136 protein-coding genes and 1 tRNA gene (1 of these 137 only partly in view) are annotated in these 168,738 nt (G+C 39.1%); 61 read left to right on the top strand and 76 right to left on the bottom strand.

What is annotated here, in order from left to right; genetic code table 11:
- Positions 1-97 precede the first annotated feature (97 nt).
- The 3 genes from OOZ15_RS08765 to OOZ15_RS08755 all read left to right on the top strand — a co-directional run bounded on the left by OOZ15_RS08765 (position 98) and on the right by OOZ15_RS08755 (position 2,458).
- Entirely contained in the window at positions 98-613 is a 516-nt protein-coding gene (locus OOZ15_RS08765; protein ID WP_265955892.1) for a helix-turn-helix domain-containing protein, read from the top strand.
- A 79-nt stretch (positions 614-692) separates the two neighbouring features.
- Positions 693-1,082, top strand: a complete 390-nt coding sequence (locus OOZ15_RS08760; protein WP_265955889.1) for a DUF1398 domain-containing protein — start codon at positions 693-695, stop codon at positions 1,080-1,082.
- A 425-nt stretch (positions 1,083-1,507) separates the two neighbouring features.
- Positions 1,508-2,458 carry a helix-turn-helix domain-containing protein gene (locus OOZ15_RS08755; protein ID WP_265955888.1) on the top strand — a complete coding sequence of 317 codons (951 nt, stop codon included), beginning with the start codon at positions 1,508-1,510 and terminating at the stop codon, positions 2,456-2,458.
- A 226-nt stretch (positions 2,459-2,684) separates the two neighbouring features.
- Here the strand turns inward: OOZ15_RS08755 and OOZ15_RS20280 are convergent, their stop codons facing one another.
- Entirely contained in the window at positions 2,685-2,819 is a 135-nt protein-coding gene (locus tag OOZ15_RS20280) for a transposase (RefSeq protein ID WP_416337316.1), read from the bottom strand.
- 415 nt (positions 2,820-3,234) lie between these two features.
- Between OOZ15_RS20280 and OOZ15_RS08750 the strand changes: the two genes are divergently transcribed.
- Together OOZ15_RS08750 and OOZ15_RS08745 are read left to right on the top strand one after the other, a co-directional pair.
- Positions 3,235-3,699 carry an RNA methyltransferase gene (locus OOZ15_RS08750; protein ID WP_265955887.1) on the top strand — a complete coding sequence of 155 codons (465 nt, stop codon included), beginning with the start codon at positions 3,235-3,237 and terminating at the stop codon, positions 3,697-3,699.
- Between the two features lie 132 nt (positions 3,700-3,831).
- Complete coding sequence (locus OOZ15_RS08745; protein WP_265955886.1) at positions 3,832-4,944, top strand: Sb-PDE family phosphodiesterase; 1,113 nt, start codon at positions 3,832-3,834, stop codon at positions 4,942-4,944.
- Positions 4,945-5,169: 225 nt separating this feature from the next.
- Here the strand turns inward: OOZ15_RS08745 and OOZ15_RS08740 are convergent, their stop codons facing one another.
- The 12 genes from OOZ15_RS08740 to OOZ15_RS08685 form a co-directional block, all read right to left on the bottom strand.
- Positions 5,170-5,601, bottom strand: coding sequence for an EthD family reductase (locus OOZ15_RS08740; RefSeq protein ID WP_265955885.1), 432 nt, complete (start codon positions 5,599-5,601; stop codon positions 5,170-5,172).
- 41 nt (positions 5,602-5,642) lie between these two features.
- Positions 5,643-6,044 carry an ester cyclase gene (locus tag OOZ15_RS08735; protein ID WP_265955884.1) on the bottom strand — a complete coding sequence of 134 codons (402 nt, stop codon included), beginning with the start codon at positions 6,042-6,044 and terminating at the stop codon, positions 5,643-5,645.
- 5 nt (positions 6,045-6,049) lie between these two features.
- Positions 6,050-6,769 (bottom strand): hypothetical protein, encoded by a 720-nt coding sequence (locus OOZ15_RS08730; protein WP_265955883.1) that lies wholly within the window; start codon positions 6,767-6,769, stop codon positions 6,050-6,052.
- Between the two features lie 15 nt (positions 6,770-6,784).
- The gene (locus tag OOZ15_RS08725; protein ID WP_265955881.1) at positions 6,785-7,051 is read right to left on the bottom strand and encodes a hypothetical protein; all 267 of its coding nucleotides are present in this window, start codon (positions 7,049-7,051) and stop codon (positions 6,785-6,787) included.
- 127 nt (positions 7,052-7,178) lie between these two features.
- Entirely contained in the window at positions 7,179-7,577 is a 399-nt protein-coding gene (gene tsaA, locus OOZ15_RS08720; RefSeq protein ID WP_265955880.1) for a tRNA (N6-threonylcarbamoyladenosine(37)-N6)-methyltransferase TrmO, read from the bottom strand.
- 7 nt (positions 7,578-7,584) lie between these two features.
- A complete protein-coding gene (locus tag OOZ15_RS08715; protein WP_265955879.1) occupies positions 7,585-7,968 on the bottom strand; it encodes a DoxX family protein in 384 nt (127 codons plus the stop codon).
- A gap of 6 nt (positions 7,969-7,974) precedes the next feature.
- The gene (locus OOZ15_RS08710; protein ID WP_265955877.1) at positions 7,975-8,439 is read right to left on the bottom strand and encodes an SRPBCC domain-containing protein; all 465 of its coding nucleotides are present in this window, start codon (positions 8,437-8,439) and stop codon (positions 7,975-7,977) included.
- 4 nt (positions 8,440-8,443) lie between these two features.
- Positions 8,444-8,767: an ArsR/SmtB family transcription factor gene (locus OOZ15_RS08705; protein ID WP_265955875.1), complete on the bottom strand. Its 324-nt coding sequence runs from the start codon at positions 8,765-8,767 to the stop codon at positions 8,444-8,446.
- 311 nt (positions 8,768-9,078) lie between these two features.
- Complete coding sequence (locus tag OOZ15_RS08700) at positions 9,079-9,540, bottom strand: carboxymuconolactone decarboxylase family protein (RefSeq protein WP_265955874.1); 462 nt, start codon at positions 9,538-9,540, stop codon at positions 9,079-9,081.
- 73 nt (positions 9,541-9,613) lie between these two features.
- On the bottom strand, positions 9,614-10,453 hold the full coding sequence (locus tag OOZ15_RS08695; protein WP_265955872.1) for a sigma-70 family RNA polymerase sigma factor: 840 nt from the start codon (positions 10,451-10,453) through the stop codon (positions 9,614-9,616).
- A gap of 34 nt (positions 10,454-10,487) precedes the next feature.
- Entirely contained in the window at positions 10,488-11,546 is a 1,059-nt protein-coding gene (locus tag OOZ15_RS08690; RefSeq protein WP_265955870.1) for a bifunctional transcriptional activator/DNA repair enzyme AdaA, read from the bottom strand.
- Positions 11,547-11,669: 123 nt separating this feature from the next.
- Positions 11,670-12,068, bottom strand: a complete 399-nt coding sequence (locus OOZ15_RS08685) for a hypothetical protein (RefSeq protein ID WP_265955868.1) — start codon at positions 12,066-12,068, stop codon at positions 11,670-11,672.
- Positions 12,069-12,665: 597 nt separating this feature from the next.
- Here OOZ15_RS08685 and OOZ15_RS08680 point away from each other — a divergent pair.
- Positions 12,666-13,649, top strand: a complete 984-nt coding sequence (locus tag OOZ15_RS08680) for a GlxA family transcriptional regulator (protein WP_265955866.1) — start codon at positions 12,666-12,668, stop codon at positions 13,647-13,649.
- Between the two features lie 2 nt (positions 13,650-13,651).
- On the opposite strand, the gene OOZ15_RS08675 is transcribed toward OOZ15_RS08680, so the two are convergent.
- From OOZ15_RS08675 to OOZ15_RS08625, 11 genes are all read right to left on the bottom strand, one after another.
- A complete protein-coding gene (locus tag OOZ15_RS08675; protein ID WP_265955864.1) occupies positions 13,652-14,605 on the bottom strand; it encodes an alpha/beta hydrolase in 954 nt (317 codons plus the stop codon).
- Between the two features lie 30 nt (positions 14,606-14,635).
- Positions 14,636-15,466, bottom strand: coding sequence for a rhamnogalacturonan acetylesterase (locus tag OOZ15_RS08670; RefSeq protein ID WP_265955862.1), 831 nt, complete (start codon positions 15,464-15,466; stop codon positions 14,636-14,638).
- Positions 15,467-15,702: 236 nt separating this feature from the next.
- Entirely contained in the window at positions 15,703-17,376 is a 1,674-nt protein-coding gene (locus OOZ15_RS08665) for a glycoside hydrolase family 28 protein (RefSeq protein ID WP_265955860.1), read from the bottom strand.
- Between the two features lie 95 nt (positions 17,377-17,471).
- The gene (locus tag OOZ15_RS08660; protein WP_265955859.1) at positions 17,472-19,940 is read right to left on the bottom strand and encodes a glycoside hydrolase family 95 protein; all 2,469 of its coding nucleotides are present in this window, start codon (positions 19,938-19,940) and stop codon (positions 17,472-17,474) included.
- A gap of 19 nt (positions 19,941-19,959) precedes the next feature.
- Positions 19,960-21,591, bottom strand: coding sequence for a glycoside hydrolase family 43 protein (locus OOZ15_RS08655; RefSeq protein ID WP_265955858.1), 1,632 nt, complete (start codon positions 21,589-21,591; stop codon positions 19,960-19,962).
- A gap of 23 nt (positions 21,592-21,614) precedes the next feature.
- Positions 21,615-23,825 (bottom strand): pectinesterase family protein, encoded by a 2,211-nt coding sequence (locus OOZ15_RS08650; protein WP_265955856.1) that lies wholly within the window; start codon positions 23,823-23,825, stop codon positions 21,615-21,617.
- Positions 23,826-23,849: 24 nt separating this feature from the next.
- Complete coding sequence (locus OOZ15_RS08645; RefSeq protein WP_265955854.1) at positions 23,850-24,929, bottom strand: pectinesterase family protein; 1,080 nt, start codon at positions 24,927-24,929, stop codon at positions 23,850-23,852.
- Between the two features lie 22 nt (positions 24,930-24,951).
- On the bottom strand, positions 24,952-26,454 hold the full coding sequence (locus OOZ15_RS08640; RefSeq protein WP_265955851.1) for a pectate lyase family protein: 1,503 nt from the start codon (positions 26,452-26,454) through the stop codon (positions 24,952-24,954).
- 286 nt (positions 26,455-26,740) lie between these two features.
- On the bottom strand, positions 26,741-28,396 hold the full coding sequence (locus OOZ15_RS08635; protein ID WP_265955844.1) for a DUF5123 domain-containing protein: 1,656 nt from the start codon (positions 28,394-28,396) through the stop codon (positions 26,741-26,743).
- Between the two features lie 24 nt (positions 28,397-28,420).
- The gene (locus OOZ15_RS08630) at positions 28,421-30,229 is read right to left on the bottom strand and encodes a RagB/SusD family nutrient uptake outer membrane protein (protein WP_265955839.1); all 1,809 of its coding nucleotides are present in this window, start codon (positions 30,227-30,229) and stop codon (positions 28,421-28,423) included.
- Positions 30,230-30,257: 28 nt separating this feature from the next.
- Entirely contained in the window at positions 30,258-33,587 is a 3,330-nt protein-coding gene (locus tag OOZ15_RS08625; RefSeq protein WP_265955837.1) for a SusC/RagA family TonB-linked outer membrane protein, read from the bottom strand.
- Between the two features lie 438 nt (positions 33,588-34,025).
- On the opposite strand from OOZ15_RS08625, the gene OOZ15_RS08620 reads away from it, so the two are divergent.
- On the top strand, positions 34,026-35,378 hold the full coding sequence (locus OOZ15_RS08620) for a Gfo/Idh/MocA family protein (RefSeq protein ID WP_265955836.1): 1,353 nt from the start codon (positions 34,026-34,028) through the stop codon (positions 35,376-35,378).
- 3 nt (positions 35,379-35,381) lie between these two features.
- Here the strand turns inward: OOZ15_RS08620 and OOZ15_RS08615 are convergent, their stop codons facing one another.
- Entirely contained in the window at positions 35,382-36,086 is a 705-nt protein-coding gene (locus tag OOZ15_RS08615) for a TIGR03915 family putative DNA repair protein (RefSeq protein WP_265955835.1), read from the bottom strand.
- A 196-nt stretch (positions 36,087-36,282) separates the two neighbouring features.
- On the opposite strand from OOZ15_RS08615, the gene OOZ15_RS08610 reads away from it, so the two are divergent.
- Entirely contained in the window at positions 36,283-37,047 is a 765-nt protein-coding gene (locus OOZ15_RS08610; protein WP_265955833.1) for a LexA family transcriptional regulator, read from the top strand.
- A 143-nt stretch (positions 37,048-37,190) separates the two neighbouring features.
- Here the strand turns inward: OOZ15_RS08610 and OOZ15_RS08605 are convergent, their stop codons facing one another.
- The 4 genes from OOZ15_RS08605 to abc-f all read right to left on the bottom strand — a co-directional run bounded on the left by OOZ15_RS08605 (position 37,191) and on the right by abc-f (position 45,102).
- Positions 37,191-38,513, bottom strand: coding sequence for a TolC family protein (locus OOZ15_RS08605; RefSeq protein WP_265955831.1), 1,323 nt, complete (start codon positions 38,511-38,513; stop codon positions 37,191-37,193).
- On the bottom strand, positions 38,503-41,700 hold the full coding sequence (locus OOZ15_RS08600; protein ID WP_265955829.1) for an efflux RND transporter permease subunit: 3,198 nt from the start codon (positions 41,698-41,700) through the stop codon (positions 38,503-38,505). The genes OOZ15_RS08605 and OOZ15_RS08600 overlap by 11 nt, the downstream gene beginning before the upstream one ends.
- Positions 41,697-42,848 (bottom strand): efflux RND transporter periplasmic adaptor subunit, encoded by a 1,152-nt coding sequence (locus OOZ15_RS08595; protein WP_265955828.1) that lies wholly within the window; start codon positions 42,846-42,848, stop codon positions 41,697-41,699. Before OOZ15_RS08595 ends, OOZ15_RS08600 begins: the two co-directional genes overlap by 4 nt.
- Before the next feature lie 334 nt (positions 42,849-43,182).
- Positions 43,183-45,102: a ribosomal protection-like ABC-F family protein gene (gene abc-f, locus OOZ15_RS08590; protein WP_265955826.1), complete on the bottom strand. Its 1,920-nt coding sequence runs from the start codon at positions 45,100-45,102 to the stop codon at positions 43,183-43,185.
- A gap of 169 nt (positions 45,103-45,271) precedes the next feature.
- On the opposite strand from abc-f, the gene OOZ15_RS08585 reads away from it, so the two are divergent.
- Positions 45,272-45,667, top strand: coding sequence for a DUF983 domain-containing protein (locus tag OOZ15_RS08585; RefSeq protein ID WP_265955825.1), 396 nt, complete (start codon positions 45,272-45,274; stop codon positions 45,665-45,667).
- Here OOZ15_RS08585 and OOZ15_RS08580 read toward each other — a convergent pair.
- The 9 genes from OOZ15_RS08580 to OOZ15_RS08540 all read right to left on the bottom strand — a co-directional run bounded on the left by OOZ15_RS08580 (position 45,664) and on the right by OOZ15_RS08540 (position 57,928).
- On the bottom strand, positions 45,664-46,710 hold the full coding sequence (locus tag OOZ15_RS08580) for an NAD(P)/FAD-dependent oxidoreductase (protein WP_265955824.1): 1,047 nt from the start codon (positions 46,708-46,710) through the stop codon (positions 45,664-45,666). The genes OOZ15_RS08585 and OOZ15_RS08580 overlap by 4 nt on opposite strands.
- Before the next feature lie 438 nt (positions 46,711-47,148).
- Entirely contained in the window at positions 47,149-48,039 is an 891-nt protein-coding gene (gene porN, locus OOZ15_RS08575) for a type IX secretion system ring subunit PorN/GldN (protein WP_265955823.1), read from the bottom strand.
- Between the two features lie 15 nt (positions 48,040-48,054).
- On the bottom strand, positions 48,055-49,653 hold the full coding sequence (gene porM / locus OOZ15_RS08570) for a type IX secretion system motor protein PorM/GldM (protein ID WP_265955822.1): 1,599 nt from the start codon (positions 49,651-49,653) through the stop codon (positions 48,055-48,057).
- Between the two features lie 47 nt (positions 49,654-49,700).
- Positions 49,701-50,354 carry a type IX secretion system motor protein PorL/GldL gene (porL, locus tag OOZ15_RS08565; RefSeq protein ID WP_265955821.1) on the bottom strand — a complete coding sequence of 218 codons (654 nt, stop codon included), beginning with the start codon at positions 50,352-50,354 and terminating at the stop codon, positions 49,701-49,703.
- 70 nt (positions 50,355-50,424) lie between these two features.
- Positions 50,425-51,777, bottom strand: a complete 1,353-nt coding sequence (gene porK / locus OOZ15_RS08560) for a T9SS ring complex lipoprotein PorK/GldK (RefSeq protein ID WP_265955820.1) — start codon at positions 51,775-51,777, stop codon at positions 50,425-50,427.
- A gap of 147 nt (positions 51,778-51,924) precedes the next feature.
- On the bottom strand, positions 51,925-53,082 hold the full coding sequence (locus OOZ15_RS08555; RefSeq protein WP_265955819.1) for a formimidoylglutamase: 1,158 nt from the start codon (positions 53,080-53,082) through the stop codon (positions 51,925-51,927).
- A 3-nt stretch (positions 53,083-53,085) separates the two neighbouring features.
- Entirely contained in the window at positions 53,086-55,578 is a 2,493-nt protein-coding gene (topA, locus tag OOZ15_RS08550; protein ID WP_265955817.1) for a type I DNA topoisomerase, read from the bottom strand.
- 114 nt (positions 55,579-55,692) lie between these two features.
- Positions 55,693-56,448 (bottom strand): hypothetical protein, encoded by a 756-nt coding sequence (locus tag OOZ15_RS08545; RefSeq protein WP_265955815.1) that lies wholly within the window; start codon positions 56,446-56,448, stop codon positions 55,693-55,695.
- 226 nt (positions 56,449-56,674) lie between these two features.
- Positions 56,675-57,928, bottom strand: a complete 1,254-nt coding sequence (locus tag OOZ15_RS08540; RefSeq protein ID WP_265955813.1) for an LVIVD repeat-containing protein — start codon at positions 57,926-57,928, stop codon at positions 56,675-56,677.
- Positions 57,929-58,062: 134 nt separating this feature from the next.
- Here OOZ15_RS08540 and miaB point away from each other — a divergent pair, with 134 nt between their 5' ends.
- The 15 genes from miaB (at position 58,063) to rodA (ending at position 73,894) form a co-directional block, all read left to right on the top strand.
- Positions 58,063-59,508, top strand: a complete 1,446-nt coding sequence (gene miaB, locus OOZ15_RS08535) for a tRNA (N6-isopentenyl adenosine(37)-C2)-methylthiotransferase MiaB (RefSeq protein ID WP_265955811.1) — start codon at positions 58,063-58,065, stop codon at positions 59,506-59,508.
- Positions 59,509-59,594: 86 nt separating this feature from the next.
- Positions 59,595-60,866 (top strand): sigma-54 interaction domain-containing protein, encoded by a 1,272-nt coding sequence (locus OOZ15_RS08530; protein WP_265955899.1) that lies wholly within the window; start codon positions 59,595-59,597, stop codon positions 60,864-60,866.
- 164 nt (positions 60,867-61,030) lie between these two features.
- Positions 61,031-61,522, top strand: a complete 492-nt coding sequence (locus OOZ15_RS08525; RefSeq protein WP_265955809.1) for an LptE family protein — start codon at positions 61,031-61,033, stop codon at positions 61,520-61,522.
- 3 nt (positions 61,523-61,525) lie between these two features.
- Positions 61,526-62,401 (top strand): DUF8458 domain-containing protein, encoded by an 876-nt coding sequence (locus OOZ15_RS08520; protein ID WP_265955807.1) that lies wholly within the window; start codon positions 61,526-61,528, stop codon positions 62,399-62,401.
- 7 nt (positions 62,402-62,408) lie between these two features.
- Entirely contained in the window at positions 62,409-62,768 is a 360-nt protein-coding gene (gene secG, locus OOZ15_RS08515; RefSeq protein WP_265955805.1) for a preprotein translocase subunit SecG, read from the top strand.
- Positions 62,769-62,914: 146 nt separating this feature from the next.
- Complete coding sequence (locus tag OOZ15_RS08510) at positions 62,915-63,199, top strand: co-chaperone GroES (protein ID WP_265955803.1); 285 nt, start codon at positions 62,915-62,917, stop codon at positions 63,197-63,199.
- A gap of 73 nt (positions 63,200-63,272) precedes the next feature.
- Positions 63,273-64,907, top strand: a complete 1,635-nt coding sequence (gene groL / locus OOZ15_RS08505; RefSeq protein WP_265955802.1) for a chaperonin GroEL — start codon at positions 63,273-63,275, stop codon at positions 64,905-64,907.
- A 132-nt stretch (positions 64,908-65,039) separates the two neighbouring features.
- Positions 65,040-65,915 (top strand): pirin family protein, encoded by an 876-nt coding sequence (locus OOZ15_RS08500; protein ID WP_265955801.1) that lies wholly within the window; start codon positions 65,040-65,042, stop codon positions 65,913-65,915.
- Positions 65,916-65,994: 79 nt separating this feature from the next.
- The gene (locus OOZ15_RS08495) at positions 65,995-66,453 is read left to right on the top strand and encodes a GAF domain-containing protein (RefSeq protein ID WP_265955799.1); all 459 of its coding nucleotides are present in this window, start codon (positions 65,995-65,997) and stop codon (positions 66,451-66,453) included.
- A gap of 136 nt (positions 66,454-66,589) precedes the next feature.
- Positions 66,590-68,122, top strand: coding sequence for a bifunctional phosphoribosylaminoimidazolecarboxamide formyltransferase/IMP cyclohydrolase (gene purH / locus OOZ15_RS08490; RefSeq protein WP_265955797.1), 1,533 nt, complete (start codon positions 66,590-66,592; stop codon positions 68,120-68,122).
- Positions 68,123-68,179: 57 nt separating this feature from the next.
- Positions 68,180-69,208, top strand: a complete 1,029-nt coding sequence (locus tag OOZ15_RS08485) for a rod shape-determining protein (RefSeq protein ID WP_265955795.1) — start codon at positions 68,180-68,182, stop codon at positions 69,206-69,208.
- 10 nt (positions 69,209-69,218) lie between these two features.
- A complete protein-coding gene (gene mreC, locus OOZ15_RS08480; RefSeq protein WP_265955793.1) occupies positions 69,219-70,037 on the top strand; it encodes a rod shape-determining protein MreC in 819 nt (272 codons plus the stop codon).
- Positions 70,030-70,539: a rod shape-determining protein MreD gene (locus OOZ15_RS08475; protein WP_265955791.1), complete on the top strand. Its 510-nt coding sequence runs from the start codon at positions 70,030-70,032 to the stop codon at positions 70,537-70,539. The genes mreC and OOZ15_RS08475 overlap by 8 nt, the downstream gene beginning before the upstream one ends.
- Complete coding sequence (gene mrdA / locus OOZ15_RS08470; RefSeq protein WP_265955789.1) at positions 70,536-72,482, top strand: penicillin-binding protein 2; 1,947 nt, start codon at positions 70,536-70,538, stop codon at positions 72,480-72,482. The genes OOZ15_RS08475 and mrdA overlap by 4 nt, the downstream gene beginning before the upstream one ends.
- Before the next feature lie 137 nt (positions 72,483-72,619).
- The gene (gene rodA / locus OOZ15_RS08465) at positions 72,620-73,894 is read left to right on the top strand and encodes a rod shape-determining protein RodA (RefSeq protein ID WP_265955787.1); all 1,275 of its coding nucleotides are present in this window, start codon (positions 72,620-72,622) and stop codon (positions 73,892-73,894) included.
- A 240-nt stretch (positions 73,895-74,134) separates the two neighbouring features.
- Here rodA and OOZ15_RS08460 read toward each other — a convergent pair whose 3' ends face one another.
- Positions 74,135-76,330, bottom strand: coding sequence for a carboxy terminal-processing peptidase (locus OOZ15_RS08460; protein ID WP_265955785.1), 2,196 nt, complete (start codon positions 76,328-76,330; stop codon positions 74,135-74,137).
- 297 nt (positions 76,331-76,627) lie between these two features.
- Here OOZ15_RS08460 and surE point away from each other — a divergent pair, with 297 nt between their 5' ends.
- The 5 genes from surE (at position 76,628) to OOZ15_RS08435 (ending at position 81,489) form a co-directional block, all read left to right on the top strand.
- Positions 76,628-77,407, top strand: a complete 780-nt coding sequence (gene surE / locus OOZ15_RS08455) for a 5'/3'-nucleotidase SurE (RefSeq protein WP_265955783.1) — start codon at positions 76,628-76,630, stop codon at positions 77,405-77,407.
- On the top strand, positions 77,400-77,684 hold the full coding sequence (locus OOZ15_RS08450) for a hypothetical protein (RefSeq protein ID WP_265955781.1): 285 nt from the start codon (positions 77,400-77,402) through the stop codon (positions 77,682-77,684). Before surE ends, OOZ15_RS08450 begins: the two co-directional genes overlap by 8 nt.
- Before the next feature lie 63 nt (positions 77,685-77,747).
- Entirely contained in the window at positions 77,748-78,860 is a 1,113-nt protein-coding gene (gene lpxB / locus OOZ15_RS08445; RefSeq protein ID WP_265955780.1) for a lipid-A-disaccharide synthase, read from the top strand.
- Between the two features lie 25 nt (positions 78,861-78,885).
- Positions 78,886-79,440: a C40 family peptidase gene (locus tag OOZ15_RS08440; RefSeq protein ID WP_265955778.1), complete on the top strand. Its 555-nt coding sequence runs from the start codon at positions 78,886-78,888 to the stop codon at positions 79,438-79,440.
- A 33-nt stretch (positions 79,441-79,473) separates the two neighbouring features.
- Complete coding sequence (locus OOZ15_RS08435; RefSeq protein ID WP_265955776.1) at positions 79,474-81,489, top strand: ComEC/Rec2 family competence protein; 2,016 nt, start codon at positions 79,474-79,476, stop codon at positions 81,487-81,489.
- Positions 81,490-81,510: 21 nt separating this feature from the next.
- Here the strand turns inward: OOZ15_RS08435 and OOZ15_RS08430 are convergent, their stop codons facing one another.
- Together OOZ15_RS08430 and OOZ15_RS08425 are read right to left on the bottom strand one after the other, a co-directional pair.
- A complete protein-coding gene (locus OOZ15_RS08430) occupies positions 81,511-82,872 on the bottom strand; it encodes a peptide MFS transporter (protein ID WP_265955774.1) in 1,362 nt (453 codons plus the stop codon).
- 55 nt (positions 82,873-82,927) lie between these two features.
- Positions 82,928-85,102 (bottom strand): S9 family peptidase, encoded by a 2,175-nt coding sequence (locus tag OOZ15_RS08425; RefSeq protein WP_265955772.1) that lies wholly within the window; start codon positions 85,100-85,102, stop codon positions 82,928-82,930.
- Positions 85,103-85,479: 377 nt separating this feature from the next.
- Here OOZ15_RS08425 and OOZ15_RS08420 point away from each other — a divergent pair, with 377 nt between their 5' ends.
- From OOZ15_RS08420 to OOZ15_RS08390, 7 genes are all read left to right on the top strand, one after another.
- A complete protein-coding gene (locus OOZ15_RS08420) occupies positions 85,480-86,853 on the top strand; it encodes a hypothetical protein (protein ID WP_265955771.1) in 1,374 nt (457 codons plus the stop codon).
- Positions 86,854-87,032: 179 nt separating this feature from the next.
- Positions 87,033-87,725, top strand: a complete 693-nt coding sequence (locus OOZ15_RS08415) for a DUF4304 domain-containing protein (RefSeq protein ID WP_265955770.1) — start codon at positions 87,033-87,035, stop codon at positions 87,723-87,725.
- A 44-nt stretch (positions 87,726-87,769) separates the two neighbouring features.
- The gene (locus OOZ15_RS08410) at positions 87,770-87,955 is read left to right on the top strand and encodes a hypothetical protein (protein WP_265955768.1); all 186 of its coding nucleotides are present in this window, start codon (positions 87,770-87,772) and stop codon (positions 87,953-87,955) included.
- 182 nt (positions 87,956-88,137) lie between these two features.
- A complete protein-coding gene (locus tag OOZ15_RS08405) occupies positions 88,138-88,605 on the top strand; it encodes a nuclear transport factor 2 family protein (protein ID WP_265955766.1) in 468 nt (155 codons plus the stop codon).
- A gap of 218 nt (positions 88,606-88,823) precedes the next feature.
- Complete coding sequence (locus OOZ15_RS08400; protein WP_265955765.1) at positions 88,824-89,261, top strand: GNAT family N-acetyltransferase; 438 nt, start codon at positions 88,824-88,826, stop codon at positions 89,259-89,261.
- 410 nt (positions 89,262-89,671) lie between these two features.
- Positions 89,672-90,994 (top strand): hydroxymethylglutaryl-CoA reductase, degradative, encoded by a 1,323-nt coding sequence (locus OOZ15_RS08395; protein WP_265955764.1) that lies wholly within the window; start codon positions 89,672-89,674, stop codon positions 90,992-90,994.
- A complete protein-coding gene (locus OOZ15_RS08390) occupies positions 90,991-91,908 on the top strand; it encodes a GYDIA family GHMP kinase (protein ID WP_265955763.1) in 918 nt (305 codons plus the stop codon). Before OOZ15_RS08395 ends, OOZ15_RS08390 begins: the two co-directional genes overlap by 4 nt.
- 477 nt (positions 91,909-92,385) lie before the next feature.
- On the opposite strand, the gene OOZ15_RS08385 is transcribed toward OOZ15_RS08390, so the two are convergent.
- The 7 genes from OOZ15_RS08385 to OOZ15_RS08355 form a co-directional block, all read right to left on the bottom strand.
- Complete coding sequence (locus OOZ15_RS08385; protein WP_265955762.1) at positions 92,386-94,491, bottom strand: peptidylprolyl isomerase; 2,106 nt, start codon at positions 94,489-94,491, stop codon at positions 92,386-92,388.
- Positions 94,492-94,752: 261 nt separating this feature from the next.
- A complete protein-coding gene (locus tag OOZ15_RS08380) occupies positions 94,753-96,027 on the bottom strand; it encodes a hemolysin family protein (protein WP_265955761.1) in 1,275 nt (424 codons plus the stop codon).
- Positions 96,028-96,222: a DUF6526 family protein gene (locus tag OOZ15_RS08375; RefSeq protein WP_265955760.1), complete on the bottom strand. Its 195-nt coding sequence runs from the start codon at positions 96,220-96,222 to the stop codon at positions 96,028-96,030.
- Between the two features lie 100 nt (positions 96,223-96,322).
- The gene (gene lptC, locus OOZ15_RS08370) at positions 96,323-96,883 is read right to left on the bottom strand and encodes an LPS export ABC transporter periplasmic protein LptC (protein WP_265955759.1); all 561 of its coding nucleotides are present in this window, start codon (positions 96,881-96,883) and stop codon (positions 96,323-96,325) included.
- A 1-nt stretch (position 96,884) separates the two neighbouring features.
- The gene (locus OOZ15_RS08365) at positions 96,885-98,252 is read right to left on the bottom strand and encodes a tetratricopeptide repeat protein (RefSeq protein WP_265955758.1); all 1,368 of its coding nucleotides are present in this window, start codon (positions 98,250-98,252) and stop codon (positions 96,885-96,887) included.
- A gap of 33 nt (positions 98,253-98,285) precedes the next feature.
- On the bottom strand, positions 98,286-99,554 hold the full coding sequence (gene bamG / locus OOZ15_RS08360; RefSeq protein ID WP_265955757.1) for a BamG family beta-barrel-assembly machinery protein: 1,269 nt from the start codon (positions 99,552-99,554) through the stop codon (positions 98,286-98,288).
- On the bottom strand, positions 99,554-100,282 hold the full coding sequence (locus tag OOZ15_RS08355; protein WP_265955756.1) for a type III pantothenate kinase: 729 nt from the start codon (positions 100,280-100,282) through the stop codon (positions 99,554-99,556). The genes bamG and OOZ15_RS08355 overlap by 1 nt, the downstream gene beginning before the upstream one ends.
- Positions 100,283-100,429: 147 nt before the next feature.
- Here OOZ15_RS08355 and OOZ15_RS08350 point away from each other — a divergent pair.
- A tRNA-Phe gene (locus tag OOZ15_RS08350) sits at positions 100,430-100,505 on the top strand.
- Positions 100,506-100,555: 50 nt separating this feature from the next.
- Here the strand turns inward: OOZ15_RS08350 and OOZ15_RS08345 are convergent.
- The 10 genes from OOZ15_RS08345 to OOZ15_RS08300 all read right to left on the bottom strand — a co-directional run bounded on the left by OOZ15_RS08345 (position 100,556) and on the right by OOZ15_RS08300 (position 109,375).
- Complete coding sequence (locus OOZ15_RS08345; protein ID WP_265955755.1) at positions 100,556-101,143, bottom strand: nucleotidyltransferase family protein; 588 nt, start codon at positions 101,141-101,143, stop codon at positions 100,556-100,558.
- Positions 101,144-101,197: 54 nt separating this feature from the next.
- Positions 101,198-102,232 carry an XdhC family protein gene (locus tag OOZ15_RS08340; protein WP_265955754.1) on the bottom strand — a complete coding sequence of 345 codons (1,035 nt, stop codon included), beginning with the start codon at positions 102,230-102,232 and terminating at the stop codon, positions 101,198-101,200.
- Between the two features lie 3 nt (positions 102,233-102,235).
- Positions 102,236-103,432 carry a molybdopterin molybdotransferase MoeA gene (locus OOZ15_RS08335; RefSeq protein ID WP_265955753.1) on the bottom strand — a complete coding sequence of 399 codons (1,197 nt, stop codon included), beginning with the start codon at positions 103,430-103,432 and terminating at the stop codon, positions 102,236-102,238.
- Between the two features lie 12 nt (positions 103,433-103,444).
- On the bottom strand, positions 103,445-104,233 hold the full coding sequence (locus OOZ15_RS08330) for a sulfite exporter TauE/SafE family protein (RefSeq protein ID WP_265955752.1): 789 nt from the start codon (positions 104,231-104,233) through the stop codon (positions 103,445-103,447).
- Positions 104,217-105,290, bottom strand: a complete 1,074-nt coding sequence (moeB, locus tag OOZ15_RS08325) for a HesA/MoeB/ThiF family protein (protein ID WP_265955751.1) — start codon at positions 105,288-105,290, stop codon at positions 104,217-104,219. Before moeB ends, OOZ15_RS08330 begins: the two co-directional genes overlap by 17 nt.
- Positions 105,277-105,882 carry an NTP transferase domain-containing protein gene (locus OOZ15_RS08320; protein ID WP_265955750.1) on the bottom strand — a complete coding sequence of 202 codons (606 nt, stop codon included), beginning with the start codon at positions 105,880-105,882 and terminating at the stop codon, positions 105,277-105,279. Before OOZ15_RS08320 ends, moeB begins: the two co-directional genes overlap by 14 nt.
- The gene (gene moaC, locus OOZ15_RS08315) at positions 105,866-106,339 is read right to left on the bottom strand and encodes a cyclic pyranopterin monophosphate synthase MoaC (protein WP_265955749.1); all 474 of its coding nucleotides are present in this window, start codon (positions 106,337-106,339) and stop codon (positions 105,866-105,868) included. Before moaC ends, OOZ15_RS08320 begins: the two co-directional genes overlap by 17 nt.
- 193 nt (positions 106,340-106,532) lie before the next feature.
- Positions 106,533-107,516, bottom strand: coding sequence for a GTP 3',8-cyclase MoaA (moaA, locus tag OOZ15_RS08310; RefSeq protein WP_265955748.1), 984 nt, complete (start codon positions 107,514-107,516; stop codon positions 106,533-106,535).
- 93 nt (positions 107,517-107,609) lie between these two features.
- Positions 107,610-107,849 (bottom strand): molybdopterin converting factor subunit 1, encoded by a 240-nt coding sequence (gene moaD / locus OOZ15_RS08305; RefSeq protein ID WP_265955747.1) that lies wholly within the window; start codon positions 107,847-107,849, stop codon positions 107,610-107,612.
- 194 nt (positions 107,850-108,043) lie between these two features.
- Positions 108,044-109,375, bottom strand: coding sequence for a sugar porter family MFS transporter (locus OOZ15_RS08300; RefSeq protein ID WP_265955746.1), 1,332 nt, complete (start codon positions 109,373-109,375; stop codon positions 108,044-108,046).
- Positions 109,376-109,728: 353 nt separating this feature from the next.
- Between OOZ15_RS08300 and OOZ15_RS08295 the strand changes: the two genes are divergently transcribed.
- The 12 genes from OOZ15_RS08295 to OOZ15_RS08240 all read left to right on the top strand — a co-directional run bounded on the left by OOZ15_RS08295 (position 109,729) and on the right by OOZ15_RS08240 (position 122,201).
- Positions 109,729-110,064 carry an arsenosugar biosynthesis-associated peroxidase-like protein gene (locus tag OOZ15_RS08295; protein ID WP_265955745.1) on the top strand — a complete coding sequence of 112 codons (336 nt, stop codon included), beginning with the start codon at positions 109,729-109,731 and terminating at the stop codon, positions 110,062-110,064.
- Between the two features lie 116 nt (positions 110,065-110,180).
- Positions 110,181-111,236 (top strand): arsenosugar biosynthesis radical SAM (seleno)protein ArsS, encoded by a 1,056-nt coding sequence (arsS, locus tag OOZ15_RS08290; protein WP_265955897.1) that lies wholly within the window; start codon positions 110,181-110,183, stop codon positions 111,234-111,236.
- A 14-nt stretch (positions 111,237-111,250) separates the two neighbouring features.
- On the top strand, positions 111,251-111,865 hold the full coding sequence (locus OOZ15_RS08285; protein WP_265955744.1) for a TIGR04282 family arsenosugar biosynthesis glycosyltransferase: 615 nt from the start codon (positions 111,251-111,253) through the stop codon (positions 111,863-111,865).
- Positions 111,862-112,677, top strand: a complete 816-nt coding sequence (locus tag OOZ15_RS08280) for a purine-nucleoside phosphorylase (protein ID WP_265955743.1) — start codon at positions 111,862-111,864, stop codon at positions 112,675-112,677. Before OOZ15_RS08285 ends, OOZ15_RS08280 begins: the two co-directional genes overlap by 4 nt.
- Positions 112,674-113,642, top strand: coding sequence for an arsenosugar biosynthesis arsenite methyltransferase ArsM (gene arsM / locus OOZ15_RS08275; RefSeq protein WP_265955742.1), 969 nt, complete (start codon positions 112,674-112,676; stop codon positions 113,640-113,642). Before OOZ15_RS08280 ends, arsM begins: the two co-directional genes overlap by 4 nt.
- Before the next feature lie 190 nt (positions 113,643-113,832).
- A complete protein-coding gene (locus OOZ15_RS08270; RefSeq protein ID WP_265955741.1) occupies positions 113,833-114,726 on the top strand; it encodes a sterol desaturase family protein in 894 nt (297 codons plus the stop codon).
- Between the two features lie 232 nt (positions 114,727-114,958).
- Positions 114,959-115,501 (top strand): ClpP family protease, encoded by a 543-nt coding sequence (locus OOZ15_RS08265; protein ID WP_265955740.1) that lies wholly within the window; start codon positions 114,959-114,961, stop codon positions 115,499-115,501.
- 245 nt (positions 115,502-115,746) lie between these two features.
- Positions 115,747-117,042 (top strand): NAD(P)/FAD-dependent oxidoreductase, encoded by a 1,296-nt coding sequence (locus OOZ15_RS08260; protein WP_265955739.1) that lies wholly within the window; start codon positions 115,747-115,749, stop codon positions 117,040-117,042.
- Positions 117,043-117,048: 6 nt separating this feature from the next.
- Positions 117,049-118,650, top strand: coding sequence for a 4Fe-4S binding protein (locus OOZ15_RS08255; RefSeq protein ID WP_265955737.1), 1,602 nt, complete (start codon positions 117,049-117,051; stop codon positions 118,648-118,650).
- Entirely contained in the window at positions 118,647-119,336 is a 690-nt protein-coding gene (locus OOZ15_RS08250; RefSeq protein ID WP_265955735.1) for a glycosyltransferase family 2 protein, read from the top strand. The genes OOZ15_RS08255 and OOZ15_RS08250 overlap by 4 nt, the downstream gene beginning before the upstream one ends.
- Positions 119,333-120,826 (top strand): cellulose synthase family protein, encoded by a 1,494-nt coding sequence (locus OOZ15_RS08245; protein ID WP_265955733.1) that lies wholly within the window; start codon positions 119,333-119,335, stop codon positions 120,824-120,826. The genes OOZ15_RS08250 and OOZ15_RS08245 overlap by 4 nt, the downstream gene beginning before the upstream one ends.
- A gap of 151 nt (positions 120,827-120,977) precedes the next feature.
- A complete protein-coding gene (locus tag OOZ15_RS08240) occupies positions 120,978-122,201 on the top strand; it encodes an MptA/MptB family glycosyltransferase (RefSeq protein WP_323053833.1) in 1,224 nt (407 codons plus the stop codon).
- A gap of 42 nt (positions 122,202-122,243) precedes the next feature.
- Here OOZ15_RS08240 and OOZ15_RS08235 read toward each other — a convergent pair whose 3' ends face one another.
- The 8 genes from OOZ15_RS08235 to OOZ15_RS08200 all read right to left on the bottom strand — a co-directional run bounded on the left by OOZ15_RS08235 (position 122,244) and on the right by OOZ15_RS08200 (position 128,841).
- Complete coding sequence (locus OOZ15_RS08235; protein ID WP_265955730.1) at positions 122,244-123,116, bottom strand: pseudouridine synthase; 873 nt, start codon at positions 123,114-123,116, stop codon at positions 122,244-122,246.
- Between the two features lie 268 nt (positions 123,117-123,384).
- Positions 123,385-124,290 (bottom strand): geranylgeranylglycerol-phosphate geranylgeranyltransferase, encoded by a 906-nt coding sequence (locus OOZ15_RS08230; RefSeq protein ID WP_265955729.1) that lies wholly within the window; start codon positions 124,288-124,290, stop codon positions 123,385-123,387.
- Positions 124,291-124,310: 20 nt separating this feature from the next.
- Entirely contained in the window at positions 124,311-125,249 is a 939-nt protein-coding gene (locus tag OOZ15_RS08225; RefSeq protein WP_265955728.1) for a mevalonate kinase family protein, read from the bottom strand.
- Positions 125,250-125,361: 112 nt separating this feature from the next.
- Positions 125,362-125,862 carry a hypothetical protein gene (locus OOZ15_RS08220; RefSeq protein WP_265955726.1) on the bottom strand — a complete coding sequence of 167 codons (501 nt, stop codon included), beginning with the start codon at positions 125,860-125,862 and terminating at the stop codon, positions 125,362-125,364.
- Positions 125,852-126,982 carry a diphosphomevalonate decarboxylase gene (locus OOZ15_RS08215; protein WP_265955725.1) on the bottom strand — a complete coding sequence of 377 codons (1,131 nt, stop codon included), beginning with the start codon at positions 126,980-126,982 and terminating at the stop codon, positions 125,852-125,854. Before OOZ15_RS08215 ends, OOZ15_RS08220 begins: the two co-directional genes overlap by 11 nt.
- 70 nt (positions 126,983-127,052) lie before the next feature.
- A complete protein-coding gene (locus tag OOZ15_RS08210) occupies positions 127,053-127,322 on the bottom strand; it encodes a hypothetical protein (RefSeq protein WP_265955723.1) in 270 nt (89 codons plus the stop codon).
- Positions 127,312-127,557, bottom strand: a complete 246-nt coding sequence (locus OOZ15_RS08205) for a hypothetical protein (protein WP_265955721.1) — start codon at positions 127,555-127,557, stop codon at positions 127,312-127,314. The genes OOZ15_RS08210 and OOZ15_RS08205 overlap by 11 nt, the downstream gene beginning before the upstream one ends.
- 39 nt (positions 127,558-127,596) lie before the next feature.
- Positions 127,597-128,841: a BaiN/RdsA family NAD(P)/FAD-dependent oxidoreductase gene (locus tag OOZ15_RS08200; RefSeq protein ID WP_265955719.1), complete on the bottom strand. Its 1,245-nt coding sequence runs from the start codon at positions 128,839-128,841 to the stop codon at positions 127,597-127,599.
- 95 nt (positions 128,842-128,936) lie between these two features.
- On the opposite strand from OOZ15_RS08200, the gene OOZ15_RS08195 reads away from it, so the two are divergent.
- Positions 128,937-129,740: a PhzF family phenazine biosynthesis protein gene (locus tag OOZ15_RS08195; protein ID WP_265955717.1), complete on the top strand. Its 804-nt coding sequence runs from the start codon at positions 128,937-128,939 to the stop codon at positions 129,738-129,740.
- 12 nt (positions 129,741-129,752) lie between these two features.
- On the opposite strand, the gene OOZ15_RS08190 is transcribed toward OOZ15_RS08195, so the two are convergent.
- The 7 genes from OOZ15_RS08190 to OOZ15_RS08160 all read right to left on the bottom strand — a co-directional run bounded on the left by OOZ15_RS08190 (position 129,753) and on the right by OOZ15_RS08160 (position 139,979).
- Complete coding sequence (locus OOZ15_RS08190) at positions 129,753-130,502, bottom strand: glycerophosphodiester phosphodiesterase (RefSeq protein WP_265955716.1); 750 nt, start codon at positions 130,500-130,502, stop codon at positions 129,753-129,755.
- 18 nt (positions 130,503-130,520) lie between these two features.
- The gene (locus OOZ15_RS08185) at positions 130,521-132,389 is read right to left on the bottom strand and encodes an alpha-amylase family protein (RefSeq protein WP_265955714.1); all 1,869 of its coding nucleotides are present in this window, start codon (positions 132,387-132,389) and stop codon (positions 130,521-130,523) included.
- A gap of 70 nt (positions 132,390-132,459) precedes the next feature.
- Positions 132,460-134,340, bottom strand: coding sequence for a glycoside hydrolase family 13 protein (locus OOZ15_RS08180; RefSeq protein ID WP_265955713.1), 1,881 nt, complete (start codon positions 134,338-134,340; stop codon positions 132,460-132,462).
- A 66-nt stretch (positions 134,341-134,406) separates the two neighbouring features.
- Positions 134,407-136,713 (bottom strand): glycoside hydrolase family 65 protein, encoded by a 2,307-nt coding sequence (locus OOZ15_RS08175; protein WP_265955712.1) that lies wholly within the window; start codon positions 136,711-136,713, stop codon positions 134,407-134,409.
- A gap of 70 nt (positions 136,714-136,783) precedes the next feature.
- Positions 136,784-137,440, bottom strand: coding sequence for a beta-phosphoglucomutase (pgmB, locus tag OOZ15_RS08170; RefSeq protein WP_265955711.1), 657 nt, complete (start codon positions 137,438-137,440; stop codon positions 136,784-136,786).
- 4 nt (positions 137,441-137,444) lie between these two features.
- The gene (locus tag OOZ15_RS08165; RefSeq protein WP_265955709.1) at positions 137,445-138,818 is read right to left on the bottom strand and encodes an MFS transporter; all 1,374 of its coding nucleotides are present in this window, start codon (positions 138,816-138,818) and stop codon (positions 137,445-137,447) included.
- 138 nt (positions 138,819-138,956) lie between these two features.
- Positions 138,957-139,979: a LacI family DNA-binding transcriptional regulator gene (locus OOZ15_RS08160; protein WP_265955707.1), complete on the bottom strand. Its 1,023-nt coding sequence runs from the start codon at positions 139,977-139,979 to the stop codon at positions 138,957-138,959.
- Positions 139,980-140,488: 509 nt separating this feature from the next.
- Between OOZ15_RS08160 and OOZ15_RS08155 the strand changes: the two genes are divergently transcribed.
- The 6 genes from OOZ15_RS08155 to OOZ15_RS08130 all read left to right on the top strand — a co-directional run bounded on the left by OOZ15_RS08155 (position 140,489) and on the right by OOZ15_RS08130 (position 153,045).
- Positions 140,489-143,392 (top strand): SusC/RagA family TonB-linked outer membrane protein, encoded by a 2,904-nt coding sequence (locus tag OOZ15_RS08155; protein WP_265955705.1) that lies wholly within the window; start codon positions 140,489-140,491, stop codon positions 143,390-143,392.
- Between the two features lie 19 nt (positions 143,393-143,411).
- On the top strand, positions 143,412-144,971 hold the full coding sequence (locus OOZ15_RS08150; RefSeq protein WP_265955703.1) for a RagB/SusD family nutrient uptake outer membrane protein: 1,560 nt from the start codon (positions 143,412-143,414) through the stop codon (positions 144,969-144,971).
- A gap of 11 nt (positions 144,972-144,982) precedes the next feature.
- Complete coding sequence (locus OOZ15_RS08145; protein ID WP_265955701.1) at positions 144,983-146,284, top strand: SusE domain-containing protein; 1,302 nt, start codon at positions 144,983-144,985, stop codon at positions 146,282-146,284.
- Positions 146,285-146,483: 199 nt separating this feature from the next.
- Entirely contained in the window at positions 146,484-147,920 is a 1,437-nt protein-coding gene (locus tag OOZ15_RS08140) for an alpha-amylase (RefSeq protein WP_265955700.1), read from the top strand.
- A 402-nt stretch (positions 147,921-148,322) separates the two neighbouring features.
- On the top strand, positions 148,323-151,409 hold the full coding sequence (locus OOZ15_RS08135) for a SusC/RagA family TonB-linked outer membrane protein (protein ID WP_265955699.1): 3,087 nt from the start codon (positions 148,323-148,325) through the stop codon (positions 151,407-151,409).
- Positions 151,410-151,428: 19 nt separating this feature from the next.
- Complete coding sequence (locus tag OOZ15_RS08130) at positions 151,429-153,045, top strand: RagB/SusD family nutrient uptake outer membrane protein (protein WP_265955697.1); 1,617 nt, start codon at positions 151,429-151,431, stop codon at positions 153,043-153,045.
- 57 nt (positions 153,046-153,102) lie between these two features.
- Here the strand turns inward: OOZ15_RS08130 and OOZ15_RS08125 are convergent, their stop codons facing one another.
- Positions 153,103-153,795 (bottom strand): response regulator transcription factor, encoded by a 693-nt coding sequence (locus OOZ15_RS08125; protein WP_265955695.1) that lies wholly within the window; start codon positions 153,793-153,795, stop codon positions 153,103-153,105.
- Complete coding sequence (locus OOZ15_RS08120) at positions 153,782-155,062, bottom strand: sensor histidine kinase (protein WP_265955693.1); 1,281 nt, start codon at positions 155,060-155,062, stop codon at positions 153,782-153,784. Before OOZ15_RS08120 ends, OOZ15_RS08125 begins: the two co-directional genes overlap by 14 nt.
- Positions 155,063-155,373: 311 nt before the next feature.
- Here OOZ15_RS08120 and OOZ15_RS08115 point away from each other — a divergent pair, with 311 nt between their 5' ends.
- The 5 genes from OOZ15_RS08115 (at position 155,374) to OOZ15_RS08095 (ending at position 167,875) form a co-directional block, all read left to right on the top strand.
- Positions 155,374-158,685: a VCBS repeat-containing protein gene (locus OOZ15_RS08115; RefSeq protein WP_265955691.1), complete on the top strand. Its 3,312-nt coding sequence runs from the start codon at positions 155,374-155,376 to the stop codon at positions 158,683-158,685.
- Positions 158,682-162,065, top strand: coding sequence for a VCBS repeat-containing protein (locus OOZ15_RS08110; protein ID WP_265955689.1), 3,384 nt, complete (start codon positions 158,682-158,684; stop codon positions 162,063-162,065). Before OOZ15_RS08115 ends, OOZ15_RS08110 begins: the two co-directional genes overlap by 4 nt.
- Before the next feature lie 246 nt (positions 162,066-162,311).
- A complete protein-coding gene (locus OOZ15_RS08105; RefSeq protein ID WP_265955687.1) occupies positions 162,312-165,596 on the top strand; it encodes a VCBS repeat-containing protein in 3,285 nt (1,094 codons plus the stop codon).
- Between the two features lie 7 nt (positions 165,597-165,603).
- The gene (locus OOZ15_RS08100) at positions 165,604-166,959 is read left to right on the top strand and encodes a vanadium-dependent haloperoxidase (RefSeq protein WP_265955686.1); all 1,356 of its coding nucleotides are present in this window, start codon (positions 165,604-165,606) and stop codon (positions 166,957-166,959) included.
- Between the two features lie 19 nt (positions 166,960-166,978).
- Positions 166,979-167,875 (top strand): hypothetical protein, encoded by an 897-nt coding sequence (locus OOZ15_RS08095; RefSeq protein WP_265955684.1) that lies wholly within the window; start codon positions 166,979-166,981, stop codon positions 167,873-167,875.
- 146 nt (positions 167,876-168,021) lie between these two features.
- Here the strand turns inward: OOZ15_RS08095 and OOZ15_RS08090 are convergent, their stop codons facing one another.
- Positions 168,022-168,738, bottom strand: the 3' portion of a protein-coding gene (locus tag OOZ15_RS08090; RefSeq protein ID WP_265955682.1) for a LacI family DNA-binding transcriptional regulator. It continues 309 nt past the right edge of the window; 717 of the gene's 1,026 nt are visible here — the last part of the coding sequence; its start codon lies off the right edge, out of view; the stop codon is at positions 168,022-168,024.

The raw sequence follows: 168,738 nt of genomic DNA, 5'->3' as shown, positions 1-168,738 counted from the left end.
GCGATCGGAGAACTCCAGAAGGTTTTGCCCTTTAAATATGTCCATTTTTTAATATATTTACTATGATTGAAGATACGTATTTAAATACTGACCTCTATTGGTTTATTTTACCGAAATCGGTTTTACGCATTTTACTTCTCATCCTGCATACGAATTATTCAATTTAAGCCTTTCATTAGAAGATATATTTGATAAAGAAAGCGTCAACGAAGTGGAAGAAAAATTACACTTCGCCACATCAGACAAACAGAGAATTAAAATTGTTGAACAGTTTTTAATCTCTCAACTCAAAGACCTGAAAACCGATAAACTGATTGTAGACGCTGTGAAACTCATTTACGAAGCCAAAGGAACAATCCGAATAAAAGAACTCAACGAAAAACTATCTATCAGTCAAAGTCCGTTTGAAAAACGCTTTAGAAAAGTTGTCGGGACAACACCCAAGAAATTTGCTTCTATTGTTCGCTTTAACACAGTTCTTGATAATCTGAATAAGACCAAATCGCTTACAGAAATCTGCTACGAAAATAATTTCTTCGACCAAGCCCATTTCATTAAAAACTTCAAACAGTATACAGGAACCACACCTGAAAATTTCAAACGCTTCTTGTAGAAAAACGATTTTTTACAATTACAGAGATTTTAGCCATTGCATCTTTGCATTGTAACCAAAATGAAAAAATAAAAAGACAATGTTTACAGTAGAACAAATCAAAGAGGCTCACAGCAAAGTGAAATCAGGTGCGGACTTCCCTGCATACATTCAAGACCTGAAAAAGTTAGGAGTAACGTATTACGAAACTTTTGTAGCAGACGGGCATACCGACTATTATGGAGCGAATGACTATAAGACGAAATCTCCTGCGAAATACGAAATTCTGACAGTAGCGGAAACGTCTAACGAAAAACAGTTTAAAACTGACTTAAAAGCCCATCAGGATGGCAAGACAGATTATCCAACTTTTTGCAATGACGCAGCCAAATCGGGCATTGAAAAATGGGCTGTTTGTATGGACGAAATGACCTGTATTTACTTCGACAAAGCAGGAAATAAAATTCTGGTTGAAGAAATACCGCGATAAAAAACTGCCTACAACAACTAAGCGTTCATGTGGCTCGTACGGTCAAACATGAACGCCGTGTTGGCTAAGCTGGGCATGTTGTTTTCATATAGGAAACTGTTAAGTGTTTTGGTTGCAAACGATTTTTTTGAGAATTGGGGAAAATTCCTTCTGGAAGATTGGGGAGATTTTGTTTTATATTTATGTCCATTTTGGATTTATAAAGAAAACCAAAAAGTACTGTTATCCGGAAAATAACCCCGTTAAGTTATTATATTTGGAATGCTATAACGAGTTAGCAGCAATGTTGGACAACCAAGACAATTAATGACAAAATCGAAACAGAAATTACCCAAAGACATCAAAAACAATGAATAGTTGTCGGAATACAACTAAAAGTAGCGTAAAAGCAACTAATGGTAGCGGACTTTATTTGAATGACGACAATGGTGCAAAATAACTTTGTAGCATCAAAAAAACATAATAATATGATGCTAAATTCAAAATCAATTGGCAATAAAATTGCCGTAGCAAGAAAGAAAATTAATCTTTCACAATCGGAACTTGCAAAACATGTCTCGATCAGTCCACAAGCAGTGGGTAAATGGGAACGTGGCGAATCTATGCCAGACATCACGACCTTAAACAGACTTGCAGAAATTTTAGGAGTTGACCTTAACTACTTCTCTGATGGCTTTCAGACCGTTGACGTTGAAACGACCAAATATGAGACGTATAACACGCAAACAGTAGAAAACCCTATATCCAAACCTAATAAAAATTTTGACTGGAATTGGAATATGTCTCAAGGAAACTGGGTTGACGCTGACTTTTCAGGTTTAAAGAATTTGACGGAAAAATTCAGTTCTTCAAATATGAAAAACTGCAAGTTTATGAACGCCGACTTGTCGGGACTTATTCTTGGAAAAAATAATATTGAATTGTGTGATTTTTCATCTTCGAATATAAGAAACAGTAAAATTCAGTCCTCAAACCTACTCAATAATCAATTTAATAATTGCTCCTTTATAGATGCCGTATTTTTGAAAAACAATATTGGAAAATGTAATTTTTCTGAGGCAGACTTTTCGGGTGCAGAGATTATTGAAGGCTATTTCGAGAGCAATATTGTTAAAAATGTAGTGTGGAAACTTACTTCATTTAAAAATACAGGTATAAGTGATGTCGTTTTTGAAGGCAATTTTGAGGACTGCCAATTTGAAAACTGTGCGTTTTATAATGTTAAATTTCAAAACGCAACTATTTTAAACACCTTTTTTAAGTATAACAGAAAGTTTAAAAAAGTACAATTTATCAACTGTAGGGTGGACAAAATAACCTATGCGTTTTTAAAAAACAACCAAGCAAATTTGACAGGTATTACAGTGTTAGAATAAAAAGGACAAAAACACTGTTGGTAACATTGGTAACCATTCCGCGAGCCTATAATTCATAAAATATTGACCCCCATAGCCGTCTTTTTAAGGCGGTTTTGTTTTTTAATAACACAGAATTCTAGAATGAACTACTTCAAGACAGAGCCGTCAAGATATCAAAACAACCACAGTTGACTTGAATGTATCTTTTCGTAATCCGAAATACCTTGATTATGAAGGTGTTTCTTTATGACTTCCTCATTGGCATATTGCCATTGACATAATATCTGCTCATCCATAATTTTCCACCCCAAAGAAGCTGTTTCACTTCTGGATGAGGCCTGAAAATTTCTTTCGCTGTTATACTTTTCACTGCACTGATTGTTTCTTCGGAGAATCATTCGGAACAAGCTCCGGGATACCCCCATCTATAGTCATTGCCTCAACAGCTATACCGGTATAATTAACCGTTTTTTATTAATGATTAAATGATACTTGTGTATGGGTAGATTGTTAATATTGCCTTCGTTTATGCTTTGGTAAACTGTAGCAAAAGCACACCAATTATCAACAATATATAATGTGCAGATTTCATTTTTAAATGTATTTATAATTAAGTATTAATAAAATTGACTCAAATGAGATTTGAGTGCAATAAATAATATATCTCATCAGAACATTCACATTACAGAAAAGAATTTCATAAAACTTTGGAAAATAATAAAAGTACTTTTTTGAGTATGATACCGGAAACATCTAATTTTACACCCAAACAGAAAAGCGGTCAATAAATTTTTATGGTTGTAGACAACTTAGAACAAGGATATTTTGGTATCGGGATTCAAAACGGGAAGACACCTGAAAATCTAGGGGTGTTATGGCGGTCTGCACAAAATATGGGAGCAAGCTTTATTTTCACTATTGGTAATCGATATCATAAACAAGCAAGCGATACTCATAAAGCGGTTGGTGCCATGCCCTATTTCCATTATGATACTTTTGATGATTTTTACCAACACCTGCCAAAAAGTGCATTGTTGATTGGTGTCGAGCTAAATGAAAATGCCGAGCCGCTAGAAACTTTTCAACATCCGAGAAGAGCTGTTTACCTATTAGGTGCTGAAGATCACGGCTTGAGTAATGAAGCCATTAAAAAATCCCATAAGCTAGTACAATTTAAATCTACCTTCAGTTTGAATGTTGCTGTAGCTGGTAGTATTGTCATGTATGATCGATCCCTAAAAGGAGCCGTTATTTATTAACTTTTCTTTGTTTTTAAGGTGTAATTCAGCATCAATAGTGGCTCTGCATCTAATTTGAAAGTTAATTTACATCTTGTTAATCCTGAATTAATCTTACTTTCTGTAACTTTATGAGAAATAAAAACGGTTCTCATGAAAAAAATCCTACCTCTCCTAGTAAGCTTTTATTGCACAATGCTATGTGCACAATCTGAACACGATCATCGATTAGGGCGCGCCTTGGAATTTCCGGACATCCCCGCTTATAAAACACTAAAATGTGATTTTCATCAACATACTGTTTTTTCTGACGGACAAGTATGGCCCAATATCCGGGTGATGGAAGCTTTGATGGACGGTTTGGATGCCATATCACTGACAGAACATCTGGAATATCAACCCCATAAAGCTGACATCCCTCATCCTGATCGTAATCGAAGTCATGAAATAGCCCTTCAAGAGGCCAAGGATCACGACCTTATCATCGTTCGTGGTTCCGAAATAACCCGAAGCATGCCGCCGGGCCACAACAATGCTATTTTTCTGGAGGATAACAATAAATTATTGATTGATGACTCAGTCGCTGTTTTTAAAGAAGCCAAAAAACAAGGAGCTTTCGTTTTCTGGAATCACCCTGCGTGGGTCAGCCAACGCCCGGATGGTGTCGCTAAACTTACGGATATGCACAAAATGTTAATAAAGGAAGAGCTCCTGAACGGAATCGAAGTAGTTAATATGTATACCTATTCTGATGAAGCCTTACAAATAGCCTTAGACAACAATATGACCATCATGGGTACAAGTGATATTCACGGATTGATCGATTGGGACTACGAGGTAAACAAAGGTGGTCACCGACCTGTAACCCTGGTGTTTGCAAAAGAACGTAATGCGGATGCTATTAAAGAAGGTTTGGAAAATAGACGAACCGTTGTTTCTTTTAACGATTTACTGATCGGGAGAGATGAGTTTTTAATTCCATTAATTGAATCTTCATTAAAAATTAAAAATGCTTCTTATTCAGGTAAATCAAACGTATTAACAGTCACGATAGAAAACTTAAGTAGCACAACTTTTAGCCTAAAAAATAAGTCTGATTACACCTTTCATGATCATGCAGATTTATTAACTATAAAACCCGGCGAAAACACCTTTGAAGTTAAAACCATTGACCGACTGTCAAATATCAGCTTGTCTTTTGAAGTATTGAATGCTGTCAATGTTCCTAAAAATCATCCGCTGGTTGTTTTAAAGGGCTCTTTCTAGTTATTATCCTTAATCTTTATAATTTTGTTTTCTTTAAAGAAAAATTCTGATTGCCCATTTAGTTGTAGAATATCTCCCGATTTCATTCCGTTGGGCAATTGAATTTCATCTGCTGTTTCAAGAAAAAAGGAGGCTCATCCATCTTTTTCTATGTTCTTCAGTCAAATGTTTTTTATCTTGATTTTCCTTCAGTACTCTATCGAGACAATACCTTGTCCCTACTCCTTATTTTGTGTCATTGTACTCTACCTGTTTGATTTCACTTATCTGTATAACGGGCTTAATATTGGTATAATTTTTAAAGTCATTTCTAATTGTATCTATATTTTGTCCTATTGCTTCATTATATTCAGCAACATCATTAATATAAAAATAGCCTATAGCTACAAAAGGGACCTTATCATTAGGTATTCTGCCGGCTACGCCTTTATCGATCTCATAGAACTTTAAATTTTCGCCTAAAAAATCGGCTACCATGGGCATATGCTTCTTTTCATAATAGTCCATATCAAAGGTTTTGCCTTCCCCGCTCGGGTAAAGTATTGCCACTTTGAATATCCCATTTGAGATATATGGGTTTTCAAGTTGGCTATTTTTGCAACTTATCAAGCCCATAAAGGCGAAGACTCTCAATAAAAATTTGATTTTGGTTGTCATAATAAATTGATTTTAGTTGTTTTACGAGTTAATTTTTTTCGCTATAGTGACTGTATCACTTGTATGATGTCATTTTCAGCCCAATGATCAATGTATTTTCCGTTTTTCAACCGAACCATATCTGTTACGGTCATTTTTACTTTCTTTCCGGTTGGTGGGTGTCCCATAATTTCTCCGAGATGGGTTCCTTGAATGGTTTTATGTGTACAAACCATGTCACTTCCGGCTGTCTGTTGGTGAACGAATACTTTTAAATCGGGGAACTCCTTACGAAGTATTTCAGCAAATTGAATGAGCCCATTTACGTCGCTTGGATAACCGGAAGGCACGGTGTGGTTGGTAAATTTTTCTGATACAACCTCATTGAGTACATCTACATTTCCCTGCTCGATAAACTCTTTATTGAAACGAAGGACTACCTCTTTATTTTCTTCGATATCCATATTATTTATTGAATTTTATCATACACACTAAGCTTCGGTACATGTTTCCATAATTCTGATATATTTTTATTGACTGCTTTACCGTAAAGCTGTGACAATGTTTTTTGCTCGTTTGAAAACAGGAATAGTTTTTCGCACTTTTTGAGATCTTTTAGTCCATCAACAGAGACAAGAAACCAATGTTCATTTATATTACCGCCAGATATATTTTGCATCCATAGAAAAGTAAGCCCTTGAAGTCGTTGCTCCATAAGAGGTTTTACTTTTTGTAAAAAATGCTTAAAAGTTTCTTCCTCCCCTTGCTCTATTTCCAGTTTATAGACCTGAAGGTATTTTGATGTGAACCAGTTTTCTTTATAATTACTATGTTTCAATAGCGTGGCTTGGTAACTGCCTGAAGGATTTTGCACATAAGGAATCCAATGAATGTTGTTATGTCTTGAATTTTCTGCGCCATTTATTATCCAATTATCAAAATCATCCCAATTGTGATTGGGAGTAACATCTATAAACCGGCCTCTGCGCTCTCCATTTAAAACAAACCAAGCTCCCCACAACCAATCGTCACCTTGCGAGAGTTGCCATGCCACGTCTTTTTCGTAACCATTGATGAACTTTTCTTTCATGCCATCTTTAATGTCATATTCAAAAAAGGCATTTATATTGTTCTGAGAAAATGCTTGAGCAGAAACCAAAAGGGCAACAGTTAAAATATACAATCTCATAATTACCTGATTTTATCACACTAGCTCTTTACATGCAAAGCCCAATTTTGATACTTTTTCTTTAATGATTTCTGAAAGTCTTTCCGATTCACATTCTACACGAAGGATATTCTCCCAATCTTCTAGGTCCACATTCACACTATAAACCCCTTCGATTTTAAGTAGTTCACAAGATATCCTATCTACTTTGTCTTCTTGGTTAATCGTGGACGCAAACACCAATACATGTAGTCTAGCTCTGTCATCTTTACTTGATTTAAAGCTGCTTGTCTTTGTTTGCATAAGCGTCTTTTTTTGATTTTATCCTGACATTTATCGTCAGGATGATGATGATTCTTACAAAAATATATGGTATAGAGTTAGATTAAAACGGGCAAAAACGACAAATTAACCTTTTGATATTGCCACATCAAACTGGTTTAATGTCAATTACAGGTGTTCCATCGAGTGCTTCCATGGGGAATATTTTAATCTTTTGTTTATTCAATTTTTCTATGATAGTCACCGTGTGCAAGCCAATGGGATTAGGCCTATCAGGAGAACGCGTAGAGAACACACCAAATTCTTCTGAACCAATCATGTAACGCTTAGGACACTTTAATGTTTCTCGATCAGCCAAATGAAACCAGGTCAGTATGATTATTTTGTCCCCAACCTTAATGTTTTTAATCCCTTCTGTATATTGCGGCTGCAATTCTAAATATGCTTCCGGGGCATTTTCGGATTCCTGTAAAGGACAATCCTTAAGATCGGTCAATTGTGAAATAATATAACCTATTGGCTTTACATCAACGCTTTTTAGTTTCATTTTATGACTATTGTTTTACAGAACGAATATTTCTATCGGTTGGTCTAAAATACCAGGATACTACAATCATAATTAAAAGTGTTAACGAAGGAACAACGTCTTGAAACGATTGCCCCATCGCTATATGTGAGGCTGCTGCTCCGGACATAGCAAAGAAAAACCCGGCGTAAGCCCATTCTTTGAGTAAAGGGACTTTTGGAATAAGCACGATTACCACCCCTAGTATTTTCCAGAACCCCAAAATGGACAATAAATAGATTGGATAACCCAATTGACTGACAATATCTACATAGCCGCCTATTTGTAACAATTGTTGTATACCACCTGCTAACATTCCAAATGCAAGAAAAATGGTGGACACCCAATAAATGATTTTGTTTCTTTTTGTCATGATATGTTATTTTAGATTATTTAAAATTTCTTGTAGTCGATTATGCGCCCAGTTAATGCCTTGTTTAAACGGTAATTTTAAATTTTCGTCTCTATATGCAACCGACTGATAGATGACTTGTTGTTTTAATATACTGGTGTTTTCGGTCAATCTTTCAAATTCATACACTTCAAGCTGAACACCAAAAGGACGATTTTCCATTTCAAAAGTCCGTATGATTTTCCGATTAGGTAAGAACTCGTGAATCACACCATTGAAGCCGTGTTTATTCCCTTTAGGATCTGTGGTTTCAAACTGGTAACAGCCGTGTTTTTTACTTTCAAGTTTTAACACTTTTGTCCCCATCCATTGCTCTACTATTTCCGGTTCTGCATAAGCGGTAAAAAGGAGCTCTACCGGTAAGTCAAATTCTCTAGTTATTAAAATTTCTTGTTTGCCTTCCTCAGCATTGACCTTTGTTTTTTGTTCCATTATTCTATTTTTTTAGTTGGCGTTTTTTCATTACGGATTCCAAGGTGTTAAATCGGGCATCCCACATTTTTCTGAAAGGTTCAATAAAGTCAGCTATTTCTTTCATTCCGTTTGGGTCAAGCTGATAGTAAATTTCCCTTCCTTTTTGCTTTTGCTTGAGTATTTCGCATTCGGTAAGAATTTGAATGTGTTTTGAAATGGTCTGCCTTGACGAATCGAAATTTTCGGCAATCGCTGTTGGGGTCATTGCATTAACAGCCACCAATGTGATAATCGCTCTGCGTGTTGGGTCGGCTATGGCCTGAAATACGTCTCTTCTTAATTTCATTTATGCAGTTATTTGACTGCAAATATATACGCAACTATTTAACTGCGCAAGTTTTTTTTGAACTTTTATGGTTTTGAGATTCTAAAAACCACATTAAACAGCGCCCTAATTATCAGAGCGCTGTCCTATACCTAATTAAATTTCACTGTTTGTCTTTTGATTGATGATGATAAAATTATGTTGTTTAGAATCAAGTTAAAACAGGCAAAAATGACAAATTAACCTTTTAATATTGCCAATCAGAAAAAATAAAAGTGCCCTTATCTATGAATAAGACCACTTTTATCATATTATGCTAAGCTTTTTCTGTATCAACTAAACTGACCCACTTCATAGGTGCCTGCCGGAGTTCCAAAAGCGATGTTGAAACGGTTATAGGTGTTTATGGCAGTAACCGCTAAGGTCAAATCGATCAGTTCGGCTTCTGTAAAATGTTTAGATACTTCTTCATAGGTATCGTCAGGGACATGACCATTATCTAATTTAGTCACGGCTTCTGCCCAGCTTAACGCCGCACATTCCTTCTCAGAAAAAAACGGTGCCTCTCGCCACGCATCCAATACAAACAATCGCTGTGCAGATTCCCCTTTGGCTAGCAGGTCTTTGGAATGCATGTCCAAACAAAAAGCACAGCCGTTTATCTGGGACACCCTGAAGTAAAGGAGTTCAAAAAGTTGCTTGTCGATAGTGGAATTGTACAAATGCTTTGAAATACCATACAAGGATTTCAAAGCATTACTTCCTTTTTCATTTAAATTTAATCGCTGTTTCATGTTTTCTTGTTTTTAAAGGTTTCTGCTCATAAGGCAAACAAGAATGACGAAACGTGACAAAAAAGCTGTTTTTTTATATTCTTTTTAGTTTATTGGGATCAACAACGGAGTATATATTGCTGATTTTACCGGTATTTATATCTATATCGAGTATTTCGCAAGATCTCAATCTATCTCCTTTGTAAAATAACAGAGCGGGAGAATGGTTAAGCTGTTTGAATTCAATCCTACATTTCTTCAGGTACAGATCATATACCTTAACAGCAAAAAGGGCAACAGCTTTGATGCCAGAAGTAAATTCACTTAGTACCTTAATCTTGCCGCCACCATCAGTCTGGGCAGTAATGTGTTCAGATAGCATTTCTTCCAGCATTTTCACTTCTCCTTTTCTGATGGTGTCTACAAATTCCGACAGGAAATCGTTAGAGGGTGCGCCTCTCAATTTAAAATCGGAATCTTGCTTTTTTAAGGTGTTTTTTGCTCGGCTCAATAGTTTCCTTGAATTTTCAATAGAAATAGAAAACAGCTCAGCAATCTCTTGATGGGAATAGTCAAAGACTTGTTTTAAGATAAAAACCCCTCTTTCCTTTGGATTCAGATATTCCAACAAAACCAACATCGAGTATGATATGATTTCCTGACTATTGATTTTTGTATCTGCATTTTCGGTAGCAACGGGTTCCGGCAACCATGTGGTTTGACCAACCATCTTTTTACTCCTTTTTTTTAGGTTGATGGATTTGTTGATGACACTTTTGATCAAATAAGCCGATTCATTTTTAATAGCATCCCTATTGCTTTCAATATAGTTTACAACTACATCCTGTATAACATCGTTCGCATCATCTATACTGCCAAGGATATTATAGGCATAAGGAAATAGTTTTGATTGATAATCTTGTAAAATATCCATTAAAATTATTTTTCTTAATTATTAGCAACGAGCATTATACATCAATATTTTTTCGTTCATGCCCAATCAGCCAATGTTTTCGCTCTATTCCACCGCCATATCCGGTCATTTTCCCATCTTTTCCTATCACTCTGTGACAAGGTATAATAATGGCAACCCTATTAAATCCATTTGCTCTTGCAACCGCTCTTACTGCTTTAGGTTTATTTGTTTTTTCTGCTTGTTGTTGATATGTCACGGTATTGCCGTATTCCGTTTCCCGTAAACTATTCCAAATTAAATTTTGAAAATCTGTTCCTGGTGTTTCAAGTTTTACATCAAACCTTTTTCTCTTACCTTCAAAATATTCTGTAATTTCTTTTTTCGCTTGCTTTATGTGTTCATTTTCACCAGCAATTATGTTGGCATTTAGTAATTTTTGCAAATCTTTAAATTCTGTTTCCAACATTCGCCTGTCTACAAACTCTAATAAGCAAATTCCGTTATCTGTTGCACATACAAACATTGGTCCTAACGGAGTAGTATGTCGACTGATTAAAATTACATTTTTATCCGTACTTTTTTGTGGTGATTCACCTATGATTTTCTTAAAAGTATAACCAAATCCGCTTAGGGATTCATAGCCATTATCAAAAGCTGTATGGGTTGTGTTCTTTCCATTCTTTAATTCCTGGAAAGCATTGTTTATGCGATACATTCTTTGAAATGCATGAAAAGTCATACCATAATTTTTTTTGAACCACCTACGTACTACCTCCGGGCTTATGCTTTTCTTACGGAGTTGGTAATCTGTTATTTTCCCTTTAAGGTTTTCTTTGACCATTTTTATCGCTGTTTCAACCTGTTCAGGTGCTTGATTTGCGTTTTCGGTGGGTTTGCATATTTTGCACGGTCTGTATCCATTGTCTAATGCTTCTTTGAATGAAGAAAAGAACTCTACGTTTTCTTTTTTTGGTTTCCTTGCTCTGCATGTAGCAATACAAAAAACGGAGGTGGTTTTTACACCCACGAAAAAAACACCAACAAAGCTCTGTTTCCTTTCTAGTAAAGCTTTATAATAGGTTTCGATTTTATTGTTTTCTATTATTGACATTTAGAAAATGGGTTTAAATGATTTTTGATCTAGTAGCTTTTTAACCGTTCTTGCACTTGGTACATTCCATACCTCATCAATAAACAAAGGCTTGTTTTTATTGCGTAAGTTCTTAAATTCCATCTAATTAAGATTCAGTGATATGTTAAATATTGTCCTTGTATTCAAACTGATCGTTTTTTGATTATAAGCAACTCCTACACATAAGGGAAGTCCGATTGAGCCCCAATCGAAACTATAGCTTAGAAAAAAACAGAGTCCTGTAGTGTAGGTAAATGAATCTGACATCAACGACTGATTAGGTACATAAATTACTTCTCCAAACCAGTTTGTGTTAAAATTCCAATTCCCCTCTAATTCTTTTGTTTTCAGCGTTGTTCCAAAAAAGGTGTAAAATCCATAAATATCATCATCACTGATATAAATTGCGAGTTCGATGAATTTAGACTTATGGGAAAACCCTGTTCCAATTGATACAATAGGACTATAGCTAACTTCATTCTGATCGAAGTTGTAATTCACAATTTGAGGAGTTCTCAAAAATAAATTAGACTTTAGTTCTTGTCCGATTAGGCTAATCGGTAACAAACTGAATAAAATTATAATTCGTGTTTTCTGTTGTAATTTCATAAAGCAAAAAAACACCTATGAAATTCGTTCAGCAACCGAAAACTTGACGAGTATTTTTTTGTTTAAAACCAATTCTGTCCTAAATAAATTTTTATCTGTTCATTTTTTCCATTGATGAAAAAACGAACCAAAAAAATCTAGGCTGACGATAAAAACATAAGAAAATACTACGGAATCCCCAGCCACAGATAAAAATAACTCATTCCGCCTTGGGGCGGAACTCAAACAGATTTTTATCTTTAACCCACCGCTGCTTCCTTGATTTTCAATATTTTTATCGTAGGCCGGAATCAAACCACAAACGTTGAAATTTCATCAAAACCTCAGCAGATTCAGTATGTTTAAAAAATTCAATAAAACGTTTTGGACGCTATTAGTTTAAAACCTAACTGATAAAATTATCTAGCATACCATTAGCTTAAAACAGGCAAAAATGACAAATTAGCCTATTGATATTGCCAATTTATGCTTTTTTAATAGCTTTGAAATATGAAACATATATCCATACTTGTCACTAACAACTCACTGATCGCTGCCATTGGAAACACAAAATATATGTTCAGTCAGGTTAATGACTTTCTGGAAGAGAGCGGGACGCCTCAAATGTTTAATGTGCAGCTCGTCGGGCTCACCAATGAGGTAAAACTTAATGATGGGGTCTATACAATTCAATCGGATATAACCATTGATGAGTTAGAAACAACCGACCTTATTATTATCCCTCCGGTAAGTGGTGATATGCGGGAGGGAATTGATATCAATAGGAATTTCATTCCCTGGATCAAACACCAATATCAACTAGGGGCACAAGTAGCCAGCCTATGTGTAGGTGCATTTTTATTGGCCGAAACCGGTTTATTGGATAACCGAAGGTGTTCTACCCACTGGAAAACGATTAATGAATTTAGATTGTATTACCCCAAAGTACAGCTTGTTGATAAAGTCGTTACTGATGACAAAGGACTCTACACCAGTGGTGGGGCTAATTCATACTGGAATCTGTTAATTTATCTGGTGGGCAAGTTTTCCAATCATGAAATTGCCGTACAGACGGGTAAATATTTTGAAGTGGATATCGATAGAGAGGATCAAGGTTCGTACACTACTTTTGAAGGGAGCCGGTTTCACAATGAGGATGCCATCCATAAGGTTCAGGAGTATATTGAGCGTCATTATCAAGACAAATTGAGCCTTGAAAAGTTGGCAGATGTGGCTCAATTGGGGCAACGAACCTTTCAGCGGAGGTTTAAAAAAGCAACTAATCATACTGTGATTACCTATATTCAAAAAATGAGGGCAGAAGCTGCCAAGAAATTACTCGAACAGAACACTTTGACCATCAGTGAAATTACAGCTGAAGTGGGGTATTATGACCCTGAAGCTTTTCGGAAAATTTTTAAACGGGAAACCGGATTATCGCCCATGCAATACCGGGCTAAATATCAGGAAAGACACTCTAGTCATGTCCAATAAGTTTACCGTTCTCCCAAAGTTTTATCCAAAAAATCGAGGGTGAAATTCAATGTAACCTCAAACCACGGATGCATCAACCAAAAAGAATGTGGTGATTCCGGAATGGTGTGTACTTCACTGTAAATATTGTTGGCATCGAGTATCGCTATCATATCATCCCTTCCTGCGTGGAATCTCGGCTGGGCACTATTAATAAATAGGGTTGGTGGGGTGTTTTCATCTACATATTCCAATGGTGAAGCGACTTTCCATGTTATAAAGTTCGTTTCTTTACCTCCTCCCAACCAATACGCAGCATATTTTCCTTCTTCAGCTTCAGGATGAATAAACGATACGATCCCATCAACATTAACAATAGCTTGAACCTCATCTGAATATTTTGTTCCTCCTTCTGAAAACATAGGATCGTTAGACGTTACCCCTATCAAAGTTGCCAATTGTGCTCCGGCTGAAGCACCTAAAATGGCAATTCTATCGGCATCGATATTATATTTCCGGGCATTTTTCCGCAACCAGCGTATCGAAGCTTTTATGTCCTGTACCGCGGCAGGGTATTTTGCGACTTCACTCAAACGATAGGCCACACTTACACCCACATAGCCGTTTTGGGCAAGGTGTTGTGCCATCACCCTTTCATTTTCTTTACTTCCTGATGCCCAGCCGCCACCATGAACCAATATCACCGCAGGGTATCCTCCTCTTCTCTTTTTCGACGGACGATATACATCGGCTTTTAGGGTAACACTATTTACTTTTCTATAGGTAACATCTTCTTTGGCTTTAATTTCTTCTGAAACAAGCTCCTGTACGGGTTTTATAAAAGGATGATCCTTCTTAAGCTTTTGATAAGTAGTCTCTATGGTATATGGACTCGGATTAAGCTTTTCTTGAGCAAACAACACATGGTTTACACTCAGCAAAATCAAAAACAGGCTTATGTATTTATAGCTATTCATTGATTTCTTTTAAAATAATCATCTTAATTATTATTCTCCTCCTACACTTAACTCCTGCATTCCCTCAAACACCAAGCGTGCCACCTCTGTAGCTCCTTTTGGTTGAAAATGCGTATTATCATTTTGTCCGTCAAGATAGGCTTCGTATTTGCCTTCAGGCAGATTCATAAAATAGTTTTTTGTAACGTACTCTTTTCCCTTTTTGGTGAAAAAATCCCTTGACTTTTTATTCAGGTCGATCAACATGACATTCATTTCCGCGGCCACATCTTTAGGCGCCTGATCGTATTCTCCGTGAACGTCTTCGAGCTTTCCATCTTTCCACGGGTAGTTTCGCGCAACAGGCGTTAAGATAATCAGATACGCTCCTTTTTGACGTGTTTGGGTTACAAACAAACGCAAAAACTCTTTATAGCCTTCAATATTTACATAACGTTCGGGTTTGTTTTCTGCTGCATCATTATGCCCAAATTGCATGATGACAATGTCGTTTTTCTCTAAACTATCGTACACCGAACGCCATCTACCCTCCTGAAAAAAGGTCCGTGTACTTCGTCCGCCACGCGCCCTGTCGTCTACAATAACACTATCAGCATTTATTAAACTTTCCACTTTGTACAAGTTATCCGAACTCATAAACGGTTGAAACACCTGACCCCAACCTGTTACCGGATAACGGGTTTTCATATAATCTTTTCCGGGATCGTAATTGTCAGCATAATTTGCCATGGTTGAATCACCGATAAGGTAAACGGTTGTTACTTTATTTCCTTCCTTTTTAGGTTTGTCTTCTTCCTGTACTTTATCATTACACGAAAGTACGGTAAATGCGAATATGGCATAGAGGAATATCTTGTTCATTTGTTTATTATTATTATTTTGTTTTTCTCTCGTAAACCTACCTATTGATAGGTAGGGACGCTAAGGGATTAAGGTTCGAACTAATATTTTAGACGAGGCTGTCTAAAAAGCCCTGAGTGAACTTGATTTATCAGTCTGAGCTTGTCGAAGACATGTTGATTTTCAGTAAATTATGCTTCGACAGGCTCAGCATGACATCTGAATTTGCAGCTTTTTAGACAGTCTCGTCTTGCTCCTTAATGTTTTATTTTCACAGCCCCTTTTTTAACTCCGTTCCCTTGTTGAATTTGGTTATCAGCATCAGAAAAGTCTTTTTTGGAGAACACAACTCCACTGGTTTTTGCTCCTAAAACTTTTACCGGGTTTTGATTTTCTCCGTATGAAAAACCACTCACATCAATATTTTTACTGTTGTATATGGTCAATGCTTCATCTTCTGAAAGGACTTTTACATTGGTAAGTTTAAGTCCGTCGGCATCAATGGCAGTTATTCCCTCTTTGGCATGGAGAACTGCATTTTCAAGTTGTACATTCTTCAAATTCATTTCGGGAAGCCCCATAAAAAATGCCGCTTTTTTGGATCCAGTTGCCCTGATATTCTTCATAAAAATGTTTCTGAATGAAGGCGTTTCTTCAGTAACGGGTTCTAATTTTTCATCCCTGGATTCGTCTTCAGCATCCTGATCTTCCTCCAAAACGGGGGAATTTCCGCTGTAAAACATATTAAAGCGAATGCTTTCCGTAGGAATATTGATCATATCGATATTTGAGATAAAGATATTTTCCACAACACCTCCTCTACCACGTGTACTTTTGAAACGAAGACCTACATCAGTTCCGATAAATGTACAATTGGAAACGTGTACATTTTTCACTCCGCCCGACATCTCACTTCCGATGACGAAACCTCCATGACCGTGATAAACCGTGTTGTTTTTTACAATCACATTTTCAGTAGGCATCCCCCGGTCGCGACCATCTTTGTTTTTACCGGATTTAAAACAGATCGCGTCATCACCCACATCAAAAGTATTGTTGTAGATAACTACATTTTTGCAAGATTCCAGATCCAAGCCATCACCGTTTTGTGAATACCAAGGGTTTCTAACGTTCAGGTTTCTGATTGTAATATGTTTACTCATCAGTGGGTGGATATTCCATGCCGGGGAATTCTGAAAGGTAGGTCCATCGAGCAAAATTCTTTTACTCTTCATAATGCTCACCATCACCGGACGTAAAAAATCTTTTACTGATTCCAGTTCCTCGTCACCTATCAAATCCGGAACATTGAAATTTGTGCTACTATCATGCCCCTTTTTGGAACCTTCGGAAGGAAACCAGATCTTTCCATCTTCTGAAAGTACGCCTCCGGAATTCACCAGTTTTTTCCATTGTCCGGGAGTCATTTTTCCTTTTTTCACCGGTCGCCATGCATCACCATTACCATCGATCACTCCTTTTCCGGTGATGGCGATGTTCTCTACCTCATGAGCAGTAATGGGAGAAATACAACGCACAGTGTTCAAGCCTTCAAAACTGGTTTTGATCAAAGGATAGTCGTCAAAATCCCGGCTAAAAACAATCAAAGCACCTTCTTCTAAATGTAAATTGATATTGCTTTTAAAAATTATCGGTCCGGTGAGCCATATTCCGCGGGGAACAATTACTTTTCCACCACCTTTGGCGGCTACATCGTCTATGGCATCTGCAAAAGCCTTGGTGCTTTTTTGGAGTCCGTCGCCAACAGCCCCAAAATCCACTATCGACACTGAATAATCAGCAAAAACAGGTTCTTGTACTTTGGGCATATCAAATTCTATCCCTTCATATATGGCAGAATCAGACTGTGCAAAAACTCCGAACGGAACTATGCAAAGCGTTAAAAAAATTGGAATTATATATTTTTTCATATGTTTAATTTTGTTGTTTTTCAATAGTCACATAGCCTCCCTACGGAAAGCAAGTTTGATGATTTTTTATCCTATCAGTTTCATTTTTGGTAATTCTATTTCTTCAATTGTACTTTAAAAACATATTCTTTCGCTGCTTCAGTTTCCACATCATATAGCTTATATTCTGGTAATTTTAATGTGTTTTTCTTTGCCTTAGATGATACTATAGGTGATTTTATCGTTGGTACATTATAATATTGGTTCGGGTTTTCTCCTTTGGCCATAATCAATTCTTTCCCTTTTGAATCAACAAGGGTTTCGGTAGTTCTCAATCTAAGATTCCCTCCTAAATTTGATTTTACTTGAATTGATAACAGATGATTATCCCCCCAATCCAATGCTACTTCAAAACCTCCACGAGCTTTTAATCCTTTTACACTACCATTACTCCATCCATCTGGTAAAGCAGGTAAAAGATGTAGTGCATCGTCGTGCGATTGTATCAACATTTCTGCAATACCCGCAGTACAACCAAAGTTACCGTCAATCTGAAACGGTGGATGTGCATCTAACAAGTTTGGATAGGTTCCTCCGGATTTTGAATCGTTATCAACGAGTGTTAACTGAGATTTAATAAGTTTATATGCCCTGTTTCCATTTAGCAAGCGAGCCCAAAGATTTACCTTCCAACCCATGGACCACCCTGTAGAAATATCTCCCCGATACTCCAATGATTGCTCGGCAGCTTTAAACAATTCAGGGTTTTTAAATGGTGAAATCTGAGCCGATGGACATAATCCGTACAAATGTGAAACATGCCGATGTTTATCCCCCGGATCGTCCCAATCTTTAATCCATTCCTGTAACTGATTATGTTTCCCTATTTGCATTGGTGGCAGTTTCTCTTTTAATATCTGCAAAGTATCGGTAAATTCATTATCTATTTCTAAAATTTTAGCAGCTGAAACAGCATTACTAAAGACATCAAAAACCAGTTGATTATCCATAGTAGTGCCATAGGTAATTCCCACTCCGTTTTGATATTTATTTTCTGGAGACATTGATGGTGCAACTACCAACCAACTATGCTCCGGTTCTTCTATTAAAACATCTTTATAAAATTCAGCACAAGATTTTAACACCGGATAATATTCTTTCAAGAAATCTTTATCTCCGGTAAACAAATAGTGTTGCCACAAGTGTTGTGTTAGCCATGCTCCTCCCATGGGCCACATTCCGTAAAAACCTCCATCTATAATCCCTGTTACCCGCCATATATCAGTATTATGGTGCATATTCCATCCATTAGCTTTATACATTTTTTGGGCACTCTCCTTACCGGTTACGGAAAGCTCTTTGAGCATCTGGAATAAGGGTTCCCCCAATTCGGAAAGATTTGTTGCTTCGGAAGGCCAATAATTCATTTCCGTATTGATATTGACCGTATACTTACTATCCCAAGGTGGATTTAACTGGTAATTCCATATACCTTGAAGATTGGCAGGCTGACCTCCTGGTCGGGAGCTACTTATCAGCAAGTAACGTCCGTATTGAAAATATGTTGAAACCAAGCCCAGGTCATTGTTCTTTGAGAAATTTTCCAATCTTTTATCCGTTGGTAAATCGGAAAATTTATCCTCAACCAATTGAAGTGAAACTCTATTGTACAATCGCTGATAATCTTTAAGATGAGATGCCTTTATTGTCTGATATTTAGACTTCTTGCCAACATTAACAAACCTCTTGGCTATAGTATCAGCTGAATTTGTTAAATCATTATAGCTTTTAAAATTGGTGCCGATACTTAAATAAAGTACCACCTCATCAGCTTTTACAACCGAGAGTTGATCTTCTTTTTCTATTAACTTCCCTGCTTTCAGTTCTGGATAAAGAATTGTAGTAAATTCTACACTTCCTTTTTTATTGTCCATATTGCCCGACACGCCTTTTAGTTGTAGTGTATTGTTTTCAACTGATACCTCTTGCTTTTTTTGTGGTGTATCAAAAGAAATATCAACACTAATGCTTTTGGGTTTATCGGCAGTAAGGCGAATAACCATCAATTGGTCTGGATATGACACAAAATATTCTCTTTGATATTTTACACCACCACTCTCATATTCAACAGTAGCAATGGCCTTATTCAAATCGAGCGTCCTTTTATAAGAAGAAATTGAATTATGGTTTTCAAAAATTAAATTTAGATTCCCAACTGTTTGGTAGGGCATACCATAGTTAAGATTTGTAGGAGTATCTTTTGGAAACACTTTTTTGGCCAGTTCTTGCGCCTTTTCGTTTTTTCCTTCAAACAAGAGGGTTCTTAACTTTTCAATTGTTGGGTATGCGTTTTCAGGAATATTATTACCAGGCTCACCCGCCCAAACCGTTTCTTCATTTAGCTGAATTTTTTCATGAGCTACTCTTCCAAAGACCATTCCTCCTATCCTACCATTTCCAATCGGCAGTGCCTCATTCCAGTTTTTAGCTTCGGTGTTATACCATAAAATATTTGTATGCTCTTGAGCATTTAGGTAAACTCCTGAACAAAATAGCACTATAACCAATACACGTAATCGAATCATTTACTCTACTTTATCCGGTTTATTTACTAATTCTAAACCATTCCACATCGGCATAACCGCCTCTTTTGGCCCCTTTTCCGCTAATACTGAACAAACCAACTTTAGCACCAATCCATTTACCGGGGGATGCTTTAAACGGTTTTCCTATTTTCTTAAAGCGTTTGCCGTTTTCACTATAACTAAATTGACACATCGCGTCAGGAGCAGTGACTTCTACCTTAAAATACGCATTGTTGTTCTTTAACTTTATTTCATCAATGATCTTTTCTTCACCTCCGTGTTCTGCATCGATGCCTTCGGTTTGCTGTAGATAGAAATTGCCATTTTTTTCTGTAATGGTCAATGTGGCATAATCCATTCCCATAACTATGAGTCCGGCCTTACGCTGTTTCTTTCCATCCTCGGGCACCAATTCAATTTTTGTAGTGGCAGTGAATCTCGGTGCGGAGAATTTCTGCAGCAACAAATGAGGTACCATCCAAAGATTTTTAGCTTCATCCGGGGTTTTAATGCTGAACAACCTCAGGTAATCGTTTCCGGGGAGTTTGGCATACCACAAAATATTGTCATTGGCGCTCCATTGCCATTGCAGTCCGATATCCTCACCATCAAATTCATCGGTTTCTACCGGAGTTACTATGGGGTAATTTTTATCTACCGATGGTTTTTTATGTGATAAGACCGGTTCTCCAATACCGTTTCCATCACGATCCTCACCCATGACCGGCCAATCGTTTTTCCAACTCATGGGTTGCAGGTGAACAATACGTCCGTAGGCATCTACATCCTGAAAATGATAAAACCAATCTTCACCCTGAGGTGTCTCTACCCACGCCCCTTGGTGCGGACCGTTGATTTCAGTTTCCCCTTGTTCCAACACCACTTTTTCCTCATAAGGTCCGTAGATATTTTTTGAACGGAGGATTAATTGCCAGCCTGTAGCAACCCCTCCTGCGGGAGCGAAAATGTAGTAATAACCGTTTCGCTTGTAGAATTTAGAACCTTCAACTGTCGGTTGATCTTCATGTCCGTCAAAAACATGTTTTCCGCGACCGATAACTTTGGTACCTTCAGGATTCATTTTTTGCACGGTAAGTAAGCTTTTTACTCCCGCACGGCTTCCTGCCCAGGCATGCACCAAATACACATTGCCGTCATCGTCCCAAAGCGGAGAAGGATCTATGGCACCTTTGCCTTCCATCACCAAAACCGGTTTCTCCCACTCTCCAAACGGATCGTCAGTTTTTACCATATAGATTCCGAAATCAGGGTCGCCCCAATAGATATACAACTCGTCATTATGATATCTGATACTCGGTGCCCAAACTCCATTTCCGTGTTGTGGAACATCAAAATGACCTTTTGGCACCTGTACCGGCAAAGCGTGGTTAATAAGCTTCCAGTTCACCATATCTTTTGAATGAAGAATCGGTAAACCCGGAGCCACATTAAAGCTCGAAGCTGTCATATAATAATCATCGTCCACCCTAACTACATCCGGATCGGAGTAATCGGCATGAATAATCGGATTTTGATATGTTCCATCCCCTTGATCGGCCACCCATACTTGTGATTTGTATGTTGAAGGATCTTGAGCCGACAAAAAAAATGTGTTAATAAGAAAAAGAAGGCTTAACGTTCGTATTATCATGTTTTTAAATTTATATTTTTATGTCACAATTTTAATATCCAATCATCATCTCCTTGGAGTACTTTATCCCTGGTAAATTCCTGAGCTTGTTCAGCTGTTAATTGTTTCGCCCATTTTACCCTTTTTCGGGAGGTTCCCGGTCCGCTTGAATTGTATTCAGCATAAAAAGCCGTTTTTTCGGCCTTCGGTTTGTTCCAGTTATGCCAACCTTCAGCTTTTATATGATCTTCAAAATAGCAATCTATCCAGACCGTTTTCGCATAATCGCGCCAAGGCCTTCCGAGGTAAAAAGTGTCTTTACCTTCCCCTGTTATTTTACAGTTTTTAAACACCATACCGTATTCGGTTTCTTTTGTGGTCGATGCTGCTGTGATATAACCTTTGTTCTTACAATGTATCACGCAATTCTCAAAAAAGCCTGTTGACCATCCGAAGATGAAATCGACCGTACCTTCAATATAGCAATCCTTGTAATATTGACGGCTTTGCTTTCCGTGAAGGTAAAGCGTGTCTTGATTCCCCAAAAAACGGCAATTTTCGAACACTACCTTATCGCCATCTATACGAACAGCTACTGCTTGACCTACCGGACCTGCACTATTCTCGAAAGTGATATTTTTTGCTGTAAACCCATCACCAAAAATGAAAAAGGAGCTCGAACCGCTTGTGCCTATATTTTCTCCGAAAACATTTTTTTTCTGTGCATAATCATTGTAAGTAAGCACCGTTTCATTTTTATCTTCACCTATAAAAGCAACATTGGTTTTAGAGGCCGGAAGAATTAATTTCTCTTTATAAATCCCTTTTTTTATGAAAATAGTAGTTCTGTTTTTTCTTAGATCGGGCACCCTGTTTATGGCTTCCTGAACGGTTGAAAAATCTCCCGTTCCGTCTTTTGCTACAACAATATCGTACTGTTGTTCTACCAACGAATTGGCATACACCTCTATATTGGCATAAATTTCACTTAATTTATGCTGATTGGAATCGTTTCTATTCGGGTCTAGTCCATGTTCCTTTTCCCATTCATCCGGAATTCCATCTTCGTCGGTGTCTTTTATTTCAACTGATTTTAATTCAGGCCAGCCGCCAACTTCTTCCTGAGAATCGATAATACCGTTTCCAAAGGTTGTTTTTCCGGTTCTTATTTCATTTACAATCCTTAGGTCCACCCCATCTCTTTTATGGCTTGCCCCTGCATAGTTTAACACTTGGTTGTAAGCAATAACTGGTGATTGTGTTTTGATATTTTTGACCAAAATTTCCTCATCCAAACGGGTTGCTTCAGGGTTTTCACACTGAACACCTCTGTCCCAATTATTTTTGGTGACAGATTCAGAGCCTTCCATATAATTTCCATCCACATAAAACTTTCCATAAGGTTTAGATGGATTTACAATTCGTTCCTTTTTTGAGTCCTCTGTGGCGGGTCCGGGTTTAAAATAGTTGTTCACTACATTATAGTTTCCTTTTTCCCCTCCATAGATATTGTTGAACCCCCAGTTGAAGATCACATTATTGCGAAAATCTACAAATTCATTTTCAGAATTCTTAGTGCTACTTGAACCACTAAATCTAGGATTTCGACTATTATTGCTTGCAATTAAATTATGATGGAATGAAGCTTTTACACCACCCCAAATACCACCATAACCATGAGCTCCTTTATGATGCACAGACAAATTTAAAGCTTCTGAGATTATAGACCACTGAAGTGTGAAATTGGTGTTTCTGTAAAATGAAGCATTTTCATCGGTAGACCAACTAATGGAGCAATGGTCTATGATTACATTTTCAGTATCTCTGCCTCCAAAGGCATCATCTTCTATCTTATTGACATCACCCATTCGAAAACGCAAATACCTAATGATTACATTATCGGCTTTAACGCTTACAGGATAACCTTTAATGGTAATTCCGTCTCCGGGAGTTGTCTGACCAAGGATCGTCAAATTCCCTCTGTTAATATCCAAATCCGACTTTAATTCGATAGTGCCGGAAACTGCAAAAACTATGGTTCGGGGACCTCTTTTTATAATTCCTTTTCGCAAGCTTCCTTCGCCACTATCGTTTAAATTGGTAACTACATATACAAATCCTCCACGGCCTCCTGTTGCATTTTCACCAAAACCTTCGGCTCCTGGAAATGCCGGTTGCTGGGCGTAAACCCCCAGCCAGCCTGCCAGCATAACACAAAACAAAAAAATGTTCTTTATAGACTCAGTATATATCATATTTGCTAAGTTCTAAAATTAGTTTTAATGATCATATAGCTCGATGGTCTCCAATGGATTCCAATTATCAACTACCGGAGACTCAGAATAAGTAGTCTTTAAGACATTGGTTAAGGTATATGATTCAACCTCCTCATCGATCAGGAATTTCATCCAATCTACACGCTGGTCAGGATAAGCTCCAGCTCCGGTAGAGATATACTCACTATAACGTGCTGTCGTTTCATTTTCTTCATCTCCCCAATTATCCCAACCTGCAGGTTTAATGGATGCCGACATTTCTGTATTTATAAAAGCTACCGTGGCATAAGGTCTCCATGGTCTTCCTAAAGTAGTAATATCGTTTCCTGTTCCTGAAATTTGACAGCTGTTGAAAACATACCCATAATCTACATATTCCTCAGTTGAAGCTGCCGTGATAGCACTTCCTCCTTTTGTATAAAGATCGCAATTGTCAAAAAATGCAGTAGAGCTGCCAAAAATAAAGTCGGTAGTTCCTTCTATGTAGCAGTTTACAAAATACTGTCTGCCTTCAGACCCGAACAAAGTATCCTGATTGCCTAAAAACCTACAATTGTTGAACACAGCCTTATCGCCACCATAATCTCCCCTAATAGAGATTGCCAGAGCCTGCCCTACCGTGCCTGCCGAGTTTTCGAAGGTGATATTATATGCATAGAAATTTTCGCCATAGATAAAAAAACTGGCCGAATTGGTTGTTCCGTAAGTTTCACCTGTTTTGGGATTATCCTTCCCGTTATAATTATCATAAGTAAGGAGAACTCCTTCGGCACTTTCGCCAATAAGAGATACATTATTTTTATTCTGATCTAGCGTAATCACTTCTTTATATGTGCCATTTTTTACGTAAACATCTATTCTTTCAGTTGAATTATACTGAATAGCATCAAATGCATCCTGGACTGTGGTAAAATCACCGCTTCCATCCTCTGCTACTATATAATCGTAGGTAGGTTCTTCTTCAGTGTCTTCTTCCTGAGGCGTCTCTTCAGCTAAAGAATCCTCTTCCCCTATTCCCGTATCCGAGGTATCACAGGATACTAATGAAAATATGGTTAAAAGCGATATGATGTATAACTTCATAATAGTTAAGGTTTTAGTTGGTTTAATTTTGGTTTTCCATAATATCTTTTACCAAGCTATTTATATACACCTCTATATTATCGTAAGCAGTACTTAATTCGTTACCATTCGGATTGCTCGCATCCGGATCCATTTTCATTTCGGTTTTCCAATCATCCGGCATTCCGTCACTTGATGTATCCGTTGGTGGATCTAAACTTTCCAGTGTTGTCCAACCACCAACATCGGTTTGGGTATCTATTATTCCATTGTTACTTCCGTTTGATCCTTCATAGGTATAAGATCCGTTATGTACCTCATCAACTATCCGAGCATCTATGGCATCTCTTTTTAGTGAAGCTCCACCATAAGTCAATACTTTTTCATAAGCATCTTGCGCAGTATGGGTTGTTACATTGTTTTTTATGTCAAGCGGCTCTGATAGACGCATTGCAGCTTTGTCTTCTTCTGAGACTGTTCCATATTTGCTGTGAAACTGGTTGTACACTCCATACTCCCAATTATCGTTAGTGGCACGTGTACTTCCTTCTACATAATTACCGTCTATGTAAAACTTCCCCCAAATATCATATACCGGTGAGGTTTCATCAAGAGATTTATCTATGGCAATAATACGCTCGCTTTTGGTGGTTGCAGGACCTGGTTTATAATAACAGTTTACAATGTTTATATTCATAGCCTCACCTCCGTAGGCACTATTACCCTGCCAATTGTATATTACATTATTCCTAAGGTCTACCAGGTCGGTAAGGGCAAAATCTTCTTGTGCCCTTTCGCCAAGTCGAGGGTTCCTGCTATCGTGATGCGCTAACAAATTATGGTGAAAAGATGCTCTTCTACCACCCCAAATACCTCCATAGCCATGAGCTCCTTTATCATGAACAGAATTTATTAAACTTTCAGTAATGAAGCACCATTGAAGAGTAGTGTCTTCATTAGAATAGAACGTTGCTGTTTCGTCAGTACTCCAGCTTAACGAACAATGGTCTATAATGATGTTATTATGGAACCGGCCTTCCAAGGCATCAGCTTCCTGAGCAGTTTCATCTCCCATCCTAAACCTGAGAAAACGCATAATTACATTATCGGCATCTATAACAACCGGATAATCTTTAATGCATATTCCATCACCGGGAGCTGTTTGTCCGGCAATGGTAACATCTCCGTTGGCAACAACCAACCTTGATTTTAGTTCAATATTTCCTGATACTTTAAATATAATGTAACGCGGACCAGCTTGATTAATAGCAGCTCTAAAGCTTCCTTCACCACTATCATTCAAATTGGTTACAAATAATACTTTTCCTCCTCTACCTCCGGTAGCATTTCTTCCAAAACCTTCGGCTCCTGGAAAGGCAAAAGCATCTTCCTCAATTTGAACAGGTTCTTCACTTTGTTCATTCTCTTCGGAAGGATTCTCTTCCGGATTGTTATTTATTCCTGTACCATCGTCAACATTACAACCAATCGTCATGATCGATATAAAAAAGTACGAAAGCAACAACAAGATCTGGTTTGATTTCATGTATATATTTTATTTTCTTTTAATAAGCCACACCTGCCTATGTCGGCAGACAAGTTTGTGCTAAAGAAAGTTTTAGCATAGATGCCTCATTTGTTTAAAATTTAAAAGCTTGAAAAGGCTTGTACATACTAGTTCTTAAAAAAAGTAACTAAAAAGTCAATACATTACCTTATTTTGAATAAGTTAAGGGGGTTATCAGAAATGGTCATAACGACTACCGTTTGTAAAGACTTTTTAGTTACAATAATCAATAAAAGCTAACTAAACTGATTATATGAAGAACTAACTATAATTCATTTCTCCAACGAGGATCACCTGCATTTGTGCTTCCGGAAAAACTATTATCCTCGAAATTAAAATCGTTGTTATCCGGGTCTACCCATAAATCTCCTGAAGCACCATCATATGTAAAATTCGGTATTCCTGGAATTTCATTAGAATAAATATCCAAATCGCCCGTACCCCAATTATTCTCTAAAATGAATACTGTATTATCTAGGCGGTTAACTCCCTTAATACCATAATCGTCTTCACCAGCCGTATTCCAACCACGTCCAAATATATTATTGCGTAACTCAATTCCATTAGTCACTTCAACTCCATCTTGACCCCAGTCAAAAATATATCGTCCACTATGTGTTACTTCATAAAAAGTTGAAGACTCAATAATTATAGAACGCGTATTATTGACATTGTTACTTCTAATAAAGCTACTTCCTATATTGGAAAAAGTTGAATTTGAAAGATGGATATCTCCTATTGTCCAGTCCGATCCTTGCATATAAACCAAGTTATAGCTCTCCAAACTATCTACCGCAACATTGTTCATTGTAATTTTATCAACGGTTCCTGTTCCACTATTAATACGTAAACCTCCCCTAAGCGGGCCTATTTTACAATTCTCATAACGTACTTCCCCTAATGTGCCATCACCATTAAGATAGAAAAGGAAAGAACCATTAAAAGGACCTTTGATGGCAACTTCATTAAATACTACCGAATTTACATTGTTATTTTCAATATTAAAACCTTTATGTAATCCCATTTCAATAGTTGCCAAGTCTGCAGTAAAGCCATATGCCCCACGAATCTCTACCGAGCTTTGCAGCGTTGGTGGCTGGGACATATCATAAACCATTCCTTTTTTAAGCATGATTATACTCCCCTCTGGTGGTACTCCCTGCAAGGTTTGTGCAAGAATTGTAGGGTCATCGCTTTCCCTTAAGTCAATTACATTTCCTCCCGATGGCAGAGCCTCTCTTGTGGTATAATTGACCCATCCCCTAAGTTCTTCATCGCTATAGATAGCTATTTGATATTCGGTTTCGGGATCTAGACCTTCTACAAAGCCTTCTCCATTCAGCTGTCCATCTTCAGAAACCGGAGCCTCTTCAAACAAAGGGTCCTCTAAATAAAGATCATCTGGTGCAAACACTTTTATCCCGGTTACCGTAGCACCTGCTACAGTCCAACTTACCCTAGCTGCAACATCAGTTACATCGTATGCTTGTGGTATATTGAGTATGGTTGGGAATCGTTGTGTTCTTACATTACCAAAATCTGAAACCTTACTATCGTACTCCGAATCTGCTGCATGCGCAGTAGCCCTCACCTGATAAAGTGTACTCCAGAACAATTCTTGTCCTATCAAGTCTTCGTTGATTTCCACATAATTGGTATCGGTCATAATGGTATATTCTACAGTTGAAAAAGTATCCCTACTTACTTCAAGAGTATAGCTTTCTGCTTGCTTCAGTTTTCCCATATTTACAATTATGGTATTTCCTTCAGCCAACATCGGTTCGTTAAGTACCGGGCGAAATAACCTGGTCTGTTCTTCTGCAACCCCGTCATCATCATTATCACATGCATTGAAAAGCAATATGCACATGCCTAAGAAGAACAAGGACTTTATATTAAAAATACTATTATTGGTTTTCATTTCTTTTAGTTTAATTAAAGTTGATTAAAATCCATATCCACTATTATCCAGTGTTCCCTGACTAGCTTCAATTGCTACATTAGGTATTGGGAATACATATCGGACTACCCCTGCTGAAGGGCCGTTGATATAATTTTCCCAGTCTCTCGTAATCCATTCATCATATGTTGTAACATCGTCGTGGAGGTCCAACAAAAATGACGTTCGGTTCCATGTATCATCCGGCGGAGCTACTACCTTAAAATCAGGATTCAACACCTGAAATTCACCGCTTTCATCTAATTTCCAGTACATATAATCCGGGTATTCTGTAGTACCGTTAAAAGCTTCATCAGCAAGTTGCTTAAGCCCCTCTACGGTTTCCTGTACTTTTTCTGAATAAATTCCCCAACGGATCAATTCGTATTTCCTGATCATCTCTCCACCAAACTCCCATGCTCTTTCATCTACTATTGCATCGAAGAATGCTTCTTTTGAAGTTGAAACCTGAGCCACATAACCATCTACACCTTCTGCCCAATCAGCAGGGTCAAAAGCCCTTTGCCTTACCCTTTTTAATGCCTCTTGTGCCTGTGCGGTAGGGCCATTCAACTCGTTTTCAGCTTCTGCGAACATCAACAGGATATCAGGGTAACGCATCATCGGCCAGTTGATACCGGTGCCTTTTGCTGAAGACTTTCCCGGAGCCGGATCGAGAAAATGACGACTCCATTTTCCTTGTGAAATGTTCATAGGACCATTAACGAATTCTGTTTCAAATTCTTCGGTTATCTTATACAGTCCACAAGTAACTTCCCGTCTTTTATCGTTAGAATCGAAAGACAAGTAATAAGTTACAGGCATTGCCATATAGTTACCACCCGAACCATAATCGTGGCTAGCTTGTGCACTACCTTCTACCCTAATACCAATATTCCATCCTACATCTCCGCCACCAATCGGGAACGGCACTTCAAAAAGGACATCTTCATTCACAGGGGAAATAAACTTACACTGGTTAAGAAAAACCTGCCTGAAATCTGCTGGTAAAATCCGGTCTTTAAGTGTTATCAATTTTTGGGTATAGTCCCGCGCTATCTGATAATAGTTTAAGTAGTCACTATTCCTGGCCATAGTCAGGTCCGGTTTTAAATAATACCCTCCTCTTTGTAAAGCCAAACGGGCAATCATACCAAGGGTATATTCCCTGTTTACCTGCTCAATACCATGTGAGGTTTCATCGGCCCACTTCATCTTTTCTTCAATATCGATAAGTGCCTGTATTTCACCGGATAGAATTTCATTCCTGTCTGTTTTGGGAAGATTGAAATCTGCTCCAGCCACCGGTGCCTCTGTTACATAAGGCACATCGCCAAAGTGATAAGCCAACATACTGTACCAATAGGCCCTAAGCGTATATGCTTCTCCTAAAAGCTGGTTCATTGTATTTATTTCAGCTTCAGAACCGTTATTTAACACTTCGCTATTCTCAATTCCTTTAATAGCTATGTTTGCATCTCTAATCGAACGATATGCATATGTCCATACAATATTCAGGTCACGGTTACTATCGAGTGCATTCAAATCCCATATTTGATAACGGTCGCCATTACTTGCCCACCCTGATTGGTGTTCTATATCGGTATTTCCTGTCATATTGTTGGATAATCTCGACCTGAACGCATCTTGATTAAAGTAGGAGTATATTGCGTTTACACCGCTTCTCGCATCGTCTACATTAGAATAGATATAATCAAGATCGAAGTTAGAAAGCGAATCAGGCTCTAAGAAATCCTTCTCACAGGAGGTCGTTAATGCTATTACAATTAGCGTTAAAAGATATTTTATTTTCATCTCTTTAAATTTTGTGTCCATTTGGTTGTTAAAAAGTTATATTAAGCCCCAAAGTGTAAGAGCGGCTTCTAGGGTATGAAGAATAATCTACCCCTGGTGTTAAACCACTATTTCTTCTCGAATCTACTTCAGGATCATAACCTGAATAATTGGTCCATACGTGAAGGTTCCTTCCTGTTGCGTACAATCTAAGTTTAGTCATTCCTATTTTAGAAATCAAATCAACAGGGAAGCTATATCCTAAGGTTAAGTTATTTAACCTAATGAACGATCCGTCTTCTATAGCCCACGAATGAACAACAGCTCCTGCTATACCATGACTGGCATGTGACCATATGTTTTTACCCTCGTTCAATTCGGCTAGTTGATCAAGATCGGTAACAACCTCTCCGGGAGTTCCGGTATATTGTCCGTCTACATCAATATATGTAAATCTGTTGTCTGAGTTCATTCTATCCAACAAATTACCGTAGGTTACCCTTCTGAATTGGTTATACTGAATCTTCCCGGTATTGTACACATCATTACCATACTGATAGTTGAAAAATGCTGAAAAGTCAAATCCTTTATATCGTGCATTTATTCCGATACCACCCTGAAAATCTGGCAAGGCATTTCCGATGACCTGTCTATCATCGGCATTTATTTCTCCATCGCCGTTTAGGTCTTTTAGTTTTAAAAACCCCGGGCGGATATTGGTGTTTCCAACAACTGAACCCGAGTTTGGCACATCTTCATTCAAAATATAATCGCCTGAGGTTTCGTCGTAGCTTGCAAAATCATCTGTTGAATACATGCCATCGGTTACATATCCATAAATATTTCCTACTTTACCTCCTTCTTCCAAATGATAGTCACTAATATTATTCAAATCGGTACTAGCCCAATTCGACCGCTCAAACCTTTCGGTTGTACCATCCAACTCCTCTATTTTAAAGGTATTCGCCCCAATGTTGAAGTTTGTTGAAAGCGAAAAGTCCGATTTCTCAATAAGATAAGCATTTAACCCTAATTCTACCCCTGTATTGGATGTAGAACCTATATTGTTCCATTGGGTTTCAAAACCAGAATTGGGAGAAACAGCGGATTGCAACAGCAGATCCCTTGTTTCATTTTTATACAAATCAAAACTACCGCTAAGCCTTCTGTTAAACAGTCCAAAATCCAGACCAACGTTATTGGTTACTGTAGTTTCCCATTTAAGTTCAGGGTTATATAGTGAGCTACTGCTTGGCGTGTAATATACTTGCTCCTCATTGCCAAAACCCGGACCACGATTGGTTTCAGGACTAAATGAAAACTGGGAAGCATCGGCATCTATCCTATCGTTACCGGTTTCACCATAAGTGATCCTCAATTTTAGCTCATCTATCCAATCGGCACTTTTCAGGAAGTCTTCTTCGTCTGCTTTCCAGGCAAAAGCCAAGGCAGGAAACACTCCAAGGTTGTATTTTTCAGAAAACTTACTCGATCTATCAGCTCTTAAAGTAGCTGTCCATATATACTTGTTCTGCAATTGAAAATCTGCACGCCCAAATATAGATCTTCTATTCACATCTGTTTCTTCTCGAGTAAATGTCCTGTCTATACGCCCTATTTGCATATTGGCAAACAGTTCTTCCGGGGTGATTGACAACCTGTAGTCTTCTCCCCTTATAAAAGCCCTATCAGACCCGTTTGAAGATACTTCGTACCCAACAAGCACATCCAACTTATGATCTTCTCCCCATTGTTTTTTATAGTTTAAGGTAGTTAACCATCTATATGATAAGTATTCACGATTATCTTTTTCCCCAAGCGGCATACTACCACCATTGTTAAACGACTCGCCCGTTAATGGCCCATAGAAACGTAAGTTTTCCCAGAATCGTCTTTGATTGGTGAACGTGGTTTTCAAATTAAGTCCATCAATAATAGACCATGTTAAGCCGGCATTTAAAACATATCTTTTATCTGTTCTTTTACGCCAGTCTTGCTTCACCAATTCTGTAGGCGATATTAGACTTAAAAGAAAAGACTCATAATCATTATCTGATGATGATCCTAACTGAGTAAGATCAATATCCAATTCATCTGCTATCCCATTCACCGGTCTTGCCTGCACTACATCTTTTATACTTAATTGTGCACGTGAAGTACCAGCTCCATCTCTAATTGAATTAGAAATTCTGGCAGAAGCATCAAAAGTAAGCCCGTCTACTATTTTTTGGTTCAACTTAAAATTGATCGTCGTTCTTTCATATCCAGACCCTATCATAACACCTTCATCATTGTTATGGGAAAAACTCAATCTCATTTTAGTCATGTCTGTACCACCACTAACCGTTAAGTTATGGTATTGAGAAAGTCTTTTTCCCCCAAACAACTCTTCTTGCCAGTCTGTACCTTTTTTCGATCTGTACAAATCCATATCGTCATATACACCAAAAAACCGCTCAAAATTTTCGGTAGCTGCTGTCCCCTGTAATTTTGCATATTCATAATTGGCAAACACATACTCGTGTGGAGATAAAACCTCATATTTCCTATTTGATGGAAATGTATTGTACTGAAAGTAGTTGTTGTAATCGACACTAACTTTCCCTGCAATAGGGCTTTTAGTTGTAATAACGATCACCCCGTTAGCAGCTTGTGAACCATATATAGCAGTAGCTGCTGCATCTTTCAACACATCTATACTTGCAATATCGTTTGGCGCAATGTCGTTTATACTCCCGACAATAAAACCATCCACAACATATAGGGGAGAATTATCCTGGGTAATAGAGCCCCCACCACGAACGCGAATGTTTATATCTGCTCCCGGTTCGCCATCAGTAGTAGAGACATTAACACCGGGTAATCTCCCCGAAAGTGCTTCAGCCGTACTTGATACCGGGATTTTTGCTAGTTCGTTTGATGACATGGAAGCAACCGAACCGGTCATATCTTGTCTACTGACTTTCCCATAACCATAATCTATCAGAACGACCTCTTCCAGTTGATTCACATCACCTTCCATGGTAACGTTGATAGCTGTTCTACCGTTCACACTCACTTCTTGAGCTACATAACCGATAAATGAAAAGACCAGTACTGCATCAGGTCCAGAAACACTAATGGTATAGTTCCCGTCAAAATCTGAAGCCACCCCGTTCTGGGTTCCCTTTTCTATAATAGAAACACCAGGTAGTGGCCCTCCAACATCTCCGGCTAGCACTTGTCCGCTAACCGTTATGTCTTGCGCATTAACCGAATAAGTGCCGACAAGAAAAAATCCCATCAACACCAAAACGCCAGCAACTTTTTTCAACGGCAGCAACTTTTGCCATATCAAAACTGCAAAGCGTTGGTACAATGTAAAATAAAGATTTGTCATAAATACATGCTTTGTTTGATTGTATAATTATTAATTAGCTATAGTTATTCTCATTTCCTGTGTCTAGCTACTCTAGATCATTTTTGCCATTTGGATATTGACAATTTATTCTGAATATAATTCCTCTTTCATCAATCGCGGTCCTCATTTATTCATCGATCATCAAATATTGGTTAGTAATTTTATCAATTTTTAATGTAATCGATTGCCCAAATATATTTAAAAATTCAGTTTTTCCAAATTTTATGTTAATAAAAATACGTTTTTAACATATTTAAATACATTATTTTATCAAAAAACAGGTGTTAAAGGGGAAATATAACGTTTGAGAAGCAAAAGATTTTAACATTATGTAATCGATAACATGAAGATTTGACACACAAACATCACTTTTATTTTTATACATTTATGAAAACATTAATTAATCTTACCTAAAACATGAAACACCTTAAGAAATCGAGAAGAAAGTTCATTCAAAATACGGCACTCGCAACAGCCGGATTGGGCTTTTCAAATTATCTACATGCCGAAACCCTAGTAAATTCCATAAGAAAAGTAAAGCCAAGTGACCAAATAAATTTTGGGGTCATAGGTTGTAAAGGCATGGGATGGGCCGATATGTCAGCTCACCTTAAAATGCCGGAAGTAAATTGTATAGCCTTGGCCGATGTTGATGAAAATGTCTTGAACAAAAGAGCAGCCGATGTTAAAGAACTTCGGAACACAACACCAAAACTGTACTCCGACTACCGAAAACTTCTAGAAAACAAAGATATTGATGCTATTATTATCGGCACCCCCGATCACTGGCACTGCCTGAATTTAGTAGACGCTTGTCAAGCTGGGAAGCATGTTTATGTAGAAAAACCCCTTGCCAACAGCATTGAAGAGTGCAATGTCATGGTAGATGCTGCAAAAAGATACCATAGGGTTGTTCAGGTAGGACAGTGGCAGCGAAGCGGTTCACAATACGATGAAGCCATTCAATATGTAAGATCAGGAAAACTAGGGAAGATCCGTCTTGTAAAATGTTGGGCTTACCAGGGATGGATGAAACCTGTACCCGTCAAGCCCAATTCTAAACCACCAAAAGGTGTCGACTACAAAATGTGGCTGGGACCAGCCCCTTCAAGGCCTTTTAATGAAAATCGTTTTCATTTTAATTTCCGATGGTTTTGGGATTATGCCGGTGGTTTGATGACCGATTGGGGTGTTCACGAAATTGATATCGCCCTCTATGCCATGAATGCAAAAGCTCCTAAATCCGTTATCGCTTCAGGAGGGAAATTTGCTTATCCTGATGATGCTTCTGAAACCCCGGACACCTTGCAAACTGTTTATGAGTACGACGATTTTAACTTGTTATGGGAACACGCCACCGGTATAGATGGCGGAAATTATGGCAAAACGGAAGGTATCGCCTTTATCGGCAACAAAGGTACATTAGTTGTTAACAGACAAGGTTGGGAAGTAATACCGGAATCTGACAATATAGAAGACAAGCAAGTACCAAGAGTAGAAAAAGTTGCATTCCAAAAAGGAAAAAATAACGCTTTGGAAGATCATGCGGCAAATTTTGTAAACGCCATAAAAGGGAATACAACAAAGCTGAATTGCGGAATAGAAACCGGAAGTATAGCCGCCATCAATGCCCACATGGGAAACATCGCATACAAAACCGGCGAAAAGATATATTGGGACAAGGAAAAAGAAATGTTCCAAAACAACGACAAAGCCAACGCATTACTGAAAGCCAATTACCACAACGGATGGGAGCTCCCGAAAATATAGGCCTTAGTAGTTCATTTCCGGTTTGTCTATTTTTTTGTGTTTGGTTGCATATGACGAATTAAACAAGCCAACGGACAAGGTTTTATTACCAAAAGTAAGTTGAAGCACCTCTGATTCTTCGGAGGTGTTTAAATGTATTTTTTTGACTCCCAGCAGATCAAAATACAACCCGTATGATCTTTTTTGGTCGTAGATCAACCATTTTTGATCGGGATATTTCCTTCTGAAATAGTTCCCTACCAAGGGCAATATGTCAAAACCAGACTGTATCGCTGCAACCCACACCCCTTCATCAGTAGCTTTAAATTCCAGATAGTCCTGAATATGATGCATTTCCCGAGTTACCATTTTTGCAACCTGGGAAACACGCAACACATTGACATTGGAAAAATCCGTATGGATAAAAGATTCGCTTGCATACGCATACACAATATATTTAAGCAATACATCTTCCGTTCCCTTTATTTCGCTCAAAAATGCCTTGTACAACTCCTTGGCACCATGTTTGGTCACCTTCAATTGCAACGAATGCCATACCCGTTTTGCATACTTTTCAGACGATTCAACATAAATGGGTTCAACAAACATATCCGGAACATAATGTTTGGGTTTTACAATGGAAACTTCCTTTAAATTTTCATCAAAAACCTTGTACACGGCCGATAAAAACCCTGCAAAACTACCGTCGTAAATCAGTATTGCTTTCATCTTTTTATCCTTTTTACTTTTGGTGAACATATCACGAAACACCTTCTTTAACATTGTTGGAAATATTCCAAAATTTAATGTCCGACGTTCCATAACTTTGCTTACCTTAGTGTTATTATATGAATTGTTCGATTCAAATATATGGAATTTTTCCAATAAAAAGGAAATAATCCAAAATATTTTTTATTTTTACCATATGAAATCTGATTTGTCTATTGAAGTAATCCGTTTTAAAGAGCTAAGGGAAACCCTGAACCATACCCAGCAAAGCTTTGCCGAAGCCTTGGGGGTTAAGAATTCCACTGCTGATATTGAACGGGGAAAATCCAAGATCTCGGGGAGTGTTGTAGCCGCTTTGATGGATCAATTCAAAGTGAATCCGCTATGGCTTTACGGAAAAAGCAATCAGAAACGTATAGACACTTCAGTAAACACCGCTCCAAAAGTTTTGACGGTAGACCCCGATAACAACGATGCGATTGTATTGGTGAACGTTAAAGCAGCAGCCGGTTATCCGCATAATGTTCAGGATTTGGATTGGTATGAGGAATTGCCTGCTTTCAATCTCCCACTTCCCGAATACAGAAACGCTACTTATCGCGGTTTTCAGGTTGAAGGCGATAGTATGCTGCCAAGTCTGCACCCCAAAGAATGGGTTTTGGGCAAGGCGGTAGAGAGCATCGACATGCTCGACAACCATTCTATTTGTGTAGTTGTGATGCACGACAGTGTCTTGGTGAAAAAAGTGCAAAAACACGATCATGAAGAAAAACTTTCCCTCATTTCCCTTAATCCGGAATACCCTCCTATCACGATCGATACATTTCAAATTCAAGAACTTTGGCAGGTAAGCAGTAAATTGAGTTTTGAGATCGACAAGAATCCAGGAGACGCCACATTGGTTCAGATACAAAATTCCATTTCAGAATTGAAAAATGAAATTAATAGGTTGAAGCAATAAAATCTCCCATTTTGTCAAAAGTCCTCCCCCAACCAAGGGAGGGGAGCAGCTTGTTCTCCCCTTTCGGGGAATCCCGGACTCTCTTTTAATACGGAGTTTAGATATCAAAGAAAAACTCATTTGACAGTTTTAGTGAAATGAAGCTAAAAATCAACATTCAGTAGTTGCCCACTTACTTGTAGAGCTTGTAATTCGGCTAGTTTTGCTGTGTATTTTGCTCGATTCCGTTCTAAGACAGCGTTCAACAAATTGATTTGCGCCTGTCTGAACTCTAAGGAAGTGGCCGTACCAAATTTATATCGCTCCTCTGTCCTATTGAAGTTGTTTTTCCCGGTAACCACATTCTTTTCCTGTGCTTCCAAAATAAACAAAGCATTTTCATAGGTTTCCCAAGCATTTCGTATATCACGCTCTACAGATAAGGCTACCTGTTTTTTTTGCAGCTCTTGATTTTTGTAGCGTATTTTAGCATTTTTCACCTGTGTAATGTTGGTTCCCCCGTCAAAAAGGTTCCACGAGAGATTAAGTCCGGCAGAAAGCCCCGTTGTGGTACTCTCAGTAGTAAAGGCCAGCGGATTTCCATTCTCCGATTTGTTCCAGCCATAAGACCCTGTCAGACCAATCGTAGGTAAAAAGCCACCTTTGGCTGCCTTATATGAATAATCGTTGATCAACAAGCCTTTTTCAGCCTGCAACAAGACCACATTATTTTCTTTGGCGCGTCTCAGTACATCTTCCATTAGCAAATTCGGAACAAAATTCACGGTGGTATCCACTTCAAAATCCACAGACAAATCCCTGTTCATTATCAGGTTAAGGTCGCGTTTTGTGTTTCTCAGGGTTTGTTGTGCTTGTAATAAATTGATGCTGTCTGTATTGACATCCACTTCGGCATTCAAAACATCCAAACCTGTGTTTTGCCCATATTCAAATTGATATTGAGCACGTTGTAACCTATCTTTAGAAATCTCCAAAGCTTGTTTCAAATTGGCTGTGTTTTCGGTGAGCCTTGCCACTTCATAATACACGCTGAACAATTGAAGAATCGTATTTTCTATGGTTTCCCTGACTTGCAATTCACTTAAATTGGATTGCTCTTTCAGGGCTTTGTAATTGTAGTGCCTTCCTAAACCATCAAACAAGGTGTAGTTCAGATCCAGGGAAGCATTATATCGTTTGGTTTCCACTCCTTCAGCCGATCGCACATCGCCATTGGCTTGTGTTCCTTCGGTATTTTCTCTATTGAAATTGGCACCTGCATTTCCCGTAAGCCTCGGTAAATAACCGGAATTTAAAACCCCGGCATTGTTTTCAGCGATTTCAGCTTCATTATTGGCGATTTTTACTCCCAAATTGTTATCCAGCGTAAATGAAACGGCCCCATCTTTGGTAAGTAATTCCTGTGAAAACACACAGGCATGCACCATTAAAAATATCAATAAAAACCCTAATCTACTATAGTTCATGCTTTTCAGCCTTTAGTTCTTTAACTGCTCTTTCTACTTCTCTTGGTTTTACCATTTGCCCGGTTTTTAACCATTTTACCGTTACTTTTATCCTATTGCTCATCGAGAGTAAAGTTGGTAGCATCAACAGGGTCAAAAAGGTGGCAATCCCAATACCGAATGATATAGAGATGGCCATTGGTTTTAAGAATTGTGCTTGTCTGCTCTTTTCCAATAAAAGTGGTGCCAATCCGGCTATGGTGGTCAATGAAGTCAGGAAAATAGCCCTAAACCTTGATTTTCCAGCTAAAAGGATGGATTCTGCATAGCTCTTTCCTTCGGTTAAATATCCGTTGAATTTACCAATGAGTACCAATCCATCGTTTACCATAATACCGATCAGAGCGATAATTCCCAGCATGGAAAGTACGTTGATAGGGAATCCAAGTAGGTAATGTCCCCAGGCCACCCCAATCAAACTGAATGGGATCATGAGGAGCAACAAGAACGGTTGACCATAACTTCGGAATGTAAATGCAATTACGGCATAGATCAGGAAAATAATGATCGGGAACACCTTTGTGGCGGAATCCGACAGTCTTTGGGCTTCCCTGTTTTGTCCTTCATAAGAAGCGGTCACCGTTGAATAATGCGATTGCAGCTCCGGCATAATATTATTTTGAATATCCAATAATATATCTGTCGCACTCGCTTGGGGATCACTCAAGTCGGCTTCTACGCGAATTTCCCGTACACCTTCCAAATGGGCAATTGATTCATCCCCTCTTTCAATTCTATAGGTGGCAATTTCACTAAGTGGCACCCGATCTCCCGTGGGGGTCACGATACGCATTTCGTCAAGGTCATTTATAGATCCCCGGTCGGATCTGTCATAACGTACCCAAACACGTATTTCATCCTGTCCACGCTGAAAGCGCTGTGCTTGACGCCCAAAAAACCCGCTTCGCACCTGATCCATCACCGTTCTAAGGTCCAAACCAAGCGAATAGGCACTCTCTTTCAATTCGATCAAAATCTCTTTTATTCCCTGCGGATCAGAATCGATGACATCTTTCAACAAAGGGTTTGCTTTGAGGCGTTCTTTTAAGAATTCTTTGGCTTGTTTCAGTTCTTCACGGTTATTCCCCAAAAGGGATACGGAAACCGGTTTTCCACCAAAATTTCCTCCCGAACCAAAGGTGAGTCGTTCTACACCATAAACTTCGCCTACAGTGTCCCGCAGGTTATTGGTAATCAAACTCGATGCAAAATCCCGTTCTTCCCCCGGCAGCATATTGATGTTTAACGAAGCTTTATTTGTTCCGGGGCCAACCCGCTTTATTATATTCTGGATTACAGGTTTATTCCCTGTTTGTTTTGCAGTATATTTTTCATTGACTTTCCAAGCGTTTTCTTCTACCATGGTAATGATAGAGTCTGTCACCTTCGGATTTGTTCCTTCCGGCATTAACAACTCTACCGAAACACGATCACTGGCAACATTCGGAAAAAGTGTTGTCCGGATAATACCTCCTCCAATGGCTCCAATCGTAATAATGAAAAGCATGGCCGCTATCCCAAAAGACAACAATTGATAACGCAAACAGAATTTGAGCGCCGGACTGTATACCTTATCCCTCAAATAGTCCATCACTATATCCCCATACTTATTTACTTCCCGCATTTTGGCAAAGAAACGTTGCATGGTCGATCGGTTTGCTTTTTCTTCTTTGGTTTCCTTTACCAAAGCTTTGGAATGTGCAATATGTGCCGGGAGGATAATTAAAGCCTCTACAAGTGAAACTGAAAGCGTTATAATCACTACAGTGGCCACTTCACTAAAAAATTCACCGATCCTACTATCCAAAAACAAGAAGGTTGAAAATGCCAATATGGTTGTTATAATTGCCGAAACAATAGGCGGGATTACCTCCAAAGTACCATTTATGGCTGCTTTAATTGGAGTAGCTCCTCTTTCGTAATGTTGATAGATATTCTCGGCAATTACAATTCCGTCATCTACCAAAATACCGATTACGATAATCATTCCGAACAAGGACAATACGTTGATGGTCACACCAAACATACCGCCAAAAATAAAAAGTCCGAGGAAGGAAATAGGCAAGCCAAAGGCCACCCAAAATGCCAATCGCGAATTGAGGAACAACGACAAAAAGATAAGTACCAACAAAATTCCCTGCCATGCGTTCTTTGCCAGTAGATTGGTTCGCTGTTTTAACCGAATGGACGAATCGTTTACCACATCCAGTTTTACATTGTTATATTTACTGTTGAATTCATCGATGTAGTCGTTCACGACCTCTGCTGTAGAGATCAAATCTTCACTATTTGTATTGCTGATGGTAATGTTTACGCCCAAATTCCCATTGAAATAGGAAGCGTTTGGGTTTTCTTCAAAACGATCGCGTATTTCGGCCACATCGCGTAATCGAACCGAAGTTCCGTTTGGTAATGCCTTCACCACGATATTGTTCAGTTCGTCTCCATAATACGAACGGTTGTTTGCCCTGATCAGGTAGTCTTCACTGTCCGTTTTAATATTTCCTCCGGTGACCAACAGATTGGATTGGGAAACCGCCGAAGCCACTTCAGCAAAAGTCAAATTATACGCCAGTAAATCCAATTCCCTGACTGCTATTTCTATTTCTTCTGCCGGATATCCGGTTATTTCTATTTGTGATATCCCATCAAAACGTCGCATATCGTTCTCAACATCCCTGGCGATCTTTTTCAGGGTGGCCAAGGCTACACCTTTGCCATTTACCGAAAAACTGATGGTTTCCCTGATGGCTTCTTGTTTTCCCACGACAAGAGGTTCCATTCCCGAAGGAAAAGTGGGCACCCTGTCCACAGCATTCTTTACTTCAAGCAACATGAAGTCGATGTCATAACCCATTAAGATCTCTACGGTGATAGAACCCCCATTCTCCCTTGAAGTTGAAGTTACCCTATCGATCCCTTCAATGCCTTTCAGGTTGTCCTCAATCTTTATGATAATCCCTTCTTCAATCTCTTGCGGAGCCGCACCGGGATAGGCAACATTGATGTTGATTGTTCTCGATTCTACCAGCGGGAAGAAAGAAGATTTCAGGTTAAGTGCTCCAAAAATACCAAAGATGGCAAAGGCGATAATGATAACATTGACCGCAACATCATATTTTATAAAATAGGACAGTATCTTTCTCATTCTACTGCCTGTTTTGTATTACTGATCACACTTTTAGTGTCTGTTTCAGCTACCTTGACCACCATCCCCGGAAAAGCACCCGGCACCGGCTTGGTGATGATTTTTGTACCGTTTTCAATCCCTTTTAGCACCACTTCCTTATCAGAATAAAAAACCGGTGTTGCTTCCACCAATTGAAGCACTGTGTCTTTTACGGCATAAACATGTGTTCCGTCGACCATTAGCGAGCGGTCTATTTTTATAGCGTCTGCTTCATCTTTTGCTATCAAGCTTGCTTCCAAATACATTCCTTCTTTCATTCCTTCACCTTGGGCTTCAATAAAAATCTTAACGGTTTGTGTCGCTTGATCCACTTTTCCATTGATTCGGCTCACTTTCCCTTTCCATTGTTGAGTGTGTTCCAAATTGGAAAGTGTCACCGCTTTGCCTACACTTAAAAAACGGCTGTATGATTTATTGATAGCCACTTCCATTTCATAAACACTCGGATCGATAAATTCTCCCATTTTTTGGCCGTTTCTCACCAAGGTCCCTTCGTTTACCAAAGCCTCAGTGAGCACTCCATTAAAAGGAGCCACAATGGTATATTTCCGAAGACGCTCTTCCAAGTTCTTTACATTGTAATAAGCCGTGTTGATGCCCCTGCCGATAATAAAATTATTTACCTGAGCCGAAGTTGATTCCGGTAGAGGAGGCGTAGCTTTTTTCATATCAAAATTATTCAAGTATGCTTGCCATTTTGGGTAGGCCTCCGGATAGTCCAACCGAAGATCGGGCATTATAGAAGTAATTAAATTAACCAGATTACTTTTTTGTGACTGTACTGAAGCACCAAATTCTGCACCATCCATTCTAAGAAGCACACTTCCCTTTGAATATTTTTGTCCTTCTTTAAAAAGCTTACTGCTCCTCAGGAAAACTCCCTGAACTTCAGAATAAAGTTCTATTCGGTGTTTGGCCATTAAATTCCCATTGTTTTTGATAACAATAGGAACATCCTTATTTTCCACGGTATCTACAAAAACAGTCTTTACAACCTTTTGCACATTCCCCGTTGGTTTGTCTTTGTTTTCAATAAGATATTTAGCGAAGAATATCGCAAAAACAATTAACAATAATCCTAAAACGCCAAGCAGAATTTTTCTCATGTATGTATATCAGTCAGTAAACCGCAAAACTATCTATATCACGAGTGTTAAAAGGTTAAATATTTCTTAAATATACTGATATCTCCTACAATTTTGACGAATTCTAAATTCAGAATATCCAAAAGAAGTAACATCTGAAGGATCCTCAATAAAAAAAGAGTGTTAGCAAAATTTTGCTAACACTCTGTAAATTAATCAAACAAACTAACTAAATATGGAACAATTTTAAGTGGAACATAAAACATTCTCTAAATGATTTAGCTTTACCACTAAATTACTTCTAAGGTAATGAAAAAATCCACGAAATACATTTTTTTTCGACGAAATGCATGGTTTATTCAAAGTTTTGAAGCTGTTCTGTTAGTCCATACCACTCTTCAGTTTGTTTTTCCAGTAGTTCTTTTTTCTTATTGTAGTTATCAAAAAAATCAGGCTGAGCACTTAATTCATCATAGTTTACAGCCAATTTGGCATCGATATCTGTTATTTCTTTTTCAAGGTCGGAAACTGCTGTTTCGAGTTTACTGATCCTGTTCTTTAATGATTTCAGTTCTTTTTGTTCTTCAAAAGATAATTTTACTGCATTCTTTTTCTTTTCGACCGGAGTCGCTGTTTTTTCAGTTTGTTTTTCTACCTCCCTGAAGCTCTCTACTTCCCGTTCTTCAAGATATGAATTGATATCCCCGAGATATTCCTTTATCTTCTTATCTCGGAACTCAAAAACCCTATCCGTTAGGTCTTGTAGAAAATCACGGTCGTGAGAAACCAGAATCATCGTCCCTTCAAAGTTCTTTAGTGCTTCCTTCAATACGTTTTTAGATTTGATATCAAGGTGGTTGGTAGGCTCATCCATCACGAGCACATTAAACGGGTGCAACAACATCTTGCAAAGTGCCAATCGGTTTCTTTCTCCTCCGGAAAGCACTTTTACTTTCTTTTCCACATCGTCTCCCCTAAACAAAAATGACCCCAGCATATCCCTTACTTTCGGGCGATTGCCATCCATAGCTTCATCCAACATAGTGTCGAGAATGGTTTTTTCACCATCTAAGTATTCCGCCTGGTTTTGGGCAAAATACCCCAATTGTACGTTGTGCCCCAGTTTTAGTTTCCCTGTATGGGAAAGTTCCCCTACGATAATCTTTGCCAAAGTCGTTTTTCCTTGTCCGTTTTGTCCTACGAAAGCAGTTTTGCTATTTCGCTCGATCAGGAGGTTCACATCCTTCAATACCTCTTTATCGTCATAACTTTTTCCTACATCCTCAGCTTCGATTACCACTTTTCCGGGTTGAACCGACAGCGGGAAGCGAACATTCATCACGGCATTGTCCTCTTCGTCTACTTCAATACGATCTACCTTGTCCAATTTCTTGATAAGTGATTGTGCCATCGAGGCTTTTGAGGCTTTTGCCCTAAACTTTTCTATCAGTTTTTCGGTCTGTTGTATTTGTTTATCCTGATTTTTTCGAGCGTTCATTTGCAACTCCCGCATTTCAGCTCTCAATTCAAGGTAAGCAGAATAGGGTTTGTTGTAGTCGTAAGCCTTTCCTAAGGAAATCTCAATGGTCCTGTTGGTTACATTGTCCAAAAACATTTTATCGTGGGAAACGATCACCACTACCCCGCTATAGGCCTTCAGAAATTGCTCCAACCAAATAATGGATTCGATATCTAAGTGGTTGGTAGGCTCATCGAGCAATAAAACATCGTTGTCCTGAAGTAAAAGTTTGGCCAACTCTATACGCATACGCCAACCTCCGGAGAAGGTATCGGTAAGTTTATCAAAATCCTCTCTTTTGAATCCGAGCCCCAAAAGCACCCGCTCAGTTTTTCCCTGGTAATTATAACCCCCGATAATTTCGTAGCGATGGGTGAGGTCACTCAAATCGATCATCAATTGATTGTAACTCTCACTTTCATAATCGGTTCGCTCTGCCAGTTGTTGGTTCACTTCATCTAGCTGTAACTCCATGGCTTTGATCTCTTCAAAGGCCTGATAGGCTTCATCGAGCACTGTTCTTCCTGGAATAAAATCAATATCCTGTTTCAAGAAACCGATCTGCACTTCCTTATCTGTTGCTATCACTCCGGAATCGGGTTCCATTTCTTTGGAAAGCAACTTCAACATGGTTGATTTTCCCGCACCATTTTTACCGATAAGACCTACGCGATCACCTGCATTCAGCCTAAAGGCAATTTCTTCAAATAAATATTCTCCTCCAAAGGATATGGAAAGATTGTGGACGTTGAGCATCTTTTGTAATTATTGTTACCTATACCTATTGAACTCAATCAAAATATAGTATTTTTGTTTAAATCCCACTAAGTGGGTCTTATTACCCGATGCTTTTACATCGCAAAGGATAAGGTTTATTTGTTTGAATACCTCGTGGGCCAGCCCTGAGATAATTGATTTTTTGCAAATGTTAAAAAAAGGAAGCAAACTATACAGCATTTTAACAGGAAGTTGTCCCAAATGTCATGAGGAAAGCATGTATGTAAGTAAAAACATGTATGATCCTTCCGAGACCATCCATATGCATGAGCATTGTTCACATTGTCATACGAAGTACAAGATCGAGCCGTCGTTTTTTTATGGCGCCATGTATGTAAGTTATGCAGTTGGGACTGCTTTTGCCATTGCTGCCTTTATTATTTCCTATTTGATCATAGGCTCTACACTTAGTACAGCTTTCATTACCATTATTGGTGCATTGGTGGTTTTTATGCCTGTGATTATGCGTTTATCAAGAAATATTTGGATCAATTTTTTTTTCAAATACGATTCCAATGCTGTTCAGCGAAAGCCTGAGGTTTAAAACTGTTTTTTATAACGATCAATATCAATTTCCTTTTCCAAAGGGGTTTTATTTTCAATATTTTTGAAGAGTTGCTTGGCTACATAAGGAGCTATCATCACCCCACGACTTCCAAGTCCGTTTAAAACATACATAGATTTATGTTTTGGATGCTGTCCGACCAAAGGTCTACGGTCCGCAACTGTTGGACGTATTCCGGCAAGGTGCCCCACCACTTCATAATCACATTTCAGGAAGGTTTCGAGTTTCTCCAGCAATTCTTGTTTTGAAGCTTCAGTGGGCGTATTGGTTTTATCTTTCCATTTGTAGGTAGCCCCAACTTTATACAGATGGTCTCCCAGCGGAATAATAAACACTGAAGATTTAACCACTACATCGAGTTGAAGCTTTGGCGCTTTGATCAATAAAAGTTCTCCTTTGGTTCCGTTAAGGGGTAAGTAATCGAAAAACGGGTTCTTTTTCAATCCAAAACCTTCACAAAAAACAATGTTCCGAGCAGTTATGCCTTGATATGTTATTGAACTTTCTGCAACCTCCAAGGATTCATAATCGAAGCGTTCTTGCTGAAGTTTGCCTTTAACTATCAAATGTTTTTTATAGGAACGCTGCAACAGATCAGTATCCATTCGTCCGGTATGCAATACTTCCCCATAGCCCAATGGAGCATCAATGTGTTTGTTTGTATTTCTGACCATATTCGTAGAAAGGTAGGGTTTTAATCGTGGTTTATCTGATGCTTCAAACCACATATTTTGTTCTTCAACAGAAACAAACCTGCGCAACACCGGCAATTTATAATTGAATTTTTGAGAAAGTTTATCTTCCAATGCACTGTAGAAAGGTATTAAGACCTCCAATTGTTCTGTGGCTCTCCACACAGGCGTAAATCGCTTTAAAATAACCGGATTGTACATTCCTCCAGCAACATTAGAAGATTGCTGAGAATCGTCGTCAAACACCAAATAAGACTTTCCATGTTGCTCCAATTGCTCACAAAAAGCAATACCACCCAGGCCTACGCCAACCACAATATAATCTATCATAGCACAAAAATAGTGTTTTGTGACCAACAACAGTAATAAGAAGTAATCCCGACTTCTAAATAAAAAAGCGCCTTTTCACAAGAATATTTGAGTCTATGGCTCACAACCTATTCAATCCTAAATAAATTTTATCTGTTCATTTTTTTATCCACCTCTTTTTATTGTTTTGTAGGTGTTCATGATTGCTGTGCAATTCATTGATGAAAAAAACCCTTCGGCTACGCTCAGGATAAACCAAGCCAAAAAATCTAGGCTGACGATAAAAACATAAGAAAATACTACGGAATCCCTAGCCACACCTGCCTGCCGGCAGGCAGGGATAAAAATAACTCAAAATAGCTCCAATTTAAAAGCAGATTGCCAAAAAACAAAAAGACCGCCTAATATTTTTAGACGGCCTCTTAATCTTATGTTATGTCTGAATTGGAATGTCTCGTTTTAATAAGCCCACATATCCTGCTCTTTGCTCCTTATTTGCTCTTTTAGCTTTTCTCCTTCTAAAAGTTGGAACAAAGCATTATCAGGAATGTAATCCTTAATGGATCTATCACCTTGTACATTCTCCTCCTTATAAACAATAGCGTTAAAGCGCCTCGCATTCAACAATTGGTCGAACGATATAGGACTTGATGAATTTCTGTCATTAAAAGCTTTGGCTTTGTGAAGTATATCTCTTGCACTTGGGAACCAAACCCAAAAAAGCGGAACAAGGTCTGAATGCTCAGTATCGATAAAGTTAACATCCGGAGCTACCGGTGCCAATCCAAGCAAACGGTATTTTAATTCCCCTTGACGTTTGTCGAAATACCATACTCCTTTAATACGCCACTCTTCAATATCAGCAGCTGTAATTTCCCTTCTGTTAATATACTCTAAGGAAACCTGCTCTCCGGCATTGACCTGCTCATAACCCAAATCGGTGGTATCCACCTTGGCTAAAGTAGCTTTCAAATCGCTAAACTTACGTTTTTCGGTAAAATAGGAATCCACATAAACATCTTCCAGGGTTCCGTTCTTGATATGCTTCACAAGCACATCGTACAACGACCTTCTGTCTTTTCCTATATCGATCGTATCGATAGGATAATAGAGTGGAAAATTGATACGCTCATCAAGGTCTATTCTTTCCCAAACGGTTTTAGACCATAAGATATCCCTATCGTCCACATATCCGTATGGTAGTGGCTCGTCGTTGTCCGATTCAATATGTTCGTCGGTTTTCACTCCAATTTCTTCAGGTTTCTTCGCATTGAGTATATTTGCCTGAGCGAAGGTCGATCCTGACATGAGAACCACTGTAATTGTTAATAAAATGCCTTTCCAATTCATAACATTAATAATTTATTAATTCGTTAGCTCAACAACAACAGGCGATACTTTTTTAAGTTTATATGTTCTGTTGTTGGTTATGTAAGCTTGAATATCAAAAATTTGTGCTGCTTCGCCTCTTCCGGCTCTTTTAAGAGCCGATTTGGCACGAGCATCCAATCTGTTTCCTCTCACCTGAACCGTAGGTTGACCCGGAACTTTAAATTTAAAGCCGCTCACCGCAAGGTTCAAATCGAAGTCAAAATCTTCCAACATCGCTCCAACAGTTGAAATTTCAAGGTTGTTTCTCGGCATTTTGATTTCGCCATATTCACCTCTAACCGTTCCTGAAGGGCGTGGGATATCTTTAATCCTAAATTCTGATGATGATGAAACACCTTGTCCGTCTGGTAAAGTTCCGCTGGCTCTAATCACCACCGTTCTCCCTGTACCGGGCATCATTGCATATCTACTTCCCGATACTCTTTTAAGTCCAGAAGCAGATGCACTTACTTTATTGTCTGGAATTCCAGGAATGGAAATCGTCATTGGGTTGGAAACTCCACGATATACCACATTCATCTTGTCTGCTGAAATTACCGCTGCATTTGGTTTGGTAATGGTAGCAAACTCTTGTGACACAGGCACCTCGATATCTTCTCCATCTTGTTTGAAGATCAGATTACCTTCCAACTTATGATCTCCGGCTCTACCGGCACTAACGGTCAATTTAACACGACCGTCTTCGATCACATAGTCTTCATCTTCTTCCAACTCTCTTCCGTCCAAAGTAAGATTAACTTCATTGGGTCTTGTTGTGTTATCCTTTCTCCCCAATACAATGGCACCGTCGAATTCCTCTCCTTGGTAGTAAGCCGATTTTGGCTGTTCCAACAAGGTGGTGTAATTGGTCATAGAAAGATCTGATGACATTTGCCCTTGAAGCATCGATTTTAAAATTTCATCTTCTGTAGATTTGATATCCGACTGTAACAAAGTAATTTTTGTCAACGACGCCACCAAAGGGAATCCTTCGTAATGGTACTTCAACCAATCTATGGGTCTTCCATCTCTGTTTTCTACTTTTCCGTTGTCGTCTCCGGTATCAAAACGTGTTTCGATAGCAGACATCAAACTGCTTTTTTGCTCCGGCTTCATCAATGAGTCCGGAATCTTGTTGATGATCTCTATCGTGCTTGCTCTGTAGCTTTCAATGTTATCCACAAACTTTTGTCCTTCTGCAGAATACACCTCGCCTTGAAAAAAAGCTTGGTCCAAAAAGTCTGCTTTGTCCATCACTTCATAATCCTGAAGGTCTTCTTTAGGGATTTCGGCTACCATTTCAGACTTCAGACTGTCTAAGTAGCTATAAAATCCTGAAGAAGCTCCTTTAATGATTCCTACTTCTTTATACAAAGCTTCATATTTCTCCGGCTGTTCCGTAGCTTTTAATTCCAGGTTTGCTAATGCAGCCTGATTACGCTCGGTTGCCTTTTTGTTGAAAGTGGTCAACTTTTCGTTCAATAATCCGAAAGCCGACAATACTTCCTTGCTCATATTCATCGCCAGCATTGCAATGAAAACCAGGTACATTAGGTTTATCATTCTCTGACGTGGTGACAATTTCCCTGCCATATCTAATTAGTTTAAGAGTTAATTATTGGTTCAATAAAACGTACTAATTACGCAGGTCTATTCATTGCAGTAAGCATTCCACCATACACACCGTTCAATGAAGAAAGATTTGAAGTCAACGACTGCATTTGATCTTTCAACCTTCCGGCATTTGCGGCTACTTCTTCTTGGATCATCGCTTGTTTGTTGGCGCTTTCCAACTGTACTTTGTACAAGCTGTTCAACGATTCCATCTGAGCGGCGGCCAAAGAAAGTTCTTCACTATATCTTTTAGTAGAAGTCAAAGCTTCGGCAGTTGGAGAAATATTTTTGGCAGCGCCTTCAAAATTCCTGATACTGTCGCCAAGACTAGACATCAATGCTGAATCTATTTTTGCTTCTTTCAACATATCGTCCAACTTTTTAGAAAGTTGTCCTTCAGCTTCTTTTGCTTCCAATGCTTCGTTCTTTCTATTGGCAGTCATACCTCCTGCCAATTCAGGATATACCAATGTCCAGTCGAGATCGGCGTCAACCGGTTCAAATGCGGAAATCGCAAAAATAAGTGCTTCAGTAATCAAACCGATAGCTAACAGCATTCCACCATTAATCGGTCCTAATTCCCAGTGTAGTATTTTAAACAATGCACCAATGATTACCACCGATGCTCCAAGCCCGTAGGCCATGTTAAAAAGTCTCTTTGTTGATTTTGACTGTGCCATAGTAATAAAAATTTTTTAGTTAAGTTAAGTTAATAATTCAATTAATTGTAGTATTCGGATTCAAGTTTGGTTATTGAGTAGCTTCTGTACCCATATAATCTTGTACTGTCCTAAAGCCAATATAGCTTCGCGCTGAGTCCTGATACTCATAATCTCTTGTGCTCACTTGCAAGAAGTAAGCAACATCTTTCCACGAACCACCCCTAATCACTTTACGCTTGTTCTCGTCGTTGTATGTGTTCGGATTCATTGTGGAAACATATTCATACGAATTGGGGTCGAATGATGAATTTGTCCATTCAGAAACATTTCCTGCCATGTTATACAAATTATAATCGTTGGGGTCATATGAATCGGCTTCGACAGTATATAATGACAGGTCGGCTGCATAATCACCTCTCATAGGCTTAAAGTTCGCCATAAAACAACCCCTGTTGTTCAATATATACGGCCCTCCCCACGGATATGTTCCGGATTCTATACCTCCTCTGGCCGCATATTCCCACTCGGCCTCGGTTGGCAATCTGAATTGGTTTACAAATTGTTTTCCTTTTTCCTTTTGATAATCGTTCTTATATTTTGATCTCCATGCACAAAAAGCCTTTGCTTGCTTCCAAGTAACTCCAACCACAGGATAGTCGCTGTAGGCTTCACTCCAGAAATAGTCATTGTGCATGGGCTCATTGTATGAGTAGCTAAAATCTTTGATCCATACCGTAGTATCCGGATACACCAAGACTTCCTCGTGTTTGATAAAGTCTCTACGCTGACCACCGCCTTTGGCTTTAGCAGCTGCCTGAATATCCATCCAGTCGTATTGGAATTTCAGTTTATTGACATCGATCGTTCTTCGACCGTTATAGGCTTCTTCCATTGGGATATACATGGAATCCATAACCTCTGTATAATATTCATCGGGATATTTGGAAACGTCCCAAACAAGGTCTACATCCTTATTCAGTTGTCTTCCTTCATAACCAGTCTCTCCCATACCTGAATAATTAAAAAGCATATACTTTTGATATTCAGAAAGGTTGGCGGTATCTGCATCCTTAAACGCATATTCACCTATTCCTCCGTTACCAGGGACTTCTCCTAATTCATCAGCAAGGACAGCCAGTCTTGTACGAACGGTGGAATCTTTCACCCACTCGACAAATTGGCGGTATTCACTGTTTGTGATCTCAGTCTCGTCCATATAAAATGAACGTACTGTAACTGTTTTTGTTGGAGCATTGAGAACATTGGCCATGTCTTCTTCAGACCTACCCATAATGAAGGCGCCTCCAGGAACAAGCGACATACCGTAGGGCTTTTCGGGATGCCATTTTTTTCCGCTAACACCAACTAATTCTCCTCTGTCATTAGAACCACAGCTGGTCAAAAATAATGTAACAGATGCTAATAGAAATAGCTTTTTCATATACATAATTGAGGTTAAATTACATTCTTAGATTCAAGATGGTAAACCTATCCAATAAATTTTAAAAAAACAATAAACTCTTAATTTTTGTTGTAAAACCACCGTAAAACACAGTAAACTAAGTGAATAGTGTTATTTTCTTGGCGATTATACCAACATTTTCTTGTACGCTTTCCACCATCTTTCGGGCACTACACCCTCACTGGCTTCTTTATATTCTTTATGCGTGCAAGGTAATAACGTATGTCTTTTGAATTTATTATTTAAATTTTCAATTTGGGGCACTTCTATCCACCAACGGTCTGAAATATTGCTCTTATAGAAACAAATATCTATGTCGTCCAATGGTACAATATATTTATTATAATTGGCTGAGGATATAAACGGATAGTCTTTTTTCCTGTAATTATATCCTTCCAAAAAATACCATATTATTTGTGCTGTTAATTGCGCACTCTGTTTTGTATCCTTACAATCAAAAAGACCAAATCCAGTCACTTTATCACTGATTCCGGCATAACGGGCTATGGCACATATTTCCCTTCCGTCAAAACCATTAGGGTATGTATTTGATGCATAGCCCAACTCTGAAGCTTTGACCGAGCTCATATCCACACTCACCAGATCGGCATCACGAAAAACAGGTTCTACGATCGTAATATCATTTGTCACCTCTCCCAATCTATACGCATCAAAAAAAAGTTTTTCCATCAGGTCGATCTCTTCCTGTGCATTAAAATAGGTTTGATAGCCCACAACAGTATAATTGAACAAATTGTTGGGCTGCTCCATAATGATCTTACTCATATACACACCCGAAGATATCAATTCGTCTGAGGCACTAAAATCAAATTTGCTGTCAACAGAAGCCAAATTCACCATTTGTTCCATCTTGTCGTATGCCCGATACATGGCATAGGTAAGGTCATGACTTCCGCCAATGACTATCGGGATAATATTCTCCCGCAAAAGTTGTGCTGTTATGGAAGTTAACACAAAATAGGTGTCTTCAAGGGTTTCACCGGAGTTGATATCGCCCAAATCAGCAATGTCGGCATGCCAATTTCCTAAAAAAAGCTTGTACATCTCTATTCTTATGGAAGTAAGATCAAGCTCTCCTTTGGTCTCAACACTGTCGCTTCGCGTTTCGTTCACACCTATGATAGCCAATTGTACTCCTTCAAGATCCGGAATCCCATTCTTTTCTGAATGTACTCGCATGATTCTTCCCAAAGCTTGTTTTGGCAATAACTCATTGTGTGCCAAAACCACGCTTTTTACAGGTGTCAAGAATTCGAGCTCCATCAACTATTTCTTTGATTTGGTTTTTCTTTTGGCCCTGGTTTTTTTCTTCGGTGCTTTTTTCTCTATCAGTTCTTTCACCTCATCCAAACTCAAAGCAGCGGCGTCCACATCTTTTGAAAGTTCGATTTTCGTTTTTCCTTTGATAATATTGGAACGTCCCCAACGTGCTTTTTCTACCCGGATGCCTTCATCCTCCCAGTTATGAATCACTTTTTCACGCTCTTTCTTCAGTTTATCTTCGATCAAAGTTTCGATATCGTCTTGAGAGAGATTATCAAAATCGTATTTTTTGTTGACGTTGATGAACATACCGTCCCACTTGATAAACGGACCAAATCTGCCTTTTCCTTTGGTTACATCCTTTCCTTTATAGGATGCTATTGGCGCGTCGGCTTTTTTCTTTTCTTCAATCAGTTCTTTCGCCCGTTCCATATCCACTTCAAACACATCTTCGCCTTTAGCTAAAGAAACAAAGCTCTTGCCAAAGCGCACATAAGGACCAAAACGTCCTACGTTCACCTCAACTTCTTGCCCGTCATATACACCGAGCTTTCTCGGTAAATTGAACAAGCCTAAAGCTTCTTCAAAAGTAATGGTATCTATAGATTGGTCGGGCAACAAACTTGCAAACTGCGGTTTTTCCTCTTCATCTACCGTTCCTATCTGCGCCATAGGACCAAAACGTCCCAAACGCACACTCAGTTGCCTTCCCGTTTTCGGATCTTTTCCTAAAACACGTTCGCCGCTTTCCCTTTCCGCATTCTCCTCTACATCTATTACATTCGGATGGAAATCTTTGTAGAAATCCTCTATCATCTGTGTCCAGTCTTCCCCTCCGGAAGCAATGTCGTCAAAACTCTGTTCTACTTTAGCCGTAAAGTTGTAATCAAGAATTCCAGAAAAATGGTTAACAAGGAAATCGTTCACAATCATACCGATATCTGTAGGCACCAATTTTCCTTTATCGGAACCTATCATTTCGGTAAGCGAACTTTCCTTTACCTCACTACTTTGTAATATTAATTGTGTGTATTTGCGTTCTACGCCCTCTACGGTTCCCCTTTCTACATATCCTCTATTTTGGATGGTTGAAATTGTAGGCGCATAGGTAGACGGACGCCCGATTCCCAATTCTTCCAATTTTTTAACAAGGGAAGCTTCGGTATATCTGTACGGTGGTCTTGTAAAACGTTCGGTTGCAGTGATATAGTTTTTATAAACTGATTCCCCGGTTTTAAGCGTCGGTAACATTCCTGCTTGTTCTTCTTCCTCTTCATCGGTTCCTTCGAGATATACTTTCAAGAAACCTTCAAATTTCAATACCTCTCCGTTGGCTGTAAATAATTCTGAATGCTGATCAACTTCGATCTTTACATTGGTGCGTTCCAATTTTGCATCGCTCATTTGTGAGGCCAGAGTTCTTTTCCAGATCAATTCATACAATCGTGCCTGATCTCTTTCAACATTATTCACACGGCTACGCGCCATATCGGTAGGGCGGATCGCTTCGTGAGCTTCTTGTGCCCCTTTTGATTTGCTGGCGTAATTTCTGGGTTTGCTGAATTGTTCTCCGTAGGATTTCAGGATTTCAGCTTTGGCCGCTTCTATGGCTTCACCGGACAAATTCACACTATCGGTTCTCATGTAAGTGATCAAACCGGCTTCATACAAGCGCTGCGCCATATTCATGGTCTTGGCTACCGAAAAAAACAATTTTCGGGAAGCCTCCTGTTGCAAAGTTGATGTGGTAAAAGGTGCTGCAGGCGATTTTTTTGCAGGCTTGGTATCAAGCGATGCAATTTTAAAGTTAGCCCCTATATTTTTATCCAAAAAGGCTTTGGCCTCCTCTTTGGTTTTAAAGGTTTTATTCAGTTTGGCCTTAAAGGCTTTTCCCCTTTCATTTTTAAATTCAGCTACAATCCTGAACGAAGCCTGAGGTATAAACGCTTTTATTTCGCGTTCCCTTTCTACGATAAGTCGGACAGAAACCGATTGCACCCTTCCTGCGGAAAGTCCGGTTTTGATCTTTTTCCAAAGTACCGGCGACAATTCATATCCCACCAGCCTGTCCAACACCCTTCTCGCTTGCTGAGCATTGACAAGGTTATAATCTATGCTACGCGGATTCTCGATGGCATTTTGGATAGCCTTTTTGGTAATGGAATTGAAGACAATCCTTTTGGTTTTGTCCCTATCCAATTTAAGTGTTTCAGCCAAGTGCCATGCAATAGCTTCCCCTTCCCGGTCTTCATCACTCGCCAGCCATACCATTTCTGCTTTTTTTGCGAGCTCTTTCAGCTTTTTAACCACCGCTTTCTTATCCGAGGAAACAATATATTTAGGTTTAAAATCCTTTTCGACATCAACTCCCAACTCTTTTGCAGGGAGATCCGATATATGTCCGAAACTGGATTCAACCTTATAATCTTTCCCGAGAAACTTCTCGATGGTCTTTGCTTTTGCAGGTGACTCAACAATTACCAAATTCTTTGCCATAAACCATTTTTTTAGGGTACAAAAGTATGTAGAATTTTTAATTTGCAATACTTCACACCCTTTAAAGGGAATAAAACATCTGCTAAGACCAATAAATATCGAACTGTTTTTATCTTAAATTTCCTCTTCGCCTATTTGTCCGATTTCGTCTTCATCTTCAAAACCAACGGTCTCTTTATAAATCAAATACACCGGTAAATAACTGAATGATGCCGTAAATAAAATCCCGATTCCACATAAAAGCAAACCAACTATTTCAGCCAACAGCCCTGAAATTATGATCAATCCGAATGTGATCAACCACTTTTTGTTTCCGAGTTTAAAACAGGCTTTTATAATTTCTTTTGGTTGAAGTTCAGGATTAAATGCAAAGATTACCGAAACAAAAGATAAAGGCACCATCACGTAAAACACAGGAAGGTAGCACGCCAATGTAGCCAATATTGCTATACCCAAAACTATTAGGGCCAACACAAAGAGCTTCCCAAAATATTCTTTTTTCAGATAAAAAAGTAAATCGGAGACTTTGGCTTCTTCATCCTTATCTCTTTTTCGCACCATTTTATAAAATCCGGCCATCAATCCCAAACCGATCGTTTGTATAATAATAATGATGGGGATTAACAATAGCATGATCCCAATAGGGAATTCAGGAGGAACTTCTGCTCCTTGAGAATTGGCAGCTGCAGCACCGATCAACGGCACATAAATAATCAAAAATACAGGTAACACCAATATCATACTCGCTATGAGAAGAAGCAATCCCTGCACCCACACTTTTTTAAAAAGGTCGATGGCTTTGCTGAAGATATCTCCGAAATCAAGAGGATTGTTACGTTCAATTTTACTCAATAAAGTAGTAAGGTTCATTTTGTATAGATTTTTGGTTAATTATTATAACCGTCAAAAATAGTTTTTTTGAATTAAAAAAATAAAAAGAGGGTGTCTAAAAAGACTGTTTTTACACAAATTGTCAGTCTGAGCCTGTCGAAGACGATTTTATTTTCATTACATTACTCTTCGACAAGTTCAGTGTGACAAAGGTTTTCAAGCCTTTTTAGACACCCTCTTATAAACCAGATGGAAACCTCTGAGTTTAATTCAACGAAAACTCACTGATCAGTGAAAGTCCGTTTTCTTCATAATTATATTGATAGAATTTGTTTTCCCCTATCATCAACAAATGACTTTCCATCGGAATTACGTCATAAGTCTTTGCTGTTTCATATTTGTTGAGCATCTGGATGTCCATGACATCGGTCTTATCAAAAACCTTCAAGCCCTCACTTCCGTCACAAACATATAATCGATCGCCCATTACCCCGAGTCCGTATGGCTCTTTCAACGAATATGAAGCTTTTTCCACTGGATTCACAATATCAGAAATATCTACTACAAACAAGCCGCTTTCCGTAGCGCCACACTGGTTTCCTCCTCGCAAAGTGATATAGGCATAATCCCCATCGACTACCACAGGATCACAAGCCGTACCGTGCATAAACTCTGAAACATAGGTTGGAGCAGCAGGATTTTCAATATCGTAGATGTACATTCCGGACATACTTCCTAAAAATAAATGATTCCCTCTATTGAATATTGTTTCAATATCGAAGCCTGCATATACCTTTTCTTTTTCCTGAGGAGCTTCAAGATTGGAAATATCAAAAACATTAATATTGTGTGAATCGACTGCATAGAGGTAATCGCTCACAATCTTAAACCTCGCCAACGAACCTCCCTGTCCGGTTGACGGAGCAACATTGGCAACCTCCATAGCATCAGCCAACGAGTAGTACATCGAACCATCTTCAACAACCTCCCTGAGTTCCGTCTTTATATCCCAGCCAACGACAATTCCTCCACTATGAGCAGGATAGGTGCTGTAGTCTATCAAAACATCTTCTTCGGGCAAAGAAGGAAAAGTGGGATAATACGGAAATACATTTTCAAGTCGCTCTACTTCTTTTACATTTGAAAAGTCAGTAACATCAAAAACCACCAAATCGATATAGCTATCGGCATACAAATAATTACCTTTCAACTCCATATCATTATTTCCCGGAATTTTTATAAATGCTATTTTTTGCGGATTTGCAGGGTTTGAATTATCGATCACATGGATGCCTTCAGCTTTATCATTGATCAAGACAATATTTTCACGCACATAAATCTTCCCTGATTCTTCTATAGGTTGTGGCGGTAATATCGCTACAGAAGTTCTCAAAGCCTCAAAACTCATAATTTCGGCTGAGGCTACTTTTACTTTTTCGTAATCTGTTCCGCTGTCGTTGTTGCAAGAAGTAAAAGCAACAAACAACAGCATTAAAAATGGTAGTGCCTTGGTTTTCATTAGTTTCAGTTTTTACGGTTATCACTTATAGGATGTATTTTCCTTGAAAAAGTTGCGTTAAAATTACGCTGACAATTTGTCACTACTCCAATTTTAATATTATCTTTGCACCCTAACTGATTTTTTAGGATACGATGGAGAAGATTATTGACGAAAAACAACAGGGGAACAGCTTGGTTCTGGAACAAAACGAAAGCAATAGCCGTAAACTTTATATTGAAAGTTACGGATGTCAGATGAATTTTTCTGATAGTGAGATCGTAGCTTCCATTTTGGCAAAAGAAGGTTTTAATACCACCCAACAGATGGAAGAAGCCGATCTCGTATTGGTGAATACCTGTTCCATAAGGGATAAAGCTGAACAGACCGTAAGAAAACGTCTTGAAAAATTCAATGCTGTAAAACGCATCAACCCGAAAATGAAAGTCGGCGTTTTGGGCTGTATGGCCGAGCGCTTGAAAGACAAATTCCTCGAAGAAGAAAAAATCGTGGATATGGTTGTTGGCCCCGATGCCTACAAAGACCTTCCAAACCTCGTTCAGGAAATAGATGAAGGCCGTAATGCAGTGAATGTCATCCTTTCCAAGGAAGAAACCTATGGAGACATTGCCCCGGTTCGGCTTAATACCAATGGGGTAAGTGCTTTTGTTTCCATTACCCGTGGTTGCGACAATATGTGTACGTTTTGTGTAGTGCCTTTTACCCGTGGAAGGGAGCGTAGCCGCGACCCGCAATCCATTATAAAAGAAGTAAACGACCTGTGGAACAAAGGCTTTAAGGAGATTACACTACTCGGACAAAATGTAGACAGCTATTTGTGGTATGGCGGCGGATTGAAAAAAGATTTTGACAAAGCCACCGATATGCAAAAAGCAACAGCAGTGAATTTTGCCGGACTCTTGGCAATGGTTGCAGAAGCCCAACCAAAAATGCGTATTCGCTTCTCTACCTCCAATCCGCAAGACATGACCCTTGACGTTATCGAGACCATGGCAAAATATCAAAATATCTGTAAATATATCCATTTACCTGTGCAAAGTGGAAGCAACCGCATTTTGAAAGCCATGAACCGCTTGCACACAAGGGAAGAGTATTTCGAATTGATCGATAACATCCGTAGGATCATTCCTGAATGTGCTATTTCACAAGACATGATTGCCGGTTTCCCAACAGAGACCGAAGAAGATCATCAGGATACGCTATCGCTTATGGAGTATGTGAAATACGACTTCGGTTTTATGTTTGCCTATTCAGAACGCCCAGGAACCCTGGCAGAAAGAAAAATGGAAGACGATATTCCCGAAGATGTAAAAAAACGAAGATTGACCGAGATCATCAACCTCCAACAAAAACATGCGCTCTATCGCACACAACAACATCTGGGCAAAACCCAAGAAGTGCTTATTGAAGGTACATCCAAAAAATCGGATGAACATTGGATGGGACGAAACACACAAAATACCGTAGTTGTTTTTCCGAAGGAGAATTATCAAGTAGGAGAATTTGTAAACGTCAAGATAAACGATTGTACAGCTGCCACTTTGATTGGAGAAGCTGTTGGTTATTCAGACAACAACTAAACCTTATACAGCCCCGGCACATATCTAAATAGAAAAAATAATATCCCCGCATGATTATGATTGTGGGAAATAATATAAAAACACATATGGAAAGTGTTCAAGCCATAAAACAACGTTTTGGCATCATAGGTAATGATGTAAAGCTGAACCGTGCCATAGAAAAGGCCATTCAGGTTGCCCCTACAGACATTTCGGTTTTAATTACCGGGGAAAGCGGTGTGGGGAAAGAAGCCTTGCCAAAAATAATCCACTCCCTCTCCCACAGAAAGCACGGTAAATTTATCGCCGTAAACTGTGGTGCTATTCCTGAAGGAACCATTGATTCTGAACTGTTCGGACACGAAAAAGGGGCCTTTACCGGTGCCACACAAACCCGAAGCGGTTATTTTGAAGAAGCCGATGGCGGTACTGTATTTTTGGATGAGGTAGGTGAATTGCCACTCACCACACAAGTACGCCTTTTACGTGTATTGGAAAACGGAGAATTCTTAAAGGTAGGATCGTCCAAGACTCAAAAAACGGATGTTCGCATTGTAGCGGCCACCAACATCAACATGTTTGAGGCTATTAAAAAGGAAAAATTCAGAGAAGATCTGTACTACCGATTGAGCACAGTAGAGATTTACCTACCACCACTACGCGAACGAAAAGACGATATCCATTTGTTATTCCGGAAATTTGCTTCCGATTTTGCCCAGAAATACAAAATGCCCACTATCCGTTTGGAGGAAGCTGCTATTCAGTTACTTTTAAAATACCGATGGGCCGGGAATGTTCGTCAGCTGAGAAATATTGCCGAACAAGTCTCTGTTTTGGAGCAGAATAGAACCATTTCATACGACACTCTAAAAAGTTATCTGCCCGATGCCGGAAGTAATCTTCCTGCTGTGATAAAACACACCAAATCCGATAGCGATTTCAGCAGTGAAAGGGAAATTCTCTACAAGATCCTTTTCGATATGAAGAGCGACCTCAACGACCTGAAAAAGTTGACCATGGAGTTGATGAAGGACGATAGCAACGGCGAGAAGGTTCAAAAGGAAAACAAAACCCTTATCAACAAGATTTACGGCGAAGAAAGTGAGATTGACTATGCAAATACAGAGGACGAAGATGTTATGGAAATCCTTCAGGTAGAACACCAAAAAAGCTTGCCGGAACCACCTCAAGAGAAAGAAGACAAATATCATTTTGCAGAGGAAATTCAAGAGGAAGAAACCCTATCCCTGCAAGACAAAGAACTGGAATTGATCAAAAAAGCATTAGAACGAAACAAAGGAAAGAGAAAAGCAGCTGCCAGCGAATTGGGAATTTCTGAGCGCACACTGTATAGAAAGATCAAACAATACGATTTGTAATATTTTTTTCGTTCTTTTCTTCTGTAAAAAACTAAAATTTGTTACAACCAAAATACAAATTTCAGTTTCACATCAGGAAAGCACATAATTTTTTTGGTATTGAAGTTTATGTCCAATTTTCAATCAAAAAAATTCATGTACTTTTGAAGCACACATTTTGTATCATGAAGAAATTTTTTATTTTAAGCATAACAGCCTTGATGCTGTCAGCTTGCGGTCCCTATTCTTTTACCGGAGTGAATACGACTGCGGAAAGTTTTCAGGTAAATTTTTTCCAGAACAACGCTCCGATTGTAGAGCCTGGATTGGATTATGATTTCACCAACGCCTTACAAGATCTGATTCAAAACCAGACCAATTTACAACTGGTGAACAGAAATGCCGATTTAATCTATGAGGGGGAAATAGTGAATTATGCTGTATCACCTATGTCGGCTACAGCAGATCAAAGAGCAGCACAGAACCGGTTGACCATCGGTGTTAATGTCCGGTTTTTCAATGCGGATAAGCCCGAAGAAGATTTTGAAAAGCGTTTCACTTTCTTTTACGATTATCCAGCGGGGTCACAATTGTTAACAGTAAAGCAAGCTGCGCATGATGAAATTTTTGAACGTATAACACAAGATATTTTTAATGAAACTTTGGCAAACTGGTAATATATGAATGTCCCTGATTTTTCATATCTGTTACAAAAACCTGAAAGCATTGGTCAGGATCACGTCGAATCCCTAAAAAAGATTATCGACGAGTATCCTTTTTTCCAAGCCGCCAGAGCCGTTTATTTAAAAGCCTTAAGGGACCGCGAAAGTTTTAAATACAATTCAGAATTAAAAGTTGCTGCCGCCTACACCACAGACCGATCGATCTTGTTTGAATATATCACCTCCCCGGAATTCAAGCAACACGCCATTGCCAAGAAAATAGCGATCCAATCGGCCAATGAAGAACTATTTGCCCTTCCCGTGGAAGCTGAAGAGATCATTATCCGCGACAACAAGACTTCATTCGATTTCAACGAAGTGAACTCCAATGCCGTGATGGATCCGGAGCTTTTTCAGCCTAAAGAAGAAAAAGAAGAACAAAAGGAAGTGCCCGAAAAAGAAGGAAAAGGGCTACAATTAGGTAAACCACTTGAGTTCAGTAAAAAAGAAACACATTCTTTTATGGAGTGGATGCAGCTCTCGTCTACAGCCAAACCCATCGACCGAAAAGATGATAGAGAAAGTACTTCGGAAGAGAAAAAAGAAAAGCAATCGGCTATCGAGCATAAATTAAAGCTGATCGACAAGTTTATAGAAAACAACCCAAAAATTCCACCGGTTGGTGAACATGTTAAAAAAACCGATCTGACCAAAGAACAAAAAGTGGAAAAAAGCGAATTGATGACCGAAACGCTGGCAAGGGTTTATCTGGAACAAAAAAAGTTTAAAAAGGCAATAAAAGCATATAAAATTTTAAGTTTGAAATATCCGGAAAAAAGTGGTTTCTTTGCAGACCAAATTAATGCGATAAAGAAAGTAAAAGAAAGTAATTGATATAGAAATGAGTACGTTTTCAATTTTTTTAGTGCTAATTATCATAGTAGCATTTTTATTAGTTTTAGTGATCATGGTGCAAAATCCTAAAGGAGGCGGATTGTCTTCTTCTTTTGGAGGTGGAGCGAGCCAAGTTGTAGGTGGAGTGAAAAAGACAGGGGATTTTCTTGACAAAAGTACCTGGACACTGGCCACTATCCTTGTAGCACTGATATTATTGTCTAACATTACCTTGATGTCAAACAACAATCCTTCAGATTCAAAATTGTTGGAGGACAGTAATATTGAAAACACCACCCCAAATACGGTACCGGCAGAAAATGACATTCCTGCCAATACTACATCCGATTCTACGGATGCACAATAAAATCAACAATATTACCCTATTAAAAATGCCAGCTTGTCACTAAGTTGGCATTTATTTTTTAAAATTGTCAGTTTCTCTCCAATGGCATAATTTCTGCCTGAATATTGGAAGTGAATTTTAAATTAATTAATCAAATATTAAAAAATATGTCGAAGTTAAACATCAAGCCGCTTGCAGATAGGGTTCTTATTGAGCCTTTGGAAGCTGAAACCAAAACAGCTTCAGGTATCATCATTCCAGACAACGCAAAAGAAAAACCTCAAAAAGGTACAGTTGTAGCAGTTGGTCCAGGTACAAAGGACGAAAAGGTGACTGTAAAAATAGGTGATACTGTTTTATACGGAAAGTTCCCAAGGACACTGACAGAAATAAAATTAGAAGGCACCGATTACCTTATGATGCGTGAAAGCGATATACTTGCTATCGTTTAAGCAGTGCTTTTAAATCAATAAGTGAAATTAAATTCTAACCAACAAGTTGTACTTGTTCTAAAAAATAACAACAATGGCAAAAGATATAAAATTTGACATTCAAGCTCGTGACGGTCTTAAGCGTGGAGTTGACGCATTGGCAAATGCTGTAAAAGTAACTTTAGGACCTAAAGGACGTAACGTTATCATTAACAAATCATTTGGAGCTCCACAAGTAACAAAAGATGGGGTTACCGTAGCAAAAGAAATCGAACTCGAAGACGCCTTGGAAAACATGGGCGCACAAATGGTAAAAGAAGTTGCTTCTAAAACCAACGACCTGGCAGGAGACGGTACCACTACCGCAACTGTTTTGGCACAAGCCATCGTAAAAGAAGGTCTTAAAAACGTGACCGCCGGTGCTAACCCAATGGACCTGAAAAGAGGTATCGACAAAGCAGTTCAAGCTTTGGTTGCCGACCTTAAAGGTCAAGCTACAGAAGTAGGGGATTCTTCAGAAAAAATAAAACAAGTAGCCGCTATCTCAGCAAATAACGATAACACTATCGGAGAGTTGATCTCCCAGGCTTTTGAAAAAGTTGGAAAAGAAGGAGTGATCACTGTTGAAGAAGCAAAAGGAACAGACACCTATGTTGATGTAGTAGAAGGAATGCAGTTTGACAGAGGATATTTGTCACCTTACTTCGTTACAGATACCGATAAAATGATTGCCGAACTTGAGAACCCATACATCCTATTGTTCGACAAAAAAATATCAAACCTTCAGGAAATCCTCCCAATCCTTGAGCCGGTAGCACAATCAGGAAGACCACTATTGATCATTGCTGAAGATGTTGACGGACAAGCCTTGGCTACTTTGGTAGTGAACAAATTAAGAGGTGGATTGAAAATTGCCGCTGTAAAAGCTCCCGGATTTGGAGACAGACGTAAAGCCATGTTGGAAGACATCGCTATCCTAACCGGCGGTACTGTAATTTCTGAAGAAAGAGGTTTTTCTTTGGAAAACGCTTCTTTGGATATGCTTGGTTCTGCTGAAACCGTAACCATAGACAAAGACAATACAACTGTAGTAAACGGAGCAGGAGATGCTGAAAACATCAAAGCACGTGTGAATCAGATCAAATCCCAGATCGAATCTACAACTTCAGATTATGACAGGGAAAAACTTCAAGAGCGCCTTGCTAAACTGGCAGGTGGAGTTGCCGTGCTATACATCGGTGCTGCTTCTGAAGTAGAAATGAAAGAAAAGAAAGATCGTGTAGATGATGCATTACACGCTACAAGAGCTGCCGTTGAAGAAGGTATCGTTGCCGGTGGTGGTGTTGCTTTACTTAGGGCAAAAGCCTCACTTAACAAGATCAAACCTGAAAACGACGATGAAGAAACAGGTATTCAAATCGTAACCCGTGCATTAGAATCTCCTTTGAGAACTATCGTTGAAAACTCCGGAAAAGAAGGCTCTGTGGTAGTCGCTAAAGTATATGATGGAAAAGACGACTTCGGATACAATGCCAAGACAGATGAGTATGTAAACATGCTTAAAGCCGGAATCATCGATCCTACCAAAGTAACAAGGATTGCATTGGAAAATGCAGCTTCAGTTGCCGGTATGATTCTGACTACCGAGTGCTCTTTAACAGATATTAAAGAAGACGCTCCTGCCATGCCTCCAATGGGCGGCGGTGGCGGAATGCCGGGAATGATGTAAATCCTCCCCTAACCCCTCCAAAGGAGGGGAATAAAAATCTTTAAAAACCGCATTGTTGATTCAATGCGGTTTTTTTATGGGTATTTTTTACCTTTACGAGAGTAAGCATTGAACTCGTTTAAACAAAAACACATGTCCAACAAAGGATTGATCATAGAAGAACGTGCACGCGATATTGGGGATTTTCTCGTGGGAAGGCTGCTTCCTTTCAGAAAGAAAAGAATGGTAGGGCCATTTATCTTTATCGACCACATGGGGCCTTCAACCGTCAAAAAAGGAAGCTATATGGATGTTGGTCAGCATCCGCATATTGGTCTTTCTACGCTTACCTATTTATTTGAAGGAGAAGTTAGGCATTGCGACAGTATCGGTAGTGACCTAGTCATTAAACCCGGGGCCGTCAACTGGATGACAGCCGGAAAAGGGGTAACACATACCGAACGAACGCCCGACTATTTGAGAAAAGACGGACTCGAATCCAGCGTACATGGATTTCAAATTTGGGTAGCATTACCCAAGGAATTGGAATTTATGGAGCCTGAGTTTCATCATTTTGAAAAGGAACAACTCCCAACTTGGGAAAACAACGATACTTCCTATACCTTGATCGCCGGAGAAGGCTACGGCAGGAAATCCCCTGTTCCTGTCCACACCGATCTTTTTATGATCGAAGTAAAAACCAAAAAAGAAACCGCCCTAAACATTCAGGGAGAAGTAAAAGGTGAAATTGGTATTTGTGTGGTAAAAGGTCATATCATAGCATGCGACCAAAAAATAGATGCCGGGAACATGATCGTTTCCAAAACGGAAGATGCCTGCAAAGTCATCCTTCCGGCCGACACTCACTTGTTGCTATTTGGAGGTGAAACCATGCTCGAAGACCGGCATATCTTTTGGAATTTTGTGGCTACGGAACAGGAAACCATAGAAGCTGCCAAAAAACGATGGAAAGACAAAGAATTTCCAAAAGTGGAAGGCGATACTTCTTATGTTCCGCTTCCTGAGTAAAATTAAATCTTACTTAGTGAGAAAAAGCTATTTCCCACTCTCAAACTTTCCCCTATTTTTGCAAAAAAAATGAAACGCTATGACATTTGATTCGTTAAAACCCGAAATCACAAGCATTGCCACAAACAATGAACTTTCGGTGAACGACAGACTCACCAAAATCTGTGAAGTCCTGAGAAACAATATATCCTATTATGATTGGGTAGGATTTTATTTTAAGAACGGCGACAAGGATGAATTAAAACTCCACGCTTTTGCCGGTGAACCTACCGACCATACCATCATCCCGTTTGGGAAAGGGATTTGCGGACAGGTAGCCGTCTCCAATCAAAATTTTGTGGTTCCCGACGTAAAAGCACAAGACAATTATATCGCCTGTAGTATTTTTGTAAAGGCGGAGATCGTCATTCCACTTTTTATCAACGGAGAAAATATCGGTCAGATCGATATTGATTCGCATACTGCCAATCCGTTTACCGAAGAAGATGAAACCTTTTTAGAGTTTGTCAACCAACAGGTAGCTCAAATTATAGAATAATCTTTTAATTATTTCGATGCAAAGTATCGGGAAATCAAACCCACTTAGTGGGATAAAATTTTTACATTGAAGCTTTTATACTGTTTCCAATGTGAAAATTTAATGTATTTTTGCACACCAAAACAACGCAATAACAATGACTAATTTAAAACAAGCCCAATCGGCTTTAATTTCTGTATTCAGTAAAGAGGGATTAGAACCTATCGTTCAAAAACTAGACGAACTCGGCATCACCATTTATTCTACCGGAGGAACCGAAAAATTTATCAAAGACCTCGGCATTGATGTCGTTCCTGTAGAAGATGTAACCAGCTATCCTTCCATCCTTGGTGGTCGTGTAAAAACACTACACCCAAAGGTTTTTGGCGGTATTTTGAACAGACAGGAAAATGAAGGTGATGTTGCTGAATTGAAAGAATATGAAATTCCGCAATTGGATATTGTTATTGTAGACTTGTATCCGTTTGAAAAAACGGTTGCCAGCGGAGCTGACGAACAGGATATCATTGAAAAAATTGATATCGGAGGAATTTCCCTCATCCGTGCCGCTGCTAAAAATTTTAAAGACGTGATGTGTGTTTCTTCTATGGAAGATTATGCAGAGTTCCTGGAGATTATTACAGAACAGAACGGACAGACTGGCATAGAAAACAGAAAGCGATTTGCCGCAAAAGCATTTAATGTTTCTTCTCATTACGACAGTGCTATCTTCAATTACTTCAACCAAACCGAAGCTATTGAAGGTTTCAAAATCAGTGAATCCAAAGGGCAGACATTGCGTTATGGTGAAAATCCGCATCAAAAAGGGATGTTCTACGGAAAGCTGGAAGACATTTTCGACAAACTTCACGGAAAAGAATTGTCATACAACAACCTTCTGGACGTTGATGCTGCCGTGAATTTGATGAACGAATTCAAGAACGACGATCCGACATTCGCAATCTTAAAACACAACAACGCCTGTGGTGTGGCCACTAGAAAAACCATCAAAGAGGCTTATGTTGATGCTTTGGCAGGCGATCCTGTTTCAGCTTTTGGAGGCATTTTGATCGCCAACACCGAAATTGACAAAGCCACTGCCAACGAAATTCACAGCTTGTTCTGTGAGGTTGTTATTGCTCCTTCATATTCAGAAAAAGCCTTAGAGATTTTAAAAGGAAAGAAAAACCGAATCATCTTAATTCAAAAAGAAATAGAACTTCCTGAAACTACCGTGCGGTCATGTCTAAACGGGGTTTTAGTTCAGGATAAAGACACAAAAACAGACGTTTTGGACGATCTTTCATACGTGACAGACAATAAACCGTCGCAAACGGAGTTAGATGATTTATTGTTTGCCTCTAAAATATGCAAGCATACTAAATCCAATACCATTGTATTGGCTAAGAACCGACAACTATGTGCCAGCGGAACCGGACAAACCAGTAGAGTGGATGCACTAAAACAAGCTATTGAAAAAGCGCATTCGTTTAAGTTTGACCTCAACAATGCCGTAATGGCCAGCGATGCTTTCTTCCCGTTTCCTGACTGTGTTGAGATTGCACATAAAGTAGGAATTAACTCAGTAATTCAACCCGGGGGGTCTATAAAAGACCAATTAAGTATCGATTATTGTAATGAAAACAATGTTTCGATGGCATTTACAGGAACACGTCATTTTAAACATTAATTTTTATTACATTTGAAAGATTTATATATAACCAGAGTATAATACCAAAGTAAATTCATGGGATTTTTTGATTTCTTGACCGAAGAGATTGCTATAGACTTAGGGACAGCGAACACGCTGATAATCCACAACGACAAAGTTGTTGTAGACAGCCCTTCTATTGTAGCTAGGGACCGAATGAGCGGCAAAATTATAGCCGTTGGCAAAGAGGCCAGTATGATGCAGGGGAAAACTCATGAAAACATCAAAACCGTCAGACCTTTGAAAGATGGCGTGATTGCTGATTTTGATGCGTCTGAAAAGATGATCAATATGTTCATCAAAGGAATCCCGGCCTTGAAAAAGCGTTTTTTTCAGCCTACCCTGAAAATGGTGATTTGTATTCCATCCGGTATTACTGAAGTGGAAATGCGCGCCGTAAAAGAATCGGCAGAGCGTGTGAACGGAAAAGAAGTTTACCTCATCCACGAACCCATGGCTGCGGCCATTGGTATTGGTCTTGATATCATGCAGCCCAAAGGGAACATGATTGTTGACATAGGTGGAGGAACTACCGAAATAGCTGTCATTGCCCTCGGAGGTATTGTTTGTGATAAATCGGTTAAAATTGCCGGCGACGTGTTTACCAACGACATCATTTATTACATGCGAACACAGCACAATTTATACGTAGGTGAAACCACTGCCGAGAATATTAAAATTGCCAATGGAGCCGCCACTGAAGATTTAGAGCTTCCTCCGGAAGAAATGAGTGTTCAAGGACGTGACTTGTTAACAGGGAAACCAAAACAGGTTCAGATTTCGTATCGCGAAATCGCCAAGGCTTTGGATAAATCCATCTTGCGAATTGAAGATGCCGTAATGGAAACCCTATCGCAAACACCGCCGGAATTGGCAGCAGACATCTACAATACCGGAATCTACTTGGCCGGTGGAGGTTCGATGCTACGCGGATTGGACAAACGTATCTCACAAAAAACCGATCTCCCTGTTTACATAGCGGAAGATCCGTTGAGAGCCGTGGTGAGGGGTACAGGTATAGCCTTGAAAAACCTGGAAAAATACAAACCTATCGTGATAAAATAAGATTCAGTGAATGCAACAAATAGTCAATTTTTTAATAAGGAATAAAACCTTTATTACCTTTTTGTTGCTTTTTTGCATCTCACTACTGCTTACCATAAAGTCACATTCTTATCAGCAAACTAAGTTTCTCAACTCTGCTAATTGGGTTTCCGGGGGTATCTACAGTACTTCAAATAGCATTTCAGATTATTTCCACCTGAAAAAATACAATAAACAATTGGTTGATGAGAACCTTCGCCTACGCAAAATACTGATGAACCGGGAAATTGAAGTTTCTGATTCTATTCTGGAACTCGATTCGCTCGCTCATTATAAACTTTACGGTACATCAGTAATCAAAAACAGCTACAACAAGCCAAGAAATTATATTCTTATAAACAAAGGCTCTAATGACAGCATCAAAGAGGATATGGGAGTGATTACTTCTAAAGGAATTGTCGGGATTGTTGAAAACACTTCATCAAATTACGCCAATGTACAATCAGTTTTAAATTCTTTATCCGGAATTAACGCCTCTATAAAAAACAGCAACAATTTTGGTTCACTCAAATGGGACGGAAAGGATTTCAGGACTGTCCAACTGATGGATATTTTACGTGCTGCCCCCATAAAAAAAGGAGACACTATCATCACCGGCGGCATGTCTAGTATTTTTCCGAAGGGCATCCTTATCGGAACTATTGAAGATTTTTCGCTTGATATTTCAGAAAATTACTACCTCATTGATGTGAAGCTCTTCAACGACATGACTACTTTAGATCATGTTTATGTCATAAAAAACCTGAACAAGGAAGAAATTTTAACCTTAGAAAACGGGACCAATGAATAAAACGGCTTTTGAAAATACCATGCGTTTTATTGTGCTTGTACTTTCTCAGGTAGTTGTTTTCAACAATATCAACTTTTTGGAATATATAAATCCTTATATCTATTTGCTGTTCCTTGTTTATTTCCCGTATAACAAAGACACTCGCATTCCTTTTATCTTTTTCTCATTCCTTTTAGGATTATCCATCGATATTTTTAGTGATAGCGGTGGTGTGCATGCAGCCGCTACGGTCTTTGCAGCCTATTTCAGACCTTTGATGATGCGCTCGGCTTTTGGCTTAAGTTATGACTATCACAATATAAAAATTGAAAACACACACTTGGGGCAACGAATTAATTACCTCATTATCTTAATTTTAACACATCACCTTATACTTTTCGGTTTAGAGATATTTAGTTTTACACATATATTGCTAATTCTAAAAAAAGCCTTATTTTCTGCAATATTTACATTGATTTTGTGTTTAATTTTTATCTCTTTATTCAGTAGAAGAAATACATGAGGAAATTACTCTTATCATCCATAATCGTTATTGTTGCCATTGTCTATATAGGGCGCCTCTCCTACTTGCAATTGATGGACAGCTCCAACAAAAATCCGTTGGACGATACCGCCATAAAAGCTGTGTATGACTATCCGGAGCGCGGGCATATCTATGACAGGAATGGAGAGCTATTGGTCGCCAATCAACCCTCATATGACGTCATGCTTATTCCGAGGGAAGTAAAACCATTGGATACTCTGGAATTCTGCAATCTATTGAACATCACCAAAGAAGATTTTATAAAAAAATATAACAAGGCCTATCGGTATTCTCCGAGGTTGCCCTCTGTTTTTGTACCTCAACTTTCCAAACGAGAGTATGCCATGTTGCAAGAGAAAATGCGGAAATATGAAGGTTTTTACATTCAAAAACGCTCACTCCGACATTATATGACCGATGTAGGGGCTAATTTTTTGGGTTATATCAGTGAAGTAAACGAACGTGACCTTCAAAACAACACCTATTATCAATCGGGGGAACTCATAGGACGCCAAGGGGTAGAAAAATACTATGAAGAGGTTTTAAGAGGACAAAAAGGAGTTAAATTCATTCAAAAGGACCGTTTCAACAGAGTTATTGGCTCATATAAGGATGGAATTTTTGATACCCTTCCCGTTCCGGGGAAAGACATAGCCCTCACCATCGACCATAAACTTCAACAATACGGTGAACAATTGATGGTTAACAAACGAGGCGGCATTGTAGCTTTAAATCCAAAATCCGGGGAAATCTTGACCTTGGTTTCTGCTCCTGGCTACGACCCCCAACTTCTGGTTGGAAGAAAACGCTCTGAAAACTACACCAGACTCTATTACGATTCCATTGCAAAACCATTATATGACAGAGGATTAAACGCCATGTATCCTCCCGGATCGCCTTTTAAAGTAGTAAATGCGCTGGTAGCCCTTCAGGAAGGTGTTATAAACGAGCGTACTACGTTTACTTGCTACCATGGCTACAGGTATGGCCGCAGAGCGTTTATGGGATGTCACTGCGGAGGAGGCCCCAGAAATATGGATTCAGGTATATATAAATCTTGTAATACCTATTTTGCAAATACCTACAGACAGATCATAGAAAAATACCCTACTTCTGCTGAAGGGATGTCAGCTTGGGAAAAACACGTAGAAAGTTTTGGCTTGGGAAACTATTTGGGATACGACCTGCCATCAGGAAAGAAAGGAAGCATTCCCGGTGCCGAACTTTATAACAAAATATACGGAGAAAAAAGGTGGTTTGCCACCAATACCCTTTCCAATGCCATTGGTCAAGGGGAAGTACTTACTACTCCTATTCAATTGGCCAACTTAACGGCCACTATTGCTAATAGGGGTTATTATTACACACCACATATCATCAAAAAAATTGAAAACGACACCATCGACAATAAATTTACCACTAAACACCGAACAACCATAGCCCCGGAACATTTTGACCCTGTTATTCAAGGAATGCACGATGTATATAACAAAGGTACTGCACAATGGGTAAGGATCCCGGAAATCGAAATCGCCGGAAAAACAGGAACTGCTGAAAATTTTGCAAAAATAAATGGAGAAAGAGTACAGCTTACAGACCATTCTATTTTTGTTGCCTTTGCTCCTGTGGATGACCCTAAAATAGCTGTCGCTGTTTTTGTCGAAAACGGATATTGGGGTAGCCGATGGGCAGGTAGGATTGCAGGCCTTATGATTGAAAAATATGTCAAAGGTGAAGTAACGAGAAAAGACATGGAAGATTATGTCCTTAACGGAAGTCTTGAAGAAGAATATGCAAAACCCTTAAGCGGCGAATCTTTTTTCATCAACGATAAGAGAGATTTTATTGAATGGCCAACAAAAAAAGACACTTTGGATAATCAACTACCTCGGGACAAGCCCACGAGGTACCCGCCTGAATGACATAGTCGGGCAGGTTCAAACAAATAAACCTTAACCCCAATGTAGAGCATCAGGAAAACTTGCCTAACGGCAATCAGGTAAAACCCACTTAGTGGGATTCAATAACCTAACCGAGACAAGAAAACCCAAAATCATAAATGAACAATTTCATAAAAAAAATAGATTGGCTTTCCATATTGCTATATTTTCTATTGGTCTTTATCGGATGGCTCAATATATATTCAACTACTTATACAGGAGTTGAAACTATTTTTGACCTCAGTACTTTCCACGGTAAGCAAATGCTTTTTATAATCGTAAGTCTGGTTCTTATCATTCTAATACTGTCTATAGAAGCTAAGTTTTATGAGCGATTCTCCGGGGTTATCTATCTTATATCATTTTTGTCGCTTGTCGGGTTATTTATTTTTGGAAAAGAAGTAAATGGCGCCAGAGCATGGTACAGTTTTGGTAGTTTCGGGCTGCAACCGGCCGAATTTGCCAAAGCAGCAACGGCTTTAGCTCTTGCTAAGTACTTAAGCGATATTCAAACCAATATTCACAATTTTAAAGACCTGTTCAAGGCTTTTCTCATTATATGCGTCCCGGCATTGATCATACTTCCACAACCCGATCCCGGGAGTACTTTAGTATACACCGCTTTCTTTTTTGTGCTTTACCGTGAAGGACTGCCTGTTATATATCTTATGATCGGTTTTTTTACAATAATGGTTTTTATCGCAACCTTAATGTATGGAACTATTTGGGTCTTTATTGGCAGTATAACCCTGTTGATGCTGATATATTATTTTTCAAAAAAGAAGAGAAAAAAAATTTCCATCTTTCAATCAATTCTTATTTTGATAGCTACAACCGCGTTTTCTTATTCGGTTGACTTTATATACAACAATGTTTTTCAACAGCACCACAGAAACCGTTTTAGTCTTTGGTTACGTTTGGAAGATGACCCTGCAAAATTGGAACAAATAAGAAAGACCATTGGTTACAACACCTATCAATCTGAATCTGCCATAGGATCGGGTGGATTTATTGGAAAAGGATTTTTGGAAGGTACAAGAACCAAAGGGAATTTCGTGCCCGAACAACATTCTGATTACATTTTCAGTACCATAGGAGAAGAATGGGGGTTTGTGGGAAGTTCGCTTGTCGTAATACTGTTTGCTTTGCTTATCCTAAGGTTGATTGTTGTTGCTGAAAGACAAAAATCTGCTTTTAGTAGGATTTATGGTTACTCAGTAGCTTCGATTATCTTTTTTCACTTTTTCATCAATATCGGGATGGTTATTGGTTTGCTCCCCACTATTGGTATCCCACTCCCTTTTATCAGTTACGGAGGTTCAGGGTTGTTAGGGTTTACTACCCTTCTCTTTATTTTCCTGAAACTTGATGCCAACAGAATCAACGTGTGGTAATCGGAAGTTAGAAATTAGAGGTTAGAGGTTAGAGGTTAGAAAAATAAATACCCTCCCAGCCTTCCGCCTTAGGCGGAGAGGAGTTTATTTAGGTACTTAAAAACATAAGACCTAGTGAAAAGAAAAACGACTGCCACGTTTCGCCCTCCCCTTCGGGGGAGATGGAGGGGGATATCAAAAGACCCGTGTACTTATGAAAAGCTCACGGATCTTTTTTGATGTTCTTTTATCTTTTTTAAACTACTTTCTAATATCGGCTAATTTGCCATTTTCAATATTGTTCTCCAAATCTTCTAAAACATTCACAGCTTCTTCTATATAAACATCCTTAGAAAGATTGGAGTGCCAACGCTCTCTTTTCTGCTTCAACACACTGTCTTTTGACATCATTTCAATTTCATAGGGCAATGACTCAAAAGAGAGGTTTGTTTGATAATCGGATATTTCCCTAAATCGCTTTAAGGTTTCTTCATCCTTTTCAATTTGCGCTTGGTATTCTTCAATACTCAATGGATATTCCTTATCTTCCTGCTGCTTTTTAACCCACTTTGCATTTTCGTCTATCAACTTCAACTGGCTATTGTTTGCCATTCGAGCTTTACTTCTCTCAATGGTCGCTTCATAATCTATATAGCCTGACCAACTCTTATACTGTACGGACTCAATTTTATCCCACGGTAATGGATTTTCTTGGTCTTTTTCACCTATATCCCTATAACTGTATTTATCAGGTACCACAACATCGCTTTTTACACCTTCCAATTGAGTAGAACCTCCATTGATCCTGTAAAACTTCTGTGTAGTCACTTTCAATGCACCAACATCACCATATTCATTATCCCCTCTTAAAAATTGATTGAGGTCAATTACATTCTGAACAGTACCTTTTCCATAAGTTTGCTTGCTTCCCAACACAATGGCTCTTTTGTAGTCTTGCATTGCGGCCGCTAATATTTCTGAAGCCGAAGCCGACAATTCGTTTACCAAGATCACCAACGGACCATCCCACTGTACTCTCTCATCTGTATCAGAAAGGACTTCTTTTCCTTTCCCGGTTGATTTTACCTGAACAATCGGACCTTCTTCAATAAACAAACCTGCCATATCGACAACGGTTTTAAGTGATCCTCCTCCATTGTCCCTAAGATCAAGTACAAGACCTTCTACTCCTACTTTTTTCATTGCCTCAATCTCTTTAGCAACATCAGAAGCGGCATTTCTGTTCTTATAGTTATCAAAATCAATATAGAATTTCGGTAAATTGATCACTCCAAAGGCCTTATCCCCTTTTTTTACCACAGAAGACTTGGCGTAGGACTCTTCTAATTCTACAACATCGCGCACTATGGAAACCTCGTCTATGGTTCCATCAACGCGTTTGATCGTAAGTTTCACCTCAGTACCTTTAGGTCCCTTTATCAGTTTAACAGCGTCTTCTAAACGCATTCCTACAATACTAACCGGCGTTTCATCACCCTGACCAACTTTCATGATCTCATCACCGACTTCTACTTCATCTCCTCTCCATGCAGGGCCTCCGGAAATAATCTCGACAATTTTGATATTGTCATTGCGTTTTTGAAGTCTCGCTCCTATCCCTTCAAATTTCCCTGACATACTCATATCGAAGCGGTCTTTTTCTTCCGGAGCAAAATAAAACGTGTGCGGATCAAACTCCTCTACGATAGAGTTGACATACATCACGAACCAGTCTTTACGTTCAAGATCGTCCATGAAATCGAAATATTCAGTGATCGTTTCCTGGGTCGCTTTACGTGTCTCCTCTTCCAAAGCTACCGGATCTTTTGGAAGTTTTTCTGAAGTTTCATTTTCTGTTGACACCTCTCCAGGCACTTCCTCTACACCACTCGGAGTCATTTCTTTTTCACTTTCCTCCATAGGGGTCTCAGCTATTGACATACCATTGGCATAACGTTCCATGGTTGAGAATTTCAGCTGTTTTCTCCAACGCTCCCACAACTCATCCTTACTCTTCGCATAAGACAAGTTCTCGTAATCCACATCGATGGTTTCATCTTTGCTATAATCAAACGGTTTTTTCAACACATCTTTATATATTGCTGTTGCCTCATCCATACGCTGCATTAGCCTATCATAAGTCAGGTTGAAAAATGTAAGGTCGGATGTTTTTATTTGATCATCAATCGCCAACCTATACGCTTTAAATTCGTCGATGTCACTTTGTAAAAAGTAACGCTTCAACGGATCCAAGGCTTTGATATAATTATCGAATACATGTTTAGAAAAATTATCATCCACATCCTTAGGTTCAAAATGACCATTTTCCAGCACATACGATATCAGATCGAGTAATAATTTATCCTTATCCGGATTATCAAATGACTTATTGGTGAAACTACATGAGGCGGCAGATATCAATAGTGCCGCAAGCAAATACACAAAATTCCTTTTCATTTACATCTTTTTTTAATAGAGACCTGTATCCCCACATTATTTTTCCTTTTTGATCTAAAAAGCTTTTCAGCTACAATACGTTCTCTTTTAAGTTTTCCAAAATACGCAAAAAATTTACTTACTGAAAGAAATAATGATTTAACAACGCATTTTACCCTTCGGTATTTCATTTAGGATCAACTAAATTAAGGAAAAAATCGTGCCATAGTACAAGATTTGAGCTAAAATTTTTGTTAAACAAATCCCTAAAGTGTGTTACAATTTAAATGATTAATTTAGCATTCGAATATCAGTAATATGAAAAAGAAACCCTTGATACTTGTTACCAACGATGATGGTATTACCGCTCCGGGAATCCGGGCATTGATAAGCGTGATGAATGAGATCGGAGATGTGATTGTCGTTGCTCCGGACAGTCCTCAAAGCGGTATGGGACATGCCATTACGGTAAACTCTACCCTTTATTGCAGTCCGATCACCATTAACGACAATGACGAACAATTGGAATACAGTTGTAGTGGCACTCCGGCTGATTGTGTCAAATTGGCTGTCAACGAAATACTAAACAAACGTCCGGATATCTGTGTAAGTGGTATTAACCACGGATCGAACTCTTCCATCAACGTCATTTATTCAGGAACCATGAGTGCAGCTGTTGAAGCTGGAGTAGAAGGAATCCCGGCCATCGGGTTTTCACTTTGTGACTACTCCTGGGAAGCCGACTTTGAAGCTGTGAAAAAACACGTAAAAATTATCACGAAAAGTGCTTTAAAAAACGGACTACCCAAAGGCGTTGTCCTCAATGTGAATTTCCCAAAACTTAAAGCTGAAGAGATTAAAGGCATCAAGGTATGCCGCCAAGCGAAAGCAAATTGGGTGGAGGAATTTGACAAACGTACCAACCCCATGGGAAGGGAATACTACTGGCTTACCGGAAAATTTGTAAATCATGACAAAGGCGAAGACACCGATGAATGGGCCTTAGCCAATGGTTATGCCTCTGTAGTTCCCGTTCAGTTTGACCTTACAGCACACCACAGTATTCAAGATCTTAATACCTGGAATTTAAATGATTAATAAAAAGGATATCGCCATAGGCTTTGCAGTAGGGGTTATTGCCAATATATTAGGCACATTGCTCTATATTCTGATATTTTCTGATCTCAGCATTATCGAAAGCCTCAAAGTAGCTAAAGAACATGGTCATTTAGGAAGTATTATCGCCTTAGGAGCGCTGTTAAATTTGGGTGCTTTCTTCGGATTTTTAAAAATAAGAAGGGACGAACGGGCAAAAGGCGTACTCATAGCCACGCTATTAACCGCTTTAGTTATCTTGTTTATAAAATTATTTTAGATCTTTAGAATCGTGATTGAGATTTTGTGTTGATCACAAAACAAACCGAAAAAATTATAACGTGTGAAGTATTACATCATTGCAGGAGAAGCTTCGGGAGACCTACATGCATCCAACCTTATAAAAGAATTGAGCAAAATAGACAAAGATGCTGCTTTTAGAGGTTGGGGTGGTGATTTGATGCAAGAAGTTGGCCTTCAGTTGGTAAAACACTACAAAGAGCAATCCTTTATGGGTTTTTTTGAAGTGCTTGCAAACCTGCCAAAGATCTATTCAAACATAAAACGCTGCAAGGAGGACATCCAGAGCTTTCAACCTGATGTTGTCATTTTTATTGACTATTCCGGTTTCAATTTAAGGATTGCCAAATGGGCAAAAGCAAATAAATTTCGCACTTTTTATTATGTTTCTCCCCAAATATGGGCTTCCCGCGAAGGCCGTATTGAAGCCATCAAAAGGGATATCGACGAAATGTTTGTCATTCTTCCTTTTGAAAAAGAGTTTTATGAGAAAAAACACGGATATCCGGTTCATTTTGTAGGCCATCCTCTTGTGGATGCCATCGGTAGTAGAAAGCAGGTGCTGCCCGAAGATTTCAGAAAAGAGAATGGGTTAGACGAACGGGAAATTATTGCACTGCTCCCCGGAAGCCGAAAACAAGAGATCACCAATATGCTGTCTGTCATGCTAAGTGTGGTTGATGATTTTCCCGACTATCAGTTTGTGATTGCCGGAGCCCCGAGTCAGGATTACAATTTTTACGAGCAGTTTATCGGCAACAATAGCGTTCATTTTGTCACAGGTAAAACATACGACCTCCTCAGCGTTTCCAAAGCCGCTTTGGTCACCAGTGGTACAGCTACCCTGGAAACAGCACTATTTAAAGTACCCGAAGTCGTGTGTTACAAAGGAAATTGGATCAGTTATCAAATCGCAAAGCGGATCATCACCCTCAAATATATTTCTTTGGTCAATTTGATTATGGACAAAGAAGTGGTAAAAGAACTTATTCAAAGTGAATTGACTACCAAAAACCTAAAGGAAGAACTGCATAAAATATTAACCAAGGAAACAAGAAAACAGATTTTTTTAGACTACTTTAAATTGGAAAAAAAATTGGGTGGAAGAGGTGCCAGCAAGAAAACCGCTCAGCTTATTTTCGAGAAAATTTCTTAATTTGCCCTAAACCCAAAACAAACAAATGTTAAAAAATCTTTTCTTACTTACCACTATCTGTATTGCTGTTGCCTCCTGCAAATCGTCTAAAAAAGCAGCGGCAGCGGCCGACAAACCTATTCACGTTGAGGTAAAATCCGATGCCTATCCGGAGAAAACTTCAGAAAAAACCAACCGAAAAGCTAAAAAAGGCTCAAAAAAAACCAACAATATCATCAATACCGCCTTGTCATACCACGGCACCCCATACCGATACGGAGGTACTACCAAAAAGGGCATGGACTGTTCCGGACTTGTTTACACCTCTTTTAAACAAAATAACCTCTCCTTGCAGCGGAGTTCCAGATTAATGGCCTCCCAAGGGAGAAAAATCAAACTTAAGAATGTGGAAAAAGGAGATTTGTTGTTTTTTACCACCAGTAAAAACCGGCGTAGGATCAATCATGTTGGTTTGGTCGTGGAAGTCAAAGGCAGGGATATAAAATTCATTCATTCCACCACCTCAAGGGGTGTGTTGGTTTCTTCATTGGGTGAAGGCTATTGGAACCACGCTTTTAATCACGCCAGAAGAATCTTATAGAATAATTTACTATAAATTCAGTATATTTCATTCATGAAAATACTGAATTATCCCATTCTTAAACTACTCCTCTTCCTCGTTTTGGGGATTGGCATAGGGTATTTGTTCCATTTTGAATGGTTGCATATCCTTTTTGGTATCGGTTTGATCAGCATTCTGCTGCTTATAACCAACCGCAATCTAAAATTTGCCAAAAAACCTGTTTTCGGATTTCTGATCTGTCTTGTATTTTTACTGATCGGGATTTTTTCTGTTGAAATTCGTTCCTACGACAATCGGCCGCATTATTACAAACATCATTATCAAACCGGACAACATATTACCTTCCGAATCAGTAAGCGGCTTAAACCCAATGATTACAACTACCGCTATGAAGCTGATATCATCGCCATCGGTCAAAAGAAAAGCATTGGAAAGCTATTGGTTGTCATCGCAAAGGACTCTACTGAAGGGTTTACCACCCCTGAAATAGACTACACCTACACAACAACGGCTTTACTGCAAGAAATTTCACCCCCATTAAACCCTCACCAATTTGATTATAAACTGTATTTGGAACGGAGACAAATCACACACCAACTCTATCTAAAACCGAGTGAGCTTGAATTGATTTCAACCGAAATCAAAACCGTGAACGGTTACGCAAACACTTTCAGACAAAGCATCAATAAAAAACTCAAAAAATATCAAGCCGGAAAGGAAGAAATGGGGGTATTGAATGCCTTGCTTTTGGGACAACGACAAGACATTCCCGATGAGACCTACGACAATTATGCCGCTGCCGGGGCCATTCACTTACTCGCTATTTCAGGCTTACATATCGGGATTATTTTGATGTTCCTTTCTTTTCTTTTGAAGCCTTTGGAACGGATAAAACACGGAAAAACCATTAAAACCATACTCATCCTGCTCATTTTATGGCTTTTTGCCGTGGTTGCCGGACTTAGCGCATCTGTGGTAAGGGCTGTGACCATGTTTTCTTTTATCGCTTATGCCATGAACTTAAAAAGGGAAGTGAACACCTATCACGCCTTGATCGCTTCCATGTTTGTTTTATTGCTTTTCAAACCTGCTTTTATTTTTGATGTCGGGTTTCAATTGAGTTACACCGCTGTCTTCGGTATTGTGTGGATGCAACCGGTTTTGGAAGGTTTCTGGAATCCGAAGCACAAACCCATTACCTATTTTTGGAAATTACTGACCGTAACCACAGCTGCTCAACTCAGTGTTTTGCCTTTATCGCTTTATTATTTTCATCAATTTCCGGGGCTTTTCTTTGTTTCCAATTTGGTTTTGGTTCCGACCATAGGTTTGTTATTAGGTTTTGGTTTTGTCGTCATTATTTTGGCTTTGTTCAACTTTCTACCCGAGTTTCTGGCAAATTCCTTCTTCATTTCCATCAAACTGATGAATACTTTTATCGATTGGATTGCCCTCAAGGAAGATTTTATCTTTAGGAATATCCATTTTGATTTTCCTCAATTGATTGTTTCTTATACTCTTATCATCAGTTTTTTTCTGCTTTTGAAAAAGCGTTCTTTAAAGAGTATTGGGAGTTTTTCCACAGGTTTGCTTGCTTTTTTAGCCATTTTAGCCTTCAACAATTATCAGCAGAAACATCAATTTATTGTTTTTCACAAGAGTAGGAGTTCGCTACTGGCGCATCAAAAAGCAGGTATTTTGCATACCAATCAGTCGAAAGACCTTACGAACAGCTACATTTTAAACAATTATTTGACCGGAGAGAATCTGGAACTGCAAAGTGATCTTATAATCGATTCGATTATCAACTTGAATCATGAAAAGCTGCTTATTGTGGACAGTTTGGGAAACTATAACACACAAAAGAAGATTGATTATGTGCTGCTATCCTATTCACCAAAAATCAATCTCAACCGACTTATAAGCCAACTGCAACCCAAAAAAGTCATCGCCGATGGAAGCAATTACACTTCATTTGTAAAACGGTGGAAAAAGACTTGCCGGGAACAAAAAATCCCTTTCCACTATACCGGTGAAAAGGGAGCTTTTGTTATTTTGATGGAATGATATTAATTCATTCGCATGTTTTTATGCTTCTTCAGTTACCTCACCTTCTCCTTCTTCTGCTCCGTGGGTAAGTCTTTTCAGTGGTTTAAGTAAAAGAATTACAATAACCCCTATTAAACTCCATATCACAGCAATTCCGGTAAATATTTCAAACTCTCCCATAGTTTGCGCACTTTCTCCAATGAGACCAGCAGCTTTATTTCCCAAACCTACAGCTGCCCAGTAACCCCCCATAATAATAGAAGCGTATTTTAGCGGAGCTAATTTGGTGATGAAAGACAAGGATACCGGGGATGAGCATAATTCTCCAATGGAGTGGAACAAATATGCTAATATAAGCCAATACATGGCCGAAGATCCTGTGCTGTCTGCTTCTGCAGCCGCAGCACTCATAAACCCAAAACCAAGGGCCATGATAATAATACCGACAGCGATTTTAAACAATGAGGAAGCTTCTTTTCCTTTTTTTCTCCATCTTAACCAAAAAGCCCCTACAGCTGTAGCCAGTGTTATAATAAAAAATGAATTAGCGGATTGAAAAACAGAGGCAGGGATAACCCAACCCAACAAATGACGATCGGTTTTTTGTTCGGCATATAAATTCATTAATCCTCCTGCTTGCTCAAATGCCGCCCAAAAAAGAATAATCAATAAAAAGGAAAGTAATAACACAATCACCCTGTCTTTCTCCACTTTGGTCAGTGGTCTATCCAGTATTGCCCTGTCAGTTTCATTCTTCCTTGAAATTAAATTTCCGACATTCTTCAGGTATTTCTGTCCCCAAATGTAAACAAGCTGTCCGAAAAACATTCCGATGGCGGCTAGACCAAATCCGTAATGCCAATTTATTTGCTCTCCTACATAACCACAAATAATAGGTGCGGTAAAACCACCTATGTTTATCCCCATATAAAAGATGTAAAACCCGAGGTCCCTTCTTTGATCTTTTTGTTTGTACAATCCGCCAACCATAGAAGAAATATTAGGTTTCAAGCAACCAACACCCAGGATTACAAAAAGACACCCCACATAGAATGAAGTAACGGAGTTCAATGCCAGGACACTGTGTCCAATACAAAGTAATACTCCTCCCAACATCACCGTTTTTTTCTGCCCCAACAATCTATCAGCTATCCATCCTCCGGGTATGGAAGACACATAAACCAACATCGTGTACCAACCATACAAAGCAAGTGCTTCATTGTTCGTCCATCCAAAACCCGGATTATTTTCAGTGGTTTCGGCTACCAAAAATAGCACGAACAACGCTCGCATTCCGTAGTATGAAAAACGTTCCCATAATTCGGTAAAGAATAGAATATACAATCCTTTAGGATGACCGAATAACTCTTGTTCTGAGGGGTCTTTTGTTATAGTTGACATGTAAATAGATTTTAGTTAATTTCTTTTTTGTTGGTGCATTCGGTTGGCTTTGACCTTATTTCTTATCCCCTAAATGACGCTCGATAAAATTGGTCATCTTGGTGTACAACTGCAAACGGGTGCTCCCGCCATAGATTCCGTGGTTTTTATCGGGATAAATAGCCCAGTCGAACTGTTTGTTCTCCTGAATAAGCGCTTCCACCATTCTCATGGTGTTTTGCACATGCACATTATCATCCCCCGAACCATGAACCAATAAATAGTCACCTTTTAAAAGTTCTGGGTAGCTCAAAGGCGAGTTTTCGTCATATCCACTCGCATTTTCCTGAGGGGTCTGCATATATCTTTCCGTATAGATGGTGTCATAAAATCGCCAGCTGGTTACCGGAGCCACCGCAATCGCCATACTAAACACATCATTCCCTTTCAGGATACAATTGGTACTCATAAAACCTCCGTAACTCCATCCCCAAATTCCGATACGGGATGCGTCAATATAAGGGCGATCCCCTAATTTTTTAGCTGCAGCGATCTGGTCTTCCACTTCATATTTTCCGAGCTCTTTATAGGTCATTTTTTTGAATTCAGCACCTTTAAGTCCGGTTCCCCTTCCATCAACACAAGCGATGATATATCCTTTTTGCGCCAGCATTTGATACCAATAATCGTTGGCCCCCATCCATCTGTTGCCCACTTGCTGCGATCCCGGTCCTGAATATTGGAACATAAACAAGGGATATTTCTTATTCGGGTCGAAATCCGACGGTTTTATCATCCACATGTTCAACTCGTTCCCGTTGATATTGATGGTAGAAAATTCCTTTGAAGACAGTTCATACTTCTCCAATTTCTGCAGCAAAGCTTCGTTGTTGACGATCTCTTTGATTTCTTTTCCGCTTTTAGCGTCGTTCAAGGTGTAGCGGTAAGGTGTAGACGCGCTTGAAAAAGAGTTGATATAATAACTGAAATCAGCACTGAAGGTAGCATTATTGCTCCCTTCCATGCTCGACAGTCGTTTTTTACCTTTTCCGTTCAGTTTGATGGAATACACATCCCTGTTGATGCTTCCATTTTCAACCGACTGATAAAAAACCCTGTTGGTTTTCTTGTCGTATCCATAGTAATTGGTCACTTCCCAATTTCCTTCAGTAAGCTGATTTAAAAGTTTTCCTTTTTTGGAATAGTGGTAAATATGGTTATAGCCGTCGGCTTCACTCGTCCATATAAAACTGTTATCAGCTAAAAAAGTAAGGTTATCGGTAACATCGATATACGCCTCGTCGGTTTCATGTAGCACCACCTCATTATTTCCATCGACATTACAGAAATAAAGTTTGATGTCATTTTGATGACGGTTCATCACCTGTACGCTCAACACATCCTTATCGTTTGTCCAATCAATCCTCGGAATGTAATAAGCATCTCCAAAATCCACTTTTTTGGTTTCTTCGGAAGCCAAATCATAGGTAAACAAAGCCACTTCAGCGTTTTTCTCCCCTGCTTTTGGGTATTTGAACACATGCTGCGTAGGGTATAATTCTTTTCCGTAAACATCCATGGAAAACTCCGGCACTTCACTTTCATCAAAACGGATAAACGCCAAATGTGTTCCCGTAGCATTCCAGTCAAAAGCCCTTACAAAAGCAAATTCTTCTTCATACACCCAATCGGTCACCCCGTTGATGATCTTATTTTTCACCCCATTGGTAGTCACTTGTTTTGTGCTGCCCGACTCTAGGTTTTTGATATAGATATTGTTTTCAAAAACATAGGCCACTTTACTTCCGTCAGGAGACAAAGTAGGTTCTTGGATTTTTTCTTCTGAAATGATTTCCAGCGCTTTTGAAGCCACATCATAGACATAAAACTTTCCCAAGGTTGATCTTCTAAAAACAGATTCTACCTCAGTTGCCAATATCAATTTTGACTCGTCTTTACTGAAAGTATAGGATGTGAAAGCATTAATTTCACCCAAATCGGCAGAAGAAACGATGGTTTCCACCTTTTCCAGGGTTTCATAATCATATTTGTCTATGGTTGAAGTCCTTGAATCCCTATCGAAGTTTAAAACGGTGTACTGTTTTCCGTTTTTCATGGAGTGCAGCACGTCCATTCCTTCGGTCCGGAAAGTGCCTCTCCATATTTCTTCTAATGTAATTTTTTGATTTTGAGCTGTTAAGACAAAAGTCAGCCCGATTAACAGGAAAGTTAACGTATAATGTTTCTTCATTAAATGTTATATATTGATTAAAAAGCCGTCAAGTTTACTAATAATTTCACAAATACTGTAACTTTTTTAGTTAAACATTGGGCTTACACGAACTGTAAAATACAAAAACAAGAGCAAACGCATTAAAAAAATTCTTTTCGATTTCCCCTTTGCGGTTAAATCTTTGCGGTCCTTTGCGTGAAAAAGTAAGGCGGATGTTTTTACGCAAAGCAAAAAAGAAGCGCAAAGCTAACTTTTAAATCAAAAAGGAAAAAGGTTATATTTGAAGGAGAAATACATGCCATTGTACATATCCATCCGGTTTTAGAGGGATATGCAGTATTATATTGGGGGTATAAATAAGTTACCACCCCATAAGAAAAATTATAAACAGGAATATGAAACAATTGAAACTCAAACTTCTTGTATTTGCCTATTTATTGTTGTTTAGCCAGTCTATATCAAACGCGCAAGGACAACCAACCGCAATTGACAGCTTATATATAACATCTGTTGTAGATTTTTATAAAAATGCTGAAGATGCAAAAGGTAAAATATGGGAAGGTATGAAACTTTCTCCTGTTTGCATGTATAGAGTTAATGGGTCAGCCTTATTATATAAACATCCAAACCCTCCTAAAGGCTTTACAAAGCTTTCGGACAAATTGTATATTGGTAAGCAGGAAGATCTACAACTATTTGGAACAACCCAAACGGAAATTAACGGAACATTAACGGCTATTATTAATTATGGAGAAAGTCGATATTCGTGTGTTGAGGAAGTGTTTGCTGAACTCTTTCACGAATTACATCATACATACCAGCGCAACTTTATTAAGAAAATAGCTTTTGATAATCCCTCTGTTTTATTGACTTACCCTGAAAATCACATAAACGATGGCATAAAACTATATGAACAAAAAATACTTTACAGTATGTGCTTTGAACATGATAGCGCCAAGTTTCAGAAGTTGTTGAACCAGTTTTATAGTAGCAGGTTAAAGAGGGAACAGATCATCGGGGACGACTACATTGGGTATGAAGAAGCTGTTGAAAATTTGGAAGGTCCCGCATTTTATTGTGAATACAAGTTTTATAACCAATTCGCCCCCTTCAATGAGACCATAAAGGGCAATTACAATCAAAAGCATTTTTGGGGAATCTTGACTACGCCATTTTATGGACGGAATAATTTAAGAAACAGGCATCTTGCGGCAGGCATGGCAATGTGCTTCATTCTTAACTCAAAATTTGATGATTGGCAAAGTGAATATTATTCCGGAACCTTATCTCTATATGATTTTTTCACATCAAAGTTTAAACCACAAAAAGAAGAACTTGAAATAGGTTTAATGTATTATAAATTAAGTGATTATCACACTAAACAAAAAGTTTTGGAACAAAAAGTTTCTTATGAAGAATTTAATTCTCAACAAGGAATAAAAATCACACTCAATTTTAACCAATACCCCAAATTTAAGGGTTTCGACCCCATACATGCTGAATCAATAAATGATAGTACAATTTTACATAGGACATTATTAAAATTATCAGGTGGCGAGCAAAACAATTTGTTTGTCACTAATAAAAATGCGCTTGCAATAATTAATGAAGAAATATGGTATGTCAAAAGGGTGGTTATTTTCGCACCAGAAGAAAGTATTCTAATAGAAAACAACAGGTTAGTCGTTGATAATAAAAGAGAAACTATTTCTTGGGCTGGAAAATTGAAACGAAAAACCGAAAATGAGATAATTTTCAATTGTGAATAATTAAGAATTATGAGTGGTAACATCAAATATAGTACAGCGGGGCGATTCGTTTCGCGACCAGCATTCCGTCTTCGTTTCAGCTTTTTGTTTCGGTTGGATAAAAACGTGTTCCAAAATCCTCGCCGATGTCATATTTGAGAAGCGTTATGAGCAATTAGGCTAACGAAGATAGATATTATATGAGCATATTGAAAAAGCTTTTCGGAAAATCAAGTGTAGCGTCAAAAGCTCAAGAAAATTCATATCCGAGCAGAATGAATTCATCAGATTTTAAGAAAATTGTGACAATAAAATTAGCCCCTTATTTAAGAGCGAACGGATGGAAAGGGTCTGGTTTCAACTTCGTAAAGGTTGGTAAACCTATTACAAAAGTTCTGACAATACAACCATCGAGTGCAGGTGGAAAATTTTGTATTGAGATTGGAATTTATTTCGATTTCATAAAACTGAATAAAAATAAAGAACCCAAGAAACTTAAAACTTGGGATCTTGAATTTAGAACTCGGTTAACGCCAGAAAGTGAATCAGATTATTGGTGGAATTTTCCTAAATCCGAACTGGAAGAAAGCAAAGTATTCAAAAATATAATTAGGCTATTTGAGACAAGAGGACAAGATTATTTTAATTCGTACAATGACTGGAGAGAGAATTTTTTCAATATTAGCCCTAGTGATATAGAAGAAAAGAAAGTATGGAAGCATATCCCAATGACAAAAATAAGAACGGCATTATTTCTTGCCAGAATGCACGACCACTTCGGCAACCCTGAAAAAGTAAAACCATTAGCTGAATACGGGTTAACTCAAGTTGATGGAAAGAAAGGTTCAGGTTTAATTAATGAGTTTAACGAACTAATAGAGAAAAGCTTATAACAAATTATTAAAATCGGAATACTAATTATAAAAATCACAATAAAATGAAAAAAATAACGAAAAGAAAAACATTAATTCTTATATCTGTTGGAATGTTTGTAATTGCGACTTCTCAAATATTATCGCAATTTATAGAATTAACTGATTTAGCAAAAGGCTCATTTATGGGAATTGGAATCGGATTATTACTTACCTCTATGGTTTTCGGAAATTTTAAGACTGCTCAATAAGCTATTTCACAAAGGAAAAATTTGAGCAACTAAATGTCGGAATTGAAACGATAAAAGAAAAAGCAATTGAGAACCTAAATTCGGTAGTTTCTAAAATGGAAAGAGCTGCACTTAAATGACTTTATAAACTCAATTGTTGAAAATGAAAAACGAACGCACAACTTAAAACAACAAAATCTGATATGAAAACACATTTGAAAATTTCAATTTCTATTTTTTCACTTCTTTTTGCAATTAACCACGTTATCGCACAAGATGCCACCAAAGCCCATAAGGATTCATTAAATACTGTTGTTAAGAAATATTATGATTTGAACTTTAAAATGTTTCAAGCAAACTCAACAATCGAAGATATTGATAGAGTCTTTGAGCTTTTTACAGATGACTTTGAATATGTTCATCCAAAATATGGAGGGACTTATACAAGGGAGGATTTGTATAACGGATCTGTCAGGAATCAAAAAAATGGACGCTATAACGGCAGAGTCGTGGATATAAAAATAATTAACAAAATTATCGGACTAAACGCTGTGGTTGTTCAAAAAAGCTTTGTTGAAAGAAAAGATGGCGAAATCATAGATGGAGAACCACAAATGACACTTTTCGAATTTGAAAACGGAAAAATATCTCGAATTTTTGAATATTGGTAATGGAATAAAAACTGTACCTTACAGCGGCTCATAAGCAATGGCTTGCGACCTGCCCACTCGGAAAATCCTGCGGATTTTCCTATGGCACGGTTCATTTTTGCTAAATTAGTTGCGAGAACCACGCCACAGCTCATAGCCGCAGGCCTTTATGTGCAAGCTGCAAAAAAACAACTACAATGGAAATAGTTTTAGCCCGAAAAAAAGACCTCTCAGAAATCTTGGAATTACAGAAAAGCTGTTATCTGGATGAAGCTGAGATATATAATGACTTTGAAATTCCGCCACTAACCCAAACATTAGAATCAATTGAGAGGGATTTTGAAAAAGAGACATTCTTAAAAATAGAGACTGAAAATCGGATTATTGGTTCTGTTCGAGGTCATGTGGATCAGGACACCTGTAAAATTGGAAGGTTAGTTGTGAATAAAAATTTTAGAAATCAGGGATTGGGGGCAAAACTAATGCAAGCGATTGAATCCAAGTTTGATTTCGTAAAACGATTTGAGTTGTTTACCGGACACAAAAGTGACAAAAATTTATTCCTTTATAATAAACTTGGATATACTGAATTCCAAAGACAACGAATCAATGAAAAAATTGAATTTGTTTTTCTTGAAAAAGTCAACCCTAAAAGTGGACAAGAAGCAAGCACATAACAGCAACCATTGCACAAGCACTCGTTTTAAAATCATAAGACACATATGAACCCTTTTAAGGGCTTTTATTTTACCTTACCCAGAACTGCCTAAAATGGTAGTTCTTACCTCTCCCAAGGAAAGGTAGTCAGGACATATTTTGGCAAAGTAAACCCTGATACAAGCATAATAGGGAGTTTTAAAATTCGAAGATTGAAGTGCCGCCCTTAGAGTATGTTTAAACTGGTTTGATTGAAGCGAAAAATGATGATTTTTGTTCTATATGAAGACTTTTTTGAGCCTCATAGCCATAGCTACGAGGGGATAAAAAGACAAATATGGGGCAAAAAGGGCATTTTTTTAGCCAATTGAAATCAGTTTAAACATACTCTTACGTTATCTTTGCTTTTTAAAATCGGAGAACTAAAATAATGAAGAAACCTGTTAACGGATTTTCAAAGCTTTCGAAATCTGAAAAAATAGCATGGCTGGCGGAAAATCATTTTTCCAACAAAAAGGAAGGTGTTGAAATATTGAAAAAATACTGGAATGCAGACGAGAAACTGCAACTCCTCCACGACGAATTCATAGAAAATACCATTTCAAACTTCTATTTGCCCCTGGGCATTGCTCCTAATTTTTCAATCAACGGAAAGTCATATACCATCCCCATGGCGATTGAGGAAAGTTCGGTGGTAGCCGCTGCCGGAAAAGCCGCTAAATACTGGTCGGAACGCGGCGGGTTCAAGGCGGAAGTGTTGAGCACAGAAAAAGTCGGACAAATTCATTTTATCTACAAAGGCGACAAGGAAAAACTACGTGATTTCTTCAAAAATGTAAAGTCAACAATAGACAAAGCCACAGCAAGCATTACCCAAAACATGCGGAACCGCGGGGGTGGTATCAAAAATATTGAGCTGAAAGACAAAACGGCTGAGTTGGAGGATTACTTTCAGTTGCACTGTACTTTTGAAACTTTGGATGCCATGGGCGCCAATTTTATCAACACCTGTCTTGAAAAAATTGCTGAAACCTTTAAAGAAGAAGCTCAAAAGAACACTGTTTTTTCTGCTGAAGAGAAAGACATTCAGATCGTGATGAGCATCCTTTCCAATTATGTGCCGAATTGCCTCGTACGTGCTGAAGTAAGCTGTAAGGTCGACGAATTGAACGGGGATAAGGATATCAGTCCGATGGAGTTTGCCGAAAAATTTGTTCGCGCAGTAGCCATTGCTAATGCCGAACCTTTCAGGGCAGTAACCCACAACAAAGGGATCATGAACGGAATTGACGCTGTGGTTTTGGCTACCGGAAACGATTTTAGGGCTATTGAAGCTGGAGCACATGCCTATGCGTCCAAAAGCGGACAATACCGAAGTCTGACTCATGCCGCCATAGAAGGTGATACTTTTAGGTTTTGGATTGAAATTCCTTTGGCTCTCGGAACTGTAGGCGGATTAACACGCTTGCACCCCTTGGTTAAACTTTCATTGGAAATGCTGGGGAATCCATCAGCAAAAAACCTGATGGAGATTACCGCCGTAGCCGGTTTGGCGCAAAATTTTGCTGCGGTGCGCTCCCTAATCACCGACGGCATTCAAAAAGGGCATATGAAAATGCATCTGGTCAATATCCTCAACCAATTGGGGGCTACGAATGATGAGAAAAAGCACATTATCAACATTTTCAAAAACAAAACCGTGACACACAGCAGTGTGATCGAGGAATTCAACAAGCTAAGAACCCAAAAATGACAAAGCACTACCACAGTAACGGCAAACTTTTGATAAGTGGAGAATATGTGGTGCTCGATGGTGCTTTGAGTCTGGCATTGCCGACTAAATTCGGGCAATCGCTCCGCATTTTGGCAACAAAAGGAAAATACATTCGATGGACGGGGATTAGCCACCAAGGAAAAATCTGGTTTGAAGCTGAAATTGACATCAATAGCCTTCATATTTCCAATAGTACAGATGAAAAAACCGCCAAAACTTTGGCAAACATTCTTTCAGCAGCAAAAAAACTGAATCCGGAGTTTCTTTCAAACACAGCGGGAATCGAAGTGACCACAACATTGGACTTCCCTCAGGATTGGGGTTTGGGCTCGTCTTCAACCCTGATCAACAACATAGCCTCATGGGCAGAAGTGGATGCTTTTCAATTGCTTTTCGACAGTTTTTCAGGAAGTGGATATGATATCGCCTGCGCACAAAGCAATGGCGCTCTTACCTATCAGCTTCATAAAAATCACCCCACAGTAACTCCGGTTGATTTTAAATCTGGTTTTTCAAACTCACTTTTTTTTGTTCACCTCAACAAAAAGCAAAACAGCCGTGAGGGGATTGCCCGATATCGGGATCATACTAACACACGTAAAAAAGAACAGGCTATAAAAAACATTTCCGGGATCACCGAAGCTATGTTGAAAACGAAATCCTTATCCGATTTTGAAAAGCTTATCAATCAGCATGAGGATATCATTGCTTCGATCATCGGACTCCCAAAGGTAAAAGACCTTCATTTCAGCGATTTTAACGGTAGTATTAAGAGTCTTGGGGCTTGGGGTGGTGATTTTATCCTCGCTACAGGAGAACGTGCTTATATCCATTCCTATTTTATGGGAAAAGGATACAATACCATTCTTTCCTATCACGAAATGATATTATAAAAAAACAACGCTATGAATATTGCGCTCCTAGCGGAGCTTAAAATATGGGATTGGCATTATCACATCTATTAATATTGCGCCCCTAACGGGGCTTAAAAAATATGGCATTACGTTATTCTCTATTAGGATTGCGCTCCTAGCGGAGTTTAAAATACGAGGTTGGTATTATTTTCATCCTTCGGAGTTTAGCTTTAGACAAAGGGAGCAATCCATCATACTCCTTCTCTATCCTGAGTTCGATTATTAAAATTAAATATCTGAAAAGGTTTAAAGAATCTTTAAGACATTAAGTTGCTTAATGAAATACCTTAATCCCCTTAACTCCTTAATGGTTTACATTTTTTTAAATCGAACTCATGCTATCCTACGTCATATCTCCTACAATCCTATGTCAAAAAAAGCCCCTCATTACTGAGGAGCTTTTCCAACGTTAATTATTTGAGTTAGCTTGAATTGATACGTTGTTATTTTAATATTTTAATAGATGTCTGCTCTTTCGTCTTCGATTTCAGCAGCATCTTTTAATGCGTTATAAGCCGCAAAGCCTGCTCTGTTTCTGTTCAATGTTTTTTGAGTATTGGCATAAGTGCTGTAATTATCAAGCGATGGTGCTATGTCTTTTTTGGTTACCGTCACCATATACACACCATCTTCACCTTCGATCAAGTCTGAACTTTCATCTTTGCTCAATCCCATAGCCACACCTACAACCTTAGGCTCTCTACCTGCTCCTGTAATTGTCGGGGTTTTCATGGTAAGTCCGGTAGCCGTAAAAATCTTTGCACTGTTGCTCTCTGCCAGTTCATTAAATGATTTCCCGGTGTTATTTTCTTTGATCATGGCGGCTTTCTTCTGCTTTCTCAAAATAGGAAGCACTTTCGCCGCTGCGTCTTTGGCTGTAGCCAAACCTTCTTTTCTTTTTGCAGTCAACTGCGCAATAGCATAACCGTTCGTTGTGTTGAAACGCTTTACGTCTCCAACATCTGTATCGGTATTATATGCCCATTGTACAATGCTACGCTGATTTCCTATTCCGGGAATGTTTTCATCAAAAGCTTTGATTTTGTTCACAGGGCGAACACTGTAATCTGAACTTTTAGCCACTTCACCAAAATCACCTTCTGAAGCTGCCATGTGGAACTTAGTGGTCTCAGTAAACAAATCGCTTATTGTTTTTTCTGAAGGCTCGATTTCTCTTGCGATAGTCGCCAATTGAACAACGTCGTATTTATCGTCAACTTTGATGATATGGAAACCAAAATCTGTTTCAACCAAACCGATGGATCCTACAGGATTTCCGAAGATATAATCGTTGAATTCTGGAACCATTTGTCCTTCCGGAATATTGTCATAGGTTCCTCCTCTTGTAGCAGAACCGGGATCTTCCGAATGCTCTAATGCCAAAGCAGTAAAATCATCCGGATTTGCTTTTACTTGACTCAGGATATCTTTAGCTTTTGCCGCTGCCTCTTCTTTTGTTCTGGATTCTTTTGGTTGCGCTCCTGAACCATCGTAAGAGATCAAAATATGGCTCGCTTTTACAGAGCCTCCTTGCTTTTTGTCTACCATACGGCTCAGTTTGTAATAGTCTCCGTCCTTGAACGGTCCAAAAACTTCTCCTACTGCCATGTTGTATAATGTGTCGGCATAAGCTGCCGGAAGGGCTGCTTTGGTAACGTATGTCGTATCGTATTTAATATCAGAATTTCTGTTTACAAAATCCTGAAGGTCATTTGTTGCCTTGAATCCCGCTACGGTGTCATTTTTCTGAGTTGCTTCATTATACACAACACTGCTATTCAACAAGGCTGCCAAATCATTTTCTATTTTTTCGATATCCTCATCAGAAGCTTTTTCTTCAAAATATACATAACGGATATCTCTTGATGCATCTTGGGTAAATTCTTTTTTGTGGTCTTTTACATAGGTCTCAATCTCACTGTTTGAAACAGTCACGGTACTATCCGGAATCGATGTGTAAGGAACTTTTACGTATTTAATATCCACTTTATCATTCTCTAAGTGATATGCCAATTCCCCTTCTTTTAAAGTTGAGCCTACTCCGGCTTTCACCAAATTGAAATACGATTGTTCTTTTGATCCGTTGATCAACACGTCTTCCTGTAATTGCCATTGTTGGTATCCTGCCGGATTGTTGGCTTTAAGGTCGGCAATGAATTCTATAAATTTTCCTTCGTCAAAAACACCGGCTTCATTTTGGAAAGTAGGGTCATCTGCAAAAGCAGGATTTGCTTTTACTACTTCCAATATTTGATCTTTTTCAATATTGATGCCCAGTTCTTCAAACTGTTGCTTTAGGACAATTCCTCTCACTTCTTGTTCCCAAACCTGATTTACCACTTGTACTGTGGTTGCGTTTGGTCCTAGTCTTCTTGTAGCATTCTCCACCTTGTAGGCAAAATCCTGTCGTGAAATGCTCTCTCCATTTACTTCTCCTACGGTTGTTTTTCCGGTTCCGGTATTATTGGTAAAAACCCCGGAAATAACAAATGCAAACAAAGCCAATCCTATAACCAGGATCAGGAATAACGATCGACTTCTAATTTTTTCTAAAACTGCCATCTATCAATACAATTTATAAAATTACGGTGGGCGAAAATACCACTTTTTTATAATAATACCAATTAAACCATAAAAACCTGTGGGTACAATTATTGTGGTTTTTTATTCCTCACTGAACTCATTTAAATTTTTTGATTGAAATAAAAATTAGTTATTTTGAGTCTGATTGAAGTTTTTTTTGAGTTGCATAGCAGCGCTACGGAAGGAAAAAAAAGCGATAAGCAGGCTTAAAAGAGCAATTTTTAGCCAATTGGAAAAAGTTTAAAGGAGTTCATTCAACACTTTGAGGTGAAGGATGTCTATTTTTGTGTTACTCACCTCCAAAATGGTAAATTGATACTCGCCTATGGTTACCACTTCTCCTTTAGGTGGAATCTCCCCGATATGATTTACAATAAGTCCGCCCAAAGTCTCATAATTTTCCTCTTCAGGTAAATTTAATTTATAGGTTTCATTGACATGATCAACCTCTAATCGAGCAGAAAATTTAAACTCGGTCTCGCTAATCTGCTCTTCTTCAAATTCTACGATATCATGTTCGTCTTCAATTTCCCCGAAAAGTTCTTCCACAATGTCTTCCACAGTCATCATTCCTGAAGTGCCTCCATATTCATCCAAAACAATGGCGATACTTTTTCTTTTTTTGGTAAGTATCTCCAACACATCACTGATCAGCATCGTTTCGGGCACATATTCAACCGGCATCATCACATTTTTTATGCCTTTAGGTTTCTTGAAAAGATCGAAAGCATGTACATATCCAATGATATCGTCTATGGTATCTTTGTACACCAAGATTTTTGAATATCCGGTTTCGGTGAAAATCACTCCCAAGCCCTTAGGTGATTCGTGCAGTTCTACAGCTGTTATTTCGGTTCGGGGAATCATCACTTCCCGTGCTTTTACTTCGGAAAACTCCAAGGCATTCTGAAAGAGTTGAATCTCAGAATCAAGATCGTCTTCTTCGTCGGCAGCTTCCATTTGTTCAGAAATATAATCGCCCAACTCCACCTTGGTAAAAGCCAGTTGAACCTCATCGCCATCAGTCTTAAAAAAGACTTTCAACAAAACGTCTGAAATCCAAATAACAAAGGAAGAAACAAAGGAAAACAACCAATAGAACAAAAAAGCCGGAATCGCAAAAAGCTTCAATAAAGTGTTGGCATAGATCTGAAAGAATACTTTCGGTAAAAATTCGGCCGTGATCAAAATAATCAGTGTCGAGATCACCGTTTGCACAAAAATAATATTAAATGGAAGGTTTTTAATCCCGACATATTCGGGATACATATTATTGATGATGATCTCTCCCATGTACATTCCATAGACCACCAAGGCAATATTATTACCCACCAACATGGTTGCGATAAATTTTGATGGTTTTTTGGTCAACCGGGTCAGGATCTTTGCCAAGACCCCATCCTGTTTCTTCTCTATTTCAATATGAATCTTATTGGAGGATATATAGGCTATCTCCATTCCCGAAAAGAAAGCGGAAAGCAACAAGGAAACAATAATGACAACGAAGAGCGACATCTATTTTTTATTTTGCCTTTCTTTAAATTTCTTACGGTAATACCTTCTGAAAAAGAACATTCCTATAGAAATTACGGCAAACAGCACAAAAAGGTAGGCTCTGTTGCGGTCATTATTCCACTCTTGCACCACCTCATAAATAGACACCACCGCTATAACGAGATAGGCAATTTCAAAAATCTTAAAATACTTCATATTATGGAAAACTATAATTTTCTTCGATCAAAAGACATCAATCTTTTCATTGTAAATATACATAAATGGAATGGGAAAGTTGACAATAAATCTATTGCAGCTACTCTTTTTCTTCTACTATGGCACTCCCCGTGTTACCGTGAGAGCTCACCACCGTAAATTCTTTATTGAAGTCGATACCCACTCCGGTCATATTCAAGTCTGGGCTGGTGAATGTATATGTACCTTCGGTGAATATCCATTCGTTGTTTTGATCCCAATACAATTGTGGGGCTTCCAATTTTTTTCCGTCGTGGGTTTCCAACACTACATTCCCTTTTAGATCGATCAATTTGGTATCGCTGTAAATGATACCATAATCGGCTGAAATGCTACTTTTTTGATTATTCTCATCAAAAAAGTCGACGTGCAAGCCTTCGGGGAATTTCTGATAAGGAAAGGTTTGATTTCCGAAGTCTTCATAAACGGGACCGGAAACAATGGCTTTTAGTTTGGTTGAATCGGTATATTTCAATATAAAATTTTCAGCTACTCCTGTGGGGTTTTTATTCGCGGTATTCATCTGTTGAACCTCCTTCAGATTACCCTCGCATGAAAAAAACATTGTCACAGCAAAAACTGTGACAATGTTGTATAGTGTATATTTAATACGGTGTTTCATCTTATAAATTAGGTACTTTTACGCTACCTCCAACCCAACAATTAAATTTGATGGTTTTTCCGGCCATACCAGAGCTAAATATATCTTGCTTACTCGGCGCTTTAGCTTTATAACTAGCAGCCGACTGCGCAGCTTTACTTTTTAGGGACGGGTCAACCTGACCTGCTCTACGTGCTGTTTGTTCAGCTTTCCAGTACATCGCTCTCTTTTCGAAAGTCGTACTTCCACAATCGTTAGCACTGTTTGCATACAAATTCGCCAAGATCAAATAAGGAGTACCGTTTGCAGGATTTACGTCCAATGCTTGTTGTGCATATTTTCTAGCGGTAGACTTTTGTCCTCTTCTACTTGCTTTAGAAGCTATGTTGATAAGCTTCTTAGCCTTCTTAACATTATCAGACTCCAAGTCGATAGACTGCTTGTAGAACTCCAGAGCCTTAGTACTATTACCTTGCTCTTCATATAAAGACCCTAGGTAGTACTTTGAGTTTGCTGAAGGCTCTATTTTATCTAAAGCCTCAACCAACTTCACGAAAAGTGGGTCACCGGTACATCCTTTAGAATCCATTCTTCCGGCCGCGCTTTTCAACCAATTGGCATCATTTTGATGCGCATCAAAATTCTTATTGTATAATGGAATCAAGTTATCACAATCGGCCAGTTTACCCAATTTACCGTCGATACTTCCACTAATTTTTTCATAGTTAGCACCGTTTTGTCTAGCCGCTGCCAAAATTTTCTTCTCTTTAGAAGTTATTGTACCCTTTTCTTCTTTTGGCAAATACTTTACGATAGTCTCCGCCAATTCTTGGTTTTCCTCTTCTATCTTTCCGGTAACATCATCATAGGTGTCAAAAACCTCTTGAAGATCTTTCTTTCCGGCAGCATTCATATCAACCAAGGTAGAGAAATACAAATACAAAGCCTTAGGGTTTTTAAAATCATCCCTGTTTGTTTTATACGCTTTATCTAAAAGCCCATAAATCTCTTCATTTGTCCCTAGCTTATAATTATATTTCAATAAGGCAGCGTCAATCAAACTTCCCACTACAGTATATCGTTTAGGGAAATTTTGAGGAGCCGATTTATAAAGCTCTGTCAGTGTTTTTATATACTTCTCTTTATTGGCCGGATCCTTTTCAATTTTATCCTTTAATATCTTTTCTCCATAATGATATATTGCATAGTGTAATGTAGGACAGTTATCATAAACCATTTTCCAAGGTTCGTATGCAGAATCATAATTTTTCACTTTGGCATGCTCTGCAAAAATAGAAAGGTTTTGCGGACATTCCGGGTTCTGGGCCTGTCCATAACTATAAAAGACAACCCCCAAAACACCTACTAAGATTAAAATTCTCTTTTTCATTTATCTAATTTTATAGGTTAACGTAATTTATTCTTATCTAATTAAATTCTTTCTGAACCATAAGTCGTTCAACGACAAACTTATGAAAACATTAAAATAGTTCTCTTCGACTCTTCCTTGGAATGTACTTCCTCGTTTACCAAATTCAACACCTACATTCGCATTGGAAAAACCTCTAAGTGGTAAACCTAATCCAAAAGACATGCCAAAGTCGTGTACCGGTACATTATTTACTATCATTCCTGTTCTTTCGTTCTTCAATCCGACCCTATAAGTTACTCTTTTCCAATAACTTGTAAAAGAATCATAGTCAGGAATCCAAAATGCTCCCGCTGCAAAGCGTTCACCATCTTCATAGGTTCCATTTATTGGAGTATAGAAATCATTCCTGAATTCGCTGTTTGTTGTATACTCAAACTCTCCTCCTACAAACCAATTAAACTTTTTCCCAACACCCAAACCAAAGGAATACACATCTGATAGCTCCAAATATGTTGAATGAAGCCCCCATCTTGCTAAATCCACTTCTTCAACAGCAGTGGGAACGTCTATCCCTTGTGAGTTCCTAACAATAGTAGATATCACCCTCGAGTTGCTTGAGGTTACTTTCGTAGCCGGCACATAAGCCAAATACGACTGCAATTCTAAACTCTTGGTTAATTTGGCGTCGTAATTTAAGGAAAATTTGAAATCAAATCCACTATATTGCGATTGATTTACAATTTTACTTCCATATTGCACCCCATCAGTATAGATAACTGACTCATTTTTTATATCTCCAAAGTTGAAATTCACCTGACCGCCCACACTGAAATTATTCAGGAAATTATATCCAAGGGCAAAAAATGCTTTGTTTATGCCTCCTTCGCCTTCAAATCTTCTCAACTGATCCAGAGCACCGCTTTCATTGATATCTTCAATCTTGTATCCTACAGCCGTATAGGGCATTAAACCAAAACTCATCCCCATGTTATTTCCTAACGGAACACCCAATGCGACATAATCAAAAGTCACATCTGCAGTACTTTCTTTAGCCATTTCCGTTTTCAAACTCAGGGATTGATAACCTCCGCCTACTGCGAAAGTCGTCAAGCCCAATTTGCCCAAAGAGGCCGGGTTTTGAAGATTAAGGTGGATACTATCGGTAAAAACACTAATCCCTCCCATAGATCGGTTTTCCGCTGTTCCTTTAAAACGTTGGTCTCCCGTGCCGTAAAATGAATAAGGTGACACACTTCCTTCCTGTGCAAAACTGTAACTACAAACAAAGAATACAGTTACAATAAAAATCTTTTTTATCATTAGTGCTTATTGAGTTCTAAAATATGGTTAATCCCCTCTAAGAGGAAATTAGGATGGGCAAATATGCTACTTTTTAATCTTTTAGACAAAAAATGGCTATCCCCTCCTGTTAAAATAACTGTTAAATCTTTAAATTTTTCCCGATATTGAGCTATTACAGCATCCATTTCGTTAACAGAACCGTTCAACACACCAGAAACCATACAATCTTTGGTGGTATTCCCGATAAAATTACCCCATTCAAACGAATCGATAAGCGGTAAATTCTCGGTAAACTCGTGCATAGCCCTATAACGCATCCGCAGTCCCGGAGCAATGGCCCCACCTTTATAAACTCCGTTACGGTCTATAAAATCGTAGGTAATACAACTTCCTGCGTCTATGACCAGACAATTCTTCATTTTATACCGATAAAAAGCCGCTGCTACAAGTGCTATCCTATCTACCCCCAAAGTTTCGGGAGTTGCATATTCATTTTTAAAAGGCACTTTTGAAGCGGAGGTCAACACCGTAACCGGAGCAAAAACACTGAGTGCCCTGATATGATCCTTCAGTAATTTTCCCACCGAAGAAACTGCGATTTCCTCGATCCCCAGATAATCGTTAAAAAATTTTGAGACATTTTTTAAAAAATCATCTTCGATGGTTTTTTCGACCACGATCAAGGTATTTCCTTTAAAGACAGCTATTTTAATAAATGAATTTCCAACATCGATAATTAAATTCATCGTTTTAATTTAAAGTTGTAAATTTACGAAACCGATTTTTTCTAAAATTGTTTTGCAAATATTAAATTAGCATCTATATTTGCACCCGCCTACGAGCCAATAGCCATTGACTCTTCGGCGGGCAAGCCCGCTAAACAGGCAACAACTGGTGCCTTAGCTCAGTTGGTAGAGCAAAGGACTGAAAATCCTTGTGTCCCTGGTTCGATTCCTGGAGGCACCACCATTAAAAACCCAGACAGTTTTGTCTGGGTTTTTTGGTTTTGAGAAGCATGATTACTTCAGTTTATCCTTTAGCGCTCTTTCATAATCCTCCATCGTATCCAAATCTGTAATAAGGTCATCGGCTTTAAATGTTTTTAAATCATTCTGATGGGATTGAATGATGTGCTTGGCGCCAACATCGCTATTAAGTTTTTTGAGCATTTCAAAATAAGTCGATGAAAAAATAGCCGGCACTCCCATCCTTCCATTAAATTTTGAAGCTACAATCCCTTTTCCGTCATTATGGAAGCTTTTTATAAGCTGATTCAGATAGGCGCTTGTCACAAAAGGTTGGTCTGCCAAGATGAATAGCAAGCCATCGAAATTCTTTTTTTCCAATTCCGATACTGCAAAAGCGATGGAAGTTCCCAGACCTTTTTCCCAATCTTTATGAAGTAACACCTCAACATTCTCATCAAGAGTCTTGCTGATCTGTTTGGCATTAGCTCCCAAAACCACAAAAAGAGCTTCGGCTACAGTATTTCTCACCAAAAACACGCTATGTCCCAAAAGGGTAGTGTCCCCCCACTTCAAAAGTTGTTTGGGCTGTCCCATACGAGTGGAAGCTCCTGCTGCGAGAATAACAATGGCTGTTTTCATATTGATTGTTATGAAGTTACGGTGTTACGGAGTTATGCTGTTGAGAGGTTATATTTATAATTTTACCCCGGAGTGGATAGTTCCTTTCTTTTCCTTCAACGGAATCGTGGTTTGCTCCCTGAATACAGAAAGGATTTCTGCTATGATCGAAAGTGCAATCTCCTGTGGTGTCTCTGCCCCAATATTGATCCCTGCCGGACCGTAAATATTGTCCAAAAAACGATCGTCCAGTTCGGGAAGACGCTCCAGCAACTCCTGAAAAAGCTTTTCCCGACGGCGGGAAGGACCCAAAATCCCAAGGTATTTTATTTGTTGCCCTGACAATTTCAAAAGGTATTGAAGGTCTTTTGTATAACTATGGGTCATCAACATCACAGCGGTTTTATCATCAATTATCGATGCATCAAAAATTTCCGGACGCAGATTTTCAATATTTTTAGCTCCGGGGAAGTTCATCAAGGTCTTTGGATCGCTTTCTGAAGCAACAATAGTTATTTCCCACCCACATAAAGATGCCATCAAACACAGCTGTACGGCATCGTGTTCGGCACCGATGATAATCAGTTTTAAGGAAGGTTCTAATTCCTGAGAGAAGGTGTTCAATCCTTTTTTGTTGGTTGTGTCTACTTCATTTTCTGAAAAACCAAAGCTTTTCGCTTCTGAAAATGTAATAAAAGAACCGAAATCAGCTGAGGATTCTTCTTTTTCACCAAAATAGGAAGTGATGGTAAACGGAGTCCTGTTTTCTTCTGCTTCCACAAAGGCTTGATAAAATTCCGGATCAATCAAAAAAGGTTCAATCAGAATATACAACACGCCTTCACAGCCCAAACGATAGCGCCCATCGTAGGTCATTAATTTTGGCATATCTGTTTCAAAAACGGACTGACTTTGCCTGAAAACTTCTTTTTCAACACAACCTCCGCTCACGGCTCCGGTCATTTTTCCGTCTTCGCGGATGAGCATTCGCACTCCGGGTCTTCGGTAAGACGAGCCATCGAGTGCTACCACTGTTGCCAAAACCGTTTTCGTGCCTTTGGCTTTTGCCTTGAGGTGTGTTTCCAGTATTTTTTTGAATTCGTGTGTCATCTTTTAATTATATCTGGATAGTATACACGGCACCACTGTTCCTTTTTCATATTTTTTCTTATCGGGCGACAATCGTATAAAACCGTCGGTATGTGCCAAACTGCTCAAATCTCCCGAGCCATTTTCACTGATTAGAAAAGCGTGTAATTTTTCAGCTTCCGTTTTTAATTTCACCCTCACAAACAAGGTCAAAGGAGAATCGTTCTCCACCTCATTCATCAATATGGCAGACTTTGATTCTGCGGGAATTTCCATAGCCTTGTACAGCCAATCTTTAAAATAGACGTGATAATTGGCAAAGGTCGACACCGGATTTCCGGGAAAAGAGAAAATGATAGTTTTGCTCGCCTTATGCAAACCGAACCAAAAAGGTTTTCCCGGGCGTTGTTTTACCTTGTGGAATACTTTTTCCACTCCCAATTCATCCAACACTTCCGGGATATAGTCAAACTTGCCTCTGGAGACACCTCCACTTAGCATCAAAACATCATTTTCACCAAACAATTCCCTCAAATTGTTCTTGATACTTTCTTTTTCATCATCCAGATGCAGGTGCTCTGCATGGATATTTTCTGTTTCCAAAAGAGCGTGCAGTGATAATGTGTTCGACCCCCTTATTTGATGTGGTAGTGGCTTTTCGTGTACCGCAACCAACTCATTCCCCGTAGAGATCAGTGTAATTTTTGGTAATTCCTTTACGGAAACTTCCACTTTTCCCACTGATGCCAGAATACCAATTTCAGCAGCTGTTATCTTTGTGTTTTTTTTGATGATGACTTCTCCTTGTTTAACATCGCTTCCTTGTCGATGGATATTCTGTCCTTTTACAACCTCTTTTTTTAGGGTTGCAACACCATCATTTATCTCAATATCTTCATACATCACTACCGTATCGGCATTGTCCGGCAATACCGCCCCTGTCATGATCTCCAAACAATTTGCTGAATCTTTTAATTGGGTTTTGGCTGTTCCTGCAGCTATCACCCCTTCAATTTTAAAGGCTTTTTGTCCATCTTCAATAGCTTTATAATTAATGGTTATTCCATCTTTGGTCGATCGGTTAAAGGGAGGGGAGTCCCTGTCTGCCAAAACATCTTCAGCTAAAACCCTTCCCCTACTATGTGTAAGTAATGTTTTTTCAACCCCGAAGGAAAAAGTATTTTCCATTACTTTTTCATACGCTTCTTCAAAAGAAATCATCTCTTTGTTTTTTTAAATATTGATTAGTCCCAAACCATTATTCAGTAATACCCGAAGGCCTACCAAAAACACCAACACAGCAGTGAGTAGTTTTATACTTTTCCCGCTGAGTTTATTCAAACTGATGCGAATTCCTATTTGTCCGCCAACAAACACAATTGCCAACAGGATCAAGCCTTCTTTCCACGGAAAAACAAACATATCGTTTGTAACCAAGCCTGCTATACCCGAAATGGAATTCACCAAAATAAAGAAACTCGCCAATGCCGCTACTTTTATGGAAAAATCCCATCGCATGTGATTGAGTATTGGCGCCAGAAATATTCCGCCTCCAATACCAACCAAGCCGGATAAAAATCCGATTGCTGCTCCCAAGGCACAGGTAATCCACCAAGGATATTTCTTGGCCGTCAGCCTAATTCTTTTACGTTTTTCCTTTACACTTTGAGCACCCAAAGAAATTGCTGATATCATCAAAGCGATACCTAAAATTATGAAAAAAATGTATTCTTCAAGCCGGTATGACGCTCCTAAAAATGCCAAAGGAATACTTGTCACCACAAAAGGTACGAATTTTTTTATATCAAAATGCCCTCTTCGGTAATACAAAATCGTACTCCCCGAGACCACCACTAAATTACATACCAAAGCTACGGAACGAATCACAAAAAAACTGGCAAAGAACAAGGTCAACAAGGCCAAATAGCTGGACCCTCCTCCAAATCCAACTGAAGAATATAAAACGGCTATGATAAAAAAGCTTATTCCCAGTATAACGAGGGATTCAGGTGTTAACTGCATACTGCAAGTACTTATTTATGCCTCCTTCCAATTCGAAAAGATCGATATCTAATACCGGTTTTAATATTTGTAAAGCCTTGGTGCTTCTTATACCCGATTGACACACCAAATATGCAGGTTTAGAAATGTCTATCTCGTTTATCCTTTCCGGCAATTGTTGTAACGGAATATTGTTTGCGCCTTCAAAATGGAAGTTTTCAAATTCTTCGGTTGTGCGCACATCGATAATCTGGATTCCGGTTTTGGTATTCAGTAAGGTAGAAAAATCCGCTACGGAAATGAGTGCACCCACATCACAGGAAATGGCTTCATAACTTTCTTCCAATTCGGTTCTTTTCAGGTTTTCTTCTTGTACGTCTAAATGAAACTTTCGGTATTCCTGTTGCAATCCGTCAAAGATCAGCAACTGTCCGGACAATACTTCCCCAATCCCAGTGATCACTTTTACGGTCTCCAAAGCCTGCAAATTTCCTATGATTCCGGGAATGATCCCCAAAACCCCGTTTTCGTTACAGTCGGGAACCTCATCTTTTCCCGGCATTGTAGGAAACAAACAGCGGTAGGTGGGACCTCCTTTGTAATTAAACACGCTTATTTGTCCTTCAAATTCATGCAGAGCCCCATATACAAATGGCTTTTTCAAAATCACACAAGCATCGTTAATGAGGTATCTCGTCGGGAAATTATCAGTCGCATCGACTACTACATCATATTCTTCTATGATCTCCAAGGCATTTTCCCGATTCAAGAAGGTTTCATGGGCATTGATATCCGTTTCCGAATTTTGATCCATCAATTTCATTTTGGCAACCTCTAATTTAGACAAGCCTACATCAGCTTCGCCATACAACACCTGACGTTGTAAATTGGACAAATCTACCGTATCGTTCTCGACAATTCCCAAGGTTCCAATCCCCATCGCATTGAGGTATTGCAAAACGGGAACGCCCAATCCGCCGGCGCCCACCACCAAAACTTTGGCATTCTTTAACTTGCTTTGGGCTTCTGCCCCAAAACCCTTTAAGATGGTTTGTCTTATGTACCTATTTGTTTTCAACTATCTTCAGTTTTTGTATCGCTTCATTATATTCTTCTGCTGAATTTGCATTCATCAACACAGAAGATCGCTTCGGATATATCATTTTAACGCCGTGATCCAATAAAAATTTCCTCGGACCAAAACCCTTTCCTTCTGCCAAACGGCATTTAGATTCCGCCAATGCTTTTGATTCCCATATCGCACAAAGCGGTTCAGGTAACTTCCTACTCAGCAAGGCGTAGGCTGTGGCATACCTTTGCCGATCTCTTTTTTTTACCAAGGCCTGTATGGCTTCTTCATCTATCAAAGGTAAGTCGCATGCCAACACCAACCAAGCCACATTTTTATCATATTCATGTGCACTCAACAAACCGTTGTAGGGACCTTTGTGAATATCTTGATCTACAATAAAATTGGAAGTATCTGAAAACTCCCCTTTTTGATCTTTCCTGATACTCATAAACACCTTATCACAGGCTTTTTCCAGCAATTGACACAAATGGATTCGCTGCGGAATTCCGTGATAAGCAATTAGGCTTTTATCACTGCCCATACGGGTGCTTTTTCCACCGCAAAGAACCAATCCGTATAGTTTATCTGCTGAAGTCATTTTTTCCTCCTGTTTTCTCTTCCAACTGAATATCGGAAATCTTGATATCGTGCGACAAGGCCTTGCACATATCGTAAATGGTAAGCGCACTCACCGAAACTCCTGTCAATGCCTCCATCTCCACTCCTGTTCGTTCGTTGCATTTTACTGTACATCGGATAGCCAGCAAGTCTTTTCCGGGTTCAATATCAATTTTAATTTTTGATAAGGCCAATTGATGGCAAAGTGGAATCAGATCGGCTGTTTTTTTTACCGCTTGTATCCCGGCAATCACTGCCGTTTGGATAATACTTCCTTTTTTATTTGAAAAATGATTTTCTTTCAGCATAGAAAACACCGCTTTTGGGAAAACCACTTTCCCCGAAGCTACCGCTACCCGGGCTGTTTTATCTTTATGGGAAACATCGACCATAGCCGCTTCTCCGTGTTCGTTGATATGTGATAATTGTTCACTCATCTTCTTTCTGATATTATTTTAACGTGCTGATTCCTGTTTGTAGTTTATTTATCAAATTGTCAGACTGCCCCCGTCGGGGGTCGAAGCCTATTTTTCCAAACCTTTGACTGTACTTCGACAAGCTCAGCATGACATTACTTAGGGTGACACCATTCTATGCATCCATTCATCTCTTAAATTAGGAAAAATTCTTTTACCCTCCTATAGAAGTCATGGAATTGTTGAACACCCCTTTGTACTGCTGTTGTTCTTCAAATCCGGTTTTTGAACGACTGCCAACGGCTGCTATGATGTGACTCTTCACTTCTTCTTCTGAATTTTCCCCTCTCATGATATCACGGATATTCATCCTCGGTTTTCCATATAGGCAGGTAATCACATCCCCGGTAGCAGAGATCCGCAGGCGGTTGCAATTGCCACAAAAAGTTCTTGAAAATGAAGGAATCAGTCCGAATGTGCCTTTATGTCCTTTTATTTTGTAGTTGATGGAAGTCGATGTTTTATGCGACTTTAATTTTTCTATTTCCGGAAAATGCCCGGCTATATATTCATAAATGGTTTTGTAATCCCACTTTATAGTGTTGAAATTTTTGGAGCCTCCATTAAAAGGCATCTCCTCCAAAAACCGCACGGAAACATCATAATATTTAGTAAGTTCTAAAACAGGAAGTATCTCCTCCACATTTTGTCCGTCTAGCACAATAAAATTGACCCGAACATTAAAACCTTCAGTGATCAATCTGATCAGGTTTTCATATACAATATCATATTGCTTACGACGGGTAATGCGTTCAAAAACCTCCTTGTTGATGGCATCCAAACTCACGTTGATATCTTTAATGCCCAGGGATTTTAATTCATCAATATAAGGTCCTATGATGGTAGCATTGGTCGTTACCGAAATATCTTTCAAGCCTTCCAAGGTTGACAGGTGCCGGAAAAGCGTCATCAGGTCTTTTCTCACAAAAGGTTCCCCGCCCGTTAAACGGATTTTGTCTATCCCCTGTGACACCAAAATACTGCTCAGCTCACACAACTCTTCCATAGTGAACAGATTATCCCTCTTTGCAAAATCAATCCCTTCTGCAGGCATACAATAATTGCAACGCAGATTACAACGGTCTGTAACGGCCAATCGCAAGTAATTTATGACTCTATTGTGATTATCTATCAGCATTTTTCTCCTTTGGTTTGGTGGTTAATCCGGTCTTTATAAAGACACAAATCCTACCATAGGCAGGATAGTGTATGTTTTTTATGTGCTATCATGTCATCCTCCGCTTACAGGTGGAATCAAAGCAACTTCATCTGAACTTCCTATCGCTGTTTCTTCCTGTGCGTATTTATTGTTTACCGCAATGGCGAATGAAGACAACTTGTTCAGTTTGGGGTAGTTATTGGTAAGATACGATTTTAATTGCTTTACATTACCAATTTCATTATTGGATTCCACTTTTAATGAATCTCCCCCTACAATCTCCCTTGCTATGCCAAAAAGCAATATGTTCATTATTTCTCCTTAAGTTTTTATTTCATCTACTACTCAAAGTTTTCTTCTAAACAGCGATATCTCGGTATTTTTCAGAGGATTAAGTTAAATAAAATTGAATTAACTCACCTGCCCTTATATTATATTTAACACTTAAAATAATAGATTCTTAAAACAGCATGCGCTTTTTTCTCACTTCATAAAAATAAGCCCCTTTATTTTCTTAGTAGTATTTTAGATAATCCTTCCAATGACTTTCCTTTGGTCTCCGGCATCAGAAAGATAACGAACAATAATTGCAAGACCATCATTCCGCAGAAAAAGTAAAAAATGACTGACGGACCAACGCTCTTGGTAAAGTATGGAAAAAAGTTAGTGATCAATGCCGCAAAAACCCAATGGGTTGAACTCCCGAGGGACATTCCATAAGCCCTGATCCTGTTTGGGAATATTTCTGAAATAAACACCCAGATCACCGCCCCTTGCCCAATGGCATGAGAAGCTATAAAAAGAAATGACAATACCGGCACGATACTTCCTCCGGTATTTCCGGTATCAAAAGCCCTTCCGATAAAAAACAGGGAAATAATATAGCCTATGGAACCTATGTACATCAATTTTTTCCTCCCACTACGATCGATCAGGTACATTCCCAACATCGTAAAAACGAGGTTTACAATACCAATCCCTACTGTGGAAAGCATAGAGGACTCACTCCCCAATCCTGCATCGGCAAAAATCCGCGGTGCGAAATAGATCACGGAATTGATTCCTGAAAGCTGATTGAAAAACGCAAACAGAAACGCTAAAAGAATAAGGAAGCTGAATTTCATGGAAAAGAAACGCTCTTTAAGGGAAGTTTTTTCTTTGTCTTCATTCAGCGATTCTTTGATCGCTTCCAATTCTTCACGATAGTTCTCTTCATTAATACTTTTTAAGGTCTCGACTGCCTCTTCTTCAGCACCCAATTTTGCAAGCACCCAACGCGGACTCCGTGGCAGTTTCCTCACCAACAAAGCAAAAGCCAAAGCAGGGAGAGCCTCTACACCCAGCATCCAACGCCATGCACTTTCCAAATTCAATAAACTGATAATATAATTGGACACATAAGCCATAAGAATACCCAAAACCAGATTCAACTGAAAAGAAGCCACTAATTTCCCCCGGTTTTTCGCTTGTGATATCTCAGAAATATAGATTGGAGCAGTAACTGAGGAAGCCCCAACAGCAATCCCCCCTATAAATCGAAACGTAATAAAGGAATAGACCTCCGGTGCAAGGGCAGAACCCACAGCCGAAGCCAAAAACAGGATTGCAATCCAAAATAAAGTTTTTCTCCTCCCCATTCTATCCGATGGGAATCCGCCAAAAATAGCACCTACTAAAGTCCCGTATAAAGCAACTGCGATGGAAAATCCATGCATGAGATCACTTAATCCCCATACTTGTTGAATCGATTGTTCCGCCCCGGAAATAACGGCCGTATCAAAACCAAACAAAAAGCCACCAAGCGATATGATGATGGCCCATTGAAAAACTTTACTCATCTTTCTTTCTATTTTTTTGAATTCTGAAAGATAGTGATTTTATGGAAGCTTCAAAGCTTTGCCTCTACCTTCCCCCGGTCACGGAATTAAAACCGTTATAAACCATGGATTCGATATGATTATAGCGTATTTATAGCGTGTATATAGCGTATATATGGCGTGTTTGATATATTGAAAACACATATTAAGTCCCATTATGGCTCCAAATCCGTCGCTTATATGTGTTCTATTTGTAAGGTGTACTGAATTATGTCGTCCATAACAATGTAAAGCCCTTTTTCAGGAATTAAAACTGAACTCATCTTTATTTCTTTTACTTTTATAGATTGAACACTAATTTATAACAAGAAATCATGAAAAAGACATATTATGATCCTGCCGATCTAAAAAAATTCAGCTCTATCACTGAATGGAGTAAAGAGCTTGGTGATAAATTTTTTGAATACTACGGAAAGGTTTTTGAAGAAGGCGCACTTTCCGCCAGGGAAAAATCATTGATTGCCTTGGCCGTATCACATGTGGTTAAATGCCCGTATTGTATCGACGCCTACACAAAAGACGGACTGCAACGTGGTATCACCAAAGAGGAAATGATGGAAGCCGTACATGCAGGAGCTGCTATCGAAAGTGGCGCGACCTTGGTTCACGGTGTCCAAATGATGAATAAATATGAAAAGCTTTCGATGTAAAGAATCAACTACCTCGGGGTAAACCCACGAGGTATTAAAAGGAACAAAACCTTAACTCATTTCGATGAAGAGCATCGAGGAATTAAACCCACTTAGTGGGATTAAAAAACAAATACATGCCGACCCAATCGTTACATAAACGAAAAAACGAACTCGCAAATACCGAAAAACAACTGGAAATTTTGTCCAACGGAATTTTCGTCAATGGGGAATTACCCACATTTAAGGAAAAAATTGCCGAAACAGGTCAATTTCCTTTACGGCCGAGAAAAACAGAGATCCTACAGATCAATGTGGGATATATGTGCAATCAGGTGTGTTCCCACTGCCATGTAGATGCCGGTCCGGACAGAAAAGAGATCATGACCCGGGAAACCATGCAACAATGCCTCGACGTTATCAAATATACCGGCGCCCACACGCTCGATCTCACAGGAGGTGCTCCGGAAATGAACCCTAGTTTCAGGTGGTTTGTGGAAGAGGCTTCCAAGCTTGGGGTAAAGGATTTTATCGTGCGCAGCAACCTGACCATCATCATGGCGAACAAAAAATATCACGACCTGCCCGGGTTTTTCAAAAAACACAAGATCCATGTTGTTTCTTCCATGCCACATTGGACCAAGGGAAAAACCGACAGACAGCGTGGCGATGGTGTCTTTAACAAATCGATCAGTGCGTTGAAAAAACTAAACGCTGTGGGTTATGGCATGCCGGATAGCGATTTGAAGCTGGATTTGATCTATAATCCGTCAGGGGCTTTTTTGCCCACCGATCAGGCTTCTATGGAGAAAGACTTTAAAAAGGTATTGCTGGAAGATTTTGGGATTCATTTTCACGAACTTTTTGCAATTACCAACCTACCTATCTCCAGGTTTTTGGATTACCTCATCGCCTCAGAAAACTATGAAGATTATATGTATTCGCTTGTTGAAGCCTTCAATCCGGCAGCTGTGCAAAACGTAATGTGTACCAACACCATCTCGGTGAGTTGGGACGGTTGGTTATACGACTGTGATTTCAATCAGATGTTGGGCTTGAAAGTCAATAGCCCGGTAAAACACATCAAAGACTACAACGAAGACATTTTAAACGACCGGAATATTTTGATTTCCCAACACTGCTATGGCTGCACTGCAGGATCAGGAAGCAGTTGTCAGGGGACTGTCACATAAGCATACAACATCAGATGAATAATAGTATCCTCATCATATTTACGAAAAATCCCGAATTGGGAAAGGTAAAAACCCGTCTCGCCCAAAGTGTCGGAAAAGAAAAAGCACTCGAAATTTATAAGTTCCTTCTTAATAAAACAAAACAGGTAACCCGTAATCTTCCTTGTGACAAAGCAGTGTATTATTCTGAAGAAATCATTGAAAACGACTTGTGGAGTCCAGAAACATTCAGCAAAAAGCTCCAAAAAGGTGATAATTTGGGGCAGCGTATGGAAAATGCCTTTTTTGAATGTTTTTCCGAAGGATATAAAAAAGTAATCATTATTGGTAGTGATTTATATGATATTACTCCGTCGCATATCGAAACCGCATTCAAAAAACTGGAAGCCCACGATGCCGTAATAGGACCTGCAGCAGACGGTGGTTATTATCTCTTAGGTTTAAAACAGTTGTTCCCGAAGGTCTTTCAGCAAAAAAAGTGGAGTACAGACACGGTTTTAAGAGATACTTTAGAAGATTTAAAAACAGTTGATGTAGCTTTGTTAGACACACGCAACGATATTGATAACTATAACGACATAAAAGCCCACCCGGCTTTTCAAAAATTTTTAAAAAGCATAAAAATATGACCAAAAAACAACTGCAAGAAACCACCGAGTATTTAAAAAGCAAAGGTTTTGACAAGCCCGAGATCGGTATTGTTTTAGGAACAGGTTTGGGAAAATTAGTAGAAGAAATTGAAAACCCTATTGTAGCGCACTACAACCATATTCCGTTCTTTCCAATGGCCACGGTAGAATTCCACAGCGGGAAACTTATTTATGGTGAGATTGAAGGAAAAAAAGTAGTGGTGATGCAAGGACGTTTCCACTTGTATGAAGGTTATGATTTTATAGATATCACCTACCCGATACGGGCTATGCACGAATTGGGCATCAAAAAACTATTGATTTCCAATGCGGCGGGGTCTATCAATCTCGACCTCAAAAAAGGGGATCTTATGCTTATCGAAGACCATATCAACCTGCAAGGCGGTTCTCCCCTAGCTTTTAAAGACGTAGCACAATTTGGTGACCGATTTGTAGATATGAGTGAACCATACAATCCGGAAATGCGCCGTATGCTTACAGAAATTGCCGAAAAAAAGCAGATTCCGTTGAAAAAAGGAGTTTATGTATCCGTTGTAGGACCTCAATTGGAAACCAAAGCCGAATACCGCTATTTGAAGATTATCGGAGCCGACGCCGTAGGGATGAGCACTGTTCCTGAAGTGATTGTCGCTAACCACCTCAGGCTACCGATTGTCGCTATTTCTGTTATTACTGATGAAGGCAACCCGGACAATCTAAAACCTGTGAATCTTGATGATATTATCCGTGTAGCAGGCGAAACAGAACCTAAAATGATCGCTTTATTTAAAGAATTGATCAAAGAATTATGAGTTATCTAGATACCACAATAAATGTTTATCAGGAAGCGGCACTTACTCCCAATGTTGGTTTGTGCTGTACCACCAATCCGGTGTGGGAATTACCGGGCTTAAAGATCCCGAAGATCATGCAGGAAATGAACTACGGATGTGGAAGCACCGTACACGCAAGGGATTTGGTCAATAACCCCAATATCCTTTATGTAGGTGTTGGCGGCGGAATGGAATTGTTGCAATTTGCTTATTTCTCCCGCCAAAAAAACGGAGTGATTGGCATCGATGTGGTCGATGAAATGCTGGAAGCTTCCCGAAAAAACTTTAAAGAGGCTGAAGCACAAAACGATTGGTTTAAAAGCGAATTTGTCGATCTAAAAAAAGGTGATGCTTTACACCTTCCCGTAACTGATAACAGTATAGATGTCGCTGCTCAAAATTGCTTGTTCAATATTTTCAAAAAAGAAGAGCTAAAAAAAGCCATTGCAGAAATGTATCGGGTGCTTAAACCCCATGGACGACTGATTATGAGTGATCCCACTTGTGAGCAGCCCATGAATGAAGCCTTAAGAAACGACGAAAAATTACGCGCTTTATGCCTTAGCGGAAGTTTGCCCATTACTGAATATGTAAAAATGCTTACTGGTGCAGGCTTTGGTACTATTGAAATCCGAGCGAGAAAACCATACCGTATTCTGGATCCGAATCATTATGATACTGAAGAGTTGATTTTTATTGAATCGATAGAAGTAGCGGCGATAAAAGACCCCATACCCGAGGATGGTCCATGTGTGTTTACCGGAAAAACAGCCCTGTATTATGGGGAAGATGATTTTTTTGATGATCAAAAAGGACATGTACTGCCTCAAAATCAACCTTTGGCGATCTGTGATAAAACCGCTGCCGTACTTGAAAATCTCGGCAGAAATGATATTTTTATATCAAAGTCCACCTGGCATTATGACGGTGGAGGATGTTGTTAAAGGAAATTAGAGGGCGGAGCGTTAAGAAACAGTCCGGTGGACTGTTTTAGCGAACGAGCCAGCTGGCGCGATGGCAAATGAAGCCGCTTGATTACTAACAAAAATGTATATAACATAATCGAAGAAACACAATTCAGTTGCGGAAAATCTTAATACTTTGTACTTTATACTTAGTACTTAACACTCAGTAATGGAAAAATATTTAGAGATCATAAAAAATTCCTATTCGGGGTATTTTAATTACCTCATCTCAGAAATCACTGCATTTCACTGGGAGAACTACTTTTATGGACTTCTGATTATTTCTTTTGCTGTTTGGATGCTCGAAATATTATTTCCGTGGAGGAAAAACCAGAAGATCTTCAGAAAAGATTTTTGGCTGGATACTTTCTATCTTTTTTTCAATTTCTTTTTACTGAATTTAATAGCGCTCATAGCCTTGTCTAACCTTGCTGAAGTTATTTTCAATGATATTTTAGGTGTGGTAGGTTTATCCGTTTCTCATTTTCAGTTGTTTGATGTTTCTCAATTTCCTTGGTGGGCCGGCGTACTTATATTTTTTGTCATTGCCGATTTTGTACAATGGGCTACGCATATGTTGTTGCACCGTGTGCCTTTTTTATGGAATTTTCACAAAATCCATCATTCGGTAAAAGAGATGGGATTTGCGGCACATTTTCGGTATCACTGGATGGAACCTGTGGTGTATAAATCCATTTTATACATCCCCATAGCTATTATTGGCGGTTTTGACATTGAAGCCATTGCTATTGTCCATTTTTTCAATATTACCATCGGACACTTAAACCATGCAAACATTGGCTGGGATTACGGACCCTTCAAATACATTTTCAACAACCCTAAAATGCATATTTGGCACCACAGCAAAAAGATTCCGAATAGATACGGGGTTAACTTCGGAATTACATTAAGTCTCTGGGATTATCTGTTTAAAACCAATTATATCCCCTACGACGGGAGGGATATCGAACTCGGTTTTGAGGGGGACGAAGGATTTCCGAAGCATTTTTTTCAGCAGGAAATTTATCCTTTGAATGAGAGAAAGGCAACAGAATCACAGTAAAAAAATAACCTGTTATGAATTATGAATTCAAATTCGTCAATTCGAGTGATTTTTACGGAGTGATAACAGAGTAAAAAATGTATCGAGAATAGGAATTTGAACTTTAAAAAACGATTCTCGATACTTTTTTCTTTCAGAAAAAAACTCGAACTGACGGTTTTTTCAATAAATTTCAAGATGTAGAATGTGGGTTAAAATAGTTATATTCGAAGACAATAAAAACACCAAATATATGGCGAGTAAAAAAATTCAAGACAAAATAGACGAAACACTCCTTGACGACCGCAAGGTTTTTCTATGGGGGCAGGTAGATGATAAATCTGCAAAACACGTAATAGATCGATTGTTGTATTTAGATCAATTGGGCAAGGATGAAATAAAGCTCATTATCAACAGTCCGGGTGGTTATGTCACTTCTGGTTTTGCCATTCACGACACCATGAAATCACTAAAAAGTCCAGTTTCTACTATTTGCACAGGTTTGGCTGCTTCAATGGGGTCCATCCTACTTTCAGCAGGAGAAAAGGGAAAGCGTTTTGTATATCCGTATGCAAGAGTGATGATACATCAACCCAGTGGCGGTGCTCAAGGACAGGCTTCAAACATAGAAATCCAAGCCCAGGAACTTTTGAAAACCAAAGAGATCGGTGCACAAATTTTAGCTGATAACTGCGGACAAACCGTTGAAAAGATCATGAAAGATTTCAACAGGGATTATTGGATGAATGCCGATGAATCGATTGACTACGGCATTGTTGATGGTATTTTGAAATAAAGTTCTGACCTGTAGATGAAAAGAGAGAATGTCTAAAAAGACTTAAAAACCTTTGTCACACTGAGCTTGTCGAAGTGTAATGTGTTGAAAACCAAATCGTCTTCGACAAGCTCAGACTGACATTTGTGTAAAAACAGTCTTTTTAGACATCCTCCATACCAATTCACATAATTTTATCCGCTATAAAACGGCTATCCCATATTAAGTTCTTATCTTGTTTATGTTGATTGTTCAAGTCGGTAAAAATGAAACACATTGCGATTATAGGGAACGGAATTTCCGGCATCACAGCTGCCAGGCATATTCGGAAATGGAGCGATCATAAGATCACTGTAATCTCCGCCGAATCGGAATACTTTTTTTCCAGAACGGCACTGATGTATGTCTATATGGGACATCAGAAGTTTGAACACACACAACCTTATGAAAATTGGTTTTGGGAAAAGAACCGGATCGAACTCAAAAAAGGTTATGTTTCTAAAGTGGTTCCCAAAGAAAATAAACTCGTTTTTAGTGATCATTCTACATTGAATTATGACGAACTCATTATTGCCTCAGGTTCTAAACCCAATAAATTTGGATGGCCCGGACAGGATCTGGAAAGGGTACAGGGATTGTACTCAAAACAAGATCTGGAACTGCTGGAAACCAATGCGCCCAACAACAAGCTTTGCAAAAGAGCTATTATTGTCGGTGGCGGACTTATCGGTATTGAACTGGCAGAAATGCTTCGTACGAGGGACATTCCTGTTACTTTTTTGGTGAGGGAAGATTCGTTTTGGAATAATGTCTTACCTGATGACGAATCAGAAACCATCAATAAACACATCAGAAAACATCATGTGGATTTGAGACTCTCCACCGAATTGAAGGAAATCAAAGCTGATGAAAACGGAAGAGCCAGAGCTGTAATCACTTCCGAAGATGAAGAAATTCCTTGTGATTTTGTCGGACTTACCGCCGGTGTTTCTCCAAATATCGATTTTTTAAAAAATTCAGGAATCGAATTGGGGAAAGGCGTAAAAGTAAACCGATATCTGGAAACCAACATTCCGGGGATTTATGCCATAGGCGATTGTGCTGAACAAACAGAGCCCACCGGTTTGAGAAGACCCGTGGAAGCGGTATGGTACACCGGACGGATGATGGGCGAAACTGTGGCACAGACCCTCTGCGGAAATAAAATGGCTTATCAACCCGGGCATTGGTTCAATTCTGCTAAATTCTTTGATATTGAATACCAAACCTACGGTTGGGTGTGGCCAAAACCTAAAGATGATGAACTGCATTTTTACTGGGAACACTCCACAGAAGAAAAATGTATTCGGATAGCTTATCATAAAAACTCCAGGGCCATTTTGGGCATCAATAGTCTTGGTATCCGTATATGTCATGAGGTTATCGACCGTTGGTTATCCGAAGAAAAAAGCATCGATTTTGTTATTGAAAATTTCCATCAGGCCAATTTTGATCCTGAGTTTTATAAGCAACATCATAAGGCGATAAAGAATTCATATAAACAACCCTTACAAACTGTATAAAATCCTATGAATACTTCCATACAACACAATATGTCATTATCCGGAGAACCTCCTGTGGCTTTGTCTACTTGGCAAAAAATCGGGGTTCTTGTCGGGATGTTTGGACTTGGTATTCTTTTGTTGGCAATTTTCAATGTTAATTTCCCCAACAAAACGCTTTGGCTTACGGTTTCTTTAATTTCGATCACCCTTGGAATATCTCTTTTTTCTTATGGTTTATACACTTCACAACCCGCTGGGATTAAAAACGACGGGGTTTGGCTAAAACCCATGACTTCCAAAGGCCTTATTGCTTGGATAACGGGAATTGCGATTACCGGATTTTATATCGTTCTCTATTTTTATCCGCAATATCTCGGACTCAATACTGATAAAAACACTGGACTCGTCGCTTTATTCGATCCTCTGAGTCGGTTTCTAAACGGTAACCCAGCCAGTCAGTGGTTTGTTTATGGAACGCTCTACACGGTGGCCATTCTTGCTTTTGGTATTAAATTCCTCTGGAAATACAGAAACAACCGTTATGAAGTGTTGCGGACATTCAGTGTGATGTTCTTTCAATTGTCATTCGCCTTTATCATTCCTGAATTGATGGCGCGCATGAACTCCGATTCGTTTTCACTTCCTTATTACGACCTAAAAAACATTTGGCCGCTCAACTATTACAATTTTGACCAATACCGCGTTGACGATTTTATAAGCTCAGGAAATATTGGCATAGCACTTTTGATTTTTGGTGTCGCTTCTATCTTGATTATCACCCCAATACTGACCTATAAATACGGAAAGCGGTGGTACTGCTCTTGGGTTTGTGGCTGCGGAGGCCTAGCCGAAACCGCAGGAGATCCTTTCAGGCATTTATCAGATAAAAGATTATCCGCTTGGAAATTGGAACGCTGGATGGTACACATTGTCCTCGTATTTTCTGTCTTGATGACCACAGCCGTTGTCCACAGTTATTTAAGTTATGACGCTGATAAATACTGGCTGAACAAAGACACCTTTTTGATTGGTGTTGCTGTATTGATCGGGCTATTGTTTGCCGTTATATGGATCTTTAAACGTCACGAACTGGAAAAAGATGCCCGTTATGGTGCTATTGGTTTTACGGCAATCATTCTTGGGCTTATCAGTATTCATTACTTCAGCGGAAACAATATTTTCATCTTCGGTCCGGAAACGTTGCGAAGTACTTATGCCTTTTTGATCGGTTCAATTTTTGCGGGAGTTGTCGGTACCGGATTCTATCCCATTTTCGGTAGCAGGGTGTGGTGTCGTTTTGGTTGTCCCATGGCTGCTATTTTAGGGTTACAACAACGCCTTTTTTCAAAATTCAGGATCACGACCAATGGCGGACAATGTATTTCCTGCGGAAATTGTTCTACCTATTGCGAAATGGGAATTGATGTAAGAGCCTACGCCCAAAGAGGAGAAAATATCGTGAGGGCTTCTTGTGTAGGTTGTGGTATCTGCTCTGCTGTTTGTCCGCGTGGTGTCTTAAAACTTGAAAACGGCCCGCAAAAAGGACGCATCAACACTAAGGAGGTTCTTCTTGGAAATGATGTAGATTTGTTGTCCTTGAGTTCATCATCTGATACCGAAAAATGACAAGCATCAAAGTAATCATTCCGGCTTATAACGAAGAGGCTTCCATTACTTCTGTAATTCGTGATATTCCGGAAATGGTCGATGAGGTGATTGTCGTCAACAACCGTTCGACGGATAAGACTGAAAAAGTGGCAAAACAAGCCGGAGCAACGGTTTTAAACGAACACAGAAAAGGATATGGCTATGCCTGCCTGAAAGGAATGGAATATATAGCCGACCAAGACAAGAGGCCTGAAGTTGTTGTTTTTTTGGATGGTGATTATTCCGATTATCCGGAGGAGCTCCCCAAATTGGTAGCTCCTATTCTTGAAGATGATGTCGATCTGGTTATCGGAGCTAGGACAAAAGTTTTGAGGGCTAAAAATTCGATGACACCACAGCAAGTTTTCGGGAATTGGTTGGCCACCACATTGATGCGGCTTTTCTTTAAAGCAAATTTTACCGACCTTGGACCCTTCAGGGCGATCAAATACAAAAAGCTTTTAAGCTTGGAAATGGAAGACGAAACCTATGGATGGACGGTAGAAATGCAATTAAAAGCCATCAAAAAAGGGTTGAAATATGTGGAAGTGCCCGTAAAATACAGAAACAGAATAGGTGTTTCAAAAGTTTCAGGAACCGTAAAAGGAACCATTATGGCAGGAATCAAAATATTGGGTTGGATTTTTAAATATAGTTTCAAATGATCGAGATCGTTTCATACAGCATCCTCGGTATTTACATCTTTGCTTTGGTGTTTATTCTGATTTACAGTTTAACACAGCTGAATCTACTCGTTAATTACCTGCACTTTAAGAAAAATGAATCGCCGGCTCCTAAATTCAATTCCCTGAATGCTTCGGAAATTCCAAACATCACCGTTCAACTACCCGTCTACAACGAAGATTATGTGATTGAAAGACTGCTCGACAATATTGTAAAACTGGAATATCCATCGCAAAAACTGGAAATTCAGGTTTTGGACGATTCTACTGAGGAATCCGTTGAAAAAACAATAAAAAAGATCGAAGCATTACAGCAACTCGGTTTCGATATAAAACACATCAGAAGAAATAATCGTGAAGGCTTTAAAGCGGGTGCGTTAAAAGAAGGCCTAAAGGCTGCCAAAGGCGACTTTATCGCTATTTTTGATGCTGATTTCCTCCCGGAAAAAGACTGGCTTAAAAAAACAGTTCCCTATTTTAAAGACCCTGAGATCGGGGTTGTACAGACCCGATGGGGACACCTCAACAGGAATTACTCGTTACTCACAGAGATTCAGGCTTTTGCTTTGGATGCCCATTTTACTATCGAACAGGTGGGAAGAAATGCCAAAGGACATTTTATCAATTTTAACGGTACCGCAGGGATATGGCGTAAAGAATGTATCGTTGATGCCGGGAATTGGGAAGCGGATACCCTGACCGAAGACCTCGACCTGAGCTATAGGGCTCAGCTGAAAAACTGGAAATTCAAATATCTGGAAGATGTGGAAACCCCGGCAGAGCTTCCGGTAGTTATCAGTGCTGCGAGAACACAACAATTCAGATGGAATAAAGGGGGTGCCGAAAACTTCAGAAAAACCGTAAGCAAGCTATTGAAAGCTGACAAGCTTCCACTGAAAACAAAAATCCACGGTTTTATCCACCTTTTGAACAGTAGTATGTTCTTATGTGCGTTTCTCATTGCTTTTTTAAGTGTTCCTGTGTTGTTTATCAGACAATTGGATTTTATTCCGGCATGGATATTCGATTTCACAGGCATCTTTATCGCCAGCACCCTAATTTTGTATATCTGCTATTGGTTTACCTACAAAAACTTGAAAAATGAAGGTTGGACGGGAATTTTTTCATACACCAGGGTATTTATCGCTTTTTTCACCATTGTCCTCGGTTTTACATTGCACAATAGCGTTGCGGTTATTCAAGGACATTTGGGAAAACGCAGCGGATTTGTAAGAACCCCAAAGTTCAATATCAAAAACATATCTGATTCTTGGAAAAGCAACAAGTACCTCTCCAACGGGATTTCAAAAAGTCTTATCCCCGAAGGAATACTGCTCCTTTATTTTCTATTCGGAATGTTCAGCGCCTTTCATTTTAACGATTTCAGCTTCTTCCCTTTCCATTTAATTTTGTGCTTGGGCTTTGGTTTTGTATTTTTTCATTCCATAACCTCAAGAACATCTTATGCTTGATTATTGGAGCGCGCACAAGTACCCGATAATTTTCACCCTTTCAGCCTTACTTTTCTATTTCAGTTTTGCTTATGATTTGGAAAGATCCGACACCGTGAAACTTTTCGGTTTATACGCCGTGCTGTTCTATTTCTTTTACAAAACCCTTCAAATGGAGAAGGGGAATTTTAAATTCCTTTTGCTTACAGGAATTCTTTTCAGATTAGTATTTATTGTGGCTGCCCCAAACTTATCACAGGATTTTTATCGTTTTATCTGGGATGGTAGAATGATTCTGGAAGGAATAAACCCATACGAATTTACTCCCCAACAACTTTTTAATTCTGAAATGATCCCAATGGAAAATTACAAGGCTCTGTTGGACGGAATGGGGAGTTTAAGCGCTGGCAATTACAGCAATTATCCCCCCGTACATCAACTGTTTTTTGCTTTGGCTGCACTCTTAGGAGGTAAAAGTATTCTGGGCACTACAATTGTGCTACGTGTTTTTATGATTGCTGCTGATCTAGGGATACTTTACTTCGGAAGAAAGGTATTGAACTTACTCAAACTTCCTACACATCAGATATTTTGGTATTTTTTGAATCCGTTTATCATTATCGAGCTATGTGGAAATCTTCATTTTGAAGGGGTGATGCTTTTCTTCTTGGTAGCTGCTCTTTATTTTTTACTTCGGAAGAAATGGGTACTTGCAGCATTTTTGCTCTCCATTTCCATTTCCGTAAAACTGATTCCACTTATCTTTTTACCCCTGCTGGTTTATTGGTTCTTTAAAAAAGATCAAAAAACAAGCCTGTTGAAACTTATCGCTTTTTATGCTATCGTCATTATCGGATTTGTGATTTCATTCCTTCCTTTCATGTCCGACAATCTGATTTCCAATTTCGGGAAAAGCATCGGATTGTGGTTTCAGAAATTCGAATTCAATGCGGGGATTTATTATATCATCAGGGAAGTCGGGTTCTTGATAAAGGGCTATAACATCATTCAATCGACCGGAATCGTTTTGGCTATTTCCGTAGTATTGATTGTTCTCTATTTATCCTTTTTCAAAAAGAACAGCACGCCACAAACCCTGATCATCTCAATGCTAATAACCTGTTCTTTTTATTTGTTCCTGTCCACTACCGTTCATCCGTGGTACATTGCCACTCCACTTGTTTTATGTGTGTTCACCCCATACAGGTTCCCGGTGGTATGGAGTCTGGTGATCATGATTAGTTATCATGCCTATGCCCGGGAAAACTTCAACGAAAACCTTTGGCTTATCGCCCTGGAATACCTTGTTGTATACTTCTGCTTTATTAGAGAAGTTATTCTGAAAAAACCTTTCCTCATCCGAACAGTTTCGATCCGCCCAAGGCGGAAGAGGTAAAAAACGAAAAACCTTGGAGCAAGTCCCAAGGAGTTTTTTTGGTTAAAGCATCCTTAGATTGATGACCTCCTGTTTTGTCAAATGTCTCCAAGTCCCTCGTGGAAGGTCTTTTTTTGTCAGTCCGGCAAAGACAACACGATCCAACTTCACCACTTCATAGTCCAGATGTTGAAAAATACGTCTTACGATACGGTTGCGTCCGCTGTGTATTTTCACACCCACTTCATTTTTCTTTCCGCCATCGATAAAGGAAATTTCATCCACCTTGATCTCTCCATCTTCAAGTCTTAAACCTTCTTTTACCTTAAGCAAATCTTCGCCCTTAAAGTTTTTATCCAAAGCCACATGATAGATTTTTCGAACCCCGTGTTTAGGATGTGTAAGCTTTTTAGCCAAGTCGCCGTCGTTGGTAAACAGCAAGAGTCCGATGGTATTCCGGTCCAATCGCCCAACAGGCACTATGTTGCTTTTGGTAGCATTCTTCACCAAATCCATCACAGTACGTCTTCCTTTTTCATCGTTTGTGGTGGTGATAAAACCTTTGGGTTTGTTCAGCAATATGTATTCCTTTTTTTCAGGATTGATTTTGCGCCCGTCAAACTTTACCTCATCGGTCAGTTTCACTTTATAGCCCATTTCTGTCACTACTTTTCCATTAACGGTCACATTTCCCGAAGCTATATAAATATCGGCATCCCTTCTTGAACAAACCCCACTATTTGATATATATTTATTGAGTCGTATTTCGTCTGGTGCCAATTGATTTTTTTTGGGAGTCGGTTTTCGGCTGGGGGAATATCCACGTCCGTAACTTTCCCCTTTCATCTTTCCTCCCTGTCTACCCGATACTTTTTTGCTGCCGCCTCCTTGTCTACCATAACTTTTTCCCTTTTTAGACTTATCCTCTCTACTCATAAAAATCTTTTTTGCAAAGATAGATGAATAAAGTGTGAAATTTGAAATACAAGATTAGAAATACGAAATTAGGAATTTTGAAAAACGGTCAGCCTGATTAAGGGATGTACAATAGAGTTTGAAGACGGATGACCGATGACGGAAGCATGAAGTGGGAAGTTAGAAGTTTTGATCGATGACAGGTTACCGAAATTGGGATTTGGATTAAAAAAAACCGGTCAACTCCAATCAGCAAAGTTCAATTCAATTTTCTCCTTTGGAGGATTATCTAAAAAATCCTGTTCAATACCAAATCTACATCAATCAGTAAAATACTGAAAACCCCGGAGACTATAATGAACTTCAAAATATTGTGAAGTAACAGATAATGCATTTTGACCGACGAACGCCATAGAAGAATCACAAAGATCAACAAGAGGAATATACATCCATAAAAGAAAATATGCATATATCCAATTTCAAATCTAGTGATCAACAAATAGGCCGGAATCAATGTTAGTGCAGTCAATACAGTAATAACGATCTTCGATACACGCTCTCCGTAAACCACCGGAATGGTCTTGTAATTTTGCGCCATATCGCCTTTCATATTTTCCAGGTCTTTTACCTTTTCACGGATAAGAATGATGAGGAACAAGAAGGTTGCATGGACAAAAATAACCGGATCGAAGTTCTTATAATAGATAAAAACGGCAAAAAAAGGTGTAATAGCAAGAGTTGCTGATACAAAATTACCAATAAACGCTACTTTTTTCAGTTTATGTGAATAAAACCAAATTCCGAAAATATAGAGCGAAAAGAATATCACCGCCCGAAAAGAAACATAACTGGCAAAAACAACCGACAGGAAATTGAGCACAAAATAAGCCGATAGTTTGAATCGCTGTCCGACTAACCTATCCAACATGCTTTTCGTCGGCCTGTTGATCAAGTCTTTCTCCGCATCATAAAAATTATTGATGATATAACCTGACGCAATGGCAATAGCCGAAGCCACAACAATGGCAAACAGATTAGGATCAAACAACACTTGGTACAATGGTGTATCGGGAGATAAAATATAGATAGAGGTTAGGTATTGTGCCAAGGCAATGACCAACACATTATAACCACGAACTACCGAAAACAAACTTAACAACTTAAGGAATAAGAGCTTTTGCTTCCGATTGAACATATATGCAGGTTTTGAAATTCTTAGAAGTTGTAAACCACCTCCAATTTGTGCCCTTCCAGCGCTTTTCTCGCTTTTTCAATATCTTGGGTAAAGCCCAAAATATAACCTCCACCACCAGAACCGCAAAGTTTTAGATAATACTCGTTGGTGTCGATCCCGTATTTCCACAGTTTATGAAATTGTGCCGGAATCATAGGCTTAAAGTTGTTCAACACCGTATTGGAGAGTTGTTTCAGGTTTTTAAACAGTGATTTCACATCCCCTTTCAGGAAATCATCCACACAAGCATCGGTATGTTTTATAAACTGATCTTTCAGCATATTTCTAAAACCTTCGTGCTTCATATTCTCCAAAAAGATCTGGATCATAGGTGCGGTTTCCCCTGTCACTCCGCTATCCAACAAAAACACAGCTCCTTTTCCGTCAACGGTTTGTGAAGGAATTCCTGTAGGTTCTATATTATCTTTGGAATTGATCAGTATTGGAAGACTTAAATAGCTGTTCAACGGATCCAATCCGGAAGATTTTCCATGGAAAAAGGACTCCATCGCCCCGAAAATAGCTTTTAGTTTCAGGAGTTTTTCCCGGGTCAAATTTTCCAATACCGTTATTTTATCAAAAGCGTACTTATCGTAAACAGCTGCTACAAGAGCACCGCTACTCCCCACACCATATCCTTGCGGAATACTGCTGTCGAAATACATTCCTTTGGTAACATCGGCATCTAGTTTCTCCAAATCAAAAGAAACAAGATCAGGTTGTTCCGTTTGCAAATCTTTGAGATAGGCAGAAAAGTGTTTTAAACTTTTGTTGGATTTTTTTGCAGAAGTATCCAACTCGTCACTAAGCTTCAATCCGCCATTATAAAAATTATACGGAATGGATAAGCCTTTGGAATCCTTGATGATCCCATATTCCCCGAAGAGTAATATTTTTGAATAAAATAAAGGTCCTTTCATTTTTTATAATGAATAATTAAAAGTGAAAATGAAAAATTTTGCATTGTAAACCTTTCATTTACCATTGCAAAGGTACATAAAAATTGAGATATTACTTTTACAGAAATCAAAATCAGCGACAGTATTTTTTATTACTCCATCTCATTATTACTTTACGAGTTAAACCGGTTTTTCCTTTAAGTACTTTATCTAATTTTATCATTTGAGTGATTCCTAGTCCAAAATCATCAATTCCTTTATTCACGATATCCTTATCTTGTCCAGTCATTATTTTATGAAAAATATCTTGTGTTGGGCTTTTAATTGTATCAACCGAAATCAGATAGTAATACTTTTTTCGTTTATTTTTAGTCAAATACAACGTATCATTTTTAACCTCCCAAATTCCTTTTATCTCTTTGCATCTTAATTCATCGTCATTATTAAAAATATGATATTCGAAAGTCTTATCTTTTTTTAAATCAATCCAGTAATAATGATTTATTGGACTTACTCCTGTACAAGCATACTCTTCTCCAAAATATTTTCCTTCTTGAGAAAATCCAATTTGGCTTAAAATAAAAAATATTAATATGGGTATATTCTTCTTCATTATAAATCTTTCATTCTTCATTCTCAATAATCGGTTGAGCTCCCAATCCGACACTATCGCAAATATATTTTCCGTCTTTACAATGTTCGACGAGTTCACCTTGAACAAATTGCAAGACTTTATCTTTTTCGGTTTCGGGATATAGCAAGTGTACATTCGCTCCGGCATCGAGTGTGAAACAGGCTTTCGATCCCGTACTTTTTCTAAAAGCCCATATTTTTTCAATGATCTGGAGTGTATTCGGTTTTATCAAAATAAAATAGGGCAAGGAGGTCATCATCATGGCATGAAGCGTCAAGGCCTCACTCTCTACAATTTCAACAAACCGATCGAGGTCTCCTCTTTTAAAAACATCTTTTAAGGCTGAAAGATTTTCACCCGCTTGTTTGAATCTCGATTCGGCATAGGAGTGACCGTGCATCAAATTATGACCCACCGTACTGCTCACTTTTTTCTCCCCCACATCGACCAACAGGATAGTATCCTGATAATTCTGAAAAACCTCGTGCACCTCATACGGATATTTTACACCGAAAAGGTCGGTGCTGCCTTCAATTTCAGGATGCGTTCCCCATTCCACAAGGCTCCCCTCAATACTTCTGCAAGCACTTCCTGAGCCCAATCGCGCTAAAAAAGAGGCTTTTTTTCCTGAGGTCTCGACTCCCGACGCTTTGGTCGAGACAGGTGCGACCGACCTAACAGCTTTATCTATCAATTGTTGTTCAACACTAAGTAGACATAAGGCTAACGCACTCATTCCGCTGGCCGATGATGCTATTCCTGAACTATGCGGAAAGGTATTATGAGTTTCAATTTTAAAATGATAATCCTTTAAAAATGGTAAGTAACTTTCCACCCGCTTAAAAAAAGTTTCGATTTTAGGCTTAAAACTATCTTTTTTCTCCCCATCCAGATAGACTTCAAAAGAGAAATTACCATCATTTTCTTTTTTGGTGAATGTAAGTGAGGTCATCGTCTTGCAATCATTCAACGTAAAACTAATAGATGGGTTGGTCGGAATCTGATCCTGCTTTTTCCCCCAGTATTTTACCAAGGCAATATTACTTGGCGATTGCCATGAAACCTTCCCTTTCTCTACGGAATAAATGTAGGGGTTTGGAATGAATTGTTGTGCGTCCATATATCTTTATCTGCACAAAGATAATAAGTTTAACATCGATTTGCAGTAGGCTGTATAAAGCATTTTCGGTTTAAAAACCCTGTTTTTGACTCAGAATGTGTAAAACACGAACTTCATATCCCATGACCACATAATGAATAGAGTATGAAAATTTATCAAAAAGGTGAATTCTAATATTCTTATATCGTTTTTGTCTAGACAATGGCATTTGTTCTAGATAACTTAATTGAATGTTGAAATCTTCCAAAAATTCTTTTGAAAGTCCTTTAAATTTAAAATAACATTCAGCTAAATCAAGTTCACGATACGCTTCTGGTGAAATAATAATTTTATAAGCCATATTTTTCACGCACTTCTTCTACAGATATAAAATTAATCTCATCGTTTTTCATTCGTTCCAACATATCATCCATCATTGCTTTATATTCTTCCGAAGGTTCGCTATAGCGCTGTGCAGTGTCTTCCAACAACCATTCCATATAGTTTTTAAGCGATCTTTTTTCCAATTTAGCCTGTTTTTCAAGGGCTTTAATGGCCTTGTCGTCCAATTCTATCAGTTTTTTTGTCTTTCCCATAATATATATAATTAATATATCAAATATATAAAAAATATATTATTTTGATATATCCTGTGCGGCAACAAACGCCCCTGTCCACGCATTTTGAAAGTTAAATCCGCCGGTGATAGCATCAATATTCAAAACTTCGCCCGCCAAATACAAATTTTCACACCGTTTGCTCTGGAAAGTTTTAAAATTAATGTCTTTCAAGTCTATCCCTCCTGCGGTAACAAACTCTTCCTTAAAAGTGCTCTTCCCGTTTACTGAAAATTCAGCTTCAGTCAATTCTTTGGCCAGTTGGCGCAGTAATTGATGGCTCACTTCTGCCCATTTTACATTTTTATCAAATCCCAATTCTTCCAAAAAACGGAACCATAAACGTTTTGGCAGGTCAAACGGACGTGTATTGAAGACTCTTTTTCTGGCTTCATCGGTTTTTATTTCTTTTAATTGTTCTAAAGTTTCCTCAAAAGAATAATGTTGAAGCCAGTTTACTTTGATTTTAAACTGATAATCGTGTTCGTGTAATACCCGTGCACCCCAAGCGGACAATTTCAAAATAGCCGGACCGCTCATTCCCCAATGTGTGATAAGCAAAGGTCCACCGGCAATGTTTTTTTTGGTACTGTCGATTTTCAATGGCGCTCCTTTTCTGTCCAATAGCTGAACCGTAGCCGGAGTAGAAAGTCCCATAAGTCCGTTGATTCTGGGGTCTTTTATATTGAAAGTAAACAGTGAAGGTACCGGGGGAACAATGGTATGACCTAAATTTTCAAGTAACTTCCATATTTTAGGATTGCTTCCTGAAGCGACCATTAATTTACGGGATAAGAATTCGCCTTGGGTTGTTGTTAATTTCCAGGTTTTATCTTCAAGTTGTGCTATGTTTTTTACGCCACATTGAGTATTCAGTTTTACGCCAAGTCTATTTATTTCCTCCATAAAACAGTCGATTATGGCTTGTGAAGTGTTTGCTTGCGGAAATATACGTCCGTCTTCTTCAATCTTTAATGCCACACCCCGCTCTTCAAAAAAAGCCATCGTATCGCCGCTTGCAAAAGTGTGGAAAGGTCCCCGCAATTCTTTTTCCCCTCTTGGGTATGATTTTGTCAACTCGTTGGGGACAAACTCAGCATGGGTAACATTACATCGTCCGCCTCCGGATATTTTTACCTTGGTCAGTACCTCTTTGCCACGTTCAAGGATAACAACTTTAAGGTTCGGATTCCGTTCCGCTATTTGAATAGCCGCAAAAAACCCGGCAGCTCCGCCACCAACTATGAGTACATCAAAAATCATGGTCGCAAAGGTAGGGATTTAGGATGGTCAGTTTAAGACATTTGTTATATTTACAATATCATTTATAATGAACAATTTCTCATTAAAACCATAAAATGACAAACAACAAAACCATATATCAGGTAGACGCTTTTACCGAAGAAGTTTTCAAAGGAAACCCTGCCGGGGTGATGATTGTTGACGAAAGTGTTTCTTCCCAGTGGATGCAAAACATGGCTAAGGAAATGAACCTTTCCGAAACCGCCTTTGTGATTCCAAAAGGAGAAAAATTTCAGATAAGGTATTTTACCCCTACTAAAGAAGTGCCCTTGTGCGGACATGCTACTTTGGCGAGTTCGCATATTATTTACCAAAACAAACTCAAAAAAGAGGATGAAACCATAGAATTTGAAGCTCGAGGCGGAAATTTAACCATCACCAAGGAAGGGGATTGGATAAAAATGGTTTTTCCTAAATACCCGCTAAACAAAATTGACATCCCTACTAATGGCTTTAAAACCATTGTAGGTTTTCAGCCGCTTGAGGTCTACACCAGCAAGTATAATTGGGTAGTTGCCGTCGCCGAAAACGAACTACAAATAGTAAATGCATCGCCCAATTTTGAACAGATGAAAACCAGTGCATTTTCCCATTTAATGGTTACTGCCAAAAGCGATTCCTATCCGGCAGATTTTGTAGTAAGGTGTTTTGTTCCCGGAGTTGGCATTAACGAAGACCCGGTTACCGGATCGGCTCATTGTGCTTTGACTCCCTTATGGGCAGAAAAACTGGGAAAGGCAGAAATGGATTCGTTACAATTATCAAAACGAACAGGCAAATTGAAGGTAAAGTTAGCTGATAACAAAGTAGAGATTAAAGGAAAAGCGTTAACCGTATTTGAAGCAAAAGTTAAGGTTTAAATAACCAAAACCTTATTGTACCCTTTCCGGGAAATCGGTAATGATTCCATCCACTCCAAAAGATTTCATTGTTTTGATATCTGAAGGCTTATTGACCGTCCATACATAGACTTTCAAGTCTTCTTCCTGAATCTTTTTCACATTTTCAGCAGTCAATTTTTTATAGTTGGGGTGAATTGCTACTGCGTTCAGTTCGTCTGCTACTTCCAAAGCCTCCACGGGGTCTTCACTTGTCAGTATTCCTATCGCAATATCGTCATTCACTTCCCTCATTTCCTCTAGCTCATCCCACTTAAAACTTGAAATAAGAAAATCGGATAATTTCCAGCCTTTTTCAGCGATATATTTTTTCACTATCCTGTTTACATCTTTGGCTGTTCCGGAACCTTTCAACTCGATGTTCAACATTGCTTTTTTGTCCATCAAATCCAATACTTCCTCCAGCGTAGGTATTTTCACTCCACCTTCCAAAGTAAGGGTATCCAACTCTTTTTTGGTATATTTTTCAATCGGACCGGTTGCATCGGTAAGCCTATCGACTGTATCATCATGAAAAACAACAATGGTTCCATCAGCAATCTTAAAAACATCAATCTCAATCCCATCGGAATTAAGGTCGAGTGCTTTTTGCACCGAAGGCAAACTGTTTTCAATTACATGTCCCCTGGCACCTCTGTGTCCAATCACTATGGGTTCTTGTTTCATCTGTTCACAACTTTGCATGAACATCAAAAATACACTACAAAAAAAGATTCTTCGCATTTCTCAGGCTGTTTAAAACTAATCAAGTCTAAAAATAAACGATTGCAACGGATTGAGCGCTATTTTCACGCTTCCTTTACCATTTCTTAATATCAAATCTGCTTTTTGCTCTCCGAATAATTGATCGGTCAACACATAACTTCCCTCTTCCAAATCCCATTCTTTTATAATGTCTTCTGGGATTTTCAATTCAAACTCACAGTGATTTTCAGCATCAAAATTGGAAATAACCAAAAGTTTCTCATCTCCTTTCCAACGCACAAAAGAAAACACCCTGTGGTCGTAATTTTCTGTATGCTCTTTGTTGTAATAATGAATTTCACGGGAATCTCCCGTTAAAGCTTCGCTTTTGATTGTAAAATTGAGCAAACGCTTATAAAAATCACGCAATTCTTTTTCTGAAGAGGATAATTGTCCGCCGTCGAACTTCCCATCATTCATCCATCGTTGATGATGTGGAACACCCACATAATCAAAAATTGATGTGCGTCCGGGATCACCAAAACCACCATCTTCTTCAGCATCTTCCCCTACTTCCTGTCCGAAGTAAATCATCAAAGGCCCGGTGCCGATAGTAGCTAAAGTCACCATGGCCGGCTTGGCTTTTCGGGCATCACCCAAAAACTGCGGACTCGCCAAGCGAAGCTCATCGTGATTTTCCAGGAAATAAAGTAAGTTCGGCTCAATATCGGTAAACTTATCCCGCACTACAGGAATGTGATCTGTCCAACCGTAACCTTTCATAATATGAGCAATGGAATCGTACATGTCCACCTTGTCATACAAGTAATCCATTTTCCCAAGACGGATATAATCCCTGTACAAATCGGGTTGATAGACTTCTGCCATTAAAAAAGCATCAGGATTTTCCATTTTTATGGCTGAATTCATATAGCTCCAAAACTCCACCGGCACCATTTCGGCCATGTCATAACGAAAACCATCCACTCCCATTTCCACCCAATACAAGGCAATATCCTTGAATTTCTTCCATGAATCGGGTACTTCCTTATCTTTCCAAAACTGAAAATGCTTTTTGTAGGATGCTTTATCAAAACCTTCCGGCAAGGAATCAAAATCTCTATCACCATCGGGTGAAACCCCATAATTGATCTTTACGGTTTCATACCAATCATTAAAATTCGGCTGAGAAAGATGTGAACCGTTTCCTGTCCATTTTGCGGGAATCTCCACAAATTTTGCATCAGCTGATGTATGTTTTTCCCCGCCAAGCAGTTGATAACCGTTTTCCCATTCCGGTACTTCAAATTCCTCTCCGGGATTGTAATAAAAATTGTTATTCTTTTTATAGGTTACCGAAGTGTCATCCGAAGCACCAAAACTTTCTACCCCTTCCGGAACTGAGGTACTTTCATATTTTCTCGCTACGTGATTGGGCACAATATCGACAATCACTTTCAGTCCGGTCTTGTGTGTGCGGGCGATCAACTGTTTGAACTCCTCCAAGCGATTGGCAGGATCCACAGCCATATCGGGATCTACATTGTAATAATCTTTTACTGCATAGGGAGATCCGGCACGGCCTTTTATCACATCCGGATCGTCATTGGAAATTTCGTATTGTGTATAATCGTTTACCAAAGCATGATGCGGCACTCCTGTATACCAAATATGGGTAATCCCCAGCTCTTTTATCTCCTGCAAAGCCTGATCAGTAAAATCAGCAAATTTACCTATCCCGTTTTCTTCTATCGTTCCCCAAGGTTTGTTAGTGGTATTTGTATTACCAAAAAGTCTTGTAAAAACCTGATAGACTACTTTTTTGGTCACTTTGTCTGTGCTGTTATCTTCTTTCACTTTTTTTTCTGTCTTGCAAGTGCAAAATAAATATAAAACTAATAAGCTTAATACGATTGTTTGTTTCATAATTGTTAGCTTTCTCTTTGCGTGTTTTAAGTAATATTATTTCTCGCAAAGACGCAGAGGCGCAAAGAATTTATTTTAGCTCAAATATTAGTGCCGATTTGGCTTCCACTTTCAAGGGTTCATTCAGCGTAAATTCTTGTCCGGATATCACTTCTTTTCCTAATTTTTTATCCTGAATATGCTTTGAAAAACGCTTCAAACCTACACTTTGTTCTTTATCGGAATTGTTCAGTACCACCATAACGGTTTCCTCATCATTATATCTGAAATACACATACACATTGTCCTGCGGAATATAATGCGTGGTTTTTCCTGAATGAATTACCACCTTGTTTTTACGCCAGTTCAACAGTTTTTTGGTGAAGTTGAAATATTCCTTTTGTGTCTCAGTTCTTCCTTCAGCAGTAAAAGCGTCCCGATAGTTATCGGGATCTGTATCACCTTTCCAACCTCCGGGAAAATCCCTACGGATATCACCATCGCCTTTGCCTTTATCACCTTCCATTCCGATTTCGTCGCCATAATACAACTGCGGAATCCCGCGAACAGTAGCAATCAAGGTCATGGCCAATTTGTATTTATTTACATCGCCACCAAAAACAGTCTGGATACGTTGCGTATCGTGATTTCCGGCAAAAACCAATAAATTGTTGATATTTGGATACAAGAAATCGTTGGCAAAATTATCATAAAACCGCATGGCTCCAGTATCCCAACCTTGCTCGTTCTCGTCAAAGGCCTGCATGATGGCATCGTGAAGCGTAAAATCCATTACCGAAGGTAAATGTGAGTTGTAACCGTCTATTGCACCTATTTTACTGTCTTTTTGCCAATAGGCCATTTGCGCCTGATCGTGCATCCACACTTCACCTACAATGTTGAAGTTCGAGTATTCATCCATGATACGTTTGGTCCATTCGGCTATACCGTGTTTGTCATTATAGGAATAGGTATCCACGCGAAAACCATCTAATCCGGCAAATTCTATCCACCAAATGGCATTTTGTACCATATAATTCAACACCAACGGATTGCTTTGGTTCATATCAGGCATAGTGGTGTCGAACCAACCGTTCATACAACCTTCGGCATCAGCTTGTGATGCATTGGGATCAAACTGTGTCGTCATTCTATAATTACTTCGCTGAAAGCCATCGCGACCATTGGCATCAAGGTTGCTGTTTTCCCAAATATGAATCCAATCTTTGGAAGGCAGATCTTGAATCAGCCAATGTTTGCTTCCCCAGTGATTGGTCACATAATCCATCAACAATTTCATTTCACGTTTATGAAGCTCATCGGCCAAACGCTTGTAATCGTCGTTGCTGCCAAAACGCGGATCGATTTTGTAATAATCGCTCTGCGCATAACCGTGATAGGAATACCGTGGCTCGTTGTCTTCCAAAAGCGGTGTACTCCAAATAGCAGTAGCGCCGAGTTCTTCAATATAATCCAGATGCTGAATGATGCCTTCGATATCGCCCCCGTGGCGACCACCATTGTTTTCCCTGTCAGCTTTTTCAGCGGTGTTTTTTGTACTGTCGTTTTTCGGATTGCCATTGGCAAAACGATCGGGCATCAAGAGGTAGATAACATCCGAGCTGTCAAAACCTTTTCTTCCTGCGGAATTTTCAGCTCGCTCTTTAAATTCATAATCGAATTCCTGAACAATTTTCTTCCCTTTTTTAAACTGAAGTTGTACCGTCTTCGGACTCACATTTTCAGTATCAATCGTTACAAAAAGGTAATTCGGATTTTCCACTTTTTTGATTTTCTCAATGGCAATACCATCCGAAAATTCGGGTTGAAGTTCTGAAATGTTTTCTCCATACACCAACAATTGCAGTTCGGTGTTGTTCATTCCACTCCACCAAAAAGGCGGTTCTATTTTTTCAACTTGCGCTGAAAGTTGAAACGTGATAAATAATGTAAGTATGAGTAATTTTTTCATTTTTTTTATTTTGTTCCGATAATTATCGGGATTGTTTCAGTATCTTTTTTTTAGACAGCCTCTCTTTTAAATCTTTTCTACTTTTCTAGATAAAGTTACTCTTTCTTCACCATTAACAACAATCGTTAATTCCTTATCATTATCCGTTGTAAACTCAGTTTCATCGTGACTTACATTCACTTTTAAAATCTGATTTCTAAAGTTCACTTTAAACGAATAACTTTTCCACTGCTCCGGAATCTGCGGATTAAAATGCAGCACATCGTCTTTTACACGCATTCCGCCAAAACCTTCCACAATACTCATCCACGTACCAGCCATGGAAGTGATGTGCAAGCCTTGATGCACTTCTTTATTGTAGTCGTCTAAATCCAACCTTGATGTTCTCAAGTAAAATGTATACGCCTGTTCCATCCTACCTAGCTTCGCTGCCTGAATGCTATGTACGCAAGGAGACAACGAACTTTCGTGTACGGTAAAAGGTTCGTAAAAATCGAAATGACGTTCCAGTTCCTTATCAGTAAAATCATCTTCAAAAAAGTAAAATCCTTGCAAGGTATCGGCTTGTTTGATGTAAGGCGAACGCAGGATTCTGTCCCATGACCATTTTTGGTTAATCGGACGTTGCGATTTGTCCAAATCGGTCACAGTGATGAGTTCCTTGTCCAAAAAGCCATCTTGTTGCAAATAGACTTGATGTTCTTCAGAATATGGAAAATACATCTCCTCGGCCACAGTTTTCATCTGTTCCATTTCGGTTTCAAACAATTTCACCTTGTCCATAACCCTTTTGTAATCCGAAGGATATTCGGCTTTTACTTTGTGAACTTGTCCCAAAGCATACTCGATACACCATTTGGCAATATAGTTGGTGTAAAAGTTGTTGTTTACGTTGTTTTCATATTCGTTTGGTCCGGTTACACCTAAAATGACATATTTGTTTTTTGCAGTTGAAAACGTAGCTCTCTGCTGCCAAAAACGGGCAATCCCGATTAGCACCTCCAATCCCATTTCGGGAATGTAACTGTAATCTCCCGTAAAGCGGTGGTAATTGAAAATGGCATAGGCAATCGCTCCGTTTCGGTGGATTTCCTCAAAGGTAATTTCCCATTCGTTGTGACATTCTTCTCCGTTCATCGTCACCATTGGATACAAAGCTGCTCCACCGGAAAAACCGAGTTTTTCAGCGTTTTCAATGGCTTTTTCTAAGTGTTTATAGCGGTATTCCAAAAGATTTCGCGCTACACTTTGATTTTTAGTTGCCATATAGAAAGGCAAGCAATAAGCTTCGGTATCCCAATAGGTCGACCCTCCGTATTTTTCACCGGTGAACCCTTTCGGACCGATGTTCAATCGGGCGTCTTTCCCGAGGTAGGTCTGATTCAACTGAAAAATATTAAAACGTATCCCTTGCTGTGCTTTTACATCGCCTTCAATAGTGATATTGGCCATTTCCCAAATGTTGGCCCAAGCATCTTTTTGTTGTGCTTTCAACGCATCAAAACCAAGATTTATGGCTTTTTCCAAAACACTTTTTGAAGCAGAGACTAATTTATCCTGTGAATGGTTCATCGAGGTTACATACCCCGCCATTTTTACCAAAGAAGCCATTTGTCCTTGTTTTACTGAAGTGGTGTAGCAAAAACTTACTTTTGCTTCTGTTTGCACTATTCCGGGAGCTACATTTACTTCATTTTTATCGACAAAAAGTTGGTTTATCATTCCCGTACACACGTGAAATTCGGTTTTCATGGTTTTGGAAACTACATAGCCAAAATCATCTTCAACATTTGCTTCATAAACATCCCAAAATTTATCATCCCAATTGGAATCCTCATTGGTAATTCCACTATCTACATAGGGTAAAAACGTAATTTCCACATCCTTGTTAAGCGGTTTTACTTCGTAATTGATGGCACCTACTTCATCCATGTCTAAACTCAAAAAACGGGTGGCTACCACCTCAACTTCCACATCATTAGGTAAAATTGCTTTAAAACTGCGTTTGTGCCAACCTTCTTTCATATTGAGTTCGCGACGGAAATCACTCACCGATTTACAAGTGTGAAGGTCGAGCATTTCTCCATCAATCTTTACGTCGATTCCAATCCAATTAGGCGCATTAAGCACTTTGGCAAAATATTCGGGATAGCCATTTTTCCACCAGCCCACGCGGGTTTTGTCGGGATAATAAACTCCGGCAATATAACTTCCCTGAAAAGTATCTCCACTATATGTTTCTTCAAAATTCGCACGTTGTCCCATGGCACCGTTTCCGATACTGAACAAGCTTTCGGACGACTTTACTTTTTCTGCATTAAATCCTTCCTCAATTAAGGACCATTCGTTTGGAACTATATAATCCTGATTCATTTTATTTTTTCAATTAATAGGTCTCGACTGCGCTCGACCTGACATTGTCACCCCGAGCGCAGTTGAGGGGTTATTTTATTAGTTTATTTAAAAATTCATCACTCATCTCCGTAAAATCGGCAAACACATAATCGGCTTCGCCCAAAACAGTTTTGCTGCCTATACCGATGCTTGTCATCCCGGCAGTATTGGACGCTTGAATACCGGCTACGGAATCTTCAAACACCACGCAAGCTTCATTCTCAACACCCACTTTTGTGGCACCAATCACAAAAACTTCAGGATCGGGCTTGGCTTTGGAAACATCATTGCCATCCACAATGGCATCGAAATAATCAATCAGATTGACCTGTTTCAAGATTCTACGGGCGTTTTTACTTGCAGAACCCAACACAATGTGGTAACCTTTTTCTTTTAGGAATTTTAAAGTTTTCAACACATCAGGTAGAATTTCATTTTCATCCATTTTGTCGATGTAGTCCAGATATTCTTCATTTTTTTGAACGAGGTAGTTATCAAAATCTTCCTTCGAAAGTGTTTTGTTTCCGAGTTCCAAAATAATCTCTAACGACCGTACCCGACTTACGCCTTTTAAACGTTCGTTGTCTTTTTCGGTAAAGTTGATATCGAGTTCTTCAGCTAAATTCTTCCACGCTAAAAAATGGTATTTGGCGGTATCGACAATCACGCCGTCGAGGTCGAATATAAATCCTTTCTTTTCCTTCATTTTTTTAATCTAATGTATATGCAATTGCTTTTTTATTGGTAATAAGAAGATTTGAAAATCCGGCGATAATCAAACACATCCCAGCTATGATCATTGCGTTGATGGTTTCATCCCCCAACAGTTTATAAGTGAAGTTGATTCCTTCAAGGGCCGCCACAATTTGCGGAATTACGATAAACATGTTGAACAAGCCCATATAAACCCCCATTTTCTTTGCGTCGATAGAACTCGACAACATGGCGTACGGCATGGAGAGAATACTTCCCCAGGCAATTCCGACCAGTATAAAACTCACATACAAAAACGACGGACTTGGGACAAAATACATCGATATAAAACCGATTCCTCCTAAGATCAAGGAAACCATATGGGTCAGTTTTCTATTTACCCGTTTTCTGGAAGCATAAAACGTAAGCGCTAAGGCAAATACCATGGACGACAATCCGTAAACTCCCATTGCAGAACCTACTTTATCTGATGCATCTTGATATTTTCTATTGGCTGTACTAAACGCTTCTTGCTGTTGTGTATCTTCAAAATTATACGCTTTCTCTATTGGTGCCGGTGCTTGATAAACATGTTCTGTAAGCGCAGGTGTGGCCATACTCCACATCGCGAAAAAAGCGAACCAACTAAAAAATTGAATAACGCCCAGTTTCACCATCGTTGGAGGCATTTTTCCTATATTTTCTATGATATCCTTTACAAAATTCCCTTTGGATTCTTTCTTCATCTTTTTAAAAGCTTCCATGTCTTCCGGTGGGTATTCATCCGTAGTAAAAATGGTATAAAGAATACTGGTGATAAACACAAAAGCCCCAATAGCGAAAGCCACTTTTACAGACATGGGTACCACTCCCGGAGCAGCCTCATTGCTTACACCCAAGCTGTTGACCAACCAAGGCAGGTTACTGGCTATCCACGTTCCGATCCCGATAATAAGGGTTTGCACCACAAAACCATAGGAACGTTGTGACTCATGAAGTTTATCGGCTACCAGTGCCCTGAAAGGCTCCATACTCACATTGATGGAAGCATCCAAAACCCATAAAAATCCCGCAGCTACCCATAAAGCAGGTGAATGAGGCACAAAAAACAAGGCCAACGAACTGAGAATAGCTCCTATAAGAAAATAAGGACGCCTTCTCCCCAGTTTGGGGTGCCATGTTTTGTCACTTAAATATCCAATGATGGGTTGAATGATCAATCCGGTTAGTGGTGCTGCTATCCACAACAAAGGAATACTGTCTTTATCGGCTCCAAGTGTTTGAAAGATACGGGACATAAAGCCTCCCTGAAGGGCAAAACCGAATTGAATCCCCAAGAAACCGAAACTCATGTTCCAAATTTCCCAGAAACCTAAAATACGCTTCTTCATTATCGTAATTTATTGATTTATAGTACGATAAGCGCTATGACTTATCAAAACTTAAATTAAATGTTTGAGAAGTAAAAATATAAGTTTTGATGTGGGCTAAGATACTACTTTTTTTGTAACAATCTAATCAAATGGCTATTAAACGGGTTTTGTAGATTCCCGAACCAATAAAGATGTTTTGATGACTTCTGTTTTAAAATTCTCATCTTCTTCCTCATTTTCTAACCTTTCTATAAGCAGTTGAGCCGCTTTTTCACCTATTTCATAACCGTGTTGCACTACAGTCGTTAGTGATGGATAGGCGTATTTGGATAAAATTCCATCACTAAAACCTATAAAACTCATTTCCATCGGGATTTTATAGCCTCTGTTGTGAGCTTCCCGCATTGCCACAACGGCATAGATTTCGTTTACGCCAAAAACTGCGTCAAAACTTTGAGTGTCGAACAATTCTTTTACCTTTTGTTCAAGTTCCCCGATATCATCGACTTTCACAATAAGATTCGGATCTACCTCAATCCCTTCATCTGTTAAAGCATTGATATATCCGGAGGTTCGCAATTTACCTACGGAGACATAATCGGCTGTGGTGATCAATGCTATACGCCTACATCCGGTATAAATAAGATGTTGAATGGCATTGTAAGAAGCCCTTGCATCGTCAATAACCACTTTGTCACAATAAATTTCTTCGGAAACGCGGTCGAACATCACCAAAGGCATTCCTTGATTGATGACTTCCCTTAAATGCTGAAAGTCTTTCTTCAAAAGGGTCTCCTTGGATAACGACAGCAGGAAGCCGTCTATACTTCCGTTGGCCATGGTCTCCATATTGATCACTTCCTTAGCAAAAGACTCATTGGATAAGCACACAATAACATTATAGCCCAGTTCATTGGATTTGTGTTCTATCCCACTCACGATCAAGGTGAAAAAATGGTGAACGATCTCGGGAATGATCACCGCAATATTCTTGGTTTTTTTGTTTTTAAGACTCAGTGCTATGTTATTCGGCTTGTAATTGTACAGTTTTGCAAAAGCCTGCACCTTTTCAATGGTATCCTTACTGATTTCAGGACTGTTTCTCATGGCTTTTGAAACCGTGGAAACAGAAACATCCAACTCTCGTGCGAGTTCCTTTATAGTCATTTTCTTTTTCATATAAATTGAGTTGAATCCCACTAAGTGGGTTTTACCTGACTGCCGTTAGGCAAGTTTCCCCGATGGTCTGCATCGAAATGAATTAAGGTTTGCCCCTTTTAATACCTCATGGATTTCCCGAGGCAGTTGATTTTATATCAAATTCCTACAAAAGTACGGTTTTCTAGCATATAACAATCTCTAGTTCAAAACTTAAAAATTAATAATTCATCAGTATGCGTCCTTTTTTATTATGGATATGAAAATTTGCAGCTTTAAAAGGACTCGAAGTGTTAAAAAATAAAAAGTTTTTAACACTAAACCGTTTTCGTAGCGTTCCACGGGCTTTCTAAGCATTTCTTCACTTAAAATTTACATAGTTTTAACACCGAGAAGTAAAAATATCAAGTACAAAACAGATCTAATTATTCTAATTTATCTATGAAATGAGCCATAACATTTAAGTTGATAACAACCGATATGTTTTATGGCGAATTCCATCTGACAAACAAAACAATAAAAAAGAACAGATGAAAATATTACAAAAACTAAACTTATTGCTGTTTTTGATTCCCTTAGGGGTCTTTGCACAGCAAACTGTTAGTGGTGTGGTAACAGAAGCCGCTACGGGAACACCTATTCCGGGAGTGAATGTCCTTGTAAAAGGAAGTACAACTGGAACTACGACCGATTTTGACGGTGCATACGAAATCAATGCCAACGATGGAGATGTACTTCAATTTTCATATATCGGATTCACTACTACTGAAAAAGTAGTTGCAGGAAGCACTATGAATGTAGCACTGCAAGAAGACACCCAACAACTGGAAGAAGTTGTGGTTATTGGTTATGGATCGGTTAAAAAGGAAGACCTTACCGGTACTACCGATTTAGTAACCTCTGAAGATTTTAATAAAGGCCCCATTGTATCGGCCCAATCACTTATTAGCGGTAGGGTAGCCGGAGTTAACGTAACTTCGGGTAGTGGTGCTCCGGGTGACGGACAGGAAATTACCATCCGCGGTATGGGGTCCTTGTCGTTAACCAGTTCTCCGCTAATTGTTGTTGATGGAATTCCACTCGATAATTCAGGTGTAGGAGGCACCAGAAACCCACTTAACTTTATCAATCCTAACGATATTGAAAGCTTTGTGGTGCTTAAAGATGCCTCTTCAACAGCTATTTATGGATCCCGTGGTGCCAATGGCGTAATTTTAATTACTACCAAAAAAGGAAAAAAACATGAGTTTGAGTTTAATGCCAGCTCACAGACCACAATCTATAATGTAACAGAAACTGTAGATGTATTGGAAGCCGACCGTTTCAGGGAACTGGTTTTAAGTCTGGACAATCCCGATGCTGCTGCCAGGATGGGTAATGCCAACACCGATTGGCAAGACGAAATCTACACCTTTGCTGTAGGGCAAGACCACAACGTTAGTGCTTTGGGAAGTGCTTTTGGTATACCCATGAGAGTGTCTGCAGGTTTTTCAAATCACGAAGGAATCCTAAAAGGTGATGAATTCAGTAGAGGAACAGCCTCAATTAACCTTACACCCAGATTGATGGACGACCACCTAAAACTAGAGCTCAACGCCCGGGGAATGTACATTGAAAACACTTTTGCAGACAGAGGTGCCATAGGTAGTGCCATCCAATTTGATCCTACACAAAGTGTTTTTGATGAAAACTCTCCCTTTGGATATTATGCATGGCTTAATCCAGACGGTGTGACCCAAAACAGTCAAGCACCCACCAACCCGGTGGCCTTGTTGGATCTGATTGACGACAGTGCCGAAGTAAGACGCTTTGTAGTAAATGGTAAGGTAGATTACAAATTACACTTCTTTCCTGATTTAACCGCTACAGTAAACGTGGGTATCGATAAATCCAATAGCAACGGAAGGCGTATAGTTTCAGAATTAATGCCTACCTCCGATATGCTTTGGAACGGTTCTTTAAACAGGTACTCGAACATTTCGACAAATCTTTTATTTGATGCCTATGCCACTTATACAAAAACATTAAACGACACGCATAACATTTCCTTTGTGGCTGGGCATTCCTACCAATCGTTTGAATATGACAACGAAAGTTATGACAGTGAAGCTCAGGAAGACGGATTGAAATATGAATTTATAGACAAAAGTAAAAATGTACTGTTGTCTTATTTTGGAAGGCTAAACTATGATTACAAAGGAAAATATCTATTAACGGCTTCTTTTAGGGCCGATGCCTCTTCAAAACTGAATCCGGAAGATCGTTGGGGGTATTTTCCATCGGTAGCTTTGGCTTGGAAGATAAGCGACGAATCCTTTATGGAAGACTCTGCATTCAACTTGTTGAAACTACGTGTAGGTTACGGTGAAATTGCCAACGTAAACGGTTTGGGAGATTACCTCTTCCTGACACGTTATACAGGTAGTACCGACAGTGCCCGGTATCAACTTGGCAATAGTTTCTATCAAACCTATCGCCCTGAGCCTATTAACGAGAACTTACGTTGGGAAGTTGGTAAAACTTTCAACGTTGGTTTGGATTACAGCCTGTTTGACGGCCGTGTATCCGGTTTGGTAAATGCTTACATCCGTAATACTGAAGATCTAATCGCTTCTTCACTTGTGGATCCTTTTACCAACTTTGGGAATCGTATCGATGCCAATATCGGTAACATGGAAAATCGAGGAATTGAATTCAATATTAATGTTGATGCCATCAGAAGGGATGATTTCAATCTGTCACTCAACTACAACATTTCCTATAACGACAATGAGATCACAAAACTTTCTGTGGATCAACCAACAGGAGGTATTTCATCCGGTGTAGGCAACTTCGCTCAAGTACATCGGGTAGGTGAAGAAGCTGCAAGCTTCCTTGTTTATCAGCAAGTGTATGACGAAACCGGAAAACCTATAGAGGGTGTATATGTGGATAGAAACGAAGACGGTATGATAAACGATCAGGACAAGTACATCTTCAATAGTCCGAATGCTGATATCTTTATGGGTTTCAATATCAATGCAAACTATAAAAAATGGGATTTTTCGGCACAAACACGTGCCAGCCTTGGTAATTATATGTATAATGACGTATTTGCCGGTAGAGGAATCCTAGCCGGGGTAACCGACTTGAGTATGCTGGACAACATCCACGCTGATTATTTCAACACCGGATTTGAAAACTATTCAGACCCCAATGCATTGAGTGACCATTTTGTTCAAGAGGCTTCTTTCTTCAAAATAGACAACATCTCATTGGGCTATACTTTAGACCAAGCCATAGAAAATACCAGCATAAGGATATATAGTTCATTACAAAATGTATTGACTGTAACTGATTACGACGGACTAGATCCCGAAATCGACGGGGGTATTGACAATAACTTCTACCCAAGACCACGGTCGTTTGTATTGGGAGTAAATGTTGATTTTTAACAAAAAAATGAAGAAAAAGATGAAGACTATAAAACACATTTTATTTGCGGTTTTGGTATCGTTTGTGTCCTGTCACGACGATTTAGACCAATCCCCAATAGACCCGGACAGTTTTACTGAGGAAGACGTATTCGCCAACGCAGACCAAGCTTACGGTGCCTTGGCAAAACTATATGCCAGTTTGGCCCTTACAGGTCAGGAAGGACCTGCAGGACAACCCGATATTGCAGATATAGATGAAGGATTTTCGCAGTATTCAAGGATGCTCTTTAACCTGAACGAGCTCACCACAGACCATGCTGTTATTGGTTGGGGTGATGCCGGTCTGCCCGATTTACACGGTCAGTATTGGTCTGGTAGCAACGATTTCACGGAAGCTATGTATGTCCGATTGGCACAGGAAGTATCTTTTTGCAATTCTTTTATAAACAATGCTTCTGTCCTAGAAGACAATGTAGTGCAGAATTATATTGCAGAAGCCCGATTTTTAAGGGCATTTGCCTATTACAACCTTATGGATATGTATGGCAATGTGCCCTTGATAACAGAGATTACTACTGAATTACCGGCACAAAATTCAAGAGTCGAAATATTTTCTTTTGTTGAATCTGAATTGTTGGAAATCCAAGACCTTTTGGCCGAGTCCTCCGATTATGGTAGAATAGACAAAGCAGGTGCCTGGGCACTCCTTTCAAAATTGTATCTCAATGCCGAGAGCTGGACTGGAGAAGATCGTTATGCTGATTGTGTAACGTATTCAGAAAGGGTGATGAATTCATCCTATAGCATCAACACCACTGACGCTAACGGCAATGGGACGGCTTATGATGAGTTGTTTTTAGCAGATAACGATACCAACGGTGCTCAAAACGAATTCATTTTTGCCCTTAATTTTGACGGTATTAATTCCACTACCTACGGAGGCACGACTTTTTTAGTACACGGAGCTATTGGTGGCGATATGGTACCGGGTGATTTTGGTGTAAATGGTGGCTGGGGCGGTATGCGTACCACAAAATCTTTGGTGAACAAGTTTGAAGCCGAAGACATGAGAGCTATGTTCCACACCGAAGGTCAGAATCTGGAAATAGAAGATATATCCACTTTTACTGATGGTTATGCCATAACAAAATTCAAGAACATTGATTCTAACGGCAATCAAGGGAATGACAGCAGTGGCGAATTTGTTTCTACTGATCTGCCAATTATTCGTTTGGCTGAGATTTATCTGAACTACGCCGAAGCCAGCCTCAGAGGTGGTGGCGGTGATCTGAACACAGCTGTAAATGCAATTAACGAATTGAGAACCCGTGCCTATGGAGGAACTACAGGTAATATCACTTCAGGAGATCTAACCCTTGATTTTGTCCTTGATGAGCGTTCACGTGAATTGTACTGGGAAGGACAGCGTCGTACCGATTTGATTCGTTACAGCCTGTTTACTACCAGTGATTACCTATGGCCTTTCAAAGGAAATGAACCCGGTGGTATTTCAGTAAGTGAACACCTTAATCTGTTCCCATTACCGTCAAGTGTATTGACCGTTAACCCAAACCTAACACAAAATACAGGTTACTAAAAAATAACACAATGAAGACACTACTAAATAAAGCTGTATTCCTTTTAAGTATCGTATTGATATTTACCGCTTGCGATGACAGGGAATACACCATGATAAATTCCAATGCCAACGCTACGGTAAGTCTTTCAACCAACTCGGTTGTACTTACCGAAGAAACTGCTGCGGATGAAGCACTTACCGTTTCCTGGACTGAGCCAGATTTCGGTTTTTCTAATGCACCTACCTACCGGATATTGTTTGATATAGCCGGAGGTGATTTTGCAGAGGCCCAAACCATTCCTGCCGGATCAGATCTTTTCATGACTTTTACAGGGTCAGAACTAAACTCCAGATTATTAAATTTGGAGCTTGAGCCCGATGTAGAAGCTACTATAGATATAGTTGTAGAATCTCGTTTGAGCAGTTCGTCTGTGGTAACCTCAACGCCCGTAAGCCTTACTGTTACTCCATATTCCACCGTATTGGATCTAAGCACTACTTGGGGAGTAGTAGGAAGTGCAACACCTAACGGTTGGGATGGCCCGGATGTTCCGTTCTATCAAACAGGAACAGACGGAGTGTATGTTGCCTATACCACTTTGATTGACGGATTAATAAAATTCCGCGAAAACAATGATTGGGCTCTGAATTATGGTGACAATGGAGCCGATGGAACCCTTGAAGAAGGGGGTGCCGATATTGAAGTTACTGCGGGAACATACAAAATTGAATTCAACATCAACGACCTTACCTATACCATTGAGCCATACAGCTGGGGTATTGTAGGTAGTGCCGCACCTAATGGTTGGGACGGACCGGATGTAGAGTTTGAATACGACCCGTCTTCAGACCAATGGCGTGCCTTGGTTACTTTGACCGATGGTGAAATCAAGATCAGACAAAACAACGATTGGGCGGTGAACTATGGTGATGATGGAGCTGATGGCACTTTAGAACTCAATGGCTCTAACATTGTTGTAAGTGCAGGAAATTACTTGGTTACTTTCAACGAAAAAGACCTTACCTATACCATCGAAGCCATCGACTTTTGGGGTATCGTGGGAAGTGCTGCGCCCAATGGTTGGGACGGTCCCGATGCTGAACTAAAACTGGATTATGCCAGTGACGGAGCCGTTTGGTACAACAACAGCGTAGATCTCGTAGATGGTCTGATCAAATTTCGCTCCAACAATGCTTGGGATGTAAACTATGGTGATGACGGAGCCGACGGTTCATTAGAACTTAATGGCGCTGATATTGAAGTAACCGCGGGCAATTATGCTGTGACCATCAATCTGGAAGAATTGACTTATTCCCTCACTCAAAACTAAATATTAATAGTTAACAGTTAGTAAGTTAGTATTTAATGTGAACCTCACAGACACATCAGAACCTGTGAGGTTTTTAAATCACATTAACCAAACATAACGATACACTTATGAAATGCCCATAACCAATTTTTCAGATACCAACCGATATGATAATCGGGGCATTCCATCTGACCATTGAAAAACAAATAAATATTAACAAATGAAAACTTTTTATTACTCCCTCGGCCTTCTTTTTGGTCTTATGTTCATTTCATGTTCAAGTGACAATGATGTAACCGAAAATCCTCTCCAAAATGAAAACCCTGAACCATCAGAAATAAGGGCCATCGATCTTTCAGCATACGACAACAACAATCGTGTGATGATGCAAGCTTTTTACTGGGATGTAGAGCCTAGGGGTGAATGGTGGACACTCCTTACCGGAAAGCTGGATGAATGGGCTTCCTCAGGGATTGATCGTTTATGGCTTCCGGTGGCTACCAAAGGACAATCGGGAGGGTATTCCATGGGATATGATATTTCTGATTATTTCGATTTTGGTGAATTTGAACAACACGGTACTGTAGAAACCCGTTTTGGAAGCCGAACAGAATTGGAAACCCTGATTGCTGAAGCCCACAACAACGGACTTGAGGTTATCGCTGATATTGTTATCAACCACAACTCCGGAGGCGGGGAAGAGTACAATCCGTATCGCGATAAAAACACCTATACCCTTTTTGATGAAGAACACGGAAACGCATCGGGAATGTTCAACCGGAATTATGAGAATTTCTACCCGAACAGTACCAGCTCTTATGATGACGGTAGCTTGTTCTATGCGGAACAAAATCTCGACCACAATCAGGAGTACGTTCAGAACTGGCTGTGGAAAAATGACAATTCCGTAGCAAAATACTATAAAAATGTCATGGGTTTTGATGGTTGGCGCTTTGATTATGTCCTGGGTTACGAGCCTTGGGTGGTTAAAATGTGGTTGGAAGAAGTAGGCGGTTTTTCAGTAAGCGAACTCTGGGACGGCAATGCAACCGTACTGGCAGATTATGCCGACGAGACCGGAAGCGGTGTTTTTGATTTTTCTACTTTTTACAAACTTGAGGAAGCTATGGACAGATATAACGATCTTACTTACCTCGATCAGGAAATGCTCTGGAAAACCCATCCGGATAAAGCCGTAACTTTTACCGCCAATCACGACACAGAAAAGGATGAAAATGCAGATAATCATATTGCTGCTGACAATAAATTGAAGGCTTACGCCTATATTTTGACCCATCCCGGTTATCCAACGATCTTCTATTCCGATTTTGAAAACGATGCGTTTAAAGCCCCTATCAAACAACTCATCAAAATCCATAACAGTATTGCCACCGGGGAAACTGAAATTGTGTATGCTGACAATGATGAATATATCATGAAAAGAAAAGGAACCGCTGAAAATCCGGGGCTCATCTTATACATCAATACTTCGAGCAGTTTAAAAAAGCGCATGGTGCAAACACAATGGAATAACAGTTACCTGATAGACTACACCTCAAGCACTTCAACTACACCCCAAACATCCAAAAGTGGTGAGGCTCCTCTTGAAGCACCAGCCAATGGATATGCCATTTGGTCTATCGCTGATGTACAGTAACATAATGCATTTATTATTTTGTTCTACATAAAAAAGGTTGTCTCAAAAAGAGATACAACGAATTGTCATACTGAGCTTATCGAAGTATAATTTATTGAAGTTCAATACGTCTTCGACAAGCTCAGACTGATAAAACAATTTGCCAAGGCTTTTTAGACAACCTTTTTCATTTTCAATTTATTTACTATAAATGTAAATTGCACATTTTATATTTTTAACGAAAAAAGTGTGTAAAAAATGAAAAAAACACATTTATAGTTTAATTTTTTTCATAATTTCACATATATTTGGAAATATTTAACATTCAAAACCTCATAGTTTCAACGCAAGCTAACTAAGGACATTGAAAACTTTGAGAGAATGTTAATAGAGCTAACTATTTGAACTTTAAAATTTAATTGTATGAAGAACAATTTTCTGAAAGGCTTGGCCTTTGTCGGAGCATTCTTATGTTTCAGCATGGTCAAAGCACAGACTGTTAATGGAACAGTCTCAGACGAAAACGGTCCGCTACCCGGGGCCAATGTCATTGTAAAAGGAACAACCAACGGGACTCAAACTGATTTTGACGGAAATTACACTTTAGACGACGTAGGCGCTGACGCCGTTCTGGTATTCAGCTATGTCGGATTCAGTGCACAGGAAATTCCCGTAAACGGACGCTCAACTATCAATGTCACCCTTCAAGAAGATGCACAGGCATTAGGTGAAGTAGTAGTTATCGGCTATGGTACAACTACTGTTAAAGATGCTACCGGATCTGTATCTGCTGTAACTTCTGAAGACTTTAACCAAGGTGTTATTTCTTCTCCTGAACAGTTAATCCAAGGTAAAACTGCCGGTGTGCAAATTGCACAGGCCAGTGGTGAGCCTGGTGCCGGAGTAGCAATCAGGATTCGTGGATCAAACTCCATAAGATCCAACAACAATCCCTTATTTGTTGTTGATGGGGTTCCTATCTCTGGTGAATCAACTACACCTTCAGGAGGTGATGTTATTAATGGGGCAAACTCGACCCGTAACCCATTAAGCTTCTTAAACCCTTCCGACATAGAAAGTATGTCGATATTAAAAGATGCATCGGCAACCGCTATTTACGGATCAAGGGGAGCAAATGGTGTTGTAATTGTCACTACTAAAAGTGGTAAAGCCGGACAAGGAGGAGTATTTGAATTCAATTCTTCTGTAAGCTTTTATCATCCAGCTGAGCGTTATGACTTATTTGATGCTGAAACATTTTTAAATACTACAGCACAGCTAAGGTCACAACAAATAGCAGATGATAATGATTTTGGTGCTGATACCGACTGGCAAGATTATATCATCCAATCAGAAGCATCTCGTAATCAAAATCTTTCTTATTCACACAATTATGGCAGTGGTAACGTTAGAGCTACTTTTGGGTATGGTCAACAATTTGGGGTAATAAAAAAATCATCTCAAGATCGTATAACAGGTAGGATTAATGCAATGCAACGTCTCTTTGATGACAAATTAAAATTAAGCCTTCAATCAACTCTTTCGAGGGTCAACGATGAAGCGCCTCCAATTAGTGGAACCTCAGGAGCGAGTGGTAATTTAATAGGTGCTGCCTATTCTGCAAATCCGTCTTGGCCTGAAAATCCAAAGTTTTTTCTAGAAGGAAACCAATTAAACCCAGCTAATTATTTGGAAAATTTTCAATCGGAAACCATTACAGACCGATTCCTTATAAACTTTTCTGCTGAATACGATATAGTACCTGAACTAGCTGCAAAAGTAACTGTTGGTTACGATAATTCGAGTGCTGAAGCCATTACTGCTGTTACTCCCGATATAAATAATTTAAACCGTGTTTCTGGAAACGGACAAGCAGCTTTCAACACCCTTGATGTTAAGAGTCAGCTATTAGAGGGAACATTAAATTATAAAAAGGAGTTTTCGAACATTTCTTTAGATGCCCTTGTAGGATATTCATTCCAAGACTTTAGAAGAAGTGGATTTAACTCACAAGGTTGGGGCGTTTCGTCTAATAACTTAGACCAAATGGGAGACCTTTTACAAGAGTCTGTTCACAGTGCACGTAATTCTATAGATGGTCCATACCAACAATTTGGTTATGATGATGAAGGTACAAGTTTTGTAAACAGTATTATTCCTTTTGACGATTCAGGGTCTTTATCAGATAACATCGTTAAGAACTATAGAGCGCTTTGGGCAGATACTTTTGACAACACAGACGAATTACAATCGTTTTTCGCTCGTGTTAACCTGACGTTTTATGAGAAGTTTTTATTAACCGCCACCTTACGTGCCGATGGTTCCTCTAGGTTTGCTGATGATAACAAGTATGGTTTCTTCCCCTCAGGTGCTTTGGCGTGGAAACTAGACGAAGAAGATTTTGTAGGTCCTGCCTTTTCAACCTTAAAAATTAGAATTGGTGCCGGTGTAACTGGTAACCAAGAAGGTTTAGGATATGCCAACTATTTAAAAAGAGGTCGTTTTGCCCAACCGGGAATATCTGATGCAGGTACTATAACTAGACCAGGAATAGAAACTGTTGCAGTTCAAAACCCTGATTTAAAATGGGAATCTACATTAGACCTGAACCTTGGAATTGATTTTGGTATCGATTTAGATCGTTTTAACGGTTCATTGGATTTTTATAGAAAAGAGACCAAAGATTTACTGTTTAGACAGGCTGCAGCCGCACCGGCTTTCGATCCGTTTACATTTAAAAACCTTGAAAACGGAAAAGTGATAAACCAAGGTGTAGAATTAGCCCTAAATTATGATTTCATCCAGACAGACGATGTAACCTTCTCTAGCTCTTTCAATATTGCATATAATGATAATACTGTTGAAGGTCTTGAAGGTACAACTGCCGACTTTGGATTGTTAAACGGTCCGGGGCTTACAGATGCCTTTGCGCAAAAATTAGGAGAAGGAATGTCATTATTCTCATACTATATGGCGGAATACGCAGAAGATGCAGATGGGAATCCTGATTTTAATGCAGATGACAAAGTATTTGTTGGAAAAGATGCACTTCCTGATGTAAATGCCGGTCTTTCTTTGAATGTAAGCTATAAAAACTGGGATGCTTCAACATATTTTGCAGGGCAGTTTGGTTTTCATGTATACAACAATACAGCCAATGCGTTCTTAAACCGACCCACTTTTGAGACTACCCGGAATGTAACCCCTGCAGGATTAGAAAACCAATCGCAGGAGGTTTCAACATTGTACTTGGAAAAAGGGGATTTTGTGAGAATGCAATCCGCCTCAATTGGGTATAACGTACCTGTAAACAATGAAGGATTCCTTAAATCACTTCGATTGTCTTTAACAGGTCAGAACTTGTTTTTAATTACAGGCTACAGTGGTTTGGACCCGGAAGTATCCTCTTCTACCGGTGATTTTGGAAGTGGTATTCCTAGTGCCGGAATTGACTATACATCTTTTCCAAGACCTAGGACATTTACCTTTGGTGTAAACGCAAGATTTTAATTATTAAACTCAAAAAGACATGATCAATACACATCATATAAAAAATAACCGTCTGGGCATATTACTTTTAGTTTGTTTTTCTATTCTTTCGTGCACCGATTTAGAAATAGAAGAAACAGACTCCAGGCTACAAGAAGGCTTTAACGGTATTGAAACCGCTGAAGAAGCTGCAAATTCTGTTGGTGCATTGTATAATAGTTTAAATGGTTATATAGGAGATCAGGCAAACTTATATGCGCTTACAGAAGTAACTACAGATGAACAATTGGTTCCAACCAGAGGATCAGATTGGGGTGATAATGGTATATGGAGACAAATGCACCAACACTCTTGGACCCCGGACCATAATTATATAACTAATGTATGGAACCAGTGGAACGAATTACAATTAGGAGCAAGTGAAGTTATTGATGAGCGCTCTGCCTCATCAGATGAATCACGTGCTCAAGCGTATTTTCTTAGAGCATTGGGTATGTATGTAATCCTCGATAATTTTGGTCAGGTTCCATACAGAGATACTGCTGCATCTCCATTAGACGATCCAGAAGTATTAACAGGTGATGACGCCATTAATTTTATTGTAAGCGATTTAGAAAACGCCATCTCAGGATTGCCAATTATTGCTCCTGGAGACGGAAATAACCGTGCCGGTAAAGCAGCCGCCAGATATTTATTGGCTAAAACTTTATTAAACAAACACATCTTTAACGGTTCTGGAACAGCTAATCCGGCTGATATGGATCAAGTTGTTTCTTTAGTTGACCAAATAGCTAACGATGGTTACGGTTTGGTAGCCGGATATTTCGACATCTTTAAAGAAGATATGGATAACGAAACCATCTGGTACATCCCAACGTCTGTTGGTAACAGAATTTGGAATGGTTTACATTACAACCAGATTACTCCGGAGCAATCCGGTGGTTGGAATGGATTTTCTACCCTTGCTGAATTCTACGACCTGTTTGAAGGTGACCCTAACGTAAACACTGAAGGTTCGGGCCAGGAAGAAAGACGAGGATTTGTACCAGACATTGCTTCAGACAATATAGATGAAACCAACTATGGTATAGGCTATGGCTTTTTAATAAGTCAACAGTATAGTGTAGCTACAAACGAAGATGGTGATATTATCACGCCCCTTGAACCCGTAGCTGCAACTGATAGAGGTGGTTCCCCTTTGGGTTATACCAGAGATTTTACCAATGCTTCTACAGGAGAGCCTAGTTTAACCGATAATGACGAAGTATCAGGTATTCGAGTTATTAAATATCACCCTGCAAATGGTGCTTTTAAAGAGCATGAAATTTTCTTTAGGTACTCTGACGCACACTTAATGAAGGCAGAAGCCATCATGAGAGGTGGTGGGGATCCTACAGCTTTAGTAAACGAATTAAGAACTTTAAGAGGTGCGTCTGAATTGACGGGAATTTCAGAACAAGGTTTACTGGATGAACGTGGTAGAGAATTGTATACGGAGTTCTGGAGAAGAAATGACATGATCCGTTTTGGACAGTACAATAAAGATTGGGATTTTAAAGATCCTGATGCTGTAGGAAACAGTGATAGAAATTTATTCCCTATTCCGGCATCGCAGCTTCCGCTTAATCCGAACTTGGTTCAAAATCCGGGATATTAACAGAACAATTTTTATTTAAAATAAAAACACCGCTTAAAAAATTAAAGCGGTGTTTTTTTATTCTTCAATCTTAAACACAAACCCCTTGTTGTGAACATTTTCAATGGAAATACGCGGGTCTTTGCTCAAATATTTTCGAAGGTGGGAAATAAACACATTCAAACTTTTACGATTAAAATAATCGTTCTTGCCCCAAATATGCGTTAGAATATCTTTGTGAAGGGAGAGTTCGTTTTTGTTCCTCCAAAGGAATAAAAGCAATTCACTTTCCCTTGATGTAAGCGTAATTGTTTCATCGCCATATTGCAGTTTTTGGTTTTTCCTGCTGAAACTATACCCCCCTATCTGATAATTTTCCGCTGTGACTTCTTCATTGCCAGATTGTAATCGGGATAGTAAGGTTTCAATCCGCACCACCAATTCTTCTTCGTCTATTGGTTTTTTCAAATAATCTACTGCTCCTAAAGAAAACCCCTTCAGTACATCAATTTTTAAAGAGCGGGCTGTTAAAAATATAAAAGGGATTGAAGGATACAGATCCCTTACTTTTCCGGCAAGGGTAAAGCCGTCCATTTCGGGCATCATAACGTCCATGATGATCAAATCGAAGGCTTCCTGCTTCAGAACCTCCAGTGCTTTAACACCATTGGTTGCCCATTCCAAATGAAAGTTTTTCATTTTTAGGTATTCACTGAGTAAATAACCCAACGAATTGTCGTCTTCAACCAATAAGAGCTTATTTCTTGTCATCTTCAACAACCGGCAGTTTTATGGTTACTTTTGTTCCTTTTCCTCTGTCACTTTCAACTGAAACGCTTCCTTTGTGTAATTTTATCACTTGTTTTACATAACTCAACCCGAGTCCGTACCCTCTCACATTGTGCAAATCCCCGGAAGGGATTCGGTGGAATTTCTTGAAGATGTTCTTCAATTCACTTTTTTCAATCCCAATTCCGTTATCCTCCACAACAATATACAAGATTTTTTCTTCAACATATGCGTTTAATTGAATCACTGGATGGCTTCCCGAATATTTTTTAGCATTATCCAGCAAGTTCCCAACAGCATTCGCTAAATGGTTCTGTTCACAATTCAACCAGTAGGTCTCCCCTTTCAATTCATAATTAAAATCAACATCCTCCATAACCGAAAGTTCCGAAAACGATTCGGCCAACTTCTTCAAACTTGGATAAAAATCCTGTTTCTTAAGTCTTAATACACTTTTTTTATTTTCAATACCCGATAGTTCCAAAACCTTATCGATATGGACTTTTAGTCTCTCGTTTTGTTCCCTGACTATTCCTACCAGCGATTTGCTCTCTTCATCTACTTTTTCTTCCAGCAATTTGGTCGCCAATCCTATAGAAAAAACAGGGGTTTTAAGTTCGTGTGTCAGGTTATTGATAAAATCATTAGTAGTAGCAATCACATTTTTCTGCCAATACATCGAGCGTAACACCCAAATAACTACTACAATAATGGCTGCAATAAATATCAGGCTGGGAATGGTCAAGCCGTTGAGTTGCGACAGGAAATAATTGTTCAGGTCTTCAAATTGAATTTCAAGTACCAACCTCTTGTTCACAGCCTCGGGTAAATATCCGCTAAGCAGCACCGGGAATTTCAATTCTTCTTCTTCAAGCGTTTTATACCCTGGAGATAAAAAAATAGTGCTGTCGTTGGTATGCAAACGATAGACAAATTCTGTTTTTATACCTCGCTGCAATAGCCTGTCTATCAAAAAATCATTCAAAAAATAGCGTGAGGCATCTTGAATACTGTCCACACTCAAGGTGAAATGAGAATCATCTTCATTAATAGCCTGTACCATTAAGAAGGTAAGTTCATTTTTAGTCCCCAAATCGGTTTTTATCGTCTGTAATGCTTGTCCGGTCTTGTTGTTGAATTGCACTTTGGCAAGGTTAAGCCCTATTTTCAGATATTGATACTGAATAAAAGCCAATCCTATGACTGATATTATAAAAACAACGACATATCCTTTTTTAAAATTTAACATCACAACAATTAACTAAAAAATCGCCCTCGATATGCTTTATTATACTTTCATTAATACTATTAACCTTTCATTAATCTTTTTGAACTCTCATTAACCTTAACCGACCGAATTGTTCCCTATTTTAGCAATGTTCAATTAGTTCAAAAAACATTCTTTATACAATTATAGAAAAGCTAACTTTTTAAGTTGGCTTTTTTTGGTTGGTGAAACAACCCAAACAATAAATATAAGCATATGAAACAACAAACCGAGTGTTGACCGATTGTAATGTTGTATTTGTTCGTATAATTACAAAAAAGCACATTCCGTTAATGATCATAAAAAAAGCCGTAAAAATAATACTCCCTTCTTTTTTATTCTTCCTCTCCTGTACGACAGAAAAGGAACGGCTTTTTACACAATTAAATGAAAGTGAAACGGGGATCAGTTTTAAAAATGAACTCACCAATACTCCTGAACTCAACATCCTTAACTATCTCTACTATTACAACGGCGCAGGTATCGCCGCAAGTGATTTTAACAACGATGGTTTAACAGACTTGTATTTTACAGGCAATCAAACTGCAGACAAACTCTATTTGAACAAGGGCGATTTTCAATTTACAGACATTACAGAAAAAACAGGAATCTCCAATGCTGAAAATTGGACAACCGGGGTTACTGTTGTTGATATCAATAATGATGGATGGATGGACATTTATATCTGCAGGGTAGGAAGTCTTTCTGAAAAAAACAGTCATAATTTACTCTACGTAAATCAGGGATTAAATGCTGGGAAGCTTCCGCAATTCAAAGAAGAATCTGAAAAATACGGCCTCGATATCCAATCCTATGCCACGCAAGCCGCTTTTTTTGACTACGACCTTGACGGCGATCTGGATATGTATTTACTCAATCATTCCCTACACCCTAACCGAACTTATGGAAGCGGAAAAAAAAGACATGAAACAGACATCCTTGCCGGCGACAAACTCCTAAGGAACGACGACGGACTCTTTACAGACGTTTCCCAAGAAGCGGGCATACATCAAGGAGGTATTGGGTACGGGCTCGGAATTTCAATTTCCGATATCAACAACGACAGCTATCCCGACATCTACATCGGAAATGATTTCTTTGAAAACGATTACCTCTATATCAATCAAAAAAATGGTGCTTTTAAAGAAGTAATTGCTTCCGACGAAACAAAATTTGGGCATACCACCCATTTTTCCATGGGAAACGACATTGCCGATATTAACAATGATGGCCTTTCCGATATTATTTCGGTTGATATGCTCCCGGAAGATCTAAAAAGTTTTAAAACTTCGGGAACGGAATACAACTTTCAAACCTACAGCGGTTATCTAAAAAACGGTTACGCTCCTCAATTCATGCAAAACGCCCTTCATATCAACAACGGCGGTGGTCATTTTACTGAAACGGCTTTTTTAAGCGGCCTTGCTTCAACGGAATGGTCCTGGGCTCCTCTTTTGGCCGACCTTGATAACGACGGGTTTAAAGATGTGTTTGTGTCCAATGGCATTTTAGGAGCTACCAATGACATGGATTTTATCAGCTTTATTGCCAACGAACATATTCAAAAACGCCTAAGTAAAGGCATGAACCGAGAAGATATGGCTTTTATTGATAAAATCCCTGCCAAACACGTCCCAAATTATATGTTCAAAAACAATGGCGACCACACTTTTACTGATATGACCGATGAATGGTTTGCCAAAATTCCATCGTATAGCAACGGAAGTGCTTATGCCGATCTGGACAATGACGGTGATTTGGATGTGATAGTCAACAATGTGAACGAACCGGCTATGATCCTTAAAAATAATGCTGAACAAGTATTTCCGAACAATCATTTTCTAAAGATAAAATTTAAAGGAAGTGATAAAAACCATTTCGGGATAGGAAGCAAAGTAGTTGTTTTTGCAGATTCACAAACAATAACCGGAGAGAACTACACATCCCGCGGATTTATGTCGGCAGTAACTCCTGAACTTCATTTTGGATTGGGGAAAACCGCTACAATAGACTCTGTACACATTATCTGGCCGGATGGGAAATATGAAAAAATAAATGAGCAAATGGTAGATACTGTCTTCTTAGCTGATTATAAAAACGCTCAAGGGAATTACTCCCTGAAAAATAGTGCAAAAAACTCCCGTTTATTAAAAAATATAGCTTCTCCAATTGATTTCAAACACAAAGATTTCGCCTCTATTGAGTTTAATCGGGATCCATTGATTCCTTTTGCCAACACCAATCAAGGTCCAAAAACTACTGTTGCCGATGTAAACAATAACGGTTTGGAAGACCTATTCATTGGTGGAGCCAAAACGCAAGCCTCAACTTTGTACCTTCAACAAGCAAACGGAACTTTTGAAGCAACCCAAAACGAGATATTCGAAAAAGATGCGATCAGCGAGGATGTGGACAATCTCTTTTTTGATGCTGATGGCGATGGCGATCAGGATTTGGTTGTTGTTAGTGGAGGAAATGAATTCACTACAGGAAAACCGCTTTCCCCCCGACTCTATTTTAATGAAAGCGGGCAAATGGTTAAGGACAGCATTCAATTTACAAGTTTGTCCATAAACGCCTCAACCATTACCGCAGTCGATCTGGATAATGACGGTGACCTTGACCTTTGCATAACCTCCAACGGGATTCCGAGGGAATTTGGGAAAACCCCTAAACAGTTTCTCTTTCAGAATAACGGAAAAGGAATATTTAAAGACATTACATCATCTTACGCCCCAGAATTTCAGGAAATCGGCTTGGTTCAGGACCTGAAATGGATCGATTTGAACAATGATGGTTTTAAAGACGCTGTGGCTGTTGGGCACTGGATGTCCATTTCCGTTTTTATCAACGACGGCAAAAAACTAAGCCTGCAAAGCAACTCGCTTGACAAAACACACGGTTGGTGGAATACTGTTGAAGCAGGCGATTTTGACAAAGATGGGGATATCGATATTTTGGCCGGGAATTGGGGATTGAACACCCGTTTGAAAGCTTCAAAAGAAGAGCCTATCACTCTATATAGCAACGATTTTGACGACAACGGTAATGTAGAACCTGTGGTTACTTATTTTTATCAGGGAACCGAAACCACCTTTTCATCAAAAGACGAACTCGTCAAACAAATTCCGATGCTAAACAAAAAATTCCTTTCCTATTCTGATTTTGCTTCAGCGGCATTCAATGAACTCTTTCCGAAGGAAAAAATAGAAAAAGCATACAAAAAACAAGTGTTCGAATTAGCTTCGATTTATTTTGAAAATAACGGAGACGGTACTTTTACAGCGCATAGACTTCCGTTCATGGCACAAACATCCAGTATCTTCGATATTCAAAAAGACGATTTCGACAATGATGGTTATGAAGATCTGTTACTCGTGGGCAACAACTATGAAATAAGTACGCAACTGGGAAGACTTGATGCCCTGCATGGTTTGGTTCTGCTGAATGACCAAAACGGTTTTTTTGAAGTACTTCGGTCACAAGGTTTTGACATTCCGGGTCCGGCAAGGGATATCAATACCATCAGTATTCAAGATACGATCAACTATATCATTACCATAAATAACAACAAACCTGTTTTTCTTAAAAAAACACAAGAATGAACCATAAAATGAACATCCAATCCTTTGTAATAAAGACAGTTTTAAGCCTTAGTCTGTTCTGTATACTTTTTTCATGTAAAAAAGAAGACGCTCAAGAAGAGGTGAAAAATGAAAAAGAAACGCTTTTTACACTAGTTTCTTCGGAAGAAAGCGGTATCGATTTCATAAACGAAATAGAAAACCAGAAAGACTTCAATATTTTTAAATACAGAAATTTCTACAACGGTGGTGGCGTTGCTATTGGCGATATTAATAATGACGGCTTGCCGGACATCTACCTTACCGCCAATATGGGACAAAACAAACTATTTCTCAACAAAGGCGATTTTAAGTTTGAAGACATTACGGAAAGTGCTGGGGTTGGCGGAAATAAGCCTTGGTCTACCGGAGTAACCATGGTGGACATCAACAGTGATGGGCTTCTGGATATCTATGTGGCCAATGCGGGGAATATGGAAGGGAATAATCACGACAACGACCTCTACATCAACAACGGCGACCTGACCTTTACCGAAAAAGCCGCAGCATACAATTTAGCAAAAAGTGGATTTACCACACATGCTGCCTTTTTTGATTATGACAAGGATGGTGATCTGGATGCCTACATTTTGAACAATAGTAATATTCCGGTAAGTAGCCTCGGATATGCCGAACAACGGGAAACCAGAGCCCAGGACTGGGAAGGTATTCCTGATGTTTTTAAAGGTGTTGGTGATATGTTGCTTAGAAACGACAATGGCAAATTTACGGATGCCAGTGAAGAGGCCGGGATTTACGGAAGTCTTATCGGTTTTGGGTTAGGGGTCATGATCACCGATATAAATGAAGATAACTACCCCGATATTTATGTATCTAACGACTTTTATGAACGCGATTACCTCTATATCAATCAAAAAGATGGCACTTTTAATGAAGAAATCAAAGAATGGACTTCACGCTTGTGTCTTTCTGCCATGGGTGTGGACATAGCAGACATTAACAATGATGGATTAAATGATATTTTTATTACCGATATGCTTCCCGAAGGAGATGAAAGGGTGAAATCGGTTATGGAGTTTGAAGGCTATGACGTATTTAAGCTTAAACAAAGTAAAGACTTTTATCAACAATACATCCAAAACACACTTCAGCTTAATAATGGTAATAATGGTTTTTCTGAAGTGGCCTACTATAGCGGTGTTGCCAAAACAGACTGGAGTTGGGCAGGACTGATATTTGATATGGATAATGACGGGTATAGGGACATCTATGTAACCAACGGTATAAATCATGATCTTACCGACATCGATTTTGTGAATTTCTTTGCGAATGAGATCATCCAGAAAATGGCGCTTACCGGTAAAAAACAGGCTATTGATTCTATTATTAACAAAATGCCAAGGAAACCCATTCCTAATTATGCCTTTAAAAACAATAGCGCCCTTAGGTTTACCAATGTTGCCGATAACTGGGGCTTAGGAACTCCGAGCATGTCGAATGGTGTAGCCTATGGCGACCTCGATAATGATGGTGACCTCGATCTGATTGTCAACAACGTAAACATGGAGTCGTTTGTATACAAAAACAACTCTGAAAAACTTAGTGACAATAATTACATAAAACTAAAATTTGAAGGAAGCGAAAAGAACAAATTTGCCATCGGGACAACGGTGAAACTTTATATGGGAGAAAAAACCATCTTGCAAGAGCTGATTCCGTACAGAGGATTTCAATCTACTATGGAACATATCATGACCATAGGTGTTGGAGAAACCAAAACCATCGATTCCATTAAGGTAATCTGGCCTAACGACCATACCCAAAAGTTAACCAATGTTCAGGTGAATCAACTTATCGAACTAAAACAGTCCGATGCCGAAGAAAAATATACCATTCCGGTTAAACAAAAAGTGGAAACCTACCTAACGGAAGTTGCTTCTGGAAACATAGAAGCACATCAAGAAAATGATTTTGTAGATTTTGATTACGAAGGACTTATCTCTACCATGACTTCCCAAGAAGGGCCAGCGCTTTCTGTAGCCGATGTAAATAACGACGGTAACGAAGATGTATTTGTTGGCGGTGCCAAAGGTCAGGCCGGAGTGCTATACTTAAATTCGGGTAATGGCAATCTTGTAAAATCGCAGCAAACAGCTTTTAAAAACGACCAAGAATTAGAAGATACTTCATCTGCCTTTTTTGATACCGATAATGATGGCGATCTTGATCTAATGGTGGGCACCGGAGGAAACGAAGAATCCGATGCCAACAAATATGTTACAAGACTCTATTTAAACAACGGACATGGTAAATTCACAAAAAGTGAAGGCCAAATTCCGTCTACCTTCCACAACACCTCTGTAATTGCCCCTTATGATTTTGATGGTGATGGTGATACAGATGTATTTATCGGATCGAGGAGCGTACCGGGTATCTATGGAGTGAACCCGAAGCACCTGTTCCTGGAAAACCAAGGTGATGGCTCTTTTAAAGACATAACCGAAAGCAAAGCTTACGATCTTAAAGATGCCGGCATGATCACCGACGCCATTTGGGCCGATACCGATGGTGATGATAAAAAAGATCTGGTTCTTGTAGGCGATTGGGCTGCCCCGATGATTTTGAAAAACTCAGGTAGGCGACTTGGAAAATTATCTTCCAACCTATCTGAATATGGCGGCTGGTGGAATACCGTAAAAACCATAGATGTAGATAATGATGGTGATTTAGACCTTGTAATGGGAAATATGGGAGAGAATATCTCTTATAAAGCATCAAAAGATGCCCCTATGCGTATGTTTATTAACGATTATGACAATAATGGTACCATAGAACAAATTGTTACACATACCATAGACGGTAAAGACAAACCCATCCACATGAAAAAAGAGCTTACTGCCCAGTTATCTTCCTTAAAAAAAGAAAACCTAAAAGCTTCAGATTATGCCAAAAGGTCGATACAGGAACTTTTTCCTAAGGAACTTACCGACAATGCTATCCAAAAAACGGTAACCACCATTCAATCGGTAATAGCGATAAACAATGGTAACGGACAATTCGATATTAAACCGTTACCCGGTCAGGTACAGTTTTCATGTGTTTGCGATATTACACCTCAGGACATCAACAACGATGGCAATATAGATCTTATAATGGGTGGTAACAATTATGAATTCAAACCACAATTTTCAAGACTCGATTCCAATTACGGATGTGTGCTCCTCGGCGATGGAACAGGTGATTTTAATTGGCAGAACTATAACAAATCGGGCTTTTTTGTACGGGGTGAAGTAAAGCATATTAAACCGTTTAAAGATAAGAACGGTAGCACGCACCTTTTTGTAGCATTAAATAATGATCAACCAAAGATTTTTAAACTAAAGGTGGGTTCTAAAAATTGATTTGCATTGAAATTTTCATAGTTTTTTAGAGACAATGAAAATTTTAGCAACGCTATCGGGATAACGTAAGAAAATTTGAAGCAGTATATGAAAAACTATGAAAACCCAAAGGGAACGAATATAACAAGCAATCTGACTGCGTTATATTTTTCTGCAATAGCTAAGGCTATTCCAAAAAAAATAGGCCTTGCATCTTACTTGTTCTCTTCATTTTTCAAAAGAAAGCAATTTTTAGAAACCACCTTAATGATTAAAAAGTTTTTATATATAACTCTCTTTGTAGCCATTACCGGATGTGGAAAAAAGGAAGGTTCTCTCTTTTCTAACCCGTCTCCGGAAGAAACAGGTATCGATTTTGTAAACAAGATTACCGAATCGGATGAATTGAACATCCTCGACTACCTCTACTTTTATAATGGTGGTGGTGTTGCTATTGGTGATATTAACAATGATGGTTTGCCCGATATTTTCTTTTCATCCAATCAGGAAAAAAACAAGCTCTACCTCAACAAAGGCAATTTGCAATTTGAAGATATTACCGAACAGGCAGGGGTAGCAGGAAACAGCAGTTGGAACACCGGAGCCGTCATGGGCGATATTAATGGCGATGGCTTACTCGATATTTATGTGTGTGCCGTTGTAGGTATTAACGGGTTTAATGGATATAACGAACTCTACATCAACAATGGAGACAACACCTTTACCGAAAGTGCCGCCAAATACGGTCTGGACTTTGACACTTACAGTTCGTCGGCTGCATTTTTGGATTACGACAAAGATGGCGACCTGGACATTTACCTACTAAATCATGCCGTACATACGCAAGAATCTTTTGGCAATGTCGATCTTCGGAACAAGAGAACTTATGAAACTGGTGATAAATTACTTCGCAACGACATTTATAATTCCCCCCTTGAGGGGGGACCAAGGGGGGTGTTCACAGATGTAAGTGAAGAAGCCGGAATTTTTGGTGGGGTAAATGGTTACGGATTAGGTGTTGCCGTATCTGATTTTAACCAGGATGGATGGCCCGATATTTATGTTGGTAACGATTTTCATGAAGATGATTATTACTATCTGAACAATGGAGACGGTACTTTTTCTGAAAGCCTGAAAGACTATTTTGGTCATACCAGCCGCTTCTCTATGGGGAATGATGTGGCCGATATCAATCATGACGGTTATCCCGATCTTTTATCCTTAGACATGCTTCCCGAAGATGAAAAAGTTTTAAAGTCCTCTGAAGGGGACGACAATCCACAGATGCTTAAAATGAGGACCCAAGCCTTGGGTTATCACTACCAGTTTACCCGCAATATGCTTCAGGTAAATCAACAAGGCACAGGATATGCCGAAACGGCATTGTTAAGCGGCATTGCTGCAACCGACTGGAGTTGGAGTGCCTTGTTTGAAGATTTTAATCAGGATGGCGAACAAGATCTGTTTATTTCCAACGGAATTCCGAAACGCCCTAACGATCTCGATTACATCAAATTTGTATCCGACGAGCATATTAAGAAAAAACTTGATAATACCAGATTGGTTGATAAAAAGGCCCTGGACATGATGCCTAGTGGAAATACCCACAATTATATTTTTGAAGGCTCAGATTCATTGAACTTTTCAGACAGGTCTGGAACATGGATTGGAAAAGACACCCTTATTTCGGGTGCCATGGCCATGGGTGATCTGGATAATGATGGCGATCTGGATGTAGTAACCAACAACATTAATGCTCCTGCCAGCTTATACATTAACAAAACCAATGAAAAAAGCAACTATTTAAAACTTCGTTTTAAGAACAACACAAAAAACCCGTTTGGAATTGGCACCAAGGTGTTTTCGTATGTTGATGGAAACGTTCAGTATAAAGAATTATACACCGTAAGAGGATTCCAGGCTTCTTCGGAACCTGTTATTCATTTAGGATATGGTAAAATTGCCACCGTTGATTCATTATTAATTGTTTGGCCCGATAATACCTATCAAAAACTCAACAATGTTACTACAAATCAAACATTACTTGTTCAAGCTAAAAGCAAAAGGGATCCCTTCAACTTTAATGTGTTGAAACCTAAAAAAGAAAGGCTCTTTGAAAAAATTCCAGATAACCTCGGAATCGATTTTGTACACAAGGAAAACAACTATACCGATTTTAACCGTCAGAAGTTAATTCCGTATCAAATTTCCGATCGTGGTCCGGCAACGGCTGTGGGTGATCTTAACGGCGATGGAAAAGAAGATATCTTTTTTGGCAGTTCGAAAAGGAATCCGGTTCAATTTTATATCCAAACCGACACTGCATTTGTAGCACAAGACTATCCCGAAATCACTAAAGATTCCATTACAGAAGATGTTTCAGCGGTAATTCTTGATACTAACAACGATGGTAAGAACGATCTTTTTATTGGCTCAGGTGGCGGTGAATATTACAACCAAATGACGCCCCTTCTCGATCGGTTTTTTATTCAGGATGAAACAGGCATGAAGAAAGTTGATCTCCCAGAATATTTTGAAAACGTATCGGTAATAAAGGCAAATGATTTTGATGAGGATGGCGACATAGACCTGTTTGTTGGCAGCAATGCCGTAAACAACGATTTTGGTAACATTCCTAATTCATACATCCTCAAAAACAATAATGGAAACTTCAGCATAAAAGAAAATAAGGAATTACAGCAAATTGGCATGGTAACCGATGCTGTTTGGAGCGATTTTGATCGTGATGGTCAAACCGATTTAATTGTTGTAGGCGAATGGATGGCTCCAACTTTCTTTAAAAATGAAAACGGAAGCTTTAAAAAAGTAATCATCACAGATAATAAGCTAAACGGATTATGGCAAGCAATTACTCCTTTTGATATTGATAATGACGGAGATATGGATTATTTGATGGGAAATTGGGGATTAAACAGTAAATTTGAAGCATCTACCAATTACCCTATGAAAATGTATTATGCAGATTTTGATGATAACGGGTATACTGAAACCATTGTTGCAACCGAAAAAAACGGTTTATACTATACGCTTGCAGGTTTAGATGATCTCTCCGCGCAAATGGTAAGGTTGATGCGTAAAAAATTCACCACCTACAAATCATTTGCCGGAAAAACCCTTGAAGAAGTTATCTCTCCCGATTTGCTTAAAAAAGCCGAACTATTGGAAGTTCACACCCTTAAATCGGGCTATTTGGAAAACAATGATGGAAGCTTTAGCTTTAAGGCTTTTAAAAATGAGGTGCAACTAGCACCTATTACCAGCTTTTTGTCTTTTGATTTTAACAAAGATGGAAAAGAAGAGGTTTTGGCTGCCGGAAATTATTTTGGGGTAAAGCCCTACCACGGACGCTTCGATTCGTTTGCCGGAGCTTTGATTTTTGATGATAAAAACATCGTTTTAGCCTCAGACTTAGGGCTAAATCTTATGAATAAAGCAGTAGTACAACTAAACACTATAAGCATCAACAATCAAGATTATTTATTGATAACTATAAACAACAACAAAGCAGAACTTTACAAGCTAATAAAATAACAGACAGATGAAACGAATACTATTTTCTTTTTTAAGCATTCTCGCCATAGCCATGAGCTCATGCAATAAAGAAGAACAACCGATCACAGTAACATCGGAAGATCTACACCACTCGATCGATAAGGTTGTTCAGGTTATGATCCACGATATTTTTTCCCCTCCGGTGGCCAGTAGGATCTTTGTTTATCCCGACATTGCGGCCTACGAGATTATCGCATTGAACGATCCGAATTACAATTCGTTAGCGGGAAAACTCAACGGTCTAAAACCCATTCCAAAGCCTGAAAAAACGGAAGGCATCAATTATCAAGTTGCTGCTTTGATCGCGCATCATGAGATCAGCAAAACCCTTATTTTTTCTGAAGAACGCATCGCCAAGTTTCAAGACAGTATATACAGCGAATGGAAAGAAATCAACGAAAAGGAATTTGATGTCTCCAAAGCTTATGCCATGAAAGTGATCGATCATATAAAAATTTGGATGAACAAGGATAACTATAAGCAAACCCGGACCATGCCAAAATTTACGGTAAATACCGACAACCCTTCCCGCTGGCAGCCAACACCACCGGCCTATATGGATGGTATTGAGCCCCATTGGAATAAAATACGAACCCTCGCCATCGACTCGGCTTCACAGTTCAAGCCTGCCCCGCCTCCGGAGTTTTCCCTGGAAAAGGACAGTGAATTTTTCAAAGAAACCATGGAAGTTTATAATGTCACCAACAAGATCACTGAAGAGGGGGATACTTCCGAAGGTGTGGAAATTGCTAAGTTTTGGGACTGTAACCCTTATGTATCGGTAACGAGGGGTCATTTGATGTTCGCCACCAAAAAAATCACTCCCGGAGCACATTGGATAGGCATAACAAAAATTGCCTGCAGAAAAACCAATAGCGATTTCAATAAAACGATTTTTGCCTATACCAAGACTGCCATTGCCATATTTGACGGTTTTATCTCTTGTTGGGATGAGAAATACCGAAGTAATTTGATCCGTCCGGAAACAGTGATCAATCAGCATATAGACGAAAACTGGAAGCCCATATTGCAAACCCCTCCCTTTCCGGAATACAGCAGCGGACATTCCGTAGTTTCCGGAGCTGCCTCTTCCACCCTGACTTCCATTTTTGGCGATAATTTTGCTTTTGACGACGATACAGAACTACCCTATGGCATTCCCGTTCGGTCCTTCCCTTCGTTCAATAAAGCGGCCGAAGAAGCTGCCTTGAGTCGAATGTATGGAGGAATTCACTATACGGCAGCCATTGAAATAGGTCTCGAACAAGGGAGAAGCATGTCCGACTATATCCTAAAAAAACTGGAAGGCATGAGTAACGAAAAGATTGCAGAAAACAAATAGGCAAAGGCAAAAAACATATATGAAAAAAATAGCTGCGGTAGGTATCGTTATAATTTCTTGTGTCTTGGTTTGGTATTTGTTCTTCAAAAAAGGGGATTACATCTATCAGTTTAAAGAAAAAGCGAGTACCGGAACACTTTATTACAGTATTTCCAATTGGGAAAAGACAAGTGATGATGTGGAAACACAAACGCTGGATAGTGTTTTATACAAGCAACTAACACAAAAGTTAACCTATAAAGACGAGGAATACGTGCTGTTTTGGGATCTTGAAAACCTCAATGATTCCATTTCCAAGGTCAGTGTGGGAGTAAAAAAACCCGGGGAAAGTCTTTATAACAGGCTCACTGCTCCTTTTTCGAAGACTGCATTCAAACAAGAGGCTATCGCTTTCCTTACTGAATTTAAAACCGTGCTTTTCAAAAATTTATCCACTTTTAAGGTAAACATCGAAGGGCGTTCGGTTTCCCCTGAAAAATCATGTGCCTGTGTAAATGCTGTTGCGTCACCGGATAGAAAAGCCGCTCAGATGATGCGTAATTATAATTACATCAGTAATTTTATTGTGCGCCACGATCTGCAAGCTGATGGCTATCCGATGGTGATCATCAATAATTTTGATAAGGAAGTCGATCGCATAGATATGGATTTTTGTTTCCCGATAAAAGGAGTCACCTCATTACCTGAAAGCAAGGATATTTATTTTAGGGGAATATCGGCAGAACCCTCGCTAAAAGGGATTTTCAACGGTAATTATATGTATTCCCATCACTCCTGGTTCAGTCTTTTTGATTATGCCGAAAATCATGATATACAACTCAAAACAAAGATCGTGGAGCAATTTCACAACAACCCTAATTTAGGAGGCGATGCTTTAAAATGGAAGACTGAAGTGTATATTCCTTTGGTGGAATAACAGAGGGTGTCTAAAAAGCCTTGATTAATTTGATTTGTCAGTCTGAGCCTGTCGAAGACTTATTGATCTTCAATCAACGATACTTCGACAGGCTCAGTATGACATCTGAATTTATGTCTTTTTAGACACCCTCTACTTTTATACCACTATCTCGTAGATTCCCTTTTTACCAAGCTGGACTTAATGATTTCGGTTTGATAAGGGAGTGGTGCGTCTGTAGTTTCTTCTTCCAACCTATTTATCAGTAGGTTTGCAGCTTTTGCCCCTATGTCTTCACCGTGTTGGCTTACCGTTGTTAAAGACGGACTACTACTTATGGAAATGATCCCATCGGTAAAACCGACAAAAGAAATATCTTCCGGGATAGATTTACCCATTTTTTGAGCAATTTTCATAGCCGATACCGCAAAGAATTCAGTAACACCAAACACAGCATCTACTTGCTGATTTTTCAATAAATCCTCAATAGGTGAAAAGCCTCCATAAAAATCTTCCAATTTTACGATCAGGTTGCTGTCCACTTCCATTCCTGCATCTTTCAGGGCTCGTTTATATCCTTCGGTTCGCAATTTCCCAACACTCATATAATCCGGCATGGTCAAAAGGGCTATGCGCTTACAACCGCTCTCGATCAAATATGAAACCGCACTGTATGCACCGTGAAAATCATCGATAATGACCTTGTCACAATTCTTTACCTCGTCGGTAATCCTGTCGATCATCACCACCGGCATCCCCTGATTGATGACCTCATTGATATGGTGAAAATCCTGTTCTTTTTCCGTTCCCTTAGACAACGACATGATAAACCCGTCTATACTCCCGTTGGCCAGCATTTCCATATTGATCACCTCCTTGTCGAA

This window comes from Galbibacter kalidii, assembly GCF_026241135.1.
In the GTDB taxonomy this organism is placed as follows: Bacteria; Bacteroidota; Bacteroidia; order Flavobacteriales; family Flavobacteriaceae; genus Galbibacter.
The sequence above is the reverse complement of the archived record's forward strand: the minus strand, read 5'-3'. Positions and strand labels throughout refer to the sequence as shown.

What these genes read in the sequence shown, in the direction of transcription:
- topA (WP_265955817.1), bottom strand. Translation starts at nt 55,578, where the DNA reads ATGGCAAAGAATTTGGTAATTGTTGAGTCACCTGCAAAAGCAAAGACC.
- OOZ15_RS08270 (WP_265955741.1), top strand. Translation starts at nt 113,833, where the DNA reads ATGGAAAAATATTTAGAGATCATAAAAAATTCCTATTCGGGGTATTTT.
- OOZ15_RS08625 (WP_265955837.1), bottom strand. Translation starts at nt 33,587, where the DNA reads ATGACAAATCTTTATTTTACATTGTACCAACGCTTTGCAGTTTTGATA.
- OOZ15_RS08665 (WP_265955860.1), bottom strand. Translation starts at nt 17,376, where the DNA reads ATGAAAAAATATATAATTCCAATTTTTTTAACGCTTTGCATAGTTCCG.
- OOZ15_RS08285 (WP_265955744.1), top strand. Translation starts at nt 111,251, where the DNA reads ATGAATAATAGTATCCTCATCATATTTACGAAAAATCCCGAATTGGGA.
- OOZ15_RS08495 (WP_265955799.1), top strand. Translation starts at nt 65,995, where the DNA reads ATGACATTTGATTCGTTAAAACCCGAAATCACAAGCATTGCCACAAAC.
- OOZ15_RS08215 (WP_265955725.1), bottom strand. Translation starts at nt 126,982, where the DNA reads ATGGACGCACAACAATTCATTCCAAACCCCTACATTTATTCCGTAGAG.
- OOZ15_RS08620 (WP_265955836.1), top strand. Translation starts at nt 34,026, where the DNA reads ATGAAACACCTTAAGAAATCGAGAAGAAAGTTCATTCAAAATACGGCA.
- OOZ15_RS08735 (WP_265955884.1), bottom strand. Translation starts at nt 6,044, where the DNA reads ATGGATATCGAAGAAAATAAAGAGGTAGTCCTTCGTTTCAATAAAGAG.
- OOZ15_RS08710 (WP_265955877.1), bottom strand. Translation starts at nt 8,439, where the DNA reads ATGGAACAAAAAACAAAGGTCAATGCTGAGGAAGGCAAACAAGAAATT.
- OOZ15_RS08525 (WP_265955809.1), top strand. Translation starts at nt 61,031, where the DNA reads ATGAAGAAATTTTTTATTTTAAGCATAACAGCCTTGATGCTGTCAGCT.
- OOZ15_RS08145 (WP_265955701.1), top strand. Translation starts at nt 144,983, where the DNA reads ATGAAGACACTACTAAATAAAGCTGTATTCCTTTTAAGTATCGTATTG.
- OOZ15_RS08650 (WP_265955856.1), bottom strand. Translation starts at nt 23,825, where the DNA reads ATGATATATACTGAGTCTATAAAGAACATTTTTTTGTTTTGTGTTATG.
- OOZ15_RS08730 (WP_265955883.1), bottom strand. Translation starts at nt 6,769, where the DNA reads ATGAGATTGTATATTTTAACTGTTGCCCTTTTGGTTTCTGCTCAAGCA.
- miaB (WP_265955811.1), top strand. Translation starts at nt 58,063, where the DNA reads ATGGAGAAGATTATTGACGAAAAACAACAGGGGAACAGCTTGGTTCTG.
- OOZ15_RS08420 (WP_265955771.1), top strand. Translation starts at nt 85,480, where the DNA reads ATGAAACAATTGAAACTCAAACTTCTTGTATTTGCCTATTTATTGTTG.
- OOZ15_RS08365 (WP_265955758.1), bottom strand. Translation starts at nt 98,252, where the DNA reads ATGAAAAAGAGAATTTTAATCTTAGTAGGTGTTTTGGGGGTTGTCTTT.
- OOZ15_RS08740 (WP_265955885.1), bottom strand. Translation starts at nt 5,601, where the DNA reads ATGACAACCAAAATCAAATTTTTATTGAGAGTCTTCGCCTTTATGGGC.
- OOZ15_RS08545 (WP_265955815.1), bottom strand. Translation starts at nt 56,448, where the DNA reads ATGAACCTTACTACTTTATTGAGTAAAATTGAACGTAACAATCCTCTT.
- OOZ15_RS08385 (WP_265955762.1), bottom strand. Translation starts at nt 94,491, where the DNA reads ATGGCAGTTTTAGAAAAAATTAGAAGTCGATCGTTATTCCTGATCCTG.
- OOZ15_RS08320 (WP_265955750.1), bottom strand. Translation starts at nt 105,882, where the DNA reads ATGACTTCAGCAGATAAACTATACGGATTGGTTCTTTGCGGTGGAAAA.
- OOZ15_RS08140 (WP_265955700.1), top strand. Translation starts at nt 146,484, where the DNA reads ATGAAAACTTTTTATTACTCCCTCGGCCTTCTTTTTGGTCTTATGTTC.
- OOZ15_RS08715 (WP_265955879.1), bottom strand. Translation starts at nt 7,968, where the DNA reads ATGACAAAAAGAAACAAAATCATTTATTGGGTGTCCACCATTTTTCTT.
- porM (WP_265955822.1), bottom strand. Translation starts at nt 49,653, where the DNA reads ATGGCAGGGAAATTGTCACCACGTCAGAGAATGATAAACCTAATGTAC.
- OOZ15_RS08645 (WP_265955854.1), bottom strand. Translation starts at nt 24,929, where the DNA reads ATGAAGTTATACATCATATCGCTTTTAACCATATTTTCATTAGTATCC.
- OOZ15_RS08705 (WP_265955875.1), bottom strand. Translation starts at nt 8,767, where the DNA reads ATGAAATTAAGAAGAGACGTATTTCAGGCCATAGCCGACCCAACACGC.
- OOZ15_RS08340 (WP_265955754.1), bottom strand. Translation starts at nt 102,232, where the DNA reads ATGACACACGAATTCAAAAAAATACTGGAAACACACCTCAAGGCAAAA.
- OOZ15_RS08580 (WP_265955824.1), bottom strand. Translation starts at nt 46,710, where the DNA reads ATGATAGATTATATTGTGGTTGGCGTAGGCCTGGGTGGTATTGCTTTT.
- mrdA (WP_265955789.1), top strand. Translation starts at nt 70,536, where the DNA reads ATGAGGAAATTACTCTTATCATCCATAATCGTTATTGTTGCCATTGTC.
- OOZ15_RS08220 (WP_265955726.1), bottom strand. Translation starts at nt 125,862, where the DNA reads ATGAAGAATGAAAGATTTATAATGAAGAAGAATATACCCATATTAATA.
- OOZ15_RS08280 (WP_265955743.1), top strand. Translation starts at nt 111,862, where the DNA reads ATGACCAAAAAACAACTGCAAGAAACCACCGAGTATTTAAAAAGCAAA.
- moaD (WP_265955747.1), bottom strand. Translation starts at nt 107,849, where the DNA reads ATGAACATATTGCTTTTTGGCATAGCAAGGGAGATTGTAGGGGGAGAT.
- porK (WP_265955820.1), bottom strand. Translation starts at nt 51,777, where the DNA reads ATGAAAAAGCTATTTCTATTAGCATCTGTTACATTATTTTTGACCAGC.
- OOZ15_RS08255 (WP_265955737.1), top strand. Translation starts at nt 117,049, where the DNA reads ATGAATACTTCCATACAACACAATATGTCATTATCCGGAGAACCTCCT.
- OOZ15_RS08245 (WP_265955733.1), top strand. Translation starts at nt 119,333, where the DNA reads ATGATCGAGATCGTTTCATACAGCATCCTCGGTATTTACATCTTTGCT.
- bamG (WP_265955757.1), bottom strand. Translation starts at nt 99,554, where the DNA reads ATGATAAAAAAGATTTTTATTGTAACTGTATTCTTTGTTTGTAGTTAC.
- OOZ15_RS08300 (WP_265955746.1), bottom strand. Translation starts at nt 109,375, where the DNA reads ATGAGTAAAGTTTTTCAATGGGCCATCATCATATCGCTTGGTGGCTTT.
- OOZ15_RS08095 (WP_265955684.1), top strand. Translation starts at nt 166,979, where the DNA reads ATGAAAAAAATAGCTGCGGTAGGTATCGTTATAATTTCTTGTGTCTTG.
- OOZ15_RS08530 (WP_265955899.1), top strand. Translation starts at nt 59,595, where the DNA reads ATGGAAAGTGTTCAAGCCATAAAACAACGTTTTGGCATCATAGGTAAT.
- surE (WP_265955783.1), top strand. Translation starts at nt 76,628, where the DNA reads ATGAAAAAGAAACCCTTGATACTTGTTACCAACGATGATGGTATTACC.
- OOZ15_RS08555 (WP_265955819.1), bottom strand. Translation starts at nt 53,082, where the DNA reads ATGGAGCTCGAATTCTTGACACCTGTAAAAAGCGTGGTTTTGGCACAC.
- OOZ15_RS08630 (WP_265955839.1), bottom strand. Translation starts at nt 30,229, where the DNA reads ATGAAAATAAAATATCTTTTAACGCTAATTGTAATAGCATTAACGACC.
- lptC (WP_265955759.1), bottom strand. Translation starts at nt 96,883, where the DNA reads ATGAAACACCGTATTAAATATACACTATACAACATTGTCACAGTTTTT.
- OOZ15_RS08330 (WP_265955752.1), bottom strand. Translation starts at nt 104,233, where the DNA reads ATGCAGTTAACACCTGAATCCCTCGTTATACTGGGAATAAGCTTTTTT.
- OOZ15_RS08640 (WP_265955851.1), bottom strand. Translation starts at nt 26,454, where the DNA reads ATGAAATCAAACCAGATCTTGTTGTTGCTTTCGTACTTTTTTATATCG.
- OOZ15_RS08460 (WP_265955785.1), bottom strand. Translation starts at nt 76,330, where the DNA reads ATGAAAAGGAATTTTGTGTATTTGCTTGCGGCACTATTGATATCTGCC.
- OOZ15_RS08195 (WP_265955717.1), top strand. Translation starts at nt 128,937, where the DNA reads ATGACAAACAACAAAACCATATATCAGGTAGACGCTTTTACCGAAGAA.
- OOZ15_RS08520 (WP_265955807.1), top strand. Translation starts at nt 61,526, where the DNA reads ATGAATGTCCCTGATTTTTCATATCTGTTACAAAAACCTGAAAGCATT.
- OOZ15_RS08175 (WP_265955712.1), bottom strand. Translation starts at nt 136,713, where the DNA reads ATGAATCAGGATTATATAGTTCCAAACGAATGGTCCTTAATTGAGGAA.
- OOZ15_RS08485 (WP_265955795.1), top strand. Translation starts at nt 68,180, where the DNA reads ATGGGATTTTTTGATTTCTTGACCGAAGAGATTGCTATAGACTTAGGG.
- OOZ15_RS08700 (WP_265955874.1), bottom strand. Translation starts at nt 9,540, where the DNA reads ATGAAACAGCGATTAAATTTAAATGAAAAAGGAAGTAATGCTTTGAAA.
- OOZ15_RS08250 (WP_265955735.1), top strand. Translation starts at nt 118,647, where the DNA reads ATGACAAGCATCAAAGTAATCATTCCGGCTTATAACGAAGAGGCTTCC.
- OOZ15_RS08115 (WP_265955691.1), top strand. Translation starts at nt 155,374, where the DNA reads ATGATCATAAAAAAAGCCGTAAAAATAATACTCCCTTCTTTTTTATTC.
- OOZ15_RS08585 (WP_265955825.1), top strand. Translation starts at nt 45,272, where the DNA reads ATGTTAAAAAAAGGAAGCAAACTATACAGCATTTTAACAGGAAGTTGT.
- OOZ15_RS08110 (WP_265955689.1), top strand. Translation starts at nt 158,682, where the DNA reads ATGAACCATAAAATGAACATCCAATCCTTTGTAATAAAGACAGTTTTA.
- OOZ15_RS08410 (WP_265955768.1), top strand. Translation starts at nt 87,770, where the DNA reads ATGAAAAAAATAACGAAAAGAAAAACATTAATTCTTATATCTGTTGGA.
- pgmB (WP_265955711.1), bottom strand. Translation starts at nt 137,440, where the DNA reads ATGAAGGAAAAGAAAGGATTTATATTCGACCTCGACGGCGTGATTGTC.
- OOZ15_RS08345 (WP_265955755.1), bottom strand. Translation starts at nt 101,143, where the DNA reads ATGAAAACAGCCATTGTTATTCTCGCAGCAGGAGCTTCCACTCGTATG.
- arsS (WP_265955897.1), top strand. Translation starts at nt 110,181, where the DNA reads ATGCCGACCCAATCGTTACATAAACGAAAAAACGAACTCGCAAATACC.
- OOZ15_RS08165 (WP_265955709.1), bottom strand. Translation starts at nt 138,818, where the DNA reads ATGAAGAAGCGTATTTTAGGTTTCTGGGAAATTTGGAACATGAGTTTC.
- OOZ15_RS08750 (WP_265955887.1), top strand. Translation starts at nt 3,235, where the DNA reads ATGGTTGTAGACAACTTAGAACAAGGATATTTTGGTATCGGGATTCAA.
- OOZ15_RS08615 (WP_265955835.1), bottom strand. Translation starts at nt 36,086, where the DNA reads ATGAAAGCAATACTGATTTACGACGGTAGTTTTGCAGGGTTTTTATCG.
- OOZ15_RS08745 (WP_265955886.1), top strand. Translation starts at nt 3,832, where the DNA reads ATGAAAAAAATCCTACCTCTCCTAGTAAGCTTTTATTGCACAATGCTA.
- OOZ15_RS08500 (WP_265955801.1), top strand. Translation starts at nt 65,040, where the DNA reads ATGTCCAACAAAGGATTGATCATAGAAGAACGTGCACGCGATATTGGG.
- OOZ15_RS08135 (WP_265955699.1), top strand. Translation starts at nt 148,323, where the DNA reads ATGAAGAACAATTTTCTGAAAGGCTTGGCCTTTGTCGGAGCATTCTTA.
- OOZ15_RS08540 (WP_265955813.1), bottom strand. Translation starts at nt 57,928, where the DNA reads ATGAAAACCAAGGCACTACCATTTTTAATGCTGTTGTTTGTTGCTTTT.
- OOZ15_RS08265 (WP_265955740.1), top strand. Translation starts at nt 114,959, where the DNA reads ATGGCGAGTAAAAAAATTCAAGACAAAATAGACGAAACACTCCTTGAC.
- porN (WP_265955823.1), bottom strand. Translation starts at nt 48,039, where the DNA reads ATGAATTGGAAAGGCATTTTATTAACAATTACAGTGGTTCTCATGTCA.
- OOZ15_RS08230 (WP_265955729.1), bottom strand. Translation starts at nt 124,290, where the DNA reads ATGTTCAATCGGAAGCAAAAGCTCTTATTCCTTAAGTTGTTAAGTTTG.
- OOZ15_RS08440 (WP_265955778.1), top strand. Translation starts at nt 78,886, where the DNA reads ATGTTAAAAAATCTTTTCTTACTTACCACTATCTGTATTGCTGTTGCC.
- OOZ15_RS08670 (WP_265955862.1), bottom strand. Translation starts at nt 15,466, where the DNA reads ATGAACAAGATATTCCTCTATGCCATATTCGCATTTACCGTACTTTCG.
- OOZ15_RS08205 (WP_265955721.1), bottom strand. Translation starts at nt 127,557, where the DNA reads ATGGGAAAGACAAAAAAACTGATAGAATTGGACGACAAGGCCATTAAA.
- OOZ15_RS08475 (WP_265955791.1), top strand. Translation starts at nt 70,030, where the DNA reads ATGAATAAAACGGCTTTTGAAAATACCATGCGTTTTATTGTGCTTGTA.
- OOZ15_RS08395 (WP_265955764.1), top strand. Translation starts at nt 89,672, where the DNA reads ATGAAGAAACCTGTTAACGGATTTTCAAAGCTTTCGAAATCTGAAAAA.
- OOZ15_RS08635 (WP_265955844.1), bottom strand. Translation starts at nt 28,396, where the DNA reads ATGAAAACCAATAATAGTATTTTTAATATAAAGTCCTTGTTCTTCTTA.
- OOZ15_RS08295 (WP_265955745.1), top strand. Translation starts at nt 109,729, where the DNA reads ATGAAAAAGACATATTATGATCCTGCCGATCTAAAAAAATTCAGCTCT.
- OOZ15_RS08185 (WP_265955714.1), bottom strand. Translation starts at nt 132,389, where the DNA reads ATGAAACAAACAATCGTATTAAGCTTATTAGTTTTATATTTATTTTGC.
- OOZ15_RS08130 (WP_265955697.1), top strand. Translation starts at nt 151,429, where the DNA reads ATGATCAATACACATCATATAAAAAATAACCGTCTGGGCATATTACTT.
- moaA (WP_265955748.1), bottom strand. Translation starts at nt 107,516, where the DNA reads ATGCTGATAGATAATCACAATAGAGTCATAAATTACTTGCGATTGGCC.
- secG (WP_265955805.1), top strand. Translation starts at nt 62,409, where the DNA reads ATGAGTACGTTTTCAATTTTTTTAGTGCTAATTATCATAGTAGCATTT.
- OOZ15_RS08100 (WP_265955686.1), top strand. Translation starts at nt 165,604, where the DNA reads ATGAAACGAATACTATTTTCTTTTTTAAGCATTCTCGCCATAGCCATG.
- OOZ15_RS08600 (WP_265955829.1), bottom strand. Translation starts at nt 41,700, where the DNA reads ATGAGAAAGATACTGTCCTATTTTATAAAATATGATGTTGCGGTCAAT.
- OOZ15_RS08695 (WP_265955872.1), bottom strand. Translation starts at nt 10,453, where the DNA reads ATGGATATTTTACAAGATTATCAATCAAAACTATTTCCTTATGCCTAT.
- groL (WP_265955802.1), top strand. Translation starts at nt 63,273, where the DNA reads ATGGCAAAAGATATAAAATTTGACATTCAAGCTCGTGACGGTCTTAAG.
- OOZ15_RS08425 (WP_265955772.1), bottom strand. Translation starts at nt 85,102, where the DNA reads ATGAAGAAACATTATACGTTAACTTTCCTGTTAATCGGGCTGACTTTT.
- OOZ15_RS08510 (WP_265955803.1), top strand. Translation starts at nt 62,915, where the DNA reads ATGTCGAAGTTAAACATCAAGCCGCTTGCAGATAGGGTTCTTATTGAG.
- tsaA (WP_265955880.1), bottom strand. Translation starts at nt 7,577, where the DNA reads ATGAAACTAAAAAGCGTTGATGTAAAGCCAATAGGTTATATTATTTCA.
- OOZ15_RS08755 (WP_265955888.1), top strand. Translation starts at nt 1,508, where the DNA reads ATGGTGCAAAATAACTTTGTAGCATCAAAAAAACATAATAATATGATG.
- OOZ15_RS08675 (WP_265955864.1), bottom strand. Translation starts at nt 14,605, where the DNA reads ATGAATAGCTATAAATACATAAGCCTGTTTTTGATTTTGCTGAGTGTA.
- OOZ15_RS08155 (WP_265955705.1), top strand. Translation starts at nt 140,489, where the DNA reads ATGAAAATATTACAAAAACTAAACTTATTGCTGTTTTTGATTCCCTTA.
- moaC (WP_265955749.1), bottom strand. Translation starts at nt 106,339, where the DNA reads ATGAGTGAACAATTATCACATATCAACGAACACGGAGAAGCGGCTATG.
- OOZ15_RS08430 (WP_265955774.1), bottom strand. Translation starts at nt 82,872, where the DNA reads ATGTCAACTATAACAAAAGACCCCTCAGAACAAGAGTTATTCGGTCAT.
- OOZ15_RS08200 (WP_265955719.1), bottom strand. Translation starts at nt 128,841, where the DNA reads ATGATTTTTGATGTACTCATAGTTGGTGGCGGAGCTGCCGGGTTTTTT.
- OOZ15_RS08180 (WP_265955713.1), bottom strand. Translation starts at nt 134,340, where the DNA reads ATGAAAAAATTACTCATACTTACATTATTTATCACGTTTCAACTTTCA.
- OOZ15_RS08160 (WP_265955707.1), bottom strand. Translation starts at nt 139,979, where the DNA reads ATGAAAAAGAAAATGACTATAAAGGAACTCGCACGAGAGTTGGATGTT.
- OOZ15_RS08260 (WP_265955739.1), top strand. Translation starts at nt 115,747, where the DNA reads ATGAAACACATTGCGATTATAGGGAACGGAATTTCCGGCATCACAGCT.
- abc-f (WP_265955826.1), bottom strand. Translation starts at nt 45,102, where the DNA reads ATGCTCAACGTCCACAATCTTTCCATATCCTTTGGAGGAGAATATTTA.
- OOZ15_RS08105 (WP_265955687.1), top strand. Translation starts at nt 162,312, where the DNA reads ATGATTAAAAAGTTTTTATATATAACTCTCTTTGTAGCCATTACCGGA.
- OOZ15_RS08415 (WP_265955770.1), top strand. Translation starts at nt 87,033, where the DNA reads ATGAGCATATTGAAAAAGCTTTTCGGAAAATCAAGTGTAGCGTCAAAA.
- OOZ15_RS08120 (WP_265955693.1), bottom strand. Translation starts at nt 155,062, where the DNA reads ATGTTAAATTTTAAAAAAGGATATGTCGTTGTTTTTATAATATCAGTC.
- purH (WP_265955797.1), top strand. Translation starts at nt 66,590, where the DNA reads ATGACTAATTTAAAACAAGCCCAATCGGCTTTAATTTCTGTATTCAGT.
- OOZ15_RS08660 (WP_265955859.1), bottom strand. Translation starts at nt 19,940, where the DNA reads ATGATTCGATTACGTGTATTGGTTATAGTGCTATTTTGTTCAGGAGTT.
- OOZ15_RS08595 (WP_265955828.1), bottom strand. Translation starts at nt 42,848, where the DNA reads ATGAGAAAAATTCTGCTTGGCGTTTTAGGATTATTGTTAATTGTTTTT.
- OOZ15_RS08680 (WP_265955866.1), top strand. Translation starts at nt 12,666, where the DNA reads ATGAAACATATATCCATACTTGTCACTAACAACTCACTGATCGCTGCC.
- OOZ15_RS08655 (WP_265955858.1), bottom strand. Translation starts at nt 21,591, where the DNA reads ATGATAATACGAACGTTAAGCCTTCTTTTTCTTATTAACACATTTTTT.
- OOZ15_RS08725 (WP_265955881.1), bottom strand. Translation starts at nt 7,051, where the DNA reads ATGCAAACAAAGACAAGCAGCTTTAAATCAAGTAAAGATGACAGAGCT.
- OOZ15_RS08235 (WP_265955730.1), bottom strand. Translation starts at nt 123,116, where the DNA reads ATGAGTAGAGAGGATAAGTCTAAAAAGGGAAAAAGTTATGGTAGACAA.
- arsM (WP_265955742.1), top strand. Translation starts at nt 112,674, where the DNA reads ATGAGTTATCTAGATACCACAATAAATGTTTATCAGGAAGCGGCACTT.
- OOZ15_RS08435 (WP_265955776.1), top strand. Translation starts at nt 79,474, where the DNA reads ATGAAAATACTGAATTATCCCATTCTTAAACTACTCCTCTTCCTCGTT.
- OOZ15_RS08605 (WP_265955831.1), bottom strand. Translation starts at nt 38,513, where the DNA reads ATGAACTATAGTAGATTAGGGTTTTTATTGATATTTTTAATGGTGCAT.
- rodA (WP_265955787.1), top strand. Translation starts at nt 72,620, where the DNA reads ATGAACAATTTCATAAAAAAAATAGATTGGCTTTCCATATTGCTATAT.
- OOZ15_RS08450 (WP_265955781.1), top strand. Translation starts at nt 77,400, where the DNA reads ATGATTAATAAAAAGGATATCGCCATAGGCTTTGCAGTAGGGGTTATT.
- OOZ15_RS08335 (WP_265955753.1), bottom strand. Translation starts at nt 103,432, where the DNA reads ATGATTTCTTTTGAAGAAGCGTATGAAAAAGTAATGGAAAATACTTTT.
- OOZ15_RS08610 (WP_265955833.1), top strand. Translation starts at nt 36,283, where the DNA reads ATGAAATCTGATTTGTCTATTGAAGTAATCCGTTTTAAAGAGCTAAGG.
- OOZ15_RS08210 (WP_265955723.1), bottom strand. Translation starts at nt 127,322, where the DNA reads ATGGCTTATAAAATTATTATTTCACCAGAAGCGTATCGTGAACTTGAT.
- OOZ15_RS08380 (WP_265955761.1), bottom strand. Translation starts at nt 96,027, where the DNA reads ATGTCGCTCTTCGTTGTCATTATTGTTTCCTTGTTGCTTTCCGCTTTC.
- OOZ15_RS08390 (WP_265955763.1), top strand. Translation starts at nt 90,991, where the DNA reads ATGACAAAGCACTACCACAGTAACGGCAAACTTTTGATAAGTGGAGAA.
- OOZ15_RS08190 (WP_265955716.1), bottom strand. Translation starts at nt 130,502, where the DNA reads ATGCGAAGAATCTTTTTTTGTAGTGTATTTTTGATGTTCATGCAAAGT.
- OOZ15_RS08240 (WP_323053833.1), top strand. Translation starts at nt 120,978, where the DNA reads ATGGAGAAGGGGAATTTTAAATTCCTTTTGCTTACAGGAATTCTTTTC.
- OOZ15_RS08405 (WP_265955766.1), top strand. Translation starts at nt 88,138, where the DNA reads ATGAAAACACATTTGAAAATTTCAATTTCTATTTTTTCACTTCTTTTT.
- porL (WP_265955821.1), bottom strand. Translation starts at nt 50,354, where the DNA reads ATGGCACAGTCAAAATCAACAAAGAGACTTTTTAACATGGCCTACGGG.
- OOZ15_RS08760 (WP_265955889.1), top strand. Translation starts at nt 693, where the DNA reads ATGTTTACAGTAGAACAAATCAAAGAGGCTCACAGCAAAGTGAAATCA.
- OOZ15_RS08125 (WP_265955695.1), bottom strand. Translation starts at nt 153,795, where the DNA reads ATGACAAGAAATAAGCTCTTATTGGTTGAAGACGACAATTCGTTGGGT.
- OOZ15_RS08225 (WP_265955728.1), bottom strand. Translation starts at nt 125,249, where the DNA reads ATGAAAGGACCTTTATTTTATTCAAAAATATTACTCTTCGGGGAATAT.
- OOZ15_RS08375 (WP_265955760.1), bottom strand. Translation starts at nt 96,222, where the DNA reads ATGAAGTATTTTAAGATTTTTGAAATTGCCTATCTCGTTATAGCGGTG.
- OOZ15_RS08690 (WP_265955870.1), bottom strand. Translation starts at nt 11,546, where the DNA reads ATGTCAATAATAGAAAACAATAAAATCGAAACCTATTATAAAGCTTTA.
- OOZ15_RS08150 (WP_265955703.1), top strand. Translation starts at nt 143,412, where the DNA reads ATGAAGACTATAAAACACATTTTATTTGCGGTTTTGGTATCGTTTGTG.
- mreC (WP_265955793.1), top strand. Translation starts at nt 69,219, where the DNA reads ATGCAACAAATAGTCAATTTTTTAATAAGGAATAAAACCTTTATTACC.
- OOZ15_RS08355 (WP_265955756.1), bottom strand. Translation starts at nt 100,282, where the DNA reads ATGAATTTAATTATCGATGTTGGAAATTCATTTATTAAAATAGCTGTC.